Annotated in this window: 206 protein-coding genes, 5 tRNA genes, 1 other RNA gene and 1 pseudogene (2 of these 213 running past the window's edge); 123 read left to right on the plus strand and 90 right to left on the minus strand. The window is 63.9% G+C overall.

All coding sequences use genetic code 11. The features are described from left to right. Positions 1–77: the end of a sterol desaturase family protein gene (locus GGR44_RS00735; protein WP_425511285.1), read on the plus strand. 925 nt of this gene lie to the left of the window's left edge; only the last 77 of its 1,002 coding nucleotides appear in the window; its start codon lies beyond the left edge, outside the window; it ends in the stop codon at positions 75–77. Positions 78–258: 181 nt separating this feature from the next. Then, positions 259–2,706, plus strand: coding sequence for a TonB-dependent receptor (locus tag GGR44_RS00740; RefSeq protein WP_183953537.1), 2,448 nt, complete (start codon positions 259–261; stop codon positions 2,704–2,706). Between the two features lie 154 nt (positions 2,707–2,860). Here GGR44_RS00740 and GGR44_RS00745 read toward each other — a convergent pair whose 3' ends face one another. The 3 genes from GGR44_RS00745 to GGR44_RS00755 form a co-directional block, all read right to left on the minus strand. Further along, positions 2,861–4,429 carry a tetratricopeptide repeat-containing sulfotransferase family protein gene (locus GGR44_RS00745; RefSeq protein WP_183953538.1) on the minus strand — a complete coding sequence of 523 codons (1,569 nt, stop codon included), beginning with the start codon at positions 4,427–4,429 and terminating at the stop codon, positions 2,861–2,863. Between the two features lie 132 nt (positions 4,430–4,561). Then, complete coding sequence (locus GGR44_RS00750; RefSeq protein ID WP_183953539.1) at positions 4,562–5,176, minus strand: hypothetical protein; 615 nt, start codon at positions 5,174–5,176, stop codon at positions 4,562–4,564. Positions 5,177–5,282: 106 nt separating this feature from the next. After that, positions 5,283–6,266: a sterol desaturase family protein gene (locus GGR44_RS00755; RefSeq protein ID WP_183953540.1), complete on the minus strand. Its 984-nt coding sequence runs from the start codon at positions 6,264–6,266 to the stop codon at positions 5,283–5,285. A 346-nt stretch (positions 6,267–6,612) separates the two neighbouring features. Here GGR44_RS00755 and hglS point away from each other — a divergent pair, with 346 nt between their 5' ends. The 4 genes from hglS (at position 6,613) to GGR44_RS16755 (ending at position 10,121) form a co-directional block, all read left to right on the plus strand. Next, positions 6,613–7,986: a 2-oxoadipate dioxygenase/decarboxylase HglS gene (hglS, locus tag GGR44_RS00760; protein ID WP_183953541.1), complete on the plus strand. Its 1,374-nt coding sequence runs from the start codon at positions 6,613–6,615 to the stop codon at positions 7,984–7,986. A 170-nt stretch (positions 7,987–8,156) separates the two neighbouring features. Then, positions 8,157–9,038, plus strand: coding sequence for a formyltetrahydrofolate deformylase (gene purU, locus GGR44_RS00765; protein WP_221214229.1), 882 nt, complete (start codon positions 8,157–8,159; stop codon positions 9,036–9,038). A 176-nt stretch (positions 9,039–9,214) separates the two neighbouring features. After that, on the plus strand, positions 9,215–9,667 hold the full coding sequence (locus GGR44_RS00770) for a DUF3419 family protein (RefSeq protein ID WP_281374169.1): 453 nt from the start codon (positions 9,215–9,217) through the stop codon (positions 9,665–9,667). Positions 9,668–9,689: 22 nt separating this feature from the next. Continuing rightward, positions 9,690–10,121, plus strand: coding sequence for a hypothetical protein (locus GGR44_RS16755; RefSeq protein WP_246344257.1), 432 nt, complete (start codon positions 9,690–9,692; stop codon positions 10,119–10,121). 62 nt (positions 10,122–10,183) lie between these two features. Here GGR44_RS16755 and GGR44_RS00780 read toward each other — a convergent pair whose 3' ends face one another. Beyond that, entirely contained in the window at positions 10,184–10,813 is a 630-nt protein-coding gene (locus tag GGR44_RS00780; protein ID WP_183953544.1) for a TetR/AcrR family transcriptional regulator, read from the minus strand. A 70-nt stretch (positions 10,814–10,883) separates the two neighbouring features. Here GGR44_RS00780 and GGR44_RS00785 point away from each other — a divergent pair, with 70 nt between their 5' ends. Genes GGR44_RS00785 through GGR44_RS00795 form a run of 3 tightly spaced genes read left to right on the plus strand, consistent with a single transcriptional unit; the run spans position 10,884 to position 16,669 of the window. Further along, positions 10,884–12,044 (plus strand): efflux RND transporter periplasmic adaptor subunit, encoded by a 1,161-nt coding sequence (locus GGR44_RS00785; RefSeq protein WP_183954184.1) that lies wholly within the window; start codon positions 10,884–10,886, stop codon positions 12,042–12,044. Positions 12,045–12,047: 3 nt separating this feature from the next. Continuing rightward, complete coding sequence (locus GGR44_RS00790) at positions 12,048–15,245, plus strand: efflux RND transporter permease subunit (protein WP_183953545.1); 3,198 nt, start codon at positions 12,048–12,050, stop codon at positions 15,243–15,245. Between the two features lie 2 nt (positions 15,246–15,247). Further along, positions 15,248–16,669 (plus strand): efflux transporter outer membrane subunit, encoded by a 1,422-nt coding sequence (locus GGR44_RS00795; protein ID WP_183953546.1) that lies wholly within the window; start codon positions 15,248–15,250, stop codon positions 16,667–16,669. A gap of 316 nt (positions 16,670–16,985) precedes the next feature. Here GGR44_RS00795 and GGR44_RS00800 read toward each other — a convergent pair whose 3' ends face one another. From GGR44_RS00800 to GGR44_RS00820, 5 genes are all read right to left on the minus strand, one after another. Further along, positions 16,986–22,679, minus strand: coding sequence for a beta strand repeat-containing protein (locus GGR44_RS00800; RefSeq protein ID WP_183953547.1), 5,694 nt, complete (start codon positions 22,677–22,679; stop codon positions 16,986–16,988). Continuing rightward, positions 22,679–24,454, minus strand: a complete 1,776-nt coding sequence (locus GGR44_RS00805) for a ShlB/FhaC/HecB family hemolysin secretion/activation protein (protein ID WP_343052279.1) — start codon at positions 24,452–24,454, stop codon at positions 22,679–22,681. The genes GGR44_RS00800 and GGR44_RS00805 overlap by 1 nt, the downstream gene beginning before the upstream one ends. Before the next feature lie 196 nt (positions 24,455–24,650). Continuing rightward, on the minus strand, positions 24,651–25,397 hold the full coding sequence (locus GGR44_RS00810) for a hypothetical protein (RefSeq protein ID WP_246344258.1): 747 nt from the start codon (positions 25,395–25,397) through the stop codon (positions 24,651–24,653). Then, on the minus strand, positions 25,378–27,378 hold the full coding sequence (locus GGR44_RS00815) for a CHASE2 domain-containing protein (protein WP_343052280.1): 2,001 nt from the start codon (positions 27,376–27,378) through the stop codon (positions 25,378–25,380). The genes GGR44_RS00810 and GGR44_RS00815 overlap by 20 nt, the downstream gene beginning before the upstream one ends. Positions 27,379–27,385: 7 nt before the next feature. Next, a complete protein-coding gene (locus tag GGR44_RS00820) occupies positions 27,386–30,454 on the minus strand; it encodes a CHAT domain-containing protein (protein WP_246344259.1) in 3,069 nt (1,022 codons plus the stop codon). A 247-nt stretch (positions 30,455–30,701) separates the two neighbouring features. Between GGR44_RS00820 and GGR44_RS00825 the strand changes: the two genes are divergently transcribed. From GGR44_RS00825 to kdsA, 3 genes are all read left to right on the plus strand, one after another. After that, complete coding sequence (locus tag GGR44_RS00825; protein ID WP_183953549.1) at positions 30,702–31,847, plus strand: FAD-dependent oxidoreductase; 1,146 nt, start codon at positions 30,702–30,704, stop codon at positions 31,845–31,847. Between the two features lie 84 nt (positions 31,848–31,931). Beyond that, the gene (locus tag GGR44_RS00830; RefSeq protein WP_183953550.1) at positions 31,932–32,558 is read left to right on the plus strand and encodes a (d)CMP kinase; all 627 of its coding nucleotides are present in this window, start codon (positions 31,932–31,934) and stop codon (positions 32,556–32,558) included. Between the two features lie 106 nt (positions 32,559–32,664). Next, positions 32,665–33,519, plus strand: coding sequence for a 3-deoxy-8-phosphooctulonate synthase (gene kdsA / locus GGR44_RS00835; protein WP_183953551.1), 855 nt, complete (start codon positions 32,665–32,667; stop codon positions 33,517–33,519). Positions 33,520–33,574: 55 nt separating this feature from the next. Here kdsA and GGR44_RS00840 read toward each other — a convergent pair whose 3' ends face one another. The 3 genes from GGR44_RS00840 to GGR44_RS00850 are packed head-to-tail and all read right to left on the minus strand — an operon-like array spanning position 33,575 to position 36,033. Then, positions 33,575–34,195 carry a histidine phosphatase family protein gene (locus GGR44_RS00840; protein ID WP_183953552.1) on the minus strand — a complete coding sequence of 207 codons (621 nt, stop codon included), beginning with the start codon at positions 34,193–34,195 and terminating at the stop codon, positions 33,575–33,577. Continuing rightward, the gene (gene kdsB / locus GGR44_RS00845) at positions 34,195–35,022 is read right to left on the minus strand and encodes a 3-deoxy-manno-octulosonate cytidylyltransferase (protein ID WP_183953553.1); all 828 of its coding nucleotides are present in this window, start codon (positions 35,020–35,022) and stop codon (positions 34,195–34,197) included. The genes GGR44_RS00840 and kdsB overlap by 1 nt, the downstream gene beginning before the upstream one ends. Before the next feature lie 27 nt (positions 35,023–35,049). Next, entirely contained in the window at positions 35,050–36,033 is a 984-nt protein-coding gene (locus GGR44_RS00850) for a KpsF/GutQ family sugar-phosphate isomerase (RefSeq protein ID WP_183953554.1), read from the minus strand. A 90-nt stretch (positions 36,034–36,123) separates the two neighbouring features. On the opposite strand from GGR44_RS00850, the gene GGR44_RS00855 reads away from it, so the two are divergent. The 4 genes from GGR44_RS00855 to GGR44_RS00870 all read left to right on the plus strand — a co-directional run bounded on the left by GGR44_RS00855 (position 36,124) and on the right by GGR44_RS00870 (position 39,069). After that, the gene (locus GGR44_RS00855; RefSeq protein ID WP_183953555.1) at positions 36,124–36,345 is read left to right on the plus strand and encodes a hypothetical protein; all 222 of its coding nucleotides are present in this window, start codon (positions 36,124–36,126) and stop codon (positions 36,343–36,345) included. A 20-nt stretch (positions 36,346–36,365) separates the two neighbouring features. Continuing rightward, positions 36,366–37,163, plus strand: a complete 798-nt coding sequence (locus GGR44_RS00860) for a class I mannose-6-phosphate isomerase (RefSeq protein WP_183953556.1) — start codon at positions 36,366–36,368, stop codon at positions 37,161–37,163. Positions 37,164–37,310: 147 nt separating this feature from the next. Further along, positions 37,311–38,483: an RsmB/NOP family class I SAM-dependent RNA methyltransferase gene (locus GGR44_RS00865; RefSeq protein ID WP_183953557.1), complete on the plus strand. Its 1,173-nt coding sequence runs from the start codon at positions 37,311–37,313 to the stop codon at positions 38,481–38,483. A 67-nt stretch (positions 38,484–38,550) separates the two neighbouring features. Beyond that, entirely contained in the window at positions 38,551–39,069 is a 519-nt protein-coding gene (locus tag GGR44_RS00870) for a tetratricopeptide repeat protein (RefSeq protein WP_183954188.1), read from the plus strand. Between the two features lie 18 nt (positions 39,070–39,087). Here the strand turns inward: GGR44_RS00870 and GGR44_RS00875 are convergent, their stop codons facing one another. From GGR44_RS00875 to hflK, 4 genes are all read right to left on the minus strand, one after another. After that, positions 39,088–40,719, minus strand: coding sequence for a helicase HerA-like domain-containing protein (locus GGR44_RS00875; RefSeq protein WP_183953558.1), 1,632 nt, complete (start codon positions 40,717–40,719; stop codon positions 39,088–39,090). 115 nt (positions 40,720–40,834) lie between these two features. Continuing rightward, positions 40,835–42,334, minus strand: a complete 1,500-nt coding sequence (locus GGR44_RS00880) for a Do family serine endopeptidase (protein WP_183953559.1) — start codon at positions 42,332–42,334, stop codon at positions 40,835–40,837. Positions 42,335–42,443: 109 nt separating this feature from the next. Continuing rightward, positions 42,444–43,289: a protease modulator HflC gene (gene hflC / locus GGR44_RS00885; RefSeq protein WP_183954189.1), complete on the minus strand. Its 846-nt coding sequence runs from the start codon at positions 43,287–43,289 to the stop codon at positions 42,444–42,446. Beyond that, a complete protein-coding gene (hflK, locus tag GGR44_RS00890; protein ID WP_183953560.1) occupies positions 43,289–44,407 on the minus strand; it encodes an FtsH protease activity modulator HflK in 1,119 nt (372 codons plus the stop codon). The genes hflC and hflK overlap by 1 nt, the downstream gene beginning before the upstream one ends. Before the next feature lie 71 nt (positions 44,408–44,478). On the opposite strand from hflK, the gene GGR44_RS00895 reads away from it, so the two are divergent. Further along, positions 44,479–45,444 carry an Mrp/NBP35 family ATP-binding protein gene (locus GGR44_RS00895; RefSeq protein WP_183953561.1) on the plus strand — a complete coding sequence of 322 codons (966 nt, stop codon included), beginning with the start codon at positions 44,479–44,481 and terminating at the stop codon, positions 45,442–45,444. Between the two features lie 9 nt (positions 45,445–45,453). Here the strand turns inward: GGR44_RS00895 and moaB are convergent, their stop codons facing one another. The 3 genes from moaB to GGR44_RS00910 are packed head-to-tail and all read right to left on the minus strand — an operon-like array spanning position 45,454 to position 48,466. Beyond that, positions 45,454–45,981, minus strand: coding sequence for a molybdenum cofactor biosynthesis protein B (gene moaB, locus GGR44_RS00900; protein WP_183953562.1), 528 nt, complete (start codon positions 45,979–45,981; stop codon positions 45,454–45,456). Positions 45,982–45,992: 11 nt separating this feature from the next. Next, a complete protein-coding gene (locus GGR44_RS00905) occupies positions 45,993–47,771 on the minus strand; it encodes a transglycosylase SLT domain-containing protein (RefSeq protein WP_183954190.1) in 1,779 nt (592 codons plus the stop codon). After that, entirely contained in the window at positions 47,765–48,466 is a 702-nt protein-coding gene (locus GGR44_RS00910; protein WP_246344260.1) for a uracil-DNA glycosylase family protein, read from the minus strand. Before GGR44_RS00910 ends, GGR44_RS00905 begins: the two co-directional genes overlap by 7 nt. Positions 48,467–48,617: 151 nt before the next feature. On the opposite strand from GGR44_RS00910, the gene GGR44_RS00915 reads away from it, so the two are divergent. Genes GGR44_RS00915 through GGR44_RS00945 form a run of 7 tightly spaced genes read left to right on the plus strand, consistent with a single transcriptional unit; the run spans position 48,618 to position 56,481 of the window. Continuing rightward, positions 48,618–50,270 (plus strand): electron transfer flavoprotein-ubiquinone oxidoreductase, encoded by a 1,653-nt coding sequence (locus GGR44_RS00915; protein ID WP_183953564.1) that lies wholly within the window; start codon positions 48,618–48,620, stop codon positions 50,268–50,270. A 52-nt stretch (positions 50,271–50,322) separates the two neighbouring features. Further along, positions 50,323–51,921: a tetratricopeptide repeat protein gene (locus GGR44_RS00920; protein ID WP_183954191.1), complete on the plus strand. Its 1,599-nt coding sequence runs from the start codon at positions 50,323–50,325 to the stop codon at positions 51,919–51,921. Beyond that, on the plus strand, positions 51,908–52,795 hold the full coding sequence (locus GGR44_RS00925) for a 4-(cytidine 5'-diphospho)-2-C-methyl-D-erythritol kinase (protein WP_183953565.1): 888 nt from the start codon (positions 51,908–51,910) through the stop codon (positions 52,793–52,795). The genes GGR44_RS00920 and GGR44_RS00925 overlap by 14 nt, the downstream gene beginning before the upstream one ends. Next, positions 52,792–53,508: an N-formylglutamate amidohydrolase gene (locus tag GGR44_RS00930; RefSeq protein WP_183953566.1), complete on the plus strand. Its 717-nt coding sequence runs from the start codon at positions 52,792–52,794 to the stop codon at positions 53,506–53,508. The genes GGR44_RS00925 and GGR44_RS00930 overlap by 4 nt, the downstream gene beginning before the upstream one ends. Positions 53,509–53,555: 47 nt before the next feature. Beyond that, positions 53,556–53,906, plus strand: coding sequence for a hypothetical protein (locus GGR44_RS00935; protein ID WP_183953567.1), 351 nt, complete (start codon positions 53,556–53,558; stop codon positions 53,904–53,906). Beyond that, positions 53,906–55,288 (plus strand): NAD(P)H-hydrate dehydratase, encoded by a 1,383-nt coding sequence (locus GGR44_RS00940; RefSeq protein ID WP_183953568.1) that lies wholly within the window; start codon positions 53,906–53,908, stop codon positions 55,286–55,288. The genes GGR44_RS00935 and GGR44_RS00940 overlap by 1 nt, the downstream gene beginning before the upstream one ends. A 2-nt stretch (positions 55,289–55,290) precedes the next feature. Further along, positions 55,291–56,481 carry a class I SAM-dependent RNA methyltransferase gene (locus GGR44_RS00945; RefSeq protein ID WP_183953569.1) on the plus strand — a complete coding sequence of 397 codons (1,191 nt, stop codon included), beginning with the start codon at positions 55,291–55,293 and terminating at the stop codon, positions 56,479–56,481. 67 nt (positions 56,482–56,548) lie between these two features. Here GGR44_RS00945 and GGR44_RS00950 read toward each other — a convergent pair whose 3' ends face one another. The 4 genes from GGR44_RS00950 to GGR44_RS00965 form a co-directional block, all read right to left on the minus strand. Further along, positions 56,549–57,742 (minus strand): type III PLP-dependent enzyme, encoded by a 1,194-nt coding sequence (locus GGR44_RS00950; protein ID WP_183953570.1) that lies wholly within the window; start codon positions 57,740–57,742, stop codon positions 56,549–56,551. 147 nt (positions 57,743–57,889) lie between these two features. Then, positions 57,890–59,062, minus strand: a complete 1,173-nt coding sequence (locus GGR44_RS00955; protein ID WP_183953571.1) for a carboxynorspermidine decarboxylase — start codon at positions 59,060–59,062, stop codon at positions 57,890–57,892. Positions 59,063–59,174: 112 nt separating this feature from the next. Then, entirely contained in the window at positions 59,175–60,380 is a 1,206-nt protein-coding gene (locus GGR44_RS00960) for a saccharopine dehydrogenase family protein (RefSeq protein ID WP_183953572.1), read from the minus strand. A 74-nt stretch (positions 60,381–60,454) separates the two neighbouring features. Beyond that, entirely contained in the window at positions 60,455–61,834 is a 1,380-nt protein-coding gene (locus GGR44_RS00965) for a hypothetical protein (protein WP_183953573.1), read from the minus strand. Positions 61,835–62,115: 281 nt separating this feature from the next. Between GGR44_RS00965 and GGR44_RS00970 the strand changes: the two genes are divergently transcribed. The 3 genes from GGR44_RS00970 to GGR44_RS00980 all read left to right on the plus strand — a co-directional run bounded on the left by GGR44_RS00970 (position 62,116) and on the right by GGR44_RS00980 (position 64,459). Beyond that, a complete protein-coding gene (locus GGR44_RS00970) occupies positions 62,116–63,336 on the plus strand; it encodes a BtaA family protein (RefSeq protein ID WP_183953574.1) in 1,221 nt (406 codons plus the stop codon). Next, positions 63,333–63,977, plus strand: coding sequence for a methyltransferase domain-containing protein (locus GGR44_RS00975; RefSeq protein WP_183953575.1), 645 nt, complete (start codon positions 63,333–63,335; stop codon positions 63,975–63,977). Before GGR44_RS00970 ends, GGR44_RS00975 begins: the two co-directional genes overlap by 4 nt. A gap of 179 nt (positions 63,978–64,156) precedes the next feature. Further along, complete coding sequence (locus GGR44_RS00980; protein ID WP_183953576.1) at positions 64,157–64,459, plus strand: GIY-YIG nuclease family protein; 303 nt, start codon at positions 64,157–64,159, stop codon at positions 64,457–64,459. A gap of 67 nt (positions 64,460–64,526) precedes the next feature. On the opposite strand, the gene hemA is transcribed toward GGR44_RS00980, so the two are convergent. The 3 genes from hemA to GGR44_RS00995 all read right to left on the minus strand — a co-directional run bounded on the left by hemA (position 64,527) and on the right by GGR44_RS00995 (position 67,831). Then, a complete protein-coding gene (gene hemA, locus GGR44_RS00985; RefSeq protein ID WP_183954192.1) occupies positions 64,527–65,753 on the minus strand; it encodes a 5-aminolevulinate synthase in 1,227 nt (408 codons plus the stop codon). A gap of 153 nt (positions 65,754–65,906) precedes the next feature. After that, entirely contained in the window at positions 65,907–66,710 is an 804-nt protein-coding gene (gene murI, locus GGR44_RS00990) for a glutamate racemase (protein WP_183953577.1), read from the minus strand. Positions 66,711–66,763: 53 nt separating this feature from the next. After that, positions 66,764–67,831, minus strand: coding sequence for a PA0069 family radical SAM protein (locus GGR44_RS00995; RefSeq protein ID WP_183953578.1), 1,068 nt, complete (start codon positions 67,829–67,831; stop codon positions 66,764–66,766). Positions 67,832–67,946: 115 nt separating this feature from the next. Here GGR44_RS00995 and GGR44_RS01000 point away from each other — a divergent pair, with 115 nt between their 5' ends. Continuing rightward, positions 67,947–68,465: a YbjN domain-containing protein gene (locus GGR44_RS01000; protein ID WP_246344261.1), complete on the plus strand. Its 519-nt coding sequence runs from the start codon at positions 67,947–67,949 to the stop codon at positions 68,463–68,465. 3 nt (positions 68,466–68,468) lie between these two features. On the opposite strand, the gene GGR44_RS01005 is transcribed toward GGR44_RS01000, so the two are convergent. From GGR44_RS01005 to GGR44_RS01020, 4 genes are all read right to left on the minus strand, one after another. Further along, positions 68,469–69,188: a dienelactone hydrolase family protein gene (locus tag GGR44_RS01005; RefSeq protein WP_183953579.1), complete on the minus strand. Its 720-nt coding sequence runs from the start codon at positions 69,186–69,188 to the stop codon at positions 68,469–68,471. Between the two features lie 45 nt (positions 69,189–69,233). After that, the gene (locus tag GGR44_RS01010) at positions 69,234–71,939 is read right to left on the minus strand and encodes a CHAT domain-containing protein (protein ID WP_183953580.1); all 2,706 of its coding nucleotides are present in this window, start codon (positions 71,937–71,939) and stop codon (positions 69,234–69,236) included. 169 nt (positions 71,940–72,108) lie between these two features. Continuing rightward, positions 72,109–73,119, minus strand: coding sequence for a 50S ribosomal protein L11 methyltransferase (locus GGR44_RS01015; protein WP_183953581.1), 1,011 nt, complete (start codon positions 73,117–73,119; stop codon positions 72,109–72,111). A gap of 40 nt (positions 73,120–73,159) precedes the next feature. After that, entirely contained in the window at positions 73,160–74,488 is a 1,329-nt protein-coding gene (locus GGR44_RS01020; RefSeq protein WP_183953582.1) for a methyl-accepting chemotaxis protein, read from the minus strand. 184 nt (positions 74,489–74,672) lie between these two features. Here GGR44_RS01020 and sdhC point away from each other — a divergent pair, with 184 nt between their 5' ends. The 8 genes from sdhC to GGR44_RS01060 all read left to right on the plus strand — a co-directional run bounded on the left by sdhC (position 74,673) and on the right by GGR44_RS01060 (position 82,176). Beyond that, the gene (gene sdhC, locus GGR44_RS01025; RefSeq protein ID WP_183953583.1) at positions 74,673–75,068 is read left to right on the plus strand and encodes a succinate dehydrogenase, cytochrome b556 subunit; all 396 of its coding nucleotides are present in this window, start codon (positions 74,673–74,675) and stop codon (positions 75,066–75,068) included. Beyond that, complete coding sequence (sdhD, locus tag GGR44_RS01030) at positions 75,068–75,457, plus strand: succinate dehydrogenase, hydrophobic membrane anchor protein (RefSeq protein WP_183953584.1); 390 nt, start codon at positions 75,068–75,070, stop codon at positions 75,455–75,457. The genes sdhC and sdhD overlap by 1 nt, the downstream gene beginning before the upstream one ends. Further along, the gene (sdhA, locus tag GGR44_RS01035) at positions 75,457–77,259 is read left to right on the plus strand and encodes a succinate dehydrogenase flavoprotein subunit (protein ID WP_183953585.1); all 1,803 of its coding nucleotides are present in this window, start codon (positions 75,457–75,459) and stop codon (positions 77,257–77,259) included. Before sdhD ends, sdhA begins: the two co-directional genes overlap by 1 nt. 188 nt (positions 77,260–77,447) lie before the next feature. Further along, positions 77,448–78,809: a cell envelope integrity protein CreD gene (gene creD / locus GGR44_RS01040; RefSeq protein WP_183953586.1), complete on the plus strand. Its 1,362-nt coding sequence runs from the start codon at positions 77,448–77,450 to the stop codon at positions 78,807–78,809. 72 nt (positions 78,810–78,881) lie between these two features. Continuing rightward, entirely contained in the window at positions 78,882–79,592 is a 711-nt protein-coding gene (locus GGR44_RS01045; protein WP_183953587.1) for a VIT1/CCC1 transporter family protein, read from the plus strand. 48 nt (positions 79,593–79,640) lie between these two features. After that, positions 79,641–80,180: a glutathione peroxidase gene (locus GGR44_RS01050; protein ID WP_183954194.1), complete on the plus strand. Its 540-nt coding sequence runs from the start codon at positions 79,641–79,643 to the stop codon at positions 80,178–80,180. Positions 80,181–80,208: 28 nt separating this feature from the next. Next, on the plus strand, positions 80,209–81,525 hold the full coding sequence (locus GGR44_RS01055; protein ID WP_183953588.1) for a M20/M25/M40 family metallo-hydrolase: 1,317 nt from the start codon (positions 80,209–80,211) through the stop codon (positions 81,523–81,525). Positions 81,526–81,561: 36 nt separating this feature from the next. Beyond that, positions 81,562–82,176, plus strand: a complete 615-nt coding sequence (locus tag GGR44_RS01060) for a trimeric intracellular cation channel family protein (RefSeq protein WP_246344262.1) — start codon at positions 81,562–81,564, stop codon at positions 82,174–82,176. 4 nt (positions 82,177–82,180) lie between these two features. Here GGR44_RS01060 and sppA read toward each other — a convergent pair whose 3' ends face one another. Further along, the gene (sppA, locus tag GGR44_RS01065; protein WP_183953590.1) at positions 82,181–84,061 is read right to left on the minus strand and encodes a signal peptide peptidase SppA; all 1,881 of its coding nucleotides are present in this window, start codon (positions 84,059–84,061) and stop codon (positions 82,181–82,183) included. A 155-nt stretch (positions 84,062–84,216) separates the two neighbouring features. Between sppA and gpmA the strand changes: the two genes are divergently transcribed. The 8 genes from gpmA to GGR44_RS01105 all read left to right on the plus strand — a co-directional run bounded on the left by gpmA (position 84,217) and on the right by GGR44_RS01105 (position 92,044). Next, positions 84,217–84,903, plus strand: a complete 687-nt coding sequence (gene gpmA, locus GGR44_RS01070; protein ID WP_183953591.1) for a 2,3-diphosphoglycerate-dependent phosphoglycerate mutase — start codon at positions 84,217–84,219, stop codon at positions 84,901–84,903. Positions 84,904–85,010: 107 nt separating this feature from the next. Further along, positions 85,011–85,496: a 5-(carboxyamino)imidazole ribonucleotide mutase gene (purE, locus tag GGR44_RS01075; RefSeq protein ID WP_183953592.1), complete on the plus strand. Its 486-nt coding sequence runs from the start codon at positions 85,011–85,013 to the stop codon at positions 85,494–85,496. A gap of 9 nt (positions 85,497–85,505) precedes the next feature. After that, entirely contained in the window at positions 85,506–86,576 is a 1,071-nt protein-coding gene (locus GGR44_RS01080; RefSeq protein WP_183953593.1) for a 5-(carboxyamino)imidazole ribonucleotide synthase, read from the plus strand. After that, positions 86,573–87,067: a dihydrofolate reductase gene (locus GGR44_RS01085; protein ID WP_183953594.1), complete on the plus strand. Its 495-nt coding sequence runs from the start codon at positions 86,573–86,575 to the stop codon at positions 87,065–87,067. Before GGR44_RS01080 ends, GGR44_RS01085 begins: the two co-directional genes overlap by 4 nt. Positions 87,068–87,114: 47 nt before the next feature. Then, a complete protein-coding gene (locus GGR44_RS01090; protein WP_183953595.1) occupies positions 87,115–88,056 on the plus strand; it encodes a bifunctional riboflavin kinase/FAD synthetase in 942 nt (313 codons plus the stop codon). Positions 88,057–88,203: 147 nt separating this feature from the next. Further along, positions 88,204–91,122, plus strand: a complete 2,919-nt coding sequence (ileS, locus tag GGR44_RS01095; protein WP_183953596.1) for an isoleucine--tRNA ligase — start codon at positions 88,204–88,206, stop codon at positions 91,120–91,122. Beyond that, positions 91,119–91,637 carry a signal peptidase II gene (gene lspA / locus GGR44_RS01100; RefSeq protein ID WP_183953597.1) on the plus strand — a complete coding sequence of 173 codons (519 nt, stop codon included), beginning with the start codon at positions 91,119–91,121 and terminating at the stop codon, positions 91,635–91,637. Before ileS ends, lspA begins: the two co-directional genes overlap by 4 nt. Beyond that, entirely contained in the window at positions 91,637–92,044 is a 408-nt protein-coding gene (locus tag GGR44_RS01105; protein WP_183953598.1) for a DUF3035 domain-containing protein, read from the plus strand. The genes lspA and GGR44_RS01105 overlap by 1 nt, the downstream gene beginning before the upstream one ends. Before the next feature lie 69 nt (positions 92,045–92,113). Here GGR44_RS01105 and GGR44_RS01110 read toward each other — a convergent pair whose 3' ends face one another. Genes GGR44_RS01110 through GGR44_RS01125 form a run of 4 tightly spaced genes read right to left on the minus strand, consistent with a single transcriptional unit; the run spans position 92,114 to position 96,332 of the window. After that, positions 92,114–92,530 (minus strand): DUF1493 family protein, encoded by a 417-nt coding sequence (locus tag GGR44_RS01110; protein ID WP_183953599.1) that lies wholly within the window; start codon positions 92,528–92,530, stop codon positions 92,114–92,116. A 2-nt stretch (positions 92,531–92,532) separates the two neighbouring features. Then, a complete protein-coding gene (gene dxs / locus GGR44_RS01115; RefSeq protein WP_183953600.1) occupies positions 92,533–94,452 on the minus strand; it encodes a 1-deoxy-D-xylulose-5-phosphate synthase in 1,920 nt (639 codons plus the stop codon). A gap of 37 nt (positions 94,453–94,489) precedes the next feature. Next, positions 94,490–94,954: a Fur family transcriptional regulator gene (locus tag GGR44_RS01120; protein WP_183953601.1), complete on the minus strand. Its 465-nt coding sequence runs from the start codon at positions 94,952–94,954 to the stop codon at positions 94,490–94,492. 58 nt (positions 94,955–95,012) lie between these two features. After that, positions 95,013–96,332 carry a lipopolysaccharide biosynthesis protein gene (locus GGR44_RS01125; protein WP_343052281.1) on the minus strand — a complete coding sequence of 440 codons (1,320 nt, stop codon included), beginning with the start codon at positions 96,330–96,332 and terminating at the stop codon, positions 95,013–95,015. Between the two features lie 142 nt (positions 96,333–96,474). Between GGR44_RS01125 and GGR44_RS01130 the strand changes: the two genes are divergently transcribed. Then, positions 96,475–97,239, plus strand: coding sequence for a phosphocholine cytidylyltransferase family protein (locus GGR44_RS01130; protein ID WP_183953603.1), 765 nt, complete (start codon positions 96,475–96,477; stop codon positions 97,237–97,239). On the opposite strand, the gene GGR44_RS01135 is transcribed toward GGR44_RS01130, so the two are convergent. Beyond that, the gene (locus tag GGR44_RS01135) at positions 97,227–97,655 is read right to left on the minus strand and encodes an HIT family protein (RefSeq protein ID WP_183953604.1); all 429 of its coding nucleotides are present in this window, start codon (positions 97,653–97,655) and stop codon (positions 97,227–97,229) included. The two genes, GGR44_RS01130 and GGR44_RS01135, sit on opposite strands and share 13 nt — an antisense overlap. Beyond that, positions 97,652–98,767, minus strand: a complete 1,116-nt coding sequence (locus tag GGR44_RS01140) for a CDP-alcohol phosphatidyltransferase family protein (protein WP_183953605.1) — start codon at positions 98,765–98,767, stop codon at positions 97,652–97,654. Before GGR44_RS01140 ends, GGR44_RS01135 begins: the two co-directional genes overlap by 4 nt. 158 nt (positions 98,768–98,925) lie before the next feature. On the opposite strand from GGR44_RS01140, the gene GGR44_RS01145 reads away from it, so the two are divergent. The 12 genes from GGR44_RS01145 to GGR44_RS01200 all read left to right on the plus strand — a co-directional run bounded on the left by GGR44_RS01145 (position 98,926) and on the right by GGR44_RS01200 (position 114,757). After that, positions 98,926–99,849, plus strand: coding sequence for an FkbM family methyltransferase (locus tag GGR44_RS01145; RefSeq protein ID WP_183953606.1), 924 nt, complete (start codon positions 98,926–98,928; stop codon positions 99,847–99,849). 90 nt (positions 99,850–99,939) lie between these two features. Further along, on the plus strand, positions 99,940–100,728 hold the full coding sequence (locus GGR44_RS01150) for a succinate dehydrogenase iron-sulfur subunit (RefSeq protein WP_183953607.1): 789 nt from the start codon (positions 99,940–99,942) through the stop codon (positions 100,726–100,728). 28 nt (positions 100,729–100,756) lie between these two features. Continuing rightward, the gene (locus tag GGR44_RS01155; protein ID WP_221214231.1) at positions 100,757–101,191 is read left to right on the plus strand and encodes a PaaI family thioesterase; all 435 of its coding nucleotides are present in this window, start codon (positions 100,757–100,759) and stop codon (positions 101,189–101,191) included. Then, on the plus strand, positions 101,188–102,300 hold the full coding sequence (gene zapE / locus GGR44_RS01160; RefSeq protein ID WP_183953609.1) for a cell division protein ZapE: 1,113 nt from the start codon (positions 101,188–101,190) through the stop codon (positions 102,298–102,300). Before GGR44_RS01155 ends, zapE begins: the two co-directional genes overlap by 4 nt. Positions 102,301–102,608: 308 nt before the next feature. Next, positions 102,609–103,571: a malate dehydrogenase gene (gene mdh, locus GGR44_RS01165; RefSeq protein WP_183953610.1), complete on the plus strand. Its 963-nt coding sequence runs from the start codon at positions 102,609–102,611 to the stop codon at positions 103,569–103,571. Between the two features lie 97 nt (positions 103,572–103,668). Then, positions 103,669–104,553, plus strand: a complete 885-nt coding sequence (sucD, locus tag GGR44_RS01170; protein WP_183953611.1) for a succinate--CoA ligase subunit alpha — start codon at positions 103,669–103,671, stop codon at positions 104,551–104,553. A gap of 91 nt (positions 104,554–104,644) precedes the next feature. Next, positions 104,645–107,440, plus strand: coding sequence for a 2-oxoglutarate dehydrogenase E1 component (locus tag GGR44_RS01175; protein ID WP_183954195.1), 2,796 nt, complete (start codon positions 104,645–104,647; stop codon positions 107,438–107,440). Between the two features lie 8 nt (positions 107,441–107,448). Continuing rightward, the gene (odhB, locus tag GGR44_RS01180) at positions 107,449–108,696 is read left to right on the plus strand and encodes a 2-oxoglutarate dehydrogenase complex dihydrolipoyllysine-residue succinyltransferase (RefSeq protein ID WP_183953612.1); all 1,248 of its coding nucleotides are present in this window, start codon (positions 107,449–107,451) and stop codon (positions 108,694–108,696) included. Between the two features lie 78 nt (positions 108,697–108,774). Next, on the plus strand, positions 108,775–109,038 hold the full coding sequence (locus GGR44_RS01185) for a GIY-YIG nuclease family protein (RefSeq protein ID WP_183953613.1): 264 nt from the start codon (positions 108,775–108,777) through the stop codon (positions 109,036–109,038). Between the two features lie 50 nt (positions 109,039–109,088). Beyond that, positions 109,089–110,489: a dihydrolipoyl dehydrogenase gene (gene lpdA / locus GGR44_RS01190; RefSeq protein WP_183953614.1), complete on the plus strand. Its 1,401-nt coding sequence runs from the start codon at positions 109,089–109,091 to the stop codon at positions 110,487–110,489. Between the two features lie 163 nt (positions 110,490–110,652). Beyond that, positions 110,653–112,929: a DNA topoisomerase IV subunit A gene (gene parC, locus GGR44_RS01195; RefSeq protein ID WP_183953615.1), complete on the plus strand. Its 2,277-nt coding sequence runs from the start codon at positions 110,653–110,655 to the stop codon at positions 112,927–112,929. A 196-nt stretch (positions 112,930–113,125) separates the two neighbouring features. Then, on the plus strand, positions 113,126–114,757 hold the full coding sequence (locus GGR44_RS01200) for a putative bifunctional diguanylate cyclase/phosphodiesterase (protein ID WP_246344263.1): 1,632 nt from the start codon (positions 113,126–113,128) through the stop codon (positions 114,755–114,757). On the opposite strand, the gene GGR44_RS01205 is transcribed toward GGR44_RS01200, so the two are convergent. The 4 genes from GGR44_RS01205 to GGR44_RS01220 are packed head-to-tail and all read right to left on the minus strand — an operon-like array spanning position 114,721 to position 117,700. Then, a complete protein-coding gene (locus tag GGR44_RS01205; RefSeq protein WP_183953617.1) occupies positions 114,721–115,932 on the minus strand; it encodes a CCA tRNA nucleotidyltransferase in 1,212 nt (403 codons plus the stop codon). The two genes, GGR44_RS01200 and GGR44_RS01205, sit on opposite strands and share 37 nt — an antisense overlap. Next, positions 115,913–116,524, minus strand: a complete 612-nt coding sequence (locus GGR44_RS01210; RefSeq protein ID WP_183953618.1) for a CoA pyrophosphatase — start codon at positions 116,522–116,524, stop codon at positions 115,913–115,915. The genes GGR44_RS01205 and GGR44_RS01210 overlap by 20 nt, the downstream gene beginning before the upstream one ends. Before the next feature lie 5 nt (positions 116,525–116,529). Further along, entirely contained in the window at positions 116,530–117,096 is a 567-nt protein-coding gene (locus tag GGR44_RS01215) for a DUF1285 domain-containing protein (protein ID WP_183953619.1), read from the minus strand. A 43-nt stretch (positions 117,097–117,139) separates the two neighbouring features. Beyond that, positions 117,140–117,700 (minus strand): GNAT family N-acetyltransferase, encoded by a 561-nt coding sequence (locus tag GGR44_RS01220; protein ID WP_246344264.1) that lies wholly within the window; start codon positions 117,698–117,700, stop codon positions 117,140–117,142. Positions 117,701–117,795: 95 nt separating this feature from the next. Between GGR44_RS01220 and GGR44_RS01225 the strand changes: the two genes are divergently transcribed. Continuing rightward, the gene (locus GGR44_RS01225; RefSeq protein WP_183953620.1) at positions 117,796–118,179 is read left to right on the plus strand and encodes a dihydroneopterin aldolase; all 384 of its coding nucleotides are present in this window, start codon (positions 117,796–117,798) and stop codon (positions 118,177–118,179) included. A gap of 31 nt (positions 118,180–118,210) precedes the next feature. Here GGR44_RS01225 and GGR44_RS01230 read toward each other — a convergent pair whose 3' ends face one another. Beyond that, positions 118,211–119,119 carry an isopenicillin N synthase family dioxygenase gene (locus GGR44_RS01230; RefSeq protein WP_221214254.1) on the minus strand — a complete coding sequence of 303 codons (909 nt, stop codon included), beginning with the start codon at positions 119,117–119,119 and terminating at the stop codon, positions 118,211–118,213. A 128-nt stretch (positions 119,120–119,247) separates the two neighbouring features. Between GGR44_RS01230 and GGR44_RS01235 the strand changes: the two genes are divergently transcribed. Both GGR44_RS01235 and GGR44_RS01240 read left to right on the plus strand, forming a co-directional pair. Further along, a complete protein-coding gene (locus tag GGR44_RS01235; RefSeq protein WP_183953622.1) occupies positions 119,248–119,655 on the plus strand; it encodes an EVE domain-containing protein in 408 nt (135 codons plus the stop codon). 146 nt (positions 119,656–119,801) lie between these two features. Then, positions 119,802–120,074 (plus strand): longin-like domain-containing protein, encoded by a 273-nt coding sequence (locus GGR44_RS01240; RefSeq protein ID WP_183954197.1) that lies wholly within the window; start codon positions 119,802–119,804, stop codon positions 120,072–120,074. Between the two features lie 66 nt (positions 120,075–120,140). Here GGR44_RS01240 and GGR44_RS01245 read toward each other — a convergent pair whose 3' ends face one another. Next, positions 120,141–120,443 (minus strand): glycine zipper 2TM domain-containing protein, encoded by a 303-nt coding sequence (locus GGR44_RS01245; RefSeq protein ID WP_183953623.1) that lies wholly within the window; start codon positions 120,441–120,443, stop codon positions 120,141–120,143. Between the two features lie 126 nt (positions 120,444–120,569). Between GGR44_RS01245 and GGR44_RS01250 the strand changes: the two genes are divergently transcribed. After that, complete coding sequence (locus tag GGR44_RS01250; RefSeq protein WP_183953624.1) at positions 120,570–121,010, plus strand: cupin domain-containing protein; 441 nt, start codon at positions 120,570–120,572, stop codon at positions 121,008–121,010. Positions 121,011–121,037: 27 nt separating this feature from the next. Here the strand turns inward: GGR44_RS01250 and GGR44_RS01255 are convergent, their stop codons facing one another. Both GGR44_RS01255 and purF read right to left on the minus strand, forming a co-directional pair. Next, on the minus strand, positions 121,038–121,751 hold the full coding sequence (locus tag GGR44_RS01255) for an SDR family NAD(P)-dependent oxidoreductase (RefSeq protein WP_183953625.1): 714 nt from the start codon (positions 121,749–121,751) through the stop codon (positions 121,038–121,040). 104 nt (positions 121,752–121,855) lie between these two features. Next, a complete protein-coding gene (purF, locus tag GGR44_RS01260; RefSeq protein ID WP_183953626.1) occupies positions 121,856–123,316 on the minus strand; it encodes an amidophosphoribosyltransferase in 1,461 nt (486 codons plus the stop codon). A gap of 199 nt (positions 123,317–123,515) precedes the next feature. On the opposite strand from purF, the gene ccmC reads away from it, so the two are divergent. From ccmC to GGR44_RS01305, 9 genes are all read left to right on the plus strand, one after another. Next, positions 123,516–124,238 (plus strand): heme ABC transporter permease CcmC, encoded by a 723-nt coding sequence (gene ccmC, locus GGR44_RS01265; RefSeq protein ID WP_183953627.1) that lies wholly within the window; start codon positions 123,516–123,518, stop codon positions 124,236–124,238. 8 nt (positions 124,239–124,246) lie between these two features. Further along, the gene (ccmD, locus tag GGR44_RS01270) at positions 124,247–124,378 is read left to right on the plus strand and encodes a heme exporter protein CcmD (protein ID WP_183953628.1); all 132 of its coding nucleotides are present in this window, start codon (positions 124,247–124,249) and stop codon (positions 124,376–124,378) included. After that, complete coding sequence (gene ccmE / locus GGR44_RS01275; protein ID WP_183953629.1) at positions 124,375–124,821, plus strand: cytochrome c maturation protein CcmE; 447 nt, start codon at positions 124,375–124,377, stop codon at positions 124,819–124,821. Before ccmD ends, ccmE begins: the two co-directional genes overlap by 4 nt. Continuing rightward, a complete protein-coding gene (locus GGR44_RS01280) occupies positions 124,818–126,752 on the plus strand; it encodes a heme lyase CcmF/NrfE family subunit (RefSeq protein ID WP_183953630.1) in 1,935 nt (644 codons plus the stop codon). Before ccmE ends, GGR44_RS01280 begins: the two co-directional genes overlap by 4 nt. Beyond that, the gene (locus tag GGR44_RS01285) at positions 126,749–127,276 is read left to right on the plus strand and encodes a DsbE family thiol:disulfide interchange protein (RefSeq protein ID WP_183953631.1); all 528 of its coding nucleotides are present in this window, start codon (positions 126,749–126,751) and stop codon (positions 127,274–127,276) included. The genes GGR44_RS01280 and GGR44_RS01285 overlap by 4 nt, the downstream gene beginning before the upstream one ends. Then, the gene (locus GGR44_RS01290; RefSeq protein WP_183953632.1) at positions 127,273–127,680 is read left to right on the plus strand and encodes a cytochrome c-type biogenesis protein; all 408 of its coding nucleotides are present in this window, start codon (positions 127,273–127,275) and stop codon (positions 127,678–127,680) included. Before GGR44_RS01285 ends, GGR44_RS01290 begins: the two co-directional genes overlap by 4 nt. After that, on the plus strand, positions 127,677–128,315 hold the full coding sequence (locus GGR44_RS01295) for a tetratricopeptide repeat protein (RefSeq protein ID WP_183954198.1): 639 nt from the start codon (positions 127,677–127,679) through the stop codon (positions 128,313–128,315). The genes GGR44_RS01290 and GGR44_RS01295 overlap by 4 nt, the downstream gene beginning before the upstream one ends. 134 nt (positions 128,316–128,449) lie before the next feature. Further along, complete coding sequence (locus tag GGR44_RS01300) at positions 128,450–130,384, plus strand: potassium transporter Kup (RefSeq protein WP_183953633.1); 1,935 nt, start codon at positions 128,450–128,452, stop codon at positions 130,382–130,384. A gap of 48 nt (positions 130,385–130,432) precedes the next feature. Beyond that, complete coding sequence (locus GGR44_RS01305) at positions 130,433–132,061, plus strand: NAD(P)/FAD-dependent oxidoreductase (RefSeq protein ID WP_183953634.1); 1,629 nt, start codon at positions 130,433–130,435, stop codon at positions 132,059–132,061. 54 nt (positions 132,062–132,115) lie between these two features. Here GGR44_RS01305 and GGR44_RS01310 read toward each other — a convergent pair whose 3' ends face one another. Both GGR44_RS01310 and GGR44_RS01315 read right to left on the minus strand, forming a co-directional pair. Next, a complete protein-coding gene (locus GGR44_RS01310) occupies positions 132,116–132,583 on the minus strand; it encodes an Hsp20 family protein (RefSeq protein ID WP_183953635.1) in 468 nt (155 codons plus the stop codon). Positions 132,584–132,735: 152 nt separating this feature from the next. Then, on the minus strand, positions 132,736–134,190 hold the full coding sequence (locus tag GGR44_RS01315) for an AMP nucleosidase (protein WP_183953636.1): 1,455 nt from the start codon (positions 134,188–134,190) through the stop codon (positions 132,736–132,738). A 111-nt stretch (positions 134,191–134,301) separates the two neighbouring features. On the opposite strand from GGR44_RS01315, the gene GGR44_RS01320 reads away from it, so the two are divergent. Then, entirely contained in the window at positions 134,302–135,354 is a 1,053-nt protein-coding gene (locus GGR44_RS01320) for a polysaccharide deacetylase family protein (protein WP_183953637.1), read from the plus strand. On the opposite strand, the gene GGR44_RS01325 is transcribed toward GGR44_RS01320, so the two are convergent. After that, positions 135,345–135,827 (minus strand): peroxiredoxin, encoded by a 483-nt coding sequence (locus GGR44_RS01325; protein ID WP_183954199.1) that lies wholly within the window; start codon positions 135,825–135,827, stop codon positions 135,345–135,347. The two genes, GGR44_RS01320 and GGR44_RS01325, sit on opposite strands and share 10 nt — an antisense overlap. Positions 135,828–136,004: 177 nt before the next feature. Here GGR44_RS01325 and GGR44_RS01330 point away from each other — a divergent pair, with 177 nt between their 5' ends. From GGR44_RS01330 to trxA, 9 genes are all read left to right on the plus strand, one after another. Further along, complete coding sequence (locus tag GGR44_RS01330) at positions 136,005–136,565, plus strand: YqgE/AlgH family protein (RefSeq protein ID WP_183953638.1); 561 nt, start codon at positions 136,005–136,007, stop codon at positions 136,563–136,565. 126 nt (positions 136,566–136,691) lie between these two features. Next, entirely contained in the window at positions 136,692–138,095 is a 1,404-nt protein-coding gene (gene ahcY, locus GGR44_RS01335) for an adenosylhomocysteinase (protein ID WP_183953639.1), read from the plus strand. Between the two features lie 138 nt (positions 138,096–138,233). Further along, complete coding sequence (locus GGR44_RS01340) at positions 138,234–140,537, plus strand: PAS domain-containing sensor histidine kinase (RefSeq protein ID WP_183953640.1); 2,304 nt, start codon at positions 138,234–138,236, stop codon at positions 140,535–140,537. Positions 140,538–140,565: 28 nt separating this feature from the next. After that, on the plus strand, positions 140,566–140,982 hold the full coding sequence (gene tsaE / locus GGR44_RS01345) for a tRNA (adenosine(37)-N6)-threonylcarbamoyltransferase complex ATPase subunit type 1 TsaE (RefSeq protein WP_183954201.1): 417 nt from the start codon (positions 140,566–140,568) through the stop codon (positions 140,980–140,982). Next, the gene (locus GGR44_RS01350; RefSeq protein ID WP_183954200.1) at positions 140,979–141,965 is read left to right on the plus strand and encodes an aminoglycoside phosphotransferase family protein; all 987 of its coding nucleotides are present in this window, start codon (positions 140,979–140,981) and stop codon (positions 141,963–141,965) included. The genes tsaE and GGR44_RS01350 overlap by 4 nt, the downstream gene beginning before the upstream one ends. After that, positions 141,962–142,672, plus strand: coding sequence for a nucleotidyltransferase family protein (locus GGR44_RS01355; protein ID WP_183953641.1), 711 nt, complete (start codon positions 141,962–141,964; stop codon positions 142,670–142,672). The genes GGR44_RS01350 and GGR44_RS01355 overlap by 4 nt, the downstream gene beginning before the upstream one ends. Beyond that, positions 142,665–145,655 (plus strand): double-strand break repair protein AddB, encoded by a 2,991-nt coding sequence (gene addB / locus GGR44_RS01360; RefSeq protein ID WP_183953642.1) that lies wholly within the window; start codon positions 142,665–142,667, stop codon positions 145,653–145,655. The genes GGR44_RS01355 and addB overlap by 8 nt, the downstream gene beginning before the upstream one ends. Then, positions 145,636–149,082 (plus strand): double-strand break repair helicase AddA, encoded by a 3,447-nt coding sequence (addA, locus tag GGR44_RS01365; protein WP_425511286.1) that lies wholly within the window; start codon positions 145,636–145,638, stop codon positions 149,080–149,082. The genes addB and addA overlap by 20 nt, the downstream gene beginning before the upstream one ends. A gap of 32 nt (positions 149,083–149,114) precedes the next feature. Then, positions 149,115–149,435, plus strand: a complete 321-nt coding sequence (gene trxA, locus GGR44_RS01370) for a thioredoxin (RefSeq protein ID WP_183953644.1) — start codon at positions 149,115–149,117, stop codon at positions 149,433–149,435. A gap of 15 nt (positions 149,436–149,450) precedes the next feature. Here trxA and GGR44_RS01375 read toward each other — a convergent pair whose 3' ends face one another. The 3 genes from GGR44_RS01375 to argJ are packed head-to-tail and all read right to left on the minus strand — an operon-like array spanning position 149,451 to position 152,100. Continuing rightward, positions 149,451–150,062, minus strand: a complete 612-nt coding sequence (locus GGR44_RS01375; RefSeq protein ID WP_183953645.1) for a glutathione S-transferase family protein — start codon at positions 150,060–150,062, stop codon at positions 149,451–149,453. A 14-nt stretch (positions 150,063–150,076) separates the two neighbouring features. Further along, on the minus strand, positions 150,077–150,874 hold the full coding sequence (locus GGR44_RS01380; protein ID WP_183953646.1) for an inositol monophosphatase family protein: 798 nt from the start codon (positions 150,872–150,874) through the stop codon (positions 150,077–150,079). Then, complete coding sequence (argJ, locus tag GGR44_RS01385; protein WP_183953647.1) at positions 150,874–152,100, minus strand: bifunctional glutamate N-acetyltransferase/amino-acid acetyltransferase ArgJ; 1,227 nt, start codon at positions 152,098–152,100, stop codon at positions 150,874–150,876. Before argJ ends, GGR44_RS01380 begins: the two co-directional genes overlap by 1 nt. Between argJ and GGR44_RS17175 the strand changes: the two genes are divergently transcribed. Together GGR44_RS17175 and secA are read left to right on the plus strand one after the other, a co-directional pair. Then, complete coding sequence (locus tag GGR44_RS17175; protein ID WP_183953648.1) at positions 152,069–152,851, plus strand: energy transducer TonB; 783 nt, start codon at positions 152,069–152,071, stop codon at positions 152,849–152,851. The two genes, argJ and GGR44_RS17175, sit on opposite strands and share 32 nt — an antisense overlap. Positions 152,852–153,003: 152 nt before the next feature. Next, positions 153,004–155,736 carry a preprotein translocase subunit SecA gene (gene secA / locus GGR44_RS01395; RefSeq protein ID WP_183953649.1) on the plus strand — a complete coding sequence of 911 codons (2,733 nt, stop codon included), beginning with the start codon at positions 153,004–153,006 and terminating at the stop codon, positions 155,734–155,736. Between the two features lie 44 nt (positions 155,737–155,780). Here the strand turns inward: secA and GGR44_RS01400 are convergent, their stop codons facing one another. Next, positions 155,781–157,565, minus strand: a complete 1,785-nt coding sequence (locus GGR44_RS01400) for a cation:proton antiporter domain-containing protein (protein WP_183953650.1) — start codon at positions 157,563–157,565, stop codon at positions 155,781–155,783. A gap of 123 nt (positions 157,566–157,688) precedes the next feature. Between GGR44_RS01400 and GGR44_RS01405 the strand changes: the two genes are divergently transcribed. Next, positions 157,689–158,333, plus strand: a complete 645-nt coding sequence (locus GGR44_RS01405; RefSeq protein ID WP_183953651.1) for a hypothetical protein — start codon at positions 157,689–157,691, stop codon at positions 158,331–158,333. Here the strand turns inward: GGR44_RS01405 and GGR44_RS01410 are convergent. The 4 genes from GGR44_RS01410 to aroA form a co-directional block, all read right to left on the minus strand. Then, positions 158,312–158,397: transfer RNA gene (locus GGR44_RS01410), tRNA-Leu, on the minus strand. The two genes, GGR44_RS01405 and GGR44_RS01410, sit on opposite strands and share 22 nt — an antisense overlap. A 76-nt stretch (positions 158,398–158,473) precedes the next feature. After that, positions 158,474–158,755 (minus strand): integration host factor subunit beta, encoded by a 282-nt coding sequence (locus GGR44_RS01415; protein WP_183954202.1) that lies wholly within the window; start codon positions 158,753–158,755, stop codon positions 158,474–158,476. Positions 158,756–158,913: 158 nt separating this feature from the next. Beyond that, positions 158,914–160,626 (minus strand): 30S ribosomal protein S1, encoded by a 1,713-nt coding sequence (gene rpsA / locus GGR44_RS01420; protein ID WP_183953652.1) that lies wholly within the window; start codon positions 160,624–160,626, stop codon positions 158,914–158,916. Positions 160,627–160,987: 361 nt separating this feature from the next. Next, positions 160,988–162,298 carry a 3-phosphoshikimate 1-carboxyvinyltransferase gene (gene aroA, locus GGR44_RS01425; RefSeq protein WP_183953653.1) on the minus strand — a complete coding sequence of 437 codons (1,311 nt, stop codon included), beginning with the start codon at positions 162,296–162,298 and terminating at the stop codon, positions 160,988–160,990. 178 nt (positions 162,299–162,476) lie between these two features. On the opposite strand from aroA, the gene GGR44_RS01430 reads away from it, so the two are divergent. From GGR44_RS01430 to GGR44_RS01440, 3 genes are all read left to right on the plus strand, one after another. After that, positions 162,477–162,812: a TIGR02300 family protein gene (locus GGR44_RS01430; protein ID WP_183953654.1), complete on the plus strand. Its 336-nt coding sequence runs from the start codon at positions 162,477–162,479 to the stop codon at positions 162,810–162,812. Between the two features lie 88 nt (positions 162,813–162,900). Then, positions 162,901–162,976: transfer RNA gene (locus GGR44_RS01435), tRNA-Ala, on the plus strand. Between the two features lie 18 nt (positions 162,977–162,994). Continuing rightward, positions 162,995–163,070: transfer RNA gene (locus GGR44_RS01440), tRNA-Ala, on the plus strand. Positions 163,071–163,091: 21 nt separating this feature from the next. Here the strand turns inward: GGR44_RS01440 and GGR44_RS01445 are convergent. The 4 genes from GGR44_RS01445 to GGR44_RS01460 form a co-directional block, all read right to left on the minus strand. Beyond that, on the minus strand, positions 163,092–164,018 hold the full coding sequence (locus tag GGR44_RS01445; RefSeq protein ID WP_246344265.1) for a cytochrome-c peroxidase: 927 nt from the start codon (positions 164,016–164,018) through the stop codon (positions 163,092–163,094). Positions 164,019–164,223: 205 nt separating this feature from the next. Continuing rightward, positions 164,224–164,505, minus strand: coding sequence for an acylphosphatase (locus tag GGR44_RS01450; protein WP_183953656.1), 282 nt, complete (start codon positions 164,503–164,505; stop codon positions 164,224–164,226). After that, positions 164,505–165,272 carry an NYN domain-containing protein gene (locus GGR44_RS01455; RefSeq protein ID WP_183954203.1) on the minus strand — a complete coding sequence of 256 codons (768 nt, stop codon included), beginning with the start codon at positions 165,270–165,272 and terminating at the stop codon, positions 164,505–164,507. Before GGR44_RS01455 ends, GGR44_RS01450 begins: the two co-directional genes overlap by 1 nt. Positions 165,273–165,303: 31 nt before the next feature. After that, complete coding sequence (locus GGR44_RS01460; RefSeq protein WP_183953657.1) at positions 165,304–165,942, minus strand: carbonic anhydrase; 639 nt, start codon at positions 165,940–165,942, stop codon at positions 165,304–165,306. A 65-nt stretch (positions 165,943–166,007) separates the two neighbouring features. On the opposite strand from GGR44_RS01460, the gene lipA reads away from it, so the two are divergent. Both lipA and GGR44_RS01470 read left to right on the plus strand, forming a co-directional pair. Further along, positions 166,008–166,955 carry a lipoyl synthase gene (gene lipA / locus GGR44_RS01465; RefSeq protein ID WP_183953658.1) on the plus strand — a complete coding sequence of 316 codons (948 nt, stop codon included), beginning with the start codon at positions 166,008–166,010 and terminating at the stop codon, positions 166,953–166,955. Between the two features lie 8 nt (positions 166,956–166,963). Continuing rightward, complete coding sequence (locus tag GGR44_RS01470) at positions 166,964–167,398, plus strand: type II toxin-antitoxin system RatA family toxin (RefSeq protein WP_183953659.1); 435 nt, start codon at positions 166,964–166,966, stop codon at positions 167,396–167,398. A gap of 38 nt (positions 167,399–167,436) precedes the next feature. Here GGR44_RS01470 and GGR44_RS01475 read toward each other — a convergent pair whose 3' ends face one another. Next, positions 167,437–167,946, minus strand: coding sequence for a CinA family protein (locus GGR44_RS01475; protein WP_183953660.1), 510 nt, complete (start codon positions 167,944–167,946; stop codon positions 167,437–167,439). A 4-nt stretch (positions 167,947–167,950) separates the two neighbouring features. Next, positions 167,951–169,129 carry a bifunctional 2-C-methyl-D-erythritol 4-phosphate cytidylyltransferase/2-C-methyl-D-erythritol 2,4-cyclodiphosphate synthase gene (locus GGR44_RS01480; protein WP_183953661.1) on the minus strand — a complete coding sequence of 393 codons (1,179 nt, stop codon included), beginning with the start codon at positions 169,127–169,129 and terminating at the stop codon, positions 167,951–167,953. Positions 169,130–169,237: 108 nt separating this feature from the next. Here GGR44_RS01480 and dusB point away from each other — a divergent pair, with 108 nt between their 5' ends. The 7 genes from dusB to hflX all read left to right on the plus strand — a co-directional run bounded on the left by dusB (position 169,238) and on the right by hflX (position 178,601). Then, positions 169,238–170,257, plus strand: a complete 1,020-nt coding sequence (gene dusB, locus GGR44_RS01485) for a tRNA dihydrouridine synthase DusB (protein ID WP_183953662.1) — start codon at positions 169,238–169,240, stop codon at positions 170,255–170,257. Between the two features lie 11 nt (positions 170,258–170,268). Beyond that, positions 170,269–171,366 (plus strand): two-component system sensor histidine kinase NtrB, encoded by a 1,098-nt coding sequence (locus tag GGR44_RS01490; protein ID WP_183954204.1) that lies wholly within the window; start codon positions 170,269–170,271, stop codon positions 171,364–171,366. After that, the gene (ntrC, locus tag GGR44_RS01495; protein WP_183953663.1) at positions 171,366–172,820 is read left to right on the plus strand and encodes a nitrogen regulation protein NR(I); all 1,455 of its coding nucleotides are present in this window, start codon (positions 171,366–171,368) and stop codon (positions 172,818–172,820) included. The genes GGR44_RS01490 and ntrC overlap by 1 nt, the downstream gene beginning before the upstream one ends. Positions 172,821–172,975: 155 nt before the next feature. Further along, entirely contained in the window at positions 172,976–175,183 is a 2,208-nt protein-coding gene (locus GGR44_RS01500; protein ID WP_246344299.1) for a sensor histidine kinase, read from the plus strand. Beyond that, on the plus strand, positions 175,173–176,543 hold the full coding sequence (ntrX, locus tag GGR44_RS01505; protein ID WP_183953664.1) for a nitrogen assimilation response regulator NtrX: 1,371 nt from the start codon (positions 175,173–175,175) through the stop codon (positions 176,541–176,543). The genes GGR44_RS01500 and ntrX overlap by 11 nt, the downstream gene beginning before the upstream one ends. Positions 176,544–176,703: 160 nt before the next feature. Beyond that, the gene (hfq, locus tag GGR44_RS01510) at positions 176,704–177,186 is read left to right on the plus strand and encodes an RNA chaperone Hfq (RefSeq protein ID WP_183953665.1); all 483 of its coding nucleotides are present in this window, start codon (positions 176,704–176,706) and stop codon (positions 177,184–177,186) included. Positions 177,187–177,242: 56 nt separating this feature from the next. Then, positions 177,243–178,601, plus strand: a complete 1,359-nt coding sequence (gene hflX, locus GGR44_RS01515; RefSeq protein WP_183953666.1) for a GTPase HflX — start codon at positions 177,243–177,245, stop codon at positions 178,599–178,601. Here hflX and GGR44_RS01520 read toward each other — a convergent pair. From GGR44_RS01520 to GGR44_RS01530, 3 genes are all read right to left on the minus strand, one after another. Continuing rightward, positions 178,582–179,100, minus strand: a complete 519-nt coding sequence (locus tag GGR44_RS01520; RefSeq protein WP_183953667.1) for a GNAT family N-acetyltransferase — start codon at positions 179,098–179,100, stop codon at positions 178,582–178,584. The genes hflX and GGR44_RS01520 overlap by 20 nt on opposite strands. Further along, complete coding sequence (gene mazG, locus GGR44_RS01525; protein WP_246344266.1) at positions 179,058–179,849, minus strand: nucleoside triphosphate pyrophosphohydrolase; 792 nt, start codon at positions 179,847–179,849, stop codon at positions 179,058–179,060. The genes GGR44_RS01520 and mazG overlap by 43 nt, the downstream gene beginning before the upstream one ends. Positions 179,850–180,052: 203 nt before the next feature. After that, a tRNA-Pro gene (locus GGR44_RS01530) sits at positions 180,053–180,129 on the minus strand. A 119-nt stretch (positions 180,130–180,248) separates the two neighbouring features. Here GGR44_RS01530 and GGR44_RS01535 point away from each other — a divergent pair. Beyond that, entirely contained in the window at positions 180,249–181,409 is a 1,161-nt protein-coding gene (locus GGR44_RS01535) for a M20 aminoacylase family protein (protein ID WP_183953668.1), read from the plus strand. Here the strand turns inward: GGR44_RS01535 and GGR44_RS01540 are convergent. Then, positions 181,406–182,353 (minus strand): copper resistance protein B, encoded by a 948-nt coding sequence (locus GGR44_RS01540; protein ID WP_183953669.1) that lies wholly within the window; start codon positions 182,351–182,353, stop codon positions 181,406–181,408. The genes GGR44_RS01535 and GGR44_RS01540 overlap by 4 nt on opposite strands. Next, the gene (locus GGR44_RS01545) at positions 182,350–184,068 is read right to left on the minus strand and encodes a copper resistance system multicopper oxidase (protein ID WP_343052282.1); all 1,719 of its coding nucleotides are present in this window, start codon (positions 184,066–184,068) and stop codon (positions 182,350–182,352) included. The genes GGR44_RS01540 and GGR44_RS01545 overlap by 4 nt, the downstream gene beginning before the upstream one ends. 134 nt (positions 184,069–184,202) lie before the next feature. Here GGR44_RS01545 and GGR44_RS01550 point away from each other — a divergent pair, with 134 nt between their 5' ends. Further along, on the plus strand, positions 184,203–184,373 hold the full coding sequence (locus tag GGR44_RS01550) for a hypothetical protein (RefSeq protein ID WP_183954254.1): 171 nt from the start codon (positions 184,203–184,205) through the stop codon (positions 184,371–184,373). 147 nt (positions 184,374–184,520) lie between these two features. Here GGR44_RS01550 and GGR44_RS01555 read toward each other — a convergent pair whose 3' ends face one another. After that, positions 184,521–184,919, minus strand: coding sequence for an EF-hand domain-containing protein (locus GGR44_RS01555; protein ID WP_183953670.1), 399 nt, complete (start codon positions 184,917–184,919; stop codon positions 184,521–184,523). Between the two features lie 293 nt (positions 184,920–185,212). Between GGR44_RS01555 and purB the strand changes: the two genes are divergently transcribed. From purB to pyrF, 3 genes are all read left to right on the plus strand, one after another. Beyond that, the gene (gene purB, locus GGR44_RS01560) at positions 185,213–186,526 is read left to right on the plus strand and encodes an adenylosuccinate lyase (RefSeq protein WP_183953671.1); all 1,314 of its coding nucleotides are present in this window, start codon (positions 185,213–185,215) and stop codon (positions 186,524–186,526) included. Between the two features lie 91 nt (positions 186,527–186,617). Continuing rightward, entirely contained in the window at positions 186,618–186,971 is a 354-nt protein-coding gene (locus GGR44_RS01565) for a lipopolysaccharide assembly protein LapA domain-containing protein (RefSeq protein WP_183953672.1), read from the plus strand. Continuing rightward, positions 186,968–187,642 carry an orotidine-5'-phosphate decarboxylase gene (pyrF, locus tag GGR44_RS01570; protein WP_183953673.1) on the plus strand — a complete coding sequence of 225 codons (675 nt, stop codon included), beginning with the start codon at positions 186,968–186,970 and terminating at the stop codon, positions 187,640–187,642. Before GGR44_RS01565 ends, pyrF begins: the two co-directional genes overlap by 4 nt. Here pyrF and GGR44_RS01575 read toward each other — a convergent pair. From GGR44_RS01575 to GGR44_RS01630, 12 genes are all read right to left on the minus strand, one after another. Next, positions 187,639–188,424 carry an NTP transferase domain-containing protein gene (locus tag GGR44_RS01575; RefSeq protein ID WP_183953674.1) on the minus strand — a complete coding sequence of 262 codons (786 nt, stop codon included), beginning with the start codon at positions 188,422–188,424 and terminating at the stop codon, positions 187,639–187,641. The genes pyrF and GGR44_RS01575 overlap by 4 nt on opposite strands. Next, positions 188,421–189,452: a D-alanine--D-alanine ligase family protein gene (locus tag GGR44_RS01580; RefSeq protein WP_183953675.1), complete on the minus strand. Its 1,032-nt coding sequence runs from the start codon at positions 189,450–189,452 to the stop codon at positions 188,421–188,423. Before GGR44_RS01580 ends, GGR44_RS01575 begins: the two co-directional genes overlap by 4 nt. A gap of 95 nt (positions 189,453–189,547) precedes the next feature. Next, a tRNA-His gene (locus GGR44_RS01585) sits at positions 189,548–189,624 on the minus strand. Between the two features lie 260 nt (positions 189,625–189,884). Next, a complete protein-coding gene (locus GGR44_RS01590; protein ID WP_183953676.1) occupies positions 189,885–190,157 on the minus strand; it encodes an HU family DNA-binding protein in 273 nt (90 codons plus the stop codon). A gap of 165 nt (positions 190,158–190,322) precedes the next feature. Then, a complete protein-coding gene (lon, locus tag GGR44_RS01595) occupies positions 190,323–192,719 on the minus strand; it encodes an endopeptidase La (RefSeq protein WP_183953677.1) in 2,397 nt (798 codons plus the stop codon). 111 nt (positions 192,720–192,830) lie between these two features. Then, positions 192,831–193,154: a YbaB/EbfC family nucleoid-associated protein gene (locus GGR44_RS01600; protein ID WP_183953678.1), complete on the minus strand. Its 324-nt coding sequence runs from the start codon at positions 193,152–193,154 to the stop codon at positions 192,831–192,833. Further along, on the minus strand, positions 193,151–194,773 hold the full coding sequence (locus GGR44_RS01605; RefSeq protein WP_183953679.1) for a DNA polymerase III subunit gamma/tau: 1,623 nt from the start codon (positions 194,771–194,773) through the stop codon (positions 193,151–193,153). The genes GGR44_RS01600 and GGR44_RS01605 overlap by 4 nt, the downstream gene beginning before the upstream one ends. Positions 194,774–194,840: 67 nt before the next feature. Beyond that, positions 194,841–194,938, minus strand: an RNA gene (ffs, locus tag GGR44_RS01610) — signal recognition particle sRNA small type. 43 nt (positions 194,939–194,981) lie between these two features. Further along, complete coding sequence (gene blaSGM / locus GGR44_RS01615; protein ID WP_183953680.1) at positions 194,982–195,917, minus strand: SGM family class A beta-lactamase; 936 nt, start codon at positions 195,915–195,917, stop codon at positions 194,982–194,984. Further along, a complete protein-coding gene (locus GGR44_RS01620; protein ID WP_183953681.1) occupies positions 195,908–196,255 on the minus strand; it encodes a 2Fe-2S iron-sulfur cluster-binding protein in 348 nt (115 codons plus the stop codon). Before GGR44_RS01620 ends, blaSGM begins: the two co-directional genes overlap by 10 nt. A gap of 15 nt (positions 196,256–196,270) precedes the next feature. Continuing rightward, positions 196,271–197,389 (minus strand): cysteine desulfurase family protein, encoded by a 1,119-nt coding sequence (locus GGR44_RS01625; RefSeq protein WP_183953682.1) that lies wholly within the window; start codon positions 197,387–197,389, stop codon positions 196,271–196,273. Then, positions 197,386–198,426, minus strand: a complete 1,041-nt coding sequence (locus tag GGR44_RS01630) for a cysteine desulfurase family protein (RefSeq protein ID WP_183953683.1) — start codon at positions 198,424–198,426, stop codon at positions 197,386–197,388. The genes GGR44_RS01625 and GGR44_RS01630 overlap by 4 nt, the downstream gene beginning before the upstream one ends. Before the next feature lie 135 nt (positions 198,427–198,561). On the opposite strand from GGR44_RS01630, the gene GGR44_RS01635 reads away from it, so the two are divergent. Continuing rightward, positions 198,562–199,218, plus strand: coding sequence for an alpha/beta hydrolase (locus tag GGR44_RS01635; protein WP_183953684.1), 657 nt, complete (start codon positions 198,562–198,564; stop codon positions 199,216–199,218). Between the two features lie 125 nt (positions 199,219–199,343). On the opposite strand, the gene GGR44_RS01640 is transcribed toward GGR44_RS01635, so the two are convergent. Then, on the minus strand, positions 199,344–199,511 hold the full coding sequence (locus tag GGR44_RS01640) for a hypothetical protein (RefSeq protein WP_183953685.1): 168 nt from the start codon (positions 199,509–199,511) through the stop codon (positions 199,344–199,346). Positions 199,512–199,614: 103 nt separating this feature from the next. Here GGR44_RS01640 and rpiB point away from each other — a divergent pair, with 103 nt between their 5' ends. From rpiB to GGR44_RS01660, 4 genes and pseudogenes are all read left to right on the plus strand, one after another. After that, complete coding sequence (gene rpiB / locus GGR44_RS01645) at positions 199,615–200,052, plus strand: ribose 5-phosphate isomerase B (RefSeq protein ID WP_183953686.1); 438 nt, start codon at positions 199,615–199,617, stop codon at positions 200,050–200,052. Positions 200,053–200,064: 12 nt separating this feature from the next. After that, positions 200,065–201,372: a serine hydroxymethyltransferase gene (glyA, locus tag GGR44_RS01650; protein ID WP_183953687.1), complete on the plus strand. Its 1,308-nt coding sequence runs from the start codon at positions 200,065–200,067 to the stop codon at positions 201,370–201,372. A 6-nt stretch (positions 201,373–201,378) separates the two neighbouring features. Further along, on the plus strand, positions 201,379–201,840 hold the full coding sequence (nrdR, locus tag GGR44_RS01655) for a transcriptional regulator NrdR (RefSeq protein ID WP_183953688.1): 462 nt from the start codon (positions 201,379–201,381) through the stop codon (positions 201,838–201,840). A gap of 103 nt (positions 201,841–201,943) precedes the next feature. Further along, a pseudogene (locus tag GGR44_RS01660) lies at positions 201,944–202,693 on the plus strand (RNA methyltransferase); the annotation flags it as partial. Here the strand turns inward: GGR44_RS01660 and GGR44_RS01665 are convergent. Next, complete coding sequence (locus tag GGR44_RS01665; protein WP_183953690.1) at positions 202,690–202,986, minus strand: chorismate mutase; 297 nt, start codon at positions 202,984–202,986, stop codon at positions 202,690–202,692. The pseudogene GGR44_RS01660 and the gene GGR44_RS01665 sit on opposite strands and share 4 nt — an antisense overlap. 224 nt (positions 202,987–203,210) lie before the next feature. Here GGR44_RS01665 and rpsD point away from each other — a divergent pair, with 224 nt between their 5' ends. Beyond that, a complete protein-coding gene (rpsD, locus tag GGR44_RS01670; protein WP_183953691.1) occupies positions 203,211–203,825 on the plus strand; it encodes a 30S ribosomal protein S4 in 615 nt (204 codons plus the stop codon). 62 nt (positions 203,826–203,887) lie between these two features. Here rpsD and GGR44_RS01675 read toward each other — a convergent pair whose 3' ends face one another. Beyond that, entirely contained in the window at positions 203,888–205,891 is a 2,004-nt protein-coding gene (locus GGR44_RS01675; RefSeq protein ID WP_183953692.1) for an alpha/beta hydrolase family protein, read from the minus strand. A 96-nt stretch (positions 205,892–205,987) separates the two neighbouring features. On the opposite strand from GGR44_RS01675, the gene GGR44_RS01680 reads away from it, so the two are divergent. From GGR44_RS01680 to aguB, 3 genes are all read left to right on the plus strand, one after another. Beyond that, positions 205,988–207,649: a M28 family peptidase gene (locus tag GGR44_RS01680; protein ID WP_183954207.1), complete on the plus strand. Its 1,662-nt coding sequence runs from the start codon at positions 205,988–205,990 to the stop codon at positions 207,647–207,649. Positions 207,650–207,733: 84 nt separating this feature from the next. After that, positions 207,734–208,720, plus strand: coding sequence for an agmatine deiminase family protein (locus GGR44_RS01685; RefSeq protein ID WP_183953693.1), 987 nt, complete (start codon positions 207,734–207,736; stop codon positions 208,718–208,720). 17 nt (positions 208,721–208,737) lie between these two features. After that, a complete protein-coding gene (gene aguB / locus GGR44_RS01690) occupies positions 208,738–209,586 on the plus strand; it encodes an N-carbamoylputrescine amidase (protein WP_183953694.1) in 849 nt (282 codons plus the stop codon). A 13-nt stretch (positions 209,587–209,599) separates the two neighbouring features. Here the strand turns inward: aguB and GGR44_RS01695 are convergent, their stop codons facing one another. From GGR44_RS01695 to GGR44_RS01710, 4 genes are all read right to left on the minus strand, one after another. Further along, complete coding sequence (locus GGR44_RS01695; protein WP_183953695.1) at positions 209,600–210,280, minus strand: Crp/Fnr family transcriptional regulator; 681 nt, start codon at positions 210,278–210,280, stop codon at positions 209,600–209,602. A 25-nt stretch (positions 210,281–210,305) separates the two neighbouring features. Continuing rightward, complete coding sequence (ilvD, locus tag GGR44_RS01700) at positions 210,306–212,156, minus strand: dihydroxy-acid dehydratase (protein WP_183953696.1); 1,851 nt, start codon at positions 212,154–212,156, stop codon at positions 210,306–210,308. A gap of 74 nt (positions 212,157–212,230) precedes the next feature. Continuing rightward, positions 212,231–213,598 (minus strand): DEAD/DEAH box helicase, encoded by a 1,368-nt coding sequence (locus GGR44_RS01705; RefSeq protein WP_183953697.1) that lies wholly within the window; start codon positions 213,596–213,598, stop codon positions 212,231–212,233. A 233-nt stretch (positions 213,599–213,831) separates the two neighbouring features. Continuing rightward, on the minus strand, positions 213,832–214,302 hold the full coding sequence (locus GGR44_RS01710) for a pyridoxamine 5'-phosphate oxidase family protein (RefSeq protein ID WP_183953698.1): 471 nt from the start codon (positions 214,300–214,302) through the stop codon (positions 213,832–213,834). A 108-nt stretch (positions 214,303–214,410) separates the two neighbouring features. Here GGR44_RS01710 and GGR44_RS01715 point away from each other — a divergent pair, with 108 nt between their 5' ends. The 11 genes from GGR44_RS01715 to GGR44_RS01765 all read left to right on the plus strand — a co-directional run bounded on the left by GGR44_RS01715 (position 214,411) and on the right by GGR44_RS01765 (position 222,510). Then, the gene (locus GGR44_RS01715; RefSeq protein ID WP_183953699.1) at positions 214,411–214,986 is read left to right on the plus strand and encodes a NifU family protein; all 576 of its coding nucleotides are present in this window, start codon (positions 214,411–214,413) and stop codon (positions 214,984–214,986) included. Between the two features lie 25 nt (positions 214,987–215,011). Next, on the plus strand, positions 215,012–215,599 hold the full coding sequence (locus tag GGR44_RS01720) for a malonic semialdehyde reductase (protein WP_425511287.1): 588 nt from the start codon (positions 215,012–215,014) through the stop codon (positions 215,597–215,599). Between the two features lie 53 nt (positions 215,600–215,652). Then, positions 215,653–216,273, plus strand: coding sequence for a tRNA (adenosine(37)-N6)-threonylcarbamoyltransferase complex dimerization subunit type 1 TsaB (gene tsaB / locus GGR44_RS01725; protein WP_183953701.1), 621 nt, complete (start codon positions 215,653–215,655; stop codon positions 216,271–216,273). After that, entirely contained in the window at positions 216,270–216,749 is a 480-nt protein-coding gene (locus GGR44_RS01730) for a GNAT family N-acetyltransferase (protein WP_183953702.1), read from the plus strand. Before tsaB ends, GGR44_RS01730 begins: the two co-directional genes overlap by 4 nt. Positions 216,750–216,860: 111 nt before the next feature. Next, the gene (locus GGR44_RS01735) at positions 216,861–217,283 is read left to right on the plus strand and encodes a Ros/MucR family transcriptional regulator (RefSeq protein WP_183953703.1); all 423 of its coding nucleotides are present in this window, start codon (positions 216,861–216,863) and stop codon (positions 217,281–217,283) included. Positions 217,284–217,392: 109 nt separating this feature from the next. Next, entirely contained in the window at positions 217,393–217,815 is a 423-nt protein-coding gene (locus GGR44_RS01740) for a Fur family transcriptional regulator (protein ID WP_183953704.1), read from the plus strand. 134 nt (positions 217,816–217,949) lie between these two features. Then, complete coding sequence (locus GGR44_RS01745; RefSeq protein ID WP_425511288.1) at positions 217,950–218,582, plus strand: lysophospholipid acyltransferase family protein; 633 nt, start codon at positions 217,950–217,952, stop codon at positions 218,580–218,582. A 9-nt stretch (positions 218,583–218,591) separates the two neighbouring features. Beyond that, the gene (miaB, locus tag GGR44_RS01750; protein WP_183953705.1) at positions 218,592–219,941 is read left to right on the plus strand and encodes a tRNA (N6-isopentenyl adenosine(37)-C2)-methylthiotransferase MiaB; all 1,350 of its coding nucleotides are present in this window, start codon (positions 218,592–218,594) and stop codon (positions 219,939–219,941) included. Between the two features lie 103 nt (positions 219,942–220,044). Then, positions 220,045–221,043 (plus strand): PhoH family protein, encoded by a 999-nt coding sequence (locus GGR44_RS01755; protein ID WP_183953706.1) that lies wholly within the window; start codon positions 220,045–220,047, stop codon positions 221,041–221,043. Next, on the plus strand, positions 221,036–221,536 hold the full coding sequence (gene ybeY, locus GGR44_RS01760) for an rRNA maturation RNase YbeY (RefSeq protein WP_183953707.1): 501 nt from the start codon (positions 221,036–221,038) through the stop codon (positions 221,534–221,536). Before GGR44_RS01755 ends, ybeY begins: the two co-directional genes overlap by 8 nt. Before the next feature lie 23 nt (positions 221,537–221,559). Continuing rightward, a complete protein-coding gene (locus GGR44_RS01765; protein WP_183953708.1) occupies positions 221,560–222,510 on the plus strand; it encodes a hemolysin family protein in 951 nt (316 codons plus the stop codon). Positions 222,511–222,869: 359 nt separating this feature from the next. On the opposite strand, the gene GGR44_RS01770 is transcribed toward GGR44_RS01765, so the two are convergent. Both GGR44_RS01770 and GGR44_RS01775 read right to left on the minus strand, forming a co-directional pair. After that, positions 222,870–223,298 carry a hypothetical protein gene (locus tag GGR44_RS01770; protein ID WP_183953709.1) on the minus strand — a complete coding sequence of 143 codons (429 nt, stop codon included), beginning with the start codon at positions 223,296–223,298 and terminating at the stop codon, positions 222,870–222,872. 1 nt (position 223,299) lies between these two features. Beyond that, complete coding sequence (locus GGR44_RS01775) at positions 223,300–223,602, minus strand: HU family DNA-binding protein (protein ID WP_183953710.1); 303 nt, start codon at positions 223,600–223,602, stop codon at positions 223,300–223,302. A 380-nt stretch (positions 223,603–223,982) separates the two neighbouring features. Here GGR44_RS01775 and GGR44_RS01780 point away from each other — a divergent pair, with 380 nt between their 5' ends. Next, complete coding sequence (locus tag GGR44_RS01780) at positions 223,983–225,416, plus strand: DUF2142 domain-containing protein (protein WP_183953711.1); 1,434 nt, start codon at positions 223,983–223,985, stop codon at positions 225,414–225,416. Here GGR44_RS01780 and GGR44_RS01785 read toward each other — a convergent pair whose 3' ends face one another. Next, complete coding sequence (locus GGR44_RS01785; protein WP_425511296.1) at positions 225,417–226,055, minus strand: MOSC domain-containing protein; 639 nt, start codon at positions 226,053–226,055, stop codon at positions 225,417–225,419. 98 nt (positions 226,056–226,153) lie between these two features. Between GGR44_RS01785 and GGR44_RS01790 the strand changes: the two genes are divergently transcribed. Together GGR44_RS01790 and GGR44_RS01795 are read left to right on the plus strand one after the other, a co-directional pair. Then, a complete protein-coding gene (locus tag GGR44_RS01790; RefSeq protein ID WP_183953713.1) occupies positions 226,154–227,332 on the plus strand; it encodes a glycosyltransferase family 4 protein in 1,179 nt (392 codons plus the stop codon). Between the two features lie 28 nt (positions 227,333–227,360). Further along, on the plus strand, positions 227,361–228,543 hold the 5' portion of the coding sequence (locus tag GGR44_RS01795) for a replication-associated recombination protein A (RefSeq protein WP_183954209.1). It continues 134 nt past the right edge of the window; 1,183 of the gene's 1,317 nt are visible here — the first part of the coding sequence; the start codon lies at positions 227,361–227,363; the stop codon falls past the right edge of the window.

Below are 228,543 nucleotides of genomic sequence, written 5' to 3' on the forward strand. Positions count from 1 at the left end.
AATTCCTGTTCCCGTTCGTGCCGGTGATCGAAGCGATCCGGGCCCGGCTGGGCAAGTCGGTGTCGACTGCGGGTTGATGCACTCTTGGCTTGTCGCAGTTGCGACGGGCCGGAATGGACATGCACGGCGTCGGTCAGAACGCCGGATAACAAGAACCGAAAGCGGCGGCCCGCATGAAAATAAGGGCCACATAAAGCCGCTCGGTATGATGGAGAGAATGCCAGCCAGAGGAGGCGTCGAGGAAAAAAGGGGTAGCTCATGTCATATCGCGCCAGGCTCCGCACGGGGCTGTTGTCGGCAACAATGTTCACCAGCGCCATGCTGGCGACGCCCGCTCTCGCGCAGGAGCCGCAAGGCGCCTCCGCTGACGATGACAGCGTTATTGTCGTCACCGGCACGCGCCGTTCGACAACGATCATGGAAACGCCCATCAATATTTCGGCCGTTGGTTCGGCGGAACTGGACAAGCTGCGCATTCAGGACGTGCGCGACCTTGCCGATTTCACGCCGGGCCTGACGATTTCGGACACCGGGCCGGGAACGACCGGCGCGATCGTGTTGCGCGGTTTGGCTGCATCGGACGTCAGCAGTACCGGTTCCAACTACGACAGTGCTGTCGGCGTCTATCTGGGCGAAGTGCCGCTCTATTACGACTTTAAGCTGCTGGACGTCGACCGGGTCGAAACGCTACTGGGACCGCAGGGCACGCTTTACGGTCTGGGCACGCTGGCAGGCGCCATCCGCAATATTCCCAACCGGCCCAATGTCGACGCATTCGAAGGCTCCGTCCACGCCAGCACCTATGTCAAGGATCATAGCGGCAAGATCGGCTATCAGGCCGACGCGGTAATCAACATCCCCATCTTGCGCGACAATATCGCCTTCCGTTCAGTCGTCGGCTATTACTTCGATCCCGGCTTTATCGATTATCCGCTGTTGATCCAGACCCCCGGCGTCTCGCTGCCGCAGCCCGATGGTTTCATTACGCCCGGCGAACCCGAAACCATCTCTGACGCCGGCTATGCCGCTAACCTCAAAAGCGCCAAGGATCTCAACTTCGAAAAGACCATCACGACGCGCAATCAGTTGTTGTTCACGACGGGACCGGACTTCACGGGCGTGCTGACCTATGCATTCCAGCGCACGAAGACCGGCGGCGCCCAGACGAACAGCGCCGGCGTTTTCGGCACTGGCAAATATGAAAATGCCAGCCGTTTCGTCGAACCGGTAAATCGCCGGGCACATCTGCTCAGTCTGGAAATCAACGCCAGCGTCTTCGACTTTGCCGACCTGGTGGCGACGACGGCCTACACCAAGGTCAAGACCGACTCAATGCGGGACAATACCGACCTGTTGCTCGATCTCGACTATGATTATGAACTGTTCCCGGCCTTTTCGAGCTGGAACAGTTCATCGACGCAGCGCAAGCAGTATAATCAGGAGATCCGCTTCGTCTCCACCCATGGCGGGCCCTTCAGTTGGGTTCTGGGCGGCTTTCACAATGAAAACAGCTATCAGAGCGACTATGCAGAGCGCATACCCAATCATCCTTGGGCCGACCCCGCTACCAATCCAGAATATCTGGAATATGTAAGCTATATCACGTCCAAGGTGAAGGAAACCGCATTCTTCGGCGAGGGCACGTTCAAGATCATGCCCGATTGGCAGGTCACAGGCGGCGCCCGATATTTCAAATACTCGTCCAAAATCGCGGGCGCGCAGACCCTGCCGATCCTCGGCGATCCGCTCAGCCCCTATGACCTGCCCGCCCGCGGCGGCAAGGCTGGCAAGAGTGGGTGGGTGTGGAAATTCAACACTTCCTATAACTTCACGCCGGACTTGATGCTCTATGCCACCTACAGCAAGGGCTATCGCATTGGTGGCCCCAACAGCGTTGCGCCATGCCCCAACCCGCTGCCGAACGATCCTGATGGCGACAACGTCAACAACACACAGATTATCTGCGGCTTGCCGTTTGAAATCCAGTATGGACCTGACGAAACCAAGAATATTGAAGTCGGCATCCGTACCCAGTTGTTCAATCGCAAGCTGACGTTCAATTTCAACGTGTTCCAGATCGATTGGGACGGTATTCAAGTTGCATCAGCCACGCTGAACGGCATTGCGGGCATTACCGTCAATGGCGGCACGGCCCGGTCCAAGGGGTTCGAGACATCGTTCCAGTTGCGGCCGATCGCGGAACTGATGATCCAGGGCACCTATGCCTATACGGATGCGGCACTCACCCAAGATGTGGCGGGAATCATCCCGGTCAATTCTCCCGCACAGACCTATCCCACCGCTCCGGTCAACCTGCCTGCCTTGTCGGGCGACCGTCTGCCGGGTTCGACCAAGAACAGCGGCAGCCTGGGCGCGACCTACACCATGCCGTTGGGCGACGACGCTTCGCTCAGCGCCAACTGGACGGCGACCTATCGCGGCAATATCGTGACCCGCTTGGGTTGGGACCGCGCCTATGGCGACAAGCTGCCTGGGTACGTGATGCACCGCGCGTCGCTGACCTATGACACTGATCGCTACAGCCTCAGCCTGTTCGCGAACAATATCTTCGACAAATATGCTGTCGTGTCCGTCGCCAACGACCGGTCGCGTATCGGCGTCAATGATGGCGTCCGCCTGCGCTATTATCAGCAGACTGTCGCCAGCCCGCGGACCTTCGGCATTGAGGGCCGCTTCAAATATTGATGATCAGAGCAGGCTGCGTCCCATTGGGCGCAGCCTGCTCCAGTCTTTTGTTTTCGTATCGCTTTTAGCGGAGAGCCGGTTCCCACTTTTCCGCACGATGCTTTAGCAGGGGGATGGGGCGCTTTCGGGAAACCGGAGGCGCCCCTTTTCCGTTTCAATCGACCGCGATGTCCTGGCTTTGCAGCCACAGGCGCGCCGGTTCCAGCGCGTCGGCATGGGCTTTCCATCGGCCCACTGCGTCGGCGTTGATCGGGCGGCGGACTTGCGCCGCGCTGGGCGTCGCGACGGCGGCCTCGTTCCGGTGAAAGGACAGGCAGGCGTCGTCCCAGTCCAGTCCGCAATGGTCCAGCAGGCGGCGGGTCTGCCCTTCCTGATCGGCGACCAGTCCTTCATAGGACAACTGGAGCACGCGCCCCGGCCACAGCCGGTCCCACATCGCCATCAGCCGGTCGAAGCGCGCATAATAGCGGGCGATGTCCATTACATCGTAGGAATAGGCGTAATAAGCAGACTGGCTGGCGAACAGATTTTTGTAGTTGCTCCAGATCGTGTCCATCGGGTTGCGCCGCAGACAGACGATGCGGGCGTTGGGCAGCGCACGAACAATATGGCCGATGTAGAGGAAGTTGGCCGGCAGCTTGTCGGTGAAGCGGGCGGTGCGGCCCGACCTGTGGTGGCTGGCGCGCTCCAGATAGGCGGCCTCGATTGCCGCAGGATCGGCCGAGCCGCTGGCCATGATCGTTTCCGGGTCGATAACGACCCGCGAGCGCGTCCCGGCGAGCCGCTTGACCGCGATGGGCATCGCCTGAAGCTCGCCGGCGGCTTCCACGTCGCGGTGGGACGACAATATGCGGTCGACCAGCGTCGTGCCGGTGCGTGGCATTCCCACGACGAAGATGGGGCGTCCGTCCGCGTCGCCCGTCCCCCGGTTTAGACCGGCCCCACCCCGGTCGAACAGCGCTTCGATGGCGTCGAAAATGGCGGCGTCCTGGCGGAAATCATAACCCAATATCTGCTTTTGCCGGGCGTTGGCGGCGGCCAGATGGGTGAAGCTGGCCGCCGCATCGCCCAAATCCTCCAGTTCCTTCGCCAGCGCATATCGAATGCGCAACGCATCGTCGGGATTGCTGGCCATGCCCAACGCCTTTTCCAGGCGGGGCACGTGATTGGACGCGGCGGTCTGGCGCGACAGGATGGCCAGCGCATAATGCGCCCGTCCATTGGTCGGTTCGCCTTTCAACAGCGTCTCGTAATGCGCGCGCGCGTCAGCGGTCCGGCCGGTAAAGCCGCAGGCGGCGGCCAGATTATAGCGAAACTCGCGATTGTCCGGTTCAGCCGCGACCGCTTGCAAAAAGGGGGCGACCGATGCTTCATGGTCGCCCAGGCGCGCCAGCACGCAACCGATGGTGTCGCAGGTGAGGGCGTCTGGGGGGGCCAGCGCCATGGCCTGGCGGGCGGCATCCGCCGCCTCGCCATCGCGGCGCACAAGAATCAGCAGCCTGGCCAACTGGGCCAGATGCTCGGCCTTTGGCCCCCGGTCGACCGCATTCTGGAGCAACGGAAGCGCCTGCGCGACCTGATCGGCCTCGACCGCCGCCATGCCAAGCAGGAAATAGCCGTCCGGGTTCGCCGGATCGGCTGCAATCACGGCGCGCGCGGCTGCGATCGCCGAGTTGAGATCACCCTGCTTCAGGGCTGCGCGCGCCTGTGCTTCATATTTCATCGGGGCGATCCGCCTGGGGCAGGGGTGTCGGCATTCCCATCCTGTCTGGTGTGGTCGGCGCGTCGCACCGATCAGGGTGATCAGTTTAGGCTGGCGGGATCGCGATGACAAACATGTCGTTCCACCCGCTGCTTATGCACTGTGCAACAGCTTGCGAAACCGCGCCCGGATCAGTTTGCCTTCCAATATCCGGCCGATCACATAGAGCAGTGCGAAAATGCCCGCAAAAACATAGGCCGTCGTGGGGGAGGACTTCTTATTTCCGCCCTCCTTTTTCTTCTCTTCGTCCGATTTGGGTTTTTCCGGCGCGGGGGCGCCCAGCGCCTTGTCAATCCAGTGCTGGGGTCGTTCGACCTCCTTGTTCTCAGCTTTCTTGTCCTTCCGCGCTGCCGCGCTCGACGCCGATTCCATATTGCCGATGGCGATGGTCAACTGTCCGAAGCCGATGAACATCGCGGGCAGGATGAAGCAGAACAGCAGGATCCGGCTGAACATGTCATAACGCAGCACAGGGCCGCCAGCGCCCTGTTCGACGGTCAGCACGCCGCCGTCGAATATCGACATCTTGTCCTGGGGCGCCTGCGCGCCCTTGCGAAAGGTGAACACGCCGCCCGACCGTTCATGGCTGGTATAATCCTGGCGGAAGAGGGGGGCGAGGCGCGCGAACGCTTCGTCATCCGTTTGCCCCGGGGCCAGCGCTACATGGCCCCTGATGTGCCAGATCCAGTCGATCAAACGCCGATTCACTCTGTTTCCTGTCCGCTGGAGGTGGGGCGGCATCATGCCGTGCGAGAGCGCATTGTGCTCCCGATCATGGGGTGGATAATGGCAGGACGGGGCTTTGCGCCCCGCCTCACTCGGCGGGAACCGCGATGGCCGGCCGCGCGAATTTCTGCTTCAGGTTCTTCCACGCTTCTGCGAAGGGAAAGACCATCGTCTCGCGGATCGTCATGCGGCGGCCGCCCTCCATGCCCAGCAACTCCGCCTCGCCATCGACGCAGGTGCCGAACAGCCGGTCGATGATGATCCAGGTTCCGGCATAGTTGCTGCGCGTCGCTTCATAGTCCTGCGAATGATGAACGCTATGATGTTCGGTCGTGTTGAAGATGAAGCGCCACCAGCGCGGCGTGTTGAATCGGACGTTGATATGCTGGTAGGTGCCTACCGCAAGGCCAAGGGTGCCCGCGAGCAGGGCCGCTCTGGGCAGAAAATCGAAGAAGCCGCCAATGCCCAGGCCGATAAGGAACAATTCGACAGGATTGCCTACCGCGCCCTTGTTGATGTTCAACTGGGTGATGTAGTGATGCGGCGCGTGGGTCAGCCAGAGCGGATACCAGTTGTGCATCCCGCGATGCATCCAATATTGCCCGCAATCGAAGATGAAGGAGATGAGCACCGCCTGCACCAGCAGCGGCAGGCCGACGAACCAGGCCAGTTTGTCCCAGTCAAAGGCGTTCTGGATCGCTTCGATCATGGCGCCGTCACCAATATATCCGTCGATCATGCGTAGGACGGTGTAGCCGAGCGAGACATAGAACAGGTCGGTGACCAGTTCCTTCCAGGTCAATCGCCAACTGTCATGGCGTGGATTCACCCATTCCATCGCCAGCAACAGTAACTTGAAACCGATGCCGATGCCGATCGCGGTGGACGCTTTGGCGATGTCATTGGGGGCGTAATACCAGAAGGCGACCAGCGCCAGCAGCGCGGCAGGCTGGAACCAGGTGAACACGAACCGTTTGAGCGGTCCCCCCTGGACCTTGGGAATATTTTCCCAACCGACCGTGACCGGAGCCTGCGCCCCGATGATTCGCTTGCCTACGCGGACTCCATCCATCACGCCTGCCCTCGCGCTCTATGGTTGCCCTCTCCGGTATCACTAATTCTTGCAAAAGTAATATCACGAAGACTCCCCTTGTCTACAGGCAAAGCGACATCGCCGGCAAATGGCCGCGCTTCGCCCGTTCGGACGCGCGAAAGGACCCATAGCCGCGCACGTTCGTCCGGTTGCCGCGGCTGCACAGTCGGGCGGACGTGCGGGAACAAGGCAATGGCGGGGCGCGACGTCTCGTTTCGACTCAAACCGGATATGGCGGAAAGAACGATGTTTTAAGCCGGTGATTTGCTTAACGGTCATGCGCGCCTATCATCCCGCCATCGATATGATTTCGACGGAATGCGCAATGACCGATCCTATATCCTCCACCGCCATACGCGCCCGCTTTGCGGCCGCCATGTCCGACATGTATAGACAGGAAGTGCCGTTGTACGGCGATCTGCTCGACATAGTGTCGAGGGTGAATGCCGCCGTCCTCGCCGCCGAACCCGCGTTGCGCGCCGCATTGGAAGAGGCGGGCGAACTGGCGCGGCTGGATGCGGAGCGGCACGGCGCGATTCGCGTTGGCACCGCGCAAGAGCTGAGCGCGCTGCGGCGGGTCTTCGCGGTCATGGGAATGGCGCCGGTCGGCTATTACGACCTGTCGGTCGCCGGCGTACCGGTTCATTCCACCGCCTTTCGCCCGATCGACAGCGAGGCGCTGCGCGCCAATCCCTTTCGCGTTTTCACTTCGCTGCTTCGCCTGGACCTGATCGCCGATACGGATCTGCGCGCGCAGGCGGCGTCGATACTGGCAGGGCGGCGGATATTGTCCGACCGGGCGATGGAACTGGTCGCGCTGCATGAGGAGCGGGGCGGGCTTTCCGATGCCCAGGCGAGCGAATTCGTGGACGAGGTGCTCGACACTTTCCGCTGGCACGCGCGCGCGATCGTCGATCGGACAAGTTATGACAGGCTGAACGCGGCGCATCGGCTGATCGCTGACATCGTCAGCTTCAGGGGGCCGCACATCAATCATTTGACGCCGCGCACGCTCGACATCGATGCGGCGCAACAGGCGATGCATGACCGCGGCATGGCGGCGAAGGATGTGGTGGAAGGGCCGCCTCGCCGCGCCGTGCCGATCCTGCTGCGCCAGACGAGTTTCAAGGCGCTGGACGAAAGCATCGGGTTCGTGGACGATTTGGGGCAGACAACGGGCAGCCACACCGCGCGCTTCGGTGAAATCGAGCAGCGCGGCGTGGCGCTGACTCCCGCCGGGCGGGCGCTGTATGACGCCTGTCTGGATCGGGCGCGCGGCGCGCAGGGGTCGCAGGGGGCGGACTATATGGATCGGCTGGCGGCCGCCTTTTCGGCGATGCCGGACGATATCGTGGCGTTGCGTCGAGATGGGCTGGCCTATTTCCGCTACAGCGCGACGCCCACCGGGGTCGGGGCGCTGGCCGGTGAGGCTGGCGACGGCGCGGATGTCGAGGCGTGGATCGACGCGGGCTGGATCCGTGCCGATCCTATCACCTATGAGGATTTTCTGCCGGTGAGCGCAGCGGGCATTTTCCAGTCGAACCTTGAGGGACGCGAACAGGCGGCCTATGCCGCCCATTCGGCGCAGGCGCAGTTCGAACAGGCGCTGGGTGCGCCCGTTGCCGATCCCTTCGCTCTCTATGCCGCTGAGGAGGCTGCCTCCCGCGCGGCTGCGATAGCGGCGTTGCGCGGCGCCTGATGCCTTGCTCGTTTATATCTTGCCCTGACCGTTCATCATTCATGCTGGCGCATTTTCGCTGTGGCTCGCGCTTGCGCCAGCCGATATTGACAAAATCGCTGCGCCTCAATTAACGCCTCCATGACCGCGGAGGCCGCGAAATTTCCTTTCCGGCGGCGCTGGCGTGCGCCATGCGAGGGGAACGGATTTTGAGCGACGAGCAATTCATCCTGCGGCTGTCATGCCAGGATCGGCCGGGCATTGTTTCGACGGTGACGACGTTCCTCTTCCACGCCGGTTACAATATTCTGGACGCGCAGCAGTTCGACGACGAGCTGACCGGCCGCTTTTTTGCGCGCATCCATTTTTCATCGGTTTCCCAACATGGGGCGCTGGATGATCTGCGCCAGCGTTTTGCCGCGACGGCGGCGGCATTCGACATGGACTGGGCCATTCGCAGCCGGTCGGAGCCCCAGCGCGTGTTGTTGATGGCATCCAAATTCGACCATTGCCTTGCGGATTTGCTATATCGCTGGCGGACGGGCGAACTGGTGATGAACCCCGTTGGCATCCTGTCCAACCATCCGCGCAAAACCTATGCGTCGCTCGACTTTGGCGACATTCCGTTTCACCATCTGCCGATCAGCAAGGACAGCAAACCACAGCAGGAGGCCCGCATCAAGGCGATCGTCGACGAGACGGGCGCAAGTCTGGTCGTCCTTGCGCGTTACATGCAGATTCTGTCCGATGACCTGTCCGCCTTCCTGTCGGGGCGCTGCATCAACATACATCACAGCTTCCTGCCCGGCTTCAAGGGAGCGAAGCCCTATCATCAGGCCCATGCCCGGGGGGTCAAGATCATTGGCGCGACGGCGCACTATGTCACGTCGGATCTGGATGAAGGCCCGATTATCGAACAGGATGTCGAGCGCGTGAGCCATCGCGATCGGCCCGATGATCTTGTCCGCAAGGGTCGGGACATCGAGCGCCGCGTTCTGGCGCGGGCGGTCCGCTACCATCTGGACGATCGCGTTATTCTCAATGGATCGACCACCGTCGTTTTTCCCGAGTAACCGGTCCCGACCCCATTGGTTGTTGAGATTTGCCGCGAGTTGATTGCGGCTGAGCAGAGATGGATGAGCGCGGTGAAGCTCTGATCGGTTTCGACAGGACTGGTGCGCTGCGGCATTGGTGAGATGACAACAGTTGCCCCGCGTCGGTTCAGTGCGGGGAAATCGAGCGCGCCGCGTTGCAGGGGTGTCGACGGATATTGAGTCTGACCGGAACGGGCACGCGCGTCCTCGACCTTTTGGGCGGGGATGCGGAGGAGATGGTCGCGCTGGACGTCAACAGGGCTCAGAATTTTCTGCTGGAGTTGAAGATTGCGGCGATTGCCCGGCTGGATCGGACCGCCAGCACTTATGTGGCGGCATTTTCCGAACGCGGCGCGGCAACATTCATCGCCAATCTCGAAACATCCTTGCACCTTCACCCCTGGGGCGACCATGATCTGCCGGTAACGGTGAATGACGGCGCGGCGGGCACTACGGGCTTCAAGCGCAATCGCGAAGCCAGCGCCGAAAGGAAGTTCACGGCCTTTTATCTTCGCCATCTCCCCCGGACGCGCCGAGGGCCCTTTGCCGCGCTCGGCGCAATCGCCAATCGGGTTGGCATGCCTTTGTTGCTTAAATACAACCTTTAGCTGCTCGCTGGACGATTGGCTCATGCGGACGCGCCGGTTGTCGAACCCCGAAAGCTCGCTTCTACAATATCCGGCAACTTTTGCTTGCCTTCCAGGCATTGCGGAGCGATCCTACGCCGGATCGGGTCAAGCGCGGTTTGCGCCGATCCCGACGGGTATCCAGAACAATCTGGAGCATGGAAAGAGGGTAAATGGAATGGAAGGCATAGAGGTCGATTCTGGCGAGAAGGCGATCATCATCTTGCAGAGTTTGATCTGCTATCTGCGCGAGAAGAATGTTCTTAGCCGGGCAGACATCGAGGAACTGAGGGACCGGGTTGACGCGCGGATTTCCGCTGCGGAAAAATCCATGCCCTGCGACTTGGCTACGGCTGCAGCCGCAGCCCGCGAAATGGCCAGTCTCGAGCAATTCTGCGGCAAGCGCTATGGTGGCAAGCATCGCAAGAGCCACTGATCCGAACAATCTGACCGGGCGCAGTCGCTGCGTGCGGCGCCCGGCATTTTACAGGGCGACGCCTACAGGGCTCTGAGCGCCGCCACCATCATCCGTGCGCTCTGTTCCGCCGTCTGTGAAGCATCGAGGCGCGGCATCGCTAGACGGCGATGCCCAAGACCGAACATGCAGCCGAGCATCAATTCCGCCGCCCCCTCCAGTTGGTCACCAGCAAGTGAAGGATTCGCCGCGAGCGCGAAACCGCGCAGATAGCTGCGCAGCCGCTCGCACATTTTGCCGATCGTCTGGCCCACGCGCTCGTTGCGCGACCCTTCGGCGAGAATGTCGAACGAAAGGGCTTCGTCGCTGTCCCTCATGGCGTGGAGGAACAGTTCCTCGATGGATTTCTCGATGGTGATCTCACCCGTCCCAAGCCTTTGGCGTATCCTTTCAAGATCGGCTATCTTCTCGTCGAAATCGGCGTGAACAATCGCCTCTATGATCTCGGCCTTGCTCTTGAACGAACGGTAGATCAGTCCGACTGACATGTCGGCCGCCGCCGCCAGTTCCGACATTGAAGTCTGATGGAATCCGTTCGTTGCAAACAGGTCTTTGGCAGCGTGCCGGATACGATCCGCACTGGGCAATTTGTCTTTCACTGCACCCCTTCCATCGCCTTGGACGCTTTTTAGCTTGAATTGTTCATGGTCCATTTCTATCTGAAACGCAATGTGAATGATCGTTCACTCTCCCCCTCCCAATGCTCATAAAGAGAGAACCCACATGCAAAAGGCGGTCATAGCGGGAAGCCTCGCCTGGGCCTCAGCCCTGGTATTGCCGCTGCTGCTCGGCGGCTGTGGCAGTGAACAGCCTCCGGCTCCTGCTGCCCCGTCTGTTGGCGTTGTGACGCTCACCACCGAGTCGGTTGAGTTGACCAACGAATTGCCTGGCCGCATCGCAGCGCTTGAAACGGCGGACGTGCGCCCGCAGGTTACAGGTGTGATCCGCCGCCGGCTCTTCACCGAAGGCAGCTTCGTCAAGGCCGGTCAGCTTCTTTATGAGATAGAGGATGCTCCCTATCGCGCCGCTCTCGCGCAGGCGCAGGGCTCGCTCGCCGTCGCCAAAGCCACGATCAACGCCACCGCGCTGCAGGCGCAGCGTTATAGAGATCTGATCGCGATCAACGCTGTCAGCAAACAGCAATATGACGATGCCGCCGCCGCCGCACAGCAGGCGCGCGCCAATGTTGCGGCGCAACAAGGCGCGGTTCAGGCTGCCCAGGTGAATCAGAACTTCACACGCATCCGCGCGCCCATCTCCGGCCGCATCGGCCGTTCGCTCTTTACCCCCGGCGCGCTCGTTTCGGCGACGCAGGCCGATCCTCTGGCGACCATCCAGCGCACCGACACAGTCTATGTCGACGTTACGCAATCCGCCGCTCAGATCATTGACCTGAAGCAGGCTATGGCGTCGGGCGGCGTGAGCGAGGCGGATGGCGCACCGATCCGGCTGCTCCTGCCCAATGGTTCCGTTTACCCGATTGAAGGCCGGCTTCAGTTCGCCGACGTCACGGTCGATCCAAGTTCCGGCTCGGTCGTTTTGCGCGCGACCTTTCCCAACCCTGACGGCCTTCTGCTGCCTGGCATGTATGTTCGCGCCAGGCTCGTCGAAGGTTTGCGCCGGAACGTCATCCTCGCGCCGCAGCAAGGGGTGACGCGCGATCCGCGTGGCCGCGCGACAGCGATGGTGGTGGGCAAGGACGGCAAGGTCGAAATCCGCCAGATCGAGACTGATCGCGCGGTGGGCGGCAAGTGGATCGTCACCAGGGGGCTCAAGGCAGGTGACCGGCTGATCGTCGAAGGTCTGGTGAATCTTCGCCCCGGTACAGTGGTCAAGCCGGGAGCGCCGCAACAGGTCACCGTGGCGTCGGGCGAGGGCCGTTAAGTCATGTCCCGCTATTTCATCGACAGGCCCATCTTTGCATGGGTTATCGCCATCGTCATGATGCTTGCCGGCGTCCTGGCGGTCCGTTCGCTGGCCGTTGCACAGTTCCCGGAAATCGCCGCCCCTGCCGTGCAGATATCCGCCCGCTATCCCGGCGCCGATGCCGAGACGCTGGAATCGACCACCACGCAAGTGATCGAACAGCAGCTCAAGGGCATAGATCACCTGCGCTACTTCTCCTCGTCAAGCGACAGCGCAGGCAATCTCTCGATCACGCTGACCTTCGAGCAAGGTACTGATCCGGATATCGCGCAGGTCCAGGTTCAGAACAAGCTCTCGCAGGCGACGCCGCTGCTTCCGCAGGAAGTGCAGCAGCAGGGCCTTCGCGTGACGAAGTCGTCTGCGACCTTTCTCATGATCATGGCGGTCTATGCTGATGACGGCATTCACGACGAGCAGGACGCGAGCGATTTCGTCGCAAGCTCGCTGCAGGATCCGATCAGCCGCGTAAGCGGCGTGGGCGACACCCAGTTGCTGGGCGCGCAATATTCGATGCGCGTGTGGCTCGATCCCTTCAGGATGGCCAACCTCGGCGTCACCGTGACCGATGTGATCGCAGCGATCCGGGAGCAGAACGCCCAGGTTTCAGCCGGCCAGATCGGCGGATCGCCCTCACCCAAGGGGCAGGCGCTCAACGCCACGATCACCGCCCAGACGCGCCTGCGCACTGTAGACCAGTTTCGGCAGATCATGCTCCGCAACAATTCCGATGGCTCGGTGGTGCGGCTGGCCGACGTCGCGCGGGTTGAAATCGGCTCGGAAAACTACAGCTTTAGCGCGAAGCTCAACGGCCACCCCGCCGCCGGCTTTGGCATCAAGCTGGCTCCCGGCGCCAATGCGCTGGAGACGGTGGATGGAGTGAAGACTGAGATTGAACAGCTCTCGAAAAGCTTCCCGAGCTGGGTGAAGTACAAGTTCCCGGTCGACAACTCGACCTACGTCAAGCTGTCCGTGGAGCAAGTGATTCGCACGCTTGTGGAAGCAGTCCTGCTTGTGTTCGTTGTGATGTTCCTGTTCCTTCAGAACTGGCGCGCAACGCTGATCCCGACGATCACGGTGCCGGTCGTGCTGCTGGGGTCGCTCGCGATCCTGCAGCTGGCGGGCTTCACCATCAACACGCTCACCCTGTTCGGCATGGTGCTTGCGATCGGCCTTCTGGTCGACGACGCCATCGTCGTCGTGGAGAATGTCGAACGCCTGATCCAGACCGAGGGGCTGAGTCCGAAGGAGGCGGCGCGCCGGTCGATGGACGAGATCAGCGGCGCGCTGATCGGTATCGGTCTCGTGCTGTCGGCGGTGTTCCTGCCGATGGCCTTCTTCGGCGGATCGACCGGCGTTATCTTCCGTCAGTTCTCGATCACCATCGTCTCCTCGATGGTGCTTTCGGTGCTTGTCGCATTGATCCTGACGCCGGCGCTGTGCGCCACCATCCTGAAGCCATCCCCAGACGGGCACGGGCATCGCGGTGTTGGACAGACGGGGATCGCCGGATTTTTCAACCGCTTCTTCCACGGCTTCAACACCAGGTTCGACCAGGGCATCGACCGCTACGGCAAGGTCGTTGACAAGGTAGAGCGCAACTGGGTGCGCACCATGTGCGTCTACGCGCTCATTGTTGTGGGCATGGGCGTGATCTTCCTGCGACTTCCCGGGGGCTTCCTGCCAGAGGAGGATCAGGGCCGCCTGATCAACCAGGTCTCGCTGCCTGCCGGCGCGACCATCGAGGAGACGGAACGCACGCTCGCGCGGGTGCGTGAGCATTATTTCAAGGCAGAAAAGGCCAATGTGTCCGACGTTTTCACGATCGCCGGCTTCGGCTTCGTGGGCCAGGGGCAAAATGTGGGCATCGCTTTTGCGCGCATGAACGATTGGTCTGAGCGCCGGGGCAAGGACAATCATGTCAACGCCATCGCCCAGCGCGCCAACAAGGCCTTCCGCAAGATCACCGCAGGCATGGCGATCGCCTTCGTGCCACCCGCTGTGCAGGAGCTGGGCAACGCCACCGGCTTCGAGTTTCAGCTTGTCGATCATGGCGGGCTGGGCCATGAGAAGATGATTGAGGCCCGCAACCAGCTGCTGGGCATGGCCAAGGGCGAAAAGCGCCTTGCACAGGTTCGACCCAACGGCCTTGAGGACACGCCCCAGCTCAAGCTTGACGTCGATCAGGCCGCCGCCGGGGCCCTGGGTATTTCGCAATCAGACATCAATTCGACCATCAGCACCGCGATGGGCAGCACCTATGTCAACGACTTCATCGACCGCGACCGGGTGAAGAGGGTCTTTGTGCAGGCGGACGCTCCGTTTCGTACGACGCCCGAGTCCATCGGCCAGTTCTATGTGCGCGGCAGTTCGGGCGTGATGGCCCCGATCTCCTCCTTCGCCAGGACGGAGTGGACCCGCGGTCCCGCCAAGCTTGAGCGTTTTAACGGCGTCTCGTCGATGCAGATCATGGGCGCGCCCGCACCGGGCGTCTCGACGGGCGAGGCCATGAACCTGATAGAGGGCATGGCCGCCAAGCTGCCCTCCGGCGTCGGTCTGAAATGGAGCGGCATATCCTATGAGGAAAGGACCTCCAGCGGTCAGGCCCCGGCGCTCTATGCGCTCTCCATGCTGATCGTTTTCCTGTGCCTCGCCGCCCTCTATGAAAGCTGGTCGGTGCCGATCGCTGTCATGCTGGTGGTGCCGCTGGGCGTGCTTGGCGCGGTCGTAGCGGCAAGTCTGGTAGGGCTTAACAACGACATCTACCTGCAGGTCGGGCTCATCACCACAATTGGCGTTTCGGCTAAGAACGCAATTCTCATCGTCGAGTTTGCAGAAGAGAAGATGCGCGAGGGCCTGCCGCCGGTCGAAGCCGCGTTGGAAGCAGGCAAGCTGCGTTTGCGGCCGATCCTTATGACCAGCCTCGCCTTCATCTTCGGCGTGCTACCGCTGGCGCTTTCCACCGGCGCGGGCGCCGGGGGGCAGAATGCGATCGGCTGGGCGGTGGTCGGCGGCATGCTCTCAGCCACCGTGCTGGCCATCTTCTTCGTGCCCGTATTCTTTACCGTAGTTAAACGCCTGTTTCGTGAACACCACAGGCGCGGCGATGACCAACGGGGCATCCTCGAAAGCGAGGCCCGGGGCGCACCGCAGGAGTCATGACAATGAAGAAGATGAGAGCGCTTACCGCCACTTCGCTGGCGCTTGTGCTGGCCGCCTGCAACATGGCGCCCAAATATGTCCGGCCGGACCTGCCCGTCGCTCCTGCCATCCCAGCGGGGCCGGGCGAGGGCGTTGCGCAAACAGCAGGGCAGGGTCCGGTCGTTTCGGCCGATACTGCCTGGAAGGATTTCTTCACCGACCCGCGTCTGGCGCGGGTAATCCGGACCGCTCTCGACAACAATCGCGACCTGCGCATCGCGCTCGCCAATGTCGAACAGGCGCGTGCGCAGTATCGCGTGCAGCGCGCCGACCTTCTGCCAACGGCAGCCGCGAGCGGCCGTGCGACCTACCAGGATCAGCCCTTCGCGCAGGGCGTGGGCGGCGCTGCGTCGGGGCGGACCGACGTCTACACTGCTTCGGTGGGCGTCTCCGCATGGGAAATCGACCTTTTCGGTCGCGTGCGCAACCTCACCCGGGCGGCGCAGGAACGTTACTTCGCCTCGGTCGAAAACCGCAACGCCGCACAGACCGCGCTGATCGCCGAGACGGCGACGGCCTGGCTGACCATGGCCGCCGACCAGGAACGCCTGCGGATCGCGCGCGAACTCGAGAAGGCCTTCGGTCAGACGCTCCGGTTGACGCAGGCGCGCTTTGACAAGGGCGTGGCGTCCGAACTTGAGGTGCGTCAGGCGCAGACGAGTTACGATGCCGCGCGCTCAGATATCGCCTCGGCCATCACCCTGGTCGCGCAGGATCGCAATGCGCTTGAGCTGCTGGCCGGAACCATGCTCCCTGAAGAAGACCTGCCCGCAGACCTGCCTGCCGACGATGTGACGCTCACCGCCCTTCCTGCGGATCTGCCTTCCACGCTGCTGCTGCGCCGCCCTGATATCGCCGCGGCGGAACATCAGCTTAAAGGCGCCAACGCCAACATCGGCGCGGCCCGCGCGGCTTTCTTTCCCAGCATCTCGCTGACCGCCGCCCTGGGGACGATGAGCCTTGGTCTATCGGACCTGTTCAAGTCGGGCAGCGACTTCTGGTCGGTGGCGCCATCGGCCAGCGTGCCCATCTTCGACTTCGGTCGGAACCAGGGCAACCTGCGCTACGCGCGCGCCGCCTACGACGCCATGGTCGCGACCTATGAGAAGAGCGTCCAGACCGGCTTTCGAGAAGTCGCCGATGCGTTGGCGCGGCGCTCGACAATGACGGCGCAACTCGAGGCGCAAACCTCGCTGCGCGATGCGGCCAGGAAGAGCTATCAACTCTCCGATGCGCGCTTTCGTGCCGGTGTGGACGACTTCCTGACGACGCTCGACGCACAGCGCACGCTCTACAGCGCCGAACAGGCATTGGTTTCGACTCGCTTGGCACGAGCCAGCAACATGGTCGAGCTTTACCGCGCCATCGGCGGCGGGCTGACCTAAACGCGATGCGACGGGCCGCGCCGGACTTTGAAGTTCATTGGGCGCTTTATCGCGTGCTGGGAGCAGACCTGAACCAGATCCATGCCATTGGACCATCGCTGGCCCTCAAGCTGGTCGGAGCGTAAGGCGCCGACCTTGCGGCACAGCCAAGCTCATGCCGCTTCACATCATGCTGTGCCCGGCGCCAGGCAACAGGTATCTGGCGCCAAGCTGGTGTCATCGGAAACGCTCCGATCATCAAGCCGGTCGGCGGGTGCCGACAGACCCCTGAACCCTCGGGCGACCAAGCCGCGCAGCGCTGTGACCCTGGCTTCCGTCATTGGGTGGGTGCGCCGCATCCTCTTTGGCCATTGGCGCATTCCCACAGGTCTTCGTTGCCCACGCCGGTGACCGGATCGTCGATGAGCGGCGCATAGCCCGGCATCGGTTGGCTTTCCTGCAGGGTGATGGTGTCGGTTTCGACGGGCGGCGGGATGAAGCGGGTGATCGGATCGGGATCGAGCACCGCCGTGATGACGTCTGCATTGGGGATGCCGGGCTCTCCCGCGCCTTCCCCTGCCAGGCCGCATCCCGTGGGGTTGGCGATCAGGCAGCCGTTGATCGTCGAGGCGCGATGGAACCGGCCGCTGGTCGCGCCGCGCACGCCGTTGATGAGGGTGCTGGGCGCAACGCTCTTGCCGCTCAGAAGGCTTGAGGGTGCTTCGCCGGGCAGCAACTGACCGTTGATGACGATGCGCGCATTATCGCTGCCCGTCAGTATCTCCAGCGTGCTGGTGGAGGCGAGCAGGCCGCGCCGGTCTTCATGCGCCGTGCTCGCACCGACATTCTGCACAAAGGCGTCGTTGGCGACGTCCAGCGTGATGTCGGTGGCGCGGATGATGTTGTCGGTGCGCACGACACCATCATTCCGGGCGAGGCGCGCGTCGATGGCGGCGATGTCGGTCAACGCCGATAGGTCTTCCATGGCGGCTGCGGTGGCGACGTAGACAGCCGCCGAACGCATGACCAGGTGGCCGCCAAGGTCGCCGGGGCCTTCGCTGCGCAGGTCGATGGAGCCGGTGCTCGCGTCGACAAGGATTCGGTCCGCCGCGTCAAGGATCAACTGGTTGTCGCGGGCCATGCCGTCCATCTCGATCGCGCCACTGACCCGGATCGCGCCGATGGTGGTGATCGACAAGGCCCCGCCCGCGCCAATTTGTCCCTCGGCACCGGCCTGTGCGGTGAAATCGCCGATCTCGACCGCTCCTGTTGCCGTCAGGGCGATATTGCGGCCGTGCAATGCGGCGATTTCGCTGACCGACAGGCTGTAGCCGCCCGACTGGTCCTGTCCGCCAATGAAGGTCGCGCCACTGCCGGTGGCGTTGAGCGTCAATAGCCCGCCCGCGCCATCCGCTCCGGACAGAGCGAACAAGGAGGCGCTTTCTCCGATGGCTATGTCGGAGGAGGAGAGGGTGATGTTCCGGCCCCGTATCGCCCCGCTCAACGTCGCCATGCCCGCCGCCTGCGCCGTTATGTCGCCGCTCGCGTCAAGCGTGTCGATTTGCATCGCGCCGCCGGACGCCAATGTCATCGTGCCGCTTATGCCGTTGAATAGGCTGATGTCGCCATCGGCCTGCACCCGCAAAGTGCGCCCTTCGCCCGTTATGGCGTTGGCGATGCTCACATCGTCCAGGGCATGAACGTCGATGTCGCCCGTGGCTTCCAGTGACGCCAGCCCCGCGCCGCCCAGGTTGCGGGCAATGACGATGTCCCCGCCATGCGCGCCCACATAGGCGCTCGTCGTGGTCAGCAATTCGACCAGTTCCACCGACCCTTCGAGCGATTCGATGGAAGCGCTGCCGCTGCGCATTCGGGTGTCGCCGGTCGCGGTGACTGCACCGGTGGCGGTGAAATAGAGCGTTCCGGCAGCGGACAGACTGTCGAGCCCGGCGGGCAGGCCATCATGGCTGAAGGACATGGCGCCTCCGCTGGTCAGCAATATGTCGGTGGCCGATGCGATCACGCCCGTGCCGGAGAAGCGCATGTCGATGGCGCCCGGCGTCGTCGCCATGATGGAGCCCGCGCGAATGGCGCCGCCGTCCAGTGCGAAGCTGATCGCGCCGGATTCCGGTCCGGCGGCCCCTTCCAGCGTCAGCAGCAATGCCGAACTGATGGCGAGATCGGATGCGTCGGCGGCATGTTCGAAGCGGATATTGCCCGCTTCACCGCCATTGGTCGCGACGGCGTAGCCGGACAGGGTGGCGATGCGATGGGTTCCGCCGCCTGCCCGTGTAATCAGGATTTCGCCTGCCTGATTGGAGCCATCGACGTTGCCGTCGGCTATGGCGCTGAGCATTACATTGTTGAGATCGACACTGCCGCCGGACAGGGCCAGTTGGGCGGAGCCAGCGGTCGCGCCATGGTCGACGGCGCTGGCGTCGATCAGCAGCAGCGATGCGGGCGTTGCCGAGACGGTTGCGTCAACGACCTCGAATTTTGCAGTTCCGCCGGCGCTTCGCCCGCCTGCGGCTTCGTTGCCCTCGGGCGAACTGGCGCTGGCGGAAACGGCCGCGATGTTGGTCAGCAGCACCGAAGCGCCATTCGTCGTCGAGAACAGCGCCGATCCGCCCGTGGCCGTTCCTCCCGCAAAAACATAGGGGCTGGCGGGTGTCGAGCCGCTTTCTGCGTCGGCCGACACGGCGGCGACGCCGGTTTCGAGGCGGCTTGTCGATCCGCTGATCGTAATCATGGCCGTTCCACCGGCGCCATCGCCGCCGATGCCCGAAACGAAACGGTAGCCCAGGCCCGCGCCCCCGTCGCCGCCCTGGCCGATGGCGGTTGCCGCCAACAACTCGGTCACCTGGACCGAACCGCCGTCGATCATAATGCCAGCGGTTCCGCCTGAACCGTTGCCGCCCGAACCGCCTGCGTCGCCATAACCTGCATCGCCGCCTTGCCCCTCCGCACTGGTGACGAGCGCCGTCAAGGCCAGGTCGGCGGACACTCTGGCTTGGGCGGTCCCGCCGAAAGCATCGCCACCAGCGCCGCCCAGGCCCGTCGTCATGGTTCCGGTTTCGTCGATGGCGCTGCCGCCATGGCCACCGTCGCCATCTGCGCGAAGATCGAGCACGCCTAGTTGTTGACCCGCAGAGCGCACGGTCGCGAGAGCCGTGCCGCCGCGCCCGATGCCGCCATTGCCCGGCGTCACGCCAGTGAAGCCGCTTGCGCCGTCGCCATCGGCGGACAGATCAACGCTCTGTGTGGTCAGTGCGCCGCCAGCCAGTTCGACTTCCGCCCGCCCGCCTTCGCCATCCCCGCCATGCAAGGCCGCGCCGCCGGACCCATCGGCATAGAGGAACAGATTGTCGAGCGTGATCGCCGCGCTGCCCCCGGCTTCCATCAGGAAGAGGATATTGCCGCCCGTTCCCGATCCGCCGACGCCGGAGGCTTCGGTGTAGAAAAAGCTCGTCGAACCGCCATAGCCATTGGCGTAGAGCGAAAAACTGGGCGTGTTGAGGGTTCCCGACCGGCCGGTGAAGCGCACCGTGCCGCCAAGGCCATCGCCAACGGCGCCAGCGCGGTCGCCGGGTTCATAGCCGCTGGCCGCCGAACCGCCCCAACCGTCGGCGTTGAGCTGGAAATAATCGATCGCGCTGTCGCCGCCATCGACCAGCGCATTGACCGTGCCGCCATGGCCGTCGCCCGCCGAAAAATCGTCGCAACCGCCGCAGAGCGCGCCCAGATAGCCCCCCTCGCCATCGGCGCGGGCGCGGAATGTGCCGATCTGTGTCGCATTGCCGCCCAGCACGATGTCGACCGTTCCGCCGATGCCGTCGCCGCTGTCGCCCGCGGCATAATAGGAGCCTTCCGAATAGCTGGTGCCATAGCCATCGGCGCGGATGTCGAGTTCGCCGATCATGGTGGCCGCACCCCGGTCTGTGAAGGTGACGGAGCCGCCCCGGCCGGTGCCGCCCGGCGCGGGATCGCCATTGGTCACTTGCCCGCCACGGCCACTGGCGTCGAGTTGCATCCAGCCCGCGATGTCGAGTTCTCCGCCATTATTGGCAAGGGTGATCGCGCCACCCGTGCCGTCGGACGCGGCCTGTCCTGATGCGCCCTCGGCTGTCGCGTCGGCATAGCAATTATAATTGCCGCAGTCGGTCAGCAGGATCGCGCCCTTGTCGGCGGATGTGACGCGATCGATGCTGATGTCGATCGTGCCGCCCTGCGCCGGGCCGGACGCGCCGGGCACGGAAGCCGCGCGGGCGCTGGCAAAAAGCTGCATTGATCCGGATTGCATGACCCCGTCACGGGCCGTCAGGCGGATTGCGCCGCCGGTCGCGCCGCCCGACGCTAAGGGCGCGAACTGCCCGTTTGAGCCATAGAATACGCCTCCATCGGCGCGCGCCGAAGCCGAGAGGAAGGTGTCGCTGACCAAAGCGCCGCCGTCGATGGCGCTGAGATCGATTGAGCCACCGCGAACAGGCGCGGTCGCGCCATAGGCGATGCCGTTGGCGTTCAACTCCATCTGCTTTGCGTGGATCATGCCGCTCCTGCCCAGAGCCGCCAATGTTATCGAGCCGCCCTGCGCGCCATTGCCATATGCGCTGGCGTCAGCGATCAGGTCGTTGCCATCGATCACGCCATTGTCGCCGCGCAGCAGGATGGAGCCGCCACGCGCAGCTGCCCCTTCAAAATCCTCGCCGCTGGCGTCGAGGCGGAAATCATGGCCGGGGGCGGTCCTGATGCGACCGCCATTGCTGGCGATCATGCTGATCGCACTGCCGGTCGCGCCATTTTTGGCGGTGAGCGACAGGCCTTCATCGGCAAGCACATCGCCCCCGTCATGGGCCCGCAGGTCGATGGCGGTAAGCGACTGGAAGCTGGCCTGTTGCTGGAACCGCGTATTCTGGCCAGCGCCCACATCGAGGCTGATGCGGCCTGTCGCGGCGGCGGAGAGATCGGACGAGACGGTGGATGCGCCTATCGTCATCGCCGCGGGCGTGGACGCGCCGCTGCTGACGCCGCCGACCGAACCATAGCTGATGTCATAACCGGCCGACAGGATGACCGCACCGGCCTCATCGGAGGCGATGGCGGCGGGCGTATAGCCGATATTGCCGGACAACAGCATCGTCATCGCCTGGTTCTTGGGCATGGCGACCATGTAGATGCGCTGAATGTCGCTCCCGTCGCTCGTCGCCGGGCCGGTGGTCGTGCCGTCATGTACCACGCCATGGGCATCGCCGGTGCCGACCGTCATGGCGATGTCGAACAGGCCGTTGTTGATGCGAACATCGACCTGCTCCGCCCCGACATAGGCGGCCGAGCCGTTGACGATGACCGTGCCGCTCATCTCCACGCGCGGGGCGACCATCGCGACATAGCTGCCGGTGGCGAGCGCCTTGATGTTCGCGCCACGCGCGACCGAAACGGTGGACAGGCTGCCCGATGCGCCACGAAACCGAATTTCGCCATTGCCGCCATAAAGGCCGTCGGTGACGTCGATGGCATTGCTGGTCAGCACCAGCCCGCCGACATCGAACACGCCCGTCGATCCGACCAATATGCCGCCGGGCGAATAGAACCAGACATTGCCGCCGACCGCATTGTCCACCCGCGACTGGATGAGGCCGTTGAGCGCAACGGCGCGGTTCAGGGTAGCGCCTGAGGCGGGATCATAGGGAACGATGCGATTGAGGACGGTAAAGCCCGGCAGGCCCGGGCTTTGATAGGTTGCGCTATTGCCGTTGGGCAGGAAATTGATCGGGCCACTTCCCGACAGGTTGGATGGCGACCAGTCGATCACCACCTGATCCTGATGGATCAGCACGTCGGTGTGATTGGTTGAATCGACGATCTGCGCAGCGCTGTCGCCGCCCACCACCGTGCCCCGGCCGATAAAGCCCTGCCCATGGGCGGTCGATGCGGCGGCGATCGCCAGCGCCAGCGCGGCGCTCCCGCAGCCCGCGCGCCAGTGTGCGGCGGAGCGGACGGCGGGATAGTCGGTTTGGGAGGCTTGGCGGCGCATCAGCGGCTCCACGGCAGAAGTTGAGCGGTAAAGGACAGGAGCAGACGCCAGTCGCCCCGATCATGCCCCGCGACATTGCGCAGCGGGGTGGCGAGCGTCAGGTCGAACCGGCCGATCCGCCCCCATTGGCCGCGCACGCCTGCGCCGGTCGAATAAAGGCGGCTGTCGGGCGAATCATGGTTCCACACCCACATGGCGTCGAAAAAGGCGAAAGGTTCAATCGCCAAATCGCGCTCGCCGCGCGGCTGGAGCGATCCGTAACGCAGTTCATAGCTGTAGCCGACGGCGCTGTCGCCGATCAGCGAACCGGGGTCATAGCCGCGCCCGACCGTATAATTTCCCGCGCTCGCCTCTTCAAAGCTGAGCAGCGGGTCGGGGCTATATTGCGCGCGCGGGGCGATGCTGATGGTCAGCCTGGGGAAAGGGCGGAACTGGGCATTGCCGCCCGCGCGCAACACGAAGGCGCTGGGGTCGCCGGTGATCCGGCTGGGTGGAACGTCGGGCGGCAGGCATCCGGCGAATATCGGGGCGGGGCCGCAACCGTCGCTCGCGCCCAGACCCGACAGGCCATGGCGCGCCTCGACATAGCCGCCGATCCGCCAGCGTGGCGCGGCGGCGGAATAACCGTCGATGCTCGCGAGACTGCCGGGGTCGATCAGGTCCGCCTCCGCCCGCGCGAACAGCACGCGCAGCCGGTCGCTGGTCAGCGGCACGCCCAGCGCCTTCACATCCTGATCGACAAAGTCGATGCCGCCCGACAACAGCAGGCTGGTCGTCTGGCGCCGGATCAGTGGATAGCTGAGCCCGGCGGTCAGGATCATCGTTTCAGACTTCAGGCCGCCGTTCAGAACGTCCGGGCGGCTCCATGCATAGCTGAAATCGACATTGCCGCGCAGGCCGCTGACGCCCAGCGCCATGCTGTGTCCGGCCTGAAGCACCGTCTGCTCGCGCGTGTCGAAGGTGTTGAACAGGGCCAGTGTCGTGCTGTCGCCCGCGCCGGTCAGGTCGTTGATCTGCGCGCGCAGCAGGCCGCCGAACCGGCCGACATTATGCGATCCCCAATTCTGGACATTGGCGTCGACGCGCAATTGCTGGCGCGACACCTGAACCAGTCCGATCACCTCGCCCGGCGCTGTGCCTGCAGGACGCAGCGTCAACCGCACATCATAGCCTGGCAGGTCGCGGGCAAGGAGCAGGGTGCGTTCCGCCTCCCGCATATTGAACAGCGGTTCGTCCTTCAACTTTTGGAGCAGGGCGGCGATCAGCTTTTCGCTATGGCCCGCGTCGCCGCGCACTTCAATGCCGACGAGCTTGGCCACCAATATGTCGAAATCGATCGTGCCGCCCTTTTCGATGCGCTGGGGCGGGAGCTGAACGGCGGCCAGATAGCCCATGGCGCGCAGGGCGGTCGCGGCGCGATCGCGAATGGCGCACAGGGTTGCGACCGGCACATCGCGCCCCGCCTGATCGGACCAACTGTCGCGCAGCGCCTCCGCCGAGATCGGGCCAAGCCCGTTGAAGTGGACATCGGCAAAGTTGACCACGACATTGGCCTGCGAAGGATCCGCCAGCGGGCATGGCGCGCGTTCTATGTCGCCGTCAACGGTCAGACGGCTTGGCCCCGGTTGCGTGGGGGCGAGGCGCTGGTCAGGGCGCAGCTCCTCACGGGTCGGGGCGCCGGACGCCGCCTGCTGCGCCATGGCCGGGGTCGCGAGCATGGCCGCGCCCGCCATTGCCGACATCATGCCCGCTGCCGTCATAAGCTTGAACGTCACCCTCTGTTCCCCCGGTCGCATACGATGCGGGACCGATGGGCGGGCCCCGATGCCAAATGATTGTCGGCGTCGCCGTCATTGAAGACGCGACCCTGTTTCATGTTGCGACCGGAAGGGCTCATGTCGCTCACCCGCGAGCGACTGGCCTTTGACTTTCGGCCCATTATCAGGCTGTTGCGGGCGTGACAAGCGATGCTCATCCCGCTGGCGCCGGTTCGGGCTGGGCGGTGGTTTCGATCAGCAGGCTGAGCTGCGCCTCGCACTTGTTTTCGATCAGCAGCGCAGCAATGGCGTCCATATCTTCGGGCACCTGCGTCAACAGGCGGAAGCGCAGCGCAACGGGCTGGGACAGGCCAGCCCCCGACAGGCGATAATCGCCGCCTTCGCTGACCGGCAGGTCGATGGGCCAGGGTGCGGTCGATTGTCCGGCGGCGAAGCTGATGGTCGCGCTGGCGGTTCCCTGGGTCACGGCATAGCTGGCCGCTGCGCTGCTGTCCGCGCGCCAGAGCTGAACAGCGGCGGGATCGGCCACGCAGAAGTCCGACGACTGGGCAATGTCGGCGAACCAGATGCTGGGGTTGCGCGGCCTGGCGTCCGCCGCGTCGCCGCGCACGGCCCCGGTGCGGGCGCGGCGCGTCTTTTGCGTGTCCATCAGCGAGGATAGCTGCGCCGGACGGATGGTGTCGGCGCTGGCCGTGGTGATGACCGGGAAGATGCCCGGCCCGCGCACGGTGCGGGTGCCGCGCGAATCCAGCAGCGTGACGATGTCGCCCTGTTTCAGCGTCAGGCGTGCGGTGTCGGCCAGCCTGGTGCCTGCGCGATACTGGCCGGCGGACGGGCCGGAGGCGCGCACGATCATGCTTTGCGCTGACGCGGGCAGGGCGCTGGCCGACAGCGCGGCGGCCAGAAGGGCGGCTATGGTCTTAACCGGTGACATAGGCATTTCCATCTTCCTGAACGGTAACGCGGTGAAGCAGGTTGGCGAGCGGGGCGTCGTCCGGGCGCGCCGCGACCAGCGACTCCAGATCGGCGACCGCCGCTCTTTCGCCACGGTCTATCGCAGCCATGATCCGGATTAAGTGATCCCGGTCACTCGCCGGAAAATCCGGCGCGGGTTCGAAGATATCCACGGGTTGCGCCCGCCCGCGCAGCAGCACCCGGCCCATCGGCCGCCACCAGTCGAGACCGGATCGCTCCATCGCCTCGCGGCTCGCGATCATGCCGCTGTCGAGCGCCTTGTTCGCCGATTCGAGGCGGGAGGCGGTATTCATGCTGTCACCGAGGGCGGTATATTGAATGCGCCCCTTACCGCCGAAATTGCCGACGGTCGCCTCGCCATAGTGAAGCCCGACGCGGGTCTTGCCGATCGGTGGCGCGTCGGGGGGAAGGTCGTTGGCGGCAGCGGACCGAAAATCCTCCCCCGCGCGATACATGGCGTAACCGGCGCGCGCGGCATTGGCGCCATCGTCCGCGTGCGCGATGGGCGCGCCCCAGAAGGCGACGACGGCATCGCCCACAAATTTGTCGATGGTGCCGCCATGGTCGAGCACGATGTCGCTCATGCAGTCGAGATAGCGGTTGATGATCTGCGCCACTTGTCCGGGCGGGATGGCGTGGCTGAGGCGCGTAAAGCCCTCAAGATCGGTGAAGACGACGAAAATGTTCCGGTTTTCGCCATGCAGGGCAAGCCGCTCCGGTTCGGCCAATATCTGCGCGGCGATGTCGCGGGGCAGATATTTGCCGAGCGCCGACTGCGCGAAGCGGCGCTGTTCCGACCCGACCGCCCGCGCCGCCGCGCCGGTGACGCCAAAGGCAAGGCCCCAGCCGACAATCCAGCCGATGGCGGGCAGGCCCAGCGTGTCCCATCCGCGCGCCTGCAACCAGAAGGGAAGCGCGCCGAACAGTGCGGCCTGGACGGCGAGCAGCGGCGCAAGTTGCCACCAGCGCAGGTCCGCCAGGCTGGTCAGCATCGCCATGCCCACGACCAGCGACGCGATGATCCACAGCAGCCAGCCGGGGAGATGGGGCATCCACGCGCCGTCCAGCGACTGGGCGAGCATGGTCGCGTGGACCTCCAGCCCGATCATGGTCGCGCCGCTATAGGCGCTCATTGGCGTATCGAAGCGGTCGATATCGACAATGTCGCCGCCGATCAGCACATGACGACCGCGAAATTGCGCCGCGAACATCGGTGCGAGCTCGGGATCGGCGAGCATGTCGATGGGATAGGAGGCAAAGACCGGCCGGTCGGGTGCCGCCGAATCGCGATAACGGATCGCTCCCTGATAGTCGGCGAAGGCGGTCGCGCCGCCCATCGCCAGCGCCATCATCGGCGGTAGGCCGGGCGAGCGCGGAGGCCAGCGGCGCATGACATTGTCGGGGTCCGCCTCCAGCCGGATGCTGGCGGGCTTCACATGGTCGCTTTTCACCCGGCGCAGGAAATCTTCGAGAAATTGTTGCTGCGCCCAGTGGATCTGGTCTGCATTGGCACCGGTCTCGGCATGGCCGATCCATGTGGGCGTTCGCATCGCGCGCAGCCGGGCGACAAGCTCCGCATCCTCATCCTGAGGCTGGTCGAACAATATGTCGATGCCGATGGAGGCCGCGCCCATGGTGTCGAGCGCGGCGAGCGCGCGCGCCAGAATCGCCCGGTCGAGCGGCGATCGTTTGCGCGTCGCGATCAGCGTATCGTCGGTATAGACGACCAGCGCGATCCGATCATCCTGATCGACATGGGGCAACAAAGCCTTGGCGCGGAAATCATGCAGTCCCGCTTCCGCATCGTCGAGGACCGGCAGCGTCCAGCTGGTCCGCGCGATCAGCAGCGCGGCGACCAGCAACAGCGCGGTCAACGCCAACCGCCAGTGACCAGCGTCGCGAATGATGCGCCGTGCCTGTCTGGGCCAGAGTTTGGGACCGATCACCCTCGTCTCACCGCGAAAGGATCAGCGGGCGCGCGCCATCGCCGATCAGGGCGAAGCCCGACCAGTAGAAGGGGTGGGAGGTTTCGGCGGAGTCCATCAGCTCGAGCTGGGCGAGGCGCAGCGCTTCCCCGACGGGTTCGCCGGGGGCGATGGAGAACAGGCCGGACATGAGCCGCTCGGTCGCCCGGAATTCGTCCGGAGCAGGCCAGTGGCTGGCGATGACGGAGCGGCCGCCCGCGCCGATGAAGGCGCGCACCAGCCCGTCGAGCGCGCTGCCCCCGCCCCGAAGGCCGGCCGCGCGGCTCGCCTGCACGCTGGCCGCGCCGGCCGTGTCGCAGGCCGAGAGGATCACCATGTCCGCGTCCAGCTTCAGGTCGAAAATCTCGCCAAATTCCAGCAGTCCGTTGGACTGGCCGCCGCCGGAGAAGGATGTGACGAGGGCCGGGCGGGCGGGGCATTGGGGCTTGGGGGGCGTGACCAGACCGTGGGTGGCGAAATGCAGGATGCGGAAGCTGTCCAGATCGTCGCGGGCGAAGAGCCCGGCGTCGGTAAAGGCGCTTCCGGTCAGGATTTCGCTGCGCGATGCCGGGAAAGCCGATGCTGCCTGACGCAATTCTGAGGCGGAAATCGGGTGGTTCCACTGGTCGCCGGGCCAGCCGCAATCGCCGCCGGGCTGGGCCGCGCCAACGGGGATACGGGCTGGCGGGGCGAGCAGCAGGCGGGCATTTTCGCCCAAGCCCAGATAGGCCTTTGTCGCCCCAGACGGCGCCGCGGCGCGGCTGTCGGCAAAGGCGCGGGCCGACAGGGCGGTGCTGACCATGTGATCCCGGCCCAGCCAGGCGATGCCGCGAAAATCGAAGGGATCGGATTGGGGGTTGGCCGTGCGCGCCAGATAGGCGTCGACGCCTGACTGCTGCGTGATCAGCAGGTTGACGGGCAGGCTGAGCATCGCGCCATCGGGCTCGAAAATCAGGTGCCGGGTCTGCGTCAGCCGCGCTTCGACCGGGCCGAATATGTCCAGGAACAGCGCGCGGGCGATGGCGACATCCAGCGGATAGGTGGTCTGAACGCCATTTTCGTTGGTCGAGATGGTTGCGCGCAGCGCGGCGACCTTTGCGGCCAGTGCGGTCGCGCTGATGGGAAGCCGATAACCGGTGGCCTCTGTCCCGTCGACCCAGACGGCGAAAAGCGTATCGCCTACCTGCGCCAGCTTGAAATAGGCTTCGCCCGGATGAAGCGTGGCGCGCAGGTCAGTCAGGGTGAGCGCATCGCGATTGACGGCGCGATATTGAGGGTAGGCGGCCAAGCCCGCCAGGGTGCGGGTTTGGGCGACGGCAAGGTCCGACAGCACAGCGCGCGCGGCTGCGGCTTGCGGCGAGTCGGGGCCTTCGCTTTCCGTCCATTGCGCAATTTCGACGCGTTTGCGCTCCAAGTCGCGGGTCAGCGATACTGAACGCCGGAAAAGGCGCGATCCTTCGCCCGATCCGGCCGAAAAGCCGCGCGCCAATTGCTCCAGAGTCTCGGCCGCGCCGGGGCGCACCAGCGTCTGCGTCGCCAGAAACAGGTCATCGGCCAGTTCAGGGCGTTTCGCCAGTCGCTCGGTCAGCAGCGTGAAATAGGGCTGTATCTGATTGGAAATGCCGGTCAGCGAGGCGCGGTTGTCGTTGGTTGACCGGATGACGGTGCGATAGAGGTCGATTGCTTCATCGCCCCGGCCGTTGCGCGCCAGAAAGGACCCCAGCCGGGCGCGGGCGCCGTTCATCGCCATGGTTTCGGGGTAACGGGCCTCGAGCAGGGCCAGAACCGACCGCAATGTGGATTCAGCCCCTTTGCCATTGCCCTGCGCCTCCTGCGCCAGGGCCATTTCCCCCAAAATCTGGGTCCGCAGCCGGGTGATGGACACGACATTGCCTGCGCGGATAGACAACGCCGCCGCCGTCGCCTGATCCAGCCGGGCCATCGCTGCGCGAGCGTCGCCGCTCAACCGAGCGATGGTGCCCCGCATCTGCAACGCCTGGGCGTCCAGAATTGCGGCGCGCTCCTCGCTGGTCAGGCGGGCGGCGTCCGCCCGACCCAGCGCCCGGTCGAGCGGCAGCGCGGCGTTCATGTCATTGGCGGTCCGGGCGCTGATGACGACATCGCCATCGCTGAGCGCCGGGGGCGCGTAATCAGGCAGCGGGGCATCGAGAAGGGATAAGGCTTCAGCGAGGGCGCCCCGGTTGATGGCATGCAGCGCCATCAGGTTGCGGCGCAGGCGCAGTTGGACGCCGTCGGCGATCGGAATCGCCTTTGCCTGCGCAAAAATGGCGTCGGCCTGTTCAAATTCACCCAGGTTCGACAATTGCAGCGCCCTGTTGACGGCATATTCATGCGCCTGCGCGGCGCGCAGGGCGGGATTTGTCGCCGCTTCATCCCGCTGTTCCAGCCGGTCTGCCAGCGTGTCGAAATAGGCGGCGGCTTCGGCATAGGCGCCCGATGCGTTGCGGCGATAGGCTTCGCCCAATGCCGCTTGCGGGTCCATGACGTCGGCCTGTAACCGGGCAAAGGCCGCAGCATCGCTGCCGCCGAGGCTGGCGATGGCGACGGGTTCGTCGATCAGTTGGTCCAGCGCGACGCTTCGCAGCCCGATGGTCAGCGCGCTGTCGTAGGCGGCAAAGCCCTGTGCGACATAAGCGGTGCGGCCGATGCGCGCGATGATGACGCGATAAGCGGGACTGGCCTGTCCGGGCTGGCAATCGTGGGTCGTGGCGGTCCCGACATCGGGCAGAGTGATTGAAGGTTCGCCTGTGCAGGGTCCGGCATCGGGGCGGTCAGGGGCGATTCTGGCGAGCAGGACATCATCCTGCCCCGCATCGCGCAGGGCATAAAGCCGACCAACCGGACGGGTCGAATCGCGGCAGACAATTGACCAGCTGCGATCAAATATGCTGTGCAACGCTTTCCCGCCCAGACCGGCTTGGGCCTGACACATGCCGCCTTGCCCATTGCCGACCGGGAAGCTGTCGCCCATCCGGGGATGTAGCGCGGTTGAGGCGGTCTTCGCCCGCGTCGATCCGTCGAAAAGCAATAAAGCCAAGAAAAGTGCAGCAGGCCAAGTGAGGCGCACGTCAAAAACTCCCGACCGGAAAAGCAGGGCCTTTCCGATTTCCGTTAATGGATTGAGCGACACCGTTTTATTGAACTACTACTCCTTTATGACGGTTGGACGCATCGCTGCAAGAGCGATGGTTGCAATAGCGCCCATAGCTCGTTGGGCATGTTGCGGAAAAAGCCGATCTTCTTCGTCTGGATAGTCTGAGCATTACCAAAGGGAGCATGGATTTATGGATCGGCGGCATTTTCTGCGTGGCGCGGGTGTGGCTGGTCTGGCCGGGATGGCGGCCCGAGCGAGCGCGACGTCGCTGGCGCTGCCCGCAGGCCCTGTTCCGATCCGCGCGACGCCAGACCGCCTGTTTCGCGTAACCGTCTGTCTGCGCGCCTTTCGCGCCGCAGGACCGCGCATCGAGGCGGAAGAGGTTGGGCGCAAGAAGGTCATTCACAACTATGGCCATGGCGGCAGCGGCTGGTCGCTGTCCTGGGGCTCGGCCGAACTAGCCGTCGGTATGGCGATGGCCAATGGAGCTAAAGAGATTGCGGTCATTGGCGCTGGGGCCATCGGCCTGACCGCGGCGCTGACCGCCCAACTGGCGGGCGCTTCGGTCACCATTTATACCAAGGAGCAGTTTCCCAACGTCCGGTCTGCCCGCGCCACGGGAACCTGGTCGCCCGATTCGCGTATCGCGCTGGAAGGGGCGGTCGATGGCGGCTTTGGCGACCGGTGGGAGAAGATGGCGCGCACGTCCTTTTCCACCTATCAAAGCTATCTGGGGATGGAGGGCGATCCGGTCGAGTGGACTGACCGCTATATCCTGACGGATACGCCGATGGGGGAAGGACGCAGGAGGAAGGAGACCGACCGGCCCGAAAAATTCCTGCATCTGGAGGATCGGCTGGCCGATATCACGCCCAGATCGGTCGAACTGGAGCCTGGATCGCATCCCTTCCGCCCGCAATATGCGCGGTTGAACAGTTCGTTGACATTCAATGTCGCCGATCTGGCAAGGCGGTTGACGCAGGATTTCCTGATTGCTGGCGGGCGCATCGTGCCGATGACCTTTCACAGCCCGTCCGATTTGTCGCGGCTGAGGGAAAAGGTGATCATCAACTGCACCGGCTATGGCGCGCGGGCATTGTGGGGGGATGAGAGCATTGTGCCCGTGCGGGGCCAGATCGCCTGGCTGATCCCACAGCCGGGCGCGCACTATGGCGTCTATTATGGCACGTTGTCGATGCTCGCCCGGCGCGACGGGATTGTCGTGCAGGAAACCGGGGAAGATGAATGGTTTGGATATAATGACGCCAATGAGGAGCCGGATCGCGCCGCTGCCGACGCGTCGGTTGCGACACTGGCGCAATTCTGGCGAAGTTGATGCTTGTCTGGCCCGCTGTTGATCATTTGGCCCGACAATGACAAGTAGGCGCCGGTAACATTGGCACCGAACGGTGGAGCGTTGATGATCATAGCGGTGGATGGCCCGGCGGCGTCGGGTAAGGGAACGATAGCGCGAGCTCTGGCCGCGCATTATCGGCTCCCGCATCTGGACACGGGCCTTCTCTATCGCGCTGTCGGTGTTGCTGTGGCTCGTGCCGGTGGCGATGCCGACGATGAGGATGCGGCTGAACGGGCCTGCAATTTTCCCGATGCGCTGATGGACGACCCCGAACTACGGGGGGCGGAAGCGGGATCGCTGGCGTCGCGCGTCGCCCGGCACCCGCGCGTGCGCGCAGCGTTGCTGGCCCGCCAGCAGGCTTTCGCAAGGCAACCGGGCGGCGCGGTGCTGGATGGCCGCGATATTGGCACGGTGATCGCGCCGGACGCGGACGCCAAGCTGTTCGTCACCGCCAACATCGAAGCGCGCACCGACCGGCGCTATCGGGAACTGTTGGGTAAAGGCGACCGCGTCGACCGGGAGGAACTTCGCGAGGATCTGGTGCGGCGAGACGAACGGGACAGCAGCCGCGACGCCGCGCCGCTGCTGCAATCGGCGACGGCCGGCCTGATCGATACCAGCGATCTCAGCGTCGATCAGGCCATTGCCGCTGCCATAGCGATGGTCGAGCGGCAGCGGATTTCGGACTGACCCAATCGCACAGCTATTTCGCACGCGCAGCATTTTCTGTCCAAGCCCTCTTTTATTTGCAGTCTTCGCAAGCTAGAGCGGGCAGAGCAAAAATCGAGGATGAGCAATGAGCGAGAGCATCAAGAAGTCGGTTAAGGTTGGCAATGTCGAGTTCTCGAATGAAAAGCCTTTCGTTTTCATTTCGGGTCCGTGCCAGATCGAAAGCCGCGACCATGCGCTGACTGTTGCCACGAAGCTCAAGAAACAGTGCGACGAGGCGGGCGTTCCGTTCATCTTCAAATCGTCCTACGACAAGGCGAATCGTACGTCGCTCAACGCCAAGCGCGGTATCGGCATCGATGAAGGCCTGCGCATCCTGTCGGATATTCGCGACGAACTGGGCTGCCCGGTGTTGACCGACATTCACGATGCTCAGCAGTGCACGATTGCTGGCGCGGTGGTCGATATCATCCAGATTCCGGCCTTCCTGTGCCGTCAGACCGACCTGCTGCTGGCCGCCGGCAACAGTGGCGCGGCCATCAACGTGAAGAAGGGACAGTTCCTGGCGCCCTGGGACATGGCCAATGTCGCCGCCAAGATCGCCTCGACCGGCAACGAAAAGATTTTGCTGTGCGACCGTGGCACTTCCTTTGGCTACAACACGCTGGTCAGCGATTTCCGCGGCCTGCCGGTGATGGCGGAAACCGGCTATCCGGTGGTGTTCGACGCGACCCATTCGGTGCAGGAACCGGGCGGTCGTGGCGGATCGTCGGGCGGCAAGCGCGCCTTCGCCCCCGCTCTGGCCCGTGCGGCACTGGCGGTCGGCGTTTCGGCGGTCTTCGCAGAAGCGCATGAAGACCCCGATAATGCGCCCTCGGATGGCCCCAACATGCTGCCGCTGGAATGGATCCCCGGCCTGCTGAAGGATCTGACGGCGATCGACGCGATCACCAAGTCGCGCGCGCCCTCGCCCAGCTACTGATTGGCTGTATATCGGACAAGAAAAGGGGGCGGAAATCGCCCCCTTTTTCATGCCTTCATTTGGGCGGGCGCTGATCCCAGCCGATGATCGAGAAATCGTCCGGCCCGTATTGCGCTATCTCGCCATAGGCGCCGGTGCGCAATTTGAGATTGCGGCCAGTGGCGCGGGCCTGTTCCGCCAGCGATTGCGCGGCGAGCAGCGCGAAGCGCGCGGCGCCGTTGCTGGTCACCAGCAGCACATTGCCCGGCGTCAAATCCGCGAGGAAGGCGCGCCAGGCGGCGATGCGGCTGTCATGGTCGACGATCCAGCCATCGGGCGCCTCGGCCCTTTCGTCCCAGGCCGCAATGGCGTCGTGGCCGATGCGGGCGACAACATCGTCCTCGATCCCATTCTCATCGGGGCCATGGTCGATTTCCGCAAGAAAGTCGGCGATCTCGAGCCTGCAGGGCCGCGCACTGGCGCTCAGAATATGTTCGGCGGTCTGGCGTGTGCGGATCAGCGGGCCGGACAGGGCGCGATCGAACGCAATGGCTTCGCTGGCGAACCATGCGCCCAGTTTACGGCCCTGTTGGTGGCCGGATTCGACCAGGGGAATATCTGTGCGCACGCCAACCCGTCGAGCGGCTTCGCCGGGACCGAATGTATTGCCGTGCCGCGCAATGAACAGCCGCCGCATCAGGCGGGCGTCTCCAGCGCGCCGACATAGGGATCGCCCAGACGGGCGATCATCTGTTCGGCAAGGGCGGCGTCCTCCGGCGTGTCGATGCCGCTCATGGAAATACGCGGCGGCGCGATCTCCACGGTCTGCACCGGGATTTCGAGCGCGAAGAAACGGAGCTGTTCAAGGCCCTCCAGCGTTTCATAGAGCGATTCCGGGGCCGCTTCGAAACGCTCCAGCGCATTGAGGCTGTAGGCGTAGAGGCCGATATGGCGCAGCACCGGCGATACCGCCGTGCTCGCGCGATATTTGGCTTCGTCGCGGATCGCAGGCAGGATCGATTTGGAGAACCAGAGCGCGCGGTCGCCGGGGCCGCGAATGCAGGTGGTGCCGCTGAACGGCGCCGCCTTCTTGTGCTCGCGCAAAACGTCCAGATCTTCCCAGGACAAGGGAACCACTGGCGTCACGACGACATCGCCGCCCGCCCGTGCCGCTTCCATCATCTGGCAGACGACTTCCACGGGCACGAATGGCGCGTCGCCCTGAAGATTGACGACATGGCCCGGAGCCGATGCGCGCGAGCGGGCCGCAGCGAGGGCCCGACCCGTGCCCGAACTGATGTCGCTGGAAGTCATCACCGCTTGCGCGCCAAGGGCTTCGACATGGTCGACAATACGGTCATCGTCCGTGGCGACTACGACATCGACATCGTGAAGGCGCATTGCGGCCTGACGCGCCACGTCAATCACGCGGGAAACCAGGCTGTGCCCGGCAATTTCCATCAACGGCTTGCCGGGAAAACGCTTTGACCCGTAACGCGCGGGAATGACGATCAGATCGGTCATGGACTGGCTAATCTCGCGGAAAGAGGATCAGGCGACGCCCGCATGGAGCAGGTCGTGAATGTGGATCATGCCCACCAGCTTGCTGTCTCGCGCAACGAACAGAACATTGATCTTCTTCTCGTTCATCGCCTTGAGCGCATCCGACGCCAAAATGTCGGGACGGACCGTGACCGGATCCTTGCTCATATGCTGCATCACCGACTCATCGAGTTTGGCGGTGGCGACGCTGCGGCGCAGGTCGCCATCGGTGAAGGCGCCCAGCAACATACCGGCTTCGTCGATCACGGCAGCGGTGCCGTAGCGCTTGCGCGTCATTTCCAGCGTGACGTCCAGCAGGGTGGCATCGGCGCCGACGGTGGGCATTTCATCGCCCTTGCCCATGATTTCGCCGACCATCATCAACTGCGCGCCCAGCTTGCCGCCAGGGTGGAAGTTGCGGAAGTCAGCGGCCGAAAAACCGCGACGATCGATCAGGGCGACGGCAATAGCGTCGCCGATCGCGATCTGGACCGTGGTGGAACTGGTGGGTGCGAGCCGGTTGGGGCATGCCTCCACCACGCGAGGCATGGTGAGGCAGATGCCGGCCGCGCTGCCCAAGGCGCTGTCGCCATTGGAGGTAATGGCGATGAGAGGTACGCCGAAACGGCGGCAATAGGCGATGGTGTCGCGCAGTTCGGCGGTTTCGCCGGACCAGGACAGCGCCAGCACCACGTCGTTGGCGGTGATCATGCCAAGGTCGCCATGGCTGGCTTCGCTGGGATGCATGAACATGGTGGGCGTGCCGGTTGAAGCCAGCGTCGCGGCGATTTTTTTGCCCACATGGCCGCTCTTGCCCAGACCGGTGACGATGACGCGACCCTTGGCCTGCGCAATCTGCTCGATAGCGTCTTCAAACGCGATTCGCAGCTTGCCGTTGATCAGTGCATCGCGCAGTTCCGTGAGGCCCTCAGTCTCGATCTCAATCGTCCTGACGGCGGAGGCAATAGGCCCCTTTTCCGAGCAATCGGCCATGATATGGTTATCCCCAATAGCAAGTTGCATTAGTGTCTATTCCCTGCTGCGTCGGTGGACGGGGCGCAGTGACATGGGTCACACCCGTCCTTGACACGCCCCTATGTAGGCGCATTTTGCGCGAAATGGAAAGAACAAGTCGTTCGTTTCGCCGCACAACTCCATGGTGTCATGGGAAATTTGCCGTCATTAACCTGCAATATGCTGCATTGTAGCGAGATCGGCGGCGGCGGCGGCCGATTCGAACGAATGTCGTTTTTGAGGATTCCGTCGTCGATCAAATGCAGTTTCGGCGGCGGTTTTGAGGTGTGATCATGGCGGTTGCGGTGAAGATGGACAGGTTTTTTGTTGAAAAACCCTGGGGACGGACCGACGTCCCCGCCTCGTTCGCGCCGCCCGAAGGCCAGCGCATCGGGGAAATCTGGTATCAGACCGAAGCAGCGACGGAATTGCCCCTGCTGGTCAAATATATCTTCACCAGCGAGCGCCTGTCGATTCAGGTGCATCCCAATGACGCGCAGGCGCAGGCGTCGGGCCTGATGCGTGGGAAGCAGGAAGGCTGGTATATTCTCGACTGTGAACCGGATGCGCGCCTGGGCATCGGTTTTACGCGGCCCATTGGCGAGGATGAACTGGTCATGCGCGCGCAGGACGGCTCACTGGAAGAGGTGATCGACTGGAAGCCGATCAGGCCCGGGGATTTTTACTTCATCCCCGCAGGCACTGTCCATGCCATCGGGGCGGGCGTGACCCTGGTCGAGGTGCAGCAGAATGCGGACGTCACCTATCGCCTTTATGATTATGGCCGCCCGCGCGAGTTGCATCTGGACGCCGGCCGCGCCGTCAGTCGGCTCGCGCCCTATGAAGAAGCCCTGATCCAGGCGCCGATCGGATGTGAGGCCGAACTGGTCGAGAATGATGCGCTGCCATTCTGGCTCAAGCTCAGCCGTTACGAGGCGGGGGAGCCGATTGGCGTCGCGCGGGGTAACCGCAACTGGTTCATTCCCCTCCAAGGGCTCGGCGTGATTGACGGGGCCGATTGGGCGCCGGGTGATTGCTGGCTGGTCGGACCGGAAAGCGAAATCGTGGCGGCCGAGGCAGGCAGCGCGCTGATCGCCGGGGAATATTGAACCGGGAGTCGACCGGTTGCCTGGGCCGTTTTTCCTTTTCGCGGTGCTGGCGAAGGGCCATGGGCCTGCTAATATGATCGAAATGACCAGCAAATCGATTGCCGCTTCTCGCATTTTGGCGTTCCTTTCCCCTGGGGATGAACGACCATGACTCCAGCCGCGCGGATGCAGGCCGCGATTGACCTGCTCGACGCCATCATCGCGGCCGCGCGCGATGGCGGCCCGGCGGCGGACACGCTGATCGCCCGCTATTTCAAGGAACGGCGCTATGCGGGGGCGAAAGATCGGCGCGCGGTGCGCGATCATGTCTATGCGGCCATTCGACGCTCGGGGGATCGCCCCGATACCGGTCGTGCGGCGATGGTCGGATTGATGCAAGCCCGCCCCGAACTGGCGGCGCTGTTTGACGGTTCCACCCATGGCCCCGCGCCATTGGCGGCCGATGAGCCGGCTAGTCCGGCAGCGGCGATCCCCGGCTGGATCGCGCCATTGCTGGCGGACCCAGTGGAGGTCGATGCGCTGTTGGGCCGGGCGCCCGTCGATTTGCGGGTGAACCGGCTGAAGGCCGCGCCTGAAGAGATAGCGCCCTGTTTTCCTGAGGCCTGTCCGATCGCCGGACTGACCGACGCGCTGCGCCTGCCCGAGGGCGCGCCGGTGGAACAGAGCGACGCCTGGGCCAACGGGCTTGTGGAGGTGCAGGATGCGGGCAGCCAGCATATCGTCGCGGCCTGTGGCGCGCGGCCGGGTATGACCGTGGTCGACCTGTGCGCCGGGGCGGGCGGCAAGACGCTGGCGCTGGCCGCCGCCATGCGCGGGCAGGGGCGGTTGATCGCCGCCGATACCATTAGATCCCGGCTGCAAAGGCTGACGCCGCGCGCCGAACGGGCGGGGGCGCATTTCATCGAGACATTGCTGCTTGACGAAGGGCGGGAGGCGGACCGCCTGGCGCCGCTGGCCGGGCAGGCTGATATCGTGCTGGTCGATGCGCCCTGTTCAGGGACCGGAACATGGCGGCGCAATCCCGAGGCGCGCTGGCGTTTGACGCCGCAGCGGCTGGAACGGCTGGCGACGACGCAGGCCCGCATACTGGATTTCGCCGCGCCGCTGCTGGCGCCGGGCGGGCTGCTGGTCTATGCCACATGCGCGCTGACGGACAGGGAAGGGCGCGATCAGGTGACGGCATTTCTGGCCCGGCATGATGGCTGGCGAGACGTTGAACTGCCCTGCGCAGTGGGGCGCGCCCATGGCGGCGGGCGGTTGCTGACCCCCGCGCACGATGCGACCGACGGGTTTTTCTTTGCCGGCCTCACCGGTGACTGACATGCAGACCATGGACATTGCCCCGGAAAACCGCGACAAACGGCGTGCAAGGCTACTGGAGACACTCATGCGTTTTACCCCGGCATCGATCGCGCTGGCCGTTTTGCTGACCACTGTGTCCAGCGTGGGCCTGAGCCAGCGTCCCGATGCACAGATCGACCCGCGGTCCACCGAATGGATGCAGGCGGGCGCGGCGGCGGCGAAATCGGGCGATCTGGACGGTGCGACCGATGCCTATGAAAGCGCGCTGGCCATCGACCCGCGCAACCGTTCGGCCTATGTCGCTCTGGCTGGGGTGGCGCGGGCGCAGGGACTTCAGGGCAAGGCCATTCGCCTGTATCGCGACGCGCTGGCGCTTGATCCTACCGACATGAACGCGCTGGTGGGGCAGGGCGAGGCGATGGTGGAAAAGGGTGCAATCGCCAAGGCGAAGGAGGTGCTGGCGCAGGGAAAATCGGTGTGCGGCGTCAATTGCGCGCCGCTGGCCCAATTGTCCGCCGCCATCGAGAAGGGGCCGCCCGCCACCGTGCTGAGCGCCAAGGATGTGACCCCCGCGCCCAATGTGGTTCCGACCAAACAGCCATGATCAATTGGTGGCGGCGCCCTATTTGAAAAGGCTGCCCAATATGCCGCGCACCAGCTTTCCGGCGATGCCGCCGGAGGATGATTTGCGGCTCGATCCGCCAAACACCGCCTTGCCCAGTTCATTGGCGACCTGACGACCGACCGAAGAGGCCGCCGAACGAGTCGCGGACTGAACCGCCTTGTCAAAGACGCTGGGCCTCGCAGCTTCGCGCGCGGCGACGGCGTCGCGGCGGGCCTGCTCCTTCAATTCCTGCTCGCGCTGTTTCGCCTTTGCCTTGGCCTGCGTGGCGGCGGCCTTGTCCGCTTCGGCCTGGGCTTTGGCGGCCTGCGCGGCGGCAGCGGCGGCCTGCCCACGGGCGGCGAGGATTTCCTCGGCGGATTCCCGGTCGATCGCCTCGTCATATTTGCCCGCGACGGGCGAGATTGACTGAATGATCGCTCGTTCCTTGGCATCGACCGGACCAAGGCGGGATCGGGGCGGAGCGATCAGGGTGCGCTGGACGATGCCGGGCGACCCATCATCCTGCAAAAGCGACACCAGCGCCTCACCGACTTTGAGTTCGGTGATGGCGGTCGCGACATCGAGGTCGGGATTGATGCGGAAGGTTTCCGCCGCCGCCTTGATCGCCCGCTGATCGCGCGGGGTGAAGGCGCGCAAGGCGTGCTGAACGCGATTGCCAAGCTGCCCCGCCACATCTTCGGGAATGTCGATGGGGTTTTGCGTGACGAAATAGACGCCTACGCCCTTGGACCGGATCAGGCGGACGACCTGTTCGATCTTGTCCGCAAGCGCCTTGGGCGCGTCGTCGAACAGCAGATGGGCTTCATCGAAGAAGAAGACGAGCCTGGGTTTTTCGGGATCGCCGACTTCGGGCAGGGTTTCGAACAATTCGCTGAGCAGCCATAGGAGGAAGGTGGCGTAGAGCTTGGGGCTCTGCATCAGCTTGTCGGCGGCCAATATGTTGACATAGCCGCGCCCCTGATCGTCAAGCTTCAGGAAATCATGGATGTCGAGCGCCGGCTCGCCAAAGAAATGGGCGCCGCCCTGGCTGTCGAGTTGCAGCAACTGGCGCTGGATCGCGCCGACGCTGGCCTTGGTCACATTGCCATAGCGCGCCGAGAGGCTGTCGGCATTGTCCGCGCACCACGCCAGCATCGCCTGAAGATCGCCCAGATCGAGAAGCAGCAGCCCGTCCTCATCGGCCGCGCGGAAGGCGATGGTCAGGACGCCTTCCTGCGTTTCGTTGAGGCCCATCAGGCGCGCGAGCAGCAAGGGCCCCATTTCGCTGACGGTGGTGCGGATGGGGTGCCCCTGTTCACCGTAAAGATCCCAGAAAATAGCGGGACTGTCGGCGTAGCTATAATTTTCAATGCCGATTTCCCTCGCCCGCGAAACCAGCTTGTCGGCATTTTTGAAGGTCGGCGATCCGGCCATGGCGATGCCCGACAGGTCGCCCTTCACATCCGCCACGAACACCGGCACGCCGCGCGCGGAAAAACTTTCGGCAATGCCCTGGAGCGTCACCGTCTTGCCGGTGCCGGTGGCGCCCGCGATCAGGCCATGGCGGTTGGCGCGGCGCAGGTTCAGATATTGGGGGATGCCGCCATCCTTGTCTGGCGCGCCCAGGCCCAGAAAAATCCCGTCGCTCATCGTCATCATCCCCCGAAACGAAATGGGCCGCACCGGTCGAACCGGCCGCTCCCCTGATAGGAGGAAAGGCGCAGGTTCGACAAGCGCGGCCCTGATAATGCCGTCTGTAGTCCGCTTATTTGTCGCGCAGGCGCACCGGCAGATAGGCCGGTTGCGATCCGCGCCGCAGGATTTGCAGCAGGATGGCGGTGCGCCCCTGTGCCTCGACCTGCTTGACCGCCCGGTCCAGTTCCGCCTGGGTGGTGACCGGCTGGTTGTTGGCCGTCAGGATGACGTCGCCACGGCGCAGACCTTTGGCGCCTGCGTCGGTCGACGGGTCGACAGCCGCGATCACGATGCCGCGTGTATCGGCAGGGATGCCAAGCTGACGGATGATGGTGGGGGTCAGCGGCAGGGCGGAAATGCCAAGCGACTGTTTGGTCGCGTCGCCCGGATTCTGCTGCTGGAGGTTGTCGCCATCGTCGCCATCCTGTGTCTGGGCGAAGCTGTTCAGTTCATCTTCGGACGGGCGTTCGCCGACCGTAGCGTTGACGGTTATGCGCTTACCATTGCGGATGAGCACGATGGGCACAGAGCCGCCAATCGGCTGATTGGCCACGATGGACGACAGGTTTTCGTCTACGGTCACGTTGCGACCCGAAACGCTGACGATCACGTCGCCCGCCTTGATGCCGGCCTTGTCCGCGCCCTTGCCGGGTTCGACGCCCTGCACGAACTCGCCGCTATTCTTTGGCAGGCCCAGCGAGTCGGCCAGATCTTCGCCCAGCGGACTGATCTGAATGCCCAGATAGCCGCGCTTGACCGATTCGCCCTTGCGAAGGGTTTCGATGATCGGGGCGGCCTGTTCCGAAGGGATCGCGAAGCCGATGCCGACATTGCCGCCCGAAGGCGAGAGTATCTGGCTGTTGATGCCGATCACGTTGCCGCGCATGTCGAACATCGGGCCGCCGCTGTTCCCCTGGTTGATCGACGCGTCGGTCTGGATGAACTTGTCATAGGTGCCGCCGGTGCCGCGATGCAGGGCGGAAATGATCCCAGCGGTTACCGTGCCGGACAGGGCAAAGGGGTTGCCGATGGCGACGACCCAATCGCCCACGCGCGCCTTGGTGCTGTCGCCGAACTTGACGAAGGGCAGGGGCTTTTTCGCTGTGATCTTGAGCACCGCCAGGTCGGTTGCGGGGTCGCGACCGACCAGTTTCGCCTCATATTCCTCGCGGTTGGTCAACGTCACCGTGATCGAATCCACCGTCGCGCCCTGCGCGCCCGGCGCCACCACATGGTTGTTGGTGACGATGTAGCCGTCCGCCGAAATCAGGAAGCCCGAACCCAGCGACTGGGCCTGGCGCGTCTGTGGCTGGCCCTGTCCGAACAGGTCGCCAAAGGGCGTGCCTGCAAAGGGGTTTTGAACCTGCACTCGCTGCTTGGTCGAGATGTTGACCACCGCAGGCTGCAATTTTTCGACCATGTCGGCCAGGCTGACGGGCGCGCCGGCCGGGGCGGCGGCCTGCATCCCTTCATTCTGGGCGACCTGAGCGCCGACATTGGGGCTGGAGGTGACAGCGATGGCGGTGCCGCCGAGCAGAAGGGCTGCGGTAATGGCATATGCGTAACGCACTCGTGACGGTCCTCTCGTGCAAAAAATGGGGAGGCGAAGCTTTGGAATGAGCCTTTTTTGCCGCGCCTACCCTTAACCCTGATTGAATGGCGATGGTTCCGTAATGACCCTATTTGCCCTGGAACTGCTTCAGGAATTCATTGTCGCGCGACAGGACGAGGCTGGTCTGGCCCTCCCGTTCTGGCGCGAAGGTGAAGCGATAGGCCTGCATCGCGCGATAGAAATCGTAGAATTGCGGATCCTTGCCATAGCTTTCGGCATAAACGCGGGCGGCATTGGCGTCGGCCTCGGCGCGGATGATTTGCGCCTGTTTCGCGCCTTGTGCGCGGATCGTCAGCGCTTCCTGTTCGCGCGCCGTGCGCATCCGGGTGAAAGCGCTTTCCAGCGGAGCGCCATCGGGCAGGTCGGCGCGCTTGATCCGCACGTCGACGATCTCCGCGCCATATTGGCGGGCGACGCGGTTAAGCCCGGCCTCGATATTGTCCATAACCTGACCGCGTTCGGGCGAGAGCAGCGCGGCGAAGGGGCGCTTGCCCAGTTCGTTGCGCAGGGCCGAACCCAGGATGGGCCGCAGCGCGTCCGATACCCGATCCTCGCTGCCTGCGGTGATGTACATGCGGAGAGGATTGACGATGCGATAACGGGCAAATGCGTCCACCTGCAACCGCAACTGATCGGTCGACAGCACCTGCTGGCGCTCCATTTCCACCGACAGCACCCGTTTGTCGATCCAGACGATCTGGTCCACAAACGGCACGCGAGCAATGATGCCTGCGCCGGTGCGGCCGAAAGTCTCGTTCTTGCGATACTGGTTGAAGATATATTGCGGTTCGCCAAAGCGAACCACGACGCCCTGCTTGGTTTCCGGCACGATTGCGAGGGTGCTGCCAAGCAGGATCAGAAGACCCAGCGCGATCAAAGCGAGTGCGACGGGATTGCGGAACAGGCGCGCCATCATTTGCCCTCCCCTTCGCTGGCGCTGGCCTGCGCGCGCTTCTTGAGTTCAGGCAACGGCAGATAGGGCGTGACGCCGCCGGTTTCGACTATCGTCTTGTCCACGTTCGACAGCACGCCTTCCATGGTTTCATAATACATGCGCTGCCGCGTCACGTCGGGCGCCAGCCGATATTGCTCATACACCTTGTCAAAGGCGGCGGCCTCGCCCTGAGCCTTGGCGGTGACCTGCTGCGCGGCGGCGCGGGCTTCGTTGAGGTAGGTCTGGGCCGTCTGTTGGGCTGCGGACACGGCCTTGAACGCATCGTTCACGGCGACCGGCGGGTCGGCCTGCTTGATGGCGACGCCCTGAACCCGGATGCCTGAGCGATAGCCATCGAGGATTTCCTGCATCCGCAGTTCGACCTGCTGTTCGATGCCGGTGCGGCCCGCGCCCAGCGCATCGTCCAGGCTGACGCTGGCGACGACCGAACGCATGGCGCTTTCGGCGACTTCGCGCACGGCGCTATCCGGATCGGAGAGCTGGAACATGTAGAGTTCCGGGTTGCGGATGTTCCAGCGCACCGAATAGGCCAGGTCGATGATGTTCTGATCGCCGGTCAGCACAAGATTCTCGCTCTCCGCGCTGGTCGAGCCAACGTCGATGGTGCGAATTTCCTCCACGTCGATGGTTGTCACGCTCTCCAACGGGGCGGGCAGAGTCAGACTGATGCCCGGTGTAAGGGTGCGGCTATATTTGCCCAGAAAGGTGACGACGCCGCGTTCCTGCGGGCCGACGCGATGGAAACAGGTGAGCAGCAGCCAAAGGATGAGCACCAAAGCGACCGCGATCGGCCACAATGTCTTGCCCGGCCGTTGGGGCAGGCCGCCAAAACCGCCGCCGCCCCCCTGGCCAAAGCTCTCGCGCCCACGGCGCAGCAATTCCTCGATCGCGGAGGGGCCGCGCTGGCCCTGTTGCGGCTTGCCGGGCTGGGTCCACGGGTTGCGGGGGCCGCTGTCGCCGCGACCGCCTTCACCCTTGCCGTCCTTGTCCGGCTCCCCATTTTTGCCTCCGCCGCCCCAGGGGCCTTGCGTCATGGCGCTCACGATGCCGGGCATCCACCCGAATATTCTGCTCATGCCGACTGTATAGGAAGGGGCGCAGCCGAAAAACAGTGCCCATCGCAGGATTATTGACTAAAGGCGCGGCCATGACCGATCTGAAAGCCCTTGCGCAACAATTGGCAACAATCTCCGGCGGCCGGGCAAGCCCGCCGCGCCTGAAGGAGGGCGTCATCACGCTGGCGCTGGACGTCAGCGGCCTTGACCCTGCCGCGCGCGATGCCATGGCCGCTGATGTGCGGTCGACGGCGCTGGCTGCGCCGGGGGTGAGCGACGCGCGCGTGGCGCTGACCGCCGAGCGCAGGGGCGTGCGGATCGTCGCCGTGGGATCGGGCAAGGGCGGGGTCGGCAAGTCGACCGTTTCGGCGAACCTGGCTGTGGCGCTCAAAAAACTGGGCCATCATGTCGGGCTGGTCGATGCCGATATCCACGGCCCCTCGCAGGCGCGGCTAATGGCGAGCGAGGGGCAACGGCCCGCCGCGCGCGACAGTCGCATGATCCCGATCATCGGGGCGCAGGGCGTGCCGATGCTGTCGATGGCGCATCTGGTGCCCGATGGTCAGGCCATCGCCTGGCGCGGGCCGATGGTCGGCAATGCGCTGGGCCAGTTGCTCGACGCCCGCTGGGCGGAGGCGGGGGTCGACCTGCTGATCGTCGACCTGCCGCCGGGCACGGGCGATATTCAGCTTTCAATGCTGCAAAAGCACAAACCCATGGGCGCTGTGATCGTGTCGACGCCGCAGGATCTGGCGCTGATCGATGCCACTCGCGCGGTAAGCCTGTTCGAACAGGCGCATGTGCCGATGCTGGGGCTGGTCGAGAATATGGCGGGTTATGCCTGCCCCCATTGCGGCGAAGTTTCCGATCCCTTCGGGCAGGGCGGCGCGGAGGCGGCGGCCGGACGGATGGGGATGCCCTTTCTGGGCCGCATTCCGCTGGCCATGGCGATCCGCCAGGCGTCGGACGCAGGGACGCCTCCGGCGGCGGGCGACGATGCGGTGGCCGAACCGTTCATGGCCATCGCGCGCGCCTTGTCGGAACGACTGGCGGGGTAAGCGCGGCGGTCAGCGTTCGTTGAGGCGCGGCATCAGTTCGACGAAATTGCAAGGGCGGTGGCGGCTGTCGAGCTGGGCCGCCAAAATGCCGTCCCACGCATCCTTGACCGCGCCGGTCGAACCGGGCAGGGCGAAGATATAGGTGCCGCGCGCAACGCAGGCGGTTGCTCGGGACTGGATGGTCGACGTGCCGATGCTCTGATAGCTCAGCCAGCGGAACAACTCGCCAAAGCCGGGAATTTCCTTGTCCTGCACCTGATGCAGCGCTTCGGGGGTGACGTCGCGGCCAGTGACGCCGGTGCCGCCGGTAGTGATGATGCAGTCGATATCCGGGTCGTCGATCCAGGCATGGAGGTGCGAAACGATGGCGGATTTGTCATCCCGTTCCAGATAGCGGGCGGCGAGTATATGACCCGCCGCCTCGATCCGCTGGACCAATGTGTCGCCGGACTTGTCCTGCGCGAGAGAGCGGCTGTCGGAAACGGTCAGCACGGCGATGCGAACCGGCTTGAACGGGAGGTTTTCGTCAATCGGCATGACGTCCCCTGTCAGTCCGTGCCGCCGGAAAAGCCGCCGCTGGCGTCGTTGCGCGTCAGTCGGACCAGCTTCATGCCCTTCGCCGTCGGAAACATTGGCCACATGCCCTGCGCCATGCCGGTCAGCGCCTCTGCGCTGCCCTTTGCCTGGATTTCATACATCCAGAAATTGCGCATGACGATGTTCACATAAGCGCGGGTTTCATAATAGGGCAGGGATTCGATGAAGAGCAGCGGATCGCCGCCGTCCCTCACTTCAACATTCCAGCGTTCGACCGGCGCCGGCCCCGCATTATACGCGGCCATCACCTTGGGCAGCAGGCCGCGGGTCGCCCCCATGTCGCGCAGGGCCTCCAGATAACGCTGGCCAAATTCCATATTGGTTGACGGCACGAACAACTGGTCGGCCGAGGTCAGACCCATGTCGCCGCCCGTGCCCGGCAGCACCTGCATAAGCCCGCGGGCGCCGGCGGCCGAAACAGCATTGGCGCGGAAGCCCGATTCCTGAAGCGTATGGGCGTAGATCAGCGCAGGATCGACGCGCCAGCCGCCATCGGGTCGCCAGTTGCTGGGCGCGGGGAAGCGCGCGAAGCTGTCGGGCTGCTTGCCGGCCGGTCCATTATGGGCGAGCCACAACTGGGTTTCGGGCAGGTTGAGCGCGTTGGCGAGTTTCAGCAGCGCGTCATACTGGCCGCCGCCGCCCAGTTTCGCCTGATGGCGGAGAAGTTCGTCGGCCTTGCCATTTTCACCGATGGCGGCGAGCGCAATCGCCGCGCGGGCGTTCGGACTGGCCTTGATGGATTGCCATTCGGTGCTGCCAAAGCTGGTGGGGACAGTTGATGCGGCGGGCATGCCGAGCGTTTCGCGCGCCAGCATGCCATAGAACGTGTCTTCCGCGCGGGCCGACAGGCGAAGCAGGCTTTCCACCTTCTCGGGCTGGCCGCACATCATATAGGCGCGCGAAGCCCAATAGGCGCCAGCGGCGCGCATGTCGTCATTTTGCCCCAGAGCGGCGACGGCGGCGAAGGCGGGCGCGGCGGCGACGCAATCCTTCTGTCGCCAGGCGGCAAGGCCGGTCGTCCAATGCGCCTGCGCGGCCCATTCGCCCCCGGCGCGCAGTTCGAGCGCGCGGGCGGCCATGCGGCGGGCGGCGGCATCGTCATTTTCGATATAATAGGACCATGCGATGCGCTGGCGCACCTCGGTCATTCCTTCCGGCGTCAGTCCGGCTTCCTGATCGGCCAGCAGCGCTTCGGCCCCGGCGGGATTGTCATCCTTGATGAAGGGCAGAATCTTCGCAACCAGCGCCTGCGCCAGCGCATCACTCCTGACCGGGGTCAGATAAGTCCGGCGCGGGGCGGCGCCCAGCCAGACCATCTTCTGCACCTGCGGCAGCGCCGGGAGCATGGTTGCCCCGCGCTTTTCGGCGAGGCGCGAAAGCTGGTCGGCGCGCGGCAGCCAGGGCGCCTTGTTGACGATGGCGAGCAGGTCGAACAGCTCAACCTTGGGCGATCCCTTGGCCAGATAGAGTTCGGAAAGGACGACAGGACGCATGGCGTCGCCTTCGTCGAGCGACTGGATCAGGGACTTTGCCTCATCCCAACGCTGGCCGCGCAAAGCGGCGAAGATCGCGCCATAACGGGCGCGGTCGTTCGCGCCGATGGACAGCGGACCGCTCGATTCGCTGGTGGGGACCGCCATATTTGCCGTTTCGGCCTGTGCTGCGGGCGTCGCCAGGGCCAAGGGCAGGGCGGCGCAGAGCAGGCTCATTCGGGCGGCAAGGGTCACGATGGCATGTCCTCGATCAGAATTTGCAGCAATCGCCAGCATTCGGCCTTTGCCGCCGGCTGCTGCAACAGCAGGCGCGGATGAAATGTGGCGACGGCGGGCACATTGCCGCCACCATGGTTAAAGTCGCGTAAATCATTGCCGCCGTCATCGGGCAGCAGCGCGCGGGCGGTGCGGTCGCCCAGAACCAGCAGGCGACGGGGGCGGACCAGGGCGATATAGGCGCGCATCCGCTCGGCGAGCAGGACGCCGTCCGGTTCGGTAATGATGCCGCCCGGTGGCCTGGCCAGCGCCAGCGACGCGGTATGGACGCTGGCGCGGTCGATACCCATGGCGCGCAGGATGGCGTCGAGCAACGCGCCGGCTCCTCCCGAAAAGAGCGCGCCAGATTTCATGTCAGCTTCTTCGGGCAGGTCGGTCACGATCATCAACGGCGCATCGACCGGGCCGGCGGGCAAAACAGGCGGCCCGTTCCAGTTCCCCTCCGGCTGAACGGGGCTGTCGGCCAGCCAGACGCGAAAAGATTTTATATCGGCAGGCCGCTGAGGAATTTGGATGGCGGGACGCGGCAGGGCTGCGACTGTATCGCGCAGAGGCGACGGACGCAGCCAGTTGACCGGCGCATCGCCCACCGCGCTGTCGACGCCCGCCAGCGCCCACCACGCCAAATAGGCGTCGGCGGCAGCCGCTCCGTCCATTGCCAATGATGATCCCCGCATTGCACATGATTAGGGTCAGAGGTTGACGAGGTGGTCAAGATTCTTCATCGCCGGATATGACAGACTGTTTGGATGATGCGGCGATCGGATGAGTGGAGAAGCACCCGCCGGTCGGCATGATGGAGGAAGCATGAGCGAGCGGGAATCGATGCCCTATGACATCGTCATCGTCGGTGGGGGACCGGCGGGGCTTTCGGCGGCGATCAGGTTGAAGCAACTGGCCAATGACGCCGGGCAGGAACTGGCTGTCTGCTTGCTGGAAAAGGGATCCGAAATCGGCGCCCATATCCTGTCGGGCGCGGTGGTCGATCCCAGGGCGCTGGACGAATTGCTGCCGGAATGGCGCGATATGGGCTGCCCCATGGCGGAAACGCCGGTGACCGACAACCAGCACTGGTTCCTCACCAAGACCGGCAAGATGGCGATGCCGCACATCCTGACCCCCGGATGGATGCACAACAAGGGCACCTATACCGGGTCGCTGGGCAATTTGTGCCGCTGGCTGGCCGAACAGGCCGAGGGGCTGGGCGTGGAGATCTTCCCGGGCTTCGCCGCCGCCGAAATCCTCTATCATGAGGATGGCAGCGTGAAGGGCGTCGCCACCGGCGACATGGGCATCGACCGCGAAGGCAATCGCAAGCCCGATTATCAGCCGGGTCTGGAACTGCACGCCAAATATACCTTCTTTGCCGAAGGCGCGCGCGGTCACCTGACCAAGATGTTGAAGCGCCAGTTCGCCCTGGACGCCGACAGCGAGCCGCAGGTTTACGGCATCGGCATGAAGGAATTGTGGGACATCGACCCCGAAAAGCATCAGCCGGGCCTTGTCATCCACTCGCAGGGTTGGCCGCTAACTGACGCATATGGCGGTGGTTTTCTCTATCATCAGGCCAATGGCCAGGTCGCGTTGGGCTTTGTCGTCGGCCTTGGCTATCGCAACCCGCATCTCTATCCTTTCGAGGAGTTTCAGCGCTGGAAGCAGCACCCGGAAATCCGCAAGTTCCTGGAAGGCGGTCGCCGTGTCTCCTATGGCGCGCGCGCGATCAACGAAGGCGGCTGGCAGTCGATTCCCAAGCTGGTCTTCCCCGGCGGCGCGTTGATCGGCTGTTCGGCTGGTTTCGTAAACGTGCCGCGGATCAAGGGCACGCATACGGCCATGAAGTCGGGCATGCTGGCCGCCGAAGCCGCGTTCGAATCGATCCAGAACGAAGGCGCGCGCGACGTGCTGCACGATTATGAGGATCGCCTCCGGTCGAGCTGGATCGCGGACGAACTGAAGCTGGTGAAAAATGCCGAGCCGCTGCTGTCGAAGTTCGGCGGCACCATCGGCACGCTGCTGGCCGGCATCGACATGTGGATGCGCACGCTGAAAATCGGCTTGCCCTTCACGATGAAGCACAAGCCCGACAATGAGAAAATCTGGCGCAAGGACGCCTGCGCGAAGATCGACTATCCCAAGCCCGATGGGGCCATCAGCTTCGACCGCCTCTCATCGGTGTTCCTGTCGAACACCAACCATGAGGAGGATCAGCCGGTTCACCTGCAACTGAAGGATCCGTCGATCCCGATCAGCTATAACCTGCCGCTCTATGACGAACCGGCGCAGCGTTACTGTCCGGCGGGCGTTTATGAAGTGGTAGGGCTGGATGAGGGCAATCCCCGGTTCCAGATCAACGCGCAGAATTGCGTCCACTGCAAGACCTGTGACATCAAGGATCCGACCCAGAATATCAACTGGGTCGTGCCTGAAGGCGGCGGAGGCCCGAACTATCCGAACATGTAAGCGTCTTGTCCTGCTGGTCGGGCTGTGGATCGTGGCGACGCCATCCTGGACGATGGCGTCGGTCCCCTCGGCCGCTGCGCCCGCTCTCCACGATTATGCGCGGGCCCGGCTGGCGGATGGCGATGGCGCGCTGGCGCTGGCCGCCGAAGGGTATAAAGCGGCGCTGATCCGCGATCCCGGCAGCGTCGATGTCGCGCGGCGGGCCTATTATCAGGCGATTGAAAGCGGCGACATGACGCTGGCGCTGCGATCGGCGCGGCTGCTGGAAATGGTCGGCCTATTGCCGCGCGATGGCGTATTGCTGTTGATCGGCGATGCGCTGGCGCGAAGCGATTGGTCCAGCGCGCGACAGTGGACCGATCGCCTGGTCGAACAGGGCAATTTCGCCTTCATGGCGCCCATGATCCGGGGGTGGCTCCTTTTGGGCGAAGGCGGCGGCTATGCCCCGCCGGTGCTGGACCCGGCCGATCGCATGGCGCCGCTCGCCAGCCGCTTCATCGCCGAACAACTGGCCATGCAATGGCTGGCGCAGGGCCAAGTGACCAACGCCCGGCCCGATATGGTGCGGGCGCAAACCGGTCGGCCCGAGGATATGCCCATCATGCGGCTGACCTTTGCCGGCGCGCTCGCGCGGACCGACCGGGCCGCCGCCCTGGCCATGCTCCCCATCAACGGCGCCATTTATGCGCGGGCGCGAACGGACATCGAAGCGGGGCGGGTGCGTGGCCAGGTCGCTATCAGCCCGGCCCAGGGGTTCGCGCGCCTGCTGGCCCGGCTGGCCGACGATATTGGCGGCGAACCGGGCACATTGGAACTGGCCGTCAGGCTGGCCCGGATAGCGAGCTTTGCCGACCCGGTCGGCGCAGGCGCCCATATCATCGCGGCGCGTTTGCTGACCCGCGTCGGGCTGGGCGAGTACGCCGTCGCCGAATTGGCGAAAGTTCCGGAATCAAGCTGGTTTCGTACTCTGGCGGACATCGAGCTGGTCGATGCGCTGGCCGCACAGGGTGACGATGCCGAGGCGCTGGCGCTGGCCCGCCGACTGGCCGCGATGCCTGATGCGGAAGGGGAACGGCAGGTGCGGCTCGGCCGGCTGCTCGCCAAGGCCGGGGATTTCTATGGGGCGGCTTCGGCCTTTCGGGCAGCGCAGGCCTCCTATGCGCCCGGCGATCCGCCCTGGCCGCTGCTGCTCTATGAAGGCAGCGCGCTGGAGCAGGCGGGGCATTGGCCCGAAGCGCGCGCCGTTTTGCAACGCGCGGTGCGGATCGCGCCGGGCGAGCCGATAGTGCTCAACTATCTGGGTTATGCGCAGGTCGAGCGGCGTGAGAATGTGGAGGTGGCGCTCGCGATGCTGCAAAAGGCGAGCCGGCTGAAGCCTGATGATCCGTCAATCACCGACTCATTCGGCTGGGCGCGTTTCGTGTCGGGCGATGTCGAGGGCGCCGTGCCGGTGCTGGAGCGGGCGGCGGCGGGCGCGCCGCAGGATGTGACGGTCAACGAGCATCTGGGCGACGCGCTATGGGCGGCCGGGCGTCGCTATGAGGCGCGCTATGCATGGGAAGCGGCCGCCTTTTTCGCGGACGGCAAGGTGGCCGACCGGCTGGAGGCCAAGAAGCGTGAGGGGTTCAAACCCGAATATGCCGCACCATGACGTCATGGTGGAAGCCGCGGCCATGCCAATGACCGAAACCGCCTATGCCAAAATCAACCTGGCCCTGCATGTGCGGGCGCGGCGTGATGATGGCTATCATGCGCTGGAGAGCATATTCGCCTTTGCGGAAGATGGCGATGAACTGTCGGCGCAACCGCGCGACGATGGCGCGATCACGTTGTTGATCGACGGGCCATTCGCCGCCGGTTTGGACGTGGGCGGCGACAATCTGGTCATGCGGGCCGCCCGCGCGCTCGATGCGTATTTGGGGGGAGGGCATGGCGCTGCGCTGCGCCTGACCAAGAACCTGCCCGTGGCTTCGGGCATTGGCGGAGGATCGGCGGATGCGGCGGCGACGCTGCGTCTGCTGTGCCGTTTATGGGGCGTCACGCCATCGGCGGAGGCACTCTCGGCGATTGCGCTGTCGCTCGGTTCCGATGTGCCGGCCTGCCTCGCCAGCCGCACATCGTTTGTCGGCGGAAGGGGCGAGGAAATCGCCGACATTCACATCGCCGGACTGGATGGCGCGCCGCTGTTGCTGGTCAATCCCGGCATAGCCCTGTCGACCGGACCGGTTTTTGCCGGTTGGGATCGTGAAGATCGCGGCGGGCTGCTGGCGGATAGCATAGAATCGCTTGTCAGTTCTGGCCGCAATGATCTGGAATCGTCGGCTTTATCTCTTGCACCAGTCATCGCTGACGTCATCGCGTCGCTCCGGCGGCAGCATGGCGTCCTGCTGGCGCGCATGTCCGGATCGGGCGCTACCTGCTTTGCATTGTTCCATACCGCCTGTGATCGGGACGCCGCCGCCGCCCTCATAGCGGCCGATCATCCCGGTTGGTGGACCATGACGTCACGGATCAGGAGCCTATGAGCGAAGCCTTCACCATCATTCGCGGCGGGGAGGCGGACCTGCTCATTGTCTGCGACCATGCCAGCGCCTGTGTCCCGACGGATATTGATCTGGGGATCGACGCTGCATTGCTGGAGCAGCATATCGCGGTGGACATAGGCGTCGCCCAGGTTGCCCCGATGATTGCGCAGGCTTTGGGCTGCACCGCCATATTGGGCGGCGTTTCCCGGCTGGTGATCGACCTCAACCGCGAGGTTGGCGACTCCGGGCTTATCCCCGTGATGAGCGACGGCCACGTCATTCCCGGCAACCGCAGCGCTGATCCCGCCCAAAGGCTGATGCGCTTTCATCACCCCTATCATCGCAAGATAGCCGAACTGCTCGACGGCATGACGTCGCCCTTCATCTTCTCGCTGCACAGTTTTACACCGCGACTTGCGACCCGACCGGAAGAGGCGCGGCCCTGGGACATCGGCGTCCTTTACAATCAGGATGATCGCGGCGCGCGGATCGCCATTCCGCTGCTGGAGGCGGCGGGGCTCAATGTCGGGGACCAGTTGCCTTATTCGGGAACATCATTGAACGCGACGATGGACCGCCACGCCGAAGCGAATGGCATTCCCTATCTGGGCGTAGAGATGCGGCAGGATCTGGTCGCGGACGCGGCCGGGCAGGCGCGCTTTGCCCGAATATTGGGATCGGTCCTGCATGAGTGCCGGCTGCGGCTGGGCTGATCCTTTCCGGTTCGACAAAAGATATCGGCTTCCTGTAAGGAGCGCCCATGCGCGCGCCCTTGCCGATCCTCACCTTGATGCTTTTCGCCTGCGATGCCGGGCCATCCTTGCCCGCCGGAAAAGCAGGAAATGGCGACGATGGTCATGTCGCCTGCCTGATTGACGGGCAGTCGGAATGGACCCGCGATTGCCGCTATGATCAGGATGGCGCGATATTGACGCTGCGCCACGCCGATGGCGGCTTTCGCCGTTTCAGGATCGTCGGCGACGGCCGGGGGCTCGAACCGGCGGACGGCGCGGAGGGCGCCATTATCAGGATTGTCGATGACGGCATGATAGAAGTCGCGGTGGGGCCGGACCGTTATCGGTTGCCTGCGACTATGGGCCAGCGCCGCTGATGGCGGGCAGCGCCATATTGACGGCTGATGCAATGCGCGCGGCCGAACAGGCCGTTTTTGACGCTGGCGTCGAGCCCTATGCGCTGATGGAGCGTGCGGGGACGGCGGCGGCAGAGTTGATCTGGCGCGCGAGTTGCGGGCGCGACATGCTGGTGCTGTGTGGCCCGGGGAATAATGGCGGCGACGGTTATGTCGTCGCGCGACTTCTGGCGGCCCGGGGCGTGCCGGTGCGCGTGGCGGCGATGGGTGAAAGTCGCACCGAATCCGGTATTCAAGCTCGATCCTTGTGGACGGGGTCGGTCGAGGCGCTGGCCGATGCCCGCCCGGCCAGCGTGCTGGTCGACGCCCTGTTCGGGACCGGGCTGGCCCGCGGTCTGGACGATGATGTGGCGGGGCGGCTGTGCGCGCTGGCAGAGCGGGCGACGCACATCCATGCGATTGATCTGCCTAGCGGCGTTGCGACCGACAGCGGGGCGCTTCTGTCGCCCGTGCCGGATTACGACCTGTGCATTGCCCTGGGCGCTTGGAAGCCTGCACACTGGCTGCAACCGGCGGCCGGGACGGTGCGGCAGGCGGTGTTGGCCGACATCGGTATTGCCTGCGATGACCGCGTTCATGCGCTGATGCCACCCCGCCTGAAGGCGCCGGGCGCCGACGCGCATAAATATCGGCGGGGGCTGGTGGCGGTGGTTGGCGGTGCGATGGCGGGGGCGGGACGTCTGGCTTCGCGCGCGGCGGCGGTGGGCGGAGCGGGCTATGTCCGCCGATTGGCGATGGAGGCCGACCATGCCGGACCTGACGCCATTGTGGCATCGGTGGCGGCAACGCCTGACCGGCTGGCCGGGGCGCTGGATGATCGCCGGATCGCCGCACTGCTGGTTGGTCCGGGGCTGGGGCGCGACGATGCGGCGCGCGCGCGAATGGGCATCGCGCTGGCGGCCCGTCGTCCGCTGGTGCTGGATGCGGACGCGCTGATGCTACTCGATGCCGATGCGGTTCCGCCCGGTTCGGTGCTGACCCCGCATGATGGCGAGTTCGCCGCCCTGTTCGGCGATCTGCCTGGCAGCAAGATCGACCGGGCGCTGGCGGCGGCGCGGCGCTGCGGTTCGGTCGTCGTGGCCAAGGGCGCGGACAGCGTGATCGCCGCGCCCGATGGCCGGGCGGCGGTGGCGCGCGGCGCTTCGCACTGGCTGTCGACGGCGGGCACGGGCGATGTGTTGGCCGGGCTGGTCGCGGGGCGGCTTGCCGTCACGGGCGATCCCTTTCGCGCCGCCTGCGAGGCGGTGTGGCTGCATGGCGAAGCGGCCCGGCTGGCGGGAGCCGCCTTCATTGCCGACGGCCTGATCGGCTGCATCGCGCCCGCCATTGCGGGCAGACTGTGAGCATGGTCGAGATTGTTCGGCTCGCCGCCAAGGGCGATGGCGTTGCCGCCGATGGGCGGCATGTCGCGCTGACCGCGCCGGGCGATCATGTCGCGGCCGATGGCGCGATAACGCCCGGCCCCCATCATGCCACTCCGCCATGTCGCCATTTTCCCGACTGCGGCGGTTGCCAGCTTCAGCATGTCGATGATGCGACCTATGCCGATTTCGTGACGGCGCGGGTGGTCGGCGCGCTGACTGGACAAGGTATCACCGCGTCGAGGGTGCTGCCGCCCCATATATCGCCGCCAGGCGCGCGGCGGCGGGCGGCCTTGCGCGCGTCGCGGCAGGGCAGGCGCGTCGTCATCGGCTTTGCCGAGGCGGGAAGCCATGCGCTGGTGGACCTTGGCATGTGTTCGGTGCTTGATCCCCGCCTGTTCGCGCTGATCGCGCCGCTCCGCGCGCTGATGCTGACGATCCTGCCGGACAAAAGGGCGGCTCATGTGAAGATGTCGATGACCGACCAGGGCGTCGACCTGTTGCTGGAAGGGGTGCGCGTGGCCGGGTTGGCGGCGGATGAAGGGCTGACCGAATTTGCCCGAAGCCATGGGCTGGCGCGGCTGACCATAGACGAGGGGGACGGGCCGCAGACCCGCTGGGAGCCTGAGGCGGTGACGGCCAGTTTCGGTGGAGTTGCGGTGCCATTTCCGCCCTATTCCTTCCTTCAGGCGACGCCCGATGGAGAGGCGGCGCTGGTGGGCGCTGCGGCCGACGCCATGCCCGCGACTGGCGCGATCGCTGATCTGTTTTGCGGCCTTGGCACTTTCGCGCTGGCGCTGGGGCAGGGGCGGACGGTCTATGCGGCGGAGGCCGCGCGAGAGCCGGTGCTGGCGCTCAAAAGCGCGGCGGCGCGGGGCGGCAGGAGGCTGGGCGCTGACCATCGCGACCTGTTCCGGCGGCCGCTGACCCCGCAGGAACTCGACCGCTTCGCCGCCGTGTTGATCGACCCGCCGCGCGCGGGCGCGAAGGAACAGGTGATGCAGATTGCCGCATCCGCCGTGCCGGTGGTGGTCTATGTGTCGTGCAATCCATCGAGCTTTGCGCGCGATGCCGCACATCTGATCGCGGGTGGCTATGCGCTCGACAGCGTGAAGCCGGTCGGCCAGTTCCGCTGGTCCACCCATGTCGAGATGGTGGGCGTGTTCCGTCGATAAAAGAAACCCCCGTCGCCGTCCGGCAACGGGGGTGTGAGGCACCCTCTCCCAAGGGGTGATTGGGCCTTTAGCCCAGCTTGATGACGTTCGCGCGACGGCGCACGGGTTGAACTTCGCCATAAAGGCTCGCCATCGGCTCGTCGTCGACGACCACCAGCGTTTCGGCCGAAAAGCCGTTGAACCCGGTCCGCATGGCGCAGCCATAGGCGCCCAGCATCCCGATTTCGATATAATCGCCCGCCTTGACATCCTCTGGCAGCATGAAGGGGCCGACCATATGGTCCATATCGTCGCAGGTCGGGCCATAGAAGGAAAAGCCCTTCAGGTCCGCATCGCTTTCGTCCTCGCGCAGCAGCGCAACGGGGAAGCGCCAGCCGATATGGGCCGCGTCGAACAGCGCGCCATAGGCGCCGTCGTTGATGTAAAGTTCATCGCCCCGGCGGCGTTCGACCCGAACGATCAGCGAGCTATATTCCGCCGACAGCGCGCGGCCAGGCTCGCACCAGAGTTCGGACGAATAGCTGACCGGCAGGCTTTCGAAACCGCGATGGATGGCTTCGAAATAGCCTTCGAGAGCGGGGGGCTCCATGCCCGGATAGACTGACGGGAAACCGCCGCCCACATCAATGATGTCGACCGTGACCGCCGCGTCGACGATGGCCGCGCGCACACGCTCGATGGCGTTGGTATAGGCCTGCGGGCTCATCGCCTGGCTGCCGACATGGAAGCAGATGCCCAGCGCATCGGCGGCCTGGCGGGTGGCCATCAGCAATTCGCGCGTTTCGCCCAGTTCAGCGCCGAATTTGGAAGCGAGGCTGAGTTCCGAATGGTCGGAAGACACGCGCAGGCGGACGCACAGTTCCAGATCGGTGGCGTTGCCGGTGGCGCGCATGATCTTTTCCAGCTCGTCGATGGTGTCGAGCGAGAAGGTGCGCACGCCATGGTCGCGATAGGCTTCAGCAATGGCCTCTTCGGCCTTCACCGGGTGCATGAAGCACAGCTTGCCCTTGCCGCCCAGAGCTTCGCTGACCAGGCGCACTTCGGCAATCGACGCGACGTCGAAATGCGTGATGCCCGCCGCGAACAGGGTGCGGATCAGATCGGGAGACGGATTGGCCTTTACCGCATAGAGCGAGCGGCCCGGAAACTTCTCGACAAAGAAGCGGGCGGCCCGAGCAGCGGCTTCGGGGCGAATCAGCGTTACCGGTGCTGCCGGTTTGAGGGTGGTCGCTACCCCCAGCGCGCTATGATGCTTGTGCAACTCAAGGGACCTCCAGTGTCGTTGTGGCAATCAAGCTGCCTTGCGGTGGAAGTCCCATGGGGCAGCGGACGGTCGATATATGCGGGAGGGCGCCCCCTGTAAAGCGCATGTGTAAATTTTGTTGCGCAACCGGCTACGAAACGTGCTTCACGAGAGACGGGACTTGAAATCCTCATAGGAAAACTGGCGGATTTGCCGCAGTTCGTCGGTGGCGCTGTTCCACAGCCAGATGGACGGCAGGGGCACGCCGTTGAATGTGTTGGTCTTCACCATCGAATAATGGGCCTGATCGAGGAAGGCGATGCGCCGTCCGGCCGCCGCGCCGCCGGGGATTCGATAGTCGCCGATGATGTCGCCCGCGAGGCAGGATGGGCCGCCGAGTCGGGTGACCGGGCCTTTGCTCGCCTCATGCAGCATGGCGGGGCGATAGGGCGCCTCGATTACGTCGGGCATGTGGCAGGTGGCGCTGATGTCCGTGATGGCGACTGGCATGCCGTTGTCGATCACGTCGAGGATCTCGCCGATCAATATGCCCGCGTCGAGCGCCATCGCCTCGCCCGGCTCGATATAGAGTTCCAGGCCGGTTTGCGCCTTCACCCGCTGGAGGAAGGCGATCAGGTCGTCGATCTGGTAATCGGCGCGGGTGACATGGTGTCCGCCGCCGAAATTCAGCCATTTCAAGGCCCCGACATGGGGCATGACAAACGGTTCGATCGCCGCCCAGGTGCGTTCAAGCGGGCCGAGATCCTGTTCGCACAAATTATGGACATGAAGCCCGTCCACGCCCTCCAGATGCGCCGCGCGGAGCTGGTTGACCGGAAAGCCCAGGCGGCTGTGCGGTTGGGATGGGTCATATTTCGCGACCTCGCCCTCCGGGTGAAGGGGGTTGAGGCGCAGGCCGATGTCGAAGTTCACACCGTCCTTGCGCGCCGCGTCGATGACCGGCTTCATCCGCGCGATCTGGCCGGGGCTGTTGAAGATCACATGGTCGGAAATCTTCAGGATTTCCGCGAGATCGTCAGGCTTGTAGGCGGCGCAATAGGTGGCGACTTCGCCCTTATATTCCTCGCGGCCCAGGCGCGCTTCGTAGATGCCCGATGCGCAGACGCCATCGAGATACTCGCCGACCACGCCGCCCAGTGACCACATGGAAAAGGCCTTGAGCGCGCCCAGCACCTTGATGCCGGCGCGGTCGCCAATGTCGCGCAGGATGGCCAGGTTCCGTCGCACCGCGGCCTCATCCACCACGAAGGCGGGCGAGGGCACGCGGTTGAGGTCGAAGCGGGCAAAAGCGGCGGGATCGCCGGCGCGGGTTTCCATGGGTCTTTTCACCTACCTACCCCCACCCCGGCGCAGCCCGGGGTCTCAGGCGGTTAGGGCACGACCCAGCCGCACGAGACCCCAGCCTGCGCTGGGGTGACGATTAATGTCGTCAGAAATCCAGCGGCTTATCCAATTCCTTCACCTGCCAGGGCAGGCCATGCTTGTTGAGCATGTCCATGAAGGGATCGGGATCGAATTGTTCGATGTTGAACACGCCTTCGCCTTTCCAGGCGCCGGTCAGCATCAGCGCGGCGCCGATCATGGCGGGGACGCCGGTGGTGTAGCTGACCGCCTGGTTGCCGGTTTCGGCATAGGCTTCCTCATGGTCGCAGACCTGATAGACATAGACGGTCTTTTGCTGGCCGTCCTTCTCGCCGGTGGCGATGTCGCCGATATTGGTCTTGCCCTTGGTGGTCGATCCCAGGCTCGACGGTTCGGGCAGCACGGCTTTGAGGAACTGGAGCGGAATAATCTCCTGCCCGTTGTAGATGACCGGGTCGATCCGGGTCATGCCGACATTCTGGAGCACTTCGAGATGCTTGAGATAGGCGTCGCCAAAGGTCATCCAAAACCGGATGCGCTTGATTTCGGGATAGAATTTGGCGAGCGATTCCAGCTCCTCATGATACATGAGGTACATGTTCTTCTCGCCCACCTGGTCGAAGTCGAAGACCTGCTTGTGGCTGAGCGCCGGCCCTTCGACCCATTCGCCATTCGCCCAGTGGCGCGACGGGGCGGTCACTTCGCGGATGTTGATTTCCGGGTTGAAGTTGGTGGCGAAATGCTGGCCATGGTCGCCGCCATTGCAGTCGAGAATGTCGAGCGTGTCGATCCGATCGAGCAGATGCTTCCTGATATAGGAGGCGAACACGCTGGTGACGCCGGGGTCGAAGCCGGAGCCAAGCAGCGCCATGATGCCCGCTTCCCTGAAGCGATCCTGATAGGCCCATTGCCAGCCATATTCGAACTTCGCGGTATCGCGCGGTTCGTAATTGGCGGTGTCGAGATAGTCGGTTTTGGTGGCGAGACAGGCGTCCATGATCGCCAGATCCTGATAGGGCAGGGCCAGGTTCACGACGAGCTTGGGCTGAACCTTTTCGATGAGTGCGATGGTCTCGTCCACATTGTCGGCGTCGACCTGCGCCACGTCGATGGTTGCGCCGGTCAGCGCCTTCACCGATTCGGCGACCTTTTCACAACTGGCGATCCTGCGGCTGGCGAGCGTGATGTGCGAAAAAATATCCGGGTTCATCGCCATCTTGTGAACCGCGACAGACCCGACGCCGCCTGCGCCGATGACCAGAACCTTGCTCAACTCTCATGCTCCATGGCTATGCCGCGCCGATGCGCGAAAGCGCCCATATAGGGGCTCGCCATGACAGCGCAAAGTCAGAGTTGGGAAGGGGCCTGCCCGGCTGGCGCTGGCGGCGGCGCAGGGCGTCGGCGCGGCGGCGGGGGCGGGCGATAACGGACCTTCAGACCCTGCAACCACAAACCGAGTTGCCTTCGATCCGGGATATTGCTGACCTCGCTGGGTGCGATGGGGTCGGGGGTGTGGATGAGCAGATCGATCAGCGGGCCGGCCACTTCCAGCGACAGGGCCATGGGCTTGTTGATCGGGTGCGATTCCGGGTTGAACAGTTCGTGTTCCGCCAAAACCTTGTCCCTTTGGGTGATGCGGAGGGTGCGACGCCTGCCCGGCGCGATGAAGAGCTGGGCGTGCAGAACCAGCAAAACCGGCGCCTGGGCCGCCGTGTCGATCATGTGCGCGCGGATCCGGCATTGCTCGCCTTCGGACCAGAAGCCGAAATGCTCGATCTTCGACCAGCCTTCGGCAAGATAGGGCTTAAGCCGGTCATGCATGACATTCACGCCCCGGCAAAGCGGATAGGCATGAAGCTTGCGCGCCTTGGACGGGCTGCCCAGATGGTTCAGCAGATGGCGGCGCAGGGCAGGGGACAGCGAGTCGAACAGGATGCCAGGCACGGCGGGGAAACCCCGCGTGCGGACGATGGCGTTCACATTGGCGTCGATCTGTTCCTGATCGCCGACCATCACCAGGCGTGAATTGTTAAAGACATCGTCGTTCATGCCTCGGAACATGGTGACGCCATGGTCGATTTCCCGGTCCATGAGCCAGCGCAGCAGGCGAAGATGCTCCTGGCGCTCCTGCAATTCGCCGCCGACATTATGGTCGCCGTGAATCGGGATGAAATGGCAATCGGGAAGGGCTTCGTGGATCATGCCCGCATGCAGCGTATCCCACAGCGTATCGACGGTGTAGACGCAGGCGAATTCGGTGTCGCACGGGCCGATGTCCCCGATCGAAGCGCAGTGCGGATCGGTGATCTGTTCCCAATAATGGCGGAACCGCATGTCGAAATAGACTTCGGGCCGGGTGCTGGCCTGCGGCGCGAGCATCAATGTCCGGCGCAGGGGCAGGTAGCGGGCGAGGATGGCCGCTCCGAAACCGCCCATCGACAGGCCGAAGGCGTATATGCGTTTGATGTCGTGACGCGCGCAATAATCCTTGATCCAGCCGATCATCGCGTCCCAGCCATTGCGGCTGTTATACCAGGATTTGACGCGGTCGCGCATGAAGATGGCGTGCTGGCGTCCGCCGATCTGCGCCACTGTGCCCTTCCATTCCATGACGGGAATCTTGCCGGGATCGCCGATGGAGCACAGGGCGATGATCAATTCGTCGTTCGTTCCCGGAACAACCGCAATGTCATAATCTTCAAAAAGGATTTCGTTTTCGTCCATCATCGACTCCGCAAACGGCAAGCGGGCGCTTTTTGGGAGGCGCGTGCCTTTCCGATTTGCTCCGAATACTGAATATTGTTTCTTCCTGAATGGTTGCGGGCTCGCCTGCCCGATCAGGCCGCGCCGCGCAAGTCATCTATGTCCGCCCGATGGCGATCATTGTTCACCCCACGCAATCGAAAAATGGCCGACCCATCATCAAAACGTCATCGCTGCGTCATGTGGCCGACATGCGGCCGACCTAAAGCCGGGCGATCATCAGTGGCAAAATCCAGAGGCAAAACATGACGCGGTCGACACATCAACGAGTGACGGATGCGGTTCACCGGCATCGCCATCTGTCGAAGCAGGGGCTTCTGGAACGCGCTTTCACCTTCGCCTTTCGCGGCTTGGTCTATGCCCAGATTTGGGAAGATCCCGATGTCGATATGGAGGCGCTGGCGATCACGCCCGACAGCCATGTGGTGACGATCGCGTCGGGCGGGTGCAATGTGCTGTCCTACCTGACCGCCGATCCCGCCAAGATCACCGCAGTCGACCTCAACACCGCGCACATCGCGCTTAATCGGCTGAAACTGGCGGCGGCGCGCCAGTTGCCGAGCCATGCGGCGTTTCACCGCTTTTTCGCGCGCGCCGACAGCCGCGACAACATTACGGCCTATCATGCCCATGTCGCCCCGCATCTGGATGAGGCGACGCGGCGCTATTGGGAAGGGCGCGACCTGATCGGCCGTCGCCGGATCGGGGGCTTTGCGCGCGGCATTTACAAGCATGGATTGCTGGGCCGTTTCATCGGCGCGGCGCACCTGCTCGCGCGGGTGCATGGCGTCAATCCCCGGCGCATGCTCGATGCGCGCAGCCGCGAGGAGCAGGTCGAGATTTTCGAGCGTGAACTGGCGCCGATCTTTGACAAGGGCTTCGTGCGCTGGCTGACCAGCCAGCCCGCCTCGCTCTTTGGCCTGGGCATCCCGCCCGCCCAGTTCGAGGCGCTGGCCGGCGACGAACGGATGGATACGGTGCTCAAGGCGCGGCTGAAGAAGCTGGCCTGCGACTTTGATCTGAAAGACAATTATTTCGCGGTGCAGGCGTTCGGGCGCGGTTATGCGGGCGGGGAGGGGCCCTTGCCGCCCTATTTGCAGGCCGCCAATCATCAGGCGGTGCGCGACCGCGCCGAGCGGGTGGATGTGCGCCACATCAATTTCACCGACTTTCTGGCGAGCCAGCCCGCGGCGTCGTGCGACCGCTATATCCTGCTCGACGCGCAGGACTGGATGGACGATGCCCAGCTCAATGCGCTGTGGGCGCAAATCACGCGCACCGCCCGGCCCGGCGCGCGCGTGTTGTTCCGCACCGCTGGCGAACCCAGCATCCTGCCCGGCCGCGTGGTCAGCGCCGTGCTTGACCGCTGGGACTATCGGGCGGAAGAGTCGCGCGATTTCACCGCGCGCGACCGATCGGCCATCTATGGCGGCGTTCACCTCTATGTGCTGAAGGATGATGCGTGAGCGACCATAAGGGGCTGATGGACGGCGTTTATCGTTACCAGCGGCATATTTACGACCTGACGCGCAAATATTATCTGCTTGGCCGCGACCCCATGATCCACGATCTGGCGCCGCCGCCCGGAGGCGCGGTGCTGGAGATCGGGTGCGGCACAGGTCGCAACCTCATCGCCGTAGGCAAGGCCTGGCCGGACGCGAAGCTCTATGGAGTCGATATTTCGGAAGCGATGCTGGAGAAAGCGGCTGCGTCCGTCGACAAGGCGGGCATGGCCGGTCGCGTCATGCTGGCCGCAGGCGATGCCTGCGCGTTCGATGCGCAGGCCCTGTTAGGCCGCGCCAGTTTTGAGCGGGTGTTTATCAGCTATGCGTTGTCGATGATCCCCGACTGGGAATCGGCGCTGGCGCAGGCCGCGCAATGCGTGGCGCCCGGCGGACGGCTGGACATCGTCGATTTCGGACAGCAGGAAGGATGGCCGTCGCTTTGGAAGCGCGCGCTTTTCGGCTGGCTCGCGCAGTTTCACGTTTCGCCGCGCGCCGAACTGGGCAGAGCGATCCGCGCGGTTGCGGCTGACATGGGCGGAGTGCCGCATATCGAACCGCTTTACCGGGGTTATGCCGTGCGGGGCGGTCTGATCCGGGTTTGATGCCGGGGTGGAGATCGTGCGCTTCAGCTTCTGCCCATGATTTTTGCGGCATCCGTGAGGAAGTCGCTTGTTGGGAGCTTCGGGACCAAATTCTGATCGTCCAGCGCGTCAATTATATGATCAAATGCTCTTTTACCTCCGCCCGTTCGTCCTGAGCTTGTCGAAGGACGCATACTGGCATGGCTTTTCACGCATATCTTCTCCGGTGCAGTGACGGCTCCTTCTATGCGGGGCATGCGGAGGATCTGGAAACCCGCATGGCGCACCATCAGCAGGGCCTGATCGGTGGATATACGGCCGTGCGCAGGCCAGTGGTTCTGGTCTGGACGGAAAATTTCGGGACGCGAGATGAAGCGTTGGCCGCCGAGCGTCGTATCAAGGGATGGAGCCGGGCCAAGAAACAGGCGCTGATCGATGGCGATTGGAAGCGGCTGAAATTGCTCGCCCGTAACCGGCAAGATCAGCGGTCGGGCGCTGGTTAGCGTCCTTCGACAGGCTCAGGACGAACGGAGTAGGGGAAAAAGGTGCGCAAACACCATTCCCAACGCATCAGGCCGCCTTGCGCTCCAGCAATTCCAGGTCCAGCCGTTCCCAGATTTCCACCAGCGCCACCACCAGTTCGCGCATCATCTCTTCAGTGTGCGCCGGGCCGGGGGTGAAGCGCAGGCGCTCTGTTCCGCGCGGGACAGTCGGATAATTGATCGGCTGAACATAGGCGCCATATTCGGCGAGCAAAATGTCGCTGATCCGTTTGGCCTTCACCGGATCGCCGACCATCAGCGGCACGATGTGGGTGACCGAAGGCATGACTGGCAGCCCCGATTCGGCCATCAGGCGCTTGAGCGTCGCGGCGGCGGCCTGCTGTCCCTCGCGCTCTTCGCTTGATTGCTTGAGGTGGCGGACGCTGGCCAGCACGCCAGCGACCAGCACCGGCGACAGCGAGGTGGTGAAGATGAAGCCGGGCGCATAGCTGCGGATCACGTCCACGATCATCTGGTCGGCCGCGATATAACCGCCCATCACGCCAAAAGCCTTGCCCAGCGTCCCTTCGATGATGGTCAGCCGGTGGGCGACATCGTCGCGCTCCGAAATGCCGCCGCCATGAGCGCCATACATGCCCACCGCATGGACTTCGTCGAGATAGGTGAGCGCGTTGAACTCGTCGGCCAGATCGCACAGTGCGGCGATCGGGGCGATGTCGCCGTCCATCGAATAGACGCTCTCGAACGCGATCAGCTTGGGCGCGTCGGGGTCTTCGGCGGCGAGCAATTCGCGCAGATGATCGACATCATTGTGGCGGAAAACCCGCTTTTCGCAGCCCGAATTGCGGATGCCCGCGATCATGCTGGCATGGTTCAGTTCGTCGGAAAAGATGATGCAGCCGGGTAGCAGCTTCGCCACCGTCGCCAGCGTCGCTTCGTTCGAAACATAGCCTGACGTGAAGAGCAACGCCGCTTCCTTGCCATGAAGGTCGGCCAGTTCCGCCTCCAGATCGACATGATAGTGGGTGTTGCCGCCGATATTGCGGGTGCCGCCCGAACCGGCGCCGACATCGTGCAGCGCCTCTTCCATCGCGGCGACGACCTTGGGATGCTGGCCCATGGCGAGATAGTCGTTGGAGCACCAGACGGTGATCGGCTTGGGGCCGTTATGGCCGTGAAAACAGCGGGCGTTGGGAAATGCGCCCTTGTTCCGTAAAATGTCGATGAAGACGCGGTAGCGGCCTTCGCTGTGCAGGCGATCAATCGCCTGTGCGAAGATATGCTTGTAATTCACTGCGCTCATAAGCCTTCCCCGCCGCGCTCCTCTTTCGACGGCCGTTTAACCGCCTGCGTCGCCCATTACCAGTGATAACCGTTCGCGGCCTTAGGGATATTCACCTATCACACTGATCGCAAGCCGCGCCATTGGACCAAAAGTCCTATGGGATCAAAGCGCTTCGACGCGCGGCAGGCCATAGGATGCGAGCGCCGCGCGCAGCGGATCGACTTGATCGTCCATCCGGGTGAAGATGGCGATGCCCGGCGCCGGATCCGCGGGCCAGGGCTGCTCCCGCGTCAGATAGGCGATGCGCCGCGCTATGCCTTCGCCGCCATGCAGGAAGCGCAGAGGGTGGGGCGCGGCAGCCGCCAGTTCCGCCTCCACCAGCGGGAAATGGGTGCAGGCCAGCACCACCGTATCCATCCGGTCGCCGCCGCTCTGGTCAAGCAATCCGGCCAGTGCGTCGCGCGCTATGGCCGGGTCGAGCGGTTCGCCGCGCAGCTTGGCCTCGGCCAATTGCACAAGGGCCGCCGATCCGTGACGCAGAACGGTGCAATCCGCGCCGAACTCCGCCGCCAGCCGGTCGACATAGGGCTGGCGCACGGTGGCGTCTGTGCCCAGGACGCCGATGACGCGGCTTTGCGACTGAAGCGCGGCGGGCTTGATGGCGGGAACGGTGCCGACCACGGGAATGTCGAGCGCGGCGCGCACATGGGACAGCGCGATGGTCGATGCGGTGTTGCAGGCGATGACGGCAAGGCGCGGCCGGTAGCGCTCGACCAGACGCCCCAGCAACGCGGGCACGCGCGCGGCGATCTCCGCTTCGCTGCGCGTGCCATAGGGGAAGCCGGCGCTGTCGGCGGCATAGACGATGGGCGCGTGCGGCAGGGCCAGGCGCGCCGGAGCGAGTATCGAAAGCCCGCCCACGCCGGAATCGAAGAAGAGCAGGGGGGCGTCGGGTGCGACCGTCATGGTCGGGCTGTGTCGCGGGTGGCGCCGGGCCTGTCAACCTTCACCCGCGCCTTTCAGAACAGGCTGAGCTGCGGCCCCTGTGGCGGGCGGAACAGGTCGGAGCGCAGCGTTACGCGATCGGCCGACAAGCCGGCGCGTCGGCGCGCTATGGCAAAGCGGGAACGGATCAGGTCTGCCCACACGCCCTGTCCGCGCATCCGGTCGCCAAAACGCGGATCATTGTCGCGTCCGCCGCGCATCGAACGGATGATCGCCATCACCTTGTCCGCGCGGTCGGGATAATGGACGTCCAGCCATTGGCGGAACAATGGCGCGACTTCATTGGGCAGGCGGATGGGAATGAAGCTGACGCCCCGCGCGCCCGCCGCCGCGATGCGGGGCACGAGCGTCTCTATCTCATGGTCGGTGATCGCGGGAATGATCGGCGACATGCAGGCATGAACCGGCACGCCAGCGTCGGCGAGCCGGGCGATGGCGGCGATGCGCTTATCCGGGTGTGGCGCGCGTGGTTCCAACGTGCGGATGACCTTCGGGTCGAGGCTGGTGACGGAAATGCCGACCGCGACCAGACCATCCTGCGCCATGTCGGCCAGCAGGTCGATGTCACGCAGCACCCGGTCGGATTTGGTGGTGATCATCAGCGGATGGCGGCATTCCGCCAATATTGCGATGCAGGCGCGGGTTATCCCCCATTCGCGCTCTATGGGTTGGTAGGGGTCGGTGTTCGTTCCCATGGCGATGGGCGCGGGTATGTAACGCGGATGGGCGAGTTCGGCGCGGAGCAAGGCGGGCGCATCGGGCTTGGCGAAGAGCCGCGTTTCAAAGTCCAGGCCCGGCGACAGGTCGTGCCAGGCATGGCTGGGCCGCGCGTAGCAATAGATGCAGCCATGTTCGCAGCCTGCATAGGCGTTGATGGATTGCGAGAAACCGATGTCGGGCGATGCGTTGCGCGATATGATCGTGCGCGGGGTGAGTTGCCGGACTGTCGTGCGCAGGCGTGGGGTAGGGCCGTCTATACCCTCCATCGCGTCCAGCCAGTCGCCGTCAGCCTGCCGCGAGGGCAGGTTGAAACGGGTGCTGAACTGGTTGGTCGGCGCGCCGCGCCCATGGGTCGGAGGCATGGCGGAACAAGAACATATAAAGAACAAATGAGCAAGTCCAATCCTGGCCCATTGAAGCTTGACATGGCCGCTCCCGCCATGCCCTTAGTCAATGCGGAACTTGGGGGGTGGGACGATGCTGAAGAAATTTCTGGCTGCTCTCTTGCTGTTCGCTGCCAGCCATGCGCCCTTGGCCTTTGCAGAGGACACGACCCCGTGTCCCAAGGGTCTGATCTGCGCCAGCGCGCCGCAGAGCGTGGCTGACGCGATGATGGTGGCGGGCTATCGCGCGAAAATGTCGACGGATGATCTGGGCGATCCCAAGATCAGCAGCGCCGCGGCCGGATATGATTTCTCGATCTTCTTTTACGGTTGCAAGGAGCATGTCCGCTGCGATTCTCTGCAATTCAACATCACGTTCACCGACGATGGCAAGAACACGATCGCCCTCGCCAATGACTGGAACAAGAAGAAGTGGTTTGCGCAGATGGCGCTGCTCGATGATAAGAGGCTGGAAGTGCGCTATGATCTGGCGACCATCGGCGGCGTCAATCAGGCTAATTTCGCCGACGTCATGGCATGGTGGGAAACGACGCTGGGCGGCTTGAACGCGTATTTCAAGGAACAGGATGCCGCCGCCAAGCCGGGCAGTTGACGTTCACCCGAACAGTTCGCCCAGAAAATCCACCATCGCGCGCCAGCTTCGCCGGTCGGCGTCGGGGCTGTAGGCCATCCCTTTGTCGGGCATGTGGACGGACGGGTCGGTAAAGGCGTGGCCAGTGCCGCCATAGGCGTGGATCTGCCAGTCGCATCCGGCGGCCGATAGTTCGGCGGCCAGCGCGACGGTGGCGTCGGGCGGACATAGCGGGTCGTCCCAGCCATGGCAGATCAGCAGCTTTGCGGAGATCGCCTTATTGGGGAAGGGCGGGGCGTCATAGACGCCATGGAAGCTGACGCCGCCCGCAATGTCGGCGCCAGCCCGGGCCAGATCAAGCACGCATTTGCCGCCAAAGCAGAAACCGATGGCGGCGGTGCGGGTGGCGTCCACTTCGACCATGTCCTGCAACACGGCATGGGCGCCCATCACCCGGTCGCGCAGCACAGTGCGATCATCGTTGAGTTCCGTCATATAGCGGCCCATGTCCGGGTCGTCGCGGGTCGGGCGCTTGCCCGCGCCATAGATGTCGGCGACCAGCACGACATAGCCGAGCGCCGCAATCCTCTCGGCGCACAGGAAGTCCGCCTCCTTCGCGCCCAGCACATTGGGGAAGAGCAGGATGCCGGGGCGAGGCGCGCTGATGGCGTCGTCGACCACGGCCAGACTATCGAAAGGAGCGCCCGCCATGATGTGGGCGATCGGGCGACGGGTGATGGCCATGGTCTATCCTTCTGATTATGGGGTGGCGGCAGGTTAGAGGATTGCTTAGCGTCCGACCAGCATGAACGGCGCCCATGTCGAGGGGTGTCCGGCTTCCGGCAGCCTGCGGTCGCGCATCAGCTTCAGCATGGCGCGTCGCATCGCCATGGCCGGTTCCAGACCGCGTTCCGCCCCGCGCACCGTTTCCACCGTCAGGCGGGCGGAGGCATCGTCCCGGACCGGCCAATGACTGGCCATCACCCGGCGCGCTCCTGCGAACAGGAAGGCGCGGGCAAGCCCGGCATAGCCCGCCGCATTGGGGCGGTCGCCCGCCGCCGTGTCGCAGGCGGAGAGGATGACCCAGTCGGCGTCGATGTGAAGCAGCGCCGCCTCCGATGCCGTCAGTTTGCCGTCATTGGCCGGATCGGGAGTGCCGCCAGCCGCCGCTGGAGCGAGGAGCAGGGCGGGTTCCCCGACCTGGTCATATTCCCCCGCGACCAGACCATGAGTGGCGAAGGCCAGCGCGCGCAGGTTCGCAAGCGGCGTCGCGCGCAGCCGCGCTTCGGTCGCATCGGCGCCCGTCAGCAGAAGGGATGAGCGCTGTCCCAATATGGCCGCCATCTGGTTCAATTCATTCCTTGCGCCCAGCAGCGGAGCCATGGCCGGAGCGTCCTCCGTTCCGGAGGGCGCACCCGGGGCCGCGAGGCGGGCAGCCTCATCGGGCGCGCCAATGCCGACGAAGGAGGTTCGGGCATGGCTTTTCGCATCCCGCTGCCCCAGCGCGGAAAGCGAAGGCGCGACCCAGATCGCCTTGTCCTCGATCAGCCAATGGGGCGTCTTGCCATCAGCGCCCATGCCGGTGGCGAGCAGGCTGAACGGGATGGCCGACAATATGTCGTCTGTGCTGACCACGAGCGTGTTCGCCCCGGCGACCAGCGCCGCGATTTCCGGCGTGAAGATGGCGTCGTGCAGCGCGCGGGCGGCCTCTGTGTCGAAAGCGCCGTGAAACGGCCCGACGCCGGAGCGGATGCGCGCGACCCATTGACGGACGGCCGAACGGCGGGCGGGGGATTTTCCGATCGCCATGCCCTTGCCGGTCACGGCCAATGTGAACAGCCCCTCTTCGGTCGCGGCTGACAGGATCAGCGCCTCATGCGGGCGCAGTCTGGGCTGAACATTTTCGATCGTGACAGGCAGGGGGCGGAGCAGGGCGTTATAGCCGGGGAAGCGGTTGCTGAGCGCCGCGCCCAGTTCTTCCAACCTGACGGCGGCGGCGCCTGCCGCGTTGCGGCGGGCATCGACGTCCGGCGCGCTGGCGCTGAGCGCCTTGACCAGCGCCATATCGGCTTCCTGCGCCGCCGCAGCAGCCTCCTGCCGTTCGCGCAGCAGATCGCCCAGCGCGGTTCCGCCCGCCTGTTGGCGCGATGAAGCGGCGGCGGCGGCGCGGCTGGCGTCGCTTTCGACCAATATCTGCATCAATTCGAACGCGAAGGCGCGGTCGCCAGCGCGCACCGCCGTATCAAGGGCCTGGCTGAACGCCTCGATATTGTCCAGCACGCCGACAACCTTGTTGCGGGCAACCTCGACCTTCCTATTCTCGTCGATCAGGCGACGGAGCGCAGGTTTCGCGATGGCGTTCCCGGCCGTCGCATCACCGCGCAGAGCCTTGATCCAGCCCAGCGCAACGGTGCTGTTGGTGCGTTGATAATGACCATCCGGGCGAAGTGGCGCTATGGCGTCGACGGCTTGCGCCTCGTTCGTTTCCGCTTCGGCCAGCCGCCCGGCATGGGCATAGGATTGCGCCAGCTTGAAACGGGCGAGCGCCACGGTCAGGGGGTTGGCCTTGCCCGACGCCGCCATCAGGCGCAGCGCTTCCTCCCGCAAGGCGATGGCGCGCGGCACATCGCCCGAACGGTCGGCGGCGGTGCCTGCGCTGACCATGATGCTGGCCTGGCCGTCGCCGATGCCGCCCTTGCGGAACAGATCGAGGCTGTATTGCAGCAGCCCGGCCGCTTCCTCCGGCCGATCCATGTTGAGCAGGGTCAGCCCCAGCACGCCGACATAATTGGCAAGGTCGCCGGGGGGAACGGCACGCGACAAGCGCCCTTCGTCGACGGCGCGACGCAGATAGGGCAGGGCTTCGCTCATCCGCCCTTGCAGCACCAGTTCATATCCAAGGCGATTTGCCATCTGCACCCGATCCCGATGGCCAGCGGGCAATGCGGCTGCGATGGCGATGGCCTGTCGTATGACCCCTTCAGCGTCGGACGATTGCCGCGCGTTGCTGAGCGTCGCGGCGCGGATCGCGGCGATGGCCAGCTTGGGGGAATTGGGCGATTCCGGTGTCGCGCGCACCGCCTCCCAGGCGCTCAGGGAAAGACGCAGCGCTTCGTCGTTCCTGCCCAGACTCGCGAGTGCGCTCGCGACCTCCGCCTCGGCCAGCGCGCGCTCGGGGGCGGCGGCGGGAAAGGCCTCGAGCGCGCAGGTCCGGGCGGATTGCGCCGCATCCAGCATCGCCTGATAGTCCCGCCCCGTGCCCGCGAGGCGGGCATTGGCGAGTTGAACCGTGGCGCATACGCGCGCCCGGTCCGATGTCCCGAGGCGCCCGGCGAGCCGGGTCGCCCGGTCCATCTCTGCGCGCGCTTCGGTCGTGCGGCCCAGCGCGATGAGCGCTGCGGCGCGCTGGGCCATGGCCTCAACGCTCTTCGCAGACACCGGACCGGATGCCTGCTCCGTCCAGTAGGTCAGCGCTTCATCGGGAACGAAACCCATATCGGGCGGCGATGCCGCCAACAGCGCGGACGGCCAGAAAACCGCCGCAAGAAACAAAGCCTTGGCCCACATCGGTCGCTATCCCCCAGCTCCGCTCGGCTGGCTATGGCAATGGCTGGCGGACGATGCAACCAGGGTTGGCCCCTATGGCGATCGATTATTCTGGTCGTCACCAACTGCCGAAACCGGGGGCTTCGCCGCGCGCCTGCGGGTTCAGGCGGAGCGGGCGGCGCCAGCCGATGCGCGGCCGCTTGCGCAGGCGCAGGCACGGCCAGTGGCCATTGTCGATCCGTTCGGCCAGCCGCATTCCCTGCGCGCGATAGGCCGCCATCACCGCATCGGCCTGTTCGTCGAGCAGCCCCGCGAGCACGATCGTTCCACCCTCCTCGAGACAGGCGCAAAGGGCGGGAGCGAGTTCGATCAGCGGTCCCGCCAATATGTTGGCGATCAACAGGTCATAGGGGCTCCGCATCGCGATCGCCGGATGATCGACGCCCGCCGACGTGAACAGCGCGATCTGTCCGACGCCGCCGCCGACCGGCACCCCGTTCACCTCCGCATTCTTTTCCGTCACATCGACCGATACCGGATCGATGTCGGACGCCGTGGCATAGGCGCGCGGCCACAGATGCATGGCGGCGAAGGCGAGCAGTCCGGTGCCGGTGCCGATGTCGGCGATGTTGCGGAACCGCATGCCCACGCTGTGCATCCGGTCCAGCATGGCCAGGCAGCCTGATGTTGTTTCATGCTGCCCGGTGCCAAAGGCCCGGCCTGCGGCGATCAGATAGGACTTAAGCCCTTGTGGCGCGGGATCGTCGGGCAGGTTGCGGACATGGAAGCGCCCGGCGATGACGGGTTCCAGCCCCTGTTGGCTCATCGTCACCCAGTCTTCATCGGGCAATTGTTCAACCTGCGGCCGGGTGCGCGCGGCGCTGGGCACCAGCGCCTTCAGCAATTTGAGCGCCGCCGGGCCGGGCCGACCCTCGAAATAGGCCTCCAGCTTCCAGGCTTCGGGATTGTCCTCCTCGACCTCGCTGGTCATCAGGACCGGCGGTCTGTCGAGCAGGGCGAAAGCGGCGATGTCGCCGTCCAGCGCCTCCGCCTCTGCGCGGGTGCAGGGCAGGGTGACCTTCCAGCTCTGCGAGGGCGTTTCCGGGGCGGCGGCGGCGTCATGTTTCATATGCCGCGCCTTAGCCCCCCGGGGGCCCAAGGAAAAGATATCAGGCGACCCGGCGACCGAAATCGAAGGATGCGTCGCGCAGAGTCGCCAATTTGCCCTCGACCGACATGAAACCGCGTTCGAGCTGGTCGATTTCCGACGCAACAATCTCCGTATCCTGGCGGATGGCGGAAATGGTGGTCGACATGGAGTCGGCGGCCAGCGCGGTTTCGTCCACGGCGGCGGTGATCATCGTTACGGTCTGCGCCTGGGCATCCATGGCATGGCGGATCCGTTCGGCGCTCGCCTGCACGTCGCTCACGGTGTCGCGGATGCGTTCGTTGGTGACGACCGACTGGCGCGTGGAGGTCTGGATGTCGGCGATTTTGCTGGCGATTTCGTCGGTGGCGCGCGCCGTCTGGTTGGCGAGGCTTTTCACTTCCTGAGCGACGACGGCAAAGCCGCGCCCGGCATCGCCAGCGCGGGCCGCCTCTATGGTGGCGTTGAGCGCCAGCAGGTTCGTCTGGCCCGCGATATCGCGGATCAGGCCCAGGATGGATTCGATGGATTTGGCATGATCGGACAATGTGGTCGACATGGTCACCGCCTCGCCCGACTGTTCGGCGGCGCGCTGGGCCACTTCGGCCGCCCCCTCCACCTCGCTGCGGGCGTCCTCGATCGCACGGATGAGGCCAGCCGATGTCCGGGCCGCCTCACGCATTGCAAGAGCGGACTGTTCGGCGGCGGCGGCGACTTCCGATGCCTTGCCCAACATCCCTCGCGTGGCGGCAGAGGCGTCTTTCGCCTGTTCGCGCAGGGATTCGCCCAGTTGTGAAGCGCCGTCGATTTCGCCCACGATCCGCTGTTCGAACATCATGTTGTAATGTTGGCGCTCGGCCCGATCCGCTTCCGCCTGATCGCTGGCCAGAACGTCGCTCATATAATTGGCGTCGGCCAGCGTCATCGCCATCAGTCCGCCGACGAGGCGGCGTGAATCCTGTTCTGCGACGCGATTCCATAGCAGATCGAGTATCCGGTCATTGGCGGCGGCGACCGCAACAAGGACAGATTGGACCGGAACGCCATGTTTGCGGGCATGACGCACGCAATCTGCGGCGGAGCGCGCCCAGGCGCCTGTGTCGAAATGGAGAAGCTTGCTGCGGATATATTCATGGGCTTCGGCGCGGATGCGCGCCGCGACCTGCGCGCTGAGCCGCGCCTGCAGGCCGGTTTCTGCCATATAGGTTTCGAAAAACGCATCGGCCACCTGCTGCAGGTCATCCCCGATCAGCCGACCGATTTCCTGAGCCTGGCGCGCAATCGCCCCGGACGGATCAATGTCCTTCGCAAGAAATGTCTTTGCGCCGGACGCTTCGATGGTGGGCGACATGGTGTCAGGGCCTCTTGCTTATGATCTTCGAACGCTCCCGTTCATAGCGGCCTTTGGTTAATCAGCTGTTATTGCCCTGCGATCATGTCCCGGCGATCCTTCTCGCTGTCGCACTGCTTGCCCTGTGCCGCGTTCGATCCTAATGGGAGCCGAATCGCAAATTTGTTCCAAGGGACGGAAACACATGGCGCGCACCAGCAGTCGGCCGCTTTCGCCGCACCTCACCATATGGAAATGGGGGCCGCATATGCTGATCTCCATTTTGCACCGCATCACGGGCAATGGCCTCGCCCTGGTCGGCGCGATGGGCCTGGTCTGGTGGCTGATGGCCGCCGCCATGGGGCCGGAAGCCTATGCCACCTTCGTTGCGTGCGCCACGCATCCGCTGGGTTATGTGGTGATGATCGGCCTCACCTGGTCCTTCTTCCAGCATCTGTTTTCGGGGCTGCGCCACTTCGTGCTCGACATGGGCGCGGGGTATGAACTGAACACCAACCGCATGTGGTCGATCGCCGCCACGGTTGCGGCGGTTCTGGTCACCGGCTTCGTCTGGCTCTTCATCTTTGCGGAGAATTTCTGATGGGTAACGGAACAGGTATCGGCCGCGTCCGTGGCCTTGGCTCCGCCCGCCACGGCGCGCACCATTGGCTGGCGCAGCGTTACACCGCCGTTGGCAATCTCCTGCTGGTGCTGTGGCTGATTTTCAGCCTGCTGACCATGCCGGGCCTGGACTATGAGAGCGTGGTCGGCTGGATCGCCAACCCGCTGGTCGCGGTGCCGATGATGCTGATGATCGTCAGCATTTTCTGGCATCTGCGTCTGGGCATGCAGGTGATGCTGGAGGATTATGTCCACGACAAGGGCCTGGCCTTCCTGTCCATGCTGCTGTTGAACTTCTACGCCATTGGCGGCGCGGCCGCCGGCATCTTCGCCATCGCGAAGATCGCATTCATGGGGGCCGTCGAGTAATGAGCGAAGCCTACAAGATCATCGATCACACCTATGACACCGTGGTGGTGGGCGCTGGCGGGTCCGGCCTGCGCGCGACCATGGGCAGCGCCGAAGCGGGCCTGAAGACCGCCTGCATCACCAAGCTGTTCCCCACCCGCAGCCATACCGTTGCGGCGCAGGGCGGCATCGCCGCCAGCCTTGGCAACAACTCGCCCGACCACTGGACCTGGCACATGTACGACACCGTCAAGGGGTCGGACTGGCTGGGCGATCAGGACGCGATCGAATATATGGTGCGCGAAGCGCCCGCCGCCGTGATCGAGCTGGAACATGCAGGCGTGCCGTTCAGCCGCAACAAGGATGGCACCATTTATCAGCGTCCGTTCGGCGGCCACATGCAGAATATGGGCGCCGGCCCGCCGGTGCAGCGCACCTGCGCCGCCGCCGACCGCACTGGCCATGCCATGCTTCACGCCCTCTATCAGCAGAGCCTGAAGTACGACGCCGACTTCTACATCGAATATTTCGCCATCGACCTGATCATGGAAAACGGCGAATGTCGGGGCGTCATCGCCATCTGCATGGAAGATGGCTCGATCCACCGGTTCAAGGCTCATGCCGTCGTGCTGGCGACGGGCGGCTATGGGCGCGCCTATTTCTCCGCGACGTCGGCCCATAGCTGCACCGGCGACGGCGGCGGCATGGTGCTGCGCGCGGGCCTGCCGCTGCAGGATCTGGAGTTCGTGCAATTCCACCCGACCGGCATTTACGGCGCGGGCGTGCTGATCACCGAAGGCGCGCGCGGCGAAGGCGGCTATCTGACCAACTCCGAGGGCGAGCGTTTCATGGAACGCTATGCCCCGTCGGCCAAGGATCTGGCGTCGCGCGACGTCGTGTCGCGTTCGATGGCGATGGAAATGCGCGAAGGGCGCGGCGTCGGTCCGAACAAGGATCACATCTTCCTGCACCTCGATCATATCGATCCCAAGGTGCTGGCGGAGCGTCTGCCGGGCATCACCGAAAGCGGCAAGATCTTCGCGGGCGTCGACCTGACGCGCCAGCCGCTGCCGGTCTGTCCGACCGTCCACTATAATATGGGCGGCATCCCGTGCAACTATCATGGCCAGGTTGTGACCAAGGTGGGCGACGATCCTGAAGTCGTGGTGCCGGGCCTTTACGCTGTCGGCGAAGCCGCTTGCGTGTCGGTCCATGGCGCCAACCGCCTCGGCTCCAACTCGCTGATCGACCTTGTCGTGTTCGGCCGCGCCACCGGCCTGCACCTCAAGGAAACGCTCAAGCCCAATGGCCCGCACAAGCCGCTACCCGCGGATTCGGCCGACCTGGCGCTTTCGCGCCTCGATCATTATCGCAACGCCAAGGGCAGCGTGCCGACCGCGCAGATCCGCCTGGAAATGCAGCGGACGATGCAAAGGCACGCCGCCGTGTTCCGCGACAGCGCCCTGCTGTCGGAAGGCGTCGAGAAAATGGGTCAGGTCAACAAAAGCATGGAACATGTCGGCATCACCGACCGTTCGCTGATCTGGAACACCGACCTGATCGAGACGCTCGAACTCGACAATCTGATGTCGCAGGCCGTGTGCACCATGACCAGCGCCGAAGCCCGCAAGGAAAGCCGCGGCGCTCATGCGCATGAGGATTTCCCGAACCGCGACGACGAAAACTGGATGAAGCACACGATAAGCTGGTTCGAAGGCTGGGGGGGAACGGGCGGCAAGGTGACGCTCGATTACCGACCGGTTCACGATTACACGCTGACCGACGAAGCGGAATATGTGAAGCCCAAGGCGCGCGTTTACTAAGACGACGTCTGAAAGACTGAACAAAGGGAACAGGGCTCCGTCGGGGCCCTGTTTCTTTTTGGCGTCAGCGATGTCCACGACCTCGATGTTTCGGGATGGCGGTGGAGGCGCTTCTGGCCGGGGAATGAAGCTTGTGCGGTTCACGGCATGACGTCAATATGGGCCGCCCCGAACAGGAGAATGCCAGAATGAGCGGTCAGCGCAGCCCAGGCGGCAAACTTCTGCTCTGCATCCTTCTGGGGCTGTTGCTGGCGGTTCCCCTGTTCGCCACCTATTTGCTGGTCTGGGACCGGCAATCGCAATCGGAAACCGCGCGCGCCGCCATTGCGCAGGGTTGGGGCGGGCCGCAACTGATCGCCGGGCCGGTGGTCGTGATCCCCTACACCGCCGAGGAAACCGAAAATGTCGTGGAGAACGGCAAGCCGGTCAGCCGGACCCGCATGGTGGAAAAGGAATTGTTCCTTTCGCCTGTGTCCAACGCCCTGACGACGGCGGTGACGCCAGAGCGGCGGCGCAAGGCGATTTACGAGACGGTGCTGTTCGAGGCGGGAGTGAAGGGGCAGGCGCGCTTTGCTCTGCCGGACGACATCGGTCGTTATGGCGTCGCGCGCGAGCAATTGCGCCTCGACCGCGCCGAATTGCGCATGGGCGTGTCCGACGCGCGCGGACTGCTGTCGCAGAACGGCCTGAAACTCAACGGGCAGCCATTGACGCTTCAACCGGGCAAGGGCCTGCGTTCGACCGAAAATAGCGGTTTCTTTGCCTTCACCGACTGGAGCGATGCCCGGCCGCTGTCTGTGGATTACAGCTTTGCGGTGCGCGGCAATGGCCGGATCAGCATCGTGCCGCGCGGCGGGCGCACAGACTGGACGGTGCAGTCGGTCTGGCCCCATCCCAGTTTCGGCGGCGATTTCCTGCCGGTCGACCGGCGGATCGACGACAAGGGCTTTTCAGCGCGCTATTCGATCAGCAATCTGGCGCTGGGGCAGGCGCTGGTGCTGACGGAGGATCTGTCCCCGCCGATGTTCCTTGAAGGGTACGGGGAACGCGGCATGAGCAGCGGCGGAACCGCCGCCGCGACTGTCGGCCTCGTCGAACTGGTCGATCCCTATTCCCAGGTCAATCGGGCCATCAAATATGGGTTCCTGTTCATCGGCTTCACCTTTGCCGCTTTTCTGATGTTCGACATCATCGCGGGCGCGCGGGTGGCCAGCGCCGAATATCTGCTGGTCGGCAGCGGGCTGGTGCTGTTCTTCGTCATGCTGCTGGCCTTTGCCGAGGTGATCGGCTTCACGCCCGCCTATCTGGTCGCGGCGGGCGTGATCACGGGGCTGCTCACCGCCTATTCGGCTGCGGTGCTGCATAGCTGGCTGCGCGCGCGGATCATCGCCGGGTTGCTGGCGGGGCTTTACGCCACGCTCTATGTTCTGCTCAATCTGGAGGCATGGTCGCTGTTGATCGGATCAGTGCTGTTGTTCGCGGCGCTGGCCTTCATCATGTGGGCGACCCGGCGCATCGACTGGACCCGGATCGCGGGGCAGGAGGAATAAGCGGGCGCTTTTTGTCAGCGGGCAGCGGCTTTCCCCTTGCCCGCTGGCCGCGACCGGGCCATCAAACGCCGCATGGCCATCACCGTTGTCCCGATGCCGCACCATGAAGTGCATTTCATCAACCGGGTCAGTTGGCTCCGGGCGGCTGTTTTGGGGGCCAATGACGGCATCGTGTCGACCGCCAGTCTGGTTGTCGGCATCGCAGCATCGGGCGCGGCGCGGGAATCGATTCTGTTGTCGGGTGTGGCCGCGCTGGTGGCGGGCGCCATGTCGATGGCGGCGGGCGAATATGTTTCCGTCAGCGCGCAGGCCGATGTCGAACAGGCGGACCTCGCCAAGGAAAAACAGGCGCTGGACCAGCAGCCCGAGGCAGAACGACTGGAATTGCGCGATATCTATATCGAGCGCGGGCTGGAGCCGGACCTTGCCGACAAGGTGGCGACCCAGTTGATGGAGACTGACGCGCTGGGCGCACATGCCCGCGACGAACTGGGCATTACCGATACCGGGACGGCGCGCCCGGTTCAGGCGGCGATGGCGTCGGCAGCCAGTTTTGCGGTCGGTGCGGCGGCGCCCCTGCTCGCGGCTGCTATTGTCCCGGAGCAGGGGCGCATTACATGCATAGCGGCCATATCCCTGCTTTGCCTCGTCCTGCTGGGCTATATGGGCGCTCGGGCAGGTGGCGCGCGGCGGATGCGGTCGATTATCCGCACGTTGTTCTGGGGGGCGCTGGCCATGGCGGTCACAGCCGGAGCCGGGCATCTTTTCGGCGCGGTGGTTTGATCCATCCCCATCATTGATAGACGAAAGAGGAGATACATTATGGCGAGTATGATTCAGGACATTGCTCTCAAGACCATCCGGGGCGACGATGCGAGCCTGGCGGATTATGCGGGCAAGGTGGTGCTGGCGGTCAACGTCGCCTCCAAATGCGGTCTGACGCCGCAATATGAGGGGCTGGAGAAGCTCTATGCGGATTATCGCGACAAGGGGCTGGTGGTCGCGGGCTTTCCGGCCAATGATTTCGGGGCGCAGGAACCCGGCAGCAATGATGAAATCGCGACCTTCTGCACCACCAATTTCGGCGTCGAATTTCCGATGTTCGAAAAGATCGTGGTGACCGGGCCTGAAAAACATCCCCTTTACGCGGCCCTCACCAGCGCCGCGCCCGAGGCGAAGGGCGACGGCGCGTCCTTCCGCGAAAAGCTGGTCGGCTATGGCATCACGCCTGCGCCGGAGCCGGAAATATTGTGGAATTTCGAAAAGTTCGTGATCGGCAAGGATGGCGAGGTTGTGGCTCGATTCGCCCCGACCACCGCGCCCGACGACGCCGAGCTGATCGCCGTGATCGAGGCCGAACTGGCGAAATAGGACGACTATCTGAAAAAATGGGGACGGCATGGGCAAGCTGATTGCATCGATCCTGGCTGGGGCCATGGCCTCCAACGCCGTCCCCGCCCATGCCGCGCTGTCGCCGCAGGAGCGCGCCATCAGCCGGAGTGTCGACGCGGGCGTCGATGGCGCCATCGCGCTGCTCGAAAAAATGGTGAATCAGAACAGCGGGTCGCTCAATATCGAGGGCGTGACGAAGGTCGCGGAAATGGTGCGGCCCCAGTTCGAGGCGCTGGGCTTTGCCGTCACCTGGAAGCCGATGACCCACACCAAGCGCGCCGGCCATCTGATCGCGACGCACAAGGGGCGTGCCGGAACGACGAAAATGCTGCTGATCGGGCATCTGGATACGGTGTTCGAGCAGGATTCGCCTTTTCAGACATTTCAGCGTCAGGGGGACAAGGCCGCCGGGCCGGGCGTGGGCGACGACAAGGGCGGGGTGGCCGTCATGCTGCTGGCGCTTCAGGCGATGAAGGCGGCCGGAACGCTGAAGGACGCCCATATCGAAATCGTGCTGACCGGCGACGAGGAAGATGTGGGCGAACCCAGGGAAGAGGCGCGCGCTGACCTGATCGCGGCAGGCAAACGGGCCGATGTGGCGCTCGATTTCGAGGGGCTGGCGCGCGAGGATGGCAGGGACATGGGCTCCATCGCCCGCCGTTCGTCCAACAGTTGGACGATCATGGCGACAGGCAAATCCGGGCACAGTTCGCGGATCTTCTCCGATGCGGCGGGTGATGGCGCGGTTTATGAGCTGGCGCGGATCATCACGGCGTTCCGCAAGGAGCTGCCCGAACCCAATCTGACCTTCAACGTCGGCCTGATCGGCGGCGGCCAGAGCGCCGATGTCGACAAGGACGGCGTACGGATCGCGGTGACCGGCAAGACCAATATCATCGCGCCGATCGCCGTCGCCAAGGGCGATTTCCGGACATTGAGCCAGGAGCAAACCGACCGGGTGATCGCGAAGATGAGGGCGATTGCGGGCAACGGTCATCTCAACGGCACGTCGGCGACCATCGCGATTGAACAGGGCTATCCGGCGATGGCGCCGACCGAAGGGAACCGGGCGCTGTTGGCGCGGCTCAATGGCGTCAATGCGGACCTCGGCCTTCCAGCCATGCCCGAACTCGATCCTCTGAAGCGCGGGGCGGGCGACATCGCCTTTGTCGCGGCCGACACCGACGGGCTTGTGGGGCTGGGCCTTGCCAGCAGCGGCGACCATAGCCCGGCGGAAGTGGCGGACCTTGCCAGCATTCCGGTTCAGGCGAAGCGCGCGGCGATATTGATGAGTCGGCTGGCGAAGGAAAAGGGGCGAAAATAGATCGCCCGTCGCGCCATGCACGATACGCCCATAACCATGCCCCAGATTGGCGCCGTGCTGAATATGCTCAGCATCGTCGGAACCTTCCTGTTTGCCGCCTCCGGCGCGCTGGCGGCCGCGCGGTTGCGTCAGACGATCGTGACCTTTGCCTTTTTCGCGCTGGTCACGGGTGTCGGCGGGGGCACGGTGCGCGACCTGTTGATCGGCGCGCCGGTATTCTGGGTGGTCGACCCGGCGCCCGCCCTGACCTGTCTCAACGCCGCCCTGATCGTCTGGCTGACGCCGCGCCGCTGGTGGAGCGATCGGGCGCTCGACTGGCTGGATGCCTTGGGATTGGCCGCATTTGCGGTGTTCGGCGCGGCCAAGGCCATGGCCTTTGGCGTTCACCCCTTTGTTGCGGCGATGATGGGCGTGGTGACGGGCTGCGTCGGCGGCATCATCCGCGATCTGCTGGCGGGGGAGCCATCCATCCTGCTGCGGCCGGAACTCTATGTCACGGCGGCGGCGGTATCGGCGGGGCTATTTGCGGCGTTGCGCGTTTTGGGCGTCGACCTGCCGGTTGCGGCCATCGTCGCGGCGTTGAGCGGCTTTGCCTTGCGGGCGATAGCGATCTGGCGGGGCTGGGGCTTGCCAGGCTATCAGCGGGAATAGCGGATCAGCGCCAGAGCGCGGCGATCAGGCTCCACAGCCCTTTGTCTTCCGCCGAAACGGCGCGCGGCGCGCCAAAGCCGCGACATTCCAGACAATCGGCGCGAATGCCGTTGCCGGTCATCATCCCGCGAAGGTCGGTCACAACCTGCATCGCCCATTGCTGGCGGATAGCGGCGGCGCGGCCGAGCATATCGCGGGCGGCAGGCTCCGCCTCATCCCCGCCGGTCATTTTTTCAAGGAACTGAACGAAGGCGTCCGGCTCTTTCTCGATGCGGTGGATGCTGGCGTTTTCAGGCTTCAGTCCGGCGCGCTTCGCGGCCTCGGCGACGGCCTCCTCCAGCCCGCCGAAACGGTCGACCAGGCCCTTTTGCCGTGCGGCGCCGCCATCCCACACGCGACCCTGCGCGATGGCGTCGACCTGCTGCGGCGTCTTGCGCCGGGACTGGGCCACCAGCCCCAGAAAGCGGCGATACATGTCCTCCACGCCCATCTGCATCACGGCGTCAAATTCCGGCGTGGTGCCGCCCGCCAGGTCGGGCTGTCCGGACAGGGGCGTGGTGCGGAAGCCATCGGTCGTGACCCCGATCTTCGCCAGAGTGCCTTCAAAACTCGGCAAGATGCCGAAGACGCCGATGGAGCCGGTGATGGTGTCCGGTTCGGCGAAGATCATGTCGGCGGGGGTTGAAATCCAGTAGCCGCCGCTGGCCGCGACATTGCCCATGGAAACGACGACGGGCAGCTTTTCCTTTTTCGCGGCCAGAATGGCGAGGCGGATTTTTTCCGACGCCAGCACCGATCCGCCGGGCGAATCGACGCGCACCACGAGCGCCTTGAGATCGCGTTCGGCCAGCGCGTCGCGCAGCAGTCCGGCGATGGCGTCGCCGCCAGCCATGCCCGCTCCGCCGTCGCCATCGACGATGTCGCCAGCGACGGTCAGCACCCCGATGGCGCCATCATTGGCGGGACGATGGACCTTGATATAGTGGCCAAGGTCGATGGCCGCGAAAGCGGTGTCGCTGTCATCATTGCCTTCGCCCGCAATTTCAGCGACGCGATCTTCAAAGGCGCTTTCATCGCCCAGCCTGTCGACCAGGCCGCTTGCCTGCGCCGCCCTGGCCAGATCGCCGCCAGCGGCCTTCCCCGCGGCCACGGGATCGCCGATATAGGCGGCAAGTTTCGCGGCTGGACGGGCCTTTGCCACTTCGTCGCGCCAATCCTGCCAAAGGGCGGCGGCCAGCGCCGTGCTCGCTTCTTTCGCCTCGGGCGATTGTTCGGCGCGGGTATAGGGCTCGACAAAGCTCTTATATGTGCCGACGCGATAGACATGGGTGTTGATCCCCAGCTTGTCGATCAACCCCTTGTAATAAAGCCGCGATCCGCCCGGGCCGGCAATGGCGACGCCGCCAAAGGGATCGAGCCACGCCTCGCTGGCATGGGACGCGAGTTGATAGCTGTCGTCGGTATAGACGGTAGCGAAGGCGAGAACCGGCTTTTTCGAAGCGCGCACCGTGTCGAGAGCGCGACCGACACGGGACAATGCGACCTGACCCGCGCCCATGAAGCCATCAAGGTTCAGGACAACGGCCTTCACATTATCATCGTCCCTCGCCGCCTCGATCGCGGTGACAAGGTCGGACAGACGATGTTCACGGGGACGATCCGAGCCGCCCGAAAGCAGTTCCAGCGGCTCGGCTTCGGCTGGCTGTTCCACGATCGTGCCGTTGAGATCGAGCAGGAGCGCGCCATGCTTCACCGGCGCGGCCTTGGGCGATGGCGACAGGGTGAGCGCCATATAGAGCAGGCCGAAGAATAGCAGCAGGAACAGCAGGACCAGCCCATCCTTAACCGCCACCAATATGCGCCACATGCTCTTTACGAATGCCACCGGCCCAATTCTCCATCGCGTCGTCCCGCGATCATATGGGAACGCGCCGCTGATTGCGCTATCCCATCGCCGGTTTCACTGCAATCTTGCGCCACAGCCAGCAACCGTTATGGGAAGCCCCGATAAAGCGATACCGCCAAGGGAGATACTCCGTCATGCCCACGCTCGTCCTGATCCGCCACGGCCAGTCCGCCTGGAACCTTGAAAACCGCTTCACCGGCTGGTGGGATGTGGACGTGACCGAGAAGGGCGCGGAGGAAGCGCGGGCGGCGGGCCGGTTGATGAAGGACAAGGGGCTGGATTTCGACCAGTGCTTCACGTCGGTCCAGACGCGCGCGATCAAGACGCTCAACCTGGCGCTTGAGGAAATGGGGCGGCTGTGGCTGCCGGTCGAAAAGGACTGGCGTCTTAACGAGCGCCATTATGGCGGCCTCACCGGCCTCGACAAGGCGGAGACGGCGGCCAAACATGGCGACGCGCAGGTCAAGATCTGGCGCCGCAGTTTTGACGTGCCGCCGCCGCCGCTGGAGGCGGGCAGCGCGTTCGACCTGTCGGGCGACCGCCGCTATGCCGGGATTGCCGTTCCCGCGACAGAAAGCCTGAAGGATACCATCGCGCGCGTGCTGCCCTATTGGGAAAGCCGCATCGCGCCGGATTTGAAGGCGGGAAAGCGGGTGCTGATTTCCGCTCATGGCAATTCGCTGCGCGCGCTGGTGAAGCATCTGTCGGGCATCCCCGACGATGAGATCACCGAACTGGAAATCCCGACGGGCCAGCCCATCGTCTATGATCTGGCTGACGATCTGACCGCGATCGACCGTTATTATCTGTCGGAACGCTGAGCCGGGTCGATAATCGACAGGCCATTATTGCCCCCCGGCGGCCGGGCCGCTAAGGGGCTTGGCTTTCCGGGCGGCCAGAAAGCCGCTCAAGCAGGGGAAGCGATGCAATGAGCGGGGTGGATGTCGGCATCATCATGGGGTCGCGGTCCGACTGGGACACGATGCGCCATGCCGCCGAAACGCTGGAAGCGCTGGGCGTTACCCATGAATGTCGCGTCGTTTCCGCCCATCGCACGCCCCAGCGGCTCTATGATTATGCCCGCAGCGCCGTTGATCGTGGCCTGAAGGTCATCATTGCGGGTGCAGGGGGCGCGGCGCACCTACCGGGCATGACCGCGTCGATGACGCGCCTGCCCGTGCTGGGCGTGCCGGTCGAATCCAAGGCGCTGAAAGGCATGGATTCGCTGATGTCCATTGTCCAGATGCCCGGCGGCATTCCCGTCGGCACGCTGGCCATTGGCAAGCCCGGCGCGATCAACGCCGCGTTGCTGGCCGCCGCCATGCTGGCCAATAACGACCCGGCGCTGGCGCAGCGGCTGGACGAATGGCGCGCGCGGCAGACCGCGTCGGTCGCCGAAACCGTGGAAGATTGAAGCCCCCCCATGACGACCATCGCGCCCGGCTCCACCATCGGCATCCTTGGCGGCGGCCAGTTGGGCCGGATGATCGCCATGGCCGCCGCGCAACTAGGCTATCGCACCCACATTTATGCGCCCGAAGAAAGCGGCCCGGCGGCGGATGTATCGCCGCTGTGGACCTGTGGCGCCTATGAGGATGCTGCCGCACTGGGGGCCTTTGCCGACAGTGTCGATGTCGTCACTTATGAGTTCGAGAATATCGACCCGGCCGCCGTGGATACGCTGGCGGGCCACGGGCTGGTGCGGCCGGGCGCGGGGGCGCTGCGGATCGCGCAGGACCGGCTGGCCGAAAAAAGGTTCGTGCAGCAACTGGGCGGGCTGACCGCGCCCTTTGCGCCGGTCGACAGCCTGGATGATCTGGAAGAGGCGCTGGACGAGATCGGCAGCCGCGCCATCCTGAAAACCAACCGCATGGGCTATGACGGCAAGGGGCAGGCGCGCCTGTCGGAACCGGGCGACGCGGTGGGGGCCTGGAACGCCATCGGGCGACAGCCGGCGATATTGGAAGGCTTTGTGACCTTCGCGCAGGAATTTTCCGTCATATTGGCGCGCGGCGCCGATGGCGAGGTGCGTTTCTGGGATTCGCCCGCCAATGTCCATGTCGATGGCATCCTTTCGACGTCAATGCTGCCTGCCGGGCCGCTGATCGAGGGGCAGGCGCCCGCCGCGCGCGCGCTGGCGGGGCAGGTGGCCGACGCTTTGGACTATGTCGGCGTGCTGACGCTGGAGTTTTTCGCCAGCGCCGATGGGCCGGTGTTCAACGAAATGGCCCCGCGCGTCCACAATAGCGGCCACTGGACGACCGAGGGCGCGGTGACCAGCCAGTTCGAAAATCACGTCCGCGCCATTTGCGGCCTGCCGCTGGGCGACACGGGACTGGCCGCGCAGGGCGTCGTCATGCGCAACCTGATCGGCGATCAGGCGCATGAATGGCGCGATATTCTGTCCGACCCCGCCAATCACCTGCACTTGTATGGCAAGCGTGAAGCGCGGCCCGGGCGCAAGATGGGCCATGTCACCCGGCTGATGCTGTGATCGGGGGCAGCCGGATCGTCCTGATCCTGGCGCGCGCCGACAATGGCGTGATCGGGCGGGACGGCGATCTGCCCTGGCGATTGCCCGCCGACCTTAAACATTTCAAGGCGCTGACGCTGGGCCATCCGATGGTGATGGGCCGCAGGACGTTCGACAGCCTGCCCGGCCTGCTGCCGGGCCGCCGCCATATCGTGCTGACCCGCGACCGGGACTGGAGCGGGGAGGGCGCGGAGGTCGCCCATGATGTGGCGGGCGCGGTGGCGCTTGCCGGCGCGCCAGAGGCGATGGTGATCGGGGGAGCGGAGATTTACCGCCTGTTCCTGCCCCATGCCGACCGGATCGAATTGACCGAGGTGCATGCGACGCCGCCGGGCGATGCGATGATCGACTATCCCGCGCCTGATGCATGGCGGGAGGTCGCCCGCGCGCCGCATCCCGCCGTCGATGGTCGCCCGGCATATGACTTCGTGACCTTCCAGCGCAGGACATGACCGCGCCGTCATTGCCAGCGCAATTCCGCACCCCTATAGGCCGCGCCATGGAGCGGCTTTCAAGCGGCGCCCCCATGCCCGCCCGTCTGCGTGGCGGCATTATGGCGCTGGGCAATTTCGACGGTTTTCATCAGGGCCATCAGGCCGTGGTCGGGCGCGCCGTCGAACTGGCGCGGGCGCAGGGTCGTCCGGCCATCGTCGCCACCTTCGATCCGCACCCCATGCGCCTGTTCACGCCCGATGCGCCGCCCTTTCGCCTGACGACGCTGGACCAGCGACAGGCGCTGTTCGCGCGGGCCGGGGCGGACGCCATGATGGTCTTTGCGTTCGACCGGGCGCTGGCCGCGCTCGACGCCGCCGCCTTCGTCCGTCTGCTGGCGCAGGATATGGGCGTGGCGGGCGTGGTGACGGGCGAGGACTTCACCTTTGGCAAGGGGCGTAGCGGATCGGTAACGACGCTGGCCGAACTGGGCGCGGCGATGGGGATGCGCGCGGAAGCGGTGGCCCCGGTGCGCGATGGGGCGGGAGATGTCGTCTCCTCCAGCCGCATCCGCTATGCCCTGAAGGCGGGCGATTGCGCCACCGCCATGCGCCTGCTGACGCGCCCCTTTGCAATAGAGGGCGTGGTGCAGCATGGCGACAAGCTGGGCCGCACCATCAACTTTCCCACCGCCAATATCGACCTGGGCCACTATCTGCGCCCGGCCTATGGCATTTATGCGGTGCGCGGGATTTTAAGCGACGGCCGGGTGCTGGACGGGGCGGCGAACCTGGGCGTTCGCCCGACCTTCGACCCGCCCAAATTGCTGCTGGAGCCGCATTTCTTCGACTTTGCCGAAAGCCTTTACGATCAACGGATCGAAGTGCAGTTGATCCGATACCTTCATGGCGAAGTGAAATATGACGGGCTCGATGCGTTGATGGCGGGCATTGCGCGCGATTGCGAAGAGGCGCGGCAAATCCTTGCGGGAACGCCCCGCCTCGCTTAATGCGCTGCTCAGATTTCCTCATTCCCGTTCGTGCTGAGCAGGGGCTGAGCGAAGTCGAAGCCTCGTATCGAAGCATCCTTCGATACGCCATTTCGACTTCGCTCAATGGCTACTCAGGACGAACGGGGTGTTTTATGCCGGATACCCATGACCGACGCACCTGACTACAAGTCCACCGTCTTCCTTCCGCAAACCGACTTTCCGATGAAGGCGGGGCTTGCCGCCAAGGAACCGGCCATTGCGGCGAAGTGGGAGGCGATGGACCTTTATGGCAAGCTGCGCGAAAAGCGCGCCGGTCGCGAACGCTTCATCCTGCATGATGGCCCGCCCTACGCCAATGGCGACATCCATATGGGCCATGCGATGAACAAGGTGCTCAAGGACATCATCGTCCGCAGCCAGTCGCTGCTGGGCAAGGATGCGCCCTATGTGCCCGGCTGGGATTGCCACGGCCTGCCGATCGAATGGAAGATCGAGGAGGAATATCGCAAGAAGAAGCTGAACAAGGACGAGGTGCCCGCCGCCGAGTTCCGCGCCCAGTGCCGCGCCTATGCCGACAAATGGGTGGGTGTGCAGAAGGAGCAGTTCAAGCGTCTGGGCGTGATGGGCGACTGGGCCGATCCGTATCTGACGATGAAGTTCGATGCCGAGGCGACGATTGTTGGCGAACTGCTGAAATTCGCGGAAAGCGGGCAACTGTATCGCGGAGCCAAGCCGGTGATGTGGTCGCCGGTGGAGAAGACCGCACTGGCCGAGGCGGAGGTCGAATATGAGGATGTGACGTCGACCCAGATCGACGTCGCGTTCGAGATCATGGAAGCGCCGAACGCGCCCGAACTGGTCGGCGCCCATGCGGTGATCTGGACCACGACGCCGTGGACGATTCCCGTAAATCAGGCTTTGGCTTATGGGCCGGAGGTTGAGTATTCTATTGTTTCATGCTTCGATGGGATGGTTACGTCGCACGAGTTTAAAACGGTAGAAGCCGCTTTCTCAATGATCGTCGCGACTGAATTGCTAGATTCTGTCATGAAGCGATTGGGTTGGGCTGATTCTCCTAGGAAAATCCTGAAGACATTCAAAGGCTCCGACCTCGCCGGCGCTGTCGCCCGCCACCCGATGCACGCGCTCGGCGGCTTCTTCGCGAAGCCCCGCCCGTTCCTGCCCGGCGATTTCGTCACCACCGACGCGGGCACTGGCCTCGTCCACATGGCCCCGGACCATGGCGAGGACGACTTTGCGCTGTGCAAGGCGCACGGCATCAACCCCGTCTTCGCGGTCGAGGGCGACGGCAAATATCGCGAGGACTGGCTCTGGCTCGGCGGGCAAGGATCGGTCATCAACCCGAAGTTCGTCAGCAAGGACGGGCCGATCTGCACCGATCTGCGCGAAGCCGGCGGGCTGCTGGCGGCGTCGGACGACTTCAAACACAGCTATCCGCACAGCTGGCGCAGCAAGGCGAAGATCATCTTCCGCTGCACCCCGCAATGGTTCATCCCCATGGATCAGCCCCAAGCCGTCATGCCAGCGCAGGCTGGCATCTCCGGCCTTGGCGCGCAAACGCCTGAGACCCCAGCCTTCGCTGGGGTGACGGTGGCGGGTGGCAACGGGCCGACGCTGCGCGGCGTGGCGCTGGACGCGATCCAGAATACCCGCTGGGTGCCGGAACGGTCGATCAACCGCATCCGATCCATGGTGGAGGGGCGGCCGGACTGGGTGATCAGCCGCCAGCGCGCCTGGGGCGTGCCCATTGCGCTCTATGTCCATCGCAAGAGCGGCGACTATCTGGTCGATCCGGCGGTCAACGCCCGCATCGTCGAAGCCTTCAAGCAGGGCGGCGCGGACGCCTGGTTCGGCGCGGATCATCAGGCGCTGCTCGGCCCGGATTACGACCTGGCCGACTATGAAGTCGTCAACGACATTCTGGACGTCTGGTTCGACAGCGGTTCCACCCACAGTTTCGTGGTCGAGGGCCGTTATGGCGAAGGAACCCGCGCCGACCTATATATCGAGGGATCGGACCAGCATCGCGGCTGGTTCCAGTCCTCGCTGCTCGAAAGCTGCGGCACGCGCGGTCGCGCGCCCTATGACGCGGTGCTGACCCATGGCTTCGCGCTCGACGGGTCGGGCAAGAAGATGTCCAAGTCCCTCGGCAACGTCGTCGATCCGCTGAAGATCATGGCGGAAAGCGGCGCGGACATTTTGCGTGTCTGGGTCGCCAGCACCGACTATTTCGACGACGTGCGCATCGGCAAGGAAGTGCTGGCCGGTTCGTCCGACGCCTACCGCAAATTGCGCAATACATTCCGCTACATGCTGGGCGCTCTTTCCGACTATGATGAAGAGACGGAAGCCGTGTCCTACGCGGAAATGCCGGAACTGGAGCGCTACATGCTCCACCGGCTGGCGGAACTGGACGCGGAACTGCGCGCCGTGGTCGACAAGGCGGCGAAGAGCGAAAACTGGCTGGAGTTCAGCCGCTATACCCGCGCGCTGTTCGATTTCGCCAACAGCGACCTGTCGGCCTTCTTCTTCGATATTCGCAAGGATTGCCTCTATTGCGATGCGAAGAGCGACCCCAAGCGCCGCGCCTATCGCACGCTGCTCGACACGCTGTTCCACGCGCTGGTCCGCTATGCCGCGCCGATCATCCCCTTCACCGTCGAGGAAGTGTGGCAGAGCCGCTTCCCAAGCGATGAGGACAGCGTCCATTTCCTGGAGTGGCCGGAGGTCGACCGGCACTGGATCAACGGGCATCTCAAGGACAAGTGGACCGAATTGCGCAGCCAGCGCGAGCAGGTGAACGAGGCCATCGAGCCGCTGCGCCGGGAAAAGGTGATCCGCTCCAGTTTGGAAGCTGACGTGACCATGGGCGAATATCTGCCCGTTGGCGAAGTCGATTTCGCGGAAGTCGCGATCGTCGCGCGGGTGACCATGGGCGAGGGCGACGGGATCGTCGTCAAGCCCAGCGAATGGCACAAATGCGGCCGGTGCTGGCGCTTATTGCCGGAGGTCGCCGAGGACGGCGCGCTGTGCGACCGGTGCGACGCGGTGCTGACGGCATGAGCGCGCCCGCCATCACCCATCGCCCGATGGGGCTGACCGTCGCCATCGTCACGCTGGCGCTCGACCAGCTTGTCAAATATAGCGTGACCTATCCTTTGGCGCTCAAGAGCCGGGCGGAGGTCGGCATCGACATATTGCCCATATTCCGCCTGCGCTGGCTGGAAAATCGCGGCGTTTCCATGGGCTTCTTCCATGCGGATACCGACATGGCGCGATGGGCGCTGGTCGGCATGACGATGCTGATCGCCTGCTTTGTGGGCGTGTGGATGTGGCGCGAAAAGGCGCGGCAGGATGTCGCGGCGCTGGGGCTGGTGCTGGGCGGCGCGGTGGGCAATATCGTCGACCGGGTGCGGCTGGGCTATGTCATCGACTATGCCGACCTGCATTTCGGCGAATGGCGACCGTTCCTGATTTTCAACCTGGCGGACGCCGCGATCACCATTGGCGTGCTGATCCTGCTTGCGCGGGCGCTGCTGCTGCGCGAAAAGGGCGCAAAGACGGAGACTTCTCACTGATGCGTAAACTGATCCTCGCCGCCGGTCTTGTCGGCTCGCTTTCGGCTTGTGGCTCGTCGGGCCTGTTCGACCGCGAACGCCTCGATGAATTCGCCGTTTCGCGTCAGGCGCCGCTGGTCATCCCGCCCGATTTCGCGCTGGTTCCGCCCGCGCCCGGCGCGCCTTCGTCCGCCACGGTCGATTCGGGCCGCGCCGCGATGCAGGCGATGTTCGGCGGCCCCGCCGCGCGCAGCGCGACCGAGGGCGCCGCGCTCGACGCAGCCGGCCGCGCCAGCGCCGCGCCGGGCATCCGCTCATCGGCGGGCGACCCCAATACCCCGGTCGTTGAAATGGGCGGCACGACCCGCGACATCATCGCCGCCCCCGAAGGCGACGGCGAAGGCGCGCGGGCGGCGACGCCGCAATAAGTTAAGGGTGCGCCTGCCGTTGTTGACGCAACATGGCAGGGTTTGCCAAGCATCTGGGCGGGACGTCAGTCAGGCTGTCGTCTCGCCCAATTTGCTTTGAAGATATTGCGCAAAGCCTGCCAAGGTCAGTGGCTTGGGTATGATTTCGGGATCATTTTTGCTGGGTTGCGGCAAACTGAAGTCGTCAAAGAAGGCTGCAACGAAATCCTCAATATCTTCCGGATCGATGCCCGCATCTTCACTCAGATCATCGTCGGGGTGAGGAGGAATATCACCCTCGCCATAATAGCGGCCGAGAGCATCCCAAACGAAATCAGCTACTGGCTCTGAAATCCCCGCCGCAATCAGCCAGTCCAGCAACGCTGATGGTGACATGCCTTGTCGTTTCGCGGTCAGGCAACGAGTGCGGCGTTTCTCCCAAATAAAAGCTCCGATGCCAATTGCGCCCAAAATGACGGGCACGAATGCCAGCGGACCCCAACCCACCCTCAGGCCCGCGCCTCCGTGCCGACGCTGTTGTGGCGCAGGGCCGTCAGCACCGTGTCGACGATGGCGGCGGCGTCCAGGCGGGCGTCGGCATATTGTTTTTCGGGCTTGTCCTGATCCTGGAACAGGTCGGGCAGGCGCATCGTCCGCAGTTTGAGGCCGGTGTCGATGAGGCCCAGGTCGCTGGCGAGCGTCAGCACATGGGCGCCCAGGCCGCCGATCGCGCCTTCCTCGATGGTCACGGCCACTTCATGGGTCGCGAGCAGGCGGCGGATCATCGCCTCATCGAGCGGCTTGGCGAAGCGCAGGTCGGCGACGGTGGTCGAAAGGCCGCGCGCTTCCAGCGTTTCGGCGGCTTTGAGCGCCTCTTCCAGCCTAGTGCCGAGCGACAGGATCGCGACCTGCCGTCCTTCGCGCACAATGCGCCCCTTGCCGATTTCCAGCCGCTGCGGCGTTTCGGGCAGGGGCACGCCCACGCCATTGCCACGCGGATAGCGCAGCGCGATGGGGCCGCTGTCGTGGACGGCGCAGGTGTGGACCATGTGGACCAGTTCCGCCTCGTCCGCCGCCGCCATCACCACCATATTGGGCAGGGTGGCGAGATAGGTGACGTCGAAACTGCCCGCATGAGTCGATCCGTCCGCGCCGACGAGGCCGGCCCGGTCGATGCCGAAGCGCACCGGCAGGTTCTGGATCGCGACATCATGCACCACCTGGTCATAGGCGCGTTGCAGGAAGGTCGAGTAAATGGCGCAGAAGGGCCGCATCCCCTGCGCGGCGAGGCCTGCGGCAAAGGTGACGGCATGTTGTTCGGCGATGCCCACGTCGAAGCTGCGCTCGGGGAAACGCTCCGCGAATTTGTCGAGGCCGGTGCCCGAAGGCATGGCCGCGGTGATGGCGCAGATGGTCGGATCGCGCTCGGCCTCCGCGATCAGGGCCCTGGCAAAGACATGGGTGTAGCTGGGCGGTCCGGGGGGAGCCTTGTCCTGCGCGCCGGTGATGACGTCGAACTTCTGCACGCCATGATATTTGTCGGCGGCCGCTTCGGCGGGGGCGTAGCCCTTGCCCTTCTGCGTCACGACATGGATCAGGCACGGGCCTTCGGCCGCATCGCGCACATTTTCCAGAACCGGGATCAACTGGTCGAGATTATGGCCGTCGACCGGGCCGACATAGTAGAAGCCCAGTTCCTCGAACAAGGTGCCGCCCATGGCCATGCCGCGCGCGAATTCGTCGGTCTTGCGCGCCGCCTTGTGCAGCGGGCCGGGCAGCTTGCGGGCAAGGCGCTTGAGGGCATCGCGGACCGACAGGAATTCGCGGCTGGAAACGATACGGGCGAGATAGGCGGAAAGGCCGCCGACCGGCGGCGCAATCGACATGTCGTTGTCGTTGAGGATGACGACAAGGCGATTGCCCGCATCGCGCGCGTTGTTCATCGCCTCATAGGCCATGCCTGCCGACATGGCGCCGTCGCCGATCACCGCAATGCCCTTGCCCGGCGTCCCCGCCAGCTTGTTGGCGATGGCAAAGCCCAGCGCCGCGCTGATCGAGGTGGAACTGTGCGCCGCGCCGAAGGGATCATAGTCGCTTTCGGCGCGCTTGGTGAAACCGGAAAGGCCGCCGCCCTGGCGCAGGGTGCGGATGCGGTCGCGCCGCCCGGTCAATATCTTGTGCGGATAGCATTGGTGGCCGACATCCCAGACCAGCTTGTCGTTCGGCGTGTCGAACACATAATGGATGGCGGTTGTCAGTTCGACCACGCCCAGCCCCGACCCCAGATGGCCGCCGGTTACGCCAACCGCCGAGATGACCTCCTGCCGCAGTTCATCGGCAAGCTGGTGCAAATCCTCCTGCCGCAACGCGCGCAAATCAGCGGGCCAGGTCACGCGGTCGAGCATCGGAGTGGTGGGACGATCGGTCATGGCTTCTCGTTTCTCCGCGCGGGCAGGCTGGGCCGCCTCAGGCGCATTTGGCGCAGGTGCCAAGAATTTCGATGACCGGGCGTTCGGCGTGAAAGCCCTGCTGCGCCGCGACGGCGCGTACATCGCCGGTTACGCGGTCATTGTCGACATGGGTTGCTTCCCGGCAACGGCGGCAGACCAGGAATATGCAGTCATGCTGGCAACCGGGATGAGCGTTGGCGATATAGGCGTTGACGCTTTCCACCCGCACGGCGACGTTGCTGCTGACGAACAGGTCGAGAATGCGATAGACGCTGTTGGGCGCCACCCGCTTGCCCCGCGCTTTGGAGACGGCGTCGGCAATGTCATAGGCCGATGCCGGCTTGTCCTGCCCGGCGAGCGAATCGAAGATCGCCGCGCGCATCGGGGTCCATTGTTCGTCACGCGCTTCCAGCGTCCGCCGCGCGGCGTCCGCCAGATTGGCTCCGGTCGGTTCGATGTGATGATGATGGTGGCTTGCCATCCCGACTATCTAGGCTGACGGGCGGTGCTGGGCAAGTGTCCGCCGGGCCATCCTTCCGTCATGGGCGCAACGCCCGGCGACTGGCCCAGCCCATGGCGACGAAGCCGACGATGGAGGCGGCGAGCGACGCCACCGCCGCGCCGACCGTGCCAAAAACCGGAAGCAGCGCGAACAGCAAGGCCAGCAGCAGGCCGGTCGTGAACATGGTGATGCGCAGCGACAGGCTCGCATTGTCGCTCGCCATCAGGAGCGGACGGTAGCTGACGCCGATCAGGTCGATGCTGGCGCCGATGCCCAGCAGCAGCAATATGGGATAGGCCGCCAGAAAATCCGGGCCGGCGACCAGGCCCAATATCGGTTTTCCGACCGTCACGATCACGATGATGATGATGACCCCGGCGATCATCGCCAGGCGGCTGGTGCGCCGGAACAGGGCGCGAAGTTCGTCCACGCCATGCCCGCTATGGACCCGCGCAAGCTCCACGAAGATGGAGCGGGACAGGAGGCCGGAAATCTTGGTGAGCGCCTGACTGAGCTGATAGCCGAGGCGATATAGGCCCGCACCTGTCGGCCCTACGAAAGCGCCGATGATGAGGACGGCGACCTGCGATCCGACCGACGACAGCGTGACTTGCAGGTTGGTGGCGGTCAGAAAGCCCATGATTCCCGGATTTTCGTGACGCGCGTCCATGGCGCGGCCCGCGCGCCACGGCCCCATGCGTCCGCGCGCTTCGCGCAGGGCGAGGCTCCAGTAAGTGATGGCGCAAAGCAGTTCCGCCATCGCCCAGGCGGCCAGAAAGCCGGATATGCCGGGCATCAGGAACAGCGCCGCGCCCGCGCCGATCATCCGGCCGATCGGGATCATCGTTTCCGCCAAAGTGCCTGCATCAAAGCGGTTGAACAGGCGCAGCAGGCCCATGGGCGAGGATCGGATGGTGAGCAGCATCACCGCGCAGAAGCCCAGCGCCTGCCACGCCATGGCGGGCGAAAGATCCATCATCGGACCAAAGAGCAGGACGGCGATAGCCGCCAGCGCGCATCCCGCGAGCGCGGAAACCAGGTCGATGACAATGCAGAATCGCACCAGGCGGCTGATCGCGTCGCCGCCCATGCCATCGGGGCGGTTGATATGATTCTGGCCGTAGCGAACGACGATCTGCCAACTGTCGAAGGAGACCAGGGTGCGAATGGCGGCTGCGGCGCTGAGCACCAGAGTGAAACGGCCGAAGTCGGCCACGCCGAGGGTGCGGGTGACGATGGCGAGATAGACGAGGCTGAGCACCGCCGCCACGCCCTTGCCGCCCAGCAGCCAGGCGGTGTTGGCAAGGATACGGTTGAACCCATCCTTGCCGCCCTTCGTTGCGTGCGCGCCCGTCACCCGATGTCGATCTTTCGCTTGGCATTGCCGACCCATCCGGCGGGCGATTGTCTAGGCGGGTCGGGGGCTTTGAGCAATCATGCTGTGCGTCGGGCGCACGGGGCCTGTTTTTGCGCCGCGCATTGGGCTATGGCCGCGCGCCATGACCATTAGCAAAGCCATCATTCTTTCCGCCGGGCAGGGATCGCGCCTGTTGCCGCTGACCCGCGACGTCCCCAAATGCCTGATCGATTTCAACGGGCGCAGCCTGGTGAGCTGGCAGGTCGCTGCTCTGGCCGCAAACGGCGTGACCGACATTGTCGTGGTGACGGGGTTCCGCACCGAAAGGGTCGAGGACCATGCGCTGCAACTCTACCGCGACACCGGCGCGCGCATCCGCACGTTGTTCAACCCTTTCTATCAGGTGGCCGACAATCTGGGCACCTGCTGGATCGCGCGGGAAGAGATGGACCGCGATTTCATCATCCTGAACGGCGACACCATCATTTCGGACGAGATCGTGGCCAGGCTGATCGCTGGCGCGAGCGAACCGATTACGGTCACTGTCGACGTCAAGGACGACTATGACGATGATGATATGAAGGTGAACCGCGACGATGCCGGCCGGCTGCACGCCATCGGCAAGCGGTTGCTGCCCCATGACACCAATGCCGAATCGATCGGCATGCTGGCCTTCACCGGCGATGGTCCGGCAATCTTCCGCAACCAGATCGACCAGATGATGCGCACGCCCGAGGGCGTTGAACGCTGGTATCTGCGCGCCATCGACATCATTGCCAAGGGCAACCGGGTCGGCACCGTGTCGATCGAGGGGATGGACTGGCAGGAGGTCGATTTCCCGCAGGATGTCGAAGCCGCCGACGCGCTGACCGCTCGCTGGGTGGCCGAGGGCCGCTACGCGAAATAGGGTCTGAGCCAGCCGGTCATCGCCTCGACCTGACCGGTGTCCAGTTTGACCGCCTGGCCAAGGTCGGGCTGGCCGGGCCAGCCCGCGTCCGTCACCGTCAGGCCTGCTGCCGTCCGTGCGCCCTCATAACGGGGCAGCACATGGAAATGGACATGCGGGTCGACCATCATCAGCATCAGATAGTTGATCTTTGCATGGCCGACAGCCTTCGTCAGCGCGGCTTCGATGGCCGATGTCGCCGCCTTGAGTTCGGCATGGGCTTCAGAGGGCAGGTCGCCAAAAGCGGTCGCGTGGGATTTCGCAGCCAGCACCAGCGCGCCCAGCGTTGGCTGGGCCGGGCGCAGCAGGACGACCCAATGGTCGAATTCCGCGACCAGCGTTGCGGGGTAGCCAAATTTGATGAAGGTGTCGTTCATGCCTGTTCCAGCCATGACCGGATGGGCGCAGTGCGGGCCCGAACCATGGCCTGCGCCAGCCGGACCGCGTGAAAGACGAGCGACAGCGCGGTCCAGATCGCCACCGCGACAAGGCCCCAGTCAGGACGGCCGGCCAGCGTCGCGAAAAACAGTATCACCATGTTGGGATTGCGCCGCGCCGTAATCAGGCGGAAATCCGAATCGGCCTTTTCCCAGACATGGATATGCATGTTGTAGAGGCGCATGAACGCCCCTTCGATCAAACGCTGGACGACATAGCCGGCGATGATGACGAGCAGGCTCCAGTAAAGCGCGTCAGGGGTTAATGGTCGACCATAGGCGGCGAGGCCGACGCCCCAGGCGACCCACCAGAAGGGCGGGTGAACCAGGTCGATGCCATGATCGAAGATATTCCCCCAATAGGAGGATGTGACGGTGCAACGCGCCAGCTTCCCGTCGACGGTGTCAAGCACCATGAACACCAGCCCCATCGCCATGCCCGACCAGTAATGGCCATGCCAGAAGGCGAAGGTGGCGAGCACGCACAATAGGGCGCCGATGGCCGTCACCATATTTGGCGTCATGCCGATTCGCGCGGCGATGCGGGTGAGCACCAGCGCCCATTCGGGCCAGAGATATTTGGTCAACAGGTCGGTGACGCCCTTATAGGCGCCGAAATAGCTCGCCCGTTCGGCCGCGCGCAGCGTCTGGACATTCAGCGGCATGGCGAAGGGCTGTTCGCGCTTGCGAAGCTGTTCGTTGAGGATGCTGGCGCCATCCTCCATCGCGACGACAGTCAGGCCGGTGTCGTCGGGAAGGGGTGCGCCATCCCGCATGGCGGCTTCGGCGGCGGCGCGTTCGGGCGCGGTGCGGCAATGGGCGATCACGGGCACGCCGCCAAGCGTCAGAACCTCGCCCGGCCGTTTGGCGAAATGGCGCAGCCAGGCGGGGTCGAAGGCGTGCGCGCAACTGGCGAGCAGCACGGAGCCGTCAGCCGATCCGCCCTCGCCCACGGGCATCTTCATGGCCCGCGCCAGGCGGCATATGCGTTCCCGGGTCGTAATGCCCCAGAACAGCGTATCATTGGCGCCCACGGGGAATATGCTCGTCATCGCGTCAGTCTATGTCCTTGTTGGCGGGGGTTCCGCGCGTAGGCGCTATTTAGCGCAATGGCCCATAATCACAATCGCGGCATCCCCTTGTATTGCGTGCTTTACAAGCGCGTCGATCGGAGCGACGAGTGGGCCGGGGTCGAAAAGGGGGGAGAGCCATGTCTCTTGCAAGGGTCGCGCAGGCGCTGCCGCCAAATTTCCGAATCATGTTTGCCGATGTGGGGTCGGCCGGCGGGATACACCGACGCTGGAAGCCCGTGCGCGGTCATGTGCAGGCATTGTTGTTCGATCCGCTCGACCCGCAGCCGGACGACGATGCCAACCGCTATTTCCCGTTCGCTCTGGCCGAGCAGGCCGGGACCGCGACGTTGAACGTCACCCGGCGCATTTCGATGACATCGGTTTTGCAGCCCAATGCGCCATTGCTGGCCCGCTTCTGGGACAAGCCCGATCATACGCGGATCGAACGGACGATATCGGTTCAGACCGATACGCTGGATCATTTGATGGCGCAGGGCGGCATCGCCGTCGATGTCATGAAGATCGACGTGCAGGGGTTTGAACGGTCGATCCTGGCGGGGGCGGAAGAGACGCTGGAGCGATCACTGTTCCTGGCCGAAATCGAATTGTCGTTCATCGACCGCTATTCCGGACTGACCCGGTTCGAGGATGTGGTCCGCCATATGCGGCAAAAGGGGCTGGAGCTCGTCGATATCGGCAGGATCAAGCGCTATCGTTATCGAAACGCCATGGGTATCGTCAATCCGGGGCTTGGCATGGGGGATCGCGCCGGTCGCGTGGCCTTTTGCGACGCGACCTTCATGCTGAACGACGATCTTCTGCGCGAGCGCATATTGGCGGGCGGCGGCGGCAATGGCACGGACCTGGGGCTGAAAGCGATCATCGCGCTTCTGGTCCATGGCAAGGCGGATGTCGCCGCCTGGCTGTTCGACGCCTGTGCGGACACGCTGCCGGACCGGGCGCGGGCGGCGCTGCAAAAATATCTCGTTGGGCTGGGCGGGCGCCATTTTGGTCGCCGGGGCTGGCACAAGGCGCTCGACTATCTGGCGCGCAAGGTCTGACAGGCGAACCGCGCTTTTTGCAGTGCGATGCTTGACTATGGGGCGGCTATATTGTTGACGGGGCCGACGACTCAACGGGATGGCAGGAACATGGCCGAATTTGCATTGCCCAAGAACAGCAAGATCTCTGGCAAGGGTGTGGTGCACAAGGCGCCCGACGGTGCGGCGAACGTCAAATCGTTCAAAGTCTATCGCTATGACCCTGATTCGGGGCAAAACCCGCGTTACGACACGTTCGAAATCGACCTCGACAATTGCGGCCCCATGGTGCTCGACGCGCTGCTCAAGATCAAGAATGAGTATGACGCGACGCTGACCTTCCGCCGGTCGTGCCGCGAGGGCATTTGCGGTTCCTGCTCGATGAACATGAACGGCAAGAACGGCCTGGCCTGCACCACCGCGATCGAGGATTGTTCGGGGAAGGAAGTGCGGATCACGCCGCTGCCGCACATGGACGTGATCAAGGATCTCGTTCCCGACTTCACCCATTTCTATGCCCAGTATAATTCCATCCAGCCCTGGCTGAAGACAGTGAGCCCCGCGCCTTCGGGCAAGGAGCGACTCCAGTCGCCCGAAGATCGCGAAAAGCTGGACGGCCTTTACGAGTGCATCCTGTGCGCCTGCTGCTCGACCAGTTGCCCGAGCTACTGGTGGAACAGCGACAAGTTCCTGGGCCCGGCGATCCTGCTTCAGGCCTATCGCTGGCTGGCCGACAGTCGCGACGAGTTTACCGGCGAGCGCCTGGATGAGCTGGAAGACCCCTTCCGCCTCTATCGTTGCCATACGATTATGAACTGCGCCAATGTCTGCCCCAAGGGCCTGTCGCCCGCCAAGGCGATTGCGGAAACCAAGAAGATGATGGTCGAACGGCAGCTCTGATCCAGTGAGCGATGGTGTTGCGGGAGGCTTGCCCGTCCCTGATGGCCAATGGGCGGGATGGACGATATGGTCCGAACCCTCTCCGAACACCTTCTTTCAGGCGATCGGGCGCAGCTATATCCGCGCTGATGGCGACAATCGCGCGCTTGTGGGCCTGGAAACCGCGGTCGGCCATCGCAACAGGCAGGACAATCTGCATGGCGGTTTCATCGCCACCTTTGCAGATCACGCCTTTTTTGGCGGCCTGTTCGCCATGGGACATGTGGAGCATGCCAGTGGCCTGACCATCGACCTGTCGATGCAATATCTGGGCGCCGGGCGCGTCGGGCCGCCTGTGATGGCCGAGGTCGAATTGCTGCGCGAGACCGGGCGTTTGATGTTCATGCGCCTGATGATCAGGCAGGACGGGGAGCCGATAGCGGCTTCGGCCGCCACAATTCGCAAGGCTTCCAGGCGGCAGTGACGGCTGTTCTGACCCGATATGAAGGGCTTGTGGCCGCCGGCGAACTGCGCGCCGACCCTGACCAGCGCGCGGCGGCCGGGAGGCTGACCCTGCTCCAGCGCGAACTGGAAGAAACGCCGCCGCGCGGTTCCACCCTCTGGAAATTATTGCGCAAGGCGCCGGAGCCCCCGCGCGGTCTTTACATGTGGGGCGGCGTCGGCCGGGGCAAGTCCATGCTGATGGATCTGTTCTTCGAAACTGTTCAGGTGCAGCGAAAGCGCCGGGTCCATTTCCATGAATTCATGCTGGACGTCCACGCTCGCCTGGCCGAGGCCCGCAAGGGCGAGAAGGGCGACCCCATTCCCCCTGTCGTGGAGGCGCTGGCCGACGAAGCGCGCCTGCTTTGCTTTGACGAGATGGTGGTCAACAACATGGCCGATGCGGCGATCATGTCGCGCCTGTTCACCGGCCTTCTGGAAAAGCGCGTGACCATCGTCACCACGTCCAACCGCGCGCCCGACGATCTTTACAAGGACGGCCTGAACCGCCAGTTGTTTTTGCCCTTCATTGATCTCATCAAGGCCAGGCTGGATGTGATGACGCTCGACGGGCCGACGGACTATCGGCTCGATCGGCTGGGTGATGCGACGCTTTGGCATTCGCCCAATGGCCCGGAAGCCACGGCGGCGCTCAGCGCAGCCTTTTTCCGGCTGACCGATTACCCTGTCGAGGATCGGGCCCATGTGCCGGCCGAGGACATCAAGGTTCAGGGCGGACGGACGCTGCATGTCCCAAAGAGCCTGAAGGGCGTCGCTGTCTTTTCCTTCAAGCGCTTGTGTGTCGACGCCCGGGGCGCTCCCGATTATCTGGCGGTCGCCCGGCGCTATCACACCATCATCCTGGTGGGGATTCCTGTCCTGGGACCGGAAAAGCGGAACGAGGCGGCGCGGTTCAAGACGCTGATCGATGCGCTTTATGAATATAAGGTCAAGCTGCTGGCGTCCGCCGACGCGGAGCCAGCGCAACTCTATCCGTCAGGCGATGGCGCGTTTGAGTTCGAACGCACCGTTTCGCGACTGATGGAAATGCAGTCGGACGACTATCTGGCGCTGGGCCACGGATCGAAATAGCCCGCAGCCGCTGTCCTGTAGCGTTTTGCAAGGCTATTTCCGTCATCCCATTGCAAGAGAGGAAAGCCAGAGGCTGGAAATGGGCCGGATGCCCAGCGTCTGATGCGGGGCATCCGGCAGTTGGCCTCTGCAGGGACGGTCGCGGGGAGGGGATCGGTCCGCGGCCACAGGGTTTCGCGCATTTAATGCAATTGCGAATGAATTGCAAAGATAATTTATGCCTCCGACGAATGTCAGGTTGAATCCTTAACCGTATGGGCTTAAGCGAACCGGCAATTCCAAATTTCCGGTTGGAGGATGACACGCACATGGCCCGTAAGAAGATTGCGCTGATCGGCGCTGGCAATATCGGCGGCACGCTGGCGCACCTGGCGGCGCTCAAGGGACTGGGCGACATCGTCCTGTTCGACGTCGTTGAAGGCGTTCCCCAGGGCAAGGCGCTGGATTTGTCGCAGTGCGGCCCGGTCGAAGGCTTTGATTCGAAGATCAGCGGTTCGAACGACTATGCCGACATCGCGGGCGCCGACGTTATCATCGTCACCGCCGGCGTCGCCCGCAAGCCGGGCATGAGCCGCGACGATCTGCTCGGCATCAACCTGAAGGTGATGAAGGCGGTCGGCGAAGGCATTCGCGACAACGCGCCCGACGCTTTCGTGATCTGCATCACCAACCCGCTCGATGCGATGGTGTGGGCGCTGCGCGAATTTTCCGGCCTGCCCCACAATAAGGTCGTCGGCATGGCGGGCGTTTTGGACTCGGCGCGCTTCAGCCACTTCCTCGCTGAAGAATTCGAAGTGTCGGTGAAGGAAGTGAACAGCTTCGTTCTGGGCGGTCATGGCGACACCATGGTCCCGGTCGTCGAATATTCGACCGTTGCGGGCATTCCCATCCCCGATCTGATCGCGATGGGCCGTTCCACCAAGGAGCGCATCGACGCGATCGTCGCGCGCACCCGCTCGGGCGGCGGCGAAATCGTTGCCCTGCTCAAGACCGGTTCGGCCTTTTATGCTCCGGCGACGAGCGCCATCGCGATGGCGGAATCCTATCTGTATGACAAGAAGCGCCTGCTGCCCTGCGCGGCGCACCTGACCGGCCAATATGGCGTCGACAATCTCTATGTCGGCGTGCCCGTGATCATCGGCAAGGATGGCGTCGAGCAGGTCATCGAGATCGCGCTGAATGACGAGGCGAAGGCCAATCTTCAGGTCTCGGTCGACGCCGTCAAGGAACTGCTGGTCGCCTGCAAGGGTATCGATCCTTCGCTGGCATAAAGCAAATCGACCTGCACCGGTTCGCTCAGGTAAGTGCGCAGCCTGAGCGGACCGATCCCGGACCGTGAATTGCCACGCCATGAAGAGAGGGGCTTCCATGTCCATTTTGGTGAACAAGAACACCAAGGTCATTACCCAGGGTATGACCGGTGCCACCGGCACTTTCCACACTGAAACCGCGCTGGCCTATGGCACGCAGATGGTTGGCGGCGTCACGCCGGGCAAGGGCGGCACGACCCATATCGGTCTGCCCATGTTCGACACTGTGGCCGAAGCCAAGACGAAAACCGGCGCTGACGCTTCGGTCATCTATGTTCCGCCGCCGTTCGCGGCGGATTCGATCCTGGAAGCGATCGACGCCGAAATCCCCCTGATCGTGTGCATCACCGAAGGCATTCCGGTGCTGGACATGGTGAAGGTGAAGCGCGCCCTGTCGGGCAGCAAGTCGCGCCTGATCGGCCCGAACTGTCCCGGCCTGCTGACGCCGGGCGAATGCAAGATCGGCATCATGCCCGGCAACATCTTCTCCAAGGGTTCGGTCGGCGTCGTGTCGCGTTCCGGCACGCTGACCTATGAAGCGGTGTTCCAGACCACCAATGCGGGCCTGGGCCAGACCACGGCCGTCGGCATCGGCGGCGATCCGGTCAACGGCACCAACTTCATCGACGTGCTGGAACTGTTCCTGGCTGACGACGCCACCGAATCGATCATCATGATCGGCGAAATCGGCGGCGACGCGGAAGAACAGGCTGCCCAGTTCCTGATCGATGAAGCCAAGAAGGGTCGCAAGAAGCCGATGGCCGGCTTCATTGCCGGCCGCACGGCTCCTCCGGGCCGTCGCATGGGCCATGCCGGTGCGATCGTTTCGGGCGGCAAGGGCGACGCGGAAAGCAAGATCGCCGCGATGGAAGCGGCCGGCATCAAGGTTGCCGCCAGCCCGTCGCTGTTGGGCGAGACGCTGCTCGAAGTGCTGAAGGGCTGAGCCATATCTGGCTCGAATGGCGGCCGGGCTGCACCCCGGCCGCCACTTTCCCCGCGTCATGGCTGCACATGACAGGGTTGGGATGAAGGCAATGGGTTACGAAAATCAGGAATTCGAGGTCGAGCGCGGACCAAGCTGGGCGCGGACCAACTGGCCGCCGGTTGACACCGACGACCTGACCGGGGCGCTGGACCCGACGCAGATGCAGGTGGCCGTGAAGGCCGCCGCCAAGTCGGCTGGCAAGGCCGTTTCTGACGCTGACATCGCGCAGGCGGCGGAAGACGCAATCCGCGCGCAGATGCTGATCCGCACCTACCGCGTGCGTGGCCACCTGGCCGCCAACCTTGATCCCCTGGGTCTGACCCAGCGCCAGCTTCCCGCAGACCTCACCCCTGAATATCACGGCCTGACCGATCCCAAGAAGAAGGTCTTCCTGGGCGGGACATTGGGCCTCGACTATGCGACGGTCGATGAAATCGTCGCTATCCTGCGTCAGAATTACTGCGGCAATGTCGGCTTGGAATATATGCACATCGCCGATGTGGAGGAACGCCGATTCCTGCAGGACCGTCTGGAGGGCAAGGACAAGGAAATCCACTTCACCGCCGAAGGCAAGAAGGCGATCCTGTCGAAGGTCATCCAGGCCGAACAATATGAAAAGTTCCTGGCCCGCAAATATGTCGGGACCAAGCGTTTTGGTCTGGACGGCGGCGAATCCATGATTCCCGCGCTTGAGGCGGTCATCAAATATGGCGGCGCTTCGGGTGTGCGCGAGATCGTTTACGGCATGGCCCATCGTGGCCGCCTGAACGTGCTGGCCAATGTGATGGCCAAGGGTTTCCGCGTGATCTTCCACGAATTTTCCGGTGGCACCGCCAATCCCGAAGACGTTGGCGGTTCGGGCGACGTCAAATATCACCTGGGCACCTCCACCGACCGCGAGTTTGACGGCGTGAAGGTTCATATGAGCCTTGTGCCCAATCCGTCGCACCTTGAAACGGTCGACCCCATTGTTCTGGGCAAGGTGCGCGCGCAGCAGACCTTCCGCGACGATCTGGCGCAGCATCAGCAGGTGCTCCCTGTGCTGATCCATGGCGACGCCGCCTTTGCGGGTCAGGGCATCGTCTGGGAATGTTTCGGCTTTTCCGGCGTGTCGGGTTACAACACCGGCGGCTGCATCCACTTCATCGTCAACAACCAGATCGGCTTCACGACCTCGCCGCAATTCTCGCGCGGGTCGCCCTATCCCAGCGACGTGGCCAAGGGCGTTCAGGCGCCGATCCTGCACGTCAATGGCGACGATCCCGAAGCGGTCACCTTTGCGTGCAAGCTGGCGATCGAATATCGCCAGACCTTCCACCGCGATATCGTGATCGACATGTGGTGCTATCGCCGCTTTGGCCACAATGAAGGCGATGAGCCGGGTTTCACCCAGCCGTTGATGTACGCGAAGATCCGCAAGCATCCGATGGTCAGCGACATATATGGGTCGCGACTGAAGGCGGAAGGCGTTGTCGGGGACGACTTCGTGGCCAAGGCGACCGAGGAGTTCGTCAACCATCTGGAGGACGAGTTCGAGGCGGCGAAAAGTTACAAGGCGAACAAGGCCGACTGGTTCGCCGGTCGCTGGTCGGGTCTTCACCAGCCCGCCAATGCCGAGACGTCCCGTCAGAATGTGGAAACCGCCATTCCGGCGAAACTGTTCGACAGTTTGGGCAAGACGCTGACCACGATCCCTGAAGGCGTGAATGTTCACAAGACCCTGCGTCGCGTGCTCGAAGCCAAGGCGGAAATGTTCCGCAGCGGCGAGAATTTCGACTGGGCGACCGGCGAGGCGCTGGCCTTTGGAGCCTTGCTGACCGAGGGCTATGGCATTCGCCTGTCTGGTCAGGATTCCGGACGCGGCACCTTCAGCCAGCGCCACTCGGTCTGGGTCGATCAGGACACGGAAGCCAAATATATTCCGCTTTCGACCGTCCGCCATGGCCGTTTCGAGGTGCTCGACAGCCCCTTGTCCGAATATGGCGTTCTGGGTTTTGAATATGGCTATGCGCTGGCCGACCCCAAATGTCTGGTGATGTGGGAGGCGCAGTTCGGCGACTTCGCCAATGGCGCACAGATCATCTTCGACCAGTATATCGCGTCGTCGGAAAGCAAGTGGCTGCGCGCCAACGGTCTCGTCTGCCTGTTGCCGCACGGCTATGAAGGGCAGGGGCCGGAGCACAGCTCCGCGCGTCTGGAACGCTTCCTTCAGCTTTGCGCCGAGGGCAATATCCAGGTCGCCAACTGCACGACGCCGGCCAATTATTTCCACATCCTGCGCCGCCAGATGCTGCGCCCGTTCCGCAAGCCGCTCATCATCATGACGCCCAAGTCGTTGTTGCGGCACAAGGCGGCGGTGAGCAAGGCCGAGGATTTCCAGGGCGAGCGCCATTTCATGCGCATCCTGTCGGACACCAATCCAGCGCCGGACGCGGAAACGAAGCGGCTGGTGCTGTGTTCGGGCAAGGTCGCCTATGACCTGATGGAAGCGCGCGATGCGGCCGGGGACAAGAATACCCAGATCGTCCGTATCGAACAGCTTTACCCGTTCCCGACCGAGGCGCTGGCCATTCGCATGAAGCGCATGACCAAGCTGGAAGAAGTGATCTGGTGTCAGGAGGAACCGCGCAACAATGGCGCATGGTTCTTCGTCGAACCGTTCATCGAAGAGGCTTTGGCCGAAGCTGGAAAATCGCCGATGCGCGCCCGCTATGCCGGTCGCAAGGCATCCGCTTCGCCCGCCACTGGCCTTGCCAAGCGTCATCTCGCCGAACAGGGGGCGCTGGTCGCCGATGCGCTGGGTCACAGCGTCCGTGAAGAAATCCGTCGCCAGAAGAAAGGCTGAGAAAGCTCATGGCCACCGAAGTCAAAGTCCCCGCGCTGGGCGAATCCGTTACCGAAGCAACCGTTGGTCAGTGGCTGAAGAAGCCCGGCGAGGCGGTGAAGGCCGATGAACCCATCGTCAGCCTGGAAACCGACAAGGTCGCGGTTGACGTGCCTGCGCCGGTCGCTGGCGTGCTGGGCGACATCGTCGCCAAGGAAGGCGACACTGTCGAGGTCGGCGCGCTGCTCGCCTATCTGAATGAGGGCGCAGCCGCAGCCGCAGCCGCTGCTCCGGCTGCTGCGGCAAAGGCGGAAGCCGCCGCGCCCGCGCCCGCCGCTTCGGCGCATGTCGCCCCCGAGGAGGAAGGCGATACCGGCAGCCTGACCCTGTCGCCGGCCGTTCGTCGGCTGGTTCTGGAACATGGTCTTGACCCGAGCAAGATCAAGGGCACCGGCAAGGATGGTCGCCTGACCAAGGACGATGTGATGGCCGCGATCGCCGCGGGCACCGCGAAGGCTGCTGCTGCTGCGGTCCCAGTTGCGGCCGCCGCCGCCGAAACGCCGGCCGCTGGCCCCAGCCGCAAGCAGGAGCGGGTGAAGATGACCCGTCTGCGCCAGACGGTCGCCAAGCGCCTGAAGGAAGCGCAGAACACCGCCGCGCTGCTCACCACCTACAATGATGTCGACATGACGAACGTCATCGAGGCGCGCGCCAAATATAAGGACCTGTTCGAAAAGAAGCATGGCGTCCGTCTGGGCTTCATGGGCTTCTTCACCAAGGCCGTGTGCATGGCGCTCAAGGACATTCCGGGCGTCAATGCGCAGATCGAGGGCGACGAGATCGTCTATAATGATTTCTGCGACATTTCCGTCGCGGTTTCGGCCCCCAACGGTCTGGTCGTCCCTGTGATCCGCAATGCCGAAAGCATGAGCGTTGCGACGATCGAAAAGACCATCGGCGGCTTCGGCAAGAAGGCCAAGGACGGCACGATGACCATGGAAGATATGAAGGGCGGCACCTTCACCATCTCCAATGGCGGCGTGTTCGGTTCGCTGCTGTCCAGCCCGATCATCAACCCGCCCCAGTCGGCGGTGCTGGGCCTGCACCGGATCGAGGACCGCCCGGTCGTGCGCGACGGGCAGATCGTGATCCGGCCGATGATGTATCTCGCGCTCAGCTACGACCATCGCCTGATTGACGGCCGCGAAGCGGTGACGTTCCTTGTTGCGGTGAAGAACGCGATTGAGGATCCGACCCGTCTGCTGATCGACCTGTAAGGCCTATTTCCCACGTGCTCCTGCGAACGCAGGAGCCCCGGGCGGAGAAATGCAACGAAAGCGGGATATGTCTATCTGATGGCCAGCCGACGCAACGGCGCCCTCTATCTGGGTGTTACAAGCGATCTGGCTGGCCGGACATATCAGCATCGCAACGCTTTGGTTGAAGGCTTTACGAAGCGATATGGCTGCACCATGTTGGTGTGGTTTGAGTATTATGATGATTTGCAGGAAGCGAGGCTTCGCGAACTGCAGATGAAGAAATGGAAGCGCGCCTGGAAGATCGAGTTGATCGAACGGGGAAATCCGCAGTGGCGGGATTTGTTCGAGACGCTGTTCTGACGACGCCCTGGGTTCCTGCGTTCGCAGGAACACAATGAGGAAGAAGAACGATGGCCGAGTATGATTATGACGTTCTGGTGATCGGCGCTGGCCCCGGCGGCTATGTCGCCGCGATCCGGGCGGCGCAACTGGGCCTGAAGGTGGCATGTGCGGAAAGCCGCGAAACGCTGGGCGGCACCTGCCTCAATGTCGGCTGCATCCCCTCCAAGGCGCTGCTCCATGCGTCCGAACTCTATGACGAAGCGGCCAATGGCGCCCTAGCGAAGCTGGGCGTCAAGATCGACAAGATGAGCCTCGATCTCGATACGATGCAGGGCCAGCGCATTGATGCGGTCAAGGGCCTGACCGGCGGGATCGAATATCTGTTCAAGAAGAACAAGGTAACCTGGATCAAGGGGCTGGCGAGCTTCACCGGCCCGAACACGGTCGAAGTGGCGGGCCAGAAGGTGACGGCGAAGAACATCGTCATCGCCACCGGTTCGTCGGTCGCGCCCCTGCCGGGCGTGGACGTCGACAATGCAAAGGGCATGATCGTCGATTCGACCGGCGCGCTGGAGCTGACCAGGGTGCCCGAGCATCTGGTGGTGATCGGCGGCGGCGTCATCGGTCTGGAGCTGGGCAGCGTGTGGCGTCGCCTGGGCGCAAAGGTGACCGTGGTCGAATATCTCGACCAGATCCTGCCCGGCATGGACGGCGAAGTCCGCAAGGAAGCCAACAAGATCTTCAAGAAGCAGGGCTTTGAATATAAGCTCGGGACGAAGGTCACGGGCGCAGCGGTCAAGGGCAAGAAGGTTGAACTGACCGTCGAGCCTGCCGCCGGTGGCGATGCTGAGACGATCAGCGCCGATTGCGTGCTGGTGTCGATCGGCCGCCGTCCTAATACGGCGGGCCTTGGCCTCGACAAGATCGGGCTGGAGCTGAATGCGCGCGGTCAGATCGAAACCGACCATGATTTCGCGACCAGGGTGCCCGGCGTCTGGGCCATTGGCGACGTCATCCCCGGCCCGATGCTCGCGCACAAGGCCGAGGACGAAGGCATTGCCGTTGCGGAAAACATCGCTGGCCTGACCGGCATCGTCAACCATGACGTCATTCCGTCGGTGGTCTATACCAAGCCGGAAATAGCGGGCGTCGGCCTGACCGAGGAGGCAGCCAAGGAAAAGGGCGCGATCAAGGTCGGCAAGTTCCCGATGCTGGCCAACAGCCGCGCCAAGACCAATCACGAGCCTGATGGTTTCGTGAAGGTCATTGCCGACGCCGAAACCGACAAGGTTCTGGGCGTATGGATCATCGCCACGGTTGCCGGCACGATGATCGCGCAAGTCGCGCAGGCGATGGAATTCGGCGCGTCCAGCGAGGATATCGCCTATACCTGCCACGCGCACCCGACGCACAGCGAGGCGATCAAGGAGGCGGCGATGGCCGTGACCGGAAAGCCGATCCACATCTGATCGCGCCCATCGCGTTCGATATGCCAAAAGGGCCTCCGGCGCTTGGCCGGGGGCCTTTTTTTGTCGACGGTCGCGCCGATACATCGCCGGCCCTGCGGCAGGCCCCGAAACTTTGGTTCAAAGCCGGTTTGCGAATGACTGACGCCCTGCTATCCGACGGGGGATGACCGATTTTCGCGACCCGTTGGACAGCATCAAGGACCACCCGTTCGACGAGGCGCTGTCGCAGCGATATCTGGTGTATGCCCTCTCCACGATCACCGCGCGTTCGCTGCCCGACCTGCGCGACGGGTTGAAGCCGGTGCATCGCCGCCTGTTGTGGGCGATGCGGCTGTTGCGGATGGAGCCGAGCGGAGCGAGCGCCGATGTGCTGGCGATCAATCCGGCCCGCAACGCCACCAGTTACAAAAAATGCGCGCGCGTGGTCGGCGACGTGATCGGCAAATATCACCCCCATGGGGACAGCTCGGTTTATGACGCCATGGTGCGCCTGGCGCAGGATTTCTCGCTGCGTATGCCCCTGGTCGACGGGCAGGGCAATTTCGGCAACATCGACGGCGATAATGCGGCGGCGATGCGCTATACCGAGGCGCGGCTGACGCAGGCGGCGGCCGATCTGATGGCGGGGCTGGACGAAGGCACCGTCGATTTCCGCCCGACCTACAATGGCGAGGATGAAGAGCCGGAAATTTTCCCCGGCCTGTTCCCCAATCTGCTGGCCAATGGCGCCAGCGGCATCGCCGTGGGCATGGCGACCAGCATCCCGCCGCATAATGTGGGTGAGCTGATCGACGCCGCCAGCCTGTTGATCGACGCGCCCGAAGCCGATCACGCAGCCTTGATGCGGGTGGTGAAGGGGCCCGATTTCCCCACGGGCGGCGTCTTGGTCGACAGTCCAGCGATCATCGCGGAAGCCTATGCCACCGGGCGCGGGGCTTTCCGCACGCGGGCGCGCTGGCACAAGGAAGATGGCGGGCGCGGCACCTGGGTCGCGGTGGTCACGCAAATCCCCTATCAGGTGCAGAAGTCCAAGTTGATCGAGCAGATCGCGGCGCTCATCAACGACAAGAAGCTGCCGATTTTGGCCGATGTGCGGGATGAAAGCGACGCGGAAATCCGCATCGTGCTGGAACCGCGCGCGCGCACGGTCGACGAACAGGTGTTGATGGACAGCCTGTTCCGGCTGACCGACCTTGAAAACCGGTTCAGCCTGAATTTGAACGTGCTGGATGCGACGCGGACGCCGCGCGTGCTGGGGCTGCGCGCCGTGCTGGTCGAATGGTTGAAGCACCAGATCGACGTGCTGGTGCGGCGGGCGCAGCATCGTCTGGACAAGATCGCCGCGCGGCTGGAACTGCTCGACGGCTACATCATCGCCTATCTCAACCTTGACCGGGTGATCGAGATCATCCGCACGGAGGATGAGCCCAAGGCGGTGATGATGGACGAATTCTCGCTCACCGACCGGCAGGCCGAAGCCATCCTCAACATGCGGTTGCGCTCGCTCCGCAAGCTCGAGGAGATGGAATTGCGGCGCGAGCACGCGGAACTGATCGCCGAGCGCGACGAGCTTCAGAAGCTGCTTGAGAGCCCGGCAAGGCAGAAGACCCGGCTCAAGAAGGATCTGGCGGCGCTCCGCAAACGCTACGCCCATGAAGAGCGGCGGACATTGGTGGAGGAGGCCGCGCCTGCTCGCGAAATCCCGCTGGAAGCGATGATCGAGCGCGAGCCGATCACCGTCATCCTGTCCGAACGCGGGTGGATCAGGGCGATGAGCGGTCACCGTGACCTGGCCGCCGCCGATACGCTCAAGTTCAAGGAAGGCGATGGTCCGATGCTCGCCTTTCACGCCCACACCACCGACAAGCTGTTGCTAGCAGCGTCCAATGGCCGGTTCTTCACATTGGGCGCGGACAAGTTGCCGGGTGGACGGGGCTTTGGCGATCCGGTGCGTTTGATGATCGACATGGACAATGATGCGCGGATCACCACGCTGATGCCTGCGCGCGCGGACGCCAAATTGTTGCTCGCTTCGTCGGACGGGCGAGGATTTGTCGCCGCGGTCGCTGACATTCTGGCCGAAACGCGCAAGGGCAAACAGATCGTCAACATGCGGCCCGGCGCGCAACTGGCGGTCGTCCACGTGGTCGCCGATGGCGCTGACAGCGTCGCCGTCATTGGCGAGAATCGCAAATTGCTGGTGTTTGCCCTGTCCGAACTGCCGGAAATGGCGCGCGGGTCGGGTGTGCAGTTGCAACGCTATCGCGACGGTGGACTGTCCGACGCCATCGCCTTCAAACTGGCGGAAGGTTTAAGCTGGCGGATGGGCGGCGAGAGTGGCCGCACCCGTACGGAAGCCGACGTGACCCCTTGGCGTGTGGCGCGCGGCGCGGCCGGGCGAATGCCGCCGGTTGGCTTTCCCCGCGACAATCGCTTCTGAGCGGATTTCGCTGTCCGCTCCAACGGCCGCATCATTTCCCGTTTGTTTACCCTTGGTGGATATGGGGGAAGATATGAAACCCGCCTCCGCGTGCCACCGCGATGATATTGACCAGAATCGCGGCCCTTGTGTCGCGGTAGATGGCGTATATGATGAGGAGGACAGCTGCGCGGACCATTTGCTTGCCGCGCTTTCCATGCCGGCCGCCATCATCTACGAAAATGACGATCAGCCATGGGTTCACAGCGCCAATGGCGGCTTCCACCAACGCTTCCTGATGCCGTCGGATAGGGGCGAATCCCTGCGGTTCAAGGGTCGAGAGTGGCAGGATCGCATCGCGCGCTTTCTGAAAGGCGACAGGGTTTCGGAAAGTTTTGAAATGCCGATCCAGGGCCGCTTCGGTCCAGAATATTTCTACTGCACGATCGGTCGGCTCAAGGAATTGACCGATCGCGGGCGGCCCATTCTGGTTACGGCCGTGGACCGGACGAGCGAGCGCACGATCGAGAAAAATCTGCGGCGCGAACTGATGTCGGACAGCTTGACCGCTTTGCCCAACCGCACCGGCTTTGGTGAAGCGATCGACGACCGGATCAAGGGTGGTCCCTGGTCGGACAATGCCGGTTTCGCCATTATCGCCATCGATCTTAGCCGGTTCAGCCGGGTAAACGAGTCGCTCGGCCCCATGGCGGGCGACGAATTGCTCATCACCGTGGCCAAGCGGCTCAAATCATCCTTGCGTCAGGGCGATGTGCTGGCGCGCATCGGCGGCAATGACTTTGCCATTTTCGCCCGCCTTAACAATGGCTTGTCGGATGCCTTGCATATCGTGCAGCGCGTGAAGGATGCGCTGTCGTCGCCCATACGCCTCAGCAACCTCCAGATACGCGTCGATTGCGCCATCGGCTGCGCCATTGCTGTCTCCCTTGATGAAGACCCCGACGATGTCGTTCGCAAGGCGCAGGCGGCGGTCAAGATCGCCAAGCGCAGCGGAAAGGTCGAAATCTACCGTAACGGCGTGCTCAAGGAGGCGCATCGTCGTTTTCTGGTCGAAAGCCGTTTGCGCGATGCCCTGAGCAAGGGCGCGCTGACCCTGGCGTTTCAGCCGCTCATTCACCTGAGTTCCAGCGAAATTACCGGGTTTGAAGCGCTTGCCCGGTGGAATGACGAGGAACTGGGCGCGGTTGCGCCCGTCGAATTTATCGCCGTGGCCGAGGAAAGCGGGCTCATCGTCGAGTTGGGGCGCTGGGCCGCCCTGGAAGCAGCCCAGACGCTGGCGCGCTGGGATGAGGCCGTTGGCCAGACATTGCCTGTCGGAATGAACATCAACCTGTCGCCAATCCAGATGGCGCGGGACGATGTCGCGTCGATGTTCGAGGAAGCGTTGCGCTTTTCCGGCATCGAAGGTCGGCGACTGACGGCGGAGATCACCGAGAGCGCGATCATTGCCGACCCGGAAAAGGCGAGAAAACTGCTATTCGCCCTGAAAGAACTGAAAATGTCCATCGCGATGGACGATTTCGGGACCGGATTTTCCAATCTGGCCAGCCTCCACAGCCTGCCTATCGACATATTGAAGATCGATCGCAGTTTCGTTTCGACGATGATGGAGGACCACGACAAGGAAGTGATTGTCCGCACGATATTGTCGATGGCCGAATCGCTGAATCTGAAAGTGACAGCCGAAGGAATCGAAGACCAGTCGCTCGCCCACCGTTTGCAGCAATGGGGCTGCTGGCAGGGACAGGGATATTATTTCGCCAAGCCGATGAACGAGGCCGAGGCTTTCGATTATTGGCGCGTGCGCTGGAATTTCGAAACCGTCTGATCGGCGATCTGTTCGAGGCGATCCCGTTTGGGGAAGCCCTCGGCGATCCATTGCTCCTCGACTTCGCGCAGGGCCCTGGCCACATCCGGGCCAGGAGCAAGGCCTCGGGCGATCAGCGCGCCGCCACCGACTTCAAAGGCAGGCTTCTGCCATTCCCGAAGCATCGCCAAGGATGCAGGATCGCGCGCGTCATCAAGCAGCCAGCGGTCGACAGTGCCTTCGACGCCGCGACGATAGGCAAGTTCGGCGAGTGACATGGCAGGACCGACGGGTGTGAGCGCCAGAGCCATGCGCTTGCGCGCCTTGTTGGACAGTTTGAGGCGCGCGGCGATCTGATCGGCGGTTTCGACGTCCTGCGGCACGAGCGCCGCCAGCCTGCGCACCGCGCTCGGTTCGACCCGGGCGCGATGCTCCCGCGCGGTCAGGCTCCCCAGGCGGGCGACCCCCGCCTCGTCGATCTCCGGCAGGACCGCGCGCAAGATGCCGCCGCGCACCATCATGCCCAATGTCGGCGCTGGATCGGCGACGAGCAACAGCTTCAGCAACTCGTCGGCAATCCGCTCGCGGGAGAGGGCCATCAGGCTGTTGGCGGCTTCACGGCACGCAGTATAGGATTCGCCATCCGGATCGCCGCCGCCATAACGGGCAAGGAAGCGGAAATAGCGCATGATCCGCAGATGATCTTCGGCAATCCGCTCGCGCGCGTCGCCGATGAAGCGAACGGTGCGGGATTGCAGGTCGGCCAGGCCGCCGAAAAAGTCGCTGATCGCGCTGCTCGTGGGATCGGCATAAAGGGCGTTGATGGTGAAATCGCGTCGCGCCGCATCCTGCCGCCAGTCGTCGGTATAGGCGATGGTCGCGCGCCGTCCATCAGTGCTGACGTCGCGGCGCAGGGTGGTGATCTCGACCGGCGCGCCGCCGATGATGGCCGTTACGGTGCCATGATCGATGCCCGTCGGCACGACCTTGATCCCTGCATCCTTCAGGCGGGGCATGACCGCTTCAGGGGGCAGGGTCGTTGCGATATCGACATCGCTGACCGGAAGACCAAGCAATGTGTCGCGCACCGCGCCGCCAACGAAACGGGCGCAATCGCCCTCTGCGTTGAGCAGGGCCACAAGTTCGGCAAGGCCCGGGCGGTGGCGCCAGGGCGCGTCAGGCAGATGCATGGTCATAACCAAGGCGCCTGGAAAGGTTGGTCAATATCGCGGCGGTCACGCCCCATATGCGGCGTTCCTGCCAGAAAATCTCATAATAATGGCGCTCAACCCCCTCGAATATTGCAGATTTCCGAATGCGGTTGCGCGGATCGAGCACGAAGCCGAGCGGGACTTCGAACCAGTCGGCCACTTCGTCGGCCTGGGGAACGAGAGGCAGGTCGGGCGGCACAACGCCCAGAACCGGCACGATATCGAACCCGGTGAAGGTGTGATAGCGATCGGACATGCCGATCACCTGCACCTGATCGGGGGGCAGGGCGATTTCCTCCTGCGCTTCACGCAGGGCGGCCGCGATTTCATTGCTGTCGGTATGATCGACCCGGCCGCCGGGCAAGGCGACCTGTCCAGGATGTTTGCGCAGCGATGATGCCCGCTGGGTCAGGATCAGGCCCGGATTGCTGCGATCAGTGACGGCAACGAGCACGGCGGCAGGGGCCAGCACGCGTTCACCGTCTATGCGCGGATCGCGCGTGTCGCCGGGAAGCAGGCCGATATTGCGGCGATGCCCATCGGCCAGCGCCGCGCGCAGGGTTTCAGCGAGCGCCATCCCGACTAATCCTGCCCGTCCAGACGGAAAAAGACGCCATCGCTCCACAGGCCGACCGGATCATGGCCTTCCTCGATGGCAAGCGAGGCCAGCTCATAATAGACGTTGCGGCCGATGCGGGCTTCCAGACCGCCGCGCACATGAAGATAGGGACGGGGTTCATCGCCGTCCCGCCGCACCATGATCGCATGATCCGGCCCTGCGACCACCATGTCGCCGGTGTTCAGACGAAAGGCGAGCCGTCGTTCATGCGCCTTGCCCTCGCTTTTGAGTTCGACGGCCATGAACGGCGCGTCCTCCACGATAATGGACAATTTCTCCACCGGCGTCACCAGCACATGGCTGCCGTCGGCTTCCCGGCGCAAAATGGTTGAAAAGAGGCGCACCATATTTTCGCGACCGATGGGCGTTCCCTGATGAAACCAGACGCCGTCACGCGCGATTCGCATCTCGCTGTCCCCGCAATGGTCGGGATTCCAGCGATCCACGGGGGGCAGGCGGGCTTCTGCCGCCAGGCGGGCGATGTCGGCGAGCGACAGGGACGATATATCGGGCAAGGGCTGCATCGGCATGGACAAGCAGATAGGTGCAGCCGCGCCCGAAGGCAAAGGGCTTTCAGGCTGCGATCGGGATGCGCGGTCCGAGCATGCCGACGCCGCCGATCATTTCGCCCGACACCGGCAGCGCAAGCAGGCGGCGCGGCTCGAACGGGCCAGGGGCGTCCCATCCGCCGGTGCCTTGCGCCGAAAAGCCCCAGAAGCGGCCATAATATTCAGGATCGCCGATCAGCATCAGCGGTTCGGTTCGCGCCGCGCGGGCGGCGGCGACGACGGCGTCCATCATGGCGCGGCCATGGCCGTCTCGCTGAAATTCGGGCTCCACCGCGACCGGGCCGACCATGATCAGCGGCATCTGAACGCCATCGGGCCGATTCAGGGCGACGGGCCAGCTTTGCAGGGTGCCGATCAGCGCACCCTTCTGTCCGACGGCGGCAAACGATAGTGGCGGCAGCCAATCCGTGCCCGCGCGAATGGCGTAGGCGGTCCGCCCCCGGCGATCACGGCCGAAAGCGTCGTCCAACAGGCGTTCCACGGCCTCGAAAGGCTGGCTGATCAGGGGGACGATTGATGACACGGGCTTGCCGATCCGCAAATAGTGGCGCATGGAGCGCGCCATGAACGGCGGCGTTTAGCGGCTGACCGTGAAAAGAAAAGGACATATCGGACAGGGGCGCGGCATGGGCCTGCGCCTTTTCGCCGTTCTGCGGACCCATGACGACATTTGACCAAGACATGCTGGCCCTGGAGGTCAACGATCTGCACGTCGACGTGCTCACCGGCATCTATTCGGAAGAGACGCATCTGGCCCAGCCGCTGCGCATTTCAGTGCGCGCGATGCTCGCGGTGCAGGATCATTATGACCCCGACACGCCGCTCACCGTTTCCAAAAACTATATGGACCTCAAGCACGCCGCGACGACCGGCCTGCCCGAAGGCCGGCATTTCACCCTGATCGAAGCGGTCGCCGACCATATCATCGACACAGTATTCATGCAGGACGCGAAGGTCCGCCATGTGCAGGTGAAGATCGTGAAGCTCGCGCTGAGTGAACGAGGCGAGGAAATCGGCATCACGCTGAGCCGCTGGCGCAAATAGGAGCGGGGGGTGGAACAGCCCCCGCCGGTCGTCAGCCCTTTTTGATAAGGCCGATTTCGATCAGCCGTTCCGTGAGATAGTCGTGCGCGCTGATCGGCGGATCGCGCCGGGGATGATCGGCGTCCACGCACTGTGGCAGCGCGTCGATGATGAAATCGGGCCGCAGGTGGAGGAAGAAGGGCATCGAGTAGCGCGAACGGCCGCGCCGTTCGGGCGGCGGGTTGACCACGCGATGGCTGGTGGACGGTAGCCGATGGTTAGTCAGGCGCTGAAGCATGTCGCCGACATTGATGGCCAGAGCGCCGGGCGGGGGAACGACGGGCAACCAGTCGCCCTGTCGATCACGCAGTTCCAGCCCGCCTTCCTCCGCGCCCAGCAACAGGGTGATGAGGTTGATATCCTCATGCGCGCCCGCGCGAATGCCCGGAGCCTCTGGCGACACGGGGGGATAATGGAGCAGGCGCAGGATGCTGTTGCCGTCCTTTATCGCCGAATCGAACCAGCGTTCGGGCAGGCCCACATAAAGCGCGATGGCCGAAAGCAGTTCGGCGCCGACCCGGTCGAACTCCCGATAGAGACGACTGAAGATGAAGCGAAACTCGGGAATTTCATCCGGCCAGATATTGGGTGGCATGGTCCCGGCCAATGGATCGCCCGGTTCCAGATCGCGGCCGACATGCCAGAATTCCTTCAGGTCATTCTCGCTCGCGCCCTTGGCGATTTCCACGCCAAAGGCGGTATAGCCGCGCTGGCCGCCATTGCCCGAAGCATCGTAGCGGCGCTTGGCGGCAACCGGCATGGCAAAGAACTGGCGGGCGATGGCCCAGCCTTCATTCACCAGTCCCTGATCCATGCCATGGTCGCGCACCATTGCGAAGCCGAAGGTTTGAAAGGATGAGCCGAAGGCCTGCGCGAAATCGGCCTTCGGCAATTCGGCCATGGAAAGCAGGGGCACCTGTTCCAGGATAGCGTGGGGCACGGTCTTGAAAACTCCACTGGTTGCGGCCTGTCGCGCCGCTTCATGCTGCGATCCTTGATCGTCCCGGCGCGCTGATGCAAGGAGGCGAAATGAACTATTGGCTGATGAAATCGGAACCCGACGTGTTTTCCTATGACGACCTGGTCGAAAAGGGGCGCGCGGAATGGGACGGGGTGCGCAATCACAGCGCCAAGCTGAACATGATGGCGATGAGGAAGGGCGATCAGGCGATATTCTATCACAGCAATATCGGCGTCGAGGCTGTCGGGATCATGGAGATCGTGGAGGAAGCCGCGCCTGACAGCACGGACGAAACCGGGAAGTGGGTTGCGGTCCACGTCGCGCCGGTACGCAAATTCGTGCGGACCGTATCGCTCAAAACGATGAAATCCGATCCGGCGCTGGCCGACATGCAGATGATCCGGCAATCCCGCCTCTCGGTGTCGGCGCTGAAAAGAGCGGAGTTCGACCATATTGTGGCGTTGTCCGAAGGGTAAATTCTGTAAGTTGCGCCTGGTGCAATCGCCATGACGATTTTTGCGTTTGCCCGATGCTGCGTCGCAACATAGAAAGGCGTCAACAGAACATAATAATCGCAAATTGAGGTGTTTGATCGGCATTCCCAAAGGAGATACCTATGCGAATGCTGTCCAAGTTCATGGTCGCCACCCTGGTTGGCGCCGCCGTTTCTGTCCCCGCCATGGCCGAAGAACCCGCCAAGCAGAGCTTCAAGCACGAAGGTTATACCTATGTGTATCAGGTCAAGGACACCAAGACCGGTCAGGTGATTTCTGGCCGTCGTTATCCCGATGCGGTCGCTTTCAATCTGGCCATCAAGAATGGCAAGGTTTCGGGCGTTTCGAACGGCCAACCGGTGTCGTTCGACGTCGAGGAAGCCCGCGGCGCCGCCGACTGAACGCTTCGGCTATCGCCAAGTCCTTGAAAAGGGCGGTTCTCCAGACGAGAACCGCCTTTTTTCGCGTCAGCGACAGCGCCGTTTGCTGTCGATTTCCTTACCGATCAGCGCGCCTGCCGCAGCGCCCAATAGGGTGCCGGTGGCGCGATCGCCGCGCGTGTCGATGGATCGCCCGACCAGCGCGCCGCCGACGCCGCCGATAATCAGCCCGGTGGTGCCATCGGATTTTCGGCAATATAGGCGGCCATCGCGGCCCCGCCATTCCTTGTATCGGTAATGTTTGCGCGCCTGCGCGCCTTCGACCGGCAACGCCATCGAAACGGGAATGGTAAGGGAAAGGGCGGCTGCCGCCATCATAATATTGCGCATGGATATGCTCCTCCGATCAACTATGGTTCGGGGGATCAACCGTCTCCCGGCGCTGTGGTTGCATGAACATGAGACAACAGCGTTTGCAGAGGCAGTTGATCGGATTTGTGGCGCGGGGGTGCATCTATGATCGAGCGGGATGAGGCGGCGGCGGCGATCATCGAGCGGCTGGAAATGCAGCCGCATCCCGAAGGCGGTTGGTATCGCGAAATGTGGCGTGCGCCTGTTTCAGGCGGCGAGCGGGCCGCGGGTTCGGCGATCCTTTTCTTGCTGGAATCGCATGAACGGTCACACTGGCATAAGGTCGACGGCGACGAACACTGGTTTTGGCACGCAGGCGCCCCCTTGATGCTGTCCGTCGGGCTGGAAGGGGAAACGCCCCGCGAAATATGGATGGGCGGCGACGTGTTGGCGGGGCAGGCGCCGCAGGCGCTGGTGCCAGCCCATCATTGGCAGGCGACCCGTCCACTGGGGGGATGGGTGCTGGTCAGTTGCACAGTCATTCCGGGGTTCGAGTTTGCCGGCTTTACTCTGGCGCCGCCCGACTGGACGCCAGAGCGCGGGTGAAGCCAGCCGCCTGTTTGCGAGGGAGGGTCAGCCCTCCACGCGCGTCCGCTGCCCCGCCGGTGTATCGGCGAGGATGAGGTCCAATATGGCCTGTGCGACGATGGCGGGTTCCTTGACCGTTGCGGGGTCTTCACCGGGGAATGCCCGCGCGCGCATGGCGGTGCGGGTCGCGCCGGGATCCACGATATGGGTGCGGATGGCGGAGATGTTCTTCACCTCTTCGCCATAAGCCGCGACCAGCACCTCAAGCGCCGCCTTCGACGCGCCATAGGCGCCCCAATAGGCGCGCGGCTGGCTGGCGACGGAGGTTGTCAGGGCGATGACCCGCGCGTCGGCGCTGGCCCGCAGCATCGGGTCGAATGCGGCGATCAGCGCCTGTTGCGCGGCGATGTTGAGCGTGAGAAGGCGCGCAAATTCCTTGACGTCGATGGCGGGCACCGACGCCAGCGAGCCGAGGGTCGCGGCGTTGAGCACCAATATGTCGAGCGCCGGCCAACGGCCGGACACCGCGCCGGCCAGTCGGCCGATGCTTTCCCCGTCGATGAGGTCAAGCGGCGCGATGGTCGCGCTGCCGCCGGCAGCATGGATTTTCTCCTCCACCGCTTCAAGGCCTCCACTGGTCCGCGCCGTGAGGATGACATGCGCGCCGGCGTTCGCCAGCGCCAGCGCCGCGGCCGCACCGATGCCCCGGCTGGCGCCGGTGACAAGGGCAAGTTTGCCGTCAAGGGGAAGGTTGGACATGCGGGGGCTCCATGGACTGGAAGCGGATGATGGCTGGGTGGGCCGGGCGCTGGTTGCAGCGGACCGGCCTTCGACATCCGGGCGCTAGACGGAAGAGGGGCTGTTCAGACCACCCGTTCGGCAAGCAGTTCCAACTGATCCTTGACAACGACGTCGTCCTGATCGGTCAGCGGTGTCGGATAATCGCCAGTGAAGCAGGCGTCGCAATATTGGGGACGGGCATCGGCGCGCTTCGCTTCGCCCAAAGCCTTGTACAGGCCGTCGATCGAGATGAAAGACAGGCTGTCGGCATGGATGAAGTCCTGCATGCCGCCAATATCCAGCCGGTGCGCCAGCAATTTGGTGCGTTCGGGCGTGTCGACGCCATAGAAGCAACTATGTTTGGTCGGCGGGCTGGCGATCCGCATATGCACTTCGGCCGCGCCCGCTTCACGCATCATCTGCACGATTTTCAGGCTGGTGGTGCCGCGCACGATCGAATCGTCAATCAGCACGATCCTCTGGCCGTTGATGAGAGCGCGATTGGCGTTGTGCTTCAGCTTGACGCCCAGATGGCGGACCTTGTCGCCCGGCTGGATGAAGGTGCGGCCGATATAGTGCGAACGGATGATGCCCAGTTCAAAGGGGATGCCCGATTGCTGGGCATAGCCGATGGCGGCGGGCACGCCGCTGTCGGGGACCGGGATGACCAGATCGGCCTCGACCGGATTTTCGATGGCGAGCTGCGCGCCGATCGCCTTGCGGACCGAATAGACGCTGGAGCCGTCGACAATCGAATCGGGGCGGCTGAAATAGACATGTTCGAAAATGCAGGGGCGCGGATGCTGTTCGCCAAAGGGGCGATGGCTGCGCACTTCCCCGTCATGGGTGACGATGACCAGTTCGCCCGGATCGATGGAGCGGACATGTTCCGCGCCGACGACGTCGAGGGCGACGGTTTCCGAAGCGAAAATGATCGAATCGCCCAGCTTGCCCATGACCAGCGGGCGGATGCCCAGCGGATCGCGGCAGGCGATCATGCCCTCGGGCGTCATCACGATCAGCGAATAGGCGCCCTCGATCTGTTTCAGCGCGTCGATGAACTTGTCGATCAGGGTGCGATAGGTCGATGTCGCGACCAGATGGATGATGACTTCGGTGTCGGAGGTCGACTGGAATATGGAGCCGCGACGGATGAGTTCGCGACGCACCTTCATCGCGTTGGAGATATTGCCATTATGGGCAATGGCGAAACCGCCGGAATTGAGTTCCGCATAAAGCGGCTGGACGTTCCGCAGCGATGTTTCACCGGTGGTCGAATAGCGCACATGGCCGCAGGCTGCGCCGCCGGGCAAGCCGCGAATCACATCGTCGCGGTCGAAATTGCCCGCGACATGGCCCATCGCCCGATGGGTATGGAAATCATGGCCATCCCAACTGGTGATTCCGGCTGCTTCCTGCCCGCGATGCTGGAGCGCATGAAGGCCAAGGGCGACAATGGCCGAGGCCGAATCCGCGCCGGAAATGCCGAAAATGCCGCATTCCTCGCGCAACTTGTCGTCGTCGAAAGGGTTTGTGCTGATCATGGGTGTGAACGGGTCCGTTGCCGATCCTGCGCGCCAGGGGACGCGCCTGTTGCGGGCCCTATAGTGTTTTCTGTCCCGCTTGTCGCCCCACTGTAACAAAAAAGCGGTGGAGGCGATGGTGGCGTCCTGCGCCAACAGTCTCCATGGGTAAAAAGCCCTACTGGCGTTGGCGTGTCGCCGGGGGTAAAGACCCACCCTGATGCATCGCTTCGCCAATCCTGCCCGCTTTCTGAAAATTGCGCGGCCGCTCACCGGCTGGCTGTTCTGGTCGGGCCTGCTGCTGCTGCTCGTCGGCGTGGCTTGCGGCCTTTTCGTGACGCCCGCCGATTATCTTCAGGGGGATACGGTGCGGATACTCTATATCCATGTGCCAGCCGCCTGGCTGGGCATGGGGGGATGGAGCGGCATCGCCATCGCCGCGCTGATGCAGCTTGTCTGGCGTCATCCGCTCGCTGGCATTGCGGGACGCGCCATCGCCATGCCCGGCGCACTGTTTACCGCCATCTGCCTGGTGACCGGCTCCATCTGGGGCCGTCCGACATGGGGCACCTGGTGGGAATGGGACGGGCGAATGACGTCGATGCTGGTGCTGCTGTTCCTGTATCTGGGCTATATCGCCCTGGCCAACGCCAGCGCGCGGGACGGGCAGGGCGGGGTCAGCCCGGTGACGGCGATCTTCGGTCTGGTCGGCGCCATCAACATTCCGATCATCAACCGGTCGGTGGTGTGGTGGAACAGCCTGCATCAGGGGCCGAGCATCACCATGCGCGGCTCGAGCATCGACATGGCCATGCTGTGGCCGCTGGGCCTGACGCTGCTGGGCTTTTCGCTGTGGTTCGGCGCGATCGTGCTGATGCGGATGCGGGCCATCTTGGCGCAGAACAAGGTCGAGGCGCGGTTGCAGCGTCTGGCGCGGAGCTGAACGAAGCGATGAATCACTGGGCATTTGTGTGGGCGGCCTATGCGTTGACCGCGCTGGGAACGGCGGTCGTGAGCCTGACGAGCTGGCGGGCCATGCGCCGGGCGGAAGCGCGCGCGCGGGACATGGGTGGCCGCGAATGAAGGCCAAGCATCAGCGGCTGATACTGGCGCTGGTTGCGCTTGCGGCCTTGATCGGCGCCGGATTGCTGGCGGCGTCCGCACTGAAGGACGAGGCCGCCTATTTCTATGCGCCCGCCGATGTGAAGTCGAAGGGCGTGGAGCCCGGTAAAGCGATCAGGCTGGGCGGCATGGTGGTGAAGGGCAGCCTGAAGCGCGCGGCCGATGGCGTGACCATCCATTTCGACGTCACCGACGGCAAGGCGACTGTGCCCGCAAGCTTCAGCGGGATCGCCCCCGACCTGTTCAAGGAAGGATCAGGCGTGGTGGCCGAGGGCGCGTTCGACGGCAAGGGCGTGTTCGTGGCCACCAATCTGCTCGCCAAGCACGACGAGCGTTACATGCCCCGCGAACTGGAGGGCATGAGCTATAATGAGACGACCCATCAGATGAAGGCCGAGAAGTGATCGCTGAATTCGGCCTTGCGGCGCTGTGGCTGGCCGCCGCGCTGGCGCTGCTGCAACTGGGGCTGGCCATTGGCGGATTGAAGGGCGGCAGGCCCGAATTGCAGGCCGCGATCCGCCCCGTGGCGGTGGTGCAGGGCGCGTTGACGGCCATGGCGTTCATCGCGCTCATCACCCTGTTCATGCGGTCGGACATGTCGGTGCTGCTGGTCGCGACCAACAGCCATTCGATGAAGCCGTGGCTGTATAAATTCGCCGGCACATGGGGCAATCACGAAGGCTCCATGCTGCTGTGGGTGACGGTGATGGGCGTCGCGGGCGCGGCCGTCGCGCTGTTCGAGCGCGCATTGCGGCGCGACACGCATATGGCGACGCTGGGCGCGCAGGCTGCGATTTCGCTCGGTTTTTACGCGTTCCTGCTCTTTTCCTCCAACCCCTTCGCCCGGATCGACCCGCCCGCGCCCGACGGACAGGGGCTGAACCCGCTGTTGCAGGACCCCGGCCTCGCCTTCCATCCGCCGACGCTCTATTTCGGCTATGTCGGGCTTTCGGTGGCCTTTTCCTTTGCGGTCGGCGCGCTGCTGACGCGGCAGGTGGACGCTGCCTTCGCCCGCGCCATGCGGCCCTGGGTGCTGGGCGCCTGGGTGCTGCTGACATTGGGCATCACGGCGGGCAGTTACTGGGCCTATTATGAGCTGGGCTGGGGCGGCTGGTGGTTCTGGGATCCGGTGGAAAACGCATCGCTGATGCCCTGGCTGGCGGCGACTGCGCTGCTACACAGCGCGACCGTGCTGGCGACGCGCGATGCGTTGCGGGCGTGGACGGTGATGCTGGCGGTGGTCGCCTTTTCCATGTCGATGGTGGGCACCTTCCTGGTGCGCTCCGGCATTCTAACCAGCGTCCACGCCTTTGCCGTCGACCCAGAACGGGGCAGCTTCATCCTGGCGCTGCTGGGCATCTATATCGGCGGGGCGCTGGCGCTGTTCGGCTGGCGCGTCGGCACGGTGCGGGAAGGCGCGCCGTTCGAACTGGTCAGTCGCGAAACCATGCTGGTGATCAACAACCTGCTGCTGTCGGTCATATTGGGGCTGGTGCTGATCGGCACGCTCTATCCGCTGATGACCGAAGCGTTCGGGCACAAGGTGTCGGTAGGACCGCCCTATTTCGACCGGATCGCCGGCCCGATCGCGCTCGCCCTGATGATCGCGATGGCGGTCGGGCCTATGATCCGGTGGCGGCGGGACAACGCCAGCGCCGTTGCCAGGCGCTCAATGGCGCCTGCTTTGGTGGGACTTTCCGTGCTGGCGGTGGTGGCCGTGACGTCATGGGGCCGGATCGGCATATTGCCTTTCCTTGGTCTCGTCATCGCCCTGACCGTGGCGGTCGCCAGTATAGCGCCTTTGTGGGGGCGCAAGCCGTTGCGGACGCCCCTTTTCACCTGGGGCATGGTGATCGCGCATCTGGGCTGCGCCGTCAGCCTGGGCGGCATGGCGGCGGATTCGGCTTTCACCGTTGAAAAGCTGGTCGCGGCGCGGCCCGGCGAGACGATCGAGACGGCCGGATGGCGCTTGCGATTCGACAAGATCTTGCCGGTCGCGGGCGACAACTGGACCGCCTTGCAGGCCGATATGCGCGTCAGCCGGGGCGGCGGCGCACCAGTCGCCATCCACCCGCAATCGCGCTTCTTCACGTCGCCCCCGACCACCACCACCGAAGCTGCGCTGCTGACGCGATGGGACGGGCAGTTGTATGTCGTGCTGGGGCAGGAGGCTGACGCGGGCCGCTGGCAAATGCGGATATGGTGGAAGCCTTTTGTCACCTGCATCTGGCTGGGCGGCACGATGATCGCGCTGGGCGGCCTTCTGGCGCTGATCGGACGCGAGCGGCGCGGATGGACGCTGAAATGGCGCGCGCGCAGGGCGACAGCGGCATGAGAAAGCTGTTCATCTGGCTGCCGTTGGCGCTGTTCGCTGTCTTTTTCGGGCTGTTCGCCAGCGGGCTGCTGAAGCCCGATGATCGGGTCATTACGTCGAAGCTGGTGGGCAAGCCGCTCCCCGCCTTCGAACTGCCAGCGGCGGCCAGTGACCGGCCCGGTCTTGCATCTGGACAATTGGCGACGGGCCAGCCGCGCCTGCTCAATATCTTCGCCAGTTGGTGCGTGCCCTGCGCGGCCGAAGCGCCGCAACTGATGGCGCTTAAGCGCGAAGGAGTGGCGATCGACGCCATCGCCATTCGTGACGCGCGGCCCGATGTCGACGCATTTCTGGCGCGCTGGGGCAATCCCTATGCGCGGATCGGCCTCGACGCGCGCTCGTCGGTTCAGATCGCGCTGGGATCATCCGGCGTCCCCGAAACCTTCGTCATCGATGGACAGGGGCGCATCGCCTATCAGCATATCGGCGATATTCGCGCCGACGATGTGCCGATGATCCTCAAACGGCTGGAGGAAGCGCGATGAGGTTGATGATCGCCTTGCTAGCGCTGATCCTGTCCGCGCCCGCCTTTGGCCAGTCTGCGCTTCCGCCCGCGCCATGGGCCGACCGCCAGATTCCTGACCCCGCGCAGGAGAAGGAGGCGCGCGACCTGATGCTGACCATCCGCTGCCTCACCTGTCAGAGCCAGTCGATCGCCGACAGCAACGCCAGCATGGCGGGCGACATGCGGTCGCAGATTCGCGAGCGGATCATGGCGGGGGAAGAGCCGGAACATATCCGTCGCTGGCTGATCGAGCGTTATGGCGACTGGGTGAGTTATGAGCCGACGGGCGATCCGATATTATGGCCGCTATGGGCCGCACCGGCGGTGCTGCTGGCGCTTGGCGCGCTGCTGCTGCGCGGGCGTTTGAAGCGGAGGACGCGCTGATGGGCTGGGTGATCGCGGCGGCCATGGCGGTGGTTGTGATGGCGTTGCTGATGCTGGCCGGGCGTCTTCCGCGCGGAACATGGGAATTGGCAGGAGCCGCATTGATGCTGGGTCTTGCGGGTTATGCCTGGCAGGGGCATCCGCGTCTGGCCGGATCGCCGCGCAAGGTGGCGGAACAGGCCGCGTCCTTTAACGAGGATATGGCCGAGCGCCGGCGCGGCATGGCGGAGCGTTTCGGCCCGGCAGCGCAGTGGATGGTCCTTTCGGACGGGCTTGCGCGACAGGGTAAGAAAAAGGAAGCCGCCAATGTGCTGCTGTCGGGCCTGCGGCAGTCGCCGGACGACCCCAATCTTTGGCTGGGTCTTGCCAATGCGCTGGTCGAACATGGCGGCATGATCTCCCCGTCTGCCGACTATGCCTATCGCAAGGCGATTGCGCTGGCCCCCGATGCGCCGGCCGCTGCCTATTTTTACGGGCTGGCGCTGGCGCAATCGGGGGATCTGGCCGGGGCGAAGGCGCAGTGGGCGCCCATCGCCGAAAAGGCGCCGCCCGACAGTGAAGTGCGCGCCGAATTGCAGGCGAATATCGCGCGAATCGACGCCATGCTGGCGGGCAAAGCCCCGCCCACGCGTTGACGGAAGCTCTGTCTTGCCGCGATTGCGAAGGCGCCTGAGCCATGATAGGGCGGCCGGGTCAAATCGGCGATCCCGGCTGGGAAACGCGGGATGAAGCGGATATTCTTCGATCATGTTTTTAGGGCGCGTGTCGCATGGCTGATGCTTTCGTGAGCGGAACTCCCGGTGCGCAGTCCGGCGATGATGGCGATGGCCATCACGGCCATGCCAACCAGAAAGCGACGCTGAAGCTGGTCGTCGGCGCGATCGGCATCGTGTTCGGCGACATCGGCACCAGCCCGCTTTACGCCTTCAGGGAAACCTTCGCCGGCCACCATCATCTGGATATGGACCCTGACCATATCATGGGCGTCATCAGCCTGATGTTCTGGTCGATGATGCTGGTGGTGACGCTGAAATATGTCAGCATCATCATGCGTGCGGACAACAAGGGCGAAGGCGGCAGCCTGGCGCTGCTGGCGCTCATCAATGCGTCCACCAAGACGCAGCGCTGGTCAAGCGGCATCATCCTGCTGGGCGTTTTTGCGACGGCGCTGTTCTACGGCGACTCGATGATTACCCCGGCGGTGTCGGTGCTGTCGGCAGTCGAAGGGTTGGCCGTCTATAATCCGGCTTTCGGTCCGGCCATTTTGCCGGCCGCGATCATCATCCTGCTGGGCCTGTTCTGGATACAGGGACTGGGCACGAGCAAGGTCGCCAGCCTGTTTGGCCCGATCATGCTGCTTTATTTCGTGGCGATCGCCACGCTGGGCGTCATCAGCATCATTCAGACTCCCGGCATCCTATATGCCTTCAACCCCTATTGGGCGTTCATGTTCTTCGTCACCGATCCGCTGCCCGCCTTCCTGGCGCTGGGCGCGGTCGTGCTGGCGGTGACCGGGGCGGAGGCGCTTTATGCCGACATGGGCCATTTCGGGCGCAATCCCATTCGCGTGTCGTGGCTCGCCTTCGTCCTGCCCGCGCTGATGCTCAACTATATGGGGCAAGGCGCGCTTCTGTTCCGGGAAGGCGCGGCCGCGCTGCAAAGCCCGTTTTACAATCTCGCGCCGCAATGGGCGCAATTGCCTTTGGTGGGGCTGGCCACGATGGCGGCGATCATCGCATCGCAAGCGGTGATTTCAGGCGCTTTTTCGGTCACGCAACAGGCGATCCAACTGGGCTTCATGCCGCGGCTACGCATTGAGCATACCAGCGCGTCGACCGCCGGGCAGATTTACATCCCCCTCATCAACTGGGGGCTGATGGTCATGGTCATCCTGCTGGTGCTGGTGTTCCAGACATCGTCCAACCTGACGGCGGCCTACGGCATTGCGGTGACGGGCGCGATGTTCATCGACAATCTGCTGCTGACGGTCGTGCTCTACCGCCTGTGGCACTGGAAATGGTATTACGCGATGCCGCTGCTGTCGGTCTTCTTCCTGGTCGATGGCGCCTATCTGGCGGCGAACCTGACCAAGGTGCCCGATGGCGGCTGGTTCCCGCTGCTCGTCGGCATGATTATCTTCACGTTGCTGACCACCTGGGCGCGCGGGCGCAAGCTGATGCAGGACCGTCTGCGCGAGTCGGCGATGCCGATCCCGGTGTTCGTCGCGTCGGCCGCCAACAGCGCGGTGCGGGTGCCCGGCACGGCCGTCTTCATGACGTCCGCCGCCGATGGCGTACCCCATGCGCTTCTCCATAACCTCAAGCATAACAAGGTGCTGCACGAGCGTGTCATCCTGTTGACTGTGAAGATCAAGGATGTGCCCGTGGTCGAGGATGACGGGCGATGCCGTCTGGAGGATCTGGGCCGGGGCTTTTTCCGCCTGGTGCTCCATTATGGCTTCATGCAGGAGCCTGACGTTCCCGCCGCGCTCAAGAATGTCAGCGGTTGCGGCCAGTCGTTCAAGATGATGGACACCAGCTTCTTCCTGGCGCGGCAGACATTGCTGCCATCCTCCAAGCCCGGCATGGCGGTGTGGCGCGAAAAGATTTTTGCATGGATGCTGCGCAACGCGGAAAGCGCGATGGAGTTTTTCCGCCTGCCCACCAACCGCGTGGTCGAACTGGGCAGCCAGGTCGAAATCTGAAAGCGGCGGCGCATGGCGTTTCCCCCTGCTATGGCTTAAGGCGCGGCCATGCTCCGCCTTACTGAAATCAAGCTGCCGATCGATCACCCCGCCGACGCCTTGCGTGAGGCTGTGATTGCGCGCCTGGGCATCGTCGACGACGACCTGATGGCGCTCACCATTGCCCGTCGGGCCCATGATGCGCGGCGCAAATCGGCCATCCTGATGGTTTACAACGTCGATGTGGAGGTGAGGGACGAGGCCGCCGTGCTGGCGCATTGTGGCGGTGGCAAGGGCCATGTGCGTCCCACGCCTGACACCGGTTATCGCCCGCCCATCGTCGCGCCCACCGGATGGAGCGGTCAGCGTCCGGTGGTGATCGGCGCGGGGCCATGCGGACTGTTCGCGGGCCTGATATTGGCGCAGGCCGGTTTCCGCCCGATCATCGTCGAGCGCGGCAAGGTGGTGCGCGAGCGGACCAAGGATACATGGGGCCTGTGGCGGCGCGGGGTGCTGGACCCCGAATCCAACGTTCAGTTCGGCGAAGGCGGGGCAGGCACTTTTTCGGACGGCAAGCTCTACAGCCAGATCAAGGATCCCTGTTTTCTGGGCCGCAAGGTGCTGGAGGAATTCGTCAAGGCGGGCGCGCCGGAAGAAATATTGACCGAGGCGCATCCGCATATCGGCACCTTCCGCCTCGTTTCGATGGTCGAGTCGATCCGCGCGACCATCGAGCAACTGGGTGGCGAATATCGTTTCGGCCAGCGGGTGGAGGATTTCGACATCGAAACCCGCGCCGATGGCGAACGGCATGTGCGCGGCCTGCATTTCCATGATGGCGGTTATTTGCCCGCCAGCCATGTCGTGCTGGCCGTCGGGCACAGCGCGCGCGGCACGTTCCAGACGCTGCATGACCGGGGCGTGCATATCGAGGCCAAGCCCTTTTCCATCGGCGTGCGGATCGAACATCCGCAAAGCTGGATCGACCGGGCGCGCTTTGGCGCCTGTGCGGGCCATCCCGATCTGGGCGCGGCCGCCTATTCCCTGTCGCATCATTGCAGCAACGGGCGCACGGTCTACAGCTTTTGCATGTGCCCCGGCGGGCGGGTGGTCGCCGCGACTTCGGAGGAAGGGCGCGTCGTCACCAACGGCATGAGCCAATATTCCCGCGCCGAGTTCAACGCCAATTCCGGACTGGTCGTCGGCATCGATCCGGCGCCCGATTATCCCGGCCATCCGCTGGCGGGCCTTGCGCTGCAACGGCGGCTCGAGGATGCGGCATTCATCGCGGGCGGAAGCAATTATCATGCGCCGGGGCAGAGGGTGGGGGATTTCCTCGCCGGGCGGCCTTCAACGGCTTTTGGCGCGGTTGAACCGTCCTACAAGCCTGGCGTCACGCCGACCGATCTGGTGCAGGTGTTGCCGGCTTTCGCGGTGGAGGCGATGCGCGAGGCGCTGCCGGTTTTCGGCCGCCAGATCGCCCGCTATGACGACCCAGACGCCACAATGACGGGCGTCGAAACGCGCACGTCGTCACCGATCAGGATCACGCGCGGCCGAGATTTCCAGAGCCTCAACACGAGCGGGCTTTTTCCGGCGGGTGAGGGTGCGGGCTATGCCGGCGGCATATTGTCGGCCGGGGTGGACGGGATCAAGGTCGCCGAAGCCGTGGCCAACATGCTCATTCAGGCGCCATGAAAAAGGCGCGGCGCCATCAAAACGCCGCGCCCCAATATTTACCGCAACCAGGCCTTACGCTGCGTCGCGGTCCTTGGCGTTGATGTCGACAAGCTGGCCGCCGTTGATGGCGACCTTCTTGGGCTTCATCGCTTCGGGCACTTCGCGCAGCAGTTCGATGGTCAACAGGCCATCGGCCAGGTCAGCCCGCTCGACCCGCACGAAATCGGCGAGTTCGAAGCGGCGTTCGAAGCTGCGGTTGGCGATGCCGACATGCAGGAATTTCGAACGGTCGGCGGCGCTCGCTTCATCCTTGCGTCCGATGACCTGAAGCAGGTTCTGCTGGGCGGTGATGTCGATTTCATCAGCACGGAAACCGGCGACGGCCAGCGTCACGCGATAGCGGTCTTCGGACAGGCGTTCGATGTTGAACGGGGGGTAATTGTCGCTCTGCTGCAACCGGGCGTTGTTCTCGATCAGATCGAACAGACGATCAAAACCGACGGTCGAGCGGCGATAGGGGGTAAGGTCAAAACCACGCATAATATCATCTCCTCAACGAGCAAAATGAAGGTGCCGGACCCACGGCGGGCGTCCTGGCGATCAAGTGTCCGGCCCCGCGACGGGCGGCCGGACGGAGGTGATATGGTTTGCGCAAAATGGCTTTCAAGAGGGGCTGAACGGTCGGCGTGCCCTTACCGAAATGGCGGTTCGTTGAAGGCGCGCAACTTGCGGCTGTGCAATTTCGCGCCCTCCTGCCGCAGCAGTTCGCAGGTCAAAATGCCGACGCGCAAATGGCTGGCGATGGCTTCCTCGTAAAAGCGGTTGGCCTGGCCCGGCAGTTTGAGTTCGCCATGGATCGGCTTGTCGGACACGCAGAGCAAAGTCCCATAGGGCACACGGAAGCGATAGCCCTGCGCCGCGATGGTGGCCGATTCCATGTCGATGCCCACAGCGCGCGACAGGCTGAAACGCAGGGCGGAGTGGGAATAGCGCAATTCCCAGTTGCGATCATCGGTGGTGACGACCGTGCCGGTGCGCAGGCGACGGCGAAAGTCCTCTGCGCCATTGCCGCCCAGAATGGATTCCGCGGCGCTGGCCAGCGCCACCTGCACTTCCGCGATGGCGGGCACCGGGATTTCCGGCGGCAGCATTTCGTCAAGGACATGGTCGTCGCGCAGATAGGCGTGGGCCAGCACATAGTCCCCAATCCGCTGACTGGGGCGCAGCCCGCCGCAATGGCCGATCATCAGCCAGGCTTCCGGGCGGACCACGGCCAGATGGTCGCAGATCGTCTTGGCGTTGGAAGGGCCGACGCCGATGTTGACCAGTGTGATGCCGCTGCGGTCGGGCGCGATCAGGTGATAGGCCGGCATCTGATGCTTGCGCCATGCGCTGTCGGCGATCATCCGCGCGGGATCGGCGGTTTCAGGCGTCACATAGACGCCGCCCGCGCCCGACAGGGCGGTAAAGCGGGTTTCTTCCCGATTCAACTCGGTGCAGGCCCACGCCACGAACTCATCGACATAACGATGGTAGTTGGTGAACAGGATGTAGCGTTGAACATGATCGGCGGGCGTGCCGGTATAATGTTTGAGCCGCGCCAGCGAGAAATCGGTCCGCAACCCGTCGAACAGGGCGAGCGGGCGTTCCCCCTCCGCATTGGGCATGAACAGCCCATCCGCGATCTCGTCGCCGATTTCCGCCAGATCGGTCGCCGGGAAGTGGCGGGCGAGTTCGGTGGGGGCGATCCCGTCGAGCGCGCTCATGTCAAGGCCGTCGAGCACATAGGGGAACGGAATGGGCTGGTCGCTCAGGCCCGTTTCCACCTCCACGCCATAATCCCGCACCAGCAGGTCGATCTGTTCAGCCAGATATTCGGCGAACATCGCCGGCCGGGTGATGGTCGTCGCATAACAGCCGGGGGTGGACAGACGGGCGAAGGAACGGCCGGGTGGCGGCGTGTCACCCTCTATACGATGGATGATCCGCAATTCGGGATAGCAGAAGCGGCGGTCCGCCCGCGCCTGAAGGCCCGGCAATGTGCCGTCACGGCCATAGGCCAGCAGCGCGGCGCGCAGCGTTTCGATGGAAGTGCGGTAAATGTCGTCCAGTTGCGCAACGATGGCGCGTCCAATGCTTTGTGTCATCGTCCCTTGTTATCGTTTATTCAAGACGGGCGGAAGACAGGCGCGCATTGGAAATATTCCGGCAATGCCGGGTCAACCAATGATTAAACGCCTTGCGCTATACAAAGCCCTATGTTGCGCTTTTACCTGACCATCGACACCGAATTGTCGGCGGACCATTTCAGCCGCTTCGGCCGCGCGGGGCTGGAAGCAAATCTTGCGTCTTCGATCTGGGGGCGGACCGCAAAGGGCGATTTCGGCATTGGCCACACCATGGACGTTCTGGAACGCCATGGGATGCGCGGCGTGTTTTTTGTCGATCCTCTGCCGGCTCTGGTATGGGGCACGGACGTGATCAAGCGCATTGTCCACCCGATCGTTGATCGCGGCCATGATGTGCAGTTGCACGCGCACACAGAATGGCTGGCCTTCTCGCAGCGTTCACCTGTGGGTGGGCGCACCGGACGGAATATCGGGGATTTCAGCCTTTCGGACCAGCGCGTCATCCTGTCCCTGGCGCGCGATTTCCTGGTGGCGGCCGGTGCGCCTGAGCCCGTTGCGTTCCGGGCCGGCAATTATGGCGCGAATGACGACACGCTTCGCGCTCTGGCGACGATAGGGATCAGCCATGACAGCAGCCTGACGCCGGGAATCGCCCGATCGGACTGCGCGATCAACCTGTCCGCGGATGTCATTGATCCGATCGAACATTGCGGGGTCGTCGAAGTGCCGATCTCAGCGATAGAGCAGCGGGGCGGGAGGCGTCGTCATGCGCAACTCACCGCCCTATCCGCGCGGGAGATATTGGCGGCCGTCGACCATGCGGCCAGTCGGGGCGCACAACAGTTTACGCTGGTGTCCCACAGCTTCGAACTCATGTGTCGTCAGCGGCGCGTGCTCAATTGCATCGTCGCGCGCCGTTTCGAGGCGATGTGCCGGGGCCTTGCCGCACGCGACCATGTGCGGTCGGGCACCTATGCCGCGCATCCGCCATGCGCCGTCGCAGCCGGCGCCCGGCCGACCCTGCTGCGGGGCGGCGTGGTTCAGACAGCGTTGCGAAATCTTGAGCAGGCGGCGTCCAACCTGATGTTCGGCGAGTGGCGTCCCTCGCCAATGGCCAGCGGGCGTCGTCGGCCAGGCGATTCAGGGCGACGCAAGGTTGCCCTGGCCTCGCGTCAGAGCTGACCCAGCATGTGATCGGCCGACGACAATTTGAAATCGCCCGGCGCCTCGACATTGAGTTCGACGATCACGCCGTCGCGCACGATCATCGAGAAACGCTGCCCGCGCAGGCCCATGCCGAACTTGCTGCCGTCCATGGTCAGGTCAAGCGTTTTCACGAAATCGCCATTGCCGTCCGCCAGCATGGTGACGGCGCCATCGGCTCCGGCCGCCTTGCTCCAGGCGCCCATGACAAAAGCGTCGTTGACGGCGGTGCAGGCGATGACGTCGACGCCCTTGGCCTTGAGAGCTTCGGCTTTTTCGATGAAGCCGGGCAGGTGCTTGGCCGAGCAGGTGGGCGTGAAAGCGCCCGGCACGGAAAACAGCGCAACCGTGCGCCCGGCGAAAAATTCGTCGCCATTGACCGCTTCGGGGCCATTGCCGGTCATGGTCATGAATGTGGCGCTTGGCGCCTTGTCGCCTTTTGCTACGGTCATCATTCGCATCCTCTTTGCCGGGTGTTCCGGTGGCTTCGGCTTTCCCGCACGCAGGTCGCTCCTCTCGCCAATACTGTCAAGGCGTGGCGAACCGATGTCGCCTGAAATCGTCCCCCTTTGGCACCGGCCTGCCCCCTTGGCCTTGGCACGGGCTGCGCATGGCCTATAGTTACGGATATGGATCAACCGATTTACTATGCGGGGCAATTGCTGCTCGCCATGCCGGGCATCGGGGACGAACGGTTTGAACGCTCGGTCATCGCGCTGTGCATCCACGACGAAGGCGGGGCGCTGGGCATCAATCTGGGCGAGGAAATCGAGGGGCTTTCGCTGGAGGCGTTGATGTCCAGCTTCGGGCTGGAAGCGCCACAGGCTCGAGACATACCCGTTCTGCGGGGCGGACCGGTCGAGCCGCAAAGGGGCTTTGTGCTCCACTCGCTCGATTGGGGCGGGCAGGATCTGGTTCATGTCGCCGATGGCTGGGGCCTTTCGGGTTCGCTCGATATATTGAAGGCGATAGCGGAGGGCCGGGGGCCAAGCCGCTATCTGGTCGCGCTGGGCTATGCCGGATGGAGTCCGGGCCAGTTGGAGGAAGAATTGCATGGCGACGGATGGTTTCTGATCCCCGGCGACTTTGACCGGATGGCGGGCCTGTTGGCGGAGAACCGGCGCAACGCCGCTTTTGCCGCCTGTGGCATCGACCCGGCGCATCTGGTCGCGGGAACAGGCTCCGCCTAGGCCACATAAAGAATTCTTTATATTCTGTTGCCATGGGCGATGGCGATTGGTAAGGCCCAGCGATCACGGCCGCGCCCCTGAACCGGGGCACGCGCTGCACTCGCACGAACCGCAATGGAGATTGTCGTGGCCACAGCCCCCGCCACCCTGGATTATGTCATCGCCGACATCGGCCTTGCCGCCTTTGGCCGCAAGGAAATCGAGATCGCTGAAACCGAAATGCCCGGCCTGATGGCCCTGCGCGAGGAATTCGGCCATGTGAAGCCGCTGCGCGGCGCGCGCATCACCGGATCGCTCCATATGACGATCCAGACCGCCGTGCTGATCGAGACGCTGGCCGTGCTGGGCGCCGACATACGCTGGGCGTCGTGCAATATCTTTTCGACGCAGGACCACGCCGCCGCCGCCATCGCCGCCAGCGGCATCCCGGTGTTCGCGGTCAAGGGCGAGACGCTGGAAGAATATTGGGATTATGTGATCCGGATCTTCGACTGGGGCGACCAGACCTGCAACATGATCCTGGACGACGGCGGCGACGCCACCATGTTCGCCCTGTGGGGCGCGCGCGTCGAAGCGGGCGAACCGCTGTTCAAGCCCGCGAACGAGGAAGAGGAAATCTTCGTCGCGACGCTGACCCGTTTCCTGGCGGAACGTCCCGGCTACCTGACCAGGACGGTCGCCAACATCAAGGGCGTGTCGGAAGAAACCACCACCGGCGTCCACCGCCTGTATGAACTGGCGAAGAAGGGCAAGCTGCCCTTCCCGGCGATCAATGTGAACGATAGCGTGACCAAGTCGAAGTTCGACAATCTCTATGGTTGCAAGGAATCGCTGGTCGACGCCATCCGCCGCGCCACCGACGTCATGCTGGCCGGCAAGGTCGCCTGCGTCGCGGGCTTCGGCGATGTCGGAAAGGGCAGCGCCGCGTCGCTCCGCAATGGCGGCGCCCGCGTGCTGGTGACCGAAATTGACCCGATCTGCGCGCTTCAGGCCGCGATGGAAGGCTATGAAGTCGTGACCATGGAAGATGCGGCCAAGCGCGCCGACATCTTCGTCACCGCGACCGGCAATGAAGACATCATCACGCTGGATCATATGCGCGAGATGAAGAACATGGCGATCGTGTGCAACATCGGCCATTTCGACAGCGAAATTCAGGTCGCGGCGCTGAGCAACATGAAGTGGACCGAGATCAAGCCGCAGGTCGACGAGGTCGAATTCCCCGATGGCAAGAAGATCATCATGCTGGCCAAGGGCCGCCTGGTGAATCTGGGCTGCGCCACCGGCCACCCCAGTTTCGTCATGTCGTCCAGCTTCACCAACCAGGTGCTGGCGCAGATCGAACTTTTCGCCAAGGGCGACGAATACAAGAACGAAGTCTATGTGCTGCCCAAGCATCTGGACGAGAAGGTGGCGGCGCTGCACCTCGAAAAGCTGGGCGTGAAGCTGTCTAAGCTCAGCCCCAAGCAGGCCGCCTATATCGGCGTTCCGGTCGAAGGGCCGTTCAAGCCCGACCATTATCGTTACTGACGAACCGGACGGGGCGGCCACTGGCCGCCCCGCTAGTTTTACGGCCATAAGTTAGCCGCTTCACCCTGCCGCCGCTTTGCGATAGTCCATCGCCATGCAGGGTCTTTTCACCAGATCGCCGGGCGTGCAATCGGCCCTATGACGACATTGTCTCCCCTGGCCGCCATCGCCATTGGCGGTATCCTGGCGCTGTGGCTCGCCGCCGCCATATGGGCGCTGATGAAGGGCGCGCAACAGCAGCGGCAGGGCGCGCATGCGCAGGATCAGCTTGATCGCCTGACCGCGCTGATCGAATCGGCGCCGGCGATTGTCGCGATGGTGCGGCCCGATGGGCGACTGGAGGCGACGGACCGGCTCTCGACCTGGCTGGGACTGGAGCAAGTCCCCGCTTTTGCATCCGAACTGACCGGCGCCGATGGCGGGTTGTCGGCCGAGGACAGCGCTGCGCTGGCGCGCGACATTGGCGCGGCGCAGCGGGCGGGTCGCCCCTTTTCCCGACCGGTGAGGGCGCTGGGTTCATCCCGTTCGCTCATGGTTCGCGGTGCGCCCGCCAGTCCCGAACTGGCCGAATCAGGCAGCGTCGTGCTGTGGTTTTTCGACGCGACCGAGAGCCAGTCGGAGATTTTGGGGCTTCAGGCCCATGTCAGCCAGCTTCGCGACGCGCTGGAGACGCTGGCCGGGCTGATCGAGGCCGCGCCGCTGCCGATGTGGCATCGCGGCCCGGACCAGAAGCTGAGCCTCGTCAACAGCGCCTATGTTCGCGCCGTTGACGGGATAGACGCCGCCCGCGTCATCCATGAAGGCATCGAATTGGTGGAAGCCGTGGAAGGCATCAGTCCCGGCGAAGCGGCGGCGCAGGCGGCGCTGACCGGGGGCCCTCTCGAACGGCTGGTGCCAGCCACCATTGACGGCGAGCGGCGCACCATGCGTGTGGTCGATGTGCCTTTGGGGGAGGCAGGCGTCGCCGGTTTCGCGATGGACCAGCATGAACTGGAACAGGTGCGCGTCGAACTGCGGCGGCTGGAAGCGGCGCAGCGCGATCTGCTCGACCGGCTGTCAGCGGGGGTTGCCCGCTTCGGTGCTGACCGTTCGCTGCGTTTCTGGAATCAGCCATTCATCAGTCTGTTCGCGCTCGACGCCGGGCATCTGGCCGATGCGCCCGCGTTCGAACGGGTGCTGGACCGGATGCGCGAGGCCGGGCGCATCCCCGAACATCGCGATTTCCCCGCCTGGCGGGCGGAGCGGCGGGACTGGTTCCTGTCGCCCGAACCGCGCGAGGAAAACTGGCTGCTGGCCGACGGCACCCATTTGCGCGTCTACGCCCAGCCGCTGCCCGATGGCGGCTTGCTGATGATTTTCGAGGACCGCACCGAACAGGTGATGCTGTCGAGCGCGCGCGACACGCTGTTGCGGGTGCGAACGGCGACGTTCGACAATCTGTTCGAATCGATCGGCGTCTTCTCTCAGGACGGTCGCCTGCACTTGTGGAACAACCGTTTCCGGGTGATGTGGGGCGTGCCGGAGGAAATGCTGGCCGCCCATCCGCGCATCGACGAATTGATGGCGAAGGTGCAGACGCGCCTCGCCAAGCCGCATCAGGCCAATGTGGTGCGCGAACTGGTGCGGGCCGCGACCGTGGAGCGCAAGCAGCGCATGGGCCATGTCGGTTTCGCCGATGGCCGCATCTTCGAATTCGCGGCCATTCCGCTGCCCGATGGCAACGCCCTGTTCACGATGCTGGACGTGACCGACAGCCGCAAGATGGAGCAGGCGCTGCGCGACCGGAACGAGGCGCTGGAGCAGGCGGACAAGGTCAAGACCGCCTTTGTCACCAATATGAGTTATGAACTGCGCACGCCGCTGACCAGCATCGCCGGTTTCGCCGAGATGATGAACGAGGGCTATGCGGGCGAACTGAGCGAGGCGGCGCGCGATTATGTGCGCGGCATTGTCGAGAGCACGCAGCGGCTGTCGATGCTGATCGACAATGTGCTGGACATGACCCAGAGCGAGGCGGGGACGCTGGCGATCGAGCGTAAAACGGTCGATCTGGCGGCGCTTGCGCGGGCCAGCGCGCAGCGGCTGGAACCCGATGCGCGCGCCAAGAATATCGAATGGGTCGTCGATTTGCAGCCTTCGCTCGGCGCCGTCCATGGCGACGCCCGCCGGATAGGCCAGGCGCTGGACCATCTTCTCGAAAATGCCGTGCGCTATTGCGGGGAGGGTGCGCGCGTGCTGATCCATGGCGATGGCGACGGGCATAAGGCCCGACTGGTCGTGTCGGACAATGGGCCGGGCATTGACCATGGAAGGCAGGCGGCGCGGCCGGGCATAGGCCTGCCGCTCGCGCGGCGGCTGGTGGAGGCGCATGGCGGCGTGTTGACGCTGTTGTCCGAACCGGGCGAAGGCACTGTGGCGGCGATGGAGTTGCCGCGTGGATAGACAGATTTCGGTGTCCGGCGAGGCCGCCATGCTGGCGCTGGGCGCGCGCATCGCATCGGCCGTACGCGCCGGGGACGTCATCGCCCTGCAAGGCGGGCTTGGCGCGGGCAAGACGACGCTGACCCGCGGTCTCCTCCATGCGCTCGGGCTGGAGGGCGAAGCGCCGAGCCCCAGTTTCGCGCTGGTCCAGCCCTATGATGCGCCGCCGCTGCGCCTGCCGGTCGCCCATGTCGATCTTTACCGGCTGGATGATGCCGAAGACATCGCCGAACTGGGGCTGGACGATTATCTGGAGGATGGTCTGGTCGTCATCGAATGGCCCGAACGCATGGGGGATCGCCTGTGGCCCCATGCGCTGCGCCTGACCATTGAGGATGAAGACGCTGGTCGACGCTTGACAGCGGACCTGACGGACGATTGGAGGGATAGATGGTCCCGACTATGATCCCGCCCGCCGCTGCTCCCGATTTTCTGACCAAGGCAGGTTGGGGCGACGCCGCCATATCGCCGCTGGCGGGCGATGCCTCGTTTCGCCGTTATTTCAGGGTCATCCGCAATGGCCGACAGGCCGTTTTGATGGACGCGCCGCCGCCGCATGAAGACCCGCGCCCGTTCATCGCCATCGCCGAGCATCTGCGCGCCGACGGATTTACCGCGCCCGCCATTTTGGCGCGCGATCTGGACCATGGTCTGGTGCTGATCGAGGATTTCGGCGACCTGCGGATCAAGGAATATCTGGAGGCGCAGCCGGAACAGGAATTGGCCGTCTATGGCCGGGCGGTCGACTTGCTCGCGGACCTTCATCGCCGTCCGCCTGCGCAGGTGCCGCCTTATGACCGGGCCGTCTATCAACGCGAAACCGGGCTGCTGACCGAATGGTATTGTCCGGCCATCGGCCTTGATGTCGATACCGATGGCTATCGCGCCGCATGGGATGCGGTGCTGCCCATGGTGGAGAGAGACGACGCGCCGGCCGTCACCGTGCTGCGTGATTATCACGCCGAAAATATCATGTTGATCGACGGGCAGGCGGCCCATGGCCTTGGCCTGCTGGACTTTCAGGACGCATTGGTCGGGCACCCGGCCTATGATCTTGTCTCGCTGTTGCAGGATGCCCGACGCGACGTGCCCACAGCCGTCGAGGCGGCGATGATCGCCCGTTATCGCGACGCCGCCCACCCGAGGGGCGATTTCGATGCGGCCTATGCGGTGCTGGGCGCGCAGCGCAACGCCAAGATCATCGGTATCTTCACCCGCCTGTGGAAGCGTGACGGCAAACCCCGCTACCTGTCATTCCTGCCGCGCATGTGGGGGCTGCTGGAGCGCGACCTCGCCCATCCGGCCCTGGCGCCCGTGGCCCGCTGGTTCGACGCCAATATCCCGGCGGACAGGCGCCATGCCGCGCTGGAGGAGTTTGCGGAGGCATGATCGACACGGCGATGCTGATGGCGGCGGGATTGGGCAAGCGGATGCGCCCGTTGACTGCGACCCGGCCCAAACCGCTGGTGCGGGTCGCGGGCAAGCCGCTGATCGACCATGCGCTCGACCGGATGCAGGCGGGCGGCATTCAGCGCGTGGTGGTGAACGTCCATTATCTGGCCGACACGATCGAAGCCCATTTGCGGACCCGGCGCACTGGCATGACGCATGTCGTTTCCGACGAACGGGCGAAGTTGCTGGAGACGGGCGGCGGGCTGGTGAAGGCCAAGCCGCTTTTGGGCGATGCGCCCTTTTTCTGCGTCAACAGCGACAATATCTGGATCGACGGCCCCACAGAAACCTTTGGAATGCTGCGACGCATTTGGGATCCGGCGCGCATGGACGCATTGCTGTTGCTGGTTCCGCTGGCCCGCGCCAACTGCCATGGCGGGCAGGGCGATTTCCACATGGACGCCATGGGACGGCTCAGTCGCCGCAAACAGGCGCATGTCGCGCCTTTCGTGTTCACCGGCATCCAGTTGATGAAGCCCGAACTTGTCACCGATCCGCCCGCCGACGTATTTTCCACCAATATCTTCTGGAACCGGGCGATCGAGTCCGGGCGTCTGTATGGCGTGGCGCATCAGGGCCTGTGGTTCGATGTTGGCACCCCCGCCGCCATCCCGGTGGTGGAGGCGATGCTGGCCCATGGGTGATCGCACCCGCCCGGCGCTCTATTCCATTCCGGCGCACCGCGCCTTTGCCGACTCGCTGGTCGCGGGGCTGATCGCGCAATATGGCGCCGACCCGCTGGCGCTGGCGCGCGGCATGATATTGCTGCCCAACAACCGCGCGGTCCGGGCGGTGAGCGACGCCTTTGTGCGCGCGTCGGGCGGGGGTTTGCTGTTGCCGCGTCTGACGCCGCTGGGCGACCCGGAACTGGACGAACGGCTGGGCAGCGCGCTTGACCCGATCGGCATGGGGGCGGACATCCCACCGGCCATAACGCCGATGCGGCGGTTGATGATCCTGTCCCGGATGGTGCAGCGGGTGCGGCGGGCAGCCGGGCAGCCGGTCGATGCGGGCGAGGCGATCAGGCTGGGGCAGGCGCTTGCCGCCGCGCTGGACCAGATGGAAGTGGAACAGACGCCCGCCACGGCCTTGCGCGACCTGACCATCGCGCCCGAGCTGTCCGAACATTGGCAAACATCGCTGCGCTTTTTCGAGATATTGATGGCGCAATGGCCGCAGGAACTGGCGCGGCGCCGGGTGATCGACCCGGCCGACCGGCGCAACCGGCTGTTCGCGCATATCGCCGCCCGTTGGAAGGACGCGCCGCCGCCCGGCTTTGTCGTCGCGGCGGGGATCAGCACGACCGCGCCCGCCGTTGCGAACCTGCTGGCGCGGGTGGCGACGATGAAAGGCGGGCAGGTGGTGTTCGCCGGGCTGGACCAGCATATGAGGGGGGATGAGTGGGACGCCATCGGTCCGTTCGATCCCGATCCGATGACCGGCAGGCGCCCGCCAGGCCATGAGACCCACCCGCAATATGCGCTCAAGCGCCTGCTCGACCATATGGGTTTCGACCGGGCCGAGGTCGCGGCTTGGCGCTGGGGATCGGACCATGATGCGCGGGCGGCGCGGGGGCGCTCCATCTCGCTTGCGATGCTGCCGCCGCGCCTGACGAGTCGCTGGCGCGATCTGAAACCGGCGCAGCGGACGCTGGCGGGCGTGGAGGCTCTGGAAGTGGCGACGTCGGCGGACGAGGCGCAGGCGATCGCCATCGCCCTGCGCGGGGCGTTGGAGGAGCCGGGGCGCACGGCGGCGCTGGTGACGCCGGACCGGCAACTGGCGACGCGCGTTTCCGCGCACCTCCAACGCTGGGGCATAGAGGCGGACGACAGCGCCGGGCAACCGCTGTCGCACCTGCCGCCCGGAACCTTGCTGATCGCCATGGCCGAAGCGGTGGCGGATCGCTTCGCGCCGGTGGCGCTGCTGACCCTGCTCAAGCATCCGCTGGTCATGCGCGGCGAGGGCCGTCTGGAATGGCTGGAGGGGGTGCGCGCGCTCGACCTGTTGCTGCGCGGGCCGCGCCCCCCAGCCGACCTGCGGGGCATCGACCTGTTGGTCGCCGAGCATGAGGGCGAGGACAGGCTGCGCGATCTGCGCGCAAGGGTGCGGACATGGTGGCCGCAGGCGCGCGCGATGCTGGCGCCGATGGAGGCGGACTTCGCGCAGGCGCGAGCCCTTCCGGAACAACTGGCCGCGATCCGCACCCATGCCTCGCGTCTGAGCGCCGAAACCATATGGGCGGGGCATCAGGGACATGCGGCGGCGGCGCTGTTTGCCGACATGGAGGAAGCCGCCAGCGATGGTCCCGACGAGGCCGATATCGGCGCGCTGCCGAGCCTGCTCGACCGGATGCTGCGCGCTGTCGCTGTCCGGCCACCGCAGGGCGGCCATCCTCGTGTTGCTATATTAGGGTTGATCGAGGCGCGGCTGGCGCACAGCGACCTGATGATCCTTGGCGGCCTTAACGAAGGCACATGGCCTGGCCTGCCCGCGCCCGACCCCTGGTTGGCGCCACGCATCCGGCGCGAACTGGGCCTGCCTGCGCTGGAAAGCCGGATAGGCTTTGCCGCGCATGACTTCGCCTCTGCGCTGGGTGCGCCGCGCGTGCTGCTCACGCGGTCGCGGCGGGGAACGGGCGGCCCGGCGGTGGCTTCTCGCTTCTGGCTGCGGCTGCGCGCCATGGCGGGGCAGCAGTGGAAGCAGGCCGACTGGCTGAAACATTGCGTGCATGGGCTGGACGCTGTGGCGCATCATCGCCCGTCCGACCGCCCGGCTCCGGCGCCTCCGGTCGAAATGCGCCCGCGCCGCATATCGGTGACGGCGGTAGACCGGCTGAACGCAGACCCCTTCGCCTTCTATGCCCAACGCATCCTGAAATTGTCGCGACTCGACCCCATCGACGCTGATCCCAGCGCCGCCTGGCGCGGCACCGCGGTTCACGCTATTTTGCAACGCTGGGCCGATGAAGGCGCGCGCGACCCGGCGCGGCTGGAGGCGCTGACCCGCGAACTGTTCCAGGAAGCGGACGCCCACCCGCTGCTGCGCGCCCTGTGGCAGCCGCGCTTGCTGGAGGGAATCGGCTGGATTGCGCGCACGGTGGCCGAAGACCGGGCGGCCGGGCGCAGCATCTGGATGGCGGAGAAGGAGGGGCGCGCGCGCATCGCCGGCGTGACGCTGACCGGCAAGGCGGACCGGATCGACCGGATGCCGGATGGAACGATCGCTATTGTCGACTACAAGACCGGCAAGCCGCCAAGCGCGAAACAGGTGCGGGCGGGCATGGCGCTGCAACTCGGACTGCTCGGCGCCATCGCAGAAATGGAGGATGGCTTTGACGGATTGCCAATCGGCGTTCGGGCGAGCGAATTTGAATATTGGTCGCTCGGCCGCAACAAGCAGGACGGCTTTGGCTATCGCGAAAGTCCGGTCGACCCGGATGGCAGGCGCGACAAGATTCGCAATGATGAAATGATCGCGATGGCGCGGGCCTTGTTCACCGCCGCCGCCGAAAAATGGCTGACGGGCGACGCGCCGTTCGAGGCGGGCGTCAATCCGGAGGTCGCCAGCTATGGCGAATATGACCAGTTGATGCGGTTGGAAGAATGGTATGGGCGCGCCGATGCGTAGCGCGCCAACCCCCTTGCAGAAGCTGGCCGGGGCGCAGGCGAGCGCCGCCTCCCCCGATCATCATGTCTGGCTTTCGGCATCGGCGGGCACGGGCAAGACCCATGTGCTGACGGCGCGGGTGTTTCGCCTGTTGCTGAAGGGCGTGGCGCCGGAAAATATCCTGTGTCTGACCTTCACCAAGGCTGGGGCCGCGGAAATGGCGGATCGCATCCATGACCGGCTGGCGGCATGGGTGCAGATGGATGACGGGACTTTGTTCCACGATCTGGAGGCGCTGGGCGAACTGGGCAGCCCGGAATTGTGCGAGAAGGCGCGCCGCCTGTTCGCGCAGGTGCTGGAATCGACGGGCGGCGGCCTGCGCATCCAGACGATCCACAGTTTCTGCCAGCAATTGCTGGCGGCCTTCCCGCTGGAGGCGGGGCTGGTTCCCGGTTTTCGGGCGCTGGAGGATCGCGAGCAGAAGGCGCTGGCGCGGCAGACTCTGGCCGAACTTGTGCAGGATGCCGATGCAAGGGGCGACGAGGCGCTGATGGGCGCGATGCAGGCATTGAGCCTGCGACTGGGGGAGGCGGGGGCTGAAGGCTTCCTGCTGCGTTGCGCCCAGCGTCAGGGGGCGCTTGCCACACTCCCCGATGATGTGGAACCAGTCGTGCGCGCCGCGCTCGATCTGCCGGAGGGCGATCTCGACGTCTGGCTGGCGGACCAATGCGCGGACGGCGCGTTCGACCTTGCAACGCTACAGTGGATCGCCCGCGCCAATGCCGACTGGGGCACGGCCCGCGCCCTGCCGCGCTGTGACGCCATCGCCCATTGGCTGGCGCTGTCGCCGCAGGCCCGTGTCGGGGGCCTTGCCGACCTGCACCGGGTATGGGCCAAGGCGGATGGCGACCCCATGTCGCTGGCCAAGGGGTGGGCGCCTCCGGTCGAAGGCTATGGGGACGCTGTGGCGCGCATGTATGACTGGTGTGCGGCGTTGCTCGGCATCCGGCTGCGCGCGGGCTATGCGGCGCTGCTGGTGCAGGCGCTCTATGCCGGGCGTGCCTATGCCGACGCCTATTCCACGGCCAAGCGTTTGGCGGGGGCGGTCGATTTCGACGATCTGATCGCTCGCGCCGTCGCCCTTCTGAAAACGGGCGGCATGGCCGACTGGATCCGCTACAAGCTCGACCAGCGCATCGACCATATTCTGGTGGACGAGGCGCAGGACACCAACCAGCGCCAATGGGACATTGTCGAGGCGATCGGCGCGGAGTTTTTCGCGGGCGAGGGCGCGCATGGCGACATGGTGCGAACCCTGTTCACCGTCGGTGATTTCAAGCAGGCGATTTTCGGCTTTCAGGGCACCAGCCCGGAAAATTTCGCGCGGGCGAAGGATGTGTTCCGCACCTATGCCGAAAATGCCGGGCAGATATTCGAGGATCTGTCGCTGGCTCGCAGTTTCCGGTCGACCCCGGCGGTGCTGGAGGTGGTGGACGAAACCATCGCCGCGCTGACCGGCCAGAGCCTGGGCCTGCAAGAAGCCCGCGTCGAACATGTCAGCGCGAACCGCTATCCTGGCGAAGTCATGCTGTGGCGCCCGGTTGTCGCGGGCGATGGCGCGGATGCCGGAGGCGAGGAAAATTGGGCGCAGGATCAAGAGCGCGAACTCGCCGCGCGCATCGCCAAACAGATCAAGGAATGGCTCGGCTCCGGTTTGAGGCTTGAGAGCCGCGGCCGTGCGGCGAGCGCGGGCGATGTGATGATCCTCGTCAGGCGGCGCAGCGAGCTTGCCCGGTTGATTGTCGCGCGGCTTTATGAGGAGGGCGTGCCGGTCGCGGGCATCGACCGGCTGCGGCTCAATGCGCCGCTGGCGGTGCAGGACTTGCTCGCCGCGCTGCGTTTCGCGGTCCAGCCGCTCGATGATCTCAACCTTGCCGGCCTGCTCGTCTCGCCGCTGATCGGGTGGAGCCAGGATGAACTGATGCACCGGGCGATGGGGCGGCGCGGGGCGCTGTGGCCGCATCTGACCCAAAGCGCCGATCCGCAGGTCATCGAGCCGCTGCGCGCCTTGCTCGGCCAGGCGGATTTCACCACACCCTATCGCTATCTGGAACAGATATTGTCCGGGCCGATGCAGGGGCGGCGGCGGCTGATCGAGCGGTTGGGGAGCGCCGCCCGCGACCCGATCGAGGAACTGCTGAACGCCGCGCTGGCGTTTGACAGCGACGAGCGGCCGTCGCTGCAACGCTTCATTGACTGGTTTGATCGGGGCGATGTGGAGATTGTTCGCGATGCCGCCGCGCAGGGCGACGCCGTCCGGTTGCTGACGGTGCATGGCGCCAAGGGGTTGCAGGCGCCCATCGTCATTCTGGCCGACGCGGCGCTCAATCCCGATGCGGGCCGTCGTTCCGACATGCTGGAAATGCGCGGTATCCCGGTTATTCCGCCGCGCAAGGCGGAGCGGGGTGGCCCCATCGACGTCATCGCCGCCGCCGCTGAACAGGCCGACCGGGAGGAACATTGGCGGCTGCTCTATGTCGCGCTGACAAGGGCGGAGGAAAAGTTGATCGTCGCCGGATCATTGGGGCCGCGCGCGAAGGGTGAAGTGCCGCCGGAAAGCTGGTTCGCCGCCGTCGACCGCGCCATGATGGGGCTGGGCGCGGAGTGGGAAGCCGACGCGCGCTGGGAACAAAGCCGCTTCTGGCGCGGGCGCGAACGATTGAGCCCCCGGCCCGACGAAAGGCGCAAGGCTTCCGTTGCCGAAGCGGTGGACCTGCCGCCTTGGTTGCACAGTCCCGCGCCAGCGGAGGCGCGCCCGCCCAAACCGCTGGCGCCGTCCGCGCCGGTCGAAGATGATGTGCCCGATCCGCCGCCCGATGCCGCCATGCGCCGGGCGGCTGAACGGGGCCGCTGGTTTCATGCGCTGTTCGAGCGATTGCCCGCCGTCGATCCCGCCGAACGGCGCGGGGCGGCGCTTGCCTGGCTGGCGCGACAGGCCGGGCATGTCGAGCCGACGGAGCGGGACGCCATCGTCGATCAGGTGCTGGCCGTGATCGACGCGCCGGCCTTTGCCGATATCTTCGGTCCCTCGGCACTTGCAGAAGCGCCCGTCGCAGCCGTAGTGGGGGAGGCCGTGATCGCTGGCACGGTCGACCGATTGTGCATCGGCGATGATCTGGTGCAGGTCATCGACTTCAAGACCGGACGCGCGGTCCCCGCCGGGCCGGAGCAACTACCCCCGTCGCATGTGCGGCAGATGGCGGCCTATGTCGCGGCGCTGGAGGTGGTGTTTCCCGGCCGCCGGGTGGAGGCGGGGCTGCTCTACACTGCCGCGCCGCGCCTCATCATGCTGCCCGATGCGCTGGTCGCAGCGCACAAGCCGGGCTTGGGCGGGCAGCAGGACAATTTGTCCCCCATGGCCGTTGAGCCGGGCGTGCAAGCACCCTAGATGTGGTGCCAAGTATCAAGGAGTATCTGACAATGGCGACCAAGGCAGTGACCGACAGCAGCTTTCAGGACGATGTGATCGGTTCCGACAAGCCGGTTCTGGTCGATTTCTGGGCCGAATGGTGCGGCCCGTGCAAGATGATCGGCCCTGCTCTGGAGGAGATTTCGGAGGAACTGGCCGATCAGGTGACGATCGCCAAGATCAATATCGATGAGAATCCCGACGCCCCCGGCCGTTATGGCGTGCGCGGCATCCCCACGATGATCCTGTTCAAGGGTGGCGAGGCGGCCGCGACCAAGGTCGGCGCAGCGCCCAAGAGCGCGCTGAAGGCGTGGATCGAAAGCGTTATCTGACGTTCGGCGACCGGCCTATGTAAGCGGGATCATCACCGTCCGGGCATAGGCCGGCATCGCCGTCATCCGGTCATACCATGCCCGTACTTGGGGAAGGGCGGGCCGGGGAATGTCGAGCGTGAAGAAGCTGTGGGCATAGACGCCCATCGGAATGTCACCCAGGCCAAAGGCGTCGCCCGACAGCCATGGCGCATCCGTCAGCGCGGTTTCCAATATGGCCATGGCCTTGCCCGCCGCCTGCGCCGAGCGCAGCACGGCGTCGGCGTCGCGCTGATCGGGCGTCTTGCGGACCAGATTGACGAAGGCGTCGCGCTGGGCGTCGGCAAAACTGAATTGCCAGTCCATCCATTTGTCGCCGACCGCGCGCTTTGCCGGATCGGCGGGCCAGAAGCGCTCCCCGCCATGGCGCGCCGCCATATAGCGGAGGATGGCGTTGGACTCCCACAGGACCAGCCCGTCCTCCTCGATGGTCGGGATCAGGGCATTCGGGTTCATCGCCCGATAGTCCGGCGTCATGCCGAACTGGCCGCCGACGTCATGGCGGACATGCGGGATGCCAAGCTCCTGCGCGAGCCAGGCGACCTTCTTCACATTATGGGAATTGAGGCGCCCCCAGATGGTGAGCATCGCGGCGGTTCCTTTCAGGCGTAAAGGATGGCGCGGGCAAAATCCCACATGCGCGGCGAGGATGCGCCGAGCAGACCGAAGCCCGGATCGCCAATGCGATAGTCAGACCCGTCCATGCGCGCGCTGCGCCCGCCCGCCTCATTCAGGAACAATGTGCCTGCCGCATGATCCCAGGGCAGGGTGCGCGAGAAGATCGACACATCATTGGCCCCCAATGCGATGCGCGGATATTGTTCGCCCGCACAGCGCGGGATGGCGACGATGTCGAAACGCCCCGCCGCGTTGCGGGTGATCTGTTCGCGTTCTTCGGGCGGCACGAAGGAAACCGCCAGTGCGGCGACGGGCAGGGGGCCATCGCTCTCCTTGGCCATGATGCGTTCGTCGTCAATCATGGCGCCTGCGCCCAGAGTGGCGTGGCACATGCGGTCAAGCACCGGATCGTAAATCCATCCCGCTAGCGTCGAGCCGCCGTCCGCAAGGGCGATCATCAGCGCAAAGGGCGATTTTCCCGCCGCATAATTGCCGGTGCCGTCGATCGGGTCGATGATCCAGTTCAGGCCCTCGCCCGCCCGCGCCAGGATCGCCGGGTCGGCGGCGCAGGCCTCCTCGCCTATCATCCCCGCTTCGGGCAATAGCTTCGCCAGACCTTCGGCCAGACGTTCTTCCGATTCCTTGTCCGCGACGGTCACGAAATCATTGGCGGCCTTCTCGCTGATATCCTCCGCCCGCAAATTGCGGAAGCGCGGCATCACCACATCGCGCGCCACCTTACGCATCAGGTCGCCGACCGGCCGGTAGAGTTCGCTCGCCATCAGCTCCGGTAATCCGCGTTGATCGAGATATAGCCATGGGTGAGGTCGCAGGTCCAGACGGTGGCGCGGCCTTCGCCCAGCCCCAGATCGACGCCGATGCGGATGTCCTGGCCTTTCAGGTGCGCGGCGACGGGCGCTTCGTCATAGCCTGCCAGAGCCAGACCGCCGCTCGCCACCTGGGTATCGCCGAAACGGATGGAGAGAAGGTCGCGCTCGGCCGGTTCGCCCGCCTTGCCGACCGCCATTACGATGCGGCCCCAATTGGCGTCCTCGCCTGCGATCGCGGTCTTCACCAGCGGCGAATTGGCGATAGACATGCCGATGCGATGGGCGCTTTCGTCGCTGACGGCGCCCTCAACCGCGATCTCGATGAATTTCGACGCGCCTTCGCCATCGCGCACGACGAGGTGGGCAAGCTGGCGGCACAGGTCTGACAGGGCGGCGGCAAAGGCGTCCGCGCCTGCATCGTCGAAGGAGGAGAGGGGCGCATTGCCAGCCTTGCCGGTGGCGAAGGCCAGCACCGTGTCGCTGGTAGACGTGTCGCTGTCCACCGTGATGCAAGAGAAGGTGCGCCGGTTGGCGGCCGACAGCATCTGTTGCAGCAGCGCAGGCTCGATGGCCGCATCGGTGAAGATGTAGCCGAGCATCGTCGCCATGTCGGGCGCGATCATGCCCGACCCCTTGATGATGCCGACCAGCATCACGCGGGTATCGCCGATCATCGCGCTCGCCTGCGCGCCCTTGGGATAGGTGTCGGTGGTGCCGATGGTGAGCGCCGCGTCCTGCCAGCCGCAGGGCGCGGCGGCGAATGCGGCGTCCAATCCGGCTTCAGCCTTGTCGATGGGCAGGGGCACGCCGATGACGCCGGTCGAACTCACGAAGACATCGCTTGGCAGGCAGGTCAGATGATTGGCGACGCGGGCGGCGATCGCTTCCACCGCGGCGCGCCCGCGATGGCCGGTAAAGGCGTTGGCGTTGCCCGCATTGACCACCAGCGCGCGGGCGCTGCCCAGCGGCAGGGCATCGCGGCACCATTCGACTTCGGGCGAAGGGCATTTGCTCTGCGTCGTCACCCCGGCGACGACGGTGCCTGGGGCCAGTTCGACATAGGTCAGGTCGCACCGTTCCCATGCCTTGTATCCGGCGCGCGCGACACGTAGCGTGACTCCTTCTATCAAGGGGAGTTGAGGAAAAATGGTGGGAGCCAATGGCGAGAGGTTTTCCATATTGCGCGCATGGGATAAATGGGGACGCTGGTCAATCGGTTGGCAACGCAAGGGCGTTAGCGTAATCGCGCTACTTGGTGGCGCTGCAACCGTTAATGCACAGGTCGCCGCCCCACCTTTAGCGCATCCTCCCATTCCGCGCGGGAACCCCGGCGCGTGGATTGCCACCGCTGATTATCCGGTTCGAGCGCTGAGCCACCGGGTCGAAGGGGCGACGGCCTTTCGTTTGAGCATCGACACTGAAGGCTTTGTACGTGACTGTCGCGTGACGCAGAGCAGTGGCGATGACTTGCTGGATACGACCACATGTGCATTAATCCGCGCGCGGGGCTGGTTCCAACCCGCCGCTAATAGCCAAGGACAGCCAATCGCTGGCGAATGGACCAATCGAATTCAATGGAGATTGCCGAGTTCCAACGCGGGATACTCGGCCCATGATACGAAGGTGACTGGAGCAGGGGGGCGAGCAAATTCGCCCGTGCCGCAGTCGTGGAGCAATATGCTACCCTATTCTGCGGAAACCAGCTTCACCGTCCAAAGGGATGGGAAAATTACAGATTGTGAACAGCAATTTGTTGGCGATCGTTCCGTAGGCGCCACAAACGTTCGGTGCGCGACCCTGCCTAGGATGGCACCGATTTTCACCGACGACCAAGGTCGGCCAGTGTCAAAACGCGTTAGGATGATACAGAGCCTGACGATAACAGATATGGTCAGCGGAGTAACTCTACCTGACAAGCTGACGCAATAGGCAGTGAATGGTCTGCTTCTTCACTCTCGGTTTGATGGAGCGCGTAGCCCCCTCTTCAATTGACTAAAGCCCGCCCCATCCCTAAATCGCGGCGCATATATAGGCGGCGCGCCTGAGGCGATGTCCGTTCCCCGCAAAAGTCAGGAAACTTCATGCTCGGCGCCTTTGCCAAATCCCTCTTCGGATCGTCCAACGACCGTTACGTCAAATCGCTGGGCAAGGTCGTCGACAGCATCGCTGCTTTCGAACCGACGATGGCGGCGCTGAGCAATGAGGATCTGGTCGGGCAGACGGCGCGGTTCCGCGAGCGGCTGGCCGCCGGGGAAACGCTGGACGATCTTTTGCCCGAAGCCTTCGCCACCGTGCGCGAAGCTTCGAAGCGCGTTCTTGGGATGCGCCATTTCGATGTGCAGATGGTTGGCGGCATCGTCCTCCATCGCGGCGAGATTGCCGAAATGCGGACCGGTGAGGGCAAGACGCTGGTGGCGACGCTGGCCACCTATCTCAACGCGCTGGAGGGAAAGGGCGTTCACGTCGTCACCGTCAACGATTATCTCGCCAGCCGCGACTGCGAATGGATGGGGCAGGTCTATCGTTTCCTGGGCCTGACCACTGGCGTGATCGTGCCGAACCTGAGCGAGGATCAGCGGCGCGCGGCCTATAATGCCGACATCACCTATGCGACCAACAACGAGCTGGGCTTCGATTATCTGCGCGACAATATGAAATATGATCGCGCGTCGATGGTCCAGCGGCCTTTCAATTACGCCATCGTCGACGAAGTGGACTCGATCCTGATCGACGAGGCCCGCACGCCGCTCATCATTTCCGGGCCGACCGACGACAAGTCGGAACTCTATGTCGCGGTCGACGCGATCGTGAAGCAGGTGACCGAGGATGATTATGAAAAGGATGAGAAACAGCGGACCATCATCCTGACCGAGGACGGCACGGAGAAGGTCGAGCGCCTGCTGGAGGCGGCAGGCCTGCTCCAGGGCAGCAATCTCTATGATTTCGAAAATACGCAGGTCGTCCACCATGTGAACCAGGCCCTGCGCGCCAACGCCATGTTCCGCCGCGACATCGACTATATCGTCAAGGACGGCAAGGTCATCATCATCGACGAGTTTACCGGCCGCATGATGGACGGCCGGCGCTGGTCGGAAGGGCTGCATCAGGCGGTCGAGGCCAAGGAAGGCGTGCGGATCGAGCCGGAAAACCAGACGCTCGCCTCCATCACCTTCCAGAATTATTTCCGCATGTACCCCAAGCTGGGCGGCATGACCGGCACGGCCGCGACCGAAGCGACCGAATTCTTCGAGATCTACAAGATGAACGTCGTCACCATCCCGACCAACCGGCCGGTGCAGCGGATCGACGAGGAAGACACGTTCTACAAGAGCCTGGAAGACAAGTTCCGTGGCATCGCCAGGACCATCAAGGACCATGCCGAAAAGGGGCAGCCAGTGCTGGTCGGCACCGTTTCCATCGAAAAATCCGAAATGCTCTCGGATTTCCTGACGCAGGAAGGGGTGAAGCACGCGGTGCTGAACGCCCGTTTCCACGAGATGGAAGCGCATATCGTCGCGCAGGCCGGTCGCAAGAGCGCTGTGACCATCGCCACCAACATGGCCGGGCGCGGCACCGACATCAAATTGGGCGGCAATCTGGAATTCCGGGTCGAGGCCGAACTGGGCGAAATGCCCGAAGGGCCCGAACGCGACGCCGCTATCGCCCGGATCGAGGCGGAGATCGAAGCGGAGAAGGCCGAGGTTCTGGCTGCGGGCGGCCTTTTCGTGCTGGGCACGGAACGCCATGAAAGCCGCCGCATCGACAATCAGCTGCGCGGCCGTTCGGGTCGTCAGGGCGATCCTGGCCTGTCGCGCTTCTACCTCAGCCTTGACGATGATCTGATGCGCATCTTCGGCCCGGACACGATGTTCGCCAAGATGATCCGCTCGAACCTGGAGGATGGTGAGGCGCTGCCCCCGTCCAAATGGCTGAGCAAGGCGATCGAAACCGCGCAGAAGAAGGTCGAGGCGCGCAATTACGACATCCGCAAACAGGTCGTCGAATATGACGACGTGATGAACGACCAGCGCAAGGTGATCTATGAGCAGCGCAGCGATATCATGGATGCCGATACGGTGGACGATGTCGTCACCGACATGCGGCATGAGACGGTCAACGACCTCGTCGGTTCCTGCTGTCCGCCCGGCACCTATCCCGAACAATGGGATATTGCGCGGTTGAAGGAACGCAGCGGCGAAGTGCTGGGCGTGGATGCTGACATTGACGCCTGGCTGAACGAGGACAGCGTCGATCCGGAAATGATCGAGGAGCGACTGACCGCGCTCGCCAACGAAGCCGTCGCCGCCAAGATTGCCGACATAGACCCCGCCGACTGGCATGGCATTGAAAAGAGCATCCTGCTTCAGAGCCTGGACCATCACTGGAAGGAGCATCTGGCGACGCTCGACGCCCTGCGTCAGGTCGTGCACCTTCGCGCCTATGCCCAGAAAACGCCGATCAACGAATATAAGCAGGAAGCCTTTGCCCTGTTCGAGCGGATGCTGACCAATATTCGGGAGGACGTGACCGGCACCATTGCGCGCGTGCAGTTCCAGATGGAAGCGCCGCTGCCGCAGTTCGACCTGCCCGTGCTGCCCGACTTCATCACCACCCATATCGACCCGCTATCGGGCGAGGACGACACGGCGGACCGCGATGCGGGCAATCCGGGCTTCATCACCACCACCATGCCGCGCCCGGCGATGGCGGCCGCGCCGTCGGGCGATTTCGCCAATCTGGACATCAGCCGCAATGCCCCGTGCCCCTGCGGTTCGGGACAGAAATACAAGCATTGCCACGGCGCGCTGAGCTGAGGCGGGACTGAACGCTGGGATGCCGGTGGACGCCCCCTGATGTTTCAGGGCGTCTCGTCAGCCTTCAGGCGACGGAGCTTTGGCGCCTGCTCCATGCTGGCGGCTTCCTTGATTCCTTCGCGCAGATCCTCGCGCTTTTGATGGATGGACGCGATGACCGGGCCCATCGCGACGCCCAGGTCGACCAGAGCGGTTTCCGCCAGTTGCAGCGAGCTTTCCAGCGTTTCGGGCACGGCGTCGCTGGCGCCCGCCCTGTAAAGCTGCGCCGCATGTTCGGCATCTCGCGCACGCGCGATGATCGGCAGGTCCGGCACCCAGCCACGCACCCGCTTCGTTACGCGCACGGACAGAACCGGATCGTCCATCGTCAGGATCAAAGCGCGGGCATGGCCGAGACGCAGCTTGTCGAGCATTTCTGGGCGCGAAACGTCTCCGAATAGGATCGGATAGCCATTCCGCCGCGCTTCCGCGACTGTGTCTGGGTCGGATTCGACCGCCACAAAGCGCTGGTTATGCTGCTTGAGCAGATCGCACACCATGCGCCCGACGCGCCCGAATCCGATGACGACAGCGGCCGGTTCGGACGATTCCTCATGGGCCGACGGCGGATCGTCGCCGGTCGCCATCTCCAGCATCCGCGCGAAATCATGGCCAAGACGAGCGAGCAGCGGCGTGATCGTCAGGCCGATGGCGGTAACGATCTGCCAGAAGGCGGCTGTCGACGGCAGGATCAATTGCGCCGCCGCCGCCGTGCCCAGAACGATCAGGGTCGTTTCGGAGGGGCTGGACATCAGCACGCCGACCTCCAGCGCCACCCCACGCCGCGCGCCGGATAAATAGAGGAGCAGCGCCGTCACCAGCGTCTTGACGATCACCACGCCGACAACGGCCAGCAGCAGGCCCTGCCAGTTGGCCAGGATGACGCGGATGTCGAGGCTCATCCCCACGGTGATCAGGAACACGCCCAGCGCCAGTCCCTTGAACGGGGCGGTCATCACCTCGACTTCGCCATGATATTCGGTTTCGGCGATCAGCAGGCCCGCGAGCAGCGCGCCCACGATCGGCGACAGACCGGCCAGCGACGTGGCCAGGCTGGAAACGATGACGACCAGAAGGCTGGCGGCCAGAAAGACTTCCGGGCTTTTGGTGCGGGCCGCCTGGCTGAAGATATGCGGCAGGATGAAGCGGCCCAGCACCAGCATGACAGTGATCGTGATGCCGCCCCTGACCAGCGTATCGACGAGATTTTTCCAAGCGCCATCGGGGCCAGCCGCGATCGACGGGGCGAGGGCGCCGAGCATGAAGATGATCGGGACGAGCGCCAGATCCTCAAAGAGCAGCATGGAGAAGGCGGATCGCCCAACCGCGCCCTGTGTGCCGACCATGGGCAGGACGAGCGCGGTCGAGGATAAAGACAGGGCGAGGCCAAGGCCGACCGCGCCCGTCCACGGTTGCCCCAGAAGATAGAGGCCAAGGCCGATGAACAGGGCGCTGCCGATGAGTTCAGCGGCGCCGACACCGAAAACCTGTGTTCGCATCGTCCATAATCGTCGGAAACTCAGTTCCAGTCCAATGGAGAAGAGCAGCAGAATGATCCCCAGCTCGGCAAAGGGCGCAATCGCCTCCTGATCGGAAATGGTCACATGATAGAGCCAGGGATATTGCCCGACCAGAGAGCCGAGCCCTGCGGGCCCTACAGCGAGGCCGACCAGAATGAACCCGATGACGGGGCTGATTCGGAAACGGGCGAACCCTGGAATGACCAACCCGGCCGCCCCCAGGATGACGAGGGAATCGCTGAAAGAATGGGGATTTATCGCACCTGCCATAGTGGCATCATTGCTGGGAAGCGTGGCGTTTTCCAGCTTAAAGCTCTGACCTGAGAAATGATTTTGCCGGCCAGACTCAGGTCTTGGCTTCACTGGCCATTTCTCTAACCTTGTCGGCGTTTCATGTTTGAAACAGGAGGCGGCATGGCGGAAGGCGCTAACCCATCGTCAAAATTCGACGATCCAGAACAAAGCCGTATATTTGCCCAGCACATGATCGAGGTTGCCTGTGGCTTCGTCCGCACAACACAGGACAGTAGCGCCGCAGTTGGCCGTTGGGTCATTGGATCGTTGCTTATTATGAATGGCGGCGCAGCGGTGGCGGTCATCGGTGCCGACATTGTGCTGATATACAAGAAGTTTGCAGCATCGGTGTTTTGCGCCGGGCTCATGTTCGCAAACCTGTCGGGCTTTTTGCTCTTTCTGAATTTGAACAGGGTAGCTGCATTATATATGGGCGTTGTGTCCTATTGGGTGAGCGTCGCTGCGACCGGCATTCGCATGGCCGATCGGGAAGCCGATAACAGACTGATTTATGGCCGCGCCAGAAACATGCTCCGGCCATCGCTCATTGGCGGTCTATTAAGTTCTTGCTGTTTTCTTTTGGGCATCGCGATCACTGCAATCGCTGAACCGCCCGGCTCAAGGTCGATAGCCGCTTCGGCGATGTCGCAGCCACCCGCCCGATCCACAACTTCCCCGGTCCCGACAGAACAGGAAGCGACTGCCGCTTCGATCAAGGCCACTGGTGCGGACGGCGGGACTTGAACCCGCATTTCCAGGGGAAGGCGGATTTTAAGTCCGCTGCGTCTACCGATTTCGCCACGTCCGCAGATGGAGCCTGACGGGACAGCCCGTCAGCGCGCCGCACCACTGCCGGGGCAGGCCATGATGGTCAAGGGCGCAGGCTATTTTGTATTGAGCCGCTCGCGCATTTCCTTGCCGGGTTTGAAATAGGGGACGCGCTTGGCGTCGACCGGCACTTGTTCGCCGGTCCGGGGATTGCGGCCGGTGCGGGCCTCGCGGGCGCGCGTCGTGAAAGCGCCAAAGCCACGTAACTCGACGCGGCCGCCAGCGGCCAGCCTGTCCACAATCTCCTTGAAGAAGATGTCGACGATCCGCTCCACCTCCATCAGGGTGAGGCCGGGATTTTCCTGGGCAAGCGTCTGGATCAGCTCCGAGCGGATCATATTCTCTCCATGCGGCTTGTCTCGCGCCGTCAATGCGCAAGAAGCGAGCATAAACTGTCTGCAAGCTGCTGACAATTGGCATGGATTGAAATCGTTACGGAAATGAAAAAGCCCGCCGAACATTGTCCGGCGGGCCCATTTCATCGAAGCAAGGGCGATCAGCCTTCGCTCTTGGCCTTCAGGGCTTCGCCCAGAATGTCGCCCAGCGAAGCGCCGCTGTCGGACGAACCATATTGCGCGACGGCCTGCTTTTCCTCGGCGATCTGAAGCGCCTTGACCGAGAAGTTGGGCTTCTTGGCGCGGTCGAAGCCGATGACCAGAGCGTCGAACTTCTGACCGATCTGGAAGCGTTCGGGACGCTGTTCGTCGCGGTCGCGGCCCAGGTCGCTGCGCTTGATGAAGCCAATGGCGCCATCTTCGCCGGCCTGGACTTCCAGGCCGCCGTCGCGGACTTCCAGAACGGTGACGGTGACCGTCGCGTTCTTGTTGAGGCCAGCGGCCGCAGCCGAAGTGCCGCCGGCGACCGGAGCGCCGCGCTCCAGCTGCTTCATGCCCAGGCTGATGCGTTCCTTTTCGACGTCGATGTCGAGCACGATGGCCTGAACCGTCTCGCCCTTGCGGTGCAGGGCCAGCGCGTCTTCACCCGAAATGCCCCAGGCGATGTCGGACATGTGAACCATGCCGTCGACGTCGCCATCCAGGCCGATGAACAGGCCGAATTCGGTCGCGTTCTTGACTTCGCCTTCGACGGTCGAACCGATCGGGTGACGTTCGGCAAAGCTGTCCCAGGGGTTGTTCTGGGCCTGCTTGAGGCCAAGGCTGATGCGGCGCTTGTCGGGATCGACTTCCAGAACGATGACGTCGACTTCCTGGCTGGTCGAAACGATCTTGCCGGGGTGGACGTTCTTTTTGGTCCAGGACATTTCCGAAACGTGGACCAGGCCTTCGATGCCCGCTTCCAGTTCCACGAAGGCGCCATATTCGGTGATGTTGGTGACGCGGCCCGACAGCTTGGCGCCGACCGGATATTTGGCGCTGGCGCCTTCCCACGGATCGCTTTCCAGCTGCTTCATGCCGAGCGAGATGCGCTGCGTGTCGCGGTTGATGCGGATGATCTGGACACGGACGGTGTCGCCGATGTTGATCATCTCGTTCGGGTGGTTGATGCGCTTGTAGCTGAGGTCGGTGACGTGCAGCAGGCCGTCGATGCCGCCCAGGTCAACGAACGCACCATAATCGGTGATGTTCTTGACGACGCCCTCGATGATCTGGCCTTCGGCCAGCGTCTGGATGAGGCCGCTGCGTTGTTCGGCGCGGGTTTCTTCCAGGATGGCGCGACGCGACACAACGATGTTGCCGCGACGGCGATCCATCTTGAGGATCTGGAAAGGCTGGGGAATGTCCATCAGCGGGGTGACGTCGCGAACTGGGCGGATGTCGACCTGGCTGCCGGGCAGGAAGGCCACGGCGCCGTCGAGATCGACGGTGAAGCCGCCCTTGACGCGGCCGAAGATGACGCCTTCGACGCGGGCGCTTTCGGTGAACTCGGCTTCCAGCTTGTCCCAGGCGGCTTCACGGCGCGCGCGGTCGCGCGACAGCATGGCTTCGCCATGGGCGTTTTCGACGCGATCGACATAGACTTCGACTTCGTCACCGACCTTGATGTCGGCCTTCTGCCCCGGCATCGCGAATTCGCGCAGCGGAACGCGGCCTTCGCTCTTCAGGCCGACGTCGATCAGCGCCATGTCGTTTTCGATGCCGGTAACGGTGCCCTTTACGACGCGGCCTTCAAAGCCGCCATCTTCGCCACCGAGAGAATCATTGAGAAGCGCGGCGAAATCGTCGCGCGAGGGAAATGCCGTCGAGGCCATCAAGTCTTCCTTCATTCATCATTGCTGGCCAGCCGGTTGGGTCCGGCGGTCTTTGCAAACTGGATGACGGCGCACACCCCGGACCGTTATGATCAGAAGCGACCGAAATCCTGGCCAAACCGCCCGCACGGCGTCATGCGATGCAGGCATCCCGCGAGCCGATGCGCTTGGAGAGGGGCGGAGCGGATAAGACAAAAGGGCGCATGGAAAATCCATGCGCCTGGCCACGCCGCGATAAAGGCGGCGCTTCTGCTGCGCGTCCACAAGCGCGGGCAACCCGCCGGACGAGCAGCGCCTTAGCGAAAAGCCCGGAAAATCGCAAGCCTTGTAGTGGATTGCGGCATAGCGGGGACGATGACGGTCAACCTGTCGCCCCAAGGGTCGTCAACAGGGGTGCAAAGCCGGGAAAGCTGGTCGCGACAGGGCGCATGTCGTCGATGGTCACGCCATTGCGCGAGGCCAGTCCCGCGACGGCGAAGCTCATGGCGATACGATGGTCGAGATGGGTCGCGATGGGGCCGCCACCGGGCAGGGGATCGCCGCCGCGCCCTTCGATGATGATCCCGTCGTCCAGTTCCTCGACGACAACGCCTATGGCCCGCAGGCCCGCCGCCATTACGGCGATGCGATCCGATTCCTTGACGCGCAGTTCCTCCAGTCCGCGGAAGGTGGAGCGCCCCTGCGCCATGGCGGCGGCGATGAAGGCGATCGGAAACTCGTCCACCATCGATGGCACGCGGGCCGGATCGGGGTCGACCCCGCGCAAGGCCGATGCCGCAATCACCAGATCGCCGACAGGCTCGCCGCCCACTTCACGGGGGTTGATGACGGTCACATCGCCGCCCATTTCCTGCAACAATTCCACCAGGCCGGCGCGGGTCGGATTCAGGCCGACATTGGTGATCGTCACCCGCGATCCCGGAACGATCAGCGCCGCGACCATGGGGAAGGCGGCGGAGGACGGGTCGCCGGGCACGACGATGGATTGCGGCCGCAACTCCGCCTCACCCGTCAGCGTGATGATTCGCGCGCCATCGGCTTCAACCGCGACTTCCAGATCCGCGCCAAAGCCGCGCAGCATCCGCTCGCTGTGATCGCGCGTGGGAACCGGCTCGATCACCTGTGTCTGGCCGGGCATATTCAGCCCTGCGAGCAATATGGCCGATTTGACCTGCGCCGACGCCACCGGCAGGCGATAGCTGATCGGCACGGCCGGGCACAGGCCGCGCATCGTGAGCGGCAGACGGCCACCGGGGCTCGCGGCGAAGCTGGCCCCCATTGCCGACAGCGGTTCGATCACCCGGCCCATCGGACGTTTGCTGAGCGAGGCGTCGCCGATGAAGGTGGCGGTCAGGTCATGGCTCGCGAGCAACCCCATCAGCAGGCGCGTCGAGGTGCCGCTATTGCCCATGTCCAGCGCGGTCGCAGGCTGCATCAGGCCGCCGACGCCCACGCCATGAATATGCCAGATGCCGTCATCATCGCGCATGATGTCCGCGCCCATCGCCCGCATGGCGGCTGCTGTGGCCAGAACATCTTCTCCCTCCAGCAGCCCTTCGACCCGGCTTTCCCCCACGGCCAGCGCCGACAGCATCAGCGAACGATGGGAAATGCTCTTGTCGCCGGGCACGCCGATGGCGCCCGACAGGGCGGGTGCGGCGGTGAAGGTCATCGGTCTTGGCTGGTCGTTATGGGCGTTCACAAAAGGGGTCCGATGGCAGGGAGGGAGGAAAAAACGCGCCCGGCTTTTGACAGCGCGGCCACGCTATGGCAAGGCGCGCGACGTTTCGCGGACACTAAAGGGTGTGCCGCGTGATTTCTGTTTCAGAGCAAAAAGGATTAGGCCGGACATGGTCAAGGCTGAATGGGGCACGAAGCGAACCTGCCCGAAATGCGCGACCCGCTTCTATGACCTGGGCAAGGACGATCCCGTAACCTGCATCAACTGCGGCGCGGCGTGGGAGCCGGAGCCGGTGCTGAAGTCCAAGCAGCCGCTGCCTTATGAGGAAGCGCCCAAGAAGGTCATCGAAACCGCCGACGGCAAGCTGGAGACGGCCGACGACGATCTGGATCTGGACATCGACGTCGATGATGACGAAGATTCGCCGGATAATGACGTCGATCTGGGCGGCGACGACGACCTGGGCGTCGATGCCGCCGGCGACGACGACAGCGACGACAACTAAGTCATTTTGTTCTTGCCAAGGAGGGTGCTGCGACCTAATGGCAGCGCCTCCAAAGCGCCGGACCCAAACGGCGCCGATGATGGTTCAAGGGGCCTTAGCTCAGCTGGGAGAGCGCCTGCATGGCATGCAGGAGGTCAGCGGTTCGATCCCGCTAGGCTCCACCATCGCAATTGGTTACTGACGGGGCCTTAGCTCAGCTGGGAGAGCGCCTGCATGGCATGCAGGAGGTCAGCGGTTCGATCCCGCTAGGCTCCACCAGGACCGTTCGTCACAGACATATCAAACTGGACAGGCCTTCTCCGGCGGCCCGAATCGAGCGTCCGTCAGGAAAGCACGGTCCGTCAGCGCCTCCAGAAAGGCGAGGATCGCGGGCATGTCCGCGTCGGCGAGCGCGCTTGCGGCGTGCCGGCGCACCGCCATGTCCATGCTGGTTGCCGATCCGTCATGCAGCCAGGGGCCAGTCACCGCGACATTGCGCAGTCCCGGCGTGCGGAATTGTTCGACCGGCGGTTCGAAACCGGGCGGCGGCGGTTTTCCGCCATAGGCGGATGCATCTGTTTCGCCTGGGGCGGCGGTGCCGGTATAATGGGTGGCGTCGTCGGTGAAATGCGCCCCGCTATGGCAGGATGCGCACCCTATCCGATTGAATTCCTTCATGCCCCGAACCGCCATGGCGCTCATTGCGCCGCTTTCGCCGCGCCGGCGCCGGTCATAGGGCGCGCCAAAAGATATCAAGCTTCTCTGAAAAGCGCCCAGAGCGGCCGAAACCCCGGCAAAGCTGATGGAGTTAGTGCGGCCGGGGAAGGCCGTTTGAAATAGGCGGACGTAACAGGGGTCGCCGGTCAGCCGCTTTTTGATCTCTGCGTCATTCGAAGCCATGCCCATTTCGACCGGCTTTGTCCCCGTCATCGGCACCATGGCCTGCTCCTCAAGCGTGTTGAGGTTCACGTCCGCCCAGGTCAGTCCCCTGCGCCAGCCCACATTGGCGAGGCCAGGCACATTGCGCACGCCCATTTCGCCGGTGACGCCCGCGTGGGTCGCCTGCCCATCGGTAAAGCCGCGCGATTGCTGATGACAATCGGCGCAGGACAGGCTGTTGTCGGCGGAAAGAGCGCGTTCATGGAACAGGCGCCTGCCCAGCGCCACCTTGGCGGCGTTCATCGCGTTGTCGGCGGGGACGAGCGGCGGCGCGACGCCGGAGGGCAAGGCTGGCCATCGCCATGTCGATCCCGGCACTATTGCTGCGGCTACGCTGGCGAGTCCTGTCAGCATGACAGGAAACAAAGCCCATCTGCGCCAATTCTGCTTTGAACGCGCCGCCAATCGCATCGGAAACATGCCCCCATCCGCACTTGCACGATGCGTTTTGCCGGGTCGGCAGGCATGCGTCAAAGGGTGAAGGGGGATATCTTCAGGCGATCGGACGCCGCGTAAATCCGTCCAGTCCGGCGGGTGGCAGTTCATTCACCACCAGCTTGTCGACCCGGGCGGTGGATGGCCCGCGTCGCATCCGGGCGATCATCTGATCCACGGCGCACCGTTCGCCCTCGACGAGCGCTTCCACGGATCCACACGACAGATTGCGCACCCAGCCCCTCAGTCCCAGATCCTGCGCCTGCTTCATCGTCCAGTCGCGAAAGAACACGCCTTGCACCCGGCCTGAAATGATGATCTGGCGAGCGGCCAACGCCATCAGCGCACCCGCTTGATCCAGGTCTGTCCGCCGGTGCGGACCTCTGTCATGAACTGAGGCACCGCCTTGACGAGGTCGGACAGCCGCTTGTATCCGTAATTGCGGACGTCGAAACTGGAACGGTTGCCCGCCAGTTGGCCGACGGCGCTCAACGCCGCAAAACCATTTTCGTCTCGCTTGACCGCGTCATAGGCGTCGATCAGCAGCTTCACGACCTCCGGGTCCACGCCCTTTGCGGCGACTGGCGCTTTCGCCGCGACGGTCTCGGCTGGCGGCTTCGGCGCCCCCTGGATCGGGCCGTTTTCAAGCGTGTCAGGCTCCTCTTGCGCGCTCAGAGCCGCCACATCGATGAAGCGGGTGCAGGCGCGTCGGAAACCCTCAGGCGTATTTGCGGTGCCAAAACCATAGACCGGGATGCCATCCTGCCGCAATCTGGTCACCAGCGGGGTAAAGTCGCTGTCACTCGACATCAGGCCAAAGCCATCAATTCGCCCGCTCGCCAGAAGGTCCATCGCATCGATGGTCATCTTCATGTCGGTGGCGTTCTTGCCCTTGGTCAGGTCAAATTGCTGCTGCGGCTCGATCGCCTGGGCGATGGAGAGCGCCGCCCAGGTCTTGAGCGTCGCCTTGCTCCAGTTGCCATAGGCGCGGCGGATGTTGACCGTGCCCAGTTCCGCCAAGACGGTCATCACCGGATCGAAATGCGCCGTCGACGCATTGTCTGCGTCGATGAGCAAGGCGATATTCCCAGAGCCTTCCCGCCGCATGTCTTTGCGACCGCCTCCTCCCATGTTCATTTCAGGCCGGGGAAAAAGCCCCCGTTGTCTCATCGAGCACATGCAGCAGCCCGTCGGATATCGCGAAGAAGGCGCCGATGAGCTTCAGTTCGCCATTCCGCTCTTTCAAGCGGACACACGGGAAAGTGCGCAAATTGGCGAGGCTGACCTTCACGCCTTCCTGCTCCATCGCCCGTTCGGCGTCGCGGCCGCGATCGTCGCCATATTGCGCAATAACCGTTTCGCGTGCGGGGTCGAGCAGGTCGATCCAGTTCTGTATGAAGCCGCCTTCGCCCGGAGGCGCATCCTTCAGATCATGGCTGAGCGCAGCCTTGCAGCCGCCGCATTTGCCATGGCCCATCACCACGATTTCACCGACCTTGAGCACCTGAACGGCAAATTCGAGTGCGGCCGACACGCCATGGTGGCCCGGAGTCGTCTCGAACGGCGGCACCAGCGCGGCGACATTGCGCACGACGAAGATTTCGCCGGGGCTGGTGTCGAATATCTGGGCGGGGTCCACGCGGCTGTCGGAACAGGCGATCACCATCACGCGCGGCGACTGCCCGTCGTTCAATTCGTCCCAGCGTTCGCGCTGCTGGGACCATCCTGTGTTGCGGAAACGCTGATAACCAGCGAGCATATCGGAAAATTCAGTCATAGGACATTCTGTGCCCAACTCGATCAGGGCTGGCAAGAGGGCGACTCCGGCGCTATTTGAAGCGCATGAATGACCTGTCCCCCATGTCCGCCCCGGAAAAGCCCGAACGCGCCCGCAAGCCCGACTGGATCCGCGTCAAGGCGCCGACCAGCAAGGGTTACAACGAAACGCGCAAGCTGATGCGCGAAAAAGGGCTGGCGACAGTGTGCGAGGAGGCGGCCTGCCCCAATATCGGGGAGTGCTGGACCAAAAAGCACGCAACCGTGATGATCCTGGGCGATGTATGCACGCGCGCCTGCGCCTTTTGCAACGTCAAAACCGGCATGCCGCGCAAGGTTGACGTGAATGAGCCCCAGAATCTGGCCGATGCGGCTGCGGAAATGGGGCTGGAACATATCGTCATCACATCGGTCGACCGGGACGACCTGCCCGATGGCGGCGCTGGCCAGTTCGTCAAGGTGATCGAGGCGCTGCGCCGCACGACGCCGGGCACGACCATCGAAATATTGACGCCCGATTTCCGCAACAAGCATGAGCGGGCGATTGAGATGATCGTCGCGGCGCGGCCCGATGTTTACAATCATAATCTGGAAACGGTGCCCCGGCTCTATCCCACCATACGGCCGGGTGCGCGCTATTATGCCTCACTGCGCCTGCTGGAGACTGTCAAGCGGCTCGATCCGTCCATCTTCACCAAATCGGGCATCATGCTGGGCCTGGGCGAAGAGCGGCTGGAAGTGCATCAGGTGATGGACGACATGCGGTCGGCCGACATCGATTTCCTGACCATGGGGCAATATCTTCAGCCCACGCCCAAACATGCCAAGGTCATGGAGTTTGTGACGCCGGCGGCGTTCAATTCCTATGCCGCGATTGCGCGCGCCAAGGGCTTTCTGCAGGTGGCTTCCAGTCCTTTGACACGCTCAAGTTACCATGCCGGCAAGGATTTTGCGGAAATGAAGCTTGCGCGCGAGGCGCAATTAGCCAAAAAAGCGATGAAATCGGAGCTCTGACCCAATCCATGCCCAAGCATAACGAAACCCGTTCCTTACCCTACACGCCTGAACAAATGTTCGACCTGGTGTCCGACGTCGGTTCCTATGCCCATTTCCTGCCCTGGGTTAACTCGGTGCGCGTGCGCACCGACAGCAAGACGGAGACGGTGGCCGATCTGCTGGTCGGGTATAAAGGGATCAAGGAGAGCTTTACTTCGCGGGTTCACAAGGCGCGACCGAGCCATGTGCGCGTCGATTATGTGGATGGCCCGCTCAAACATCTGCACAATGAATGGAAATTCCGTCCGAACGGGACCGGCGGCGTAACCGTCGATTTCGAGGTCGAGTTCGCATTCAAGAACAAGCTGTTCGACATGCTGGCGGCGCAAATGTTTGAAAAGGCGCTCCGCAAGATGATCGGCGCGTTTGAGAAACGGGCTGCGGAGCTATACGCCAAATAGTCGCGGGAGCGGGGCGGGGCGCAACCGTCGCCGCCGTTTCACGGGTCCGGCAACAAGAGCTCCAGAGCGCACAGCGCCGCCTGGAGGCGGATTCCGCCGCGACCATCATTTTCGAAATGGCGAAGATCGGCGACCACCTTGTCTGGGCTCGCGCCCCGTTCGGCGCGGGCAAAAACCACCGTGCCCACCGGCTTTTGCTCGGTGCCGCCACCGGGACCGGCTATGCCTGTAATCGCGACCGCGACATGGGCATGGCTCTTGTTCAGCGTCCCTTGCGCCATGGCCCATGCCGTCGCGATCGACACTGAACCGAAGGTTTCCAGAACATCCTGGGAAACCTTCAGCAGTTCAGCCTTCATGTCGTTGGAATAAACTATAAATCCCGCTTCAAATACGTCGGATGATCCCGCGATTTCGGTAAGGGCGGCAGAGACCAGGCCGCCAGTGCAGCTTTCGGCCACGGCGATGGTGCGACCGGCGCGACGATTGGCGATGACGACGCGGTCGGCCAGTTCGACAAGCGCGGAGGGCAAGATGGTGTCAGGCATGACGTTACGATAGCGCGGGCAGGGAGAGGGTTGCAATGGCCTGTGCGGCGATACCTTCGCCCCGGCCTGCAAAACCCAGTCGTTCAGTGGTCGTGGCCTTCACGCTGACGCATGGCGGGGGCAAGGCGAGCAATTCAGAGATGCGCGCGCGCATGGCGTCGCGATGCGGACCGATTTTCGGCGCTTCGCAGATGATCGTCAGGTCGACATGGTCGATCACGCCGCCGCGCGCCGCCACCCGATCGCGCGCATAGGCAAGAAAACGGGACGAAGGCGCGCCCCGCCACTGCGGGTCGGACGGCGGGAAATGGCTGCCTATGTCCCCGTCGGCGAGCGCGCCCAGCAGCGCGTCAACCAGCGCATGGATGGCGACGTCAGCGTCGCTATGCCCGGAAAGGCCCTTTTCATGAGCGATGCGAACGCCGCAGAGCCATAATTCCTCCCCGGCCGCCAGCCGGTGGACATCATAACCCATGCCCACCCGCGTCACCCGCCTGGCGGCCAGGCGGATTTCCGCCTGATCGAAATCCTCGGGGTAGGTCAATTTGTTTAGCCTTTCATCGCCTTCCACGCTTTTGACGTCATGGCCCCATGCCTTCAGCATCTGAGCGTCGTCAGTGGCCTCTCGCTGCTCGCCCCATCCGCGATGCGCAGCCAGTATGCTGTCGAAATGGAACGCCTGGGGCGTCTGGACCCGCAACACCCCGCTGCGGTCGACGATTCCGCCCACATGCTCGCCCTCGGCGCGGGCGAGGGTGTCGACCACCGGCAGCACCGGTATTGCCCCGCCATGTCCCTTGGCCAAGGCCGACAGCAGGCGATCTGTCACTTCGTCGGGCAGGAACGGCCGGGCACAATCGTGGATCAGCACGAAGTCGGCGCCGCCGGCCTGCGCTATCGCTTCCAGGCCGGCGCGCACAGAACCCCGGCGGGTGTCAGCGCCCGCAACGAAGCCCGCCACATTGCGTCCCGTGAGCAGGGCGCTGGCCGTTTCCGCCTGCCCGTGGCCGACCACCACATACACCGCGCCAATGGCGCCATGCCCAGCCAGAGCGTCGAAAGCATGGGCGATCACCGCCTTGCCGCCAACGGCTCGGAACTGTTTGGGAATATCGCCGCCCGCCCGGTTGCCCTGACCCGCAGCCACCAGCAGCGCGGCAATGTTGCGCTTGTCCATCGTCATGCCCGGCGCATAGCCGAGCGTCCCGCGTCTCGCCAGACCCCATCGCTTGCCGGATGGGCGGTTTCGCGCTATGGCCTGCCTGTTTTTTAGGCAGTTTTGATCCAGGCAATGAGCAAGCTTTCCCCCATCCATGTCGGTCCGGTGACGATCGACATGCCGGTCATATTGGCGCCGATGACCGGCGTGACGGACATGCCGTTCCGCACTCTCGTCCGCCGTTACGGTTCGGGCCTGAACGTGACCGAGATGATCGCCACGGCCGCAATGATCCGCGAAACGCGCCAGTCATTGCAAAAGGCGGCCTGGCATCCGGTGGAGGAGCCCGTGTCGATGCAGCTCGCCGGCTGTTCCCCCACCGAAATGGCCGAAGCCGCGAAGCTCAATGCCGACCGCGGCGCTGCGATCATCGACATCAACATGGGCTGTCCGGTGAAAAAGGTGGTCAATGGCGACGCCGGCAGCGCGCTGATGCGCGACCTGCCGCTGGCCGCCGCGCTGATCGAGGCGACGGTAAAGGCGGTTGACGTGCCCGTCACCGTCAAGATGCGCATGGGCTGGGACCATGGCAGCCTCAATGCGCCCGAACTTGCCCATATCGCGGAGGATCTGGGCGCGAAGCTCATTACCGTCCATGGCCGCACCCGCTGCCAGATGTATAAGGGGTCGGCCGACTGGGCCTTTGTCCGCAAGGTCAAGGATGCGGTGAAGCTGCCGGTGATCGTCAATGGCGACATTTGCTCGATCGAGGATGCCGACCTGGCGTTGGAACAGAGCGGCGCCGACGGCGTGATGATCGGGCGCGGCGCCTATGGCCGTCCGTGGCTGATCGGACAGGTTATGCGCTGGATGGCGGCGGGTGAACGCATTCCAGACCCGTCGCTGGCGGAGCAATATGGCGTCATCATCGACCATTATCGCGCGATGCTGGACCATTATGACGGCCACACCGGCGTCAATATGGCGCGCAAGCATATCGGTTGGTACACGCGCGGCCTGCCCGGGTCGGCGGATTTCCGCAACGCCGTCAATCAGGAGCCCAGTGGCGCGCGCGTGCTCGACATGCTGGCCGGTTTTTATGAACCGCTGATCGAAGCGGATCTGGCGTCGCGCCCCCGCAAGGCGGCGTGATTGGCACTGTGATGGCGGCGATCCCCAATCTGCACGAGTTTCAGGAGGGGCCGACCCTTGCCGAATTGATGACGGCGTTGCCCGTGGCGACCCTGGTGATCCGGCCGGACAACAGCATTGCCGACGCCAATGTGCGGGCGGAAACGATGCTGAACATGGCCCGTTCCGCCATCATCAACAGCGACATCACGCGCACCGTGCGCATAGCGGAAGCCGGCACGCGTTTCGACATCTGGCACACCAACAAGCCCATCGCCGCCTATGACATCAAGGTGCACGCTGGTCGCACGGCGGAAATGGAGGTCGACCTGATGATTTCCCCGATCATCGACCATGAAGGCTGGCGCATCCTGTCGATCCATGCGCAGGGGCAGGCGCGCAAGATCGGCCATCGGGGCAGCACGGGCGGGGCCCGTTCCGCCATGGGCGCAGCCGCCATATTGGCGCATGAGATCAAGAACCCGCTGTCGGGCATACGCGGCGCCGCACAACTCTTGGAATCCGGCAATGACGGCCATGATTCGGCCCTGACCCAGCTTATCTGCAACGAGGTCGACAGGATCGCCGCGCTGATCGACCGGATGCAGGATTTCACGACCGCATCCAACCTTGAATGCCGTCCCGCCAATATCTATCCGTTGCTGGATCGGGCGGCAGGGATTGCGGCCGCCGGCTTTGCCCGCAACATCCGCATCATCAAGCGTTATGATCCGTCCTTGCCCTTTGCCGTCATCAACGATGACGCGCTGGTGCAGGTGATGATCAACCTGCTGAAGAACGCGACCGAGGCGCTGGACCATATCGACAAGCCCTGTGTCCGGGTGGAGACCGCCTTTCGCCATGGCATGTCCTTCGTTCGGGAGAAGGGCAAGGGCAGCGCCGTGCTGCCCATCGAGATATTGGTGATCGACAATGGGCCGGGCGTGCCCGAACATATATTGGACCATTTGTTTAACCCGTTCATCACGGGCAAGCGCGACGGCCAGGGGCTGGGGCTGGCGCTTGTCGACAAGCTGGTGCGGGACATGGGCGGTTTCGTCCAATATTCCCGCGACAGCGAAGCGGGCGAATCCACCTTTCGCATCCTCCTGCCGATGGGCATGGGGTGATGGCCTCGCAACCCGGTTCCGTCCTCGTCGTCGACGACGATCCCGCCATCTGCGTCGTGGTGGGCGAGGCGCTGCGGCGCCAGGGGCATAAGGTCAAGATCGCCTCCTCCATTCGCGAGCGCGCGGCGCTTTTGCAAAGTTTTGCGCCCGATGTGCTGATCACCGACGTGATGCTGCCCGATGGCGATGGCCTGGACGATGTCGCCCAGATCATCGCGCAGGAACACCGCATCAATGTGATCGTCCTGTCGGCGCAGAATACGCTCAACACGGCGATCCGGGCGACCGAGCAGGGCGCGTTTGAATATCTGCCCAAGCCGTTCGACCTGAACGAACTGACTCGCGCCGTGGCCGACGCATTGGCGACCAGGCGGGCGGCGAGAGACGGGGAAGGGGAGCGCACCGCCGACTTCCCGCATGACGGCCTGCCGCTGGTCGGCCGGTCGCCCGCCATGCAAGAGGTGTATCGCACCATCGCCCGCGTGCTTTCCAACGATCTGTCGATTCTGGTGCTGGGCGAATCGGGCACCGGCAAGGAGCTGGTCGCAGAAGCGATTCACAGCCTGGGCCAGCGCCGGACAAAGCCCTTTGTCGCGATCAACATGGCGGCCATCCCCCGCGAACTGATCGAAGCGGAATTGTTCGGCTATGAAAAAGGCGCCTTCACCGGCGCCCATGCCCGCACCGCCGGCAAATTTGAACAGGCGCAGGGCGGCACATTGTTCCTGGACGAAATCGGCGACATGCCAATGGAGGCCCAGACGCGCCTGCTGCGCGTGCTCCAGTCCGGCGAGGTGACGACCGTTGGCGGGTCGAAGGCGATCAAGGTCAATGTCCGCATCATCGCCGCCACCAACAAGCAACTGCCCACGCTGATCGAGGCCAACCTGTTCCGGCAGGATCTTTATTATCGCCTGAACGTCGTGCCTATCGATCTTCCGCCGCTGCGCGAACGGCGGGAGGACGTGATCTTGCTGGCCCGTCATTTCCTGGAATTGGCCGCGCGCGAGGGCCTTCCACGCAAAGCCCTGTCGGACGACGCCGCGCAACTGCTGATGGCCTATCACTGGCCGGGCAATGTACGCGAACTTCAAAATCTGATGCAACGCATGGCCGTGCTGGCGCGCGAGAACATGATTACCGCCGACATGCTGCGGCAGGCGCTGCCTCTGGGCACCGTGCCCGCCGAAGCGGCGGCCAGCGCGGATCAGCTTGCTGGCGCGGTGCGCGAATGGGCGAGGCGGCAATTGTCGATCGGTCTTGGGCAGGCGCAATTGTCGCTGCACGATGATCTGCTCGCCGTGGTGGAACCGATCTTGTTCCAGGAAACGCTGGCCAATGTCGACGGCAACCAGATCCGGGCGGCAGGCCTTCTGGGCATCAACAGAAACACCCTGCGCAAAAAGCTGACCGATTATGGGCTCGACCCAGTGCAGTTGCGATTGATGGACTGACAGCGCGACGAAACGACGGCCTGTTTCGATCAACGGCGCGGTCGATAGCAAATGCTGTGGTTGAACGGGCACGGCATTGTTGTAAGAATGCCACTGTGACTGGTGACGCGCTCTCTCTTGCTCTCACGCCGCGTCGTCGGCCATATTGGGGCTCGCTGCGCCTGTCCGGCAAGGTGGCGGCGGCCATAGAGGTCGTGACGCTGTGCGCGATGATGGGCATTGCCGCGCTCACCTATCGCCTGCTGTCCGGACAGGGCCAATCCTATACCTTGCTGACGCCGCCGATCGTCGCCCTTCTTCTCGTCGCCAATCTGGTGCCGGCGATCGCCCTGCTGGTCCTGCTGGGGCGGCGCGTGGCCAAACGTCGGGCCGCCAAATCGGTGATCGGCAGCGACGGGCAGTTGCACGTCCGGCTGGTCGCGATCTTCTCGATCATCGCCAGCGTGCCCATGCTGCTGGTCGTGATCTTCGCGTCATTGCTCTTCCAATATGGCGTCCAGTTCTGGTTTTCCGACAGCACGCGCGGGATGCTGCAAAACGCCAGCGATTTGGCGCGCGGCTATTATGAGCAAAATCTGCGCGAAGTCGGCGACGAAACCGTCACCATGGCCAGCGATTTGCGAGATTATTTAACGCAATCAAAGGTTTCCAGCCCGACTTTTGCAGAAGGTTATATCTATCAGGTTGTCACGCGAAAGCTGAACCGATCGGCCATTGTCGAAGTGGGCAAGGATGGCGTGGCGCGGACGGCGGCCACCGTCGACCCCGACAGCCGGCCGGCGGCGGCCATCGTGTCGCCCGACATCGTCAAGCGGCTCAAGGCTGGCGAAAATGTGGTCGTGATGGCCAAGCCCAATGAGATCGAGGCGGTGACGCTGCTCTATCCCAACCGGCAAATCTATCTTTATGCCGTGCGCGATTCCCAGACTTCGGCGTTCAGCAATGTGGAACGCGCCCAAACGGTGCTGGCGGATCTCGACGCCTTTGCCGCACAATCCCGTCAGCTCCAGTTGCGGTTCAATATTGCCTTGTTTTTCGGATCGCTGCTGCTGGTCGGCATCGCCGTCTATATCGCGCTTGCTGTTGCGGATTGGATGGTCCGGCCGGTTAACGAGCTGGTGCAGGCGGCCCGCCGCATTACCGCGGGCGATCTGTCGGCGCGCGTGACGACGCCGCAGTCGCGTGACGAGATCGGGACATTGGCCGAAGCGTTCAACCGCATGACCCAGCGGCTTGAGGCGCAAACCGGCGCTTTGGTGGCTGCCAACAGCCAGCTCGACAATCGCAGGGCCTTTATCGAAGCGATTCTTTCAGGGGTGAGCGCCGGCGTGTTGTCGGTCGACCAGAACGGCATCGTCCAGTTGCTCAACAGCTCGGCTGCCGCGATCCTGGTCGATGGGGATATCGACCCGGTGGGACGCCCTCTGGCCTGGCTCTCGCCCGAGCTGGCCGAACTGGCGGGCTCGCAGGAGCATGGCGGTATCGTTCAGCTTAGCTCGAAAGGCGAAATGCGGACATTGGCGGTGAAGGTGTCGCACGATGCGCCAGGCCATATTCTGACGTTTGACGACATCACACAGCAATTGTCGGACCAGCGCCGCGCCGCCTGGTCCGACGTTGCTCGCCGCATCGCGCACGAGATCAAGAACCCGCTGACGCCCATCCAGCTCGCGGCGGAGCGGCTTCAGCGCCGCTACGGGCAGGATGTGACAAACGATCCGGCGACATTCGCCCGGCTGACCGGCACGATCGTCCGGCAGGTTGGCGACTTGCGACGGATTGTAGACGAATTTTCCTCTTTCGCGCGCATGCCCAAACCGGTGTTCCGGCGCGAGGCTATCGCCGATATCGCGCGCCATGCGCTGTTCCTGCACGAAGTGGCTCACCCGGAAATCGAGTTCACTTTCAGTCAGGGCCAGGATGATGCCGAACTTGTCTGTGATCGGCGACAGCTGGGGCAAGCTTTAACGAATATCGTTAAAAATGCGGTAGAAGCTATTGAACAAAAATCGAAAAATGGTGAAATTTTGACCGGTCACATCAGCATGGACATCGCGCGCATTGACAATGCGCTCACGATCCTAGTGCAGGACGACGGCATCGGCCTGCCGCCTGAACGCGAGCGGATGCTGGAACCCTATATGACGACGCGGGCCAAGGGCACGGGTCTAGGCCTGGCGATCGTCAAGAAGATTGTCGAGGAGCATATGGGCGAAATCCGTTTCGAGGACAGGCCGGGCGGGGGCGCAAAGGTGACGCTTCGATTTGATGCAGCGATGCTCGACAGGATGGAAGAAGGGCGGGTCGTACCCATATCCGCCCCCGGTAACGATCATGGAAAAGTAACGGCAAATGGCGCTTGATATTCTGATTGTCGACGATGAGGAGGATATTCGCGATCTTGTCGCGGGTGTTCTGGAGGATGAAGGGTTTGAAACCCGTTCAGCCGCTTCCAGCGATGCGGCGCTCGACGCGCTGGCGACGCGCCGCCCTTCACTGGTCCTGCTGGACGTGTGGCTTCAGGGTTCGCGGATGGACGGGCTTGAATTGCTCGACGAGATCAAGCGGCGTGACCCCAGCATCCCCGTGCTGATGATTTCCGGTCATGGCAATATCGACACCGCCGTCGCCGCCATTCGAAAAGGCGCCGCCGATTTCATCGAAAAGCCGTTCGAAGCCGACAGGTTGCTGCATCTGGTCGCGCGCGCGACGGAGACGGAGCGCTTGCGGCGGGAAAACCAGGCGCTGCGCGCGCGCGTGGGGCAGGATGACGAACTCACCGGCACATCAGCGGCGATCAATGCCGTGCGCGCGACCATCAAAAAGGTTGCGGGAACCGGCAGTCGCGTTTTGATCTCCGGCCCCGCCGGCGTAGGCAAGGAAGTCGCGGCGCGGATGCTCCACAGCTGGAGCGGTCGCGCTGATGCCCCATTCATCATCGTCGCGGCTGCACGGATGGACCCGGACCGGGTCGAGGAAGAGTTGTTCGGGGTGGAAGACCCCAGCGGCCTTGTTCGTCCCGGCTTTCTGGAACAGGCGCATGGCGGCACGCTCTATCTCGATGAAATCGCCGACATGCCGGTGACGACGCAGGGCAAGATATTGCGGGTGCTGACCGATCAGAGCTTTACCCGTGTCGGCGGGCAGCGTCAGGTGAAGGTGGATGTGCGGGTCATTTCCTCAACAGCGCGCGATCTGGCGACGGAGATTGAGGAGCGTCGGTTTCGGGAAGACTTGTTCTACCGCCTTAATGTCGTGCCGCTGGTCATCCCGCCGCTGTCCGACCGGCGCGACGATATTCCGTCCCTCGTCGAACATTATCTTGCCCGTTTTGCCTCGGATCGCCGTGTTTCGCCGCCGGATATGGCGAGTGACGCCATGGCGGCCCTGCAAGCGCATGAATGGCCCGGCAATGTTCGACAACTCCGCAACGTCATCGAACGCACGATGATCCTGGCGCCCGGCGACCGGATCGGGCGGATCGAACTGGACATGCTGCCGCCCGAAATGACGAGCGGCGGAGTGGGGGAGGGCTCGGGCCATTCCGCCATCATGGGCGCGCCGTTGCGCGAGGCGCGGGAAAGCTTCGAGCGCGAATATCTGCGGATTCAGATCAGGCGCTTTTCCGGGAATATTTCGCGCACCGCGACCTTCATCGGCATGGAGCGTTCGGCCCTGCATCGCAAACTCAAGCTGCTGGGGATCACCGAAGACAAGGAGTGACGGGACCGTCAAATTTGCGGGGGCGGCAATCCGGGCATGGACGACCTTTCGCAACTGCGATATAGATGAAGCGTTCCCGACAAGCGGGATCAGGCACGACACCCTGCCCAGGGGTGCAAGGAGCGGGTAACGTCCCGCCAATAACGGAAGGCTGGAATACATGGCCGATAAAGTGAACAACCTGCAGGATATTTTCCTGAATCATCTGCGCAAGACCAAGACCCCTGTCACCATGTTCCTGGTCAAGGGCGTGAAGCTTCAGGGCATCATCACCTGGTTCGACAATTTTTCGGTGCTGTTGCGCCGCGACGGTCAGTCGCAACTGGTTTACAAGCACGCCATTTCGACGGTGATGCCGGCCCAGTCCATGGACCTTACCGAACTTCGCAAGTCCAGCGATGGCGACCGCAAGCCCAAGCTGCTTCAGGAAATCTTCCTGAACGCCGTGCGCAAGTCGGGCAGCCCCGTCACCATGTTTCTGGTGAACGGCGTGATGCTTCAGGGCGAAATCGCGGCCTTCGACCTGTTCTGCATGTTGCTGGAACGCGACGGCATGGTTCAGCTTGTCTACAAACACGCGATTTCCACCGTTCAGCCGCTTCATTCGCTCGACTTGTCGGGTGAGGGTGAAGGCGAGGATTGATCGCGACCCGATCGCGCCGATGGACATGTTCGGCGCGGTCGTCCACATAGACCGGCATGGCGATTTTCAACCGCGACAGTGAAGACGAGGTCGCGCGTGGCGCACGCGCGATCGTCGTTCATGCAGAAACCCACGGCGCTGATCGTCGTGACAGCGACGCCAGGCTGGAGGAAGCGCGCGGCCTTGCTCTGGCGATCGGCATTGATGTGCGCGCGGCGCAAAGCTTTCGCGTGCGTGATCGCAAGCCCGCGACCCTGTTCGGCAGCGGTCAGGTGGAACAGATCGCCACGCTGGCGCGGCAGGACGATGCCGAACTCATTATCGTCGACAACAACCTGTCGCCGGTCCAGCAAAGCAATCTGGAAAAGGCCTGTGAGGCCAAGGTCATCGACCGCACCGGGCTCATTCTGGAAATCTTCGGTGAGCGCGCGGCCACCAATGAAGGACGGCTTCAAGTCGAACTGGCCCATCTCGATTATCAGGCGGGGCGGCTGGTGCGCAGTTGGACCCACCTAGAACGGCAGCGCGGCGGTTTCGGCTTTCTGGGCGGTCCGGGTGAAACCCAGATCGAGGCTGACCGGCGGATGATCCGCGACCGGATGGCCAAGATCCGGCGCGAACTGGACCAGGTGACCCGCACCCGCGGCCTGCATCGCGCCCGTCGCCAGCGTGCGCCATGGCCGGTCATTGCGCTGGTGGGTTATACCAACGCTGGAAAATCGACGCTTTTCAACCGGATGACAGGCGCCGACGTCATGGCGGAAGACCTGCTCTTCGCCACGCTTGACCCGACCATGCGGCAAATCGCGCTGCCCGGACTGGACAAGGCGATCCTGTCGGACACGGTGGGTTTCGTTTCCGACCTTCCCACCCAGCTCATCGCCGCTTTCCGCGCGACGCTGGAGGAAGTGCTGGCCGCCGACATCATCATCCATGTCCGCGACATCGCCCATCCCGATAGCGAGGCGCAGCGGGATGATGTCCTCGATGTGCTCGGTGAACTGGGCGTGGCGGGAGAGGGGGCGCTGGCGCGGGATGGGGAGGCGAGCGAGCCTGTCCCGATGATCGAGGCATGGAACAAGCTGGACCTGCTCGATGCGGAGGGCCGCGAACATGCGCGCGAACTGGCGGCCCGGCGCGATGACGTCGTCATCCTGTCGGCCTTGACGGGAGAGGGGGTTCCAGACCTTCAGCGCGCCGTCAGCGCCCGTCTGACGGCGGGAGCGACCACGCACCGGCTGGAAATCCCGCTGTCCGATGGCGCGGCTGTCGCCTGGCTGCATGAGCATGGCGAGGTGCTAGGCAGCCATATGGAGGATGACCATATGATCGTCGACGCGCGGCTGTCGGCGTCGGCGCTGGCCCGCTTCAAAAAGCGGCAGGGCGAGGGCGATCCTACAGCCAGCGATGCATGACAAAGGCGTCGACCAGCCCATGACGCGGGTGATCGAATACGCCGGGTAACCGGCCGACGGTCGCGAATCCCATCGCCCGCCAAAGCGCCACCGCCCGTTCATTGGTGGCGATCACGAAATTGAACTGGATGGCGCGATAGCCAAGCGCGCGCGCCAGATCGAAGGAGGCTGCGCACATGGCGCGCGCCACGCCCCGGCCGGTCGCGGCGGGGGCCGTCACATAACCGGCATTGGCGACATGGGCGCCGCCGCCATGCTGGTTCACGCGGACATAGAATATGCCGAGCACGACGCCGTCCTCGACCAGCAGCCGCGTTGTGCGTTCGGGCGCCAGCCACAGGGCAAGGGCGCTCGCCCGGTCCATATCGCGCGGCACGGCCAGCGTTTCGCCAGCCCGGATCACTGGCTCCAATAGCGCCCAGATGGCGTCATCGTCTGCCGCCGTCGCCGGGCGAATCAGCCGTCCGACGCCTTGAGCTTCTGCTTCGCCCGCTGCCACAATGCCTCCTTGTCTTCCAGCGACAGCTCAACGAAGCGATCGCCCGCATCCGCCTCCATCGCGCGAAACCGGCGTTCGAATTTGATATTCGCTTTTCGCAGAGCGGTTTCGGGATCGATCTTTAGATGACGAGCGAGGTTGACGACCGCGAACAGCAGGTCGCCCACTTCCTCTTCCTGTTCATCAGGCGTCGCCGCGCCGTGGACTTCATCCAGTTCCTCGTGAATCTTGGCCACCGCACCTTGCGTATCCGGCCAGTCGAACCCGGTGCGCGCCGCGCGCTTCTGCAACTTCTCGGCACGGAGCAGGGAGGGAAGGGCGAGGGCGACTCCGGCCAGCGCGCTGGGGTCGGGCTCCTTCTCCGCGCGCTCCTGCGCCTTGATGACTTCCCACTGGGCATGGCCCGTGGTGCGATCCGCGCCATCGCCAAAGACATGCGGATGACGGCGCACCATCTTGGCGCTGATCGCGTCGATCACATCCTGCAACGCGAAGGCGTTCGCCTGTTCGGCCATGCGCGCATGGAACACGACTTGCAGCAACAGGTCGCCCAGTTCGTCGCACAACGCGGCCATATCGTTGCGGGCAATGGCGTCGGCGACTTCATAGGCTTCTTCGATCGTATAGGGCGCGATCGAAGCGAAGTCCTGCGCAACGTCCCATGGGCACCCCAGTTGCGGATCGCGCAACCGGGCCATGATCTGTGCGAGCGGCATGATGTCGGCCGGACTGGCGGTATCGGCGGGCATGGTGATCGTTCGCTTTCCACGATTTGCTGCTAAGGTCAGCAGGGTTTAGCAGGGAGGCCGACAAAGACCAGCACCCCGGATCAATAAGTCCGATAATATATATTATGTTAAATAATCACCATGCCATTTGGGGCTAAGCGTTGGTAAGCCATGGAACGCCTGTAAAACGCCTCTCGGGCGCGTTTTGCGACTCGGCGGAAAAATGGTCGGGGAGACAGGATTCGAACCTGCGACCCTCTGCTCCCAAAGCAGATGCGCTACCAGGCTGCGCTACTCCCCGACTGGTCACGCCTTTGACCTAAGCCGGTGCGCGCGTCAATGGATGGCTTGCGTTGCGTTGCGCTCTGGCCGATCATCCTGGGCCAGATGCGCGAGCGCGCATGGCTCCGAAAGGACGGCATGACTGAAATCGACGACCTGATCCAGCCGATGACGCAGTTGCGCCGCGACATTCACGCCCATCCCGAACTGGCCTTTTGCGAACGACGCACCGCCGCGATGATCGCAGGGGAACTGCGCGCGCTGGGCCTGGACGTGCATGAAGCCATTGGCCGCACCGGCGTTGTGGGTGTGCTCAGGAACGGATCGTCAAAGCGCAGCATCGGTTTGCGCGCCGACATGGATGCCCTGCCCATCGATGAACAGACCGGCCTTCCATGGGCCAGCACCGTTCCGGGTTCTTTCCACGGTTGCGGGCATGACGGCCATGTCGCCATGCTGCTGGGCGCGGCCCACCATCTGGCGCGCCATCGCGACTTTGACGGGACCGTGAATTTCATCTTTCAGCCGGCCGAGGAAGGCCATGGCGGCGCGCGCGAGATGGTGGCGGAGGGCCTGTTCGATCGCTTCCCCTGCGACCGGATATTCGCCCTGCATAACTGGCCTGACCTGCCCGCCGGAACGATCGCCACCCGTACGGGTCCGATCATGGGCGCCGCCGACTGGTTCGACATCCATCTGGAAGGGCGCGGCGGCCACGCCGCCATGCCGCAGGACACGCCGGACGCCATATTGGCCGCCGCGCATCTGGTGACGCAGTTGCACAATATCGTTTCTCGCCGGATCGCCCCTGTTGCACAGGCGGTACTGTCCGTCACCCGCATTCAGGGCGGACATACCCACAATGTCCTGCCCGACCGTGTCAGCATAAAGGGCACGGTTCGCAGCTTCGATCCCGCCGTGCAGGATCAGATCGAAACCGAAATGCGCCGCGTGGCCCAGGGCGTCGCGATGGCGGCCGGGTTGACCGCGACCGTGCATTATCAAAGAAACTATCCGGCGACGATCAATGATGCAGACGCGGCAAATGAGGCGCTGAAGGCCGCCGCCACGGTCGGCACGGCTCTGGAGGCGCCCGACCCCGCGCTGACGGCCGAGGACTTCGCCTTCATGCTACAGGCGTGCAAGGGCGCCTATATCTGGCTGGGCCAAGGGCGACCCGACGGCAGCCCGCCGCTGCACAATCCGCGATATGACTTCAACGACGACGTGCTGGGCATCGGCATTCGCCTGCATGTCGCGCTGGTGCGGCAATGGCTGGGTGATGTCGGCGCGTCCTAAAACCAGGCGCGCAAGCCGACAACCAAGCTGGTGTGCCAAGGCCGATCCCCGGCGGCCCGCGCATAGTCCGCGCTGTCGCCCAGCTTCCTCTCCCAATGGACGCCGGCATAGGGGGCGAATTCCCGGGCGATCTCGTAGCGCAGACGCAGGCCCAGTTCGATCTCGGAAAACCCAGAACCTATGCCCAGTTCCGGCACATTCTGCGCGGCGATATTCACCTCAGCCGCTGGTTGCAGGATCAGCCGCTGGGTGATCCGCTGGTCATAGCTGCCCTCCAGCCGAAGATGCGCATCGCCCTTCTCCGACAGGAAGGCTGATACGCCGACTTCAAACCAATAGGGCGCCAGACCGTCGATCCCGATGACCGCATAGCTGCGCTGAGGCCCCGGGCGGAAATCGTGGCGCACCCCGGCCTCCAGATTGAACCAGGGGTCGATGGCGCGGCGATAGAGCGCCTGCGCCTCAGCCCGCTCCACTTGGCCGCCAAACGCCCCTTCCCCCTCGCTCTTTACGGCAAGGCGGTTGATGTCGCCGCCGATCCACGCCTCCCCTTCCCATGCGTAGCCGTCCGCGCCCTTCACCGCGCGATATTCCAGACGGTCGAGCATGAGCTTGGACCAGGTCATGCCGCCACTTTCCCGGATCATCGCGGCGCGTGCACGCGCCATCGCGGCCGGATCGTGAAAGGCGTCGGCGGCATGATCGGTCGGGATGGGTGGCGGATCGCCAACGGGGATTGGGGCGCTCGCCTTGTGGCCGGCGTGCGGATCGGCAGAGGGCGCGCGATGCCCGGCATGATCGTCCGCCCCGCCACCGTTAGCTGTCGCACCGTCGCCGGGGGGATTGTCGTGGCTCATCGCGGAATGATCCATGGCGTCATGGCCCTGCTGCGCCACGGCTGGGCTTGCCGTCAGGGCAAGCATCGCCAGGGGGAAAAGCCTCATGCTCCGTCCTCGGCATGTCGCACGGTTACGACGCGCATCATCCCCGAATGCATGTGCATCAGCATGTGGCAGTGGAAGGCCCAATCGCCCAGCGCATCGGCGGTCAGATGGAAACTGACCTTGCCGCCCGGCAGCACATTGACCGTATGCTTGCGCGGATTATGAACCCCCTGCCCGATTTCCAGCTCAAAAAAATGGCCGTGGAGGTGGATCGGGTGCGGCATCATCGTATCGTTGATCAACGTCACCCGGACGCGCTCCCCATGGCGGAAGGGAATCGGGTCTGCGCCATCCGACAGTTTCACGCCATCGAACGACCACATATAGCGTTCCATATTGGCGGTGAGATGAATGTCGATGCTCCGCGAGGGCGCGCGGTGGTCGGCATTGGGCGTCAGCGATTTGAGGTCGGCATAGGTCAGCACGCGATGGTCGACCTCTTCCAGCCCGGTGGGCCGTTCGCCGGTGCGGTCGACAGGCATGGGCGACAGGGTCGCGACGCCCGCTCCCATGTCCACCTGCGGCGCGACGGATGGATCGCGCATCGTCATGCGCATCGCATGGCCTTCGCCATGGTTCATGCCGGACATGTCCATGCCCATATCCTTCATGCCCAACAGAGGCCGGGGCCGCAGAGGCGGGATGGGCGCGACCATGCCCGGTCGCGGCGCCAGCGTCGCGCGGACCAGGCCGGACCGGTCGATCGCCTCGGCTATCAGGGCATAGGCGGCCGCTTTCTCCGGCTGCACAATGACGTCATAGGTTTCCGCAATGCCGATCTGAAACTCGTCGGTTTCGACCGGCTGCACATCCTGCCCGTCGCATTGCACCACCGTCATCGGCAAGCCGGGCAGGCGGACGTTGAAATTCGTCATCGCAGACGCATTGATGATGCGCAGCCGCACCCTTTCCCCCGGCGCAAACAGGCCGGTCCAGTTCTCGTCCGGGCCATGGCCGTTGACCAGATAGCGATAGGCCGCGGCGCTGATATCGGAAATATCGGTCGGGTCCATCCGCATGCCCCCCCAATCGATCCGTTCCTTCAGCGACTGGTCCCGCCCGGCGAGCAGGCCCGCCATCGTCTGCCGCTGCATATTATAATAACCACCCATCTGCTTCAGGCGTTTGAGCAACATATGGGGATGGACCGGGCTCCAGTCGGCCAGGACGATCACATGTTCGCGATCATGGGAAACCGGGTCGTCGGCCGCCGGGTCGATTATGATCGGGCCATAAAGGCCCATGGCTTCCTGCATCCCCGAATGGCTGTGATACCAGTAGCTTCCCGCCTGCCGCACAGGAAATTCATAGGTGAAGGTTTCACCCGGACCGATCCCCGGAAAGCTGACGCCCGGCACGCCATCCATCTGGAACGGCACCAGCAGGCCGTGCCAGTGGATCGACGTATCCTCGCGCAAATGGTTGGTCACCGCGATGCGGACATTCTGCCCTTCCTTCAGCCGAATCAGCGGCGCAGGGACTGAGCCGTTGACGCTGATCGCATGGCGGCTTTTCCCACCGACGCCGAAATGGCCCTGCGCCACGTTCAATTGGATGAGATCGCCGCTGAGGACCGCGCCTTTTGCGGCTGCCCCGCCTGTTCCACTGGTCGCCCAGGCTGGAAAGGCGCGCGCGGCCCCCACACTCATGGCGGCGCCCGCCAAATTTTTGATCAGGCTGCGACGATCAAGCGATGGCGTGGTGGGCTGGGGCACAGGGCAAATCAATTCCTATATAAGGGACGCTCACATTGGATAGCGATACGCCATCCCAGATGACGGCATTTTTCATGCTTCGCAACGCCCCGCCCATTGCGACGCGACCCGCTTTATCCCATAATGTCCGCACGATGAGCGATGATCAGGAAAAGCCCGAAGCGGCAAAAGAACAGGCCCCCGCCAAGACCACATCGGACGCGCTGGCCAAAGGTGTTTCGAAGAGCCTGTGGATGGGAACCGCGGTCGGCATTGGTTCCGCGGCCATCGTCGCCGCCCTGCTTTACGCCCGCAAGCGTTCCTGACGCAGGCAATCCGCCCTTTTTATGCTAACCGAATAAAGAAACGGCCCGGTGTATCCACCGGACCGTTCCTCCTTCGCGACCCTCGGGGGGCTCCTTTGGCCTGCCTTCGTGACAAGCAGGTCAGTTATGGCCGTTATCCGCTATTTGTCAGCCGGTGGCGCCGGACAGGTAGGTCACCAATTCCACCTTGCTGACCGACGCGCTCTTGTCGGCATCGGCGGTCGTAAAGGCGCCGCTGGCCCAAGCAGTCACTTCGGCGGGCGGCAGCATCTTGCCGGTGGCCTTCATTTCCTGCTCCTTCAGGGCAGTCATCCAGCGGCCAAATTCGGCCTGATCCAGTTGACCGTCGCCATTGGCGTCATAAGAGGGAAACTCGCCGTCAACGATGGACGCCACTGCATCAGCGGGGTTGGCCGGTGCGGGTTGGGCTGCCTGAGGGGTAGCCGTTGCGGGTTCGGCTGCCTGTGGCGAAGCCGGTGCGGCGTCCTGCGCAATGGCTGGGGCGGAAATGGCGATCATTGCCGAACAGAGAAAAAAGCGAACCATGCGACACTCCTTCGATATTATCGGTTCATCCAGTGCTTAAGTGAAGAACCAGCTTGTTCTGACCGGATGAACAGATGGGCATCGTGAGATGTTCCGCATATTTTCGGTGTAATATTTCAGTTCATCGGTCGATATATTTCGTCTCACCGATCTTCTGAGCCAAAGGCCGGTCAGGTCGCGCAACCTTCGCCCGGCGAACGCCCGAACCCATGGGTCATTGGCTCATTTGCCTGCGCTGCCCGACGCTGCTAGGCGGCACGCCATTCCGTCCACGCCTTATCTCAGGATTCGCCATGATCCCTCGCTACGCCCGCCCGCAGATGACCGCCCTCTGGGAACCGGAAGCCCGCTTCAAAATCTGGTTCGAAATCGAGGCGCACGCAACGGAGAAACTGGGCGAACTGGGCGTGGTGCCGCCGTCAGCGGCGAAGGCGCTGTGGGACTGGTGGGCGACCAACCCGGCCATCGACGTGCCCGCCATCGACGCGATCGAAGCGGTGACCAAGCATGACGTCATCGCCTTCTTGACCTGGGTCGCCGAACAGGTGGGCGACGAAGCCCGCTTCATGCATCAGGGCATGACGTCGTCGGATGTTCTCGACACCTGCCTTGCGGTTCAACTCGCACGCGCCGCCGATATCTTGCTCGATGATCTCGACAAGCTGCTGGAGGTGATCAAGCGTCGCGCCTTTGAGCACAAATTTACGCCGACCATCGGCCGCAGCCATGGCATCCATGCGGAACCTGTGACTTTCGGCCTCAAGATGGCGGAGGCCTATGCCGAGTTCGCCCGTTGCAGGACGCGCCTGATCGCGGCCAGGGCGGAAATCGCGACCTGCGCCATTTCCGGCGCGGTCGGCACCTTCGCCAATATCGACCCGCGCGTCGAGGAACATGTCGCCGAAAAACTGGGCCTGGCCGTGGAGCCGGTGTCGACGCAGGTCATCCCGCGCGACCGCCACGCCATGTTCTTCGCGACGCTGGGCGTCATCGCCTCGTCGATTGAACGGCTCGCCATCGAAGTGCGCCACTTGCAGCGGACCGAAGTGCTGGAGGCGGAGGAATATTTCTCCCCCGGGCAGAAGGGATCGAGCGCCATGCCGCACAAGCGCAACCCGGTGCTGACCGAAAATCTGACCGGCCTTGCCCGCATGGTGCGCGCCTATGCCCTGCCCGCGATGGAGAATGTCGCCCTGTGGCATGAACGCGACATCAGCCATAGCTCGGTCGAACGCTATATCGGTCCCGACGCCACCATCACGCTGGACTTCGCGCTGGCGCGGCTCACCGGCGTCATCGACAAGCTGCTGGTCTATCCCGAACGGATGATGAAGAATCTCGACAAGATGGGCGGCCTTGTCCACTCGCAGCGCGTGCTGCTGGCGCTGACGCAGGCGGGCGTCAGCCGCGAGGACAGCTATCGTTACGTGCAGCGCAACGCCATGAAAGTGTGGGAGTCCGATGGCCAGTTGTCGTTGATGGAATTGCTCAAGGCGGACCCTGACGTTGCTGCGGCGTTGAGCGCCGACCAGATCGCGGAAAAATTCAACCTCGATTATCATTTCAAGCAGGTCGACACGATTTTTGCGCGCGTCTTTGGCGTCTGAACCCGGAGCGAAAGGGCGGCGTTGGGCGGGGCTTTCGCCCCCGTCCAAAATCGCCTAAGTTACCCGGTGAAAAAGCCAAAAAGGATAGCCGATGCAATTCCTGAAGACCGCATTCTGGGTCATATTGGCGGTGGCGATCGCCCTGTTCTGCAAGGCGAACAACAGGCCGGTCGATATCAAGATCTGGGGCGATATCGTCTGGGAAACGCGTATCTGGTTTCCGATCGTTCTGGCATTTCTGCTCGGCGCATTACCCATCTGGATCATTGGCCGCGCCAGAATATGGAGCCTGCGCCGTCGGCTGGACAGCTCCGAACGCGCGCTCGCCAATATGGCGGCAACCAGTGCCCCGCCACCATCCCCCATCGGCGCGCTGCCAGACGCGGCTCCGGTTCCTCCCTCCTTCCCTTCCGATCTACCGCCAGCCACAGCAGGTAACGCATGAACAGCCCGCTCTATGTCGCCATCGACACGCCCGATCTGCAAAAGGCCGAAGCCCTGGCCCGGCAGGTTCGCAACCATGTCGGCGGGCTGAAACTCGGTCTCGAATTCTTTTGCGCCAATGGCCATCATGGCGTGCACCAGATGGCGAAGATCGGCCTGCCCATCTTCCTCGACCTCAAATTGCACGACATCCCCAATACAGTGGCCAAGGCGGTGCAGGCGCTGCATCCGCTGGAACCGGCAATCCTGACCGTGCACGCGGCTGGCGGGCGCGCCATGCTGGAGGATGCAAAGGCGGCGGCGGGGAGTCATACCAAAGTGGTCGCAGTAACGGTGCTGACCAGCCTGGACGACGGCGACCTTCTCGACATCGGCGTCGGCGGCCGCGCCATGGATCAGGTTTCGCGTCTGGCCGACCTGGCGCAAAGCGCCGGGCTGGACGGGATCGTCTGTTCGGGTGAGGAAGTCGGCGTCGCCCGGGCGGCCTGGCCCAATGGCTTTTTCGTCGTCCCCGGCGTACGCCCGGCCGGTGGCGCCATGGGGGATCAGAAGCGGGCCGTCACCCCCCGCGAGGCGCTTGATCGCGGCGCATCGATTCTGGTCGTCGGTCGCCCGATCAGCCTGGCCGCCGATCCCGACCTTGCCGCGCGCGCGATTGAAGCGACGCTTTAGGCTGCGGCCCGCCGCTCCAATATCTCTTCCGCCACCCCGCGCGTGCGGACATTGTCGACGTCGATGGCCGCAGCGCCGTCTGAGAGGATCACGGGGCGTATCTCCATGCGGAAACGGCGTGAAAAGCGCGCAAAGGCCTGCTCCAGAGTGCCAATGCCGAAGCGGAACCGAACGAGGTTCAGCAGGCCGAATGCGCCGATGATCCGCGCGGGATATTTGGCGAACTGCCCGCCGGACCGGAACGTCTCGGCTGCTTTCAACGCCCCGGCATTGCCGATCCAATAGCTGTTGCAGTTGGAATAGGCATTGTCTGAAAAACGGTAGAAGCGCCGCTGCCCGTCAGGATGGGCGGCAAGAACGGCGTCCCGTGGCGCGAACGCCACGGCGGCGTCAGCGCCCTGGGCGCCCGCCCGGAATTCGGCGATCATCGCTCCGGTCAGCAGGACATTGTCGGCGGTGGTGATGATAAGGGGGAATTGCGCGCCCTGCGCTGCGCCGAGGACGCTGTCGACCAGATTGGGTTGGGCCTTGGAAATGGTCAGCCGCCCTTCCGATCGCAATCGGACCACCGTTTCCAGCGCGTCGAGCACGGCGGGGTCATCAATCGATATGTGGATATGGGCGACATCGGCGCTTTCCGCCAATGTCGTCAGCGCGTGCAGGACCATGGGCCTCCCGGCCACCGGCGACAGGCATTTGTGACTGACCCCAGCCTCCTGCGCCAGCGGGTCCAGCGTTTCGCCCCTGCGTCCGGCCAGCAGGATGACATCAACCGCGCTCACGCCGCGCGCTCCAGAGCCTGCTGCTCCAGAAGCCCCTGCCGGGCCAGGCTGTGCGCCAAAATGGTTTCGACCAGGCTGGCATGATCGACGCCCAGCGTCGCGGCCGAACGAGAGATGGTTTTGCGCGACCACAGGTTGCACGACAGGTTCACTTCCATGAACAACAATGCATCGCTTTGCGGATCATAGCGGAACTCGAAGCGGCCATAGTCGAACGGCCATAGTTCGGGGAGCAATGCTTCCACCATCATGCGCAGCCGCTGGCGCAATCCGCCATCCTCGACAGGGACCAGCGGGTCGTCGCCAGCCGGGACCAGGCCGCGTTTTTCCTCATAGCTGCGTTCGCGCATTGGATCATCCGGCAGATACATCATCGGCGGCAATATCCATGGCGCATTCCCGCTACCGCCGACCACCGGCACCGCCACGTCCAGCAGCGGCTCCCAGCGTTCGACAATGACGTCATGGCCCTGTGCGAACAGATCGTCGGCGTGGTCATGGGCTTCTGCCCACGAAGAAACGGTGCGTACGCCCCATGAAGCCGAAGAGGCGTTGGGCTTTACGATCAGCTTTTCCGCTTGGAACGCCGGCGCCTCCGGCAGGCCGCCCCGGCGCAGGCATTGCCAATCCATTGTCGGCACGCCGCGCGTGCGCGCGATCATCTTGCTCAGATGTTTGTCGTCCGACGCGCCCCGCAGGATCGGGCTGGCGCCCAGAAAAGGGATGCCGGCACGGGTCAGCAGCAAGGGCGCCAACATCTCGCTGTTGAGGAAGCCGCCCCGGTTGAGCAGCGTGACCACGAAATCGACCGGCGGCGCGTCGAACAATATCTCATAATTGTCCGCCGCCAGCAGGTGCAGGCCGATGCCTTCCAGGGTCGTTCGCAATTCATGGTGATAGACGGCGTGATTGCCATCGACCGGATCGGGCGCGCCATCCTTGCAGGCGTGCTTGGCGAGGAACAGGACGCGCAGGCGCGCCTTGTCCGCAGGAGAGAGGCGCATGACGCGGGGGTGATCGTAGACCATGCCGCATCCATGCATCAGGGCTGTTACGCGCCCACGACTGAAGGATGACAACACAGGGTATGCACAATGACCCTGATGTTACGAATATGGGAAAATGGGGCGACCGATGGGATCCGAACCCACGACCTCTGGTACCACAAACCAGCGCTCTAACCGACTGAGCTACGATCGCCACGGGGCCGTCCGGCCCGTCGAGAGAAGCGCACATATGCGGCCCCGGCGCGCCCGTCAAGCAAGCAGTTGCGGCTTTTTCCTCGGGCAAAAGAAAAGGAGCAGAAGCGTCGCCGCCCTGCCCCTTTTTACCTCTCTGCTCGGGCGCTCGCTTCCGACTTATCCGGAAGTCAGGCGCGCCTCTCCTAAAACAGTCCGGCCGCGATATCCGAAAAAAGATGTCGACGGGGGCGGTGCCCGCAGGCGGCCCCCATCAAGCGATCAGTTGACTGCGTCCTTGAGGCCCTTGCCGGCCTTGAACTTGGGCTGGCTAGAGGCTTCAATGGTCATGGTTTCGCCAGTGCGCGGGTTGCGACCGGTGGAAGCCTTGCGCTGCGAAACGGAGAAAGTGCCGAAACCAACCAGGCGCACTTCGTCGCCCTTCTTCAGCGAGGCGGTGATCGCCTCGAATACGCCTTCGACGGCCTTGGCGGCGTCATTCTTGCTCAGGCCGCTGCTGTCGGCGACGGCGCTGATGAGATCCTGCTTATTCATGCCTTGGGAACCCCCTTCTTTAAAGGTGTCTGATTGATAGGAATCGCGGTTTGAGGCGCGCCAATAAGGCTTGGAATTCCGATGCTGTCAAAGGGAAAGCGACGAGTTTCCGGGGATATCGGCGATTTTGATCCACCTTGGTCAAAACCGCCGATTTCCGCCACTTTAATGCCGCAGTGCAGCATCACCCTCGCGGGGGGCGCCATGCCCCGGCTGGGCGGCCAGATCATCTTCCTCGGTCCAGTCGATGGGCTCCAGCGGCGCCGCCAGGGCGCGGGCCAGAACCTGGTCGACATGGGACACGGGAACGATTTCCAGCCCTTCGCGGATGTTGGCCGGTATTTCGGCCAGATCCTTTTCATTATCCTGCGGAATCAACACGGTCTTGATCCCGCCGCGCAGGGCGGCGAGCAGTTTTTCCTTCAACCCCCCGATCGGCAGCACGCGCCCACGCAGGGTAACTTCCCCCGTCATGGCCACGTCCTTGTGCACCGGAATACCGGTGAGCGCGCTGACGATGCAGGTCACCATGCCAATGCCCGCTGACGGCCCATCCTTCGGCACCGCGCCCTCGGGCAGGTGAATGTGGATGTCCTTGCGCTGGAAGATGCTGGGCTTGATGCCATAGCCGGGCGAACGCGCCCGGACGTATGAAAAGGCGGCCTGAACCGATTCGTTCATCACCTCGCCCAGCTTGCCGGTCGTCTTGATCGCGCCCTTGCCGGGCACGGTGACCGCCTCGATAGTCAGAAGTTCGCCGCCGACTTCGGTCCAGGCAAGGCCCGTTACCGCACCGATCTGGTTTTCTTCTTCGCCCACGCCATGGCGATATTTGCGGACACCCGCATAGTCGGCCAGATTTTCCGGCGTGATGACGACCTTGTCAAAGGCGCCTTCCAATATCTTGCGCAGCGCCTTGCGCGCGAGGCGCGCAATCTCTCGCTCCAGCGTGCGAACCCCGGCTTCCCGGGTATAGTAACGGATGAGGTCGCGAACCCCCTCCTCCGTCACTTCGAATTCGCCTGCCTTCAGGCCATGGGCGTCGATCTGCTTGGGCAACAGGTGCCGCTGGGCGATCTCGACCTTCTCATCCTCGGTATAGCCCTCCAGCCGGATGATTTCCATGCGGTCGAGCAGCGCCTGCGGCAGGTTGAGGCTGTTTGCCGTGGTCACGAACATGATGTCGGACAGATCAACGTCGATTTCCAGATAATGGTCCTGGAACTTGCTGTTCTGTTCCGGGTCCAGCACCTCCAGCAGCGCCGAAGCGGGATCGCCCCGGAAATCCTGACCCAGCTTATCGATCTCGTCGAGCAGGAACAGTGGGTTCATCGTCCCCGCCTTTTTCAGGTTGGTGACGATCTTGCCCGGCAGCGATCCGATATAGGTGCGGCGGTGGCCGCGAATTTCCGCTTCGTCGCGCACGCCGCCCAGCGACTGGCGCACGAACTCGCGGCCGGTGGCTTTCGCAATCGAACGGCCAAGCGAAGTCTTGCCCACGCCCGGCGGGCCGACAAGGCACAGGATCGGGCCTTTCAGCTTGTTGGTGCGCGCCTGCACGGCCAGATATTCGATGATCCGGTCCTTGACCTTTTCCAGCGCGAAATGATCCTCGTCCAGGATCGCCTGCGCCTTTTTCAGGTCGTTCTTGACCTTGCCCTTCTTGCCCCAGGGCAGGCCGAGCAGTACGTCGAGATAGTTACGCACCACCGTGGCTTCGGCCGACATGGGCTGCATGCCCTTGAGCTTCTTGAGCTCCCCATTGGCCTTGGTCCGCGCTTCCTTGGACAGCTTGGTCTTGGCGATCTTGTCGGCCAGTTCGGCCAGTTCGTCGCCTTCCTCGCCCTCGCCATTACCCAGTTCGCGCTGGATCGCCTTCAACTGCTCATTGAGATAATATTCGCGCTGCGTTTTCTCCATCTGGCGCTTGACGCGGCCGCGAATTTTCTTCTCCACCTGGAGCACGCCCAGTTCGCCCTCCATGAAGGCGAACACCATCTCCAGCCGCTTGACCGGATCGGACTCGACCAGCAGGGATTGCTTGTCGGCGACCTTCACGTTGATGTTGGCGGCGACAGCATCCGCCAGACGCCCGGCATCGTCGATCTCGCGCAACTGCACGGGGGTTTCGGCCGGCAGTTTCTTGTTGAGCTTGGCGTAATTTTCGAACTGCTCGGCGACAGAGCGCATCAACGCAGCCGCTTCCGGGCCTTCCGCAGCCATTTCCTCCAACGGAGTAACCTGAGCGATCAGATGCCCTTCGCCCGGCGAAACTTCGCTCAACTGCGCGCGGCTCTTGCCCTCCACCAGCACGCGGACAGTGCCATCGGGCAGCTTGAGCAATTGGAGAACCGTCGCAATCACGCCGGTATCATAGAGCGAATCCCGGCCCGGATCGTCCTCCGCCGGGTCGAGCTGCGACACCAGAAAAATTTCCTTGTCGGCCGTCATCGCGCTTTCCAGCGCCGACACGCTCTTGTCGCGACCGACGAAGAGCGGAACGATCATCTGCGGAAAAACGACGATATCGCGCAGGGGCAGCAAGGGATATTGGCTAGTCATGTAGTCTCCGAAACCGGCAACCGCGCCGGCTCAATCCTTCAATATGACGTCATATGGGGCGGGCCATGACGGCGATCAATTACTCTTGCGTCATAATTCGCGCCCGGTCCATCAGAAGGGCAGCTTGAAGCCCGGGGGCAGCGGCAGGCCGCTCGTCATCTTCGCCATTTCGCTGGAGCTGGCCTCATCCGCCTTCTTGCGCGCATCGTTGAAGGCGGCCGTCACCAGATCTTCCAAAATCTGCTTTTCGGACGGCGCCAGCAGGCTGTCGTCAATCGCAACGCCCAATATCCGGCCCTTGGCCGAGGCGCGGACCTTGACCAGACCGCCGCCGGACGATCCCTCCACCTCGATCTTGTCGAGATTTTCCTGTGCGCGGGTCAATTCCTCCTGCACGCGACTGGCCATGCCCAATATTTCGTTCAGGTCTTTCATGTTGCTATGCTCCATTGCGCCGATGGGTCATCCTCGACCAGTTCGGCATCGGGGAAGGCGGCCATCGCCGCCTGCACCACCGGGGTTGCCAATATGGCGGATCGCGCCTGTTCCGCGCGCGCTGCTTCCTGTTCCATCAAAGTCGGTTCTACCGGCTCCGCGCCAGCTTCGCGCACCTGCCAGGCGCCGCCGGTCACGTCCTTCAACGCCATGGCCAGATCGCGCGCAAAATCGCCATGCGGCCAGGGGCGTGTCAACCGCAACGCCAGTTCGGGCGGCGCAAAGCGCGCAATAGCCGCGCAGTCGTGGAAATGCTGGGCCAACTGGCCACGCCCGGCCTGCCAAAGCAGTTCGACCAGATCCTCGACCCGTTGGGGCAGGCGCGCCGATGATCCCTGCGTTGATGCGACCGGGGCTGACGCTGCGGCTTCCGGGGCCATGAGCGCGCCGCCCGCCAGCATTCGGGCGATGTCGCCGGGATCCGGCATGGACGCGGCATGGACCACGCGCAGCAAGGCCATTTCGCACGCCTCGATCGGCATGATCGCGGTGGCGACCTCGTCATGCCCCTTCAGCAGCAATTGCCATAGCCGGTGCAGCGCCCCGAAGCCCAGTTGCGACGCCCAGTCGGCCAGCGCCTCCCGCTCTTCCACCGATTGCGCCGGGTCGGGCGCATTGCGCCCGGCCTTGGCCACTGTCACCGCATGGGCCGTTTCCAGCAGCCCGCGCATCAGCGCGACCGGTTCGACGCCCAGTTCATGCTGATCGCGCACCATGGCCATAACCGCCGGCCCATCGCCTTCCAGCAGCGCCGCCATCAACCGCCGCACCGATCCGCGATCGGACAGGCCCAGCATGTCACGCACCTGCGCTGCGGTGACATGCGGCGCGCCGTCGCCTGATTCAGCGTGGGCGATCGCCTGATCCAAGATCGACAGGCCGTCGCGCGCCGACCCCTCGGCCGCGCGCGCGATCAGCGCCAGCGCCTCTTCCTCGGCATTGACGGCCTCGGCCTGCGCCACGCGCCCGAAATGGGCGGTCAGCACGTCGGCGGGAATGCGGCGCAGGTCGAATCGCTGGCACCGCGACAGCACGGTGATCGGCACCTTGTTCACTTCGGTCGTGGCGAACAGGAATTTCACATGGGCGGGCGGCTCCTCCAGCGTCTTGAGCAGACCGTTCCACGCCTGTTTCGAGAGCATATGGGCTTCGTCGATGATATACATCTTGTAGCGCGCGGAGACGGCGGCATAGCGCACCGCCTCGATAATCTCGCGGACATCGTCGATGCCGGTATGGCTGGCCGCGTCCATTTCGATGATGTCGATATGGCGCCCTTCGGCAATGGCGCGGCACGGTTCGCACACGCAGCACGGATCGATGGTCGGCCCGCCCTGCCCATCGGGACCGACGCAGTTCAGCGCCTTGGCGATCAGGCGCGCGGTCGATGTCTTGCCGACGCCGCGCACCCCGGTCATCAGGAAGGCATGGGCCAGCCGCCCGCGCTTGATGGCGTTGGCCAGCGTTTGCACCATGGCGTCCTGACCCAGCAAATCGCCAAAGCTCTGCGGCCGGTATTTGCGGGCCAGAACGCGATAGGGCTGGGTTGAATCGGACATGGGGCGCAGTCTAGCGGCTCGGACGGATGCTGTCGAAGTCCAAAGCGGGAACGGCCCGAAAAGGAGAGAAGGTGGGAGCCGGAACGACCCGCGGCAAAATCACTGTGGCTGCTTCCGTCAGGACCTGACCAGGTTGGCGACGACCACGTCCGCCCGACTCCCGGCGCGGCATATGGCGAATTGCCCCATGGATGGCAAGGGCGGCGCTTTAATCGAGCCCCGTCTTCTGCATCCGGCCCAGAAAATCGACCACGGCGGCCGCGACTTCGGCGATGGCCGCTTCCGAAGCCTTGGCGTCGACCGTCGGCCGGTCGAGGTAGACGGACAATATATATTCGTCGCCCGACGGCGCCATCAGCAGCGCGACGTCGTTATAGGCGTTGCCGCACGTCCCGGTCTTGCTGCCCGACTTCCACTCCTTGGGCAGGCCGGCGCGGATACGCTTGTCGCCGGTCGGGCTGGCCATCATCCAGCCGCGCAGCCTGCCCGCGCTCTGCGGCTCCATGTCGCGGAACATCAGCCGCGCCATCAGGGCCGCCATCGCCGCCGGACTGGTCGTGTCGCGCGGATCCCCTTGCGCATTTTCATTCAGCGTCGGCTCGTCCCGGTCCAGCCGCGTGACGGCATCGCCATGCGCTTTGACAAATGCCGTCAGCCCTGGCGGTCCGCCGATCATCGGCAACAACAGATTGGCGGCGCTGTTGTCGCTCACCTCCACCGCAGCCTGCGCCAGCTCCGCCATCGACATGCGCCCGCGCTTCTTGTTTTTCTTCACCACTGGCGCATAATCGAGAATGTCATCGCCACTGAAGGAAATCTCACCCTCCAGCCCGAACTTGCCCGCGTCCGCGCCCATCAGGATGGCGGCGGCCAGCGGCGCCTTGAACGTCGAGCACATGGCGAAGCGGTCGTCGCGGTTGAAACCCAGCAGCAACGCGCCCTTGCTGTCGACCAGCGCCACGCCAAGCCTGCCGCCGGTGCTGATTTCAATCTCGCGCGGGTTGCGGATCGACCGCACGACCGATTCGCTGATGGTATAACGCGGCGGTGGCGGCAGCAGCGACGGACGCGGCTTTTCGGGCGCGGCCCGCGCGCCGATCGCCATCAGCATCGTCGCGATGAGAAGAGCGGGTTTCAACGCCATTTCGCCATGCCCTGCATATTATTGGCTTCACCGGGAATACGGACCGTCAACGTCTTGAGCGCGTCTGTCAGCACGATCTGACAGGCCAGGCGGCTGGTGCGCGTGGCCGCCGCGGCCAGGTCGAGCATATCGTCCTCATCCTCGCTGGCCTTGTCCAGCCGCGCAAAATCCTGGGGTTCCACGATGACATGACAGGTGGAACAGGCCATCTGCCCCTCGCATGTGCCCTCCAGCGGCTGGCCTGCCCCCTGGGCAATGTCCAGAAGGATCGATCCCGCGGGGGCGTCCACTTCCCGCTTTGTCTCGCCGTCCGCGCTGATGAAGGTGACCCGTGTCATTATTATATGCTCCCCTTACGACAGCCCCTGCATGGCCGCCGCCGCTTCCATCATCCTTGCGGCATCCTCCAGTTCGGCCGGCGTCGTGTAGCGGCCAAAGCCGATCCGCACCGATCCCCTTGCCTGTTTGTCCGACAGACCCATGGCTTGCAAGACATGGCTTGGCCTGCCGGACCCGCTGGCGCAGGCGGAACCCAATGAAATGGCCAGGGTGCGGCATTCCGACAACAGTCGGGCGGCATCCAGCCCTTCGCGCCGGATATTGAGATTGCCGTGATAACGATGCGCGGTTGACCCGTTGATGGTCCAGCCCTGGAACAGTCGCTCCGCCATGGTCCAGAGTTGCTCGACATGAGCGGCGTCATCATCCCGCCGTTGGTCAATCAACTGTGCGGCAGCGCCAAAACCGGCGCACAGGGCCGGCGACAACGTGCCTGGGCGAAGACCGCCTTCCTGTCCTCCGCCCTGCATGACCGGTCGGGGCAGGACGCCATCGCGCAGCCACAGGGCGCCAATGCCCTTTGGACCATGCACTTTGTGGGCGCTGATGGCGATCATGTCGGCCGCGCGTGGCATGGCGACCCGTCCGAAACCCTGAACCGCGTCGCACAGAAAACGGGCGCCTGCGCCATGGGCCATGGCGGCCAGTTGATCGACGGGCTGGATCACGCCGATTTCATTATTGACCAGCATCGCCGCGACGATCGCCGCATGCCCGTCAATCGCCGCTCGGGCCGCGTCCAGATCGACAAGGCCCTCGCCGTCGACCGGCAGCAGCAGCGCCTCAAACCCTTCCTCCGTCAGCGCCAGCACCGTATCGCGCACAGCGGCATGTTCCGTCGCCGGGGCGATGACCTTCGTCCGGCGCGGGTCGGCTTCGCGTGCTACCCGCGCGCCGCCGACAATCGCGATGTTCAGCGCCTCGGTCGCGCCGGACGTGAAGATCAACCGGCCATGATCCACAGCCATGGCCGACAGTATCCGCTCGCGCGCCGCCTCCACCTGGGCGGCGGCGGCGCGGCCGGGGCGGTGGGCGCTATGCGGATTGGCGAACTGGTCGCGCAGCAGCGGGACCATCGCTTCAAAGGCTTCGGGCGCCAGTGGCGTCGTCGCCTGATAATCGAGATAGATCATCGCCGCGCCCGCTGCGCCATGGCCGTCCAGACCGACAGGAAGCGGTCTACATCGGCCGCGCTGGTGGCCGGGCCAAAGCTGACGCGGACCACTTCGCCCGCCGAGACGTCATCCCACCCCATGGCGTCAAGCACATGACTGGTCTTGAGCGATCCCGACGAGCAGGCGCTGCCCGCCGAAACGGAAATGCCCGCCAGGTCGAACTGGATCAGTTGCGCCCGCGCCGACAGGCCCGGCATCCGGTAACTGGCGATGGTCGGCAGGCGCGGCGCATCGCGGGCGACAATTTGCCCACCGCCATTTTCGATAGCGGCGTCGAGTCGGCTCCTGAGCGTCGCTGCCTGCCCCAGCCAGTCGGCTCGCGCCTCCAGCGCCGCCGCCATGGCCATCACGCCCGGCAGATTTTCGGTGCCTGCACGATAGCCCTGTTCCTGCCCGCCGCTGGCTTCCAGCAACGCCAGGTCGCGGATCAGCAACGCCCCCACGCCGGGAGGGCCGCCCAATTTATGCGCGCTGATCGCGATCATATCGGCATCGGGAAGGGGCAATTTGCCAGCGCTCTGTGCGCCGTCGACGAACAGGATCGCGCCTTGCCGGTCGATCCGCTCGATCGGCTGGATCACGCCGGTTTCATTGTTGACATGCTGGACGGCGATCAGGCTCTGTTCATCAGCCCGAACCGTTGCTGGATTGACGCGCCCGTCGTCATTTACGCCCAGCCGTTCGGCGTCAGCAGTTACGCGCAAAACAGCGTCATGCTCGACCGGAGACGTAACAATGCGCGCCGCCTTAGCGCGCGCCATCGCGATGGCGATCGCCTCGCTTGCGCCGGAGGTGAAAATCACATGTCCCCGCCAGCCCAGGGCGTCCGCCATACGCTTGCGCGCATCTTCCAGCGCGGCGCGCGCCGCCCGGCCATCGGCATGGGGGCTGGAAGGATTGGCCCACCGCTCCATGGCGTCCAGCATCGCGGCCTTCGCCTGCGGCAGCATGGGCGTGGTCGCGGCGTGATCCAGATAGAGGCGATCGATAGCCAAGGCGGCTTGTTACTCATTCATTGCGGAATTGGCGATGACTTCTATATAGGCAGGCAACTGCGCGACGCCAGCCTTGGCGTCGCGCGCGATCCGCATCAATCCGCCTTCCCGGCGGCCAGAACGATAACAGGTGCCATGCCAGACGTCATTTTTCCCGGACCCGAAGGCCGCCTGGAAGGGCGCTTCAGCCCCCCGCCCCGCCCGCGCGCGCCCGTTGCGATGATCCTTCACCCGCACCCTCAGGGCGGCGGCACGATGAACGACCGGATCACGCAGGCGCTCTACAAGACCTTCGTGAAACGCGGCTTTGCCACGTTGCGCTTCAATTTCCGGGGCGTCGGCCGCAGTCAGGGCACGTTTGACAACGGCATCGGCGAATTGTCCGACGCCGCCGCCGCGCTCGACTGGGTGCAGAGCTTCCATCCCGAAGCGCAGACCACCTGGATCGCGGGCTTTTCCTTCGGCGCGTGGATCGGCATGCAATTGCTCATGCGCCGCCCGGAAATTCGCGGCTTCATCTCGGTTGCGCCGCCCGCCAACATGTATGATTTCTCGTTCCTGGCCCCCTGCCCCTCGTCGGGCATCATCGTTCAGGGCACTTCGGACGAAGTGGTGACCGCACCCGCCGTGCAGAAGCTGGTCGACAAGCTGCGCACGCAGAAGGGCATCACCATCCATCATGACGAAATCCGTGGCGCCAACCACTTTTTCGAACATGAACTCGATCAGTTGATGAAGTCGGTCGACAATTATCTCGACATGCGCCTGTCGCCGGATTCGCCCATCCGCTGATCCGCGACCTGGCGCGAGAGCAAAGGGCCGCTTCATATCAAGGGGCGACCCTTTTTTTGTCTTGGTCAGGGATCGGCTATGCCCGCCACAGGGCTGCGCTGAATCGCGCCGCACGCCGCCCTCTGTCAGTCCAGCGGGATGGATGCGATCAGCACGTTGCCGAACATCACCATGCCCGCGACGATCATCAGGATGCCGCGCTTGCGATCATGCATCTTCGCAACCGCATATATGCCGCCGCCAACAAGCAACGCGCCGGCAAGCATCAGGACAGAGAGGATCGCACCGATCATCCCGTCGCCATAGGCGCAAACGCTCCATGGTGGCAATCTGTCGCCGCTGCCCCTATGAGGCGCGCGAACACGAATCGCCTTCGTGGTGGAGGAGCCGCTTCCAATGAAGATCGCCATTGCATCCGACCATGCCGCCGTCGACCTGAAGGCGGAACTGGCCCAATGGCTGCGCGAGGCGGGCCATGAGGTCGCAGACCTCGGCCCCGCCACCGCCGACAGGGTCGATTATCCCGATTATGGTTACAAACTCGCGACGACCGTCGCTTCGGGCGCTGCGGAACGCGGCGTTGCGCTGTGCGGATCGGGCATCGGCATTTCCATCGCGGTCAATCGCAACCCCGCCTGCCGCTGCGCGCTGGTCGGCGAACCGCTGTCGGCCGCCCTGTCGCGCGAGCATAATGACGCTAATGTCATCGCCATGGGCGCGCGGCTGACCGGCGTCGACATGGCCAAGGCCTGCCTGACCGCTTTCCTTACCACCGAGTTCGGCGGTGGCCGCCATGCCGGCCGCGTCGAAAAACTCTCCCAGCCTGCGCTCTGAAAGGATATTTCGATGAGCACCGACATTCTTTCTCCCGCCGTCCGCCAGCCGGGCTTCTTCAGCCAGAGCCTGGCCGATGCCGATCCCGAAATCTTCGGCGCGATCGGCAAGGAGTTGAAGCGCCAGCAGGACAAGATCGAACTGATCGCGTCTGAAAATATCGTTTCGAAGGCGGTGCTGGAAGCGACCGGCTCCATCTTCACCAACAAATATGCCGAAGGGTATCCGGGCAAGCGCTACTATGGCGGCTGCGAATATGCCGACGTCGTCGAAACGCTGGCCATCGAACGCGCCAAGCAGCTTTTTGGCGCGGCCTTCGCCAATGTTCAGCCCAATTCGGGCAGCCAGATGAACCAGGCGGTGTTCCTGGCGCTGCTCCAGCCGGGCGACACATTCATGGGCCTCGACCTGTCTTCGGGCGGCCATCTTACCCATGGATCGCCGGTCAACATGAGCGGCAAATGGTTCAAGCCGGTGCCCTATGGCGTGCGCCCCGGCGATCACCAGATCGACATGGACGAAGTCGCCCGCATCGCCCGCGAATGCAAGCCCAAGCTCATCATCTGCGGCGGCACCGCCTACTCACGCGTCTGGGATTTCCCGCGCTTTCGCGAGATCGCGGATGAAGTCGGCGCCTATCTGCTGGCCGACATGTCGCATTTTTCGGGGCTGGTCGCGGGCGGCGCCCACCCCTCGCCGGTGCCCTATGCCCATGTCACGACCACCACGACCCACAAGTCGCTGCGCGGCCCGCGTTCGGGCATCATCCTGTCCAACGACGAAGCCATCGCCAAGAAGATCAACAGCGCCATCTTCCCCGGCCTTCAGGGCGGGCCGCTGATGCATGTCATCGCCGCCAAGGCTGTCGCCTTCAAGGAAGCGCTGACGCCCGAATTCAAGGCTTACGCCCATCAGATCGTCGCCAACGCCCGCGCGCTGGCCGCGACGCTGGAGGAAGCGGGCCTGTCGATCGTGTCGGGCGGCACCGACAACCATCTGATGCTGGTTGACCTGCGCCCCAAGAACACCACCGGCAAGGCGGCCGAAAAAGCGCTCGACCGCGCCTATATCACCTGCAACAAGAATAACGTGCCGTTCGACACGGCCAGCCCCTTCGTCACCTCCGGCGTGCGTCTTGGCACGCCCGCGGGCACGACCCGCGGCTTTGGCGAGGAAGAGTTCCGTGAAGTCGGCCGCCTGATCGCCGAAGTGGTCGAGGGCCTGAAGCGCAATGGCGACGAAGGCGACGGCCAGGTCGAGGCCCATGTGCGCGAAAAGGTGCTGGGCCTGACCGCGCGTTTCCCCATCTATCAGGACTGACGTCGCTTGCGCTGCCCCTTCTGTTCCCATGAAGACAGCCAGGTGAAGGACAGCCGACCGACGGAGGATGGCGCCGCCATTCGCCGTCGGCGGCAGTGCGAAGCGTGCGGCGCACGCTTCACCACCTTCGAACGCATCCAGTTGCGCGACATCTGGGTTGTGAAGAGCGAGGGCCGCAAGGAAGCGTTCGAGCGCGACAAGCTGGCCCGCTCCATCGGCATCGCCTGCCGCAAGCGCCCCATTGATCCGAGCCGCATCGAAAAGCTGATCTCCGGCATTCAGCGTCAGCTCGAAACCAGCGGCGACAGCGAAGTCCCCGCGCGCGCCATCGGCGAAATGGTGATGGAAGGGCTCAAGCGCCTCGACAGCGTCGCCTATATCCGCTTCGCCAGCGTCTACAAGGACTTCACCGACGCCAAGGATTTCGAGGATTTCGCCGGCCAGGTGAAGGAAGTGGGCAGTGAGTAGCGATCATATTTCCTCTTCCGTTCGTCCTGAGTAGCCATTGAGCCTGTCGAAATGGCGTATCGAAGGACCGCGTGATGAGCTTTTCCAACTATATGCTGTGCTGCCCCTACTCAGGACGAACGGAATGACGGAAGTCGCATTCCAACAGCCTGTCATCGTCCTCGTTCGCCCCCAACTGGGCGAGAATATCGGCAAGGCGGCGCGCGCCATGCTCAATTTCGGGCTGACCGAAATGCGGCTGGTCACCCCGCGCGATGGCTGGCCCAATCCCGATGCCGGCCCGGCGGCGGCGGGCGCGGACGTCGTGCTGGATGGCGCGGTGGTGTTTGAAACGCTGGCCGACGCGGTGGCCGATTGCGCCCATGTCTATGCCACCACCGTGCGCAAACGCGGCGTGACCAAGCCTGTGGTGACGCCGGAGGAAGCCGCGCGCGAAATCCACGGCGCGCCGGGCCGCAGCGCCTTCGTCTTCGGCCCCGAACGCTCGGGCCTGGAAACCGATGACGTGGCGCTGGCTCGCAAGATTTTGACGGTGCCGATCAACCCGGAATTCGGGTCGCTCAATCTGGCGCAGGCGGTCATCCTGTGCGCCTATGAATGGTCGAAACAGGCGGCGCTGGAACAGCCGACGATCACCGAGCTTGGCGAACCGGCCCCGCAGGATGAGCTGGAAGGAATGATCGCCCAGTTCGAAACGCTGCTGGAAGGCGCGGGCTATTTCTTCCCGCCCGATCGTGCGCCCGCGACCAAACGGACCTTGCGCAACCTGCTGACCAAGCCGGGCTGGAACCATCTGGAGGTCCGCACCCTGCGCGGCGTGCTGTCGGCGCTGGGCAACCCGCGTTCGCGTTAGGCTTTGATCCTGTCGAACTCCGCCATTTCATAAGCGATGGAGGCTTCGACAAGATCGTCCCACAGGGCTGCGATCACATCGCCGGGGATGCCCAGCCGTTCGGCCTCCGCGCGGGCATTGGCGATCACCTGCGCCTTGCGCGGTTCGTCGCGCACATGGCTGCGTTCCGGCTTGATGCGGGCGGCGGCGCGCATATGGGCGAAGCGCCGGGCGAGCAGCGCGACAATCTGCCGGTCCAGTTCGTCCACGCCGGCGCGCACTTGCGCCATGGTCGTATAATCGTCGGGATTCATGGCCGGTGGACTAGGCCGGTTCCCCGCCCCTGTCGAGGCCCCTGTCGCGCTGCTGTCGCGCCCCTGCATCCGGGGTTGACATGCCGACCGCCCGCCGTCATAGGCGCGCCTTCGCAATTGGCCCCGCATCCCGGTGAAGCGGTGGCCCTGCCCCTGAGCGCGCGGCGCAACACGGACGTAGGCGATACCGGGGGAATGTTGTTAGCGATTATAAGGATATTGCCATGACGAAGCGCACCAGCGCCAAGCATAAACTCGACCGCCGGATGGGCGAAAACATCTGGGGTCGCCCGAAGAGCCCGGTCAACAAGCGTGAATATGGCCCCGGTCAGCACGGCCAGCGCCGCAAGGGCAAGATGTCGGACTATGGCATTCAGCTGCGCGCCAAGCAGAAGCTGAAGGGCTATTATGGCGACATCACCGAAAAGCAGTTCAAGAAGAACTATGTCGAGGCCGCCCGCATGAAGGGCGACACCGGCCAGAACCTCATCGGCCTGCTGGAGCGTCGCCTGGACGCCGTCGTCTATCGCGCCAAGTTCGCGCCGACCATTTTCTCGGCCCGCCAGATCGTTTCGCACGGCCACATCTACGTCAACGGCGTGAAGTGCAACATCGCCAGCCGTCTGGTGAAGCCGGGCGACGAAATCACCCTGGGCAAGAAGGCGCAGGAAATGGCGCTGATCCTGGAAGCGCAGGGATTGGCCGAGCGCGACATCCCCGACTATGTCGCGCCCGACGGCGCCGCCAAGGTCACCTATGTCCGCGTGCCGAGCCTGGACGAAGTGCCCTATCCGGTGAAGATGGAACCAAATCTGGTCGTCGAATTCTATTCGCGCTGATCGGATTTCCGATACAAGATACAAAAAAGGGCGGCTCTGCCAAGGGGCCGCCCTTTTTCGTTTCAGGGCTTCAGCGCCTTGGCCAGAAAGGCGGCGCTGCGCGTCAGCATGTCGGTGCGTGCCGTGCTGTCCTCCAGATAATGGTCCAGCCCCTCATAGACTACGAGATCGGACGTTACCCCCGCATCCTTCAACCGTCCGGCCAACAGGCGAGACTGGTTGATGTCGACATTACGATCGGCAGTGCCGTGAAATAGCAATATGGGCGCCTTGATCTCGCGCGCATGGCGTGCTGGCGATCCCGCTTCGACATGCGGCCCTTCGCCGATGAAATCACGTGTCAGCGAAAAGTTTGACCAGTTGCGGGCTTGTTCCATCAACAGGCCAAGATCGGTCACTGGCGCGATCGCGATCACGGCCTTGAACAGCCCTGGATTGGTCACCGCAGACTGTAGCGCCGCATAGCCGCCATAGGACCAGCCGACTATCGCCAATTTGTCAGGGTCAGCTATGCCCTGAGCGACCAGCCAACGTCCGGCGGCATCGACATCGCCGACCGCGGTGCGCCAGCTGCGAAACCCATTTTCCTGAAACCAGGCGTCGCCATAGCCGGCGGATCCTCGAAAATTGGGTTGCAAAACCGCATAGCCCTGATTGGCATAATATTGGGCCAGCCAGTCGAAACCCCATTCATCACGCGCGCTGGGGCCACCATGCGGCATGACGATGGCGGGCAGCCCTTTGGCCGTCTCCTTGCCCGGCGGCAGCATAAGATAGCCAGGAACCTGAACGCCGTCGGCTGCGGGATAAGTTACCGCTTTCATCGCGGCGAGCGAGACCTTTTCAAGTTGAGGCCGCTGGAGCATGACTTCGGCCAACTTGCGGGTGACCTTGTCGAACACATAATAGCGGCCCGGATCGACATCGCTGGCGGCTAAAATCAGCAGCTTATTCTCGTCCAGGCTCGCGTCCAGAAACCCGATCTGTGGCAACGAAGGCAAGGCTTTCGCCAAACTGGACGCCAGTTTTGCCATTGGCTGATCGAAATAGACGGCATAGCGTTCCTCGGTCACATAGCTGACGCCGATCATCCGGTTTTGCCGTCCGATCCGAAGGAAGCTGGCGACATCGACTTGCGGGTGGGCGAACAACAGTTTCTCCGTGCCTTTCCCGTCAAGAGAGATTGACCAGGCCGCCAGTCGCCCATCCTGCTTCTTAAAGCCGAAAACGCTATCCTGGTCCCGATCAACACCCACCGGGAAAAAGCCCTCGCGGCGTGGTTCATCCCAGGTGCTGAGCGGTTCCCATTCTTTCGAACCTTTGCGCCGGAAGGAGTAGCGGACGAGACCGGAATCCTGGCCAGTTGCGCCCTTGACGCCTGCGATACCCATGATGCGCACGACGCCATGACCGTCCGTGATGTAACGATCTGCCTGCCCACGCGGCTGTTCCTGGGTTGAGGATGCCAGCGACACCGTGTTGATCCGATCGACAGCCAACCCTTCGCGCGCTTGGGCAAGGCGCGTGCCGGTCGAAAATTCCGGCGCATAGTAGCGACTGACCAGCACCGTGCCATCCTGCGCATCCGGCAACCAGTCGATGACTTGCCCGCCGCTCAGATTATAAGCCAGCGCATCGCCCGAACTGGATCGGCGCTGCATCAACTCCTTCTGATTGGCGCCGTTTTCGTCCAATGCCACCATGCGGCTGAGATCGGTCCGGATATTTCCTTCGATAGAAACCACCGCAAAGATGGTGCAGATCAGTCGCGCGTTCGTCACCCAATCGCAGCCCTGGATCCTGTTGGGATTGCCGTTCGCGATCAACGCGGGTTGCGGTATCGCGCCTGCGCCATCTGCCAGCCGCGCGACGAAGAGCGTGGCGCCCTGACCCGCGCCGGGCGAAACAAAGGCAATCTTGTTGCCATCGGGCGACAGGCTGATGCCCTCGACCATGGGCCGTTGACCGAACATCGTTGCCGGCGTGGATTGAGCATAAGCATGAAGTCCCGCCTGGCTGGCCAGCAAGGACGATGCCACCAGGCAGGCGCGTGCCGATTTCGACATTCAATCTTCCTTTCCACACCATTCCTTGTCCATCCGGCAATAGAATGGCAAAATGGTTTGGCAATCAAGAAGGTGCTGGTCGTGTCCCGTTTCACTATGCTTCCGTCGTTCGTCAGGCTCGCAATTGTCCTTTCGCCGTTCACATTCGCCGCCGATGCTGCATCGCCCAAGGTGAAGGCGGCAGCCGAACCGTCCGTCGATACGATGAAATCAGTAGTGCTTGAAATTTCGTCAGACGCCTATGAGGGCCGCGCGCCAGGCGGTCCGGGCGAGGACAAGACGATTGCCTATCTCGTCCAGCACTTCGCCAGACTCGGCCTGAAGCCCGGCAACAATGGCAGCTGGTTCCAGAATGTGCCGCTGGTCGAAATCAATGCGAAGAATGTCTCCGCGCTCAGCTTTACGGGCGGCAAGACGCCCGTTTCCGCCGCCTATGGCCCCGAAATGGTCATCGGCACCTATCGCACGACCCAGCCGCATATCGACGTGAAGGACAGTCCCGTCGTTTTCGTCGGCTATGGCATCAACGCGCCGGAAAAGGGCTGGAACGACTATGCCGGGCTGGACGTGAAGGGCAAGACTGTCGTCATATTGGTCAACGATCCCGACTATGAGACGGAGGGGCTGACCGGCCCCTTCAACGGCCGCGCTATGACCTATTATGGCCGCTGGACCTATAAATATGAGGAAGCCGCGCGGCAGGGCGCGGCCGCCGCCATCATCGTCCACGACACCGTGCCCGCCGCTTATGGCTGGAATGTCGTCCAGTCGAGCTGGACCGGCGCGCAGCATGTCGCCGACAGCGCCGATGGCAATGCGGGCCAGAGCGCCGCCATCGGATGGGTGCAGAAGGACAAGGCCGCCGCCCTGTTCGCCAGCGCCGGCCTAGACCTCGAGGCCCAGATGGCCGCAGCGAAGAAGCCCGGTTTCAAGGCCGTGCCGCTGACCGGCGTGGTCGCCAATGTCTCGTTCGACAATGAATTTCGGAAACATAGTTCGAAGAATGTCGTTGCCCTGCTGCCCGGCAAGACCCGCCCAGACGAATATGTGCTTTACAGTGCGCACTGGGACCATCTGGGCCGGTGTGAAGCCGCGCCCGATGGCGACGACATCTGCAACGGGGCGGTCGACAACGCCACTGGCACCGCCGCGCTGGTCGCGCTGGCGGAGGCGAATGTGAAGGCGGGGCCGACTGACCGCAGTCAGATATTCCTGGCGGTCACGGCCGAGGAATCCGGCCTGCTGGGTTCGGCCTATTATGGCGACAATCCTGTGTTTCCGTTCGCCAGGACCGTGGGCGGCGTGAACATGGACGCGCTGAGCGTCGCGGGCCTCGCGAAAAATGTCGTCGTGATCGGCAAGGGCAAGTCGCAGCTCGACGCCTATCTCGACCGCGCGCTGGCCGCGCAGGGTCGGGTTGCGACGCAGGAGCCGACGCCGGAGAAGGGCTATTATTATCGCTCCGATCATTTCAGCTTCGCCAAGCATGGCCTGCCCATGCTCTATTTCGAAGGCGGCGAGGATCTGGTGAAGGGCGGCACGGCGGCCGGCATGGCCGCGGCCGAGGATTATACCAAAAACCGCTACCACGGCCCCAAGGACGAATATGATCCCAATTGGGACTGGAGCGGGGTTCAGGCCGATCTCAACCTCTATTATACCGTCGGCCGCGACCTTGCGAACAGCAGCGACTGGCCCAACTGGGTCGATGGCGACGAATTTCGGGGCATCCGCGACAAGGATCGCGCGGGGCAATAACCCACAATGGAAATCCGCTCCCCGTCAGGCTGTTGACCTGCTAGGGGAAGCGGCGCTTTCCGACCGATCAACTGGGGTTGCCTGATGACTTTCCGCATGCCCGCCGAATGGGCGCCGCACGAATGGACCTGGATCGGCTTTCCGACCAATCCTGAAGAATGGCCTGGCGCTTTTGACGGGGCACGGCGCCAGATCGCCGATTTCGCCAGCGCCCTACATGCCGATGGTCGTGGCGAGGAGGTGCGTCTGGTCGTCGCCAATGACGCCGACGCCGATGCGGCCCGCGCGCTGGTCGCGCCGGGCGTGGAGATTATCGTTCACAGGCTGGGGGACGTGTGGCTGCGCGATACCGCGCCCATCGCGGTGACGAACGATAGCGGCGCGCGGGCGCTGGTCGATTTCGGCTTCAATGGCTGGGGCGGCAAATATCGCATGCCCGGCGACGAGGATATCGGCGCGCGGCTGGCGGCGACGACCGGCCTGCCCACATCCACCCAGAATTGGGTTTTCGAAGGCGGCGCGGTGGATACGGATGGCGCCGGTCTGTTCGTCACGACGGAACAATGCCTGCTCAACCCCAATCGCAATCCGGACCTCGACCGGGGCAAGATCGAGACGCTGCTGGCGGGCGCGCTGGGCCTGTCGGACATGCTGTGGCTGGGCGACGGGCTGCTGAACGATCATACGGACGGCCATGTCGACAATCTGGCCCGTTTCGTCGCACCCGGCGTGCTGATGATTCCCGAAGCCGCCATGGCGGACGACCCCAACGCCGCCATCTATGCCGACGCCCGCGCCCGCGCGGCGGCCCATGGCGTGACCGTTGCGCCTATGCCCTCTCCCGGCCGGGTGATGGTGAATGGCGAGGCGATCCCGGCCAGCTACATGAATTTCTACATTGGCAACGCCGCCGTCATCGTCCCCGTCTATGGCCAGCCCAATGACGGGGCGGCGCTTGACGCGCTGAAACCCTTCTTTCCGGGACGGGAGATCATCGGCCTGCGCAGCGATTTCATCCTGTCGGGCGGCGGCAGCTTCCATTGCTGCAGCCAGCAGATGCCGTCCATCTGAAGCCATCGGAGACCGTTATGACCAGGGTTACCGTCGCCGCGCTGCAACTGTCCTTTTCCGACGACATGGGCGAAAATATCGCCAAGGTCGCCGATCATGTCACGAAGGCCGCTGTGCGCGGGGCGAAGATTGTTCTGCCGCCCGAATTGTTTGAAGGCCCCTATTTCTGCCGGGTGGAGGACGAGGCGCTGTTCGCCAATGCCCAGCCGGTCGATACCCACCCGGCTGTGCAGGAAATGCGCAAGCTGGCCCGGGATCTGGGCATCTTCATTCCGACCAGCTTCTTCGAGCGGGACGGGCAGCATCATTATAACTCGCTGGCGATGATTGACGATCAGGGCGAGATCATGGGCGTCTATCGCAAAAGCCATATTCCCGACGGGCCGGGTTATGAGGAAAAATATTATTTCCGCCCAGGCAATACGGGGTTCAAGGTGTGGCCGACCCCTTATGGCGTCGTTGGCGTCGGCATATGCTGGGACCAATGGTATCCCGAAACGGCGCGGGTCATGGCGCTGATGGGCGCGGAAATGCTGTTCTTTCCGACCGCCATCGGTTCCGAACCCTATGATGCGGACCTCGACACCAGCCGCATGTGGCGGCGCGCGATGATCGGCCATGCGGTCAGCAACTGCATGCCGGTGATCGCCGCCAACCGTATCGGCGACGAGGACGGCCAGCTTTTCTACGGCCACAGCTTCATCAGCGACGAATGGGGCGATTTCGTTGCGGAGGCGGACGCGAAGGATCATGGCGCGCTGGTCGCGACGCTCGATCTGGCCCGCGCCCGCACACACCGGGCAGGCATGGGCTTTTTCCGCGATCGTCGGCCGGAGCTTTACGCCCGCATCGCGCAGGACATCTGACCGCCGCCGCCTTTCATTCCATCGCTTCGGCGATTTCCTCCAGCGGCATCATGTCGATTACGCGGATCTTGCCCTGTTCGATGGCGACGATGCCGTCCTGCGCCCACAGGCTGAGTTGGCGATTGATATTCTCGCGGCTGATCCCGGCGAACATCGCCAGTTCGGTCTGGCTCAGTTGAATGACGCCGCCTCGTTCCTCATCGGCCAGCAGGCGCAGCAGGAAGCGGGCAAGGCGTGGCGCGGCGGCATAGGATCTGTCGGTTTCGATCGTCTGATTGGCCAGCCGCAGGCGCGTCGCCAGTTCGGTCATCAGCGACAGGGCGATGCGATGGTTGGCGGCGATCACCCGTTCAAACGCTCCGCGCGCCAGCGTCAGATAACTGAGCGACTCCATGGCGATGACACTGGCCGTCCGGTGGCCGCCATCCAGCAACGCGATCTCGCCCAGCACCTCGCCCGCACCGGCATAGGCCAGCACAATTTCGCGGCCGTTGGAGGAATAGACGGTCACCCGCACCTGCCCGCTGAGCAGGATGATGAGGAAGTCGCCCTTGTCCCCCTGCCGCAGCAGCGTGTCGCCCTTGCGCGCCTTGTGCTCGCGGGTGTCGCGCAGCAATTCGGCCAGCCCTTCGCGCGACAGCGATGCCAGCAGCGCCTGACGGGGCAGGCTGTCGTAGAGTGCGTCAACGTCCATCCCTGCCCCCTACCTTCTGCGATCCTTATCGCTCGATCTGGCTGACGTCCCGCACCGCGCCCTTGGCCGCGTTGGTGGTCATCGCAGCATAGGCGCGCAGCGCTGGAGAGACCTCACGCTTGCGGCCGAACGGCTTCCATGCCTTCGCCCCGCGCGCCTCCATGTCGGCGCGGCGCGCCGCCAGGACGGCATCATCCAGATCGACCTTGATGACGCGGGCGGGGATATCGATGACGATGGGGTCGCCCGTCTCCACCAGCGCGATCAGGCCGCCTTCCGCTGCTTCGGGCGAGACATGGCCGATGGACAGGCCCGATGTGCCGCCTGAAAAACGCCCGTCGGTGATGAGCGCGCAGGCCTTGCCCAGCCCCTTGGATTTCAGATAGCTGGTCGGGTACAGCATTTCCTGCATCCCCGGCCCGCCCTTTGGCCCTTCATAGCGGATGACGACGACGTCGCCTTCCTTGACCTCATTGCCCAGGATGCCGGCGACCGCCGCGTCCTGGCTTTCATAGACGCGCGCGGTGCCGTGGAAGACCAGGATGCTGTCGTCCACGCCCGCCGTCTTGACGATGCAGCCTTCGGGCGCGAGATTGCCGAACAATACGGCCAGACCGCCATCCTGGGAGAAAGGATGTTCGGCCGAGCGGATCACGCCCTTTTCACGGTCGATGTCCAGTTCTTCCCAGCGGGCCGACTGGCTGAACGCCACCTGCGTCGGCACGCCGCCGGGCGCCGCGCGATAGAATTTGCGGACGTCCTCGCTGTTGGTGCGGCCAATGTCCCACCGGGCGAGCGCCTCGGCCATCGTCGCGCTGTGCACAGTCGGCAGGCTGGCGTCGACCAGCCCCGCCCGCTCCAGTTCGCCCAGGATCGCCATGATCCCGCCAGCGCGATGCACGTCCTCCATATGGACATCATGCTTGGCGGGCGCGACCTTGCACAGGCAGGGCACACGACGCGACAGCCGGTCGATGTCCGCCATGGTGAAATCGACCCCACCTTCGTAGGCGGCGGCCAGCAGATGCAGCACCGTGTTGGTGGAGCCGCCCATGGCGATGTCTAGGCTCATCGCATTTTCGAACGCGGCGAAACTGGCGATGCTGCGCGGCAGGGCGCTTTCGTCATCCTGCTCATAATAACGCTTGGCGAGGTCGACGATCAGATGCCCGGCTTCGCGGAACAGCCGCTCGCGGTCGGCATGGGTGGCCAGCGTCGATCCGTTGCCCGGCAGCGAAAGGCCCAGCGCCTCGGTCAGGCAGTTCATCGAATTGGCGGTGAACATGCCCGAGCAGGAACCGCAGGTCGGACAGGCGGAGCGTTCGATGGTTTGGACTTCTTCGTCGGTATAGCTTTCGTCGGCGGCGACGACCATGGCGTCGACCAGGTCGAGCGCCACTTCCTTGCCGCGCATCACGACCTTGCCCGCCTCCATCGGCCCGCCGGAGACGAACACGACGGGAATGTTGAGGCGCATCGCCGCCATCAACATGCCGGGCGTGATCTTGTCGCAGTTGGAGATGCAGACCATCGCGTCGGCGCAATGGGCGTTGACCATATATTCGACGCTGTCGGCGATCAGGTCGCGGCTGGGCAGCGAATAGAGCATCCCGCCATGGCCCATGGCGATGCCGTCATCGACCGCGATGGTATTGAATTCCTTGGCGACGCCGCCGGCCGCCTCGATCTCGCGCGCGACGAGCTGGCCAAGGTCCTTCAGGTGCACATGGCCCGGCACGAACTGGGTGAAGCTGTTGGCGACGGCGATGATCGGTTTGCCGAAATCCTCGTCCTTCATGCCCGTTGCGCGCCACAGGCCCCGAGCGCCCGCCATGTTGCGGCCATGGGTGGTGGTTCTGGAACGATAGGCGGGCATGGGCCGGTCCTTGCCTTATAAAATAACAGGAAAGGGTGCCCTTAGGCCCCTTTCCCGTCGATGGGAACCCCCGATCAGCGCGGCGCGCCGGTCCGCTGGACCGCGCCCTTGTGCGCGCCAACGCCGCTGCGGCGGCGACGGAAGGGACGCTTGGCGCCATCCTCGCCGTCCGGGCGATGCGCGCGCTCGGCATTGCCGCGCTGCCCTTCCTGATAGCGGCGCTGCCCTTCCACGCGGCGGGCCTTCTGCGCGGGCGACTGTTCCGGTCCCTTGCGCGGGGCTGCGGGCTTGGGCAGGTTGCGGACAGCCTCCATGAAATTCTCGGGCAGCGGCGCGATGTCCAGCTTCACGCGGGTCGTGCGCTCGATGGCCTTGAGATAGGGCCGTTCGTCGTCCGCCACGAAACTGATGGCGACGCCTTCCGCCCCGGCACGCGCCGTGCGGCCGATGCGGTGCACATATTGTTCGGGCACGTTGGGGATTTCGAAATTGATGACATGGCTGACGCCCGACACATCAATGCCGCGCGCGGCGATGTCGGTCGCCACCAGCAGCTTCACCTTGCCCTGACGGAAGGCCTGGAGCGCTGTGGTGCGCTGGCCCTGGCTCTTGTTGCCATGGATGGCGAAGGCCTGGATGCCTGCCCCTTCCAGAGAGCGCACGACGCGGTCGGCGCCATGTTTGGTGCGGGTGAAGATCAGCGCGCGGTCTATATCCTCATTGTTGAGGACGATGTGCAGCAGCGCCTGCTTTTCCGCCTGGTTGACGAAGGTCGCCTGCTGGCGGACGCGTTCGGCCGTGGTCGATTGCGGCGCGACGCTGACCTTCACGGGATCGTGCAGGAACTGGCCGGCCAGCGACTCGATCTCCTTGGGCATGGTGGCGGAGAAGAACAGGTTCTGCCGGTCGCGCGGCAACAGCTTGGCGATGCGCTTCAACGGATGGATGAACCCCATGTCCATCATCTGATCCGCTTCGTCGAGGACGAAGATTTCGGTATCCTTGATGGTGAAGGCGCGCTGGTCGATCAGGTCGAGCAGGCGACCGGGCGTGGCGACGACAATATCGACGCCGGCCGAAAGCGCGCGGATCTGCTTGTTGATCGGCACGCCGCCAAACACCACCTCGACCGACAATTTCAGGAAGCGGCCATAGTCGCGGAAGCTCTGCGCGATCTGCGCGGCAAGCTCGCGCGTGGGGGACAGAACCAGCATCCGACAGCCCTTCACAGGCGTCGCCATGGGATTGCGGGCGAAATGATCCAGGCTGGGCAGCGCGAACGCCGCCGTCTTGCCAGTGCCGGTCTGCGCGATGCCGCACAAGTCCTTACCCTGGAGCAGCACGGGAATCGCCTGCTGCTGGATCGGCGTGGGATCGACATAATTCTTGGCGGCGAGCGCCTTCAGGATCGGCTCGGCAAGGCCAAGGTCGGAAAATTGCATGATGAAAACTCACATGGAGCCGTCGCGGCGACTCCATGAAGAGCGGACGCGGTGGCGGGTTACGAAACGACCCGCGTGACAAGGGAAGCCTCAAAGAAGAGCGAGACGAAGGCGGTTACCGGCCGGTCCCCGGCAAGGGGACAATCACGCTGCCAGTTTCTGTTATGCCGCGTCGACGCCGCCCTTGCTTCATTGCACCGCAAAAATCAAGCAGAACCGAGCCTCGCCAACGCTTAAAGATCGACCTCCGCATGTTTGTGCCGCAATTCATCGCGCGCATTGCCGCCGAACAACATGCGGAACATGCCGCCGATGGACACATCCGCGCGCCAAATCTCGGCCTTGCCCAGATCGAAACGCAGCATCAGCAGATTGGGATCGTCGACACCGCCCTTGTACCAGCCGGCCACTTCACTGCTCCAGTAACGGCGGATGACGGCCGGATCGCGCTCTTCGACCAGATGGCCGTCGATGCAGGCGAACAGATAATGGTCCTTCGATGCGAACTGGGCCATTGCAGGGCCACCCGCCGCCAGTCGGCAGTCGCGCGTCGTGTAAAACCAGATCGCATGGTCCGCATGGCGGTCCAGTTGCGCGGTCATCGGAAGGCTATGTTCGCGGCTGCCCAGCAGCCCGACCATCAGGAAGGGGCTCTCCGCCAGCTCCCGCCAGAAACGGTTGCGGATTTCACGGTCGTCGGTCATCGTCCTTCTCCTTGCATGACGGCATCTTATCAGCCTATCAATCGCCACGCCCTGCGTAAGTTCCACGATATGCTTGATTAGCGGCGGGTGGCGCGCCACATAGCGATCATGCTGATCGAAACCGAAACCACGCCCAACCCCGCCACGCTCAAATTCCTGCCCGGCCGCCGTGTCATGGAGATGGGCACACGCGATTTCGCCGACGATGTGGAGGCGAAGGCCTCGCCGCTCGCCAGCGCTCTTTTCGATCTGGGCGATGTGACCGGTGTTTTCTTCGGCAGCGACTTCATATCGGTCACCGCCGCGCCTGGCGTCGAATGGCAATATCTCAAAGCCGATGTGCTGGGCATTTTACTGGATCACTTCACCGCCGACATGCCGCTTTTCGCTCCGGGCACGGCCGCTGGCATCGTCGTTCCGGCGGAGGATGACGGCATTGTCGATGACCCTGCCGACGCGGAGATCGTTGAACAGATCAAGGAACTGATCGAGACGCGCGTCCGCCCGGCTGTCGCCAATGATGGCGGCGACATCATCTATCGCGGCTTCGACAAGGGCAAGGTCTACCTTCAAATGCAGGGCGCCTGTTCCGGCTGCCCTTCGTCCAGCGCGACGCTGAAGAACGGCATCGAGCAGTTGCTCAAACATTATGTGCCCGAAGTCACCGAAGTCCGCGCCGTCTGAAGCTGTTCCGGAGACCCGCTTGCCCATGATCCTGCCCGACGCTTCGCTCGACCAGCTTTTCCGCACCGCCCGCACCTTCAACGGCTATCTCGACCAGCCCGTCGGCGAGGATGAATTCCTTGCCATCTGGGAACTGATGAAGATGGGCCCGACATCGATGAACAGCCTGCCCGCGCGCATGGTGTGGTGCGCGAGCGATGCGGCGAAGGACAAACTGGCTGCGCTGGCGATCGGCGGCAATGCGGACAAGATTCGCAAGGCGCCGGCCTGCGTCATCATTGGCATGGACGTCGATTTTCACGAGCAACTGCCTGAACTTTTCCCTCATGCCCCCGGCGCAAAAGCGATGTTTCCCGATCGCGCCGCCCGCGAAGTGATGGCGCTGCGCAACAGTTCTCTGCAGGGGGCCTATTTCATCATGGCAGCGCGCGCGCTGGGGCTCGATACAGGGCCGATGTCGGGTTTCGACAATACGGCCGTGGATGCCGCCTTCTTCACCGAAACGCCCCATGTGAAGTCCAACTTCATTTCCACCCTCGGCTATGGCGACCCCGCCAGCCTGCACCCCCGTTCGCCACGCCCCGAATTTGGCAAATTCAACCGGATCGACTAACCGCTTTTTCCGGGATTCGCCGCAAAGCGGCGTCGGACAGGGGACTTTGATCTTTGCGCAGGCTCATCATCGATACCGCGACTCAGGCATTGTCCGTGGCGCTGATCGAAGATGGCCAGATCCTCGGCTATCGCCATGAAATTGTCGGTCGCGGCCATGCCGAAGCGTTGATGCCGGTCATCGCCGCCCTGCCCGATGGCGGGCGCGCCGACGCCATTGCCGTCGACGTTGGCCCCGGCAGCTTTACCGGCATGCGCGTAGGCGTTGCCGCCGCGCGAGCGCTCGCGCTGGCCTGGCGTATATCAGCCCATGGTTATGGCGCACTGCAACTCGTCGCCGCCATGGCGGCGAGGCAGACGGCTGAACCGATCATCACCGTGGCCATGACCGGCGGCCATGGTGAACTGTTCTGGCAACAATTCAGCCACGCCAATCTGACGCCGTTGACGCAACCCGCCTCGACGCTCATCGCCGAACTGGCCGAACAACTGACCTGTCATCACATCTTTGGCACGGGCGCCCAGGCGCTGGTCGAGGCGCGCGGCTGGGGTGAGGCGATACTTGTCTATCCTGACGCCCGCGCCGTCCCGCTTGTCGATGGCATGACCACGCTTGCACCGCGCCCCCTCTACGGTCGTGGTGCGGACGCCCAGGCCATGGCGATGCGGCCATGATCGCAGGACTGGCGCTCGCCCTTTATGAAAATGGCGACCGGCTCGCCGTTGCAGATGCGATGGCGGTCATGCCGCGCGCCTTTGATCCCGCCTTTGGCGAAGCCTGGACCACAGCCCAGTTGACGGGCATCATGTCGATGCCGGGAACCTGGCTGACGATCGCACGCATCGATGCCGCGCCGATCGGCTTTGCTCTGGTGCGCTCCGTGCTGGATGAATGCGAACTGCTGTTGCTGGCCGTCGATCCGGCATGGGGCGGAAAAGGCGTGGGCACCAGCCTGCTGCAACACAGCATTAATGCTGCGAAACAGAGGCGAATCACTTCGATGAACCTTGAGGTCAGAGCCACAAATAAAGCCGTTATACTTTACGAGAAAATGGGCTTTGAATTTGTATATCGCCGACCAGGATATTATCGAGGCAATGACAACCAACTTTATGATGCACTGAGCTTTCGAAAGGACATGAACCTGTAGAAGGCGACTATTGAAAATGAATCCGGAACGGACTAATAGCGCCATTACCGCTCCTGAATCCCAATGCTCGGGCGGGTCGCACAAACAATATATCCCGCTCGGAGCGCTACCATGGAAATCGAATCCGCCAAGAATGAACTGCTGATCACGCTGACGTCCGATATCGTCGCGGCCCATGTATCCAACAACAGCGTCGCCGTATCCGACGTCGCAGCGCTCATCCACAATGTGCATGGCGCCCTGTCCAATCTTTCGGAACCGGCGCCTGTGCCTGAAGTGAAGCTGGAGCCCGCCGTTTCGGTCCGCTCTTCGATCAAGCCGGACTATATCGTTTGTCTGGAAGACGGCAAGAAGCTGAAGATGCTCAAGCGCCATCTGATGACCCATTATCAGATGACGCCCGATGACTATCGCGCCAAATGGGGCCTGCCCGCCGATTATCCGATGGTGGCGCCCAACTATGCCGAACAGCGCCGCACGCTGGCGAAGAAGATCGGCCTTGGCACCAAGCGTCGCCGCACGCGCGCGAAATAAGCTGGTCGGAATATTGAAGGGGGCAGGGGTTCTGATGCCCCCCGCCCCCTTTTGCACCCGCGTCAAAATCGCTAGGGTCGCTGCACAAGCCCTTAGCCAGTGAGCGTGCATGAACCGCAAGATCGACATTGAGGCCCTTTGCCATGAAAAGGGTCTGCGTATCACCGAACAGCGCAAGGTCATCGCACAGGTGCTTTCCGATTCGGAAGATCATCCGGACGTTGAAAAGCTGCACGAGCGCGCCGCCGCTGTGGATCCGGGCATTTCCATCGCCACCGTATACCGCACGGTGCGCCTGTTCGAAGAAGCGGGTATTTTGGAACGCCATGATTTCGGTGATGGCCGCGCCCGATATGAAGCGGCCCCCGAGTCCCATCACGACCATTTGATCGACGTGGAAACCGGCAATGTGATCGAATTTGTCGATCCTGAACTGGAGCTGCTGCAAAAGCAGATTGCCGAAAAACTGGGCTTTCGCCTGGTCGATCACCGGATGGAGCTTTACGGCGTCTCGATCGAACGCAAGAATTGAACGATATGCGCGCGCGCCTGCGTCGATGGCGCCGGATCGCGGCCCTGATCGGGGCGCTGGCGCTTTGCCTTCCCTTGCACCTGCTATGGCGCGCGATGCGACGACGGTCGCCCTGGCCCCCTCGTTTTCTGGGCATGGCCGCGCGAGCGGTGGGCGCACGGGTCCGCATCGCCGGGCGGCCGATGGCGGGCGATGTGTTCTTCGTCGCCAACCATGTCAGTTGGATCGACATATTGGCGATGGGCGGCGCGACCGGCACGGCCTTTGTCTCGCATGATGGCGTCGCAGGCTGGCCGGTCATCGGCTGGCTGGCGGCGCAGAACAACACCATCTTCATCGCGCGGGACCGGCGCGTCAATGTCGGCGGCCAACTCGACCAGTTGCGCGCGGCGCTGGCCGGTCATCAACCCGTGACCTTGTTCCCCGAAGGCACGACCAATGACGCGCGAACCCTGTTGCCGTTCAAGCCCGCCCTGCTGGCCGTCATGTTGCCGCCGCCCCGCGCAGTCGTGATTCAGCCCGTTCATATCGATTATGGCGCACCCGGCCCCGACATCGCCTGGTTCGGCGCTGAACCGGCGGGCGCCAACGCCAAACGGTTGCTGGAGCGGCCCGGCGCATTGCCCGTCACGCTGCGCTTTCTGGAGCCATTCGATCCCGCAGAATTCCCGGATCGCAAGGCGCTGGCGGCCGAAACCCAGCGCCGGGTCGCCGCCAGCATGGCGACGGTCGCTTCGCCTTTTACTGACGCCACTTGCCCTGTATAGCTGCTCCCCATGAATCGAAACGACACGCCCAGGGCTCCGGCGACCTTCCACGTAAAATCCTTCGGCTGTCAGATGAATGTCTATGATGGCGAGCGCATGGCCGAAATGCTGGGCGCACAGGGCATGACCGCCGCCAGCGATGGCGTCGAGGCCGATCTGGTCATCCTCAACACCTGCCACATTCGCGAAAAAGCGGTGGACAAGGTTTATTCCGACATTGGCCGCATGGTGCGCGAGGATGGATCGCGCCCGATGATCGCGGTCGCGGGCTGCGTCGCCCAGGCGGAAGGCGCGGAAATCAGCCGCCGCGCAAAAAGCGTCGACATCGTCGTCGGGCCACAGGCCTATCATCGTCTGCCCGACCTGATCGACAAGGCCGGTCGGGGCGAGGAAGCGGTCGATACCGACATGCCCGCCGCGTCGAAATTCGCGGCGCTGCCGGGCCGCGCGCGACAGGCGCGTCCCACGGCGTTTCTGACGATCATGGAAGGGTGCGACAAATTCTGCACCTATTGCGTGGTTCCCTATACCCGCGGCGCGGAAATCAGCCGCCCGTGGAGCGCCATCGTCGACGAGGCGAAGGCGCTGGTCGACGGCGGCGCGCGCGAGATTACGCTGCTGGGCCAGAATGTGAATGCGTGGACGGGTGAGGACGAACGCGGCCGGGTTCAGGGCATGGACGGCCTCGTCCGGGAACTGGCGGCCATCGCCGACCTCAAGCGCATCCGCTACACCACCAGTCACCCCAATGACATGAGCGAGGGGCTGATCGCCGCCCATGGCGAAATCGAAAAACTGATGCCGTTCCTGCATCTGCCGGTGCAGTCAGGCAATGACCATATCCTCAAAGCCATGAACCGCAGCCATGACACGGACAGCTATCTGCGGATCATCGAGCGCGTCCGCGCCGTTCGGCCCGACATCGCATTGTCCGGCGACTTCATCGTCGGTTTCCCCGGCGAAACCGATGCAGAATTCGAAGACAGCCTGAAGATCGTCGATCAGGTCCGTTACGCGCAATGCTATTCCTTCAAATATAGCCCGCGCCCCGGCACGCCCGCCGCGACCATGGACGGCCAGATCGCCGCCGAAGTGATGGACGAGCGGCTCGCCCGATTGCAGGCGGCGATCAATCGCCACCAACTGGATTTCAACGCCGCCACGGTCGGCCGCCGCACCGACATCTTGCTGGAGCGCAAGGGGCGTCACCCCGGGCAGCTCGTCGGCAAGACGCCCTGGCTGCAATCCGTCCATGTCACCGCGCCCGAGCTAGCCATTGGCGACATGGTCGAAGTCGACATCATCAGCGCCGGCCCCAATAGTCTGGCCGGAAAACCCAGCAGGAGGAAAGCCGCTTGATCCAAAGCCCTGTTCATCCCGAAATCTCGGGACGCAACCGCACGCTGCACCTGGCCGATGCGCCGGGCAAGGGGTGGAAACAGGGCAAGGGAGGCTGCTGACCATGGGCAAGAAACCACAGCAACAGGCTGGCCTGGGCGAACGGGCCCGGCTGGAAATCACATTTGAACGCCCGCACCTGCTCGGCGCGCTGTTCGGCCAATATGACCAGAATCTGGTCGCCATCGAAAACCGGCTGGGCGTCTATATCGCTGCGCGCGGCAACAAGTTGCAGATCGAGGGCGAGGCCGAAGCCGCCGCCCGCGCCCGCGACGTGATGACCGGCCTCTATAACCGGCTGGTCGCGGGGCAGGAAATTGACGGCGGCGCGGTGGAGGCGGTGATCGCGATGTCGTCGGAACCGACGCTGGACGGCATCATCCGCCATGACGTGGCCGAACCGCCCAAGGTGATGATCCGCACGCGCAAGAAAACCATCGTGCCGCGCAGCGCGACGCAGGTCACCTATATGGAGGCGCTGACCCGCAACGACATCATCTTTGCGCTTGGCCCGGCAGGCACCGGCAAGACCTACCTCGCCGTCGCGCAGGCGGTCAGCCAGCTCATCACCGGCAGCGTCGACCGCCTGATCCTGTCCCGTCCCGCCGTCGAGGCGGGCGAGCGGCTGGGCTTCCTGCCCGGCGACATGAAGGACAAGGTCGACCCCTATCTGCGCCCGATCTATGACGCGCTCTACGATACGCTGCCCGCCGAACAGGTGGAGCGGCGCATCGCGAGCGGCGAGATCGAGATCGCTCCCCTCGCCTTCATGCGCGGCCGCACGCTCGCCAACGCCTTCATCGTGCTGGACGAGGCGCAGAACACCACCATCGCCCAGATGAAGATGTTCCTCACCCGCTTTGGCGAGAACAGCCGCATGGTCATCTGCGGCGATCCCAAGCAGGTCGACCTGCCGCAACCGGGCATTTCCGGCCTCGCTGACGCGGTCGCGCGCCTCGACGGGGTGGAGGGCATCGCCATGGTGCCCTTCGGCATTGGCGACGTTGTCCGCCACCCGGTGGTCGGCCGCATCGTCCAGGCCTATGAGGGGCCCGATGCTTGACGTCGCGGTCCTCCACGACAGCGGCTGGGTTGGCGCGGACTGGGCGGCGATAGCCCGGCGCGCCGTGGCCGCCGCGGTCCAGCACAGTGCCTATGCGGCCTTCGCCGACCAGCCCGTCTGCTACGAAATCGCGGTCAAGCTGACTGACGATGCGGAGGTCCACGACCTCAACCGCAGCTATCGCGACAAGGACCGGCCGACCAACGTCCTGTCCTTTCCCATGGTTCAGCCGGACCTGCTCGAAACGCTGGACAATACCGACGATGGCGAAGTGTTACTGGGCGATATCGTGCTGGCCGAAGGGGTGTGCGCGCGCGAGGCCGAAGAAAAAGGCATTCCGATGACCAGTCACGCCACGCATTTGATCGTGCATGGGACTTTTCATTTGCTGGGATATGATCATATGGACGACATGGAGGCCGAAGCCATGGAGGCGCTGGAGATCCAGGCGCTCGCCAGCATCGGCCTGCCCGATCCCTATGGCGATCGCTGAAACAACAGGGAAGACAAGGAACAATGGCGGAAGGCGGCCCCAAGGAGCCCAGCGGCTCGAAAGAGGCGGACAGTAGCAGCGCCGAAGGCGGTTTATGGAGCGGTCTCAAGTCGCTGTTTTTTCGTGATGGCGAGAGCCACAGCCTCCGCAAGGAGCTGGAAGAGGCGCTCGACGACTATGACGAGGACGGGGAGGATGGCGACAAGCGCGCCGCCCCCGCCAAAGGCGACCTGTCCGCCATCGAGCGGCAGATGGTCCGCAACCTTCTCCATTTTTCCGAACATACGGTCGACGATGTCGCGGTGCCGCGCGCCGACATCATCGCGATAGAGGAAAAGGCGAGCTTCGCCGACCTCGCCGCCCTGTTCGCTGAAGCCGGGCACAGCCGCATTCCCGTCTATCGCGATACGCTCGACACGATTGTCGGCATGGTCCACATCCGCGACGCCTTCGCCATATTGGCGGGCAAGGCGCCGGTGCCCGACACGCTGGAGCCGCTGATCCGCCAGCCGCTCTATGTGCCCGAAAGCATGGGCGCGCTCGATTTGCTCGCGGAAATGCGGGCGAAGCGCACCCACCTTGCCATCGTGCTGGACGAATATTCGGGCACCGAAGGGTTGCTGACGTTCGAGGATCTGGTCGAGGAAATCGTCGGCGAGGTCGAGGATGAGCATGACGACGAGCCCGAAGCCATGCTGGTCGCGCTGGAAGACGGCCTGTGGGAAGCTGACGCCCGCGCCGAGCTGGAGGACGTGGCCGAAGAAATCGACCCGCGCCTGTCCGACGTGGAGGAAGATGTCGACACGCTGGGCGGCCTCGCCTTCGTGCTGGCCGGCCACGTCCCCGAACCGGGCGAGATACTGGACCATCCCCAAAGCGGCTGGCGCCTGGAAATCGTCGCCAGCGACGGACGGCGGGTGACAAGGCTAAGGCTGCACCCGCCGGTTGATGTGGCGGAGGATGAGGGGGAGTAGAGGCATTAAGCGGACCGGAAGTGGCCGATAGCGGATTGGCGGGTTTTGGGTTGCCGGACCACCTAACCGGACATCATCGTGGTTGATCGTGTGGGCAACTGGGCCGGAGGGAGGTGTTTGGCTGTCGCGGTCGACTAATTAGTCTCGTTTATACCCGCTCCTTGCGATGAACTGCGCACGTTCAACCAACTGGTCAAAGATGACGATGTCGATGTTACGCTCGCGCCATGCAGCAGCTTTTACGTGCTTCACTGCCTTGCGGCGGGGAGGATGAAAGTCCGAGAAACGGCTTCCCCTCCCACTCTTCCTGAGAATGTTTCTTGTAAGGCAGCGCGTTGCGGAAGCAACGGCTCGACCTTCTACAGTATCGGGAAACGAACAACCTTTGAAATTGATATCAAAAGAACAATCACTCCAGCTAGCGGTAGCAGTTGCTTGAGATAAAAAAAGAATCTATCCTGTAAAAATCGAAAAACTATTCCAATGCCCGCCAGCTTGAATTTTCCCTTGTCGTTATTGGCAGCCTGCGTGTTGGACAACCACCCCATGAGAAGATGCAAATAGTCCGCTAAAACAGTCGTCACACCAAACAGCCCGGCCCATGATAGGTAATTTGCTGATTTGGCAACGAGGGCCTTTGCAAAAATGGCGTCTGACGATAGCAGCCCGAACGCGACCGCAACCAAGCCAAACCCTAGATATCGAGCCAATTCACTGATTTTTGAGGAAAAATAGTCCTGGTTTTCGCGATATTTCGCGCGTCGTTGCTCAGGAGTAGGGTCCGTCATGTTACCTCCGTCGCGTGCCGCCCCATCCATCATCGCCGACGGCATCCTTCAAGCCCTTACCTGCTTTGAACTTAGGCTGGCTTGACGCCTTAATGGTCATGGTCTCACCGGTCCGCGGATTGCGTCCCATCGAGGCTTGACGCTTCGAAACGGAAAACGTCCCGAAGCCAACGAGGCGAACCTCATCGCCCTTCTTCAGTGCTCCAGTTATCGAATCGAATACGGCTTCTACCGCTTTGGCCGCGTCGGCTTTCGACAAGCCAGCTGATTCAGCAACGGCGCTGATCAATTCGCTCTTATTCAAATCGATTCCCCCGAGACACGTATCGAAAAGATGCTATCGGTTGACCCACGGGATGTCATCGCCTTTCTTTGGCGAGTGTGATTGCTATGAAAGCGCGAACGTCCGCTTCCGTCGAACGCTGCCATTCGATGAATGACGTGGGAACGACTGCAAAGTCCCCAGACTCGGTCTATTGCTCTGCCGCATTAGCTCGATGAACGAAGGGCAAGTTTCAGGGAGCCGTTTCGAGCTGTCGAAGGCCCCTTCTGTCGCGCAACCACCCCATCCCCCGGCAAAAATTCCGAAACCGGCGGGAAATATTAAGCCTCGGGCTTTAACCTTGCGCCTCTCCCCGGCATGGTGGCCGGGGCATTATGCGGACAAGGCGGAACGGACGGAGCATGGCGAGCGATCTTGGCCCTTTTGAAAGGCTGATGCTGACGCTGGCCTGTGTGATGACGCTGTTCTTCGTCGTCGTGACGCCGCCCTTTCAGGCGCCCGACGAGAACCAGCATTATATGAAGGCGCTGCTACTGAGCCAGGGGCAGGTGCTGACCAGCCAGCGCGGCGACATGATCGGGGCGGCGTTGCCCAATGCGGCGCTCGACATTCATGCCGTCGATTTCCCGACCGATCCCGATGGCCGGGTTCAGCTTTACACCCCCGCCATGCTGGCCAAGAGCTGGTCGGCGGACGCCAAGCGGCCGGGGGAACGGTTCGCCGATTTCCCCAATGTGGCGAGCTATGCGCCGACCCTTTATGCACCCGGCGCGGCGGGGCTGATGCTGGGCGAAGCGCTCGGCCTGCCCCGGCTGGGCGCCTTCTACATGGGGCGGCTGGTCAATGCGCTGACGGCGCTGGCGCTGCTGTTCGCGGCGCTGCGGATCATGCCCTTTGGCCGGCTGGCGATGCTGGCCGTCGCGCTGCTTCCGACCTTCGCCTATCAGAATGGATCGCTCTCCTCCGACGCGGTCATCAACAGCATCGGCTTCCTCGGCCTCGCCATCGCGCTGCGGATCGGCGCGCAGGGGGCGGGCACGGGCGGCGCGACCGTCGCGGCGCTGACCGCCCCCGTGCTGGCGCTGGCCAAGGGGGTTTACCTGCCGCTGATGGCCGCCGGGCTGCGCTGGCCGCTGTGGCGCGGGCGGAGCAACTGGACCTTGCTGGCGGTGATGGCGCTGGGCGCGGGCGTGTTCGTGCTTTGGATGCGCTATAGCGGCGGGAGCCAGGCGCTTTACCACATCGCCTCGCGCAAGACCGGCGAAACGATGATGACCGCGCCGCTGGCCGAACAGTTGCGCGTCATCCTGAACGATCCCATGGGCTTCGCGCATATCCTCGTCACCAGCGTGGCGGAGCGCAGCCCGGTCTATGCGTTGCAGATCGTCGGGCGTTTCGGCTGGAACGCGATATTGCTGCCGCTGGTCGCCTATCCGATTGCGGGGATCATGCTGGCCGCCGCCGTGCTCTCGGGCGCGCAGGAGCGGTTCGGTTTGGGCCAGCGCATCTGGTGGCTGATGGTGGCCGCCGGGGTCGCCATCCTCATCGAAACCGCCATGTATCTCACCGGCACGCCCTATGCCGCCGATTATATTCAGGGAACGCAGGGGCGCTATTTCCTGCCCGTGCTGCCCTTGGCGCTGATCGCGCTGATGCCGCATTACGGGTTGGGCAACGGACCGCGCATCATGGGGCTGGCCGCCTGCGCCCTGTCGCTGATCGCGGCGGCGAGCGCGCTGGACAGCTTCTGGTGGCATGGCTTCGTCACCAGCGACGGCATGCCCCCGCACGACAGCATCGGCGCGGCGCTGCTGCTCCCCTCGCCCCGCTGGTGATCAGGCGGACAGTTTTTCCGCTCGCTCCCGCCAGGCCTGCGCCAGCACCGGCATCGCGGCCAGCGCGCGCACCGCCTCCGGCTCCTTCTTATGAGCGCCGCCGATCAGCAGGCGGAACACCCGGTCGATGGGCCATGTAGGCAACGGCCGCTCGATCAGGGTCATCGGCGCGCCAGCCTCCGCCTCCCCTTGGCGGATCACGCGCAGGTAAATGCCGCACCGCGCCGTCTGGACGATGGTCGCCATCACCTTGCCCGCACCGAAACGATGGTCGAGCTTCCAGCAGGGCTGGCGGCCATGGCTGACCTCGACCACCGCGCTGCCCATGGTGAAGCGGTCGCCCAGACAGATGTCCGCCTCCGTCATCCCGCGCGAGGCGATATTCTCGCCAAAGGCGCCCGGCGCGTCGAGCAGGGGATGGTTGCCGAGCCGCTCCCGCCACCAGTCATAATGGTCCTGCGGATAGAGATGGATCGCCTTGTCCAGCCCGCCATGATGCACCCGGTCGGCGACATGATCCCCGGCCAGCCCCTGCCAGCCGATCTGGACCGCGCCGGACACCGGTTGCTTGGCGATGGCGCTATGGTCGTCGCCGCGAAAGGGCCGGGGGCTGCCGGTCAGCAGCGCGTCTATGGTCATGGCTGTCATGTGCCCCATGTGCCACGGTTGCCAGGCGCAGCATAGGTCCGGGACGGGACCACTTGGGTTTTACCGGCACCTGCGTTAAGGCGCTCGGCATGGATGCATCCGGCCTGCGCGTCGCTCTGTTCAGCGGCAATTATAATTATGTCCGCGATGGCGCCAATCAGGCGCTCAATCGCGCCGTCGCCTATATGCTGCGCCGGGGGGCCAGCGTGCGCGTCTATTCGCCCACCACCGACACGCCTGCGTTCGAACCGGCGGGCGAACTGGTGAGCGCGCCATCTTTCCCGGTGCCGGGGCGCGGCGAATATCGGGTGCCATGGTGCCTGTCGTCCCGGCTGCGCCGCGATCTGGCCGCTTTCGCGCCCAATGTCGTGCATGTCGCCAGCCCCGATCCGCTCTGTCATCGCGCGATAAGCTGGGCGCGGGCGCGCAGCCTGCCCATCGTCGCGTCGGTGCACACCCGCTTTGAAACCTATCCGCGCTATTATGGACTAGCCTTTCTGGAGCCGGCGGTGGAAGCGATCTTGCGCCGTTTCTATCGCCGCTGCGACGCCATTGTCGCGCCGTCCGAATCCATGGCGCAACTGCTGCGCGAACAGCGGATGAGCTATGATGTCGGCATCTGGACGCGCGGCATCGACCGGGAGATTTTCCGTGCCGACCGCCGCGACCTTGGCTGGCGCGAATCGCTTGGCATCGCGCCCGATGTGCCGGTGATCGGCTTTGTCGGCCGACTGGTGATGGAAAAGGGGCTGGACGTTTTTTCGGACACCATCGACCTGCTGGCCGAACGGGGCGTTGCGCATCGCGTGCTGGTGGTGGGAGACGGCCCGGCGCGCGAATGGTTCGAAAATCGGCTGCCAAACGCCGTCTTTGCCGGGTTTCAGAAGGGACCGGACCTTGGCCGGGCGGTGGCCAGCATGGACATGCTGTTCAATCCTTCGGTCACCGAAACATTCGGTAATGTGACGCTGGAGGCGATGGCCTGCGGCCTGCCCACGGTCGCCGCGCGCGCCACCGGCAGCGAAAGCCTCGTGAGCGAAGGCGTGACCGGCCGCCTGATCCGGCCCGGCGCGATCGGCGCCTTTGCCGATGCGCTCGGCCAATATTGCATGGACGCCGACGATCGCGCCCGCGCAGGCGCCGCCGCCCGCCAGCAGGCCGAACGCTATGGCTGGGATCAGGTCAACCAGGCGCTGGTCGACACCTATTTGCGCGTCGTGCGCCAACGGGTCCATGGCACGGTCGTTCGTTCCAGCCCGGTTCCCTGATCGGGCGGGCGCGCCTATATCGGTGACGATGGCCGACCTGTTTCTATCCTCCACCCCTGATGCAACGCCGCACGGCGACAATGTGCCGCTGGCCGACCGCCTGCGGCCGCAGACATTGTCGGATGTGGTGGGGCAGGATCATCTGACCGGACCTGAAGGCGCCATTGGTCGCATGGTGGCGGCGGGTCGGCTTTCCTCGATCATATTCTGGGGGCCGCCGGGCACGGGCAAGACGACCATTTCGCGCTTGCTCGCGCAGGCCGTGGGTATGCGGTTCGAGCCCATCTCTGCGATTTTTTCCGGTGTCGCCGACCTCAAGAAGATTTTTGCCGCCGCGCGCGATCATGCCCGCACTGGCCAGCGCACGCTGCTGTTTGTGGATGAAATCCACCGTTTCAACCGGGCGCAGCAGGATGGCTTCCTGCCCTTTGTCGAGGATGGCACGGTCACGCTGGTCGGCGCGACCACCGAGAACCCGAGTTTCGAACTGAACGCCGCCCTTTTGTCGCGCGCGCAGGTGCTGATCCTGCGGCGGCTGGACAGCGATGCGCTGGGCCTGCTGCTCGACCGGGCGGAAGCGCTGATGGACCGGCCCCTGCCCCTTGACGCCGCCGCGCGCGAGGCGCTGATCGCCAGCGCCGATGGCGATGGCCGCTTCCTGCTCAATCAGGCGGAGACGCTGTTTTCCGTTGATCTTCCCGCGCCGCTTGATCCGGTCGGCCTGTCCGCCCTGCTGCACCGCCGCGTCGCTGTGTATGACAAGGATCGGGAGGGCCATTATAACCTCATTTCCGCGCTTCATAAGTCGCTGCGCGGGTCCGATCCACAGGCGGCGCTTTACTATCTCGCGCGGATGCTGGTGGCGGGGGAAGACCCGCTTTACGTGCTGCGCCGTCTGGTCCGATTCGCCAGCGAGGATATCGGCCTTGCCGACCCGCAGGCGCTGATCCAGTGCCTCGCCGCCAAGGACAGCTATGATTTCCTCGGGTCACCCGAAGGCGAACTGGCGGTCGTGCAGGCCTGTCTCTATTGTGCGACCGCCCCGAAATCCAACGGCGCCTACAAGGCGATGAAAGCAGCCTGGAAATCCGCCCGCGACACCGGATCGCTGATGCCCCCGGCCAATATATTGAACGCCCCGACCAGGCTGATGAAGGATGTCGGCTATGGGCAGGGCTATGAATATGACCATGACGCGAAGGATGGCTATT

Origin of the sequence: Sphingobium fontiphilum (assembly GCF_014196635.1) — a bacterium.
GTDB lineage: Bacteria > Pseudomonadota > Alphaproteobacteria > Sphingomonadales > Sphingomonadaceae > Sphingobium > Sphingobium fontiphilum.

Excerpts from the sequence above, each read along its gene's own strand:
- GGR44_RS00740 (WP_183953537.1), top strand. The coding sequence starts at position 259 with ATGTCATATCGCGCCAGGCTCCGCACGGGGCTGTTGTCGGCAACAATG.
- GGR44_RS00745 (WP_183953538.1), bottom strand. The coding sequence starts at position 4,429 with ATGAAATATGAAGCACAGGCGCGCGCAGCCCTGAAGCAGGGTGATCTC.
- GGR44_RS00755 (WP_183953540.1), bottom strand. The coding sequence starts at position 6,266 with ATGGATGGAGTCCGCGTAGGCAAGCGAATCATCGGGGCGCAGGCTCCG.
- hglS (WP_183953541.1), top strand. The coding sequence starts at position 6,613 with ATGACCGATCCTATATCCTCCACCGCCATACGCGCCCGCTTTGCGGCC.
- purU (WP_221214229.1), top strand. The coding sequence starts at position 8,157 with ATGCGAGGGGAACGGATTTTGAGCGACGAGCAATTCATCCTGCGGCTG.
- GGR44_RS16755 (WP_246344257.1), top strand. The coding sequence starts at position 9,690 with ATGCGGACGCGCCGGTTGTCGAACCCCGAAAGCTCGCTTCTACAATAT.
- GGR44_RS00780 (WP_183953544.1), bottom strand. The coding sequence starts at position 10,813 with ATGGACCATGAACAATTCAAGCTAAAAAGCGTCCAAGGCGATGGAAGG.
- GGR44_RS00785 (WP_183954184.1), top strand. The coding sequence starts at position 10,884 with ATGCAAAAGGCGGTCATAGCGGGAAGCCTCGCCTGGGCCTCAGCCCTG.
- GGR44_RS00790 (WP_183953545.1), top strand. The coding sequence starts at position 12,048 with ATGTCCCGCTATTTCATCGACAGGCCCATCTTTGCATGGGTTATCGCC.
- GGR44_RS00795 (WP_183953546.1), top strand. The coding sequence starts at position 15,248 with ATGAAGAAGATGAGAGCGCTTACCGCCACTTCGCTGGCGCTTGTGCTG.
- GGR44_RS00800 (WP_183953547.1), bottom strand. The coding sequence starts at position 22,679 with ATGCGCCGCCAAGCCTCCCAAACCGACTATCCCGCCGTCCGCTCCGCC.
- GGR44_RS00810 (WP_246344258.1), bottom strand. The coding sequence starts at position 25,397 with ATGCCTATGTCACCGGTTAAGACCATAGCCGCCCTTCTGGCCGCCGCG.
- GGR44_RS00825 (WP_183953549.1), top strand. The coding sequence starts at position 30,702 with ATGGATCGGCGGCATTTTCTGCGTGGCGCGGGTGTGGCTGGTCTGGCC.
- GGR44_RS00830 (WP_183953550.1), top strand. The coding sequence starts at position 31,932 with ATGATCATAGCGGTGGATGGCCCGGCGGCGTCGGGTAAGGGAACGATA.
- kdsA (WP_183953551.1), top strand. The coding sequence starts at position 32,665 with ATGAGCGAGAGCATCAAGAAGTCGGTTAAGGTTGGCAATGTCGAGTTC.
- GGR44_RS00840 (WP_183953552.1), bottom strand. The coding sequence starts at position 34,195 with ATGCGGCGGCTGTTCATTGCGCGGCACGGCAATACATTCGGTCCCGGC.
- kdsB (WP_183953553.1), bottom strand. The coding sequence starts at position 35,022 with ATGACCGATCTGATCGTCATTCCCGCGCGTTACGGGTCAAAGCGTTTT.
- GGR44_RS00850 (WP_183953554.1), bottom strand. The coding sequence starts at position 36,033 with ATGGCCGATTGCTCGGAAAAGGGGCCTATTGCCTCCGCCGTCAGGACG.
- GGR44_RS00860 (WP_183953556.1), top strand. The coding sequence starts at position 36,366 with ATGGACAGGTTTTTTGTTGAAAAACCCTGGGGACGGACCGACGTCCCC.
- GGR44_RS00865 (WP_183953557.1), top strand. The coding sequence starts at position 37,311 with ATGACTCCAGCCGCGCGGATGCAGGCCGCGATTGACCTGCTCGACGCC.
- GGR44_RS00870 (WP_183954188.1), top strand. The coding sequence starts at position 38,551 with ATGCGTTTTACCCCGGCATCGATCGCGCTGGCCGTTTTGCTGACCACT.
- GGR44_RS00875 (WP_183953558.1), bottom strand. The coding sequence starts at position 40,719 with ATGAGCGACGGGATTTTTCTGGGCCTGGGCGCGCCAGACAAGGATGGC.
- hflC (WP_183954189.1), bottom strand. The coding sequence starts at position 43,289 with ATGGCGCGCCTGTTCCGCAATCCCGTCGCACTCGCTTTGATCGCGCTG.
- hflK (WP_183953560.1), bottom strand. The coding sequence starts at position 44,407 with ATGAGCAGAATATTCGGGTGGATGCCCGGCATCGTGAGCGCCATGACG.
- GGR44_RS00895 (WP_183953561.1), top strand. The coding sequence starts at position 44,479 with ATGACCGATCTGAAAGCCCTTGCGCAACAATTGGCAACAATCTCCGGC.
- moaB (WP_183953562.1), bottom strand. The coding sequence starts at position 45,981 with ATGCCGATTGACGAAAACCTCCCGTTCAAGCCGGTTCGCATCGCCGTG.
- GGR44_RS00910 (WP_246344260.1), bottom strand. The coding sequence starts at position 48,466 with ATGGACGGAGCGGCTGCCGCCGACGCCTATTTGGCGTGGTGGGCGCTG.
- GGR44_RS00915 (WP_183953564.1), top strand. The coding sequence starts at position 48,618 with ATGAGCGAGCGGGAATCGATGCCCTATGACATCGTCATCGTCGGTGGG.
- GGR44_RS00920 (WP_183954191.1), top strand. The coding sequence starts at position 50,323 with ATGGCGTCGGTCCCCTCGGCCGCTGCGCCCGCTCTCCACGATTATGCG.
- GGR44_RS00925 (WP_183953565.1), top strand. The coding sequence starts at position 51,908 with ATGCCGCACCATGACGTCATGGTGGAAGCCGCGGCCATGCCAATGACC.
- GGR44_RS00930 (WP_183953566.1), top strand. The coding sequence starts at position 52,792 with ATGAGCGAAGCCTTCACCATCATTCGCGGCGGGGAGGCGGACCTGCTC.
- GGR44_RS00935 (WP_183953567.1), top strand. The coding sequence starts at position 53,556 with ATGCGCGCGCCCTTGCCGATCCTCACCTTGATGCTTTTCGCCTGCGAT.
- GGR44_RS00940 (WP_183953568.1), top strand. The coding sequence starts at position 53,906 with ATGGCGGGCAGCGCCATATTGACGGCTGATGCAATGCGCGCGGCCGAA.
- GGR44_RS00945 (WP_183953569.1), top strand. The coding sequence starts at position 55,291 with ATGGTCGAGATTGTTCGGCTCGCCGCCAAGGGCGATGGCGTTGCCGCC.
- GGR44_RS00955 (WP_183953571.1), bottom strand. The coding sequence starts at position 59,062 with ATGGAAACCCGCGCCGGCGATCCCGCCGCTTTTGCCCGCTTCGACCTC.
- GGR44_RS00965 (WP_183953573.1), bottom strand. The coding sequence starts at position 61,834 with ATGATGGACGAAAACGAAATCCTTTTTGAAGATTATGACATTGCGGTT.
- GGR44_RS00970 (WP_183953574.1), top strand. The coding sequence starts at position 62,116 with ATGACGCGGTCGACACATCAACGAGTGACGGATGCGGTTCACCGGCAT.
- GGR44_RS00980 (WP_183953576.1), top strand. The coding sequence starts at position 64,157 with ATGGCTTTTCACGCATATCTTCTCCGGTGCAGTGACGGCTCCTTCTAT.
- murI (WP_183953577.1), bottom strand. The coding sequence starts at position 66,710 with ATGACGGTCGCACCCGACGCCCCCCTGCTCTTCTTCGATTCCGGCGTG.
- GGR44_RS00995 (WP_183953578.1), bottom strand. The coding sequence starts at position 67,831 with ATGCCTCCGACCCATGGGCGCGGCGCGCCGACCAACCAGTTCAGCACC.
- GGR44_RS01000 (WP_246344261.1), top strand. The coding sequence starts at position 67,947 with ATGCTGAAGAAATTTCTGGCTGCTCTCTTGCTGTTCGCTGCCAGCCAT.
- GGR44_RS01005 (WP_183953579.1), bottom strand. The coding sequence starts at position 69,188 with ATGGCCATCACCCGTCGCCCGATCGCCCACATCATGGCGGGCGCTCCT.
- GGR44_RS01010 (WP_183953580.1), bottom strand. The coding sequence starts at position 71,939 with ATGGGTTTCGTTCCCGATGAAGCGCTGACCTACTGGACGGAGCAGGCA.
- GGR44_RS01015 (WP_183953581.1), bottom strand. The coding sequence starts at position 73,119 with ATGAAACATGACGCCGCCGCCGCCCCGGAAACGCCCTCGCAGAGCTGG.
- GGR44_RS01020 (WP_183953582.1), bottom strand. The coding sequence starts at position 74,488 with ATGTCGCCCACCATCGAAGCGTCCGGCGCAAAGACATTTCTTGCGAAG.
- sdhC (WP_183953583.1), top strand. The coding sequence starts at position 74,673 with ATGGCGCGCACCAGCAGTCGGCCGCTTTCGCCGCACCTCACCATATGG.
- sdhD (WP_183953584.1), top strand. The coding sequence starts at position 75,068 with ATGGGTAACGGAACAGGTATCGGCCGCGTCCGTGGCCTTGGCTCCGCC.
- sdhA (WP_183953585.1), top strand. The coding sequence starts at position 75,457 with ATGAGCGAAGCCTACAAGATCATCGATCACACCTATGACACCGTGGTG.
- creD (WP_183953586.1), top strand. The coding sequence starts at position 77,448 with ATGAGCGGTCAGCGCAGCCCAGGCGGCAAACTTCTGCTCTGCATCCTT.
- GGR44_RS01045 (WP_183953587.1), top strand. The coding sequence starts at position 78,882 with ATGGCCATCACCGTTGTCCCGATGCCGCACCATGAAGTGCATTTCATC.
- GGR44_RS01050 (WP_183954194.1), top strand. The coding sequence starts at position 79,641 with ATGATTCAGGACATTGCTCTCAAGACCATCCGGGGCGACGATGCGAGC.
- GGR44_RS01055 (WP_183953588.1), top strand. The coding sequence starts at position 80,209 with ATGGGCAAGCTGATTGCATCGATCCTGGCTGGGGCCATGGCCTCCAAC.
- GGR44_RS01060 (WP_246344262.1), top strand. The coding sequence starts at position 81,562 with ATGCCCCAGATTGGCGCCGTGCTGAATATGCTCAGCATCGTCGGAACC.
- gpmA (WP_183953591.1), top strand. The coding sequence starts at position 84,217 with ATGCCCACGCTCGTCCTGATCCGCCACGGCCAGTCCGCCTGGAACCTT.
- purE (WP_183953592.1), top strand. The coding sequence starts at position 85,011 with ATGAGCGGGGTGGATGTCGGCATCATCATGGGGTCGCGGTCCGACTGG.
- GGR44_RS01080 (WP_183953593.1), top strand. The coding sequence starts at position 85,506 with ATGACGACCATCGCGCCCGGCTCCACCATCGGCATCCTTGGCGGCGGC.
- GGR44_RS01090 (WP_183953595.1), top strand. The coding sequence starts at position 87,115 with ATGGAGCGGCTTTCAAGCGGCGCCCCCATGCCCGCCCGTCTGCGTGGC.
- ileS (WP_183953596.1), top strand. The coding sequence starts at position 88,204 with ATGACCGACGCACCTGACTACAAGTCCACCGTCTTCCTTCCGCAAACC.
- lspA (WP_183953597.1), top strand. The coding sequence starts at position 91,119 with ATGAGCGCGCCCGCCATCACCCATCGCCCGATGGGGCTGACCGTCGCC.
- GGR44_RS01105 (WP_183953598.1), top strand. The coding sequence starts at position 91,637 with ATGCGTAAACTGATCCTCGCCGCCGGTCTTGTCGGCTCGCTTTCGGCT.
- dxs (WP_183953600.1), bottom strand. The coding sequence starts at position 94,452 with ATGACCGATCGTCCCACCACTCCGATGCTCGACCGCGTGACCTGGCCC.
- GGR44_RS01120 (WP_183953601.1), bottom strand. The coding sequence starts at position 94,954 with ATGGCAAGCCACCATCATCATCACATCGAACCGACCGGAGCCAATCTG.
- GGR44_RS01130 (WP_183953603.1), top strand. The coding sequence starts at position 96,475 with ATGACCATTAGCAAAGCCATCATTCTTTCCGCCGGGCAGGGATCGCGC.
- GGR44_RS01135 (WP_183953604.1), bottom strand. The coding sequence starts at position 97,655 with ATGAACGACACCTTCATCAAATTTGGCTACCCCGCAACGCTGGTCGCG.
- GGR44_RS01140 (WP_183953605.1), bottom strand. The coding sequence starts at position 98,767 with ATGACGAGCATATTCCCCGTGGGCGCCAATGATACGCTGTTCTGGGGC.
- GGR44_RS01145 (WP_183953606.1), top strand. The coding sequence starts at position 98,926 with ATGTCTCTTGCAAGGGTCGCGCAGGCGCTGCCGCCAAATTTCCGAATC.
- GGR44_RS01150 (WP_183953607.1), top strand. The coding sequence starts at position 99,940 with ATGGCCGAATTTGCATTGCCCAAGAACAGCAAGATCTCTGGCAAGGGT.
- mdh (WP_183953610.1), top strand. The coding sequence starts at position 102,609 with ATGGCCCGTAAGAAGATTGCGCTGATCGGCGCTGGCAATATCGGCGGC.
- sucD (WP_183953611.1), top strand. The coding sequence starts at position 103,669 with ATGTCCATTTTGGTGAACAAGAACACCAAGGTCATTACCCAGGGTATG.
- GGR44_RS01175 (WP_183954195.1), top strand. The coding sequence starts at position 104,645 with ATGGGTTACGAAAATCAGGAATTCGAGGTCGAGCGCGGACCAAGCTGG.
- odhB (WP_183953612.1), top strand. The coding sequence starts at position 107,449 with ATGGCCACCGAAGTCAAAGTCCCCGCGCTGGGCGAATCCGTTACCGAA.
- GGR44_RS01185 (WP_183953613.1), top strand. The coding sequence starts at position 108,775 with ATGGCCAGCCGACGCAACGGCGCCCTCTATCTGGGTGTTACAAGCGAT.
- lpdA (WP_183953614.1), top strand. The coding sequence starts at position 109,089 with ATGGCCGAGTATGATTATGACGTTCTGGTGATCGGCGCTGGCCCCGGC.
- parC (WP_183953615.1), top strand. The coding sequence starts at position 110,653 with ATGACCGATTTTCGCGACCCGTTGGACAGCATCAAGGACCACCCGTTC.
- GGR44_RS01200 (WP_246344263.1), top strand. The coding sequence starts at position 113,126 with ATGCCGGCCGCCATCATCTACGAAAATGACGATCAGCCATGGGTTCAC.
- GGR44_RS01205 (WP_183953617.1), bottom strand. The coding sequence starts at position 115,932 with ATGACCATGCATCTGCCTGACGCGCCCTGGCGCCACCGCCCGGGCCTT.
- GGR44_RS01210 (WP_183953618.1), bottom strand. The coding sequence starts at position 116,524 with ATGGCGCTCGCTGAAACCCTGCGCGCGGCGCTGGCCGATGGGCATCGC.
- GGR44_RS01215 (WP_183953619.1), bottom strand. The coding sequence starts at position 117,096 with ATGCCGATGCAGCCCTTGCCCGATATATCGTCCCTGTCGCTCGCCGAC.
- GGR44_RS01220 (WP_246344264.1), bottom strand. The coding sequence starts at position 117,700 with ATGGCGCGCTCCATGCGCCACTATTTGCGGATCGGCAAGCCCGTGTCA.
- GGR44_RS01225 (WP_183953620.1), top strand. The coding sequence starts at position 117,796 with ATGACGACATTTGACCAAGACATGCTGGCCCTGGAGGTCAACGATCTG.
- GGR44_RS01230 (WP_221214254.1), bottom strand. The coding sequence starts at position 119,119 with ATGGCCGAATTGCCGAAGGCCGATTTCGCGCAGGCCTTCGGCTCATCC.
- GGR44_RS01235 (WP_183953622.1), top strand. The coding sequence starts at position 119,248 with ATGAACTATTGGCTGATGAAATCGGAACCCGACGTGTTTTCCTATGAC.
- GGR44_RS01240 (WP_183954197.1), top strand. The coding sequence starts at position 119,802 with ATGCTGTCCAAGTTCATGGTCGCCACCCTGGTTGGCGCCGCCGTTTCT.
- GGR44_RS01245 (WP_183953623.1), bottom strand. The coding sequence starts at position 120,443 with ATGCGCAATATTATGATGGCGGCAGCCGCCCTTTCCCTTACCATTCCC.
- GGR44_RS01250 (WP_183953624.1), top strand. The coding sequence starts at position 120,570 with ATGATCGAGCGGGATGAGGCGGCGGCGGCGATCATCGAGCGGCTGGAA.
- GGR44_RS01255 (WP_183953625.1), bottom strand. The coding sequence starts at position 121,751 with ATGTCCAACCTTCCCCTTGACGGCAAACTTGCCCTTGTCACCGGCGCC.
- purF (WP_183953626.1), bottom strand. The coding sequence starts at position 123,316 with ATGATCAGCACAAACCCTTTCGACGACGACAAGTTGCGCGAGGAATGC.
- ccmC (WP_183953627.1), top strand. The coding sequence starts at position 123,516 with ATGCATCGCTTCGCCAATCCTGCCCGCTTTCTGAAAATTGCGCGGCCG.
- ccmD (WP_183953628.1), top strand. The coding sequence starts at position 124,247 with ATGAATCACTGGGCATTTGTGTGGGCGGCCTATGCGTTGACCGCGCTG.
- ccmE (WP_183953629.1), top strand. The coding sequence starts at position 124,375 with ATGAAGGCCAAGCATCAGCGGCTGATACTGGCGCTGGTTGCGCTTGCG.
- GGR44_RS01285 (WP_183953631.1), top strand. The coding sequence starts at position 126,749 with ATGAGAAAGCTGTTCATCTGGCTGCCGTTGGCGCTGTTCGCTGTCTTT.
- GGR44_RS01290 (WP_183953632.1), top strand. The coding sequence starts at position 127,273 with ATGAGGTTGATGATCGCCTTGCTAGCGCTGATCCTGTCCGCGCCCGCC.
- GGR44_RS01300 (WP_183953633.1), top strand. The coding sequence starts at position 128,450 with ATGGCTGATGCTTTCGTGAGCGGAACTCCCGGTGCGCAGTCCGGCGAT.
- GGR44_RS01305 (WP_183953634.1), top strand. The coding sequence starts at position 130,433 with ATGCTCCGCCTTACTGAAATCAAGCTGCCGATCGATCACCCCGCCGAC.
- GGR44_RS01310 (WP_183953635.1), bottom strand. The coding sequence starts at position 132,583 with ATGCGTGGTTTTGACCTTACCCCCTATCGCCGCTCGACCGTCGGTTTT.
- GGR44_RS01315 (WP_183953636.1), bottom strand. The coding sequence starts at position 134,190 with ATGACACAAAGCATTGGACGCGCCATCGTTGCGCAACTGGACGACATT.
- GGR44_RS01320 (WP_183953637.1), top strand. The coding sequence starts at position 134,302 with ATGTTGCGCTTTTACCTGACCATCGACACCGAATTGTCGGCGGACCAT.
- GGR44_RS01325 (WP_183954199.1), bottom strand. The coding sequence starts at position 135,827 with ATGACCGTAGCAAAAGGCGACAAGGCGCCAAGCGCCACATTCATGACC.
- GGR44_RS01330 (WP_183953638.1), top strand. The coding sequence starts at position 136,005 with ATGGATCAACCGATTTACTATGCGGGGCAATTGCTGCTCGCCATGCCG.
- GGR44_RS01340 (WP_183953640.1), top strand. The coding sequence starts at position 138,234 with ATGACGACATTGTCTCCCCTGGCCGCCATCGCCATTGGCGGTATCCTG.
- tsaE (WP_183954201.1), top strand. The coding sequence starts at position 140,566 with ATGCTGGCGCTGGGCGCGCGCATCGCATCGGCCGTACGCGCCGGGGAC.
- GGR44_RS01350 (WP_183954200.1), top strand. The coding sequence starts at position 140,979 with ATGATCCCGCCCGCCGCTGCTCCCGATTTTCTGACCAAGGCAGGTTGG.
- GGR44_RS01355 (WP_183953641.1), top strand. The coding sequence starts at position 141,962 with ATGATCGACACGGCGATGCTGATGGCGGCGGGATTGGGCAAGCGGATG.
- addB (WP_183953642.1), top strand. The coding sequence starts at position 142,665 with ATGGGTGATCGCACCCGCCCGGCGCTCTATTCCATTCCGGCGCACCGC.
- addA (WP_425511286.1), top strand. The coding sequence starts at position 145,636 with ATGGGCGCGCCGATGCGTAGCGCGCCAACCCCCTTGCAGAAGCTGGCC.
- trxA (WP_183953644.1), top strand. The coding sequence starts at position 149,115 with ATGGCGACCAAGGCAGTGACCGACAGCAGCTTTCAGGACGATGTGATC.
- GGR44_RS01375 (WP_183953645.1), bottom strand. The coding sequence starts at position 150,062 with ATGCTCACCATCTGGGGGCGCCTCAATTCCCATAATGTGAAGAAGGTC.
- GGR44_RS01380 (WP_183953646.1), bottom strand. The coding sequence starts at position 150,874 with ATGGCGAGCGAACTCTACCGGCCGGTCGGCGACCTGATGCGTAAGGTG.
- GGR44_RS17175 (WP_183953648.1), top strand. The coding sequence starts at position 152,069 with ATGGTGGGAGCCAATGGCGAGAGGTTTTCCATATTGCGCGCATGGGAT.
- argJ (WP_183953647.1), bottom strand. The coding sequence starts at position 152,100 with ATGGAAAACCTCTCGCCATTGGCTCCCACCATTTTTCCTCAACTCCCC.
- secA (WP_183953649.1), top strand. The coding sequence starts at position 153,004 with ATGCTCGGCGCCTTTGCCAAATCCCTCTTCGGATCGTCCAACGACCGT.
- GGR44_RS01400 (WP_183953650.1), bottom strand. The coding sequence starts at position 157,565 with ATGGCAGGTGCGATAAATCCCCATTCTTTCAGCGATTCCCTCGTCATC.
- GGR44_RS01405 (WP_183953651.1), top strand. The coding sequence starts at position 157,689 with ATGTTTGAAACAGGAGGCGGCATGGCGGAAGGCGCTAACCCATCGTCA.
- GGR44_RS01415 (WP_183954202.1), bottom strand. The coding sequence starts at position 158,755 with ATGATCCGCTCGGAGCTGATCCAGACGCTTGCCCAGGAAAATCCCGGC.
- rpsA (WP_183953652.1), bottom strand. The coding sequence starts at position 160,626 with ATGGCCTCGACGGCATTTCCCTCGCGCGACGATTTCGCCGCGCTTCTC.
- aroA (WP_183953653.1), bottom strand. The coding sequence starts at position 162,298 with ATGACCTTCACCGCCGCACCCGCCCTGTCGGGCGCCATCGGCGTGCCC.
- GGR44_RS01430 (WP_183953654.1), top strand. The coding sequence starts at position 162,477 with ATGGTCAAGGCTGAATGGGGCACGAAGCGAACCTGCCCGAAATGCGCG.
- GGR44_RS01450 (WP_183953656.1), bottom strand. The coding sequence starts at position 164,505 with ATGGCGTTGGCCGCTCGCCAGATCATCATTTCAGGCCGGGTGCAAGGC.
- GGR44_RS01455 (WP_183954203.1), bottom strand. The coding sequence starts at position 165,272 with ATGCGGCGGGAAGGCTCTGGGAATATCGCCTTGCTCATCGACGCAGAC.
- GGR44_RS01460 (WP_183953657.1), bottom strand. The coding sequence starts at position 165,942 with ATGACTGAATTTTCCGATATGCTCGCTGGTTATCAGCGTTTCCGCAAC.
- lipA (WP_183953658.1), top strand. The coding sequence starts at position 166,008 with ATGAATGACCTGTCCCCCATGTCCGCCCCGGAAAAGCCCGAACGCGCC.
- GGR44_RS01470 (WP_183953659.1), top strand. The coding sequence starts at position 166,964 with ATGCCCAAGCATAACGAAACCCGTTCCTTACCCTACACGCCTGAACAA.
- GGR44_RS01475 (WP_183953660.1), bottom strand. The coding sequence starts at position 167,946 with ATGCCTGACACCATCTTGCCCTCCGCGCTTGTCGAACTGGCCGACCGC.
- GGR44_RS01480 (WP_183953661.1), bottom strand. The coding sequence starts at position 169,129 with ATGACGATGGACAAGCGCAACATTGCCGCGCTGCTGGTGGCTGCGGGT.
- dusB (WP_183953662.1), top strand. The coding sequence starts at position 169,238 with ATGAGCAAGCTTTCCCCCATCCATGTCGGTCCGGTGACGATCGACATG.
- GGR44_RS01490 (WP_183954204.1), top strand. The coding sequence starts at position 170,269 with ATGGCGGCGATCCCCAATCTGCACGAGTTTCAGGAGGGGCCGACCCTT.
- ntrC (WP_183953663.1), top strand. The coding sequence starts at position 171,366 with ATGGCCTCGCAACCCGGTTCCGTCCTCGTCGTCGACGACGATCCCGCC.
- ntrX (WP_183953664.1), top strand. The coding sequence starts at position 175,173 with ATGGCGCTTGATATTCTGATTGTCGACGATGAGGAGGATATTCGCGAT.
- hfq (WP_183953665.1), top strand. The coding sequence starts at position 176,704 with ATGGCCGATAAAGTGAACAACCTGCAGGATATTTTCCTGAATCATCTG.
- hflX (WP_183953666.1), top strand. The coding sequence starts at position 177,243 with ATGGCGATTTTCAACCGCGACAGTGAAGACGAGGTCGCGCGTGGCGCA.
- mazG (WP_246344266.1), bottom strand. The coding sequence starts at position 179,849 with ATGCCCGCCGATACCGCCAGTCCGGCCGACATCATGCCGCTCGCACAG.
- GGR44_RS01535 (WP_183953668.1), top strand. The coding sequence starts at position 180,249 with ATGACTGAAATCGACGACCTGATCCAGCCGATGACGCAGTTGCGCCGC.
- GGR44_RS01540 (WP_183953669.1), bottom strand. The coding sequence starts at position 182,353 with ATGAGGCTTTTCCCCCTGGCGATGCTTGCCCTGACGGCAAGCCCAGCC.
- GGR44_RS01550 (WP_183954254.1), top strand. The coding sequence starts at position 184,203 with ATGAGCGATGATCAGGAAAAGCCCGAAGCGGCAAAAGAACAGGCCCCC.
- GGR44_RS01555 (WP_183953670.1), bottom strand. The coding sequence starts at position 184,919 with ATGGTTCGCTTTTTTCTCTGTTCGGCAATGATCGCCATTTCCGCCCCA.
- purB (WP_183953671.1), top strand. The coding sequence starts at position 185,213 with ATGATCCCTCGCTACGCCCGCCCGCAGATGACCGCCCTCTGGGAACCG.
- GGR44_RS01565 (WP_183953672.1), top strand. The coding sequence starts at position 186,618 with ATGCAATTCCTGAAGACCGCATTCTGGGTCATATTGGCGGTGGCGATC.
- pyrF (WP_183953673.1), top strand. The coding sequence starts at position 186,968 with ATGAACAGCCCGCTCTATGTCGCCATCGACACGCCCGATCTGCAAAAG.
- GGR44_RS01580 (WP_183953675.1), bottom strand. The coding sequence starts at position 189,452 with ATGGTCTACGATCACCCCCGCGTCATGCGCCTCTCTCCTGCGGACAAG.
- GGR44_RS01590 (WP_183953676.1), bottom strand. The coding sequence starts at position 190,157 with ATGAATAAGCAGGATCTCATCAGCGCCGTCGCCGACAGCAGCGGCCTG.
- lon (WP_183953677.1), bottom strand. The coding sequence starts at position 192,719 with ATGACTAGCCAATATCCCTTGCTGCCCCTGCGCGATATCGTCGTTTTT.
- GGR44_RS01600 (WP_183953678.1), bottom strand. The coding sequence starts at position 193,154 with ATGAAAGACCTGAACGAAATATTGGGCATGGCCAGTCGCGTGCAGGAG.
- GGR44_RS01605 (WP_183953679.1), bottom strand. The coding sequence starts at position 194,773 with ATGTCCGATTCAACCCAGCCCTATCGCGTTCTGGCCCGCAAATACCGG.
- blaSGM (WP_183953680.1), bottom strand. The coding sequence starts at position 195,917 with ATGGCGTTGAAACCCGCTCTTCTCATCGCGACGATGCTGATGGCGATC.
- GGR44_RS01620 (WP_183953681.1), bottom strand. The coding sequence starts at position 196,255 with ATGACACGGGTCACCTTCATCAGCGCGGACGGCGAGACAAAGCGGGAA.
- GGR44_RS01625 (WP_183953682.1), bottom strand. The coding sequence starts at position 197,389 with ATGATCTATCTCGATTATCAGGCGACGACGCCACTGGCGCCCGAAGCC.
- GGR44_RS01635 (WP_183953684.1), top strand. The coding sequence starts at position 198,562 with ATGCCAGACGTCATTTTTCCCGGACCCGAAGGCCGCCTGGAAGGGCGC.
- GGR44_RS01640 (WP_183953685.1), bottom strand. The coding sequence starts at position 199,511 with ATGATCGGTGCGATCCTCTCTGTCCTGATGCTTGCCGGCGCGTTGCTT.
- rpiB (WP_183953686.1), top strand. The coding sequence starts at position 199,615 with ATGAAGATCGCCATTGCATCCGACCATGCCGCCGTCGACCTGAAGGCG.
- glyA (WP_183953687.1), top strand. The coding sequence starts at position 200,065 with ATGAGCACCGACATTCTTTCTCCCGCCGTCCGCCAGCCGGGCTTCTTC.
- GGR44_RS01665 (WP_183953690.1), bottom strand. The coding sequence starts at position 202,986 with ATGAATCCCGACGATTATACGACCATGGCGCAAGTGCGCGCCGGCGTG.
- rpsD (WP_183953691.1), top strand. The coding sequence starts at position 203,211 with ATGACGAAGCGCACCAGCGCCAAGCATAAACTCGACCGCCGGATGGGC.
- GGR44_RS01675 (WP_183953692.1), bottom strand. The coding sequence starts at position 205,891 with ATGTCGAAATCGGCACGCGCCTGCCTGGTGGCATCGTCCTTGCTGGCC.
- GGR44_RS01680 (WP_183954207.1), top strand. The coding sequence starts at position 205,988 with ATGCTTCCGTCGTTCGTCAGGCTCGCAATTGTCCTTTCGCCGTTCACA.
- GGR44_RS01685 (WP_183953693.1), top strand. The coding sequence starts at position 207,734 with ATGACTTTCCGCATGCCCGCCGAATGGGCGCCGCACGAATGGACCTGG.
- aguB (WP_183953694.1), top strand. The coding sequence starts at position 208,738 with ATGACCAGGGTTACCGTCGCCGCGCTGCAACTGTCCTTTTCCGACGAC.
- GGR44_RS01695 (WP_183953695.1), bottom strand. The coding sequence starts at position 210,280 with ATGGACGTTGACGCACTCTACGACAGCCTGCCCCGTCAGGCGCTGCTG.
- ilvD (WP_183953696.1), bottom strand. The coding sequence starts at position 212,156 with ATGCCCGCCTATCGTTCCAGAACCACCACCCATGGCCGCAACATGGCG.
- GGR44_RS01705 (WP_183953697.1), bottom strand. The coding sequence starts at position 213,598 with ATGCAATTTTCCGACCTTGGCCTTGCCGAGCCGATCCTGAAGGCGCTC.
- GGR44_RS01710 (WP_183953698.1), bottom strand. The coding sequence starts at position 214,302 with ATGACCGACGACCGTGAAATCCGCAACCGTTTCTGGCGGGAGCTGGCG.
- GGR44_RS01715 (WP_183953699.1), top strand. The coding sequence starts at position 214,411 with ATGCTGATCGAAACCGAAACCACGCCCAACCCCGCCACGCTCAAATTC.
- GGR44_RS01720 (WP_425511287.1), top strand. The coding sequence starts at position 215,012 with ATGATCCTGCCCGACGCTTCGCTCGACCAGCTTTTCCGCACCGCCCGC.
- GGR44_RS01730 (WP_183953702.1), top strand. The coding sequence starts at position 216,270 with ATGATCGCAGGACTGGCGCTCGCCCTTTATGAAAATGGCGACCGGCTC.
- GGR44_RS01735 (WP_183953703.1), top strand. The coding sequence starts at position 216,861 with ATGGAAATCGAATCCGCCAAGAATGAACTGCTGATCACGCTGACGTCC.
- GGR44_RS01740 (WP_183953704.1), top strand. The coding sequence starts at position 217,393 with ATGAACCGCAAGATCGACATTGAGGCCCTTTGCCATGAAAAGGGTCTG.
- GGR44_RS01745 (WP_425511288.1), top strand. The coding sequence starts at position 217,950 with ATGGCCGCGCGAGCGGTGGGCGCACGGGTCCGCATCGCCGGGCGGCCG.
- miaB (WP_183953705.1), top strand. The coding sequence starts at position 218,592 with ATGAATCGAAACGACACGCCCAGGGCTCCGGCGACCTTCCACGTAAAA.
- GGR44_RS01755 (WP_183953706.1), top strand. The coding sequence starts at position 220,045 with ATGGGCAAGAAACCACAGCAACAGGCTGGCCTGGGCGAACGGGCCCGG.
- ybeY (WP_183953707.1), top strand. The coding sequence starts at position 221,036 with ATGCTTGACGTCGCGGTCCTCCACGACAGCGGCTGGGTTGGCGCGGAC.
- GGR44_RS01765 (WP_183953708.1), top strand. The coding sequence starts at position 221,560 with ATGGCGGAAGGCGGCCCCAAGGAGCCCAGCGGCTCGAAAGAGGCGGAC.
- GGR44_RS01770 (WP_183953709.1), bottom strand. The coding sequence starts at position 223,298 with ATGACGGACCCTACTCCTGAGCAACGACGCGCGAAATATCGCGAAAAC.
- GGR44_RS01780 (WP_183953711.1), top strand. The coding sequence starts at position 223,983 with ATGGCGAGCGATCTTGGCCCTTTTGAAAGGCTGATGCTGACGCTGGCC.
- GGR44_RS01785 (WP_425511296.1), bottom strand. The coding sequence starts at position 226,055 with ATGACCATAGACGCGCTGCTGACCGGCAGCCCCCGGCCCTTTCGCGGC.
- GGR44_RS01790 (WP_183953713.1), top strand. The coding sequence starts at position 226,154 with ATGGATGCATCCGGCCTGCGCGTCGCTCTGTTCAGCGGCAATTATAAT.